Origin of the sequence: Chitinibacter bivalviorum, from assembly GCF_013403565.1 — a bacterium.
GTDB lineage: Bacteria > Pseudomonadota > Gammaproteobacteria > Burkholderiales > Chitinibacteraceae > Chitinibacter > Chitinibacter bivalviorum.
In genome coordinates, this window is the sequence record NZ_CP058627.1 from 2,993,128 (window position 1) to 3,223,813 (window position 230,686).

General features: G+C 52.0%; 220 protein-coding genes, 2 tRNA genes, 3 rRNA genes and 1 riboswitch (2 of these 226 running past the window's edge). Of the genes, 136 read left to right on the plus strand and 89 right to left on the minus strand.

The features are described from left to right. A protein-coding gene (locus HQ393_RS14210) for a methyl-accepting chemotaxis protein (protein ID WP_179355825.1) crosses the window boundary here: on the plus strand, window positions 1-303 show its 3' portion. 1,326 nt of this gene lie to the left of the window's left edge; 303 of the gene's 1,629 nt are visible here — the last part of the coding sequence; the start codon falls outside the window, past its left edge; its stop codon occupies window positions 301-303. Window positions 304-376: 73 nt separating this feature from the next. Here the strand turns inward: HQ393_RS14210 and HQ393_RS14215 are convergent, their stop codons facing one another. The 13 genes from HQ393_RS14215 to HQ393_RS14280 form a co-directional block, all read right to left on the minus strand. Beyond that, entirely contained in the window at window positions 377-1,594 is a 1,218-nt protein-coding gene (locus tag HQ393_RS14215) for a protein-glutamate methylesterase/protein-glutamine glutaminase (RefSeq protein WP_179355826.1), read from the minus strand. Between the two features lie 12 nt (window positions 1,595-1,606). Beyond that, a complete protein-coding gene (locus tag HQ393_RS14220; RefSeq protein WP_179355827.1) occupies window positions 1,607-2,773 on the minus strand; it encodes a methyl-accepting chemotaxis protein in 1,167 nt (388 codons plus the stop codon). A gap of 110 nt (window positions 2,774-2,883) precedes the next feature. Continuing rightward, a complete protein-coding gene (locus HQ393_RS14225; RefSeq protein ID WP_179355828.1) occupies window positions 2,884-4,440 on the minus strand; it encodes a methyl-accepting chemotaxis protein in 1,557 nt (518 codons plus the stop codon). Between the two features lie 62 nt (window positions 4,441-4,502). Beyond that, window positions 4,503-5,738, minus strand: coding sequence for an EAL domain-containing response regulator (locus HQ393_RS14230; RefSeq protein WP_218871191.1), 1,236 nt, complete (start codon window positions 5,736-5,738; stop codon window positions 4,503-4,505). Window positions 5,739-5,746: 8 nt separating this feature from the next. Then, on the minus strand, window positions 5,747-6,850 hold the full coding sequence (locus HQ393_RS14235) for a protein-glutamate methylesterase/protein-glutamine glutaminase (protein WP_179355830.1): 1,104 nt from the start codon (window positions 6,848-6,850) through the stop codon (window positions 5,747-5,749). Window positions 6,851-6,868: 18 nt separating this feature from the next. Then, window positions 6,869-7,672, minus strand: coding sequence for a CheR family methyltransferase (locus HQ393_RS14240; RefSeq protein ID WP_179355831.1), 804 nt, complete (start codon window positions 7,670-7,672; stop codon window positions 6,869-6,871). 2 nt (window positions 7,673-7,674) lie between these two features. After that, the gene (locus HQ393_RS14245; RefSeq protein ID WP_179355833.1) at window positions 7,675-8,247 is read right to left on the minus strand and encodes a chemotaxis protein CheW; all 573 of its coding nucleotides are present in this window, start codon (window positions 8,245-8,247) and stop codon (window positions 7,675-7,677) included. A gap of 14 nt (window positions 8,248-8,261) precedes the next feature. Further along, complete coding sequence (locus HQ393_RS14250) at window positions 8,262-9,917, minus strand: methyl-accepting chemotaxis protein (RefSeq protein ID WP_246307898.1); 1,656 nt, start codon at window positions 9,915-9,917, stop codon at window positions 8,262-8,264. Between the two features lie 113 nt (window positions 9,918-10,030). Further along, on the minus strand, window positions 10,031-12,199 hold the full coding sequence (locus HQ393_RS14260; protein WP_179355835.1) for a chemotaxis protein CheA: 2,169 nt from the start codon (window positions 12,197-12,199) through the stop codon (window positions 10,031-10,033). Next, window positions 12,196-12,483 carry an STAS domain-containing protein gene (locus tag HQ393_RS14265; RefSeq protein WP_179355837.1) on the minus strand — a complete coding sequence of 96 codons (288 nt, stop codon included), beginning with the start codon at window positions 12,481-12,483 and terminating at the stop codon, window positions 12,196-12,198. Before HQ393_RS14265 ends, HQ393_RS14260 begins: the two co-directional genes overlap by 4 nt. Before the next feature lie 14 nt (window positions 12,484-12,497). After that, window positions 12,498-12,866, minus strand: a complete 369-nt coding sequence (locus HQ393_RS14270; protein ID WP_179355839.1) for a response regulator — start codon at window positions 12,864-12,866, stop codon at window positions 12,498-12,500. 9 nt (window positions 12,867-12,875) lie between these two features. After that, on the minus strand, window positions 12,876-14,213 hold the full coding sequence (locus HQ393_RS14275) for a methyl-accepting chemotaxis protein (RefSeq protein ID WP_438833113.1): 1,338 nt from the start codon (window positions 14,211-14,213) through the stop codon (window positions 12,876-12,878). Beyond that, complete coding sequence (locus HQ393_RS14280) at window positions 14,156-15,058, minus strand: DMT family transporter (protein ID WP_179355842.1); 903 nt, start codon at window positions 15,056-15,058, stop codon at window positions 14,156-14,158. The genes HQ393_RS14275 and HQ393_RS14280 overlap by 58 nt, the downstream gene beginning before the upstream one ends. A gap of 303 nt (window positions 15,059-15,361) precedes the next feature. On the opposite strand from HQ393_RS14280, the gene HQ393_RS14285 reads away from it, so the two are divergent. From HQ393_RS14285 to HQ393_RS14295, 3 genes are all read left to right on the plus strand, one after another. Next, a complete protein-coding gene (locus tag HQ393_RS14285) occupies window positions 15,362-16,519 on the plus strand; it encodes a benzoate/H(+) symporter BenE family transporter (protein WP_179355844.1) in 1,158 nt (385 codons plus the stop codon). A 78-nt stretch (window positions 16,520-16,597) separates the two neighbouring features. Beyond that, window positions 16,598-17,437, plus strand: coding sequence for a transporter substrate-binding domain-containing protein (locus HQ393_RS14290; protein ID WP_179355846.1), 840 nt, complete (start codon window positions 16,598-16,600; stop codon window positions 17,435-17,437). A gap of 464 nt (window positions 17,438-17,901) precedes the next feature. Beyond that, window positions 17,902-18,081 carry a hypothetical protein gene (locus HQ393_RS14295; RefSeq protein ID WP_179355848.1) on the plus strand — a complete coding sequence of 60 codons (180 nt, stop codon included), beginning with the start codon at window positions 17,902-17,904 and terminating at the stop codon, window positions 18,079-18,081. A 47-nt stretch (window positions 18,082-18,128) separates the two neighbouring features. Here HQ393_RS14295 and nudC read toward each other — a convergent pair whose 3' ends face one another. Next, window positions 18,129-18,980 carry an NAD(+) diphosphatase gene (gene nudC / locus HQ393_RS14300; RefSeq protein ID WP_246307899.1) on the minus strand — a complete coding sequence of 284 codons (852 nt, stop codon included), beginning with the start codon at window positions 18,978-18,980 and terminating at the stop codon, window positions 18,129-18,131. A 217-nt stretch (window positions 18,981-19,197) separates the two neighbouring features. Here nudC and HQ393_RS14305 point away from each other — a divergent pair, with 217 nt between their 5' ends. Both HQ393_RS14305 and HQ393_RS14310 read left to right on the plus strand, forming a co-directional pair. Next, entirely contained in the window at window positions 19,198-19,488 is a 291-nt protein-coding gene (locus tag HQ393_RS14305) for a BON domain-containing protein (RefSeq protein ID WP_179355850.1), read from the plus strand. A gap of 97 nt (window positions 19,489-19,585) precedes the next feature. Beyond that, window positions 19,586-19,897 carry a GIY-YIG nuclease family protein gene (locus tag HQ393_RS14310; protein ID WP_246307900.1) on the plus strand — a complete coding sequence of 104 codons (312 nt, stop codon included), beginning with the start codon at window positions 19,586-19,588 and terminating at the stop codon, window positions 19,895-19,897. A 54-nt stretch (window positions 19,898-19,951) separates the two neighbouring features. Here the strand turns inward: HQ393_RS14310 and HQ393_RS14315 are convergent, their stop codons facing one another. Continuing rightward, window positions 19,952-21,214, minus strand: coding sequence for an AmpG family muropeptide MFS transporter (locus HQ393_RS14315; RefSeq protein WP_179355851.1), 1,263 nt, complete (start codon window positions 21,212-21,214; stop codon window positions 19,952-19,954). A gap of 61 nt (window positions 21,215-21,275) precedes the next feature. Continuing rightward, on the minus strand, window positions 21,276-22,046 hold the full coding sequence (locus tag HQ393_RS14320) for an exodeoxyribonuclease III (RefSeq protein WP_179355853.1): 771 nt from the start codon (window positions 22,044-22,046) through the stop codon (window positions 21,276-21,278). A gap of 68 nt (window positions 22,047-22,114) precedes the next feature. Here HQ393_RS14320 and pyrE point away from each other — a divergent pair, with 68 nt between their 5' ends. From pyrE to ppgK, 3 genes are all read left to right on the plus strand, one after another. After that, window positions 22,115-22,762, plus strand: coding sequence for an orotate phosphoribosyltransferase (pyrE, locus tag HQ393_RS14325; RefSeq protein ID WP_179355855.1), 648 nt, complete (start codon window positions 22,115-22,117; stop codon window positions 22,760-22,762). A gap of 3 nt (window positions 22,763-22,765) precedes the next feature. Further along, window positions 22,766-23,353: a DUF4124 domain-containing protein gene (locus HQ393_RS14330; protein ID WP_179355857.1), complete on the plus strand. Its 588-nt coding sequence runs from the start codon at window positions 22,766-22,768 to the stop codon at window positions 23,351-23,353. A 103-nt stretch (window positions 23,354-23,456) separates the two neighbouring features. Beyond that, on the plus strand, window positions 23,457-24,230 hold the full coding sequence (gene ppgK, locus HQ393_RS14335) for a polyphosphate--glucose phosphotransferase (RefSeq protein WP_179355859.1): 774 nt from the start codon (window positions 23,457-23,459) through the stop codon (window positions 24,228-24,230). Window positions 24,231-24,311: 81 nt separating this feature from the next. On the opposite strand, the gene HQ393_RS14340 is transcribed toward ppgK, so the two are convergent. Next, the gene (locus HQ393_RS14340; RefSeq protein ID WP_179355861.1) at window positions 24,312-27,053 is read right to left on the minus strand and encodes a methyl-accepting chemotaxis protein; all 2,742 of its coding nucleotides are present in this window, start codon (window positions 27,051-27,053) and stop codon (window positions 24,312-24,314) included. Window positions 27,054-27,210: 157 nt separating this feature from the next. On the opposite strand from HQ393_RS14340, the gene mnmG reads away from it, so the two are divergent. From mnmG to HQ393_RS14405, 13 genes are all read left to right on the plus strand, one after another. Beyond that, a complete protein-coding gene (gene mnmG / locus HQ393_RS14345) occupies window positions 27,211-29,124 on the plus strand; it encodes a tRNA uridine-5-carboxymethylaminomethyl(34) synthesis enzyme MnmG (protein WP_179355863.1) in 1,914 nt (637 codons plus the stop codon). Further along, window positions 29,121-29,771 (plus strand): 16S rRNA (guanine(527)-N(7))-methyltransferase RsmG, encoded by a 651-nt coding sequence (gene rsmG / locus HQ393_RS14350; protein ID WP_246307902.1) that lies wholly within the window; start codon window positions 29,121-29,123, stop codon window positions 29,769-29,771. Before mnmG ends, rsmG begins: the two co-directional genes overlap by 4 nt. Window positions 29,772-29,879: 108 nt before the next feature. Further along, window positions 29,880-30,665, plus strand: coding sequence for a ParA family protein (locus tag HQ393_RS14355; protein ID WP_281361498.1), 786 nt, complete (start codon window positions 29,880-29,882; stop codon window positions 30,663-30,665). A 101-nt stretch (window positions 30,666-30,766) separates the two neighbouring features. Then, window positions 30,767-31,606, plus strand: coding sequence for a ParB/RepB/Spo0J family partition protein (locus tag HQ393_RS14360; protein WP_179355867.1), 840 nt, complete (start codon window positions 30,767-30,769; stop codon window positions 31,604-31,606). 182 nt (window positions 31,607-31,788) lie between these two features. Next, window positions 31,789-32,175, plus strand: a complete 387-nt coding sequence (locus HQ393_RS14365) for an ATP synthase subunit I (protein WP_179355869.1) — start codon at window positions 31,789-31,791, stop codon at window positions 32,173-32,175. A gap of 3 nt (window positions 32,176-32,178) precedes the next feature. Then, a complete protein-coding gene (atpB, locus tag HQ393_RS14370) occupies window positions 32,179-32,982 on the plus strand; it encodes a F0F1 ATP synthase subunit A (protein WP_179355871.1) in 804 nt (267 codons plus the stop codon). Window positions 32,983-33,081: 99 nt separating this feature from the next. Continuing rightward, a complete protein-coding gene (atpE, locus tag HQ393_RS14375) occupies window positions 33,082-33,366 on the plus strand; it encodes a F0F1 ATP synthase subunit C (protein ID WP_179355872.1) in 285 nt (94 codons plus the stop codon). Between the two features lie 33 nt (window positions 33,367-33,399). Next, entirely contained in the window at window positions 33,400-33,870 is a 471-nt protein-coding gene (locus HQ393_RS14380) for a F0F1 ATP synthase subunit B (RefSeq protein ID WP_179355874.1), read from the plus strand. A 7-nt stretch (window positions 33,871-33,877) separates the two neighbouring features. Then, complete coding sequence (locus HQ393_RS14385; protein ID WP_179355876.1) at window positions 33,878-34,414, plus strand: F0F1 ATP synthase subunit delta; 537 nt, start codon at window positions 33,878-33,880, stop codon at window positions 34,412-34,414. A gap of 8 nt (window positions 34,415-34,422) precedes the next feature. Beyond that, window positions 34,423-35,964, plus strand: a complete 1,542-nt coding sequence (gene atpA / locus HQ393_RS14390) for a F0F1 ATP synthase subunit alpha (protein ID WP_179355878.1) — start codon at window positions 34,423-34,425, stop codon at window positions 35,962-35,964. A 28-nt stretch (window positions 35,965-35,992) separates the two neighbouring features. After that, window positions 35,993-36,871, plus strand: coding sequence for a F0F1 ATP synthase subunit gamma (atpG, locus tag HQ393_RS14395; RefSeq protein WP_179355879.1), 879 nt, complete (start codon window positions 35,993-35,995; stop codon window positions 36,869-36,871). Between the two features lie 35 nt (window positions 36,872-36,906). Further along, window positions 36,907-38,286, plus strand: a complete 1,380-nt coding sequence (gene atpD, locus HQ393_RS14400; RefSeq protein WP_179355881.1) for a F0F1 ATP synthase subunit beta — start codon at window positions 36,907-36,909, stop codon at window positions 38,284-38,286. An 11-nt stretch (window positions 38,287-38,297) separates the two neighbouring features. Further along, window positions 38,298-38,726, plus strand: a complete 429-nt coding sequence (locus HQ393_RS14405; protein ID WP_179355883.1) for a F0F1 ATP synthase subunit epsilon — start codon at window positions 38,298-38,300, stop codon at window positions 38,724-38,726. A 180-nt stretch (window positions 38,727-38,906) separates the two neighbouring features. Here HQ393_RS14405 and HQ393_RS14410 read toward each other — a convergent pair whose 3' ends face one another. After that, window positions 38,907-39,410 (minus strand): GNAT family N-acetyltransferase, encoded by a 504-nt coding sequence (locus tag HQ393_RS14410; protein WP_179355885.1) that lies wholly within the window; start codon window positions 39,408-39,410, stop codon window positions 38,907-38,909. A gap of 99 nt (window positions 39,411-39,509) precedes the next feature. Next, complete coding sequence (locus tag HQ393_RS14415) at window positions 39,510-39,770, minus strand: accessory factor UbiK family protein (protein WP_179355887.1); 261 nt, start codon at window positions 39,768-39,770, stop codon at window positions 39,510-39,512. 242 nt (window positions 39,771-40,012) lie between these two features. Between HQ393_RS14415 and glnK the strand changes: the two genes are divergently transcribed. From glnK to HQ393_RS14430, 3 genes are all read left to right on the plus strand, one after another. Further along, window positions 40,013-40,351, plus strand: a complete 339-nt coding sequence (glnK, locus tag HQ393_RS14420; protein ID WP_179355889.1) for a P-II family nitrogen regulator — start codon at window positions 40,013-40,015, stop codon at window positions 40,349-40,351. A 25-nt stretch (window positions 40,352-40,376) separates the two neighbouring features. Further along, the gene (gene amt / locus HQ393_RS14425) at window positions 40,377-41,897 is read left to right on the plus strand and encodes an ammonium transporter (protein WP_218871194.1); all 1,521 of its coding nucleotides are present in this window, start codon (window positions 40,377-40,379) and stop codon (window positions 41,895-41,897) included. Window positions 41,898-42,033: 136 nt separating this feature from the next. After that, a complete protein-coding gene (locus HQ393_RS14430) occupies window positions 42,034-43,638 on the plus strand; it encodes a methyl-accepting chemotaxis protein (RefSeq protein WP_179355890.1) in 1,605 nt (534 codons plus the stop codon). Window positions 43,639-43,739: 101 nt separating this feature from the next. Here the strand turns inward: HQ393_RS14430 and ubiT are convergent, their stop codons facing one another. From ubiT to ubiU, 3 genes are read right to left on the minus strand one after another with little or no spacing between them, the layout of a single operon-like run. Continuing rightward, window positions 43,740-44,171, minus strand: coding sequence for a ubiquinone anaerobic biosynthesis accessory factor UbiT (ubiT, locus tag HQ393_RS14435; RefSeq protein ID WP_179355897.1), 432 nt, complete (start codon window positions 44,169-44,171; stop codon window positions 43,740-43,742). Next, window positions 44,168-45,055: a U32 family peptidase gene (locus HQ393_RS14440; RefSeq protein ID WP_179355899.1), complete on the minus strand. Its 888-nt coding sequence runs from the start codon at window positions 45,053-45,055 to the stop codon at window positions 44,168-44,170. The genes ubiT and HQ393_RS14440 overlap by 4 nt, the downstream gene beginning before the upstream one ends. A 2-nt stretch (window positions 45,056-45,057) precedes the next feature. Further along, entirely contained in the window at window positions 45,058-46,062 is a 1,005-nt protein-coding gene (gene ubiU / locus HQ393_RS14445; RefSeq protein ID WP_179355901.1) for a ubiquinone anaerobic biosynthesis protein UbiU, read from the minus strand. Window positions 46,063-46,376: 314 nt separating this feature from the next. Between ubiU and gnd the strand changes: the two genes are divergently transcribed. After that, complete coding sequence (gnd, locus tag HQ393_RS14450) at window positions 46,377-47,288, plus strand: phosphogluconate dehydrogenase (NAD(+)-dependent, decarboxylating) (RefSeq protein ID WP_179355903.1); 912 nt, start codon at window positions 46,377-46,379, stop codon at window positions 47,286-47,288. A 182-nt stretch (window positions 47,289-47,470) separates the two neighbouring features. Then, window positions 47,471-48,463, plus strand: a complete 993-nt coding sequence (locus HQ393_RS14455) for a M14 family metallopeptidase (protein ID WP_179355905.1) — start codon at window positions 47,471-47,473, stop codon at window positions 48,461-48,463. Window positions 48,464-48,519: 56 nt separating this feature from the next. On the opposite strand, the gene HQ393_RS14460 is transcribed toward HQ393_RS14455, so the two are convergent. Together HQ393_RS14460 and HQ393_RS14465 are read right to left on the minus strand one after the other, a co-directional pair. Continuing rightward, window positions 48,520-50,448, minus strand: coding sequence for a putative bifunctional diguanylate cyclase/phosphodiesterase (locus HQ393_RS14460; RefSeq protein WP_179355907.1), 1,929 nt, complete (start codon window positions 50,446-50,448; stop codon window positions 48,520-48,522). Window position 50,449: 1 nt separating this feature from the next. Further along, complete coding sequence (locus tag HQ393_RS14465) at window positions 50,450-53,074, minus strand: chemotaxis protein CheB (RefSeq protein WP_179355909.1); 2,625 nt, start codon at window positions 53,072-53,074, stop codon at window positions 50,450-50,452. Between the two features lie 1,106 nt (window positions 53,075-54,180). On the opposite strand from HQ393_RS14465, the gene HQ393_RS14470 reads away from it, so the two are divergent. After that, window positions 54,181-54,624: a hypothetical protein gene (locus HQ393_RS14470; RefSeq protein WP_179355911.1), complete on the plus strand. Its 444-nt coding sequence runs from the start codon at window positions 54,181-54,183 to the stop codon at window positions 54,622-54,624. A gap of 169 nt (window positions 54,625-54,793) precedes the next feature. Here the strand turns inward: HQ393_RS14470 and HQ393_RS14475 are convergent, their stop codons facing one another. Then, window positions 54,794-56,056, minus strand: a complete 1,263-nt coding sequence (locus tag HQ393_RS14475; RefSeq protein ID WP_179355912.1) for an Hsp70 family protein — start codon at window positions 56,054-56,056, stop codon at window positions 54,794-54,796. A gap of 354 nt (window positions 56,057-56,410) precedes the next feature. Here HQ393_RS14475 and HQ393_RS14480 point away from each other — a divergent pair, with 354 nt between their 5' ends. Further along, entirely contained in the window at window positions 56,411-57,100 is a 690-nt protein-coding gene (locus tag HQ393_RS14480) for a metallophosphoesterase family protein (protein WP_179355914.1), read from the plus strand. Window positions 57,101-57,119: 19 nt separating this feature from the next. Here HQ393_RS14480 and trhA read toward each other — a convergent pair whose 3' ends face one another. Beyond that, window positions 57,120-57,737, minus strand: coding sequence for a PAQR family membrane homeostasis protein TrhA (trhA, locus tag HQ393_RS14485; protein ID WP_179355916.1), 618 nt, complete (start codon window positions 57,735-57,737; stop codon window positions 57,120-57,122). 144 nt (window positions 57,738-57,881) lie between these two features. Here trhA and HQ393_RS14490 point away from each other — a divergent pair, with 144 nt between their 5' ends. Together HQ393_RS14490 and HQ393_RS14495 are read left to right on the plus strand one after the other, a co-directional pair. After that, window positions 57,882-58,307, plus strand: a complete 426-nt coding sequence (locus HQ393_RS14490; RefSeq protein ID WP_179355917.1) for a hypothetical protein — start codon at window positions 57,882-57,884, stop codon at window positions 58,305-58,307. Between the two features lie 117 nt (window positions 58,308-58,424). Beyond that, window positions 58,425-58,838, plus strand: coding sequence for a carbohydrate-binding protein (locus HQ393_RS14495; RefSeq protein WP_179355919.1), 414 nt, complete (start codon window positions 58,425-58,427; stop codon window positions 58,836-58,838). Window positions 58,839-58,923: 85 nt separating this feature from the next. Here the strand turns inward: HQ393_RS14495 and HQ393_RS17955 are convergent, their stop codons facing one another. From HQ393_RS17955 to HQ393_RS14510, 3 genes are read right to left on the minus strand one after another with little or no spacing between them, the layout of a single operon-like run. Continuing rightward, on the minus strand, window positions 58,924-60,381 hold the full coding sequence (locus tag HQ393_RS17955; RefSeq protein ID WP_179355921.1) for a methyl-accepting chemotaxis protein: 1,458 nt from the start codon (window positions 60,379-60,381) through the stop codon (window positions 58,924-58,926). After that, entirely contained in the window at window positions 60,356-60,874 is a 519-nt protein-coding gene (locus HQ393_RS14505; protein ID WP_179355923.1) for a PAS domain-containing protein, read from the minus strand. Before HQ393_RS14505 ends, HQ393_RS17955 begins: the two co-directional genes overlap by 26 nt. Window positions 60,875-60,882: 8 nt before the next feature. Then, on the minus strand, window positions 60,883-62,211 hold the full coding sequence (locus HQ393_RS14510; RefSeq protein WP_179355925.1) for an HD-GYP domain-containing protein: 1,329 nt from the start codon (window positions 62,209-62,211) through the stop codon (window positions 60,883-60,885). Window positions 62,212-62,401: 190 nt separating this feature from the next. On the opposite strand from HQ393_RS14510, the gene HQ393_RS14515 reads away from it, so the two are divergent. Further along, on the plus strand, window positions 62,402-62,659 hold the full coding sequence (locus tag HQ393_RS14515; RefSeq protein WP_179355927.1) for a hypothetical protein: 258 nt from the start codon (window positions 62,402-62,404) through the stop codon (window positions 62,657-62,659). A gap of 24 nt (window positions 62,660-62,683) precedes the next feature. Here the strand turns inward: HQ393_RS14515 and HQ393_RS14520 are convergent, their stop codons facing one another. Further along, window positions 62,684-63,088 carry an FKBP-type peptidyl-prolyl cis-trans isomerase gene (locus HQ393_RS14520; RefSeq protein WP_179355929.1) on the minus strand — a complete coding sequence of 135 codons (405 nt, stop codon included), beginning with the start codon at window positions 63,086-63,088 and terminating at the stop codon, window positions 62,684-62,686. Between the two features lie 60 nt (window positions 63,089-63,148). Next, window positions 63,149-63,703: a YaeQ family protein gene (locus tag HQ393_RS14525; RefSeq protein WP_179355931.1), complete on the minus strand. Its 555-nt coding sequence runs from the start codon at window positions 63,701-63,703 to the stop codon at window positions 63,149-63,151. Between the two features lie 212 nt (window positions 63,704-63,915). Between HQ393_RS14525 and HQ393_RS14530 the strand changes: the two genes are divergently transcribed. The 4 genes from HQ393_RS14530 to HQ393_RS14545 all read left to right on the plus strand — a co-directional run bounded on the left by HQ393_RS14530 (window position 63,916) and on the right by HQ393_RS14545 (window position 68,960). Next, window positions 63,916-64,242 (plus strand): cupredoxin domain-containing protein, encoded by a 327-nt coding sequence (locus HQ393_RS14530; protein ID WP_179355933.1) that lies wholly within the window; start codon window positions 63,916-63,918, stop codon window positions 64,240-64,242. A 64-nt stretch (window positions 64,243-64,306) separates the two neighbouring features. Beyond that, window positions 64,307-65,104, plus strand: a complete 798-nt coding sequence (locus HQ393_RS14535; RefSeq protein ID WP_179355935.1) for an FTR1 family iron permease — start codon at window positions 64,307-64,309, stop codon at window positions 65,102-65,104. Between the two features lie 260 nt (window positions 65,105-65,364). After that, window positions 65,365-67,512 carry a DEAD/DEAH box helicase gene (locus HQ393_RS17735; RefSeq protein WP_246307903.1) on the plus strand — a complete coding sequence of 716 codons (2,148 nt, stop codon included), beginning with the start codon at window positions 65,365-65,367 and terminating at the stop codon, window positions 67,510-67,512. A gap of 491 nt (window positions 67,513-68,003) precedes the next feature. Continuing rightward, complete coding sequence (locus HQ393_RS14545; protein ID WP_179355936.1) at window positions 68,004-68,960, plus strand: M14 family metallopeptidase; 957 nt, start codon at window positions 68,004-68,006, stop codon at window positions 68,958-68,960. On the opposite strand, the gene HQ393_RS14550 is transcribed toward HQ393_RS14545, so the two are convergent. Continuing rightward, window positions 68,957-69,664: a glutathione S-transferase family protein gene (locus tag HQ393_RS14550; protein ID WP_179355938.1), complete on the minus strand. Its 708-nt coding sequence runs from the start codon at window positions 69,662-69,664 to the stop codon at window positions 68,957-68,959. The two genes, HQ393_RS14545 and HQ393_RS14550, sit on opposite strands and share 4 nt — an antisense overlap. 78 nt (window positions 69,665-69,742) lie before the next feature. Between HQ393_RS14550 and HQ393_RS14555 the strand changes: the two genes are divergently transcribed. From HQ393_RS14555 to HQ393_RS14565, 3 genes are all read left to right on the plus strand, one after another. Then, on the plus strand, window positions 69,743-70,624 hold the full coding sequence (locus HQ393_RS14555) for a LysR family transcriptional regulator (protein WP_179355940.1): 882 nt from the start codon (window positions 69,743-69,745) through the stop codon (window positions 70,622-70,624). A 62-nt stretch (window positions 70,625-70,686) separates the two neighbouring features. After that, window positions 70,687-71,043 carry an antibiotic biosynthesis monooxygenase gene (locus HQ393_RS14560; RefSeq protein ID WP_179355942.1) on the plus strand — a complete coding sequence of 119 codons (357 nt, stop codon included), beginning with the start codon at window positions 70,687-70,689 and terminating at the stop codon, window positions 71,041-71,043. A 123-nt stretch (window positions 71,044-71,166) separates the two neighbouring features. Beyond that, on the plus strand, window positions 71,167-71,616 hold the full coding sequence (locus tag HQ393_RS14565) for a bacteriohemerythrin (protein WP_179355944.1): 450 nt from the start codon (window positions 71,167-71,169) through the stop codon (window positions 71,614-71,616). Window positions 71,617-71,801: 185 nt separating this feature from the next. On the opposite strand, the gene HQ393_RS14570 is transcribed toward HQ393_RS14565, so the two are convergent. Then, on the minus strand, window positions 71,802-72,548 hold the full coding sequence (locus tag HQ393_RS14570; protein WP_179355946.1) for a GntR family transcriptional regulator: 747 nt from the start codon (window positions 72,546-72,548) through the stop codon (window positions 71,802-71,804). A gap of 152 nt (window positions 72,549-72,700) precedes the next feature. Between HQ393_RS14570 and HQ393_RS14575 the strand changes: the two genes are divergently transcribed. Next, window positions 72,701-73,621: a methylenetetrahydrofolate reductase gene (locus tag HQ393_RS14575; protein ID WP_179355948.1), complete on the plus strand. Its 921-nt coding sequence runs from the start codon at window positions 72,701-72,703 to the stop codon at window positions 73,619-73,621. A gap of 419 nt (window positions 73,622-74,040) precedes the next feature. On the opposite strand, the gene HQ393_RS14580 is transcribed toward HQ393_RS14575, so the two are convergent. From HQ393_RS14580 to HQ393_RS14590, 3 genes are all read right to left on the minus strand, one after another. Further along, window positions 74,041-74,868 (minus strand): hypothetical protein, encoded by an 828-nt coding sequence (locus HQ393_RS14580; RefSeq protein ID WP_218871196.1) that lies wholly within the window; start codon window positions 74,866-74,868, stop codon window positions 74,041-74,043. An 85-nt stretch (window positions 74,869-74,953) separates the two neighbouring features. Beyond that, on the minus strand, window positions 74,954-76,504 hold the full coding sequence (locus HQ393_RS14585) for a hypothetical protein (protein ID WP_179355950.1): 1,551 nt from the start codon (window positions 76,502-76,504) through the stop codon (window positions 74,954-74,956). 15 nt (window positions 76,505-76,519) lie between these two features. Further along, the gene (locus HQ393_RS14590; RefSeq protein WP_179355952.1) at window positions 76,520-78,193 is read right to left on the minus strand and encodes an OmpA family protein; all 1,674 of its coding nucleotides are present in this window, start codon (window positions 78,191-78,193) and stop codon (window positions 76,520-76,522) included. A 307-nt stretch (window positions 78,194-78,500) separates the two neighbouring features. Here HQ393_RS14590 and HQ393_RS14595 point away from each other — a divergent pair, with 307 nt between their 5' ends. From HQ393_RS14595 to HQ393_RS14605, 3 genes are all read left to right on the plus strand, one after another. Continuing rightward, window positions 78,501-79,034 carry a YfaZ family outer membrane protein gene (locus HQ393_RS14595; protein WP_179355954.1) on the plus strand — a complete coding sequence of 178 codons (534 nt, stop codon included), beginning with the start codon at window positions 78,501-78,503 and terminating at the stop codon, window positions 79,032-79,034. A 287-nt stretch (window positions 79,035-79,321) separates the two neighbouring features. After that, the gene (locus HQ393_RS14600; protein ID WP_179355956.1) at window positions 79,322-80,233 is read left to right on the plus strand and encodes a cation diffusion facilitator family transporter; all 912 of its coding nucleotides are present in this window, start codon (window positions 79,322-79,324) and stop codon (window positions 80,231-80,233) included. Between the two features lie 108 nt (window positions 80,234-80,341). Beyond that, window positions 80,342-81,349, plus strand: a complete 1,008-nt coding sequence (locus tag HQ393_RS14605; protein WP_179355958.1) for an AI-2E family transporter — start codon at window positions 80,342-80,344, stop codon at window positions 81,347-81,349. 94 nt (window positions 81,350-81,443) lie between these two features. On the opposite strand, the gene HQ393_RS17960 is transcribed toward HQ393_RS14605, so the two are convergent. From HQ393_RS17960 to HQ393_RS14630, 6 genes are all read right to left on the minus strand, one after another. Then, entirely contained in the window at window positions 81,444-81,578 is a 135-nt protein-coding gene (locus tag HQ393_RS17960; RefSeq protein ID WP_281361467.1) for a hypothetical protein, read from the minus strand. A 196-nt stretch (window positions 81,579-81,774) separates the two neighbouring features. Then, window positions 81,775-83,388: an EAL domain-containing protein gene (locus HQ393_RS14610; RefSeq protein ID WP_438833114.1), complete on the minus strand. Its 1,614-nt coding sequence runs from the start codon at window positions 83,386-83,388 to the stop codon at window positions 81,775-81,777. Window positions 83,389-83,615: 227 nt separating this feature from the next. Next, on the minus strand, window positions 83,616-84,641 hold the full coding sequence (gene curA, locus HQ393_RS14615) for an NADPH-dependent curcumin/dihydrocurcumin reductase (RefSeq protein ID WP_179355961.1): 1,026 nt from the start codon (window positions 84,639-84,641) through the stop codon (window positions 83,616-83,618). Between the two features lie 102 nt (window positions 84,642-84,743). Next, window positions 84,744-85,901 (minus strand): iron-containing alcohol dehydrogenase, encoded by a 1,158-nt coding sequence (locus tag HQ393_RS14620; protein ID WP_179355963.1) that lies wholly within the window; start codon window positions 85,899-85,901, stop codon window positions 84,744-84,746. Between the two features lie 89 nt (window positions 85,902-85,990). After that, window positions 85,991-86,587, minus strand: a complete 597-nt coding sequence (locus tag HQ393_RS14625) for a TetR/AcrR family transcriptional regulator (RefSeq protein WP_179355965.1) — start codon at window positions 86,585-86,587, stop codon at window positions 85,991-85,993. Between the two features lie 52 nt (window positions 86,588-86,639). Further along, a complete protein-coding gene (locus tag HQ393_RS14630; RefSeq protein WP_179355967.1) occupies window positions 86,640-88,031 on the minus strand; it encodes an HD-GYP domain-containing protein in 1,392 nt (463 codons plus the stop codon). Window positions 88,032-88,166: 135 nt separating this feature from the next. On the opposite strand from HQ393_RS14630, the gene HQ393_RS14635 reads away from it, so the two are divergent. Beyond that, a complete protein-coding gene (locus tag HQ393_RS14635; RefSeq protein ID WP_179355969.1) occupies window positions 88,167-89,360 on the plus strand; it encodes a PilT/PilU family type 4a pilus ATPase in 1,194 nt (397 codons plus the stop codon). 136 nt (window positions 89,361-89,496) lie between these two features. Here the strand turns inward: HQ393_RS14635 and ppk2 are convergent, their stop codons facing one another. The 3 genes from ppk2 to HQ393_RS14650 form a co-directional block, all read right to left on the minus strand. Beyond that, entirely contained in the window at window positions 89,497-90,318 is an 822-nt protein-coding gene (ppk2, locus tag HQ393_RS14640) for a polyphosphate kinase 2 (RefSeq protein WP_179355971.1), read from the minus strand. A gap of 262 nt (window positions 90,319-90,580) precedes the next feature. Next, a complete protein-coding gene (secA, locus tag HQ393_RS14645; protein WP_281361468.1) occupies window positions 90,581-93,322 on the minus strand; it encodes a preprotein translocase subunit SecA in 2,742 nt (913 codons plus the stop codon). A 121-nt stretch (window positions 93,323-93,443) separates the two neighbouring features. Next, on the minus strand, window positions 93,444-94,328 hold the full coding sequence (locus tag HQ393_RS14650; protein ID WP_179355973.1) for a M23 family metallopeptidase: 885 nt from the start codon (window positions 94,326-94,328) through the stop codon (window positions 93,444-93,446). Between the two features lie 15 nt (window positions 94,329-94,343). On the opposite strand from HQ393_RS14650, the gene HQ393_RS14655 reads away from it, so the two are divergent. The 6 genes from HQ393_RS14655 to HQ393_RS14680 all read left to right on the plus strand — a co-directional run bounded on the left by HQ393_RS14655 (window position 94,344) and on the right by HQ393_RS14680 (window position 98,430). Beyond that, window positions 94,344-94,781, plus strand: coding sequence for a DciA family protein (locus HQ393_RS14655; protein ID WP_179355975.1), 438 nt, complete (start codon window positions 94,344-94,346; stop codon window positions 94,779-94,781). 316 nt (window positions 94,782-95,097) lie between these two features. Further along, window positions 95,098-95,922 (plus strand): undecaprenyl-diphosphate phosphatase, encoded by an 825-nt coding sequence (locus HQ393_RS14660; protein ID WP_179355977.1) that lies wholly within the window; start codon window positions 95,098-95,100, stop codon window positions 95,920-95,922. 202 nt (window positions 95,923-96,124) lie between these two features. Beyond that, window positions 96,125-96,886: a hypothetical protein gene (locus tag HQ393_RS14665; RefSeq protein WP_179355978.1), complete on the plus strand. Its 762-nt coding sequence runs from the start codon at window positions 96,125-96,127 to the stop codon at window positions 96,884-96,886. A gap of 69 nt (window positions 96,887-96,955) precedes the next feature. Next, window positions 96,956-97,849: an alpha/beta hydrolase family protein gene (locus HQ393_RS14670; protein WP_179355980.1), complete on the plus strand. Its 894-nt coding sequence runs from the start codon at window positions 96,956-96,958 to the stop codon at window positions 97,847-97,849. Window positions 97,850-97,876: 27 nt separating this feature from the next. Next, window positions 97,877-98,110 carry an Imm32 family immunity protein gene (locus HQ393_RS14675; RefSeq protein ID WP_179355982.1) on the plus strand — a complete coding sequence of 78 codons (234 nt, stop codon included), beginning with the start codon at window positions 97,877-97,879 and terminating at the stop codon, window positions 98,108-98,110. Window positions 98,111-98,121: 11 nt separating this feature from the next. Beyond that, window positions 98,122-98,430, plus strand: a complete 309-nt coding sequence (locus HQ393_RS14680) for a hypothetical protein (RefSeq protein ID WP_179355984.1) — start codon at window positions 98,122-98,124, stop codon at window positions 98,428-98,430. A 102-nt stretch (window positions 98,431-98,532) separates the two neighbouring features. Here HQ393_RS14680 and HQ393_RS14685 read toward each other — a convergent pair whose 3' ends face one another. Then, entirely contained in the window at window positions 98,533-99,405 is an 873-nt protein-coding gene (locus HQ393_RS14685; protein WP_179355986.1) for an OmpA family protein, read from the minus strand. Between the two features lie 191 nt (window positions 99,406-99,596). Here HQ393_RS14685 and HQ393_RS14690 point away from each other — a divergent pair, with 191 nt between their 5' ends. Together HQ393_RS14690 and HQ393_RS14695 are read left to right on the plus strand one after the other, a co-directional pair. Continuing rightward, window positions 99,597-100,469, plus strand: coding sequence for a DMT family transporter (locus HQ393_RS14690; protein ID WP_179355987.1), 873 nt, complete (start codon window positions 99,597-99,599; stop codon window positions 100,467-100,469). A gap of 75 nt (window positions 100,470-100,544) precedes the next feature. Next, window positions 100,545-100,970 carry a globin family protein gene (locus HQ393_RS14695; RefSeq protein WP_179355989.1) on the plus strand — a complete coding sequence of 142 codons (426 nt, stop codon included), beginning with the start codon at window positions 100,545-100,547 and terminating at the stop codon, window positions 100,968-100,970. Window positions 100,971-100,990: 20 nt separating this feature from the next. Here the strand turns inward: HQ393_RS14695 and HQ393_RS14700 are convergent, their stop codons facing one another. From HQ393_RS14700 to HQ393_RS17985, 3 genes are all read right to left on the minus strand, one after another. Beyond that, a complete protein-coding gene (locus tag HQ393_RS14700) occupies window positions 100,991-101,347 on the minus strand; it encodes a hypothetical protein (protein WP_179355991.1) in 357 nt (118 codons plus the stop codon). Window positions 101,348-101,444: 97 nt separating this feature from the next. Beyond that, the gene (locus HQ393_RS14705; RefSeq protein ID WP_179355993.1) at window positions 101,445-103,445 is read right to left on the minus strand and encodes a S8 family serine peptidase; all 2,001 of its coding nucleotides are present in this window, start codon (window positions 103,443-103,445) and stop codon (window positions 101,445-101,447) included. Window positions 103,446-103,703: 258 nt separating this feature from the next. Further along, on the minus strand, window positions 103,704-106,160 hold the full coding sequence (locus HQ393_RS17985) for a methyl-accepting chemotaxis protein (protein WP_179355994.1): 2,457 nt from the start codon (window positions 106,158-106,160) through the stop codon (window positions 103,704-103,706). 235 nt (window positions 106,161-106,395) lie between these two features. On the opposite strand from HQ393_RS17985, the gene modA reads away from it, so the two are divergent. The 9 genes from modA to HQ393_RS14755 all read left to right on the plus strand — a co-directional run bounded on the left by modA (window position 106,396) and on the right by HQ393_RS14755 (window position 116,621). Next, complete coding sequence (gene modA, locus HQ393_RS14715) at window positions 106,396-107,121, plus strand: molybdate ABC transporter substrate-binding protein (RefSeq protein WP_179355996.1); 726 nt, start codon at window positions 106,396-106,398, stop codon at window positions 107,119-107,121. A 27-nt stretch (window positions 107,122-107,148) separates the two neighbouring features. Beyond that, window positions 107,149-107,823 (plus strand): molybdate ABC transporter permease subunit, encoded by a 675-nt coding sequence (gene modB / locus HQ393_RS14720; protein WP_179356003.1) that lies wholly within the window; start codon window positions 107,149-107,151, stop codon window positions 107,821-107,823. A gap of 14 nt (window positions 107,824-107,837) precedes the next feature. After that, window positions 107,838-108,194, plus strand: a complete 357-nt coding sequence (locus HQ393_RS14725; RefSeq protein WP_179356005.1) for a DUF2750 domain-containing protein — start codon at window positions 107,838-107,840, stop codon at window positions 108,192-108,194. A 25-nt stretch (window positions 108,195-108,219) separates the two neighbouring features. Further along, entirely contained in the window at window positions 108,220-108,798 is a 579-nt protein-coding gene (locus HQ393_RS14730) for a hypothetical protein (protein ID WP_179356007.1), read from the plus strand. Window positions 108,799-108,804: 6 nt separating this feature from the next. Next, window positions 108,805-109,905, plus strand: coding sequence for a molybdenum ABC transporter ATP-binding protein (gene modC, locus HQ393_RS14735; protein WP_179356009.1), 1,101 nt, complete (start codon window positions 108,805-108,807; stop codon window positions 109,903-109,905). 193 nt (window positions 109,906-110,098) lie between these two features. After that, entirely contained in the window at window positions 110,099-111,556 is a 1,458-nt protein-coding gene (locus HQ393_RS14740; protein WP_179356011.1) for a sensor domain-containing diguanylate cyclase, read from the plus strand. Window positions 111,557-111,668: 112 nt separating this feature from the next. Beyond that, a complete protein-coding gene (gene eco, locus HQ393_RS14745) occupies window positions 111,669-112,151 on the plus strand; it encodes a serine protease inhibitor ecotin (protein WP_179356013.1) in 483 nt (160 codons plus the stop codon). A gap of 234 nt (window positions 112,152-112,385) precedes the next feature. After that, window positions 112,386-113,636 (plus strand): cytochrome-c peroxidase, encoded by a 1,251-nt coding sequence (locus HQ393_RS14750; protein WP_179356014.1) that lies wholly within the window; start codon window positions 112,386-112,388, stop codon window positions 113,634-113,636. A 72-nt stretch (window positions 113,637-113,708) separates the two neighbouring features. Next, window positions 113,709-116,621 (plus strand): bifunctional diguanylate cyclase/phosphodiesterase, encoded by a 2,913-nt coding sequence (locus HQ393_RS14755; RefSeq protein ID WP_281361469.1) that lies wholly within the window; start codon window positions 113,709-113,711, stop codon window positions 116,619-116,621. Between the two features lie 45 nt (window positions 116,622-116,666). On the opposite strand, the gene HQ393_RS14760 is transcribed toward HQ393_RS14755, so the two are convergent. Next, window positions 116,667-117,542, minus strand: coding sequence for a helix-turn-helix transcriptional regulator (locus HQ393_RS14760; RefSeq protein WP_179356016.1), 876 nt, complete (start codon window positions 117,540-117,542; stop codon window positions 116,667-116,669). A 271-nt stretch (window positions 117,543-117,813) separates the two neighbouring features. After that, window positions 117,814-118,407 (minus strand): histidine phosphatase family protein, encoded by a 594-nt coding sequence (locus tag HQ393_RS14765; protein WP_179356018.1) that lies wholly within the window; start codon window positions 118,405-118,407, stop codon window positions 117,814-117,816. A 213-nt stretch (window positions 118,408-118,620) separates the two neighbouring features. On the opposite strand from HQ393_RS14765, the gene HQ393_RS14770 reads away from it, so the two are divergent. Then, window positions 118,621-118,998, plus strand: a complete 378-nt coding sequence (locus HQ393_RS14770) for a DUF1622 domain-containing protein (RefSeq protein WP_179356019.1) — start codon at window positions 118,621-118,623, stop codon at window positions 118,996-118,998. A gap of 68 nt (window positions 118,999-119,066) precedes the next feature. Beyond that, window positions 119,067-119,843, plus strand: coding sequence for a substrate-binding periplasmic protein (locus tag HQ393_RS14775; protein ID WP_179356021.1), 777 nt, complete (start codon window positions 119,067-119,069; stop codon window positions 119,841-119,843). Here HQ393_RS14775 and pdxR read toward each other — a convergent pair. Continuing rightward, complete coding sequence (pdxR, locus tag HQ393_RS14780) at window positions 119,840-121,300, minus strand: MocR-like pyridoxine biosynthesis transcription factor PdxR (RefSeq protein ID WP_179356022.1); 1,461 nt, start codon at window positions 121,298-121,300, stop codon at window positions 119,840-119,842. The genes HQ393_RS14775 and pdxR overlap by 4 nt on opposite strands. A 103-nt stretch (window positions 121,301-121,403) precedes the next feature. Between pdxR and HQ393_RS14785 the strand changes: the two genes are divergently transcribed. The 11 genes from HQ393_RS14785 (at window position 121,404) to HQ393_RS14835 (ending at window position 130,786) form a co-directional block, all read left to right on the plus strand. Continuing rightward, window positions 121,404-121,817 carry a hypothetical protein gene (locus tag HQ393_RS14785; protein ID WP_179356024.1) on the plus strand — a complete coding sequence of 138 codons (414 nt, stop codon included), beginning with the start codon at window positions 121,404-121,406 and terminating at the stop codon, window positions 121,815-121,817. Between the two features lie 12 nt (window positions 121,818-121,829). Next, window positions 121,830-122,351, plus strand: coding sequence for a GNAT family N-acetyltransferase (locus HQ393_RS14790; protein WP_179356026.1), 522 nt, complete (start codon window positions 121,830-121,832; stop codon window positions 122,349-122,351). 14 nt (window positions 122,352-122,365) lie between these two features. Then, window positions 122,366-122,803, plus strand: a complete 438-nt coding sequence (locus HQ393_RS14795) for a rhodanese-like domain-containing protein (protein WP_179356028.1) — start codon at window positions 122,366-122,368, stop codon at window positions 122,801-122,803. Between the two features lies 1 nt (window position 122,804). Then, on the plus strand, window positions 122,805-123,404 hold the full coding sequence (locus HQ393_RS14800; protein ID WP_179356029.1) for an FMN-binding negative transcriptional regulator: 600 nt from the start codon (window positions 122,805-122,807) through the stop codon (window positions 123,402-123,404). A 2-nt stretch (window positions 123,405-123,406) separates the two neighbouring features. After that, the gene (locus HQ393_RS14805) at window positions 123,407-124,117 is read left to right on the plus strand and encodes a GNAT family N-acetyltransferase (protein ID WP_179356031.1); all 711 of its coding nucleotides are present in this window, start codon (window positions 123,407-123,409) and stop codon (window positions 124,115-124,117) included. Window positions 124,118-124,597: 480 nt separating this feature from the next. Next, a 16S ribosomal RNA gene (locus HQ393_RS14810) occupies window positions 124,598-126,131 on the plus strand. Window positions 126,132-126,250: 119 nt separating this feature from the next. After that, window positions 126,251-126,327: transfer RNA gene (locus HQ393_RS14815), tRNA-Ile, on the plus strand. 39 nt (window positions 126,328-126,366) lie between these two features. Beyond that, window positions 126,367-126,442 (plus strand) — tRNA-Ala (locus HQ393_RS14820). Window positions 126,443-126,795: 353 nt separating this feature from the next. Further along, window positions 126,796-129,682 (plus strand): 23S ribosomal RNA (locus tag HQ393_RS14825). Window positions 129,683-129,837: 155 nt separating this feature from the next. Next, window positions 129,838-129,951, plus strand: a 5S ribosomal RNA gene (gene rrf, locus HQ393_RS14830). Together the 16S, 23S and 5S rRNA genes with 2 tRNA genes alongside form the textbook arrangement of a ribosomal RNA operon. Before the next feature lie 568 nt (window positions 129,952-130,519). After that, a complete protein-coding gene (locus HQ393_RS14835) occupies window positions 130,520-130,786 on the plus strand; it encodes a hypothetical protein (protein ID WP_179356033.1) in 267 nt (88 codons plus the stop codon). 85 nt (window positions 130,787-130,871) lie between these two features. On the opposite strand, the gene HQ393_RS14840 is transcribed toward HQ393_RS14835, so the two are convergent. Beyond that, complete coding sequence (locus HQ393_RS14840; protein WP_179356034.1) at window positions 130,872-131,732, minus strand: LpxL/LpxP family acyltransferase; 861 nt, start codon at window positions 131,730-131,732, stop codon at window positions 130,872-130,874. Continuing rightward, on the minus strand, window positions 131,729-132,607 hold the full coding sequence (locus HQ393_RS14845) for a lysophospholipid acyltransferase family protein (protein WP_179356036.1): 879 nt from the start codon (window positions 132,605-132,607) through the stop codon (window positions 131,729-131,731). Before HQ393_RS14845 ends, HQ393_RS14840 begins: the two co-directional genes overlap by 4 nt. A gap of 82 nt (window positions 132,608-132,689) precedes the next feature. Here HQ393_RS14845 and metK point away from each other — a divergent pair, with 82 nt between their 5' ends. The 3 genes from metK (at window position 132,690) to ahcY (ending at window position 136,169) form a co-directional block, all read left to right on the plus strand. Further along, window positions 132,690-133,859, plus strand: coding sequence for a methionine adenosyltransferase (metK, locus tag HQ393_RS14850; RefSeq protein ID WP_179356038.1), 1,170 nt, complete (start codon window positions 132,690-132,692; stop codon window positions 133,857-133,859). Window positions 133,860-134,006: 147 nt separating this feature from the next. Beyond that, window positions 134,007-134,462 (plus strand): hypothetical protein, encoded by a 456-nt coding sequence (locus tag HQ393_RS14855; RefSeq protein WP_179356040.1) that lies wholly within the window; start codon window positions 134,007-134,009, stop codon window positions 134,460-134,462. Between the two features lie 82 nt (window positions 134,463-134,544). Next, window positions 134,545-134,626, plus strand: a riboswitch (S-adenosyl-L-homocysteine riboswitch). Between the two features lie 115 nt (window positions 134,627-134,741). Beyond that, window positions 134,742-136,169, plus strand: coding sequence for an adenosylhomocysteinase (gene ahcY, locus HQ393_RS14860; RefSeq protein ID WP_218871201.1), 1,428 nt, complete (start codon window positions 134,742-134,744; stop codon window positions 136,167-136,169). A 108-nt stretch (window positions 136,170-136,277) separates the two neighbouring features. Here ahcY and HQ393_RS14865 read toward each other — a convergent pair whose 3' ends face one another. From HQ393_RS14865 to rsmD, 3 genes are all read right to left on the minus strand, one after another. Beyond that, on the minus strand, window positions 136,278-137,348 hold the full coding sequence (locus HQ393_RS14865; protein ID WP_179356041.1) for a tetratricopeptide repeat protein: 1,071 nt from the start codon (window positions 137,346-137,348) through the stop codon (window positions 136,278-136,280). 137 nt (window positions 137,349-137,485) lie between these two features. Continuing rightward, on the minus strand, window positions 137,486-137,737 hold the full coding sequence (locus HQ393_RS14870) for a YfhL family 4Fe-4S dicluster ferredoxin (protein WP_179356044.1): 252 nt from the start codon (window positions 137,735-137,737) through the stop codon (window positions 137,486-137,488). Between the two features lie 75 nt (window positions 137,738-137,812). Next, entirely contained in the window at window positions 137,813-138,397 is a 585-nt protein-coding gene (gene rsmD, locus HQ393_RS14875; protein ID WP_179356046.1) for a 16S rRNA (guanine(966)-N(2))-methyltransferase RsmD, read from the minus strand. Between the two features lie 66 nt (window positions 138,398-138,463). Here rsmD and ftsY point away from each other — a divergent pair, with 66 nt between their 5' ends. The 7 genes from ftsY to HQ393_RS14910 all read left to right on the plus strand — a co-directional run bounded on the left by ftsY (window position 138,464) and on the right by HQ393_RS14910 (window position 144,413). After that, complete coding sequence (ftsY, locus tag HQ393_RS14880; protein WP_179356048.1) at window positions 138,464-139,633, plus strand: signal recognition particle-docking protein FtsY; 1,170 nt, start codon at window positions 138,464-138,466, stop codon at window positions 139,631-139,633. Between the two features lie 18 nt (window positions 139,634-139,651). Continuing rightward, window positions 139,652-140,230, plus strand: coding sequence for a GNAT family N-acetyltransferase (locus HQ393_RS14885; protein WP_179356049.1), 579 nt, complete (start codon window positions 139,652-139,654; stop codon window positions 140,228-140,230). Next, complete coding sequence (gene ftsE / locus HQ393_RS14890; protein ID WP_179356050.1) at window positions 140,205-140,858, plus strand: cell division ATP-binding protein FtsE; 654 nt, start codon at window positions 140,205-140,207, stop codon at window positions 140,856-140,858. Before HQ393_RS14885 ends, ftsE begins: the two co-directional genes overlap by 26 nt. Before the next feature lie 10 nt (window positions 140,859-140,868). Further along, window positions 140,869-141,771, plus strand: a complete 903-nt coding sequence (gene ftsX / locus HQ393_RS14895; RefSeq protein WP_179356051.1) for a permease-like cell division protein FtsX — start codon at window positions 140,869-140,871, stop codon at window positions 141,769-141,771. 57 nt (window positions 141,772-141,828) lie between these two features. Continuing rightward, window positions 141,829-142,821 carry a glycosyltransferase family 2 protein gene (locus HQ393_RS14900; RefSeq protein ID WP_179356052.1) on the plus strand — a complete coding sequence of 331 codons (993 nt, stop codon included), beginning with the start codon at window positions 141,829-141,831 and terminating at the stop codon, window positions 142,819-142,821. Window positions 142,822-143,093: 272 nt separating this feature from the next. Continuing rightward, a complete protein-coding gene (gene rpoH, locus HQ393_RS14905) occupies window positions 143,094-143,951 on the plus strand; it encodes an RNA polymerase sigma factor RpoH (RefSeq protein ID WP_179356053.1) in 858 nt (285 codons plus the stop codon). A gap of 135 nt (window positions 143,952-144,086) precedes the next feature. Beyond that, on the plus strand, window positions 144,087-144,413 hold the full coding sequence (locus HQ393_RS14910; RefSeq protein ID WP_179356054.1) for a hypothetical protein: 327 nt from the start codon (window positions 144,087-144,089) through the stop codon (window positions 144,411-144,413). 7 nt (window positions 144,414-144,420) lie between these two features. Here the strand turns inward: HQ393_RS14910 and HQ393_RS14915 are convergent, their stop codons facing one another. Continuing rightward, window positions 144,421-144,588, minus strand: a complete 168-nt coding sequence (locus HQ393_RS14915) for a protein MIGRI (protein WP_179356056.1) — start codon at window positions 144,586-144,588, stop codon at window positions 144,421-144,423. A gap of 344 nt (window positions 144,589-144,932) precedes the next feature. Between HQ393_RS14915 and mraZ the strand changes: the two genes are divergently transcribed. From mraZ to HQ393_RS15005, 18 genes are all read left to right on the plus strand, one after another. Further along, window positions 144,933-145,370, plus strand: coding sequence for a division/cell wall cluster transcriptional repressor MraZ (mraZ, locus tag HQ393_RS14920; RefSeq protein WP_179356057.1), 438 nt, complete (start codon window positions 144,933-144,935; stop codon window positions 145,368-145,370). Further along, window positions 145,367-146,311 carry a 16S rRNA (cytosine(1402)-N(4))-methyltransferase RsmH gene (rsmH, locus tag HQ393_RS14925; RefSeq protein ID WP_179356058.1) on the plus strand — a complete coding sequence of 315 codons (945 nt, stop codon included), beginning with the start codon at window positions 145,367-145,369 and terminating at the stop codon, window positions 146,309-146,311. The genes mraZ and rsmH overlap by 4 nt, the downstream gene beginning before the upstream one ends. Then, window positions 146,308-146,610 carry a cell division protein FtsL gene (gene ftsL / locus HQ393_RS14930; RefSeq protein ID WP_179356059.1) on the plus strand — a complete coding sequence of 101 codons (303 nt, stop codon included), beginning with the start codon at window positions 146,308-146,310 and terminating at the stop codon, window positions 146,608-146,610. Before rsmH ends, ftsL begins: the two co-directional genes overlap by 4 nt. After that, entirely contained in the window at window positions 146,607-148,457 is a 1,851-nt protein-coding gene (locus tag HQ393_RS14935) for a peptidoglycan D,D-transpeptidase FtsI family protein (RefSeq protein ID WP_179356060.1), read from the plus strand. Before ftsL ends, HQ393_RS14935 begins: the two co-directional genes overlap by 4 nt. Next, a complete protein-coding gene (locus tag HQ393_RS14940; protein ID WP_179356061.1) occupies window positions 148,454-149,950 on the plus strand; it encodes a UDP-N-acetylmuramoyl-L-alanyl-D-glutamate--2,6-diaminopimelate ligase in 1,497 nt (498 codons plus the stop codon). Before HQ393_RS14935 ends, HQ393_RS14940 begins: the two co-directional genes overlap by 4 nt. Continuing rightward, the gene (locus HQ393_RS14945; protein ID WP_218871203.1) at window positions 149,947-151,374 is read left to right on the plus strand and encodes a UDP-N-acetylmuramoyl-tripeptide--D-alanyl-D-alanine ligase; all 1,428 of its coding nucleotides are present in this window, start codon (window positions 149,947-149,949) and stop codon (window positions 151,372-151,374) included. The genes HQ393_RS14940 and HQ393_RS14945 overlap by 4 nt, the downstream gene beginning before the upstream one ends. A gap of 2 nt (window positions 151,375-151,376) precedes the next feature. Further along, window positions 151,377-152,450 carry a phospho-N-acetylmuramoyl-pentapeptide-transferase gene (mraY, locus tag HQ393_RS14950; RefSeq protein WP_438833125.1) on the plus strand — a complete coding sequence of 358 codons (1,074 nt, stop codon included), beginning with the start codon at window positions 151,377-151,379 and terminating at the stop codon, window positions 152,448-152,450. Window positions 152,451-152,479: 29 nt separating this feature from the next. After that, a complete protein-coding gene (gene murD / locus HQ393_RS14955; RefSeq protein ID WP_179356063.1) occupies window positions 152,480-153,892 on the plus strand; it encodes a UDP-N-acetylmuramoyl-L-alanine--D-glutamate ligase in 1,413 nt (470 codons plus the stop codon). After that, window positions 153,892-155,079 (plus strand): putative lipid II flippase FtsW, encoded by a 1,188-nt coding sequence (gene ftsW / locus HQ393_RS14960; RefSeq protein ID WP_179356065.1) that lies wholly within the window; start codon window positions 153,892-153,894, stop codon window positions 155,077-155,079. Before murD ends, ftsW begins: the two co-directional genes overlap by 1 nt. Beyond that, entirely contained in the window at window positions 155,076-156,143 is a 1,068-nt protein-coding gene (murG, locus tag HQ393_RS14965; RefSeq protein WP_179356066.1) for an undecaprenyldiphospho-muramoylpentapeptide beta-N-acetylglucosaminyltransferase, read from the plus strand. The genes ftsW and murG overlap by 4 nt, the downstream gene beginning before the upstream one ends. 64 nt (window positions 156,144-156,207) lie before the next feature. After that, window positions 156,208-157,602: a UDP-N-acetylmuramate--L-alanine ligase gene (gene murC / locus HQ393_RS14970; protein WP_179356068.1), complete on the plus strand. Its 1,395-nt coding sequence runs from the start codon at window positions 156,208-156,210 to the stop codon at window positions 157,600-157,602. After that, window positions 157,599-158,513: a D-alanine--D-alanine ligase gene (locus HQ393_RS14975; RefSeq protein WP_179356070.1), complete on the plus strand. Its 915-nt coding sequence runs from the start codon at window positions 157,599-157,601 to the stop codon at window positions 158,511-158,513. The genes murC and HQ393_RS14975 overlap by 4 nt, the downstream gene beginning before the upstream one ends. Window positions 158,514-158,516: 3 nt before the next feature. After that, complete coding sequence (locus HQ393_RS14980; RefSeq protein WP_179356072.1) at window positions 158,517-159,296, plus strand: cell division protein FtsQ/DivIB; 780 nt, start codon at window positions 158,517-158,519, stop codon at window positions 159,294-159,296. 91 nt (window positions 159,297-159,387) lie between these two features. Continuing rightward, window positions 159,388-160,620, plus strand: coding sequence for a cell division protein FtsA (ftsA, locus tag HQ393_RS14985; protein WP_218871205.1), 1,233 nt, complete (start codon window positions 159,388-159,390; stop codon window positions 160,618-160,620). Between the two features lie 43 nt (window positions 160,621-160,663). Next, window positions 160,664-161,842 (plus strand): cell division protein FtsZ, encoded by a 1,179-nt coding sequence (ftsZ, locus tag HQ393_RS14990; RefSeq protein WP_179356073.1) that lies wholly within the window; start codon window positions 160,664-160,666, stop codon window positions 161,840-161,842. A 110-nt stretch (window positions 161,843-161,952) separates the two neighbouring features. After that, complete coding sequence (gene lpxC / locus HQ393_RS14995) at window positions 161,953-162,867, plus strand: UDP-3-O-acyl-N-acetylglucosamine deacetylase (protein WP_179356075.1); 915 nt, start codon at window positions 161,953-161,955, stop codon at window positions 162,865-162,867. A gap of 3 nt (window positions 162,868-162,870) precedes the next feature. Continuing rightward, window positions 162,871-163,056, plus strand: a complete 186-nt coding sequence (locus HQ393_RS15000) for a hypothetical protein (RefSeq protein ID WP_179356077.1) — start codon at window positions 162,871-162,873, stop codon at window positions 163,054-163,056. A gap of 4 nt (window positions 163,057-163,060) precedes the next feature. Next, window positions 163,061-163,795, plus strand: a complete 735-nt coding sequence (locus HQ393_RS15005; RefSeq protein ID WP_246307905.1) for a 16S rRNA (uracil(1498)-N(3))-methyltransferase — start codon at window positions 163,061-163,063, stop codon at window positions 163,793-163,795. Window positions 163,796-163,961: 166 nt separating this feature from the next. Here the strand turns inward: HQ393_RS15005 and HQ393_RS15010 are convergent, their stop codons facing one another. The 5 genes from HQ393_RS15010 to HQ393_RS15030 all read right to left on the minus strand — a co-directional run bounded on the left by HQ393_RS15010 (window position 163,962) and on the right by HQ393_RS15030 (window position 168,758). After that, window positions 163,962-165,017 (minus strand): sulfate/molybdate ABC transporter ATP-binding protein, encoded by a 1,056-nt coding sequence (locus tag HQ393_RS15010; protein ID WP_179356079.1) that lies wholly within the window; start codon window positions 165,015-165,017, stop codon window positions 163,962-163,964. Window positions 165,018-165,086: 69 nt separating this feature from the next. Then, window positions 165,087-165,956 (minus strand): sulfate ABC transporter permease subunit CysW, encoded by an 870-nt coding sequence (gene cysW, locus HQ393_RS15015; RefSeq protein ID WP_179356081.1) that lies wholly within the window; start codon window positions 165,954-165,956, stop codon window positions 165,087-165,089. Beyond that, a complete protein-coding gene (gene cysT / locus HQ393_RS15020) occupies window positions 165,953-166,786 on the minus strand; it encodes a sulfate ABC transporter permease subunit CysT (RefSeq protein ID WP_179356082.1) in 834 nt (277 codons plus the stop codon). Before cysT ends, cysW begins: the two co-directional genes overlap by 4 nt. An 89-nt stretch (window positions 166,787-166,875) precedes the next feature. Further along, window positions 166,876-167,886 carry a sulfate ABC transporter substrate-binding protein gene (locus HQ393_RS15025; protein WP_179356084.1) on the minus strand — a complete coding sequence of 337 codons (1,011 nt, stop codon included), beginning with the start codon at window positions 167,884-167,886 and terminating at the stop codon, window positions 166,876-166,878. Between the two features lie 161 nt (window positions 167,887-168,047). Continuing rightward, window positions 168,048-168,758 carry an oligogalacturonate-specific porin KdgM family protein gene (locus tag HQ393_RS15030; RefSeq protein WP_179356085.1) on the minus strand — a complete coding sequence of 237 codons (711 nt, stop codon included), beginning with the start codon at window positions 168,756-168,758 and terminating at the stop codon, window positions 168,048-168,050. Between the two features lie 247 nt (window positions 168,759-169,005). Between HQ393_RS15030 and HQ393_RS15035 the strand changes: the two genes are divergently transcribed. Next, window positions 169,006-169,308, plus strand: a complete 303-nt coding sequence (locus tag HQ393_RS15035; protein ID WP_179356087.1) for a DUF2325 domain-containing protein — start codon at window positions 169,006-169,008, stop codon at window positions 169,306-169,308. 66 nt (window positions 169,309-169,374) lie between these two features. On the opposite strand, the gene HQ393_RS15040 is transcribed toward HQ393_RS15035, so the two are convergent. The 3 genes from HQ393_RS15040 to HQ393_RS15050 form a co-directional block, all read right to left on the minus strand. Continuing rightward, window positions 169,375-170,010 (minus strand): RBBP9/YdeN family alpha/beta hydrolase, encoded by a 636-nt coding sequence (locus HQ393_RS15040; protein ID WP_246307906.1) that lies wholly within the window; start codon window positions 170,008-170,010, stop codon window positions 169,375-169,377. A gap of 48 nt (window positions 170,011-170,058) precedes the next feature. After that, complete coding sequence (locus HQ393_RS15045) at window positions 170,059-170,871, minus strand: EAL domain-containing protein (protein ID WP_179356089.1); 813 nt, start codon at window positions 170,869-170,871, stop codon at window positions 170,059-170,061. A 158-nt stretch (window positions 170,872-171,029) separates the two neighbouring features. Beyond that, window positions 171,030-172,034 (minus strand): sulfate ABC transporter substrate-binding protein, encoded by a 1,005-nt coding sequence (locus HQ393_RS15050; protein ID WP_179356090.1) that lies wholly within the window; start codon window positions 172,032-172,034, stop codon window positions 171,030-171,032. Between the two features lie 203 nt (window positions 172,035-172,237). Between HQ393_RS15050 and msbA the strand changes: the two genes are divergently transcribed. Beyond that, complete coding sequence (gene msbA / locus HQ393_RS15055; RefSeq protein ID WP_179356092.1) at window positions 172,238-173,977, plus strand: lipid A export permease/ATP-binding protein MsbA; 1,740 nt, start codon at window positions 172,238-172,240, stop codon at window positions 173,975-173,977. A 21-nt stretch (window positions 173,978-173,998) separates the two neighbouring features. On the opposite strand, the gene HQ393_RS15060 is transcribed toward msbA, so the two are convergent. After that, the gene (locus HQ393_RS15060; RefSeq protein ID WP_246307907.1) at window positions 173,999-174,748 is read right to left on the minus strand and encodes a glycosyltransferase family 2 protein; all 750 of its coding nucleotides are present in this window, start codon (window positions 174,746-174,748) and stop codon (window positions 173,999-174,001) included. Window positions 174,749-174,866: 118 nt separating this feature from the next. Here HQ393_RS15060 and HQ393_RS15065 point away from each other — a divergent pair, with 118 nt between their 5' ends. The 7 genes from HQ393_RS15065 (at window position 174,867) to HQ393_RS15095 (ending at window position 181,669) form a co-directional block, all read left to right on the plus strand. Further along, window positions 174,867-175,751 (plus strand): glycosyltransferase family protein, encoded by an 885-nt coding sequence (locus tag HQ393_RS15065; protein ID WP_218871207.1) that lies wholly within the window; start codon window positions 174,867-174,869, stop codon window positions 175,749-175,751. A gap of 8 nt (window positions 175,752-175,759) precedes the next feature. Then, entirely contained in the window at window positions 175,760-176,971 is a 1,212-nt protein-coding gene (locus tag HQ393_RS15070) for an O-antigen ligase family protein (protein ID WP_179356095.1), read from the plus strand. Further along, the gene (gene metX / locus HQ393_RS15075) at window positions 176,964-178,094 is read left to right on the plus strand and encodes a homoserine O-succinyltransferase MetX (RefSeq protein ID WP_179356097.1); all 1,131 of its coding nucleotides are present in this window, start codon (window positions 176,964-176,966) and stop codon (window positions 178,092-178,094) included. The genes HQ393_RS15070 and metX overlap by 8 nt, the downstream gene beginning before the upstream one ends. 109 nt (window positions 178,095-178,203) lie before the next feature. Continuing rightward, window positions 178,204-178,806: a methionine biosynthesis protein MetW gene (gene metW / locus HQ393_RS15080; RefSeq protein ID WP_179356099.1), complete on the plus strand. Its 603-nt coding sequence runs from the start codon at window positions 178,204-178,206 to the stop codon at window positions 178,804-178,806. Window positions 178,807-178,884: 78 nt separating this feature from the next. Continuing rightward, on the plus strand, window positions 178,885-179,883 hold the full coding sequence (locus HQ393_RS15085) for a Gfo/Idh/MocA family protein (protein ID WP_179356101.1): 999 nt from the start codon (window positions 178,885-178,887) through the stop codon (window positions 179,881-179,883). A 127-nt stretch (window positions 179,884-180,010) separates the two neighbouring features. Continuing rightward, the gene (locus tag HQ393_RS15090) at window positions 180,011-180,355 is read left to right on the plus strand and encodes a DUF2185 domain-containing protein (protein ID WP_179356103.1); all 345 of its coding nucleotides are present in this window, start codon (window positions 180,011-180,013) and stop codon (window positions 180,353-180,355) included. 171 nt (window positions 180,356-180,526) lie between these two features. After that, window positions 180,527-181,669, plus strand: a complete 1,143-nt coding sequence (locus HQ393_RS15095) for a M14 family metallopeptidase (RefSeq protein ID WP_179356105.1) — start codon at window positions 180,527-180,529, stop codon at window positions 181,667-181,669. A 60-nt stretch (window positions 181,670-181,729) separates the two neighbouring features. Here the strand turns inward: HQ393_RS15095 and HQ393_RS15100 are convergent, their stop codons facing one another. Then, a complete protein-coding gene (locus tag HQ393_RS15100) occupies window positions 181,730-182,707 on the minus strand; it encodes a DUF6929 family protein (protein WP_179356107.1) in 978 nt (325 codons plus the stop codon). A 514-nt stretch (window positions 182,708-183,221) separates the two neighbouring features. On the opposite strand from HQ393_RS15100, the gene HQ393_RS15105 reads away from it, so the two are divergent. Beyond that, window positions 183,222-183,962, plus strand: coding sequence for a substrate-binding periplasmic protein (locus HQ393_RS15105; protein ID WP_179356109.1), 741 nt, complete (start codon window positions 183,222-183,224; stop codon window positions 183,960-183,962). A gap of 91 nt (window positions 183,963-184,053) precedes the next feature. Beyond that, window positions 184,054-184,578: a hemerythrin domain-containing protein gene (locus tag HQ393_RS15110; protein ID WP_179356111.1), complete on the plus strand. Its 525-nt coding sequence runs from the start codon at window positions 184,054-184,056 to the stop codon at window positions 184,576-184,578. Here HQ393_RS15110 and HQ393_RS15115 read toward each other — a convergent pair. From HQ393_RS15115 to purE, 7 genes are all read right to left on the minus strand, one after another. Continuing rightward, window positions 184,575-184,988, minus strand: coding sequence for a protease inhibitor I42 family protein (locus HQ393_RS15115; RefSeq protein ID WP_179356113.1), 414 nt, complete (start codon window positions 184,986-184,988; stop codon window positions 184,575-184,577). The genes HQ393_RS15110 and HQ393_RS15115 overlap by 4 nt on opposite strands. A 235-nt stretch (window positions 184,989-185,223) precedes the next feature. Continuing rightward, window positions 185,224-185,961 carry a dienelactone hydrolase family protein gene (locus HQ393_RS15120; RefSeq protein ID WP_179356115.1) on the minus strand — a complete coding sequence of 246 codons (738 nt, stop codon included), beginning with the start codon at window positions 185,959-185,961 and terminating at the stop codon, window positions 185,224-185,226. 62 nt (window positions 185,962-186,023) lie between these two features. Further along, entirely contained in the window at window positions 186,024-186,902 is an 879-nt protein-coding gene (locus tag HQ393_RS15125; RefSeq protein ID WP_179356116.1) for a phosphoribosylaminoimidazolesuccinocarboxamide synthase, read from the minus strand. Window positions 186,903-187,025: 123 nt separating this feature from the next. Beyond that, complete coding sequence (locus tag HQ393_RS15130; RefSeq protein WP_179356118.1) at window positions 187,026-187,514, minus strand: GNAT family N-acetyltransferase; 489 nt, start codon at window positions 187,512-187,514, stop codon at window positions 187,026-187,028. Between the two features lie 114 nt (window positions 187,515-187,628). Continuing rightward, on the minus strand, window positions 187,629-188,336 hold the full coding sequence (locus HQ393_RS15135; RefSeq protein ID WP_179356120.1) for a DNA alkylation repair protein: 708 nt from the start codon (window positions 188,334-188,336) through the stop codon (window positions 187,629-187,631). A gap of 55 nt (window positions 188,337-188,391) precedes the next feature. Next, window positions 188,392-189,540 carry a 5-(carboxyamino)imidazole ribonucleotide synthase gene (locus HQ393_RS15140; protein WP_179356122.1) on the minus strand — a complete coding sequence of 383 codons (1,149 nt, stop codon included), beginning with the start codon at window positions 189,538-189,540 and terminating at the stop codon, window positions 188,392-188,394. A gap of 255 nt (window positions 189,541-189,795) precedes the next feature. Next, the gene (gene purE / locus HQ393_RS15145) at window positions 189,796-190,284 is read right to left on the minus strand and encodes a 5-(carboxyamino)imidazole ribonucleotide mutase (RefSeq protein ID WP_179356124.1); all 489 of its coding nucleotides are present in this window, start codon (window positions 190,282-190,284) and stop codon (window positions 189,796-189,798) included. Between the two features lie 339 nt (window positions 190,285-190,623). On the opposite strand from purE, the gene HQ393_RS15150 reads away from it, so the two are divergent. Both HQ393_RS15150 and HQ393_RS15155 read left to right on the plus strand, forming a co-directional pair. Continuing rightward, the gene (locus HQ393_RS15150) at window positions 190,624-191,421 is read left to right on the plus strand and encodes a substrate-binding periplasmic protein (RefSeq protein WP_179356126.1); all 798 of its coding nucleotides are present in this window, start codon (window positions 190,624-190,626) and stop codon (window positions 191,419-191,421) included. 4 nt (window positions 191,422-191,425) lie between these two features. Continuing rightward, a complete protein-coding gene (locus HQ393_RS15155) occupies window positions 191,426-194,107 on the plus strand; it encodes a hybrid sensor histidine kinase/response regulator (protein ID WP_179356127.1) in 2,682 nt (893 codons plus the stop codon). On the opposite strand, the gene HQ393_RS15160 is transcribed toward HQ393_RS15155, so the two are convergent. From HQ393_RS15160 to rpmH, 12 genes are all read right to left on the minus strand, one after another. Next, window positions 194,104-194,562, minus strand: a complete 459-nt coding sequence (locus HQ393_RS15160; protein ID WP_179356129.1) for a spore coat protein U domain-containing protein — start codon at window positions 194,560-194,562, stop codon at window positions 194,104-194,106. The two genes, HQ393_RS15155 and HQ393_RS15160, sit on opposite strands and share 4 nt — an antisense overlap. Then, entirely contained in the window at window positions 194,559-196,859 is a 2,301-nt protein-coding gene (locus tag HQ393_RS15165; RefSeq protein ID WP_179356131.1) for a fimbria/pilus outer membrane usher protein, read from the minus strand. Before HQ393_RS15165 ends, HQ393_RS15160 begins: the two co-directional genes overlap by 4 nt. Continuing rightward, entirely contained in the window at window positions 196,847-197,566 is a 720-nt protein-coding gene (locus HQ393_RS15170; protein ID WP_179356133.1) for a fimbrial biogenesis chaperone, read from the minus strand. Before HQ393_RS15170 ends, HQ393_RS15165 begins: the two co-directional genes overlap by 13 nt. 110 nt (window positions 197,567-197,676) lie before the next feature. Then, window positions 197,677-198,135 carry a spore coat protein U domain-containing protein gene (locus HQ393_RS15175; RefSeq protein ID WP_179356135.1) on the minus strand — a complete coding sequence of 153 codons (459 nt, stop codon included), beginning with the start codon at window positions 198,133-198,135 and terminating at the stop codon, window positions 197,677-197,679. Between the two features lie 133 nt (window positions 198,136-198,268). Further along, a complete protein-coding gene (locus HQ393_RS15180) occupies window positions 198,269-198,721 on the minus strand; it encodes a spore coat protein U domain-containing protein (protein WP_179356138.1) in 453 nt (150 codons plus the stop codon). 331 nt (window positions 198,722-199,052) lie between these two features. Continuing rightward, entirely contained in the window at window positions 199,053-200,399 is a 1,347-nt protein-coding gene (mnmE, locus tag HQ393_RS15185; RefSeq protein ID WP_179356141.1) for a tRNA uridine-5-carboxymethylaminomethyl(34) synthesis GTPase MnmE, read from the minus strand. Window positions 200,400-200,734: 335 nt separating this feature from the next. Further along, a complete protein-coding gene (locus tag HQ393_RS15190; RefSeq protein ID WP_179356143.1) occupies window positions 200,735-201,238 on the minus strand; it encodes a DUF6803 family protein in 504 nt (167 codons plus the stop codon). Between the two features lie 70 nt (window positions 201,239-201,308). Next, window positions 201,309-201,662 carry a hypothetical protein gene (locus HQ393_RS15195; RefSeq protein WP_179356145.1) on the minus strand — a complete coding sequence of 118 codons (354 nt, stop codon included), beginning with the start codon at window positions 201,660-201,662 and terminating at the stop codon, window positions 201,309-201,311. A gap of 201 nt (window positions 201,663-201,863) precedes the next feature. Continuing rightward, entirely contained in the window at window positions 201,864-203,519 is a 1,656-nt protein-coding gene (yidC, locus tag HQ393_RS15200; protein WP_179356147.1) for a membrane protein insertase YidC, read from the minus strand. Between the two features lie 38 nt (window positions 203,520-203,557). Then, entirely contained in the window at window positions 203,558-203,767 is a 210-nt protein-coding gene (yidD, locus tag HQ393_RS15205; RefSeq protein ID WP_179356149.1) for a membrane protein insertion efficiency factor YidD, read from the minus strand. Then, window positions 203,740-204,117 carry a ribonuclease P protein component gene (rnpA, locus tag HQ393_RS15210; RefSeq protein WP_179356151.1) on the minus strand — a complete coding sequence of 126 codons (378 nt, stop codon included), beginning with the start codon at window positions 204,115-204,117 and terminating at the stop codon, window positions 203,740-203,742. Before rnpA ends, yidD begins: the two co-directional genes overlap by 28 nt. Window positions 204,118-204,150: 33 nt before the next feature. Continuing rightward, the gene (gene rpmH, locus HQ393_RS15215; protein WP_179356153.1) at window positions 204,151-204,285 is read right to left on the minus strand and encodes a 50S ribosomal protein L34; all 135 of its coding nucleotides are present in this window, start codon (window positions 204,283-204,285) and stop codon (window positions 204,151-204,153) included. Between the two features lie 230 nt (window positions 204,286-204,515). Here rpmH and dnaA point away from each other — a divergent pair, with 230 nt between their 5' ends. The 3 genes from dnaA to gyrB all read left to right on the plus strand — a co-directional run bounded on the left by dnaA (window position 204,516) and on the right by gyrB (window position 209,652). Beyond that, window positions 204,516-205,943: a chromosomal replication initiator protein DnaA gene (gene dnaA, locus HQ393_RS15220; RefSeq protein ID WP_179356155.1), complete on the plus strand. Its 1,428-nt coding sequence runs from the start codon at window positions 204,516-204,518 to the stop codon at window positions 205,941-205,943. A gap of 100 nt (window positions 205,944-206,043) precedes the next feature. Beyond that, window positions 206,044-207,150: a DNA polymerase III subunit beta gene (gene dnaN, locus HQ393_RS15225; protein ID WP_179356158.1), complete on the plus strand. Its 1,107-nt coding sequence runs from the start codon at window positions 206,044-206,046 to the stop codon at window positions 207,148-207,150. 84 nt (window positions 207,151-207,234) lie between these two features. Beyond that, window positions 207,235-209,652, plus strand: a complete 2,418-nt coding sequence (gyrB, locus tag HQ393_RS15230) for a DNA topoisomerase (ATP-hydrolyzing) subunit B (protein ID WP_179356160.1) — start codon at window positions 207,235-207,237, stop codon at window positions 209,650-209,652. A 289-nt stretch (window positions 209,653-209,941) separates the two neighbouring features. On the opposite strand, the gene HQ393_RS15235 is transcribed toward gyrB, so the two are convergent. Continuing rightward, the gene (locus HQ393_RS15235) at window positions 209,942-210,955 is read right to left on the minus strand and encodes a zinc-binding alcohol dehydrogenase family protein (protein ID WP_179356163.1); all 1,014 of its coding nucleotides are present in this window, start codon (window positions 210,953-210,955) and stop codon (window positions 209,942-209,944) included. A 21-nt stretch (window positions 210,956-210,976) separates the two neighbouring features. Continuing rightward, window positions 210,977-212,074: an alkene reductase gene (locus tag HQ393_RS15240; RefSeq protein WP_179356165.1), complete on the minus strand. Its 1,098-nt coding sequence runs from the start codon at window positions 212,072-212,074 to the stop codon at window positions 210,977-210,979. 190 nt (window positions 212,075-212,264) lie between these two features. Between HQ393_RS15240 and HQ393_RS15245 the strand changes: the two genes are divergently transcribed. The 18 genes from HQ393_RS15245 to gspN form a co-directional block, all read left to right on the plus strand. Further along, on the plus strand, window positions 212,265-213,203 hold the full coding sequence (locus HQ393_RS15245; protein WP_246307908.1) for a LysR family transcriptional regulator: 939 nt from the start codon (window positions 212,265-212,267) through the stop codon (window positions 213,201-213,203). A 316-nt stretch (window positions 213,204-213,519) separates the two neighbouring features. Then, window positions 213,520-214,695, plus strand: a complete 1,176-nt coding sequence (gene macA, locus HQ393_RS15250; protein WP_179356167.1) for a macrolide transporter subunit MacA — start codon at window positions 213,520-213,522, stop codon at window positions 214,693-214,695. Then, complete coding sequence (locus HQ393_RS15255; RefSeq protein WP_179356170.1) at window positions 214,695-216,647, plus strand: MacB family efflux pump subunit; 1,953 nt, start codon at window positions 214,695-214,697, stop codon at window positions 216,645-216,647. The genes macA and HQ393_RS15255 overlap by 1 nt, the downstream gene beginning before the upstream one ends. After that, on the plus strand, window positions 216,647-218,047 hold the full coding sequence (locus HQ393_RS15260; RefSeq protein WP_179356173.1) for a TolC family protein: 1,401 nt from the start codon (window positions 216,647-216,649) through the stop codon (window positions 218,045-218,047). The genes HQ393_RS15255 and HQ393_RS15260 overlap by 1 nt, the downstream gene beginning before the upstream one ends. A gap of 108 nt (window positions 218,048-218,155) precedes the next feature. Beyond that, window positions 218,156-218,794 carry a HugZ family pyridoxamine 5'-phosphate oxidase gene (locus HQ393_RS15265; RefSeq protein WP_179356176.1) on the plus strand — a complete coding sequence of 213 codons (639 nt, stop codon included), beginning with the start codon at window positions 218,156-218,158 and terminating at the stop codon, window positions 218,792-218,794. Beyond that, complete coding sequence (gene rstA / locus HQ393_RS15270) at window positions 218,791-219,519, plus strand: two-component system response regulator RstA (RefSeq protein ID WP_179356179.1); 729 nt, start codon at window positions 218,791-218,793, stop codon at window positions 219,517-219,519. The genes HQ393_RS15265 and rstA overlap by 4 nt, the downstream gene beginning before the upstream one ends. 184 nt (window positions 219,520-219,703) lie before the next feature. Continuing rightward, window positions 219,704-221,005 (plus strand): ATP-binding protein, encoded by a 1,302-nt coding sequence (locus HQ393_RS15275; protein WP_179356182.1) that lies wholly within the window; start codon window positions 219,704-219,706, stop codon window positions 221,003-221,005. A gap of 138 nt (window positions 221,006-221,143) precedes the next feature. Continuing rightward, the gene (locus HQ393_RS15280; protein WP_179356184.1) at window positions 221,144-221,974 is read left to right on the plus strand and encodes a hypothetical protein; all 831 of its coding nucleotides are present in this window, start codon (window positions 221,144-221,146) and stop codon (window positions 221,972-221,974) included. Window positions 221,975-222,063: 89 nt separating this feature from the next. Further along, a complete protein-coding gene (locus HQ393_RS15285) occupies window positions 222,064-222,867 on the plus strand; it encodes a trypsin-like serine peptidase (RefSeq protein WP_179356186.1) in 804 nt (267 codons plus the stop codon). A gap of 48 nt (window positions 222,868-222,915) precedes the next feature. Then, the gene (locus HQ393_RS15290; protein WP_179356188.1) at window positions 222,916-224,190 is read left to right on the plus strand and encodes a glutamate-5-semialdehyde dehydrogenase; all 1,275 of its coding nucleotides are present in this window, start codon (window positions 222,916-222,918) and stop codon (window positions 224,188-224,190) included. Next, the gene (locus tag HQ393_RS15295; RefSeq protein ID WP_179356190.1) at window positions 224,190-224,465 is read left to right on the plus strand and encodes a chorismate mutase; all 276 of its coding nucleotides are present in this window, start codon (window positions 224,190-224,192) and stop codon (window positions 224,463-224,465) included. The genes HQ393_RS15290 and HQ393_RS15295 overlap by 1 nt, the downstream gene beginning before the upstream one ends. A 12-nt stretch (window positions 224,466-224,477) precedes the next feature. Further along, window positions 224,478-225,104: a nicotinate-nucleotide adenylyltransferase gene (nadD, locus tag HQ393_RS15300; RefSeq protein WP_179356192.1), complete on the plus strand. Its 627-nt coding sequence runs from the start codon at window positions 224,478-224,480 to the stop codon at window positions 225,102-225,104. A gap of 10 nt (window positions 225,105-225,114) precedes the next feature. Further along, entirely contained in the window at window positions 225,115-225,501 is a 387-nt protein-coding gene (gene rsfS / locus HQ393_RS15305; RefSeq protein WP_179356204.1) for a ribosome silencing factor, read from the plus strand. A gap of 176 nt (window positions 225,502-225,677) precedes the next feature. After that, complete coding sequence (gene cysD, locus HQ393_RS15310; protein WP_179356207.1) at window positions 225,678-226,604, plus strand: sulfate adenylyltransferase subunit CysD; 927 nt, start codon at window positions 225,678-225,680, stop codon at window positions 226,602-226,604. Between the two features lie 270 nt (window positions 226,605-226,874). Then, window positions 226,875-228,311, plus strand: coding sequence for a sulfate adenylyltransferase subunit CysN (cysN, locus tag HQ393_RS15315; RefSeq protein WP_179356210.1), 1,437 nt, complete (start codon window positions 226,875-226,877; stop codon window positions 228,309-228,311). Between the two features lie 391 nt (window positions 228,312-228,702). Beyond that, a complete protein-coding gene (gspL, locus tag HQ393_RS15320) occupies window positions 228,703-229,764 on the plus strand; it encodes a type II secretion system protein GspL (protein WP_179356213.1) in 1,062 nt (353 codons plus the stop codon). Further along, complete coding sequence (locus HQ393_RS15325; RefSeq protein ID WP_179356226.1) at window positions 229,761-230,243, plus strand: type II secretion system protein M; 483 nt, start codon at window positions 229,761-229,763, stop codon at window positions 230,241-230,243. Before gspL ends, HQ393_RS15325 begins: the two co-directional genes overlap by 4 nt. Then, window positions 230,240-230,686, plus strand: the 5' portion of a protein-coding gene (gspN, locus tag HQ393_RS15330; protein ID WP_179356241.1) for a type II secretion system protein N. 297 nt of this gene lie beyond the right edge of the window; only the first 447 of its 744 coding nucleotides appear in the window; the start codon lies at window positions 230,240-230,242; its stop codon lies beyond the right edge, outside the window. Before HQ393_RS15325 ends, gspN begins: the two co-directional genes overlap by 4 nt.

A 230,686-nucleotide genomic window follows, 5' to 3' on the forward strand; every position in this document is an offset into this window, starting at 1 on the left:
AAACGCATGAGCAATGGCAGCCGCCGGGTTGGTGATGGGCTGAATTTGGCCAATCAGGCCAGCGACAGCATCGGGCGGATTAATGCCAGCAGCAATGATGTGGTCGAGTCGGTGTTTGGCATCACCGAGCAGGTACAAGAACAGCGTGCTGCTGCGCGGGATATTGCGGTAAATGTGGAACGTATTGCGCAAATGGCCGAAGAAAACTCAGTTTCGGCGCGGAATATGGTCGATTCGATTGGTCAACTCGAATCAATGTCGAGCCAATTGTCCCAAACGGTGCAACGCTTTAAGGTGCGTTAATCATTGGGGTTTGCCGAAAAGGATCGCTTGCGATCCTTTTTTATGCTCTCAATAATGGCGCTAGCGTTCGGGATTAGCGAAATTTGCCGATTGAATCCGCAATATGATCAAGGGCAATGACTTCTTTAGCACCGCCCAGCCCCAGCGCCTCTTTGGGCATGCCAAATACCACGCAGCTTTCCTCGTCTTGCGCAAAGGTCATCGCCCCCGCATCGAACATTTCCCGCATGCCCTTGGCGCCATCATCCCCCATGCCGGTCAAGATATAACCGACAGCATTGCGTCCTGCTGCGCTGGCCGCCGAGCGAAATAGCACATCGACCGATGGCCGATGCCGACTAACCAAGGGGCCATCCAGCACTTCAACATAATATTGGCTGCCATTACGCCGGATCACCATGTGTTTGCCGCCAGGGGCAATCAAAGCCAGACCGGGCATGATTTTGTCGTTGTTTTGCGCTTCCCTGATTTCTATTTCGCACAAGCTATCGAGTCGTTTGGCAAAGCTGGCGGTAAATTTCTCGGGCATATGCTGCACAATGGCCAGACCTGCGCAATTGCGTTTCAGATGAGGCAAGATGGCTTCCAGCGCCTGCGTGCCTCCCGTCGACGTGCCAATGGCGATAATTTTACTGGTGGTTGGTATCACACTACCGCTGCTCGGCGCTTGCAAGATGGCGTCGGCGCTCAGTTTCGGTGAACCTAGCCTCTCGGCCATCGTTGTCATATTGCTGGACGATGTGGGTTTTGGGGGCGTTGGGCTGCGTGATGCTGGCGTCGATGGGCTGCTGCGCGTGCTGGTACTCAGTGGCGTGCTGGGTCGTGGTATCGCTGGGCTTGTACTGGGTTTGACTGGAGGTGGGGTGATCGGTGTCAGGCGCACTTTCGACATCCGCGCCACCGCTGCGCTGCGAATGGCGGTGAGTAAATCTGCGCTACTGTCCTGAATGTAATCCCGAAAACCGATGGCTGGTTTATTGATAATACCCAGCGCGCCCGCCGAGAGCGCCTGCATACTGAGATCGGCATTTTTCTCGGTCAGTGATGAGCAAATCACAACCGGTGTCGGTCGCTGCGCCATGATCTGTTTGAGAAAAGTAATGCCATCCATGCGTGGCATTTCAATGTCGAGCACGATGACATCGGGCCATTGTTTGGCCATTTTTTCTTGCGCAAAGATCGGATCGAACGCGGTGCCAATGACTTCGATATCGCGCTCTTTGCTCAGCAAATCTTGCATGACCTGCCGCACAATCGATGAGTCATCCACAATCAGCACTTTTATCGTCATGGCTATTTCGCCCTATTCGGTTTTAATCAATTCAATCGATGCGTTGAGGTTTTCGGCCTCGAGTGCTAGATATTGTGCGACTCGACTGAGGTTATTCGCTGCCGCTGCATTATTGGCCGTGGTATTACTCAAGATAGCGAGGTTTTTATTCGCTTGCTCAACACCTTGCGCCTGTTCTTTCGAGGCATACAATATTTCCTGCGCGAGGTCTTTCAGATGAGGCTGCAAATCGATCAACTTTTCCAGTTGCTGAGCGTGCTTGGCATTTTGGGAAACAGTGGCGGCAATCTGCATCAGCATGGTGCTACTTTGTTCAATCGCATGTGCCTGTTGTTGTGCGGTGCTTGCGACGGCCTGCGCATCGGCTTGTACTTGCTGCGATAAATGAATTAAGTCACGGCTAGTTTTGCGTAAATCAATCACCGTATCCACCAACCAGTCGAGCATGACTTTTAATTGCCCTAATACGCTTTTGGGCTGATTGGTATGGATGCTGGCGGTTAAATCGCCTGTGACGATTTGTCTGGCCAGGTGGCGCGCTTGTTCTGGATCTCCGCCAATTTGCTGCAAAATACCGCGTAAAATCAGCCAAAAAAGGCTGATCAGCACTATCGCGCTAATCAGGGCTATGATCAGATAACTTCGTGTAGCTTGTGCAATATCATTGAGCGTTGCCTGTGCGTCAAGTTGATCTTGTATTTGATTGCGCGCTGCCACGGTGGCGGCTTTTTTGCTCAATGCGTCGGTTAGATTTTGATCAATGCCCCGGATCTGACTATCTATTTTTTTCCCGGTCTCTGGGTCCGCGGGGTCAAATTTGAGTAATGCGTGGCGATATTGCTCAGTGACTTGGGCGTGCTCGCGCTGCAGTTGCAAAATGGCTGCCTTGGCTTCGCCTGTGTGAGCCATAGCTAGACTCGCTTGGCTCAGCAAACTCTGCACCTTTTGCGCTTGCAAGGTAAATTGCGAAAGCTCTAATTCAAAATCATTTTTTTCATTTCCACGCAGCAAAATGTTTTTTAAATGTTGGATCTGAATTTTGAATTGAACATTGGCTTCGAGTATCTTTGCGATACTGTCACTCAGGGTTTTATTGTGCTCATCGCGCGCCACCTCGTTTTTATACAGCGAATTGAGCTCATAAATGGTGACGCAACCCAACAGGAGGCCCAGGCTCATCGTGATTATGGCCAGCAAGATAAATTTGCTTTTTAAGCTTCGCTGATTCATTTATACATCTCGGGGTATGTTCATCTAGTCATTGAATTAGATTAATTTCAGGAATATACCTATCGATATTTCTTGCTTTTACTTTGTTTGCCGAGTTTAAAAAAAGCCACCATCTCTTTAAGTGACATCGCTTGTGCCGAAAGCTCTTCGGCCGTGGCGCTGAGTTCTTCGGACGACGCGGCGTTTTGCTGAGTCGTGGTGGCCAATTGCCCGACGGCGCTATTGATTTGCGCGATGCCGATCGATTGGCTTTCCGATGCTTGGGCTATGTCGAGTACCAGATCGGATGTTTTGCGGATCGCAGGTACGACCGCATCGAGTTCGGCGCTGGCCAGCTGTGCTTGTACGGCACTGGTTTTGGCGAGCGTGCTAATTTCTTGTGCTGCTTTCTGGCTGCGCTCAGCCAGTTTGCGCACCTCGCTGGCAACCACAGCAAAACCTTTGCCTTGCTCGCCAGCGCGCGCAGCTTCAATCGCGGCATTGAGCGCCAAGAGGTTGGTCTGGTAAGCGATATCGTCGACGATATTGATTTTCTGGCTGATTTCCAGCATTGAGCTCACCGCATCACCAACGACCTTGGCACCTTTGACGGTGCTAGTCGCCGCTTGATTGGCATTTTGTTCGGTGATTTTGGCGTTATCGGCATTTTGCTGAATGATGCTGGCGATTTCTTCCAGCGAGGCGCTGCTTTCTTCAACGCTGGCGGCCTGACTCATGGCATTGCGACTCAGTGATTGTGAGGAGTCGCTGACCTGAACGGCAGAATTGGCCAATCCCGCAGCGGTGTCATTCACCTCCTGTATGATGTGTTGCAGTTGTTTGACCATTTGGCCAAGCGCACCAAGAATACTATTGGGTTGTGCGCTTAATTGATGATGATCTAAATCGAGATTGCCATTTGCGACTTGCTGAGCCACGGCCACTGCGACCTGAGGTTCGCCGCCGATCATGGATATGAGGTTGCGGATGATGAGTACCATAATGCCAATCAAAATGGCGCTGCAGATGGTTGCTGTTAGCAGCATCATGCTGCGGGTGTGTAGTAATTGAGCGCTGATATTTTTCAGATTGTCATTGAGGAGTTTTTCTTGCTGCTTCGAGCTCTGGTCGGCCAGCGCAGTCATCTTTTCCGCTGAGGCGCGATCCATGCCTGTGACCAATTTATCCACCAGTTTGCCGCTTTCGGGATTGTTGGCATCAAAGGAGGTCAACGCTTGCCGATAGTTTTCGCCCAAGATGTGATGCTGTTTGATCAGCTCGTCGATGGCTGTGTGATCTTGCTCTGCGGCTTGGAAATGGCGTACTGCTTGATTGAGTTTTTCGATGGTGGCCGCTTCATGTTTGGCAAAACCAGCGCGGTGTTTTTTCATACTGGCTTCATTGTTGCCACGAATCAGGATATTTTTCCATTCCTGCACCTGCGTTTTAAATTCGACATTGGCGTCTTGTATGCCTGCGCTGGCTGCGCTGATTTGAATGGCAATGGCGAGCTTGCTTTCGATCTCACGACTGGCGCTGTCGATCTGGAAATAAACCATGGCGGTTAGTAGACTCAATAGCAGCACGGTGCTACTTGCGAGCAAGGTGAACTGAGCTTTCATGCTGAGATTGTTCATGGGGTATCTCCTTGCATTCTTTTATTTGTAATGCGTTTACTTGTATACCTTTGTTGGTATTTTTAGAGATCTCGTAAACGTTTGCTGTTTTGCTTGATCCAATCGATTAATTCATCCCCAGGCATCGGCTTGGCGGCCAGATAGCCTTGTGCTGTATCGCAGCCCAAACGCTTCAGTAGCACCCAGTCATCGGCATTTTCAACGCCTTCGGCGACACAGTGCAGTCCCAACTTACGCGCCGTTTCAATCGCGATACTGAGCATATTGCTCAATTGCAGGCTGTCGCTGGCGCCATCGACAAAGGAACGGTCAATTTTGAGCTCGGTAAATGGAATGCGTGCCAATTGCTGCATGGAAGAAAAGCCCGTGCCATAGTCGTCAATCGACAAGCCAAAGCCTTTCAGGCGCAAGCGTGCGAGTGAGTTGAGTGATAAAGCGACGTCAGCCATGACGGCTGTCTCGGTAATTTCTAATGTGATCGACTGCGGCGTAATGCCACTATTACTAACTCGCTGATCAATTTGTTCGACTAGGCCTAAATCGGCCAGCGATAGCGAAGATAAATTGATGGCGACATTCAAATTGAGGCCATGGGCGTGCCAGTATTGCAGCCACTCCAGTGACATTTCCAAGACCTGCAAAGTGATGTCATGGATTAAGCCGTGCTCCTCGGCCAGCGGAATAAAATCGTTGGGCATAATCATGCCCTTTTCAGGGTGCTGCCAGCGGATGAGCGTTTCGACGCCTTTAATCATGCCGTTGGCGAGCAAGATTTTGGGCTGAAAGTAAGTCGTAAATTGCTTATTGATAATGGCCGAGGCAATCTCAGGCACGCTGACCACGACTTTGGCTTGACGATTTAATTCGGGGGGCGGGGTGGGCTTTTTATTTGCATATTTGTCGAGCGTTATCTGCAGCTGCTCGATAGACAGTGGCTTTTGTAAAGCGCCAACGACGGGCAAGCCATAGGCTTTGATCATGGTTTCAACCGATGATAGCAGGGCAATCTCGCGTGAGCTCACGATCAGAATCGAGATAAATTGATTGCTTTGGGCTAATTGTTGTATCAAAGAAATACCATCCAGCACCGGCATTTCCAAATCGACGAGTAGTAATTCGGGCTGCGTGTCCAGCATGGCCAATTGGTCGAGGGCATCTTGGCCATTTTCAGCTTGAGCCACGACGGTGAGCTCAAGTTGCTCACACAATTGGGTGGCGTACTGACGTTGCACGGCCGAGTCGTCAATGACCATGACCTTGCTAAATTTGCGAATTAAGAAGGGCTTGCTTTGAGGCATAGTCAGCATCACCCGTATTTACAGATTGATTTTGCGATTTGATCCAGCGGCATGATTTCTGTTGCCGCCCCTAGTTTGATGGCCTCTTTGGGCATGCCAAACACCACGCAGCTGTTTTCATCTTGCGCAATGGTATGTGCGCCTGCATCGTGCATTTCTTTTAGCCCTTTGGCGCCATCGTCGCCCATCCCGGTCATGATGATGCCCAGCGCATTGCGCCCCGATGCTTTGGCGGCAGAGCGAAACAGCACATCAACCGAAGGGCGATGCCGGCTAACGGGCGGTCCGTCGATTACTTCGACGTGGTAGAAAGCACCGCTGCGTTTGATCGTCATATGCCGTCCGCCCGGCGCAATAATCGCGCGACCAGGGATAATGCGATCGCCATTGACGGCTTCTTTGACTTCGATCTGGCAAATGGAATTGAGCCGCTTGGCAAAGGCCGCAGTAAATTGCTCGGGCATATGCTGCACAATCGCCATGCCGGGGCAGGTGCGCGGTAGGCTGGTTAATATGGCTTCGAGTGCCTGCGTGCCACCGGTCGAAGTGCCAATGGCAACGATACGCTCGGTGGTTTGGAATAATTCTTTGCCAGTAGGCGCATCTAGTACGACATCGGCAGCGAGTTTGGCGCGAATATTGGGAAGTGCCGTGCTCGATAAGGCCGTTTTATTGACGGGCTGGGCGTTTGACCCGGCTTGAACGCGGCTCATTTTCGCTTGCGCAGCGCCGCGTACGGCATCGATCAGCAATTTACTGTTTTCTTCCAAAAACGCTTTGACGCCACCCGTGGGCTTGGCGATCACACCCACCGCGCCCGCGGCCATCGCCTGCATACTGACGTCCGCGCCTTTTTGCGTGAGCGACGAGCAAATCACGACTGGAGTAGGGCGCGTGGACATAATGTGCTTGAGAAAAGTAATGCCATCCATTTTTGGCATTTCTACATCCAGCACGATCACATCGGGCCAATGTTTTTTGAGCTTTTCGATTGCCATGATCGGGTCGTGTGCAACATCCAGCACATGGATTCCGCTGGCGCTGGTAAATACCTGGCTCAGTACCTGTCTGACCACGGCCGAGTCATCGACCAACATCACTTCGATTGTCATTTCTCCCCCTCGGTATTTTTATAATGTTTTTTGGTAAATACCGGCCTGAATCAATCTGAGTTGTGAACTCATGCCATTCAGACTTTCTGAATGGCTGACGAGTAAAAAGCCACCAGGTTGTAAACGCTGAATGCAACGATTGACGACCTGTGCTTTGGTTTCAATATCAAAATAAATCAGTACATTGCGCAGGAAAATCACATCAAACGGCGCCATGCTGGGAAATTCTTCAATCAGATTGATGACCTTAAATTCCACGCGTTGGCGTAGCTCGCGCATGATCAATAGCGTATTCAGTTGCGTGCCCTGACCTTTTAAACAGAATTTCTTGAGGTAGTTAACAGGTATGCCATCGCAGCGCTGCATGACATAGTGGCCGCCTCTGGCTTTGTCGATCACCGGCTGGCTAATATCGCTTCCCATCAATTGCCATGGGCCTGCCACGCCCAGACAATCGGCCAGCATCATGGCAATGCTCCAGACCTCTTCGCCACTGGAGGCGGCGGCACTCCAAAAGCGTAGAACTTGGCTGTGTGGGCGGGGCTGTAATAAAAATTGCTTGAGCCAGTCAAAATGCTTGGGTTCACGAAAGAAAAAAGTCTCATGCGTGGTGAGCAAATCTAGCGCTAATTGACGCTCGGCTTCTTCATCTTTGTGCGTGAGCAGGCGGAAATAGGCCTCAAACGTATCAATTTTTCGCGCGTGCAAACGCCGCATCAAACGCTGGGTCACCAGCGTTTTTTTGATGTCGGTGAAATGCACGCCCGTTTGGGCTTTCATCCACTGGCTGTAACGTTGAAACGTCGCGTCGCTCAATTGCATAATTACTCTTGGGCGTCCTCTGCGTGCTCATCCAGCATGGCCACGGCATCGTCGTCTATCATCGCCAACTGCGCCATTTCCTCCACGGACAACGCACGACTTAAATCAAGCAGCACCACAAACTTGTTTTGAACTTTGGCCATGCCCGCAATGAAGTCGCTGCGAATATGATTGCCAAATTGGGGCGCGGCGACGATGTCACTGTCGGGAATCGCCAGTACTTCATGCACCGCATCAACCAGCACTCCAATGTATTGCTGCTGTTCCTCGTGCTCAACTTCTACGATCACTACGCAAGTGCGGCGTTGAACTGCGGTTTCGCCTTTGCCAAAACGCAGCGATAAATCAATCACCGGCACCACGGCGCCGCGCAGATTCATTACCCCGCGCACAAAGCTCGGCATCATTGGCACTTGCGTCATCGGCATGTATTCAAGCAATTCTTTGATCGCCAAAATGCCGATGGCAAAGGTTTCACCGCAGAGCTGAAACGTTAAATATTGAGATAAATCCAAAGCGGCTTCTTCATGTTGCTGCGCCTTGTCTTTTCCCGTTTTAAGGGCAAGTGCTCCCATGGCTGTTCTCCAGTTTAGAAGCGGGTAAAGTCAGATTCATCAATATCGACATTCGCTTTCGACCCCATCACATAGCTTTTTTGCGGACTAGCGCTGACGGTGCTGCGGCGTGTGCTATTACTAGTACGACGACGACTCGCATGCCCTTCATCAAGGCGGAAGAAGGAAATTAAGTCTTGCAGATTCTCGGCTTGGCCACTGAGCTCTTCGGCGGTTGAGGCTAGCTCTTCACTGGAAGCCGAGTTTTGCTGGGTAGCGGTATTGATTTGCTGCACCGCTGAATTGACCTGATTCACGCCAGTGGCCTGCTCGCTGGCGGCGGCGGAGATTTCTTGCACCAAATCCGCGGTTTTCGAGCTTGAGCGCACCATTTCTTCCAGCAATTCCCCCGCGCGCTCGGCCAGTTTCACGCTGCTGCTGGCGACTTCGCCGATGTCTTGCGCGGCCACTTGACTGCGCTCGGCCAGTTTACGCACCTCGGCGGCCACCACGGCAAAGCCTTTACCTTGCTCACCGGCGCGCGCCGCTTCAATTGCGGCATTGAGCGCCAATAGATTTGTTTGGTAGGCAATGTCGTCGATAATGCTGATTTTGTCGGCAATTTGACGCATGGCGGTGACGGTATGGCGCACTGTTTCGCCGCCATCAGCCGCTTCGCGTGCCGCTTTATTGGCGATGCTTTCGGTGACTTTGGCGTTATCGCTGGTTTGGTTGATGGATGAAGACATCTCTTCAATCGAAGCCGAAGTTTGCTCGATGCTGGCGGCAGATTGCTGAGAAGTTTGGGATAGTGATTGTGAGGTCGCGCTGACTTGAACGGCTGCTGACGATAAATTGTCGGCGCTGGACTTCACATCAACCATGATGGTGCGGATTTTTTCAATGGCGCCATACAGCGAGGCCAGTACGCTGGTTTTATCGCCAGGTCGCAAATTCACCGCCACCATCAGATTGCCATTGGCAAATTCGCGCATAATTTCAGACGCGTAATGGGGCTCGCCGCCGAGGGTGCGAGTCAGATTACGCACAATAAATAACACCAGCAGGATGGCAATCACGATCGCAATGCCTGCAAGCACCAGCAGTTGAGTGAGCGTGTTGTGATAAATGCCCTCAGATTCTTTCGCCGCTTTAACGTTAAGTTCTTGCTGTAGATTGAACATCTTGTCGCAGGCTCCAGCCAGTGCACTATTGGCCCCGCTGACTTTCGCAAGTGCTAACTTTGCCTCTTCGGCTTTATTTTCGGAGCCGAATTTGAGGACTAATTCAGCACCGGAACGTGCCTCAGGCAATACGCGCTCAATTTCGGCGAAGATTTCACGTTCTGGTTGGGTGGTTTCGCTGGCGGGATCATCCAGTACGGCTTTGAGCTTTTTCATATTGCTGTCAAAGTCATCGCGTGCCTTGCTGTAGCTCTCGGTTGCTTTGGCGATGTTGGCCGCATCTTCATAAATCACCGCGTTGCGGTATGCAATTCGTATTTGCTGTACGGCAAGGTTCATCCGAGCGGCATACTCGATCTCGGCATTATTGATCGACACAATACTTTTCAGATTTTCATTCAGGTTGTTGTAGCCACGAACCGCCGCGCCGACGCAGACCAGTAGCAGCACAATCATCAGGCTAAATGCCAGTATGAGGCGGGTAGCAATCGTCATTTGTTTTTTCATTTTGTTTCATCTCCTAATTGCGCGTATTTATTTGTGATGAAGTTCAATATTGAACGTATGTGCTTCTATTCTTTTGAAATTAGGGTTTTCAGGGCTATACGTAGTGGGTGTATCTAATGTTGCGATTGCTTGGCCTCTTCGTTTGGTTTGGCAAAGTGCGCACTTTCTTTCTGAGTCGCAAAATGGATCAGCGATGGCACATCCAGAATCAACGCAACTTCGCCCGAGCCTAGAATCGTCGAGCCGCTAATGGCGCGCAGATGGCTAAACAGCGTGCCCAGCGGTTTGATCACTGTTTGGAATTCGCCTAATAACTGATCGACCAGCAAGCCTGCTTTGCTTTCGCCGTAATTGACGACGACGACGTTCTGGCGCTTACCGGGCGGCTCACCCAATTCAAGGAATTCGCTCAGATTGAGCACCGGCAGTACTTCGCCGCGCAAATTGAGGTAGGAATGCGTGCCATCGGCGCGCAAATCGTCGGGGATTTCGATGCATTCGACGACGACTTCAAGCGGAATAACAAAAGTCGATTTGCCAATTTGCACGAGAAAACCATCAATAATCGCCAGCGTCAGCGGCAAGCGAATACGAAAATGCGTGCCTTCGCCAACGGTAGAATCAATATCTATCGTGCCGCGCAGTGCTTCTAGCCCACGTTTGACGACATCCATGCCGACGCCGCGCCCTGAAATATTGCTCACTTGCTCGGCGGTGGAAAAACCGGGCTCAAAAATCAGTTTGTAAATCTCGTTATCACTGAGCACGGCATCAGCTGCAATCAGGCCATTGGCGATGGCTTTGGCCAGAATTTTGTCTTTGCGCAGCCCGCCGCCATCGTCGGCGACTTCGATCACGATGCTGCCTGACTCGTGATAGGCGTTCAGCCACACGTTGCCAACCACTGGTTTACCGGCTTGCTCGCGGAGCTCGGCCGATTCAATGCCATGATCGATCGCATTGCGTACGATATGCATCAATGGGTCGCCCAATTTATCGACCATCGATTTATCCAGCTCGGTTTCTGCGCCGCTAATATGCAGTTCGATCGATTTACCCAGCTCTTTGGATACATCGCGGACAACGCGAGGAAAGCGATTGAAAATCTCGCCAATTTGCACCATGCGCATCGACAGCGTACCGGCGCGAATTTGCTCGATCAGCGAGGCGATCGTGGCGGTGGATTCAATTTGTGCACTTTGCCCAGAATTGCGGGCGATGAGGTTGGCTGCCGCACCCGCGATGACTAATTCTCCAATCAAATTGATCAAATTATCGAGCTTGCTCGCTTCCACCTTGATGAATTTGGTTTCTGCGGTTTTGGCTGATTTTTGTTCGGTTTTGACTAGCACTGCGCCGCTGGCAATTTTGGCTGCGAGGGCAAAGTTTTGCTCTGGCGTGAGTGCGGTTACTTCAGTTTCTGGTATCTGTGGTACGACTGCTAACTCGATGGGCGCTGCGGTTTTGCTGATGCCCATATTGAGCCACGCTTGCGCCACGGCCTGACATTCCGCGGGGGATTGATCGGCGGTAATGAATTGAAAAGCCTCGGCCGCATGGGCCAGCTCGATAATGTGGATTTGGCTGTCTTCCCGCACAAACTCAAACACATCGTTGAGCTTTTTCGTATCGACATCACCCCGGAAAATCAGCTCAAAACGCAGGTAATTGGTTTCAGGGTCAAACTCATCGCCGCTGGGCAGCTGGGTCAAGACGGGTTGAATCGCGCTGATTTCGCCAATGGAGCTCAGATAGCGGACAAACGACAGCGGGTCCATGCCATTGCACAAGACATCAGGCGCAAAGCGCAGCGAAAGCAGCCAGGCCTGCTCGCTGGGGTGATTTTCCTGCACTGCTTCTGTTTCAGGCTGCGTGCTGTCTTCTTGCCCCGTTTTGCTATTGAAATAGGCTTTTAGCTGCTCAATCAGCGGCGGGTGCGCCATGGCTTTGAGTTTTTCCGCATCATAAATCACCGCCAGCATGGCTTTGACATGATCGTGGCAAAGGAGCAGTAAACCGGCTAGCTCATCGTCAAAGCCCAGCTCGCCCGAGCGCAGTGCATCGAGGATATTTTCTGCTTCGTGGGTGAAATGCACGATGGGATCGAGGCCAAACAGACCTGACGAGCCTTTGATCGTATGCATGGCACGAAACATCGCATTGAGCTGCTCATCGTCGGGCTGCGTGCCTTGCACATCCATCAGGATGCTTTCCATCGCAATCAATAATTCATTGGCTTCGTCGAGAAAGGCCGGTAGCGCGTGGTCAAAATCATTGCTCATGATTGCGCTCCAAAATCGCTAGGTAACACATCTTGCAAGCCCAATGCCGCGACAATATTGCGCAAGCAGCTTGAAGGCTGAATAAAATGCACTGGTTTTTCTAGGCGGCGACCTTCATTTTGCAGCCAAATTAAAATCTGCATAAAAGCCGTGTCGGCGTCTTGAACTTGCGATAAATCGAGCTGGATTTCTTTTGCTTCGTGCAGCGCGCTGGCCAATTGTTGTTGTGTGTCGCGCGCTTGATAGATGGTTTGCTCACCTTCGAGCACAATCAGTTTAGGCATGACGGGCTCCTTGGCTATGGCAAGACCAGCTTGGCAATGGCATCGAGCAAAATGGGCGGCTGAAAGGGTTTCACGACCCAAGCACGCGCACCTGCCGCTTTGCCCGCCGCTTTTTTGCTGTCGTCGGCCTCGGTGGTGAGCATAATGACGGGGGTAAATTTGTAGGCGGGTAGTTGCTTGAGCTGGCTGACAAAGGTGATGCCATCCATATTTGGCATATTCACATCGGACACAATCAAATTGAATTTTTGCCCATTGCATTTGCTCAGCGCATCTTTACCATCGCAAGCCTCAATGACGTCGTAGCCCGCATTTTTCAGCGCAATGCTCACTACCGTGCGCAAGCTCGAAGAATCATCGACGATTAGAATTGTTTTTGCCATGAGGCCTCCTTAAAAGAAATCAACCGAAGCTGCAGGGGTATTGCCCGTAGACGCAGATTGGCCATGGTGTAGGGCCTTTTGCTCCAGGGTGGTATAGGTGCGCTCTAGATCGCTGAGCCATTGCGAGCGATCGGGTAGCGTAAATTGCGCGCGGTTTAAATCCGATTGCAGCAGTTGCTCGTGCAATTTGTGCATATTGGCCAGAACATGGCCTTGAATCTGGCTGACGCGATCTTGGAATTGCAGATTTACCAAGACGTCTTCGACTTCGTGATTCACGGCGCGGCTTTCGGCTTCGAGCATGGCGACGTTGTCGTTGAGTGCTGCGGCGGCGTGATGGAAGTTGGCAATCACGCCTTGAATCACCGATTCGGCGCTATGGATGATTTGATTTTCTTCTTGAGCCAAGTGACTGGTCATGTTGAGCGTGTTTTGCATCGCCTGATTGATCAGCTCGACCTTGGCGGTAATGTGTTTACCGGTGTCGCCCGATAGATTGGATAGTTTACGCACTTCATCGGCCACCACCGCAAAGCCACGGCCCGACTCGCCCGCCCGCGCGGCTTCGATCGCGGCATTGAGTGCCAGTAGATTGGTTTGATTGGCAATGGCGCTGACCGAGGTGGCCATTTGTTTGAGCTCGCCCGTGAAGCTGGCTAGGCCTTTGATTTCATTAATCATCGTCTCGCGTCCCTGCAAGGCTTGATTGAGCGAGTCGATAATGGCGCTTAACTCAGTTTTGGCATTGGCAATAATCTGCTGGATTTCGCTTTGGCCGCCATGGCCACCACTGGAAATACGCACGGCATTATTGAGCTGCTGATTAATGCCGCTAAAGCGGCTGGCCAGATTGCCGACCGCATTTTCGGTCTGTTGGCGTGAGGTTTCCAGATTGCGCTGCCACACTGGGATTACATCAACCAGCAGCCCTTGCCAGCGTTTGGCAAATTCATCCAGCGGGTTCGGTTCTGGGCTGAGGCGAGTTTCGGTTTGAATGGGGGCTTCGCCTTGGGCGGCCCAGACGGCCAGACCAATAACCGCTAAGGAGCATGCGAGTGCAATCGCCCAGTGCGTATTGCCGACCAGCAAAATAATCAGCTGAACGATGCCCAGTGCCGCACCTGCCCCCAAAATCGTGCGATTTCTACTCATCGTATTCTCCAAAACCCTAATTGGTATCTCTATTGATAGCAGAAGGGAGTTGGCTTCGCTGACTAAATCGGGCCATTTTTGCGCGATGCTTACGCCATATCGCAGCCTACGCAACGCACAAAAATAGCCCGCGATTGTTAGTCTTTTTTGCCCACAAGCCAGACGCCACTTAAGACAATGGCCGCGCCCATCCATTGCATGGCGCTAAGGTGCTCACCCAAAATACTGAGGCTAAAAATAATCGTTAATACCGGCCCAAAGCTGCCCACCAGTGCGGTGCGACTGCCGCCGATACGGTGCATCGCGGCATTGGTGGCGTAGACCGGTAAGATGGTTGAAAACACCGCCATCAGCACGGCGTAACCCCACACTGGCGCAGGCTGAGCCAAGAGTAGTGCCATCGGCCGAGTCGCGATGAAGTGTAAAAAGATGGCAAAGCTGGAAACGGTTAACGCCAACTCGGTAAAACGCATCGAACCTACTTCACGAATGACTTTGGGGCTCAAGGTCATATACAGCGCAAACGAGATCGTGCTCGCCACCACAAAGCCAATCCCGATCCAGTCTGCTTTGGCGTGATACAGATCAGGCCACAGCACCAAAACCATGCCGAAATAGGTGACGGGCAGCGCGCGTTTGATACGTGCCGAGATCGGCGCGCCAAAAATCAGCGCCCCAAATAGCACGGTCATCGTGGGGTAGAGGCACAGAATCAAGCGTTCCAGACTGGCGCTCACGGTTTGCAGTCCGAGAAAGTCCAGGGTACTAGAAAGGTAATATCCAATCAGCCCCAAACCAACCAAAGCCCATTTTTGCTTGGGCGTGAGCGGCGTGCCTTGCTCGGTGCGCCACAGGCGTATGCCATGTAATAACACCGCGGCGATCAGCATACGCATCGTCACCAAGGTGACGGCATCAACGCCGTAGCGGTAGGCGAGCTTGACGAAAATGGCTTTGGCTGCAAAGCCAGTCGACGCAAAAATGGCCAGTAAAACGCCAATCTGAAATGAGCTAAATCGGGTACTGATACGGTTGAGCATTTGATTCTCCTCTGGTGTTGGCGGGACATCACCGAGGAGGGATCGCCTGCCGCGGGATGTTGACCGCGGTAACGATGCCTAGATAAAAGGCGAACGCTAGCGCGCAGGCGCGACTAGCAACCACGCAGCAGCGTGGGCATGAAGGGCGATCAGATAGGTGCAATGTGCTTTCATGCCTTAATCATGCTCGCAAGGCTTGTAAGCAGTCAATGACTGACTCTGTAACCAAATGTCTGATAGTGAACTGTGTTTGCGAGGCGCATTGAAAGTCGCCAGAATAGCTTGGCCTAAAAAGGATAACGCATGAAATTGTGGGATGATGTTTCTCTGTCGGCGCTGGTCGCTGGATTTGTGACGGTCTTGGTTGGCTTTACCAGCTCGGCGGTGATTGTATTTCAGGCCGCGCAAGCGCTGCACGCCACGCCGGAGCAAACCGCGTCATGGATGTGGGCGCTCGGGCTGGCGATGGGGCTGACGTGTATTGGCTTGTCTTTGCGCTATCGCGTCCCCGTGGTGACGGCGTGGTCTACGCCTGGGGCGGCGATGTTGGTCACCAGCGTGGCGGGGGTTAGCATGCCCGAGGCGATCGGCGCGTTTATGGTGTCGGGCGTGCTGATTTTGCTGATGGGACTCACTGGCTGGTTTGAGCGTGCGATGCAGCGTATTCCGCTGGGGCTGGCGTCAGCGATGTTGGCGGGGGTGTTGCTGCGTTTTGGCTTTGGCGCGTTTACCGCTTTGCAAACGCAATTGCTGATGGCGATCAGCATGATTGCCACGTATTTGCTATTACGTCGCTGGCAACCGCGCTATGCCATCGTAGGGGTATTGCTCGTCGGCCTATTGATTGGAATGGCTCAGGGGGTGGTACATCTGGGGAGTATTCGTTTTGAGTTGGCGGCGCCAGTCTGGACCACGCCGACTTTGAGTTGGGCGAGCTTGCTCAGCGTCGCGCTCCCCTTATTTATGGTGACAATGGCGTCGCAAAATGTGCCGGGCGTGACGGTATTGCACGCCAATGGCTATCGTCCGCCGATTTCGCCGATTATTAGCTGGACCGGTATCACGACCATTATTTTGGCGCCATTTGGCGCGTTTGCGATCAATCTGGCGGCCATTACCGCGGCGATTTGCATGGGCAAAGACGCGCACGAAGACGCGAGCAAACGTTATGTTGCGGCGGTGGCGGCGGGCGTCATGTATGTGCTGATCGGGTTATTTGGCGCGACTGTGGCCGCACTGTTTGCGGCATTTCCGAAAGAGCTGGTGCTGGTCGTCGCTGGTTTGGCCTTGCTCAATATCATCGGCAATGGCTTGGCGCTGGCGGTGCGGGAGGAGCGTCACCGCGAAGCGGCAATTATTACCTTTGTGGTGACGGCTTCAGGCTTGACGCTATTTGGCATTGGCTCGGCCTTTTGGGGTTTGATCGCTGGAGGTATCGCGACGCTGGCGCTGCGCAAATAAGCGAGCGAGGAAAATTAGCATTTCATTATTATCCCAATGTGTTAAAAAGAGCGCTCTTGCATAGTTAGAGTTGCGGCAATGGTTCGATTTTTAATGGCGATACTGGGGGTTTTGCTCTCGCTCGGCGCGCACGCCGAGGTCTTGGTCGCCGTACCTCAAGATGTACTCAATGATTACCAGCGACTCGTTGCCGAGCGCAAAGTCGAGGATATTCGGGATTACCGCGGTGCTGGCTCGCGGCGGGATACCGTTGAGGTGATTTTGTTTCAGCAGGCTTTGCGCTTAGGTGGATATCAGCAGCGGATTCAGTTTGTGCCAGTGGATAGCTATCAGCGCAATCTGGTCGAGGTCGAAAATGGCCGCGTGCTGGCTACCGCGACGACGGTCTGGGCGGCCGATGTGAAAGACAGCGCAGCCAAAAAATCGAACGCGATGATTCAGGATGGCGAATATGTGGTGGGATTTTATGTCGCCGCCAGTAATCGTGCCTTGCAAAGCGCGGATTTAAAGCGGCTGCAAACCCTGTCTGCCGTGAGTAATCAGAATTGGAAAAATGATCTGGCCGTGCTCGATAGTTTGGACATCCGTCGGATTCAAACCGCCCCCACTTTCCCAATGATCGCCAAAATGGTCGCCGCCGGGCATGGTGATTTCACTTTGGCCTCGTTCAAATCCGCCCCCGATATGCGGTATGAAATTGATGGGGTTCGGCTCTTGCCGGTGCGGGGCTTGAAAGTGGCGATGCCAGGCAGTCGGCATTTTCTGGTTGCACCGAGTCCAGAAGGCGAGCGACTGCGCGCGGCTTTGGATAAAGGCATTATGCAACTGCGCCAAGAAGGACGGATTCGCCGCGCCTATACCGATGCAGGGTTTTTCAATAGCAAAGTAGAAAGCTGGCGCTTGCTCAACCAGAAATAACCTTGCTTCTTTTGAGTTGCTTTCATGATTATGTGTCGTGAACATGGCTTAGTTTTAAGACCAATATATACCTGTAAATAATACAATTTTTCCTTTCTGAATTTGTATGTTTATGGCTGGTGCTTTAAGTGGTGATTACTTGTTTTTTGTAAAAAAGCTAACGGTGGCAAAGGTTTACCAAAATTGTGATTGATTTTGAATATTAAAAAACAAGTAAGGTTTTGATGGCGGAAGTAGCGAGTTTTATGCTAATGCAATAAAAATAAATACCAATTAATCTGGAAAAATGGTAGTGGCTACTTTGAAAATCCTGCCGTACGTCGGATTGTATATAGGGTAAATTGCGTATAAGCCGCATGTTTGCTAAGTATTAGTTTATTAGAGTTTTCTAATAATGTTTAACTCCGAAAAACACTGTAGTAGGATCATTGCAAGTCAAAAGCACCTAGTGCGGAGTGTATGCAATGGAACTCGTCTATTCACTACCTGTGATCGGTAAACCAAGTTTTAAATTTGCAGAATGGGTTTCTAGTGTTCCCCGTATTTGGAAAGAGCGCGTTGCCATTTATGCCTTGTATATTGCTCTGATGGCGGCCATGCCAAGGCTCTTGAATTTCATGATGGATTTGGGTCTGATTCGTTAATTTGAGCAATGCTCGGATACGCTCATCATTTTGGTTTGGATTAATGTTCAGATTTTATGATTAAGCGCCGAATCCAACAGTCGCCATGCTAGGCTATAGCGGCTAGGCAACTCGGGCAGCGCAGCGAGGGAAAACCACTGCGCATCTTCAATTTCGCCCTCTTGGCAGACAATGTCACCCGACTCATAGTCAGCAATAAAGGCAAGCATCAACGAGTGCGGAAAAGCCCAGCTTTGGCTGCCAAACCAGCGCAGGTTTTTGATCCGTACGCCGACCTCTTCGAGTACCTCACGGTGTGCACATTGCTCCAGGCTCTCGCCCGGCTCGACAAAGCCCGCGACCGCGCTGTACATCCCCGCTCTGAAATGCGGCGAGCGCGCCAGCAGCAATTCCCCATTAGACCCATCTCCACGCCGAATCAGCACCATGACGGCGGGGGAAATGCGTGGCCAGACTCGATGTTGGCAGACGCTGCATTCACAAGCCACTTCGGTGCTCAGGATCTGATTTCTGCCGCCGCAAAGACCACAAAAGCGATGCGTGCGATAAAAAGTCGCAATCTGGCTGGCGCGCCCAGCCAATAGCCACAGAGCTTCGCCGATGGCTTCGTAACTGGCGCGCAGCCCCATTTTCTCTAACTCTGGCGGCAAAGCGTCTTGTTCAGGCCAAATGGCAATTTGCACCGCTTGCCCTTGCCAGTACCCAATAATCAGGCATTGCTCAGGGGCGGGCATGTTAGCCAACGCGGCGGGCTTGGCCAATTCTCCCTTATCAAAAATCAGGGTATCGCCATGTAGGCCAATGAAGATCGAATCTGGCAAGATAATCTGGATAGGGGTATGGCTGGGCGTAAAGTCGTCGGGCAGCATGGGCAAGGTCTTGGTCTGAGGGGCGAACATACAGGCTGACGCACTGAGCGCGGCAGAGCTTGAATCAGTGTACCAAAACTTGCGGCCTGATTTGCGCTCATGCGGATGTCGCCAATTGACAGCTGAGCAAGAGAATTCTGATTTGTCTTTGAATTTAAACAATTCTGTAATGTTAGTCTTTTAGAATCAGCGTCATATAAAGCCCAAGCTGGGCTGAGAAACCACAGAACTGATTGAGAGAATAGCCATGAAACGTACTGCACTAATCGCGATTTTGCTCGCGGCCGCCTCTATTTCAACTGCCCAAGCATCCGACGTAGCTTGCGTATGGGGTTGTTTGGCGATGAAAGCCAAAGCAGCCATTGATGCTGATGCGGCTTTGAAGCCATTTGATATCCAAGTAAAAGCGGTGGATACCTACGATGTAAAATTAAGCGGTTCAGTGGATGAAGGCGAGCAAATGGCGCACGCAGGCGAATTGACCGAGCAAATCAAAGGCGTTCGTTATGTCTTTAACGATCTGATGCCAAAAAACTAATTAGCTAGTTTTTCGCAAAACAAAACCCCGCCTCGCGGGGTTTTTGCATTTTTGCGGTATCGTATGGCCCTCTTTCAGCTTTAAGCCCGCAGTGGCCATGATGCAGCCTTGGTTTGTTTATATTCTGCAATGCCGTGATGGCAGCCTTTACACCGGTGTCGCCGTCGATGTCGCAAAGCGCTTTGCCGCGCATCAGGCCGGGAAAGGCGCCAAATATACCCGCGCCCATCCTCCCGATTCAATTGCGCTGATTTTGCCGTGTGCGAATCGCAGCGTGGCGCAAAAAATCGAATATGCAATTAAGCAACTTAGTACGGCAGAAAAACGTGCCTTGCTTGATGGTAAGAACGCGGCGCTGATGCCGCGCTTTACAATTGATTCGATGGGTATGTGGATGGAGGCTATATAAAACAAGGATCTTGTTTGAATACCCTGGATTGGTCTCTCTGAGCTGACTTTACCGTTATTCTTCAGTGAGCGGCGTTTTGGGCGCATCCAGTGTCGTGATGGTTTTGCGCAAAAACAGCACCAACAATAAGCCGGGAACGGCGACGGCGACCGAGAACACAAAGAAATTCGCCCAGCCCAATGCCACGACCAAATAACCCGAGGCGGGGCCAACGTAAACGCGGCCAAAGGCGGCGAGCGCCGAAAGTAAGGCAAATTGGGTCGCGGTAAAGCGCGGGTTGCACAGACTCATCAGCAGCGCGACCGCAGCCGTCGTACCCATGCCGCCAGCCAGATTTTCCCCGCCAATCGCAAAGTACAGCAGGCCTAAGCTGGGAGCACCGTGCAGCGCGATCAACCAGTAGCCCAAATTAGTCAGCGCCTGCAACACGCCAAACACCAATAACGAGCGATACAAACCCCAACGCACCATCAGCACCGCGCCGGCAAAACCACCAAGAATGGTGGCGATCATGCCAAAGATCTTATTCGCCGAGCCGATTTGCGTTTTCACATAGCCCATATCGAGCAGGAATTTGGTCGATAGGCTGCCGGCAAAGGCGTCGCCTAATTTATAGGCAACGACCAATGTTAATAGCAAAATCGCACCGTCGCGGCTGAAAAACTCGTGCAGCGGCTCGATAATCGCTTCACGCAGCGAACGCGGCGCTTGGTGGATGACCTCCGGCTCGGGTGAGAACAAAGTCACCAGCGCCATTGCCGCCATAATCGCGGCCATTACCCAATAAGTTTGCTGCCAGCTTAAAAAGCCATCCGCCAAAATGAGCGCCAGCGCACCTGAGGTCAGCATCGCCATCCGATAGCCAAACACGCCAACGGCCGCACCCGCGCCACGCTCGGTTTGATGCAGTGTTTCGGTGCGATACGCGTCGATGACGACGTCCTGCGTCGCGGAAAAAAACGCAACCAGCAGCGCCAGTACGGCAAAAGTCGCCAGATGCGTTTGCGGATCCAGCCCACCCATAAAGGCAATCGCGCCTGCTAAGGCAAGCTGGGTCAGCAGCATCCAGCCTCGACGGCGCCCCAGAAAAGGCATTGGGAAACGATCAATCAGCGGCGACCATAAAAACTTCCACGTGTAGGGTTGGCCGACCAAGGTAAACCAAGCGATGGTTTTAATATCCAGCCCCGCATCCGACAACCACGCTTGCAGCGTCGAGCCGGTGAGCGCCAGCGGCAAGCCGGAAGCAAATCCCAAAAACATCGCCGCGGCGATGCGGCGATTGCTGAAAACTGCAAAATAATTTTGAAAGTTCATTGGGGTATGGGCTTCTGTTCTTTTTATTGATTGGCTTTGACGGCAATACAGGGTGATGTATTTAGGCTAAAGGGTAATCGTAATCCACAATCAAAGGCGCATGGTCGGAAAACTTTTCGTCTTTATAAATACTGGCTGCTTGCGCCGTAGCTGCCAGTGCTGGCGTTGCAATTTGGTAATCAATCCGCCAACCCACGTCTTTCGCATACGCTTGGCCGCGATTACTCCACCAGGTATAGCCGGGGATGGTAGGGTATAGCGTGCGCCAAGTATCGACCCAGCCGCTGCTTAATAATTGCGTCAGCCACGCGCGCTCTTCGGGCAGAAAGCCCGAGTTTTTCAGATTGCCTTTCCAGTTTTTCAGGTCGATCTCGTTGTGCGCGATATTCCAGTCGCCCATGATGATCACGTCGCGGCCAGACTCGCGCAGCTCATTCAGGCGTGGCCAGAAGCGTTCCAGAAAGCTAAATTTTACGTCTTGACGCTCTTCTGATGACGAACCGGATGGCAGGTAAAGCGACACGATCGATAGCTTGCCAAAGCGCACTTCCAGATAGCGACCTTCGGCGTCGATGTCCGCTATCCCAAGGCCCGTAATCACTTCGTCGGGCTCGTGGCGACAATACAAGCCCACACCGCTATACCCTTTTTTTTCGGCGTAATGGAAATACGCATGAAATTGTGCCGGCGTATGTTCGGGTTTGAGGTCGGCGGCTTGCGCTTTCAATTCTTGCACGCCGACCACATCGGCATTTTGGCTGCTAAGCCAGTTAAAAAAACCTTTGGTGGTGGCAGAACGTATCCCGTTCAAATTGGCAGAAATGATGCGCACGCGGCGTTTCCTTGTTCAATCAATGCTATGCTTACGGTTATTGTGAAATTACGCTTTAGGACTATGCCATGACCAACTTCCGTCAAGATTTCATCCGCTTTGCCGTTGCGCAAAAAGTACTCTGTTTTGGCGATTTTATCACCAAAGCGGGCCGTAACTCGCCGTACTTCTTTAATGCGGGTCTGTTTAGCGACGGTACGTCGGTCGGCGAATTGGCCCGTTTTTATGCGCAAGCGGCACTGGCGTCTAAAGTTCAATTTGATGTGCTGTTTGGGCCTGCCTATAAAGGCATTGTGCTGGCGTCAGCAACGGCAGTGGCACTGGCGAATGCAGGTCACAATGTGCCCTTCGTGTTTAATCGCAAAGAAGCGAAAGATCACGGCGAAGGTGGTGTATTGGTTGGCGCGCCGCTGAAAGGCCGCGTGATGATTATTGATGATGTGATTTCGGCAGGTACTTCGGTGCGTGAATCAGTGAATATGATCCGTGCCGCAGGCGCAGAACCAGCAGGGGTCTTGATTGCGCTCGATCGAATGGAGCGTGGCCTAGGCGAGCTGTCGGCGGTGCAGGAAGTAGAGCAGCAATTTGGTATTCCAGTAATTCCTATTGCATCTTTGCAAGATTTACTGACTTTCCTTGCAGACCAAGAAGGAATGACTGAGAATCTAGCGAAAGTTCAAAACTACCGTGCTCAATACGGTATACAGCAAGGTTAATTCATGCGGCATTGGCTCGTTTTAGCGTTGTTATGTACGACAGCACTGGCTGCCCAGGCGGGCAGCCTTTATCGCTGGGTTGATGAAAATGGCAAAGTGCAATACAGCGATAAACCGCCGACAGGGCACAGCAAGGATTTAACCCAGCTTGATAAATCAGGTCGGGTTCGTAATGCGGGCGACAATATGACCGAGGCTGAACGTGCTGCCGAAGCAGAACGTCAGCGCGTGCAGCTTGAGCAGCGCCGCAAAGATCGAGCCCTGCTGCAATCGTTCTCCAAGCCTGAAGAAGTCGATTTGCTGCGCGATCGCCAAATTGAAGCGGTTGAAGCGGGCAAGCAAACCAATCGCTTGCGCCGGCAAACGCTTGAAGAGCGACAAGCGCGACTGCAAAAACAGGCCGATCGCTTAAAACAGAATAAAAAGCCCGTCCCCAACGATTTGCAAACAGAACTTGATCTAAATCGTAACGAGATCAAGGCAATTGATGAATCATTGGTTCGCCAGGATCAGGAAATCTTGCAGATTAAGGCAAGGGCTGAGGCGGATAAGTTACGTTTGATTCAATTGCGTAGCATTTCGCCCAATTAAACTGCCCACACGATATCCTTGACTGCATATACGGGTTTTATCGTGTAGGTGAGCGACCTACTTAATGGCAAACTGCACTCCAACATTTAACTTGATGACAGATATGACTACTTCTAACGCTGCGCCACGTATTGTTCTAGGAATTGATATAGGTGGAACCGGCATTAAGGGGGCCCCTGTGAATGTTGAGACAGGTGAGCTGGTGGCCGATCGCTTACGTATTGATACGCCACAGCCTGCAACTCCCGAAGCGGTGGGCAAAGTGGTGAAGGTGATTGTGGATCACTTTGCCTGGCAAGGCCCTGTTGGCTGTACCTTCCCTGCGATTGTGCATAACGGTGTCACCATGTCGGCCGCCAATGTTGATCAGAGCTGGTTTCACGCGCCAGCACAAGACATTCTGGCCAAGGCGACAGGTTTGCCTTTGATTGTCTTGAATGATGCGGATGCCGCAGGCTCGGCTGAGGTAATGTTTGGTGCAGCCAAAGGTCGTCATGGCAAAATTATCGTGATCACCTTGGGTACTGGGATCGGTAGCGCCTTGATTGTTGACGGTAAACTCATCACCAATACCGAGTTTGGTCATTTGATTTTCCCGAAAGACACTATTGCTGAAAAATACTGCTCAGCCAAAGTCAAAGAAGACAAAGATTTAAGCTGGAAAGAGTTCAATCCGCGCCTGAATGCTTACCTTGAGCATTTACAACTATTGTTCTCGCCTGATCTGGTGATTATCGGTGGTGGGATTAGTAAAAAAGGCGAGAAGTTTATTCCAGAGATGAAAAACCTGCGTTTTGAGTTGGTTGCGGCCACTTTGAGAAATGAAGCGGGGATTGTTGGTGCGGCACTTGAAGCGGCGAAACAATTTAAGGTTTGACGGGGTATTGCTTTGGAAGCTATATCTGGCCTTGTGTAAAAGGCGATACATCAAAGCCCAGCATGCGCTGGGCTTTGTGCTTTAATGGGTTTGAAATACGGAAATTGCCGAGTCGAGGCGCAGCGCTTGAGTGCGCATTTCGCTAGAGTTTTGCGACAGGCGATTTGAAAGTGCTCGATTTTCCTGCACATCAGTATCAATAGCGGCAATCGATTGGCTCATATCGTCGACCCCCAGGCTTTGTTCGCGTGACGCATTATCAATCTCTTGCAGCATGTGCGTCAGACTGGATACCTGCTCGACAACGCCATGTACTTGGCTCGCCGATTGGGTTGCGAGTTGATGACCTTGATGAATTTCGGTGACCGAGGTATCAATCAAAGCCTTGATTTCCTTGGCAGCGCTCGCCGAGCGCTGAGCCAAATTCCGCACTTCAGCCGCGACAACGGCAAAGCCTCGTCCCGAATCCCCCGCGCGGGCCGCTTCGACCGCGGCATTGAGCGCCAATATATTGGTTTGAAATGCGATGCCATCAATCAGGCTGGTAATGTCGGCAATTTGCCGTGCACTTTGGGTCAGCCGCGCCATGGCTGCGGTCACGCGATCCATGGTTTCTCGGCCTTGATTGGCTTGAGAGGATGCTTGCTTGGCCAGCTGACTGGCTGCGGCAGTGGTTTCGGCGTTGCGCTTCACCATCGAGCTAATTTCAGTGGCCGTTTGCGCGGTGCGCTCCGATGACTCGGCTTGGCGGCGGCTACGCTCCGCTAGCTCGGTATTGCCGCTGACCAGCGAATTGACGGTTTCGGCAACAGCACTTGATGCGCCGCGTATTTCGCTGATGATCTGGCTGAGTTGCGCGATGGTGGTGTTGGCATTGTGTTGGAGTTCATCAAAAATCCCGCTACGTTGCCCCGTCATGTGCTGCGTGAGATCGCCGTGGGCGAGGGCAGAGAGAATCTGGCTAATGTCATTGAGCCCTTGCTCATTGGTACTGATCAGCTGATTTAGATTTTGACCCAGCTCGGCGAAAAAGCCGGTTTTCCCATTTAAATCAATTCGACCAGATAAATCACCATTGGCGGCTGAAATGACTAACTCGGCAATTTCACTGGCCGTCGCGAGCTCAGCAGTCCGATCTTGCCATTCAACGACTTGGCCGACGATTTGATCATGCGCATCTCGAATCGGGCTGAGTGTCACGGTATAGCGCCCATCGCCGAGTTGTACATCGCCGTTGCGCGTCTGTTCAGTAATACCTTGCAGCTTAGAATTGCTATGCAGCAATTGCGACAGCGGATAATTACTGAGTGCGCTTGGGTGAGCTAAACCTGCGCGCAGCGTAAAATTTGCGTCCGATGCCAAGTTGTAATAGATGATCCGCCCATCGCGATCCGCGATTTGCACGGGAGTAGATACTTGGTCGAGCGCTTGTTTCACCCGTAAAGTAAAGTCTGCATCTTGCGCCGCTTGTTGCATGCGTTCGCGGACGTGGTCGATTTCAGTCGAAATCATCGATTTCAGCCCTTTCATATTCTCCATTTGTAGGCTGTATTCACCTTGGGTATAGAGACTGGTTAAAGCCGCCATTTTCATTTCGATGCCGGTATGCGAACGCACAAGCTCATTGACGCGTTCGGCCATTTCTCGATAACCACCGTTAAATTTCTCGCTCGGTAGTGTGTGGTGAATATCGCCATCTTCATGCGCATTGGCCATTGCAATTTGCTCTTGGCTAAAATCGCGCAAATTGCGCACAAGCTGACTTAGCCCAGTGTTGAGCTCGGCTAATTCATCCTTGCCATCGAGGATAATGGGGTCCGCAAACTTGCCATCCGCGACGTTTTGAAACGATGTTTTCAGGCGCTCTAGATTGCGTTTCGTCGAAAGATAAAACCCCGCCAGCAACCACGCCGCACTCAGAAAGGCAATGAGGGCGACTCCGAAAGCAAAGGCCAGTTTGATTTGACGGCTGTGAATCCGTTCGGCCAATAAACCACTCAATTGCGTAAAGCCTGTTGAATTCAGATTGCTGGCTGACTGAGCAATTTGTAGGTTTAGCGCTGTAAATTGAGTTGACTCGGGGTGAGGTACTTGCTGGCTTTGTAATGGCTGCACAATGTGTTGTTGATACCGCGCTAAATAGGCGTTGAGTTGTGTGGCTAAGGGTGCCCATTGTGTTTTCAGGATGGCACCAACTTGAGGTTCAACTACGGTGATTTTGTCGATGCTGCTGCTCATTTGCGCCATCGTCTCTGTAAGTCGATCAGGCGCAGACAGTAAAATCAGTTGCGATTTCTGCTGCTCGAAATGTCCACCGATCAGCTCACTTTGTGCATGATGTAAGGTGTCGAGCAGCGAAGGCAATTTGGAAATAATCAAATCTCCGACATAGTAGCTGGCTGTTTCGGGGTCGAGCACGAGATTTGAGTTGTCGTTGAGCTGTGAAATCAATGCCAATGCGGCTGCACTGACTTGCCCCTGAGCCGCCGCGCCCAAGCTTGCTTGTGAAATCAGCTTGTTGATCGGCTCACTCAATTGTAGTGCTTCACCATGCGCTTGATTGGCGGCTTTGAGCGCGCTGAGCAGATCACCATTGATACGAGCACCATCCCCTGTTTGAAGGCTTTGTTGCCAAAGGGGAGTAATGATTTCTAGGAGCGCCACGCCACGTTGCTCTTGCTGGGCGAACTTAATGTCATCATGACCTGCGAGCCACACAAACATCAGCAGCAATAGCGTAGGGATGGCAAACAGCGTTGAAACTAAGAGGAATTTTTTGGGATAGCGTAGTTGATCCATCAGGCGGGTGGCGGGTGCAAGCACGGCTATATTCCTTTGGGGGTAGGGTCATCTTTAATGTAGAACAGACATGCGCAATTGCTAAGTTATTCATGGCGGGGATGAATATCAATCATGCTTACTCAAGTGACTGTTTTAGCGTAGAATATTGCCCCTTTACCGCTGTTTGAGGCCGCGCGCCATGCTTTACCCTACTCGTTATGATGTGATTGTTGTTGGTGGCGGCCATGCCGGCACCGAAGCTGCGCTCGCCAGCGCACGCATGGGGCGCAAAACCTTGCTACTTACGCACAATATCGAGACGCTAGGGCAGATGAGCTGCAATCCGTCGATTGGCGGCATTGGCAAAGGCCATTTGGTGAAAGAGCTAGATGCATTGGGCGGTGCGATGGCGCTGGCGACCGATATGTCGGGCATCCAGTTTAAAACGCTCAATTCCAGCAAAGGCCCCGCGGTACGCGCGACGCGCGCGCAGGCCGATCGCATCCGCTACAAAGCGGCGATTCGCCATATGCTGGAAAACCAAGAAAATCTCGATTTATTTCAGCAAGCGGTCGATGACCTGATTTTGGACGGTGATAAAGTCGTCGGCGCAGTTACGCAAATCGGCATCGAGTTTCGCGCCAGCGCCGTCGTGCTAACGGCAGGGACTTTCTTGGGCGGCAAAATCCACGTTGGCCTCGAAAACCACGTCGGCGGTCGCGCTGGCGATCCAGCCTCAATCACGTTGTCACAAAAACTACGCGAATTACAATTACCCGTTGGCCGCCTGAAAACCGGCACGCCGCCGCGCATCGATGGCCGTACGATTAATTTCGACGTACTCGGTATTCAGCCCGGTGATACGCCAGAGCCGGTATTTTCATTGCGCGGCACGCGCGAGATGCACCCGAAACAATTACCGTGCTGGATCGCGCATACCAACCTGAAAACGCACGACATTATCCGTAGCGGTTTTGATCGCAGCCCGATGTTTACCGGCAAGATCGAAGGCGTTGGCCCGCGCTATTGCCCAAGTATCGAGGACAAAATCAACCGCTTTGCTGATAAAGAAAGCCACCAGATTTTCCTTGAGCCTGAAGGCTTGGATACCAATGAATTTTATCCGAACGGCATTTCGACCAGCTTGCCGTTTGATATTCAGCTCGCGGCTTTGCAGTCGATTGAAGGCTTGGAAAATGCCCGCATCCTGCGCCCGGGTTATGCGATTGAGTACGATTATTTTGACCCGCGTGCGCTGAAAAATAGCTTTGAATCCAAAGCCATCAAAGGCCTGTATTTTGCCGGCCAAATTAACGGTACGACGGGTTATGAAGAAGCTGCGGCGCAAGGCCTGTTTGCGGGCTTGAATGCAGCGCTGTATGCGCGCGACGAAGCGCCGTGGTGTCCGGGTCGTGACGAGGCGTATCTAGGGGTATTGGTCGATGATCTAATCACCAAGGGCGTTACCGAGCCATACCGCATGTTTACCAGCCGCGCTGAGTTCCGCCTGCAATTGCGTGAAGACAATGCCGATTTGCGTTTGACCGAACATGGTCGTCGCCTTGGCTTGGTTGGTGATGAGCAATGGAAATTGTTTAGCGAGAAGCGCGATGCGATCGCCAGCGAATTTGAGCGTCTGAAATCGACATGGGTGAATCCGCGGATTTTGGCTGCGGCAGAAGCCGAACGCGTGCTGGGCAAAGCGATCGAGCGTGAATACACGCTGGCCGAGTTACTGCGTCGCCCCGAAGTGAACTACGCCAGCTTGATGAGTTTGGAAGTGGCCGGCCCCGGTGTGGCGGACGAGAAAGTCGCCGAGCAAATCGAAATTCAAGTGAAGTACCAAGGTTATATCGAGCGCCAGCAAGGTGAAGTCGCCAAGCGTGACACGCTGGAAGATGTTGCCTTGCCGGAAGATTTTGACTTCACCCAAGTCCCGGGCTTATCGAAAGAAATTCAGCAAAAATTGAGCACGCAGCGCCCGCAAACGCTGGGTATTGCCTCGCGGATTTCTGGCGTGACGCCGGCGGCGATTGCGCTCTTGGTGGTGTACATCAAGAAAAGTCGCATGGCTGCGGCGGCTGACGGATCAATAGCAAAGGATGTGCAATGAGCGACGTAATGAATGGCCAATTGGCCGCGATGCTGGCGCAAGGCTTGGCGGAAATGGGTTTGCCGCTGGATGAGGCGCAGCAGAGCAAATTGCTGGCCTATGTGGCCTTGCTGCAAAAATGGAATAAAACCTACAGCCTGACGGCGATTCGTGAGCCTGAGCGCATGGTGACGCATCACTTACTCGATTCGCTCGCGCCACTCAAATACTTGCCTGAAGGCGCGCTGCGCATGGTCGATGTCGGCTCGGGTTTTGGCACGCCCGGCATTCCGTTTGCGATTGCCCGTCCGGATTGGCAGCTCACTTTGCTTGATTCCAACCATAAAAAAACGACTTTCTTGCGTCAGGCGATTCTGGAGTTGCAATTACCGAACGTTAGTATCATCACTGGCCGCGTTGAAGCCGTGCAGCCTGAAGCAAAGTTTGACGTGATCACCTCACGCGCCTTTGCCGATTTGGGTGACTTTATTCGCTGGACGGAGCACCTGCTGGCTGAAGGCGGTGAATGGGCGGCGCTAAAAGGGGTATATCCTCACGAAGAAGTTGCTGGTTTGCCTGCAAGCGTATACGTCGATCATATTGATGCCTTGCAAGTGCCGGGTTTGGATGCAGAACGTCATTTGGTGCATATTCGCAAGCAGGCATAAATGCGGCGTTTCGTCGCCAGCACAAAGATTTGCCATCAAAAATAAGTGCTGTCCGAGTAAACTAGCAGCTTCGGTGAAAGATCTGCCTGAGCATGTGAGAGTGGTTTGATGAAAATATTGGCGATTGCGAATCAAAAAGGGGGCGTTGGTAAAACCACGACCGCCGTCAATCTGGCTGCGAGCCTTGCTCATTTGGGCAAACGCGTGTTGCTGGTTGATCTCGATCCGCAGGCCAACGCCACGATGGGCGCTGGGATTGATAAAACCAAGCTGCGTCATTCGGTGTACTCGCTGCTGATTGGCGATTCTGAAATTACCCAGACGATTAAAAACTCAGAGTCGGGCGGCTTTGACGTGCTGCCTGCGAGTCGCGATTTGGCGGGTGCTGAAGTCGAGCTGGTGGATGCCGAAGCGCGCGAAACGCGCTTGAAAACCGCGCTGCTGCAAGTTGCAGCGCAATACGACTTTATTATTCTCGATTGCCCGCCGGCGCTGAATCTGCTGACGCTCAATGGTTTGGTGGCCGCCGACGCAGTGATGATCCCGATGCAGTGCGAATATTATGCGCTGGAAGGGTTGTCGGATTTGGTCAATACGCTCAAACGCATCAAGCTCAATTTAAATCGCAAAATTGAAATCGAAGGCTTGCTGCGTACCATGTTCGACCCGCGTTCAACCTTGGCGCAGCAAGTGTCTGATCAGTTGGTGAAACACTTCACCAGTAAGTTGTATCACACGGTGATTCCCCGCAATGTTCGTTTGGCCGAGGCGCCTAGCTACGGTCGCCCTATTTTGGCGTACGACAAATCTTCAAAAGGCGCTCAGGCGTACTTGCAACTCGCCGAAGAATTGCTGGCGCGGCATAATTCGCTCGAAGCAGTCCCCGCGATGTAATGCATCGCAATCAATCGCAATATATTGTTCATCTGGCGTGCTAAGTACGATTGCCATTGTGCAATCATGAGCTTGAGCCGCCATCAGGCGTTGGAAGAAATATGGTAAGCAAAAAATTCAAAGGCTTGGGGCGTGGCCTCGACGCGCTGATGGGTGATCCAGCCGCCAGCGATGCGCTGAAAACACTGCCCGTAGATGTGCTGCAGCCGGGCAAATACCAACCGCGTACCTTGATGAATGAAGAGGCGCTCGAAGAATTAGCGAACTCAATTCGGGCGCAAGGCTTGATGCAGCCCATCTTGGTGCGCGAAATCGGCCTTGAACAATATGAAATTATTGCGGGTGAGCGTCGTTGGCGCGCCGCGCAGCTCGCTGGTTTGACTGAAATCCCCGCTTTGGTGCGCGAAATTGCCGATGAGGCCGCGCTGGCGATGGCGCTCATTGAAAATATTCAGCGCGAAAACCTCAACCCGCTCGAAGAAGCGATCGGGATTCAGCGCTTGGTCGATGAATTTGGTTTGACGCAAGAAGCGGCCGCGCATGCTTTAGGCAAATCACGCTCGGCTATCGCCAATTTGTTGCGCTTACTTAATTTGGAAGCGGCGGTGCGCGATATGTTGATGGCTGGGCAGCTTGATATGGGGCACGCCCGGGCTTTGCTGCCTTTGAATGAAGTTCAGCAGCTTGAAGCCGCGCGTCATGTTGTCTTGAAGGGTTTGTCGGTGCGTGAGGTTGAGGCGCTGGTGAAAAAGATGCAGGCCGAGCCAAAAGAAAAGCCGCATGTCGAGCAAGATCCAGAATTAGTTGTGCGCCAAGAGAACCTTTCTGCTCGATTGGGCACCAAGGTACAGATTCAAGCCGGCAAGAAAGGGCAGGGCAAGATCACGATTGAATATTTAAATGCTGAGCAATTGGAAGCGCTGCTAGCGCATTTTAAGTAACTTAATCCTTCCGCACCAAAATGTTGCCAAAAGGGTGCTCCTTAAATTACAGCGCTGAAAAGAAATGGGCTTTTTCTACGCCAGTAGCATGTGGCATGAAAATAAATGCTGTTAAGTCAATGTGTAAAATTGACGTAGGGCAAATCAACTCCGTATAATCGCGGGGTTTCGCTTATGGTGGAATGATGGTTAGGACTGCACAGATTCGGGGCGTGATTCGCTTGAAAGTGGCGATCACTATAGTGCTCGCGGTAGTGCTCCTACTGATTTTGGGTCAATCAGCAGCAATTGCAAGTGGTGTGGGTGGTTTGATCGCAATTTTCGGTAGCGTGTTGTATGCCGTGATCGCATACGGCTCGATAGGGGGCGTGAAATTTGCCCCGGCAGCCGAAATTATGCGCCGCCATTTTGCAGCAGAAATGGCCAAGCTTTGTATGACGTTGCTGGCATTTGCAGCGTTATTTGTTTTGTATCGGCAGGCAGATTGGTTGTGGGTGTTTGTAGGATACCTCGCAGCCGCTAGTGCCTACTGGTTTGGGCTTTTAATTCAATTTGACGGTAAAAAGTAGATCATGGCACAAGATGCAACTAGTTATATCCAGCACCATTTGACCTTTGCCAAAACCGACGCATTCGGTGGTTTCCATTTGGATACCTTCTGGATTGCCTTGGCCTTGGGCTTGCTGTTCGTTGGTGTGTTTGCCTATGTCGCTCGTAAAGCAACATCAGGCGTTCCAGGCCGTCTGCAAAACTTTGTCGAATTGATCGTTGAAATGGTTGATAGCCAGATCAAAGACGCATTTCACGCTAAATCAAAAGTAATCGGCCCACTCAGCTTGACGATCTTCTGCTGGGTATTCCTGATGAACTCAATGGACTTCTTGCCGGTTGATTTATTGCCAACGATTGCACAATGGATCGGTGTGACCTTCTTTGGTGCAGATCCGCATCACGTTTACCTGCGTGTGGTGCCGACTGCTGACGTAAACCAAACATTTGCCATGTCGCTGACTGTGATGTTGCTGATTATCGGCTTCTCGATTTCTGCAAAAGGCTTGTTTGGTTGGATTAAAGAGTTGTTCACTGCGCCTTTCCATGCAGATGGCGTGTTGATGACGATTCTGTTAGCGCCAGTTAACTTTGCTTTCCAATTGATCGAATTAGCCGCTAAGCCAATCTCTCTGGCGCTTCGTCTGTTCGGTAACATGTACGCCGGTGAGTTGATCTTCATCTTGATCGCCTTGCTGCCATGGTGGATTAACTGGGTGCTGGGCGCACCATGGGCGATCTTCCACATTCTGGTTGTTACGTTGCAAGCCTTCGTATTCATGATGTTGACCATCGTTTACCTGAGCTTGGCTGTCGAAGACCACTAAGATTTCTGTCCGGTGGCGTGTGTCGGTTGGGTGCACGACGTCGGACAAAGTTTTACCCAACCTAGTAACTTTTTGCTTTAAACCTTAGGAGTATCAAAAATGGCAACACCTGAAGTAATTGCTTCCGTACAAGGTATGACCGTAATCGCTGCTGCGATCATTATTGGTCTGGCTGCAATCGGTACCGCTCTCGGTTTCGCGATTCTCGGCGGTAAATTCCTCGAGTCTTCTGCTCGTCAACCAGAAATGATCCCAGTTTTGCAAACTAAACTGTTCATTATTGCTGGTCTGTTGGACGCGATCTCTATGATCGGCGTTGGTGTTGCTATGCTTTACACCTTCAACAACCCATTCCTTGCTGCCCTGACTGCTGCTGCTCACTAATCATTTGATCAGCCTTTAAGGAGGACATTCAGCGTGGAATTTAATGCATCTCTCTTAGGTCAGATGATCACTTTTGCGATCCTGATCTTATTCACGATGAAGTTTGTTTGGCCTCCGCTGACCAAGATGATGGATGAGCGCGCCAAGCGTATCGCTGATGGCTTGGCTGCAGCTGATCGTGCGAAGCAAGATCTTGATAATGCTGAGAAAAAATCAGCAGAAAAACTGCGTGAAGCGAAGCAACAGGCAGCCGAGATCATTGCACAAGCCGAAAAGCGTGCTGCACAACTCGTCGATGAAGCCAAGGGCAATGCCAAAGTTGAGGGCGAACGCCTGATCGCTGGCGCTCAAGGTGAAATCGAGCAGCAAATTCAACATGCAAAAGAAACACTCCGTCAGCAAGTTGCTACTTTGGCAATTGCTGGTGCAGAGAAGATTCTGCAGCGCGAAGTCGACGCTGCTAAGCATGCTGATATGCTGACATCTATCAAAGCGGAACTGTAAGACAGTCATGGCAGAACTTATAACCGTCGCTAGACCCTACGCCGAAGCGGTATTCCGCTTAGCCAAAGAAAGCAATACGCTTGCTCTTTGGTCGGATACCCTTGCCAATCTTGCGTTGATCGCAGGTAACAAGGATGCCCTTGACGTAGTGGCTAATCCAAAGTGTTCTGCTACTCAGGTTCAGGAGCTGTTGGTTGGGCTTCTGGGTACTGACGCGAGCGCCGAGGTTAAAAACTTCCTGGCAACAGTGATCGAAAATCGTCGCTTTACGACCCTACCGGCTGTAGCGACGTTATTCGAAGAGCTGAAAGCGGCAGATGAAGGTGTAGCGCAAGCGCACATCGAATCTGCTTTTGCTGTGACTGATGCCCAACTGGCCGAACTGACGGCTACGCTCAATCAGCAACTCAAGCGCAAGATCACAGCCGATGTGAGTGTGAACCCCGATCTAATCGGCGGTATCAAAGTAACAATCGGTGATCTGGTTATTGATGCCTCTGTACGTGGCAAATTGACCGCTCTTGCAACGAGCCTGAAGAGTTAGGAGAAATCATGCAACTTAATCCGTCCGAAATCAGTGAACTGATTAAAGCTCGGATCCAGAATCTGCCGCAGGGCGCGCAGGCCAGCACGACTGGTACTGTTGTGTCGGTAACTGACGGTATCGTGCGCGTGCACGGTCTGTCTGAAGTTATGCAAGGCGAGATGCTGGAATTCCCGGGCAATACCTACGGTTTGGCGCTCAACTTAGAGCGTGATTCCGTTGGTGCCGTAATTATGGGTGACTACAAACACATCGCCGAAGGTGATGAGGTTAAATGTACTGGTCGCATCTTGGAAGTGCCTATCGGTCGTGAACTGGTTGGCCGCGTAGTAAATGCATTGGGTCAACCAATCGACGGTAAAGGCCCATTGGGCACGACACTGACTGCGCCAATTGAAAAGATCGCTCCAGGCGTAATCGCTCGTCAATCTGTATCACAGCCACTGCAAACCGGTATCAAATCAATCGATACTATGGTTCCAGTAGGTCGTGGTCAGCGTGAGTTGATCATTGGTGACCGTCAAACCGGTAAAACTGCCGTTGCATTGGACGCGATCATCAACCAGAAAGGCACTGGCGTAACGTGTATCTACGTTGCGATCGGCCAGAAAGCATCTTCTATTGCGAACGTAGTTCGTAAATTGGAAGAGCACGGCGCATTGGCTCATACCATCGTCGTTGCTGCTGCCGCTTCTGAATCAGCTGCATTGCAATACATCGCTGCATACTCTGGTTGCACGATGGGTGAATTCTTCCGCGACCGCGGTGAAGACGCATTGATCGTATACGATGATTTGTCTAAGCAAGCTGTTGCTTACCGTCAAATTTCGTTGCTGCTGCGTCGTCCACCAGGCCGTGAAGCTTTCCCTGGCGACGTTTTCTATCTCCACTCTCGTCTGCTCGAACGCGCTGCGCGTATCAACGCTGATGAAGTTGAGAAATTGACGAACGGCGAAGTGAAAGGCAAAACAGGTTCTTTGACTGCACTGCCTATCATTGAAACTCAAGCAGGTGACGTATCTGCATTCGTACCAACTAACGTAATTTCGATTACTGACGGTCAGATCTTCTTGGAAACTGACTTGTTCAACGCGGGTATTCGCCCAGCGATGAACGCGGGTATTTCGGTATCACGTGTAGGTGGTGCTGCGCAGACTAAAGTCGTTAAGAAATTGGGTGGCGGTGTACGTCTGGCTCTGGCTCAGTATCGTGAATTGGCAGCTTTTGCTCAGTTTGCATCTGATTTGGATGAAGCGACACGTAAACAGCTGGAAAACGGTAAGTTGGTAACTGAGTTGATGAAACAAGCTCAGTACAGCCCATTGAAAGTGAGCGAGTTGGGTGTAACCCTCTTGCTGATTAACAAAGGTGCATTTGCTGACATCGCTGTTGACCGTGCTTTGGCATTCGAAGCTGCTTTCCTGAGCCACATTAAGGCAAATCACGCTGACGTATTGGCGCGCATCGATGAGAAAGGTGAACTTTCTGCTGATGATGAAGCGACAATCCTGAAAGCTGTGGATTCCTTTAAGGCCGGCGCTGCTTACTGATTTGAGACGTAAATAAAAGGATCAGATCATGGCAGGCGGTAAAGAGATTCGTACCAAGATCAAAAGCGTAAAAAACACGCAGAAGATCACCCGCGCCATGGAAATGGTTGCCACGTCGAAAATGCGCAAGTCTCAGGAACGCATGAAAGCGGCCCGCCCTTACGGTGAAAAAATCCGTAGTGTGGCCGCTCACCTGAGCCAAGCGCTGGTCGACTATCAGCATCCATACCTCCAAAAGCGCGAAACCGTCAAACGGGTTGGCCTGATTATGGTGACCTCAGACAAAGGCTTGTGTGGTGGTTTGAATACCAACTCGCTGCGTCTGGCTTTTACAAATGTAAAAGAATGGCACCAAAAAGGTGTTGAGACGGTTGTAACTGCAATCGGCAATAAGGGTTATGGGTTTATGAACCGCAACGGCGCGAAGGTCATTTCTTCTGTCGTTGGTCTTGGTGATACCCCACACCTGGAACAGCTGATTGGCCCGATCAAAGTAATGATCGATGCATTTATCGCCGGTGAAGTGGATGAAGTTCATATCGCTTACACTCGTTTCATCAATACGATGAAACAAGAGCCGGTGGTAGAGCAATTGCTGCCTTTGGCGAGCGAAGCATTTGAGCCGGCTAAAAAACCGGCGCGTACTCATAACTGGGAATACCTGTTTGAGCCAGATGCCAAAACTGTGATTGATGACTTGATGAACCGCTACGTTGAAGCACTGGTTTACCAGTCTGTAGCGGAAAACATGGCGTCTGAGAATGCAGCTCGTATGGTGGCGATGAAGGCCGCAACCGACAACGCTGACAAGGTGATCGGCTCCCTGCAACTGCTGTATAACAAAACGCGACAAGCCGCGATTACGAAAGAACTTTCGGAAATCGTATCTGGCGCTGCAGCAGTTTAATGGGCCCTGACGGATTAACTGGATTAGGAAAAACGATGAGCCAAGGTAAAATCGTACAAATCATTGGACCAGTTGTTGACGTGCAATTTCCACGCGACAATCTGCCCAAGGTGTATGACGCGCTCAAACTAGTTGGCGCAGATCTGACGCTGGAAGTTCAGCAACAGCTCGGCGACGGCGTAGTGCGTGCCATTGCCATGGGTACAACCGATGGTATTAAACGTGGTACTGGCGTAACGAATACTGGGGCACCAATTTCGGTGCCAGTAGGTAAAGCTACGCTAGGCCGTATTATGGATGTATTGGGCAACCCAATCGACGAAGCAGGTCCTGTGAACGCTGAGGCAACTCGCGCTATTCACCAAGCTGCGCCTAAGTTCGATGAGTTGAACCAAAGCATTGACCTCTTGGAAACTGGTATCAAGGTAATTGACTTGGTTTGCCCGTTTGCTAAGGGTGGTAAAGTTGGTCTGTTCGGTGGTGCCGGTGTAGGCAAAACCGTAAACATGATGGAATTGATCAACAACATCGCTAAAGCACACAGCGGTTTGTCTGTGTTCGCTGGTGTAGGTGAGCGTACTCGTGAGGGTAACGACTTCTACCACGAAATGAAGGACTCTAACGTTCTTGATAAAGTGGCGATGGTGTATGGTCAGATGAATGAGCCTCCAGGCAACCGTCTGCGCGTAGCGTTGACTGGTTTGTCGATCGCGGAACACTTCCGTGACGAAGGCCGTGACATCTTGTTCTTCGTAGACAACATCTACCGTTACACACTGGCCGGTACTGAAGTATCCGCTCTGTTGGGCCGTATGCCTTCAGCGGTAGGTTACCAGCCAACTCTGGCTGAAGAGATGGGTGCTCTGCAAGAGCGTATCACTTCAACCAAAACTGGTTCGATTACATCGATTCAAGCCGTATACGTACCAGCGGATGACTTGACTGACCCGTCTCCAGCTACAACCTTCGCTCACTTGGATGCGACTGTTGTATTGAGCCGTGACATCGCGTCTTTGGGTATCTACCCTGCGGTAGACCCACTGGATTCGACTTCACGTCAGCTGGATCCACAAGTGGTTGGCGATGAGCACTACACCGTCGCACGTGGTGTTCAGCAAACGCTGCAAAAGTACAAAGAATTGCAAGACATTATCGCGATTCTGGGTATGGACGAATTGTCTCCAGAAGACAAATTGGCTGTATCACGTGCTCGTAAGATCCAACGTTTCTTGTCTCAGCCGTTCCACGTGGCCGAAGTGTTCACGGGTTCACCAGGTAAGTACGTTCCGCTCAAAGAAACCCTCAAGGGCTTCAAGGGCATCTTGAATGGCGATTACGATCACCTTCCTGAGCAGGCCTTCTATATGGTTGGCGGCATCGAAGAAGCGATCGAAAAAGCCAAGTCGATGCAATAAGGGGTTAAGCTATGGCCATGACCATGCATGTGGACGTAGTTAGCGCAGAAGAGCTGATCTACTCTGGCACCGCCGAGTTCATCTCGGCTCCTGCCGACAAGGGTGAGATCGGTATCTTGCCGCGGCACGCGCCGCTGCTGACCCGCATTCGCCCGGGCGCGATCCGTATTAAGGTCGCAAACTCGAACGAAGACGATGTCATCCTGTTTGTATCAGGCGGCATGATCGAAGTTCAGCCGGATGGGGTAACGGTATTGGCCGACACTGCGATTCGTGGTGCTGACATTGATGAAGCCAAAGCGCAAGAAGCTAAGCGCAAGGCCGAAGAAGCATTGAAAAATCATGCTTCGTCAATGGACTTTGCCATGGCGCAGGCCGAATTGGTCGAAGCAGTTGCAAAACTTGCTGTCATCGACAAGATCAAACGGCGCGGCCACTAATCATCGCTTTGCGATGGTTTGCACTAAACAAAAAACCAGCCTTCGGGCTGGTTTTTTTATTGCCAAAATTTGTTGAGATTATTCAATTGCAAGTGCCAAGTTTGGTTAGTGGTAGGTATTGCCATGAATATATTTTAAATATTAGCTTTGATGGTAATACCCGCCTGTGTATATTCGGCTCTAACTGAGTTTTCGCACAAAGTGCAGATGACCCATTTCACGGACATAGCCCATTTGCTGATAGAGGCGATGTGCATGGACATTCTCGGGTGAGGTTTCCATTGTCAGGATAGCAACCCCTGTCGCTTTAGCTTCAAGTTCAACGTGGGCCAGCAGTGCTTCACCAATTTTCTGGCCACGGCTGTCGGGCGAGACAAATAAATCATTCAGTACCCAGCTGCGACATAAGACCATCGAGGAAAAGCTCATAAATACCTGAGCAAATCCAATGGCTTGATTCTCGGCATTGCGAGCGATATACAGTCGCGAATCGCCCAATACAAGACGCTCAGCCAAGAACGCGCGCGCTTCTTCGGGGCTTTGTGGACACTGCGCATATTGCAATGAATGATCGATATAAAACTGGCGATAGGCCACAAATAGCGGTGCTAGATCATCTAAATCCAGAATGCTGGCATTGCTAATTGCAAAAGTAGTGGTAGGTTGGGTCGCAGTGGCAAGCACAATGTTCTCGTTATTGTTGGGTGAATGTACTTGATGTTACAAAAAAACCGAGCGCAGGGCTCGGTTTTAGTTTTGCGTGTTGTAAATTGCGATTAACCCTTAGATACCATCTTGCGGATTATTGGTTTGCAAGCGGCGTTCTAGCTCGGCGATGCGCGCTTCGAGCTGGGTTACAGTTTCACGCGTCCGTGCCAATACTTCTTGCTGGATTTCAAACTCTTCACGTGTCACCAAGTCGAGCTTAGTAAATGCGCTGCCCATCATTGCGCGCATATTTTTTTCCATGTCTTTGGCTGGGCTCGATGCGATCGCTTCTGAGATTTTGCCTGCGATTTCATCAAAAAACTTTTCTTTCAGCATGATGTGCTCCAGAGCGTCAATAACTTAAAACTGAGTTTAGCAGATTCAAAGCATTACAAGACTTCGTTTTAAGCACCAAATGAGTGCGTCACTGCCATGACAGCAGGAATTTCTGTTCCAGTATAGTGCCATGGGACTATATCTACATCGTAACATCATGATTTTGCTTGAAAATCAGAGTTGGCACGCTTTCTGCTACAAGGAAGTTGTCTAATTCCGTTTTCCTATTTAAGGAGCAAACCATGAAATTCGTAACTGCGATCATTAAGCCTTTCAAGCTTGATGAAGTCCGTGAGGCTTTATCTGAGATTGGTGTGCAAGGTTTGACTGTGACTGAGGTAAAAGGTTTCGGTCGTCAGAAAGGGCATACCGAGTTATACCGTGGCGCTGAATACGTGGTTGATTTTTTGCCCAAAGTAAAAGTCGAAATCGCAATTACGGATGACATTTTGGAGCAAGCCATCGAAGCCATCGAAAAAGCCGCACACACCGGCAAGATTGGCGATGGTAAGATTTTTGTATTCGATTTGGCCCATGTGGTGCGCATTCGTACCAGCGAAACTGGCGACGCAGCCATCTAAATCTGAGCTATCTGGAGAGAGCGAAATGAAAAAATTCCTAGGATCTATCGCGCTATTGGGCGCGATGCTGTTCGCAGCACCGACGTATGCCGAAGAAGCATCCGCGGTGGCTTCTGCCTCAGCTGCTGAAGTGGTTGCGAGTGAAGTGAAAGCCAGTGTGGTTGCGGCAGAAACGAGTTCAGCCGTGGCTGTGGCAAGCGCTGTTACTGCGTCTGCACCTGCTGCACCAGTGGTAACGATTAATAAAGGCGACAATACGTGGTTGTTTGTGTCGACGGCGCTGGTGATTTTGATGTCGATTCCTGGCTTGGCGCTGTTCTACGGCGGTCTGGTTCGCAGCAAAAATATGCTGTCGGTACTGATGCAAGTCTTTACGCTGTTTAGCCTGATCTCGATTCTGTGGGTGGTATATGGCTACAGCGTGGCATTTACTGAAGGCAATGCGTTCTTTGGCTCGCTATCGAAAGTATTGCTCAAAGGCGTGACGCCAGACTCAATTGCGGCCACCTTTAATAAAGGCATTGGCATTTCCGAATTGATCTACATCGCCTTCCAAGGCGCCTTTGCAGCAATCACTTGCGGTCTGATCGTTGGCTCGTTTGCTGAGCGCATCAAATTCTCTGCGGTACTGGTGTTCTGCGTTATCTGGTTTACCTTCAGCTACTTGCCGATTGCACACATGGTTTGGTACTGGGCCGGTCCTGATGCCTACATCAATGCTGCAGCAGCTGAAGTAGCAACTAAAACTGCAGGTTTCCTGTTCCAAGACGGTGCGCTTGATTTCGCTGGTGGTACTGTTGTGCACATCAATGCTGCGGTTGCGGGTTTGGTGGGTTCGTACTTTGTCGGCAAACGGATTGGCTACGGTCGTGATCCAATGACACCACATAGCCTGACGATGACGATGATTGGTGCTTCCTTGCTGTGGTTTGGTTGGTTTGGTTTCAATGCCGGCTCTGCGCTCGAAGCCAACGGTACTGCGGCACTGGCCTTTGTAAATACTTGGATCGCTCCTGCTGCGGCAGCAATGAGCTGGTTGGTGGCTGAGTGGATTATGAAAGGCAAGCCTTCACTGCTGGGCGCGGCATCTGGTGCGGTAGCGGGTCTGGTTATCATTACCCCTGCGGCTGGTTTTGTTGGTGTGGGCGGTGGTTTGGTGATGGGCTTGATTGCTGGTGTGGCTGGCTTGTGGGGCGTGCATGGCTTGAAACGTCTGCTCGGCGCAGATGACTCGCTCGATGTATTCGGTGTGCACGGCGTGTGCGGTATCTTGGGTGCGATCTTGACTGGCGTGTTTGCTAGCCCAGATTTGGGTGGTACTGGCGTTTGGGATTATGTGGCGAACGGCGTAGGCTCGGGTTATAGCATTCTGGCGCAAGTCAAAATCCAAGCTATTGGTGTGATTGTGACGATTGTTTGGTCAGGTGTGGTTGCTGCCATTGCCTACAAACTGGTTGATCTGACCATCGGTCTGCGCGTGAAAGAAGACGAAGAGCGCGAAGGCTTGGATGTGACCAGCCACGGCGAGAAAGCTTACAACATGTAATAGCAGTTTGTTCCTGTGTGCTTGTAAAAGTGCATTTGATAAGCCCGCCCATCGGATGATGTGGCGGGCTTTTTTTTCGGCAAGCTCTGTGTAATTTGCTAGATTGAAGTTCAGCGCCTTTATTGGAAGTTAGTCGATGAAACAGATTCAGATTAAGCAATGGTTATTGATTTTGGCCGCCACGGTCGTCGTCGGCTTGATCGCGCTGGCTATGAGTAGCTGGGTTAATCAACGTCGCATCTCAGAACATGTCACGCAAGCGGGCAATTTGGCATTTCAAAGTAATTTATTAGGGCAATTGCGCACTCAAGTGGTTCAAGTGACCTTAAATGCCATGGACAATATCGTTGATAAAGATGAAGGCCATGTTCAACCCGAGCGACTTGCCGAGGCTCAGGCGTTGGTAAAAGGAATTGAGGCCGCGATAGCCCGTTTGGATGATGCCGCAGCGAAAGAGAAAATGACTGCCCTGTTTGCTAATTTGAAGCAATCGGCATTAATCGACTTGCCCAAATTAATTGAAAGTCGAGCCAATGAAGCAGCATTTGCTGCCAGTGATGATCGAATCGATGCTGATGGCACAGCACTTTCTAAGTATATTGAAGAGCAAGATGCCAAAGTGCAGGCTGCCTTCGCAGAGGCGCAAGAGCGTGAGCAAACAACGCTCGATAATGCGACGAACAGCATGATGATATTGTTTGCTTTGGTGGGCTTAGCGGTTTGCGCTGCATTGTGGTGGATTACCCGTAAGATTTATCAACCGCTCGAGATGGAGCCCGCCATGCTGTGCCAGTTGGTAGGCAAAATTGGCGCCGGTGATTTGAGCCAAACGATTCGCTATCAGAATCAAGAATCTGTGCTGGCTGGCGTGAGCCAGATGCAGGGCGAATTGCAGCATGTGGTCAAGGCCATCCGGCAAGTCTCCAGCCAATTAGGTCAATCGGCCGCGGGGCAAGGTGAGCGGGTGCAAGGCCTGCTGGCGCGCGTGGAAAGCATGAATCTATCGGTATCGGGTATTCAACATAGCATTGCGCAAACCAATGACGGTTTGCAACATATGACCGCCAGCACACAAGTGGCCACCGATTTAGCGCGTGGTGCTGGTGCCTATGCGGCAGAAGGAATTAATAGTATTAAAACGGCGGCTCACAGTATTGAAACTTTGGCGGGGGGCATTAACTCTGCGGCATCTGAAGTGCAGGAGTTAGGCGATCAGGCTGCGTCGATTTCAGGCTTGGTCATTAGCATTCGCGAAATCGCCGATCAAACCAATTTATTGGCACTGAATGCGGCGATCGAAGCGGCGCGCGCCGGAGAGCAAGGACGCGGCTTCGCGGTGGTCGCCGATGAAGTGCGCAAATTGGCTGAACGGACGACTCAGGCGACGCAGGATATTGTGGCGGCGATTGCCAGCATTCGCGAAAAAACGGGGCGCGTGGTCGCCGGGATGAATCAAAATGTGAGCTTGGCCGATCAAGGTCTGAGCGAAACGCAAGCGGCAGAAGCCACGATGGGGCAAATTTTGAGCAGCAGCCAGAATGTGGTCAGCGCGGTCGATGATTTGCTGCAAGTGATGGCGGTGCAAAGCGAGCAGAGCCAAGCGGTGATTCGCCATGTCGATGCCATCGAGCGGGGCGCGCAAGATAATCTGGCTACCTTCAGTGCGGCAGCATCGCAGTCTCAAGCGCTCAGCCAGCAAGCGCGTGATCTGGAGCAAGCGGTGAGTCGCTTCAGGGTTTGATGGGTATTTAGCTCAAGATATTTATTTGAAAAGATCACAGCAATATACCCGCCTTAGTATATTGCTGTGATCTTTTTGATTTGAGCGAATGTGAACGGCGTTTAGAAACTCAGCCGCGTGCGCAGCGGCGCCGGGATATGAGCAAACAAGAGTTCGAAATCGGTCGCATCCATCAGGTTTTTCAGCGTCAAGCCCAATTCCGTATCGCCCTCAATGGTTAATCGGCGTTGGAAAAACAGCGTATCGGGGTCTTCTTGACGGCGCGCAATCACCCAATAATCAGCCAAACACGCACGGAAAGTCACATCAGGCGCTTTCTGGCTGGCCATAAATTTGCCCGCCGTAAAGGTGTACGACAAGCCGCAGCCTATGTCGACGGCCTCAAGGCGAACAGTCTTGCCTTCCAACCAAGCAAAGTCTTCCTCGGGCCAGAGCTGCCCTCTGACTAAATTAAGCGCGGTCACCACAGCGAAGGCGGGGGGCGCTTCGGGCAGGATTTGTAGGATGCGGACGATAGGTTTAGGGATTTTCATACGCACTCCGTTGCCATAGATTGAGCGACGATTCCCGCTTGGCCATGCCGGTAACCATTGACGAGACCTTCGGGGTTAATGATTTGCCAGTCGGCATTATTTTGCTGGGTATTGATCTGAAGTTTATATGCAGCAATGATTTCAGACGTATACCTTGCTTGCGGGCTAATCCGTAAATAATCGACTCCGCGCATGGTATTCACATCATTGATCAATGCATGGCAGGCGGCCGATTGGGTTTGAATGCCGTTGATGCGCAAGAAATCTTGGCCTTCGCGTGTTTTGAGCACCATGCCGTCGGCGTGCTCAATGCATTTGAATTCACAGGCATCTTTGTTCAAATCGAAATGCCGTGCAGTAAAACAGCGCGCCGAAAACGCCAAAGGCAAACGGCCGTGCGCAAACACCTCGGTGGCAATCGCGGCGGTTTTCTCGGCGTTGATGGCCTCGACGGTGGCGCGGCTGGCTTCGAGCGGCGGTACCCAGCGGATCGCGCCCGCATTGGCATGCCAATCCAGCGCTGCGCCGTTGTAGATATTCAAATGTGGGCCCGCGATATAAGCGATGCCCGCTTCGCGCGCGACGCGGATTGCGCCCAGATCATTCGCCTCAATCACGCCGCCTTCTTGCGCCAAGCGGCGCAGGCTGGATAAATCCGAGCCCGATTCAAGCACCGCTTGCGAGCTATAGATGATTTGTTTGCCAGCTTGAGCCAGCTCTGCACCCAGCGCGAGCCAATCGGCGGTGCGTAATTCATGGCGGCGCGAGCAGACGACTTCGCCCAGATAAATCGTTGCCACCGGCCAGTCGGCCGCTTGCGCATAAAAATCGAGCACTTGCTGTTTGGGCCAGTAGTACAGTAGTGGGCCTAGAGTGAGTTGCATCGTTACCTCCATGGGCGACTGTAGGCGCCGAGGGTTTGTTGATGGCCTTCGGATACTTTGGTCAGCGCTTGTTGCCACGCGGGTTTGACCGAATAACGCGCATCGCCAGCGGCATCTATCGCCGCGCGCAGTGTTTTGGTCACTTCTGCCGTGTACGCCGGGCTGCGCTGGCGGCCTTCGACTTTGATCGCTTTCACGCCAATGCGGATCAGCTCGGGCAGCACCGACAGCGCATTCAGGCTGGTTGGTTCTTCCAGCGCGTAATAAGTGGTGTCATTAACGTCAAACCGACCTTTACACAGTGTGGGATAACCCGCAGGCTCATCTGCCTCAAAATGATCGATCAATATCCCATTGAGGCGTGTATCCATGGTATTGCCCTTGGGTAGCCATTGCACATGGCTTGCGGGTGAACACACCCCATGGGTATTGGGCGATTCGCCCGTCGCATAGCTCGATAAAATGCAGCGCCCTTCGGCCATCACACACAAGCTACCAAAGCCAAATACTTCGATCTCGACGGACGTGTTCTTGATGACGTACTCCACTTGCGGCAGTGTCAAAACGCGCGGCAATACGGCGCGGCGGATGCCGAAATAATCTTGCGCCAGATTCACCGCTTCAAAATTGGTTGCCGAGCCTTGCACCGATAAATGACGATTAAGCTGCGGATGCACGCGCATCGCGTAATCGAGCAGGCCCAAATCAGCCAAAATCACCGCATTCGCGCCCGCATCGGCGGCGGCATCAATCGCCGCGTGCCATTCTTTGACACGACCCGCTTGGGCGTAGGTGTTGATCGCCACCAGCACTTCACGGCCGCGAGATTGGGCGTATTCGATGCCCGTTTTGATTTGCGTATCGGTGAAATTAAGCCCGGCGAAGTTGCGGGCATTGGTGGCGTTTTTGAATCCCAGATAAACCGCGTCAGCCCCTTGGTCAACCGCAGCTTTCAGTGCAGGCAGGCTACCGGCGGGGCAAATGAGTTCGGGCAAATGAGCAGACATAGCAGCTCCCAGTTTGCAGACGAGTTTGCAGATGGGGCAGCTTAGGACGACTGGCGAGCGAAGGTTTTAATGCAGGTCAAGTTTTGGCTGACTGTTTTAGGGGCATTGGAGGTAGACGAAAAGGGTCAAATTGCAGCTTGGATGAGGGAAATTTCGCCAAATTTCGCGAATTAGGTAAATTAATTAGGGAATTAGTGTAAATCTGGCTTGGCGTTCGCGCTGTCTTGCTAGAAAATACGGGTACGCATTTTTTATGGCTACAGGCACGCCAGTGACTATCCGTCTCTGGCTGGACACCTCGAAGGAAATACACAATGAATATCGCAATGATCGGTTTGGGCAAAATGGGCGGCAATATGGCGCGCCGTCTCTCGCGCGGCGGAGCCAATGTATTTGGTTTTGACGTCAGCGCAGAGACTCGTGAAGGTTTGGCTAAAGAAGAAGCCAACTTTCGCGCTTTTGCATCTGTGCCTGAGCTGATCGCTGCGCTGCCAACGCCACGCGTGGTGTGGTTGATGTTGCCATCGGGCGATATCTCTGAAGCCGCTTTCACTGAGTTGAAAACATTGCTGGCTCCCGGCGACTTGATCATCGACGGCGCGAACGCGATGTACAAAGACAGCCAACGCCACGGCGCTGAATTGGCTGCGTTGAACATCAAATTTGTTGATGCGGGTGTTTCAGGCGGTGTTTGGGGTCTGCAGAACGGTTACTGCTTGATGTTCGGTGGCGACAAAGACGCCGCTGAAATCGCTACGCCATTCATGAAAATCTTGGCACCAGACGCAACACGCGGCTGGACGCACACTGGCCCAGCTGGCTCTGGCCACTACACCAAGATGCTGCACAACGGTATCGAATACGGCATGATGCAAGCGTTTGCTGAAGGCTTTGCAATGCTGAAAGCGAAAAAAGAATTCGATCTGGATGTGGCTGAAATCGCTGAAACTTGGCGCCATAGCTCAGTCGTGCGCTCATGGTTGCTCGACTTGGTGGCTGAATCTTTCTCGCATGACGTTGAATTGGCCGATCTGAACGCCTATGTACCTGATTCAGGTGAAGGCCGCTGGTCAGTGCTGGAATCGGTTGAGCTGGGCGTTCCCGCGCCCGTGATGGCAACGAGCTTGTACGCGCGTTTTGCTTCACGCGGCAATGACGATTACGCGATGAAAATGCTGTCGCTGATGCGCAATGCGTTTGGCGGTCACGCCATGTCTAAGAAATAAGCGGTCACGCCATGTCAAAAAAGTAAGTGGTCACGCGATGTCTAAAAAATAAGCGCTGAATAAAAGTGCTTAAAGCCCAAAACGCCGTCCCCGACGGCGTTTTTTTACGCTCATCTTCTCGCCATTTCGCGGCAATACCGCGATAATTGCGACTCTTTGATTTTCTTGTGGAAACCGCTGCGATGATCCATCAGCACATGCTCAAATCTTATGTCTACACTGGCCTCACCGCAGGCCCGAAACTGGTCGTGCTCGGTGCGGTACACGGTAATGAGATTTGTGGCCCGCTCGCGATTGAGCGTGTCATGCGTGAGCTCGATTCGGGTGAAATAGTGTTGCAACGCGGCCAGATTACGTTTATTCCGGTGACCAATCCCTTGGCGCACGCGAAAAACGAGCGCAATGGCGATCGCAATCTAAATCGCAATCTGCGCCCCAATGCCTTGCCACATGATTTTGAAGACCGTATCGCCAATATGCTGTGCCCCGTTTTGGAGCAGCAAGACGTCTTGCTCGATCTGCATTCGACGACCAATCCTCCGGGCGAGCCATTCATTATGCTCGGCCCAGAAAATAACGAAGGCGATTTGTCGCCGTTCTCGCGCGCCGCGGAAGAAGAAGCCTTGGCCGTACGTTTGGGGCCTAAGCGCATCGTTGAAGGCTGGTTGGAAACGTATGCAGAAGGCGTTAAAAACCGCTTGGCCCACAGCAGCGCCAGCGAGCGCGCGCAAATGCTGAGCACCGACCCGAGCTACGGTGTCGGCACCACTGAATACACCCGCGCGCATGGCGGCATCGCCCTGACGCTGGAATGCGGCCAACATCTGGACGAAGACGCGCCCGAAGTGGCTTATCAAGCGATTCGCAATACGATCGCGCAAATGCATCTAGCGGATTTGCCTGCGCCGCAAGTGCAAACTGAATTTGAATTATTAAAACTCACGCAAGTGATCGACCGTCACGATCTGGGCGACACCTTTGTGAAAACTTGGGCCAGCTTTGATCCATTGCAGCTCGGTGATGTGATTGGCCATCGCGTTGATGGTAGCGCGGTGACTGCGCCAGCAGATGGCTACATCCTGTTCCCGAATCCGGCGGCCAACCCGGGCAATGAGTGGTTTTATTTTGCCCAAGCTAGCGATCGCTTAGTCGATGGGATGGCGGCAAAGAAATAATTTACAGGGGTATTGCTCTGAAATCATTTTATTAATTTGATTTTGGGGTAATACCCTTATTTATTTTCGACGATCACTTCGCTGTTTGTCTCGTCGAGCATCATTTTGCCGAGCGTGTGCCAGATTTCTTCGGCATGCCATTGTGTGATCCACGCCGGAATTTGCTCGGCCGGCATGGGCTGGGCGATGCCATCACCTTGGCACAGGTGGCAGCCAATTTGCACCAGTAATGCGCCATGTTTCAGCGTCTCAACGCCTTCGGCAAGGACGGGGTGTTTTAAAACTGCGGCCATCAAAATCACCCCTTCAACAATGCCAAGATCGCTGGCGTTGGTCAGGATATCCCGAATAAACGACTGATCGATTTTGAGCATATCAATCGGCAGGCGGCGCAAATAGGCCAGCGATGAATAGCCGGTGCCAAAATCATCCAGCGCAAACCGCACCCCGAGTTGGTGGCAGCGCGCCATCGCTTCAGAGGCCATCGCAAAGTCATTGATGGCGGTGGTTTCGAGGATTTCCAATTCCAAATGAGCCGGGTTGATTTTGGGGTAGCTGCTCAAAAGGCGGTTGAGCTGGTCGTAAAAGTCGGGCTGGAATAAATGCGCAGCACCAATATTGAGGCTGACTTTGACGTGCAAGCCTGCGGTTTGCCATGCACTCATTTGCTTGAGCACGGTTTCAATGACCCATTCTCCCACCGGTACTTCCAGCGGCGAGCCATTGATATCCGCGAGGAAGAGGCTGGGCGTGAGCAGGCCAAGTTGCGGGTGTTCCCAGCGTAGCAGTGCTTCAAGGCCGATGATTTCCCCCGAGAGCAAATCCACCTTGGGCTGGTAATGCAGCACAAATTCCTGATCGCTGAGCGCCGAACGCAAGCGCTCGATATTTTGATTGCGTTGCACGAGCAGTAAATCTTCTGCCGGGCTGTAAAAATGAATGCGGTTTTTCCCCGCTTTTTTGGCCGCATACATGGCCTGATCGGCGTGTCGGATCAGCAGATCGGGCTCGTGCGGGTCGCTCGGGAACAATGTCGCGCCAATGCTGGCCGATAGATTGAGCTGGTGCTTATTGAGCTGCATGGGCGTACAGACTGCGGCCAAAATTCGGCTCAATATCATTTGGCATTCGTCTTGCTGCGGCAGGTCAGTGAGTAAAATCACAAACTCATCGCCGCCCAATCGCGCCAAGGTGTCATCTGGGCGCAGTATCGCCAACAGTCGGCGCGTGATTTCGATTAACACTTCATCGCCCATGGCGTGGCCATGCTGATCGTTGATTTGTTTGAAACCATCGAGGTCCAGATAGCAAACGGCCATGGCCAAGCGGCTACGCTGAGCATGCGCAATGGCCTGATTAAGCCGATCGGCCAGCAAACGACGATTGGGGGTGCCGGTGAGCGGGTCGTAATGCGCAATGCGGTCAAGCTCGGCTTCGTGGCGTTTGAGCACGCTAATATCGGTGAAAACGCCGACATAATTGATTAGCTTGCCCACTTCATCATGTATGGCGGTGACCGATAGCGTGATTTGATAAGCTTCGCCGCTCTTATGCTGATTGAGCAGCTCGCCGCGCCAGCAACCTTGTGCATGCAGCGCCGCCTTCATTTCCGTATAAATCCTCGCGTTTTCTTTGACGCAGGCCAGCATCTTGGGGTTGCGCCCGATGGCCTCGTGCGGGCTATAGCCGGTGATGCGACTGAAGGCGGGATTGACCTCCAGCATGAGTTTGTTGGCATCGGTAATGATGATGCCTTCGTAGGTGTTATTGAAGACGCTGGCGGCTAGTTTGAGCCGAGTTTGTTCGAGCTTGAGCTCTTCATTTTGCATTTCCAGCTCGATCTGATGCACTTGCAGTTCATGCACCAAACGCTGACTGAGCGTGTCGCCCAGATCGGGCACGTCGCGCATAGACTGCTCGCTGAGCTTGCGTTCAGCCAGCTCGCGCAAGCGTTTGGTCTCATTGGAAATGAAAAATTGGGCCATATTAAGCGTCCAGCGTTTGCCGCCTTAAAGCTGCTTCAAGTTGCTTCACTTCGGCAATATCAATAAAAGTGATCACGACGCCGTCGATCACATTTTCCAGCGTTCGGTAGGGCATGATGCGGACGCGATACCAATGTCCATCTTTGGTTTTGACTTGTTTTTCCTGAAACACCAGACTGCGTAGCACTTCGATGGCGTTGTTCAGTAGCTCTGGGCAGTTTTCCAGCTCGCTCACAATATCCGACAGCGGGCGACCCACATCACGCGGAATCAGCTTGAATAATTGCGTTGCATGCGTGGTAAAGCGCCGTAGCTTCATTTGGCTATCGAGGAAAATCGTCGCAATTTCGGTGCTATTGAGCAAATTGGTCATGTCATTGCGCACCCAGCGCAGCTCATCGACGGTGGCTTGCAGCTCGGTATTGACCGTTTGCATCTCTTCATTGAGCGATTGCAGCTCTTCTTTCGAAGTGGTCAGCTCTTCGTTGGTCGATTGCAGCTCTTCATTGGTCGATTGCAAGACTTCGTAGGCCACACTGTATTCTTCCAGCGCGCTTTGCATTTCGGCGTGCGTTTGATGCAAGGCGGCGCGGGTTTGCGCCAGCTCCAAGGTCAGCAATTGCTCGCCACTGGTCGCCGTACCATCCAGCGGCGCGAGATTTTGTGGGGTGGGTACGTCGTAAAACACAATTAGCACGCGGCCGCGCAAGCGTTCGGGTTGCTCGATCGCGCGCACGGTGACATTGACGGTGTTGATTTGCTCGCCCGAGTTGATCTGCAAGCCATTGAGCATAATCGGCTGGCTTTGTTGGAGCGCATTGCGAATGACGCCAGTCAATGCTTCGCGCAATCCTTCCCGCGCCATGGCATGTATATTGATATTCACCTTGCCAGCTGCGGGCTCCAGATATTTACCCGTGCGACCACTGATATACAGGATGTCGCCGGTGCTATTGACCAGCACGGCGGGAGGCGCATAATTTTGCTGTATCAGCTGATCGGTCAGTTGCTCCAAGCTCTCGCCGCGTTCGAGTAAACTGGGCGTTGGGTGCTCCATGCCGCTGGTGCTGATTTTAGCCGGAAAGCTGAATAAAGACGGGCGCAAGGCTTGCCCAAGGCGCAGGAAAATCCGCGAGCTTTGATCGAGCGGCATAAATAAATCACTAAATCCGCCAATACTCTCGGAGCTACCCAGCACCAACAGCCCGCCGTCATTGAGCGCGTAATGAAACAGCGGCAGTAATTTATGCTGTAGTTGCGAGTCAAAATAAATCAGCAGATTGCGACAGGAAATCAGATCGAGCTTGGTAAAGGGCGGGTCGGAAATAATGTTTTGCGGCGCAAAAATCACCATCTCGCGGATTTCTTTGCTGATCCGATAGCCGCCCTCTTCGGCAGTAAAAAACCGCGCCAGCCGTTCTTCCGACATTTGCTCGGCAATTGGGGCAGCAAAAAAGCCTTTGCGGGCGCGATCGATCGCGTCGGTATCCAGATCGGTGGCGTAGATCTGGAGCGTAAACAGGCCTTCGGGCTTGAGCTTTTCAACGACTTCTTTGAAACACATCGCCAGCGAATACGCTTCTTCGCCCGTCGAGCAGGCCGGCACCCAGGCACGGAATGCCTTGCCCGCAGGGTGGCGCGCCAGCAAAGTGGGCAGGCCAATGGATTGTAAAAATGCCCAAACAAGGGGGTCGCGAAAGAAATGAGTCACGCCGATTAATAATTCCTTAAACAGTAGATCGAGCTCTTGCGGATTGTTGCTCAGATACAGCAGGTATTCGGCCATACTAGTGAGCTGATGCAAGGCCAGACGGCGCTCGATACGCCGGTTGAGTGTGTTGGCTTTGTAGTGCGCAAAGTCGTGCCCAGTGCGATTGCGCAATAGATTGACGATATGCTCCAGCTCATCTTGGCTGGCATTGACGTTGAGTAAATGCGGACCAACATTGGCCGCCAGCTGTTTACGGTGCGCCATAATGTAGGACGGCAGCGCCTCGGCCAAGTCAATATAATCAACAATCCCGGCTTCAATCGCACTGCGCGGCATACTATCGGCATGCGCACTGGCGGGCAGTTGCGCCAGCGTTAAACCGCCTTTTTCGTGAATGGCGCTCATGCCTTGCACCCCATCCGAACCCATGCCCGACAAAATCACGCCGATGGCATTCGCGCCCATGGCCGTGGCCAGCGAGCGGAAAAAGAAATCAATCGGCAAGCGCAAACCGCGCGTTGCAAACGGCGCTAATAAATCCAGTGCACCGAGGCTGAGCGATAAATCCTTACCCGGCGGGATCACATAAATGCGGTTGGCCTGCAGCACATCATGCTGGTTGACTTCCGACACAGGGAGCGAGCAACTGCGTTGCAAAATTTCTGGTAAATGACTGACGTGATCGGGGTCGAGATGCTGCACTACGACAAAGGCGAGGCCGCATTGCGGATCGACTTGCGAGAAAAAAGCCTCAAGCGCATCGAGCCCACCTGCCGAGCAGCCAATGCCGACTATGGCGAAGGGGCTAGTGGGTGAAGGCGCGGTAGTTGCACTTGCTGGCGCAGATATCAGACTAGCCGGCTGAAGAGGGCTGGCCTGATCAGACGGAGCGGCCTGCCCTGAGTATTCGGGCATTCCAGACTCCTTGATGTGAGTGACGGGTTTTATTACAGCGAAAGCCGAGTATAGACGAGGGATTTCGATTTGGGCGAAGGAAAGTGGGATTTCGCTGCTATGCAGCAATGAACGCTTAAATATGGCTAGTGTCTAGCGTGACTGTGGAAAGCTACAAATGAGCAGTCTTATATACTCGCACCGTATGCGTGCATTCATACTTGTAATGATTAGTTTTGAGACGTATACGTCAAAGCCGCCGGTTTGATCAGGCGGCTTTTTTTGTTTGCATTTCACTTGAAAACACTAGGTGTGTCGTGTGGCTCCGATAGAGCGGAGCGAAATCGGAGGCTCTGCCGGGGCAGCGGATGGCGAACTGGGCGGCGTGGACGACGTACGATTACGCTCACAAATCGCATATACGGGGTTGAGCGTAGCGAATTTCGCCAAGGATATTGGTGGTGAGTTAAGCGGCTGTGCCGCAGTGATTGGGGGCGCGTTCCGCCGCGCAGGCAGGTTGGGGCCTTTGCTTCTCCAAAGCCCCCAACACCCCAAAGGAGCCCCCCGCCTGCGGCCCTCCGGGCTTCCCCCAGTCGGTCGCGAGCCTAGGTCGCGCTCCGCTCCCTCGGCGATGGGCGACAGGGGATTAAAACCCCAGACCAACAAGCGCAGTCATTGGGTATGTGGCTGTAAATCAATTTCTACTTATTGTCCAGGGCAACACCGTGGCATGTATATATCGCAATGGTTCGGTCGCACCCAGTCCCCTACATCGAGCTGAATGAGGAACAGGCGGGGCGGGGTTTCGGTTGCGCCTGTTTTGTTAAGCGCAGCCGCCGCCTCGACTGTCCGCAGTGAGGGAATCCCGCGTAGCGGGGCGCAGATGTGGGGTCGCCTTTGGGGTGAAGGGGCATTTGGCGAAGCAAATACCCCTTCCCGTTGGCGCGGCGGAACGCGCATTGAAAATCCCGTGCCGTAGGCACTGAAAATCATTACAATCTTTGAAATTAGTTACTGGCAGTAATCGGCCACAAGCGGAAATTGCATGATGCTTGTTTATGCCAGAATGAATGTCCGTAGTCTTTCTGGTAACGGAAATCAACAGTTCTATTAATTGGTTTGGTGCTATGAATCAAACATCTCCCCTTCGCCTAGAAACGAAACCGAGCGTTAGTTTCTTTCTCATGGCAATATCGTTAACAATGTGGCTTCTCCTATACAAAATCCACCAAGATGGCGGTTTTCAGCATGCTACTTCACCGCAATGGCTAGTTGTTTTTTTCGAAGTATTTGCGTTTCTATTTTTTCCCGTACTCCTCGTTTTTGCATCACGGAAAATTGAAATCACAGAGAACCAGATAGTCGTCACGCAATATTTCGGCCTACTTAGAAGAAATTACAATGGCGGTGGCATTTCATTCGGTAAGTTTATTCCATCCACTGGCAATCACGGGAAGCGGGTAAAAATTCAGTTCGAAGATGGCCGAAGCTTTTCTGTTTGGCAGCGCGACACAACTAACTGGGATTGCCTGCTCCAATACCTTGAAGCTAAAAATTTACTCCTGCTCTAAAAGTCATTTAGCTGGATTTGCAAAGAAAAGGCAGCATTACTTCCATTAGCGGCCATTCGAGATGCTGGTGGCTAAATGTCGGTAGGGGGTCGACTCCTGTCTCTCAACGCATCGTCACCATTAACGAGATCGGTGGGTTACGCCTGCGGCTAACCCACCCTACATCTTTTTATCCATACCGCTGCTGCGCTACCACCGCCAAACCACAGCCAACGCTGCCAAAATGATCGCCTTCGACGGCACGGGCGGCGGGGAAGGCTGCGGCGAGGGTGTTGCGCAGCGCAGGGACGGCTGATGAGCCGCCGGTGAAGAACAGCGTATCGACCGCCTCAGGCGCAACGCCGGCTTGGGCGAGGGTTGCAAGTGCCGAGGCGCAGACGCGGCGAGTTTCTTGCGCGATGGCGGCCTCGAACGTGTCGCGGCTGATATTGGCCAACAGGCCTTTTTCAGCTTCAACCAAGTCGAGTGCAACGGCGAGCTGGTTCGACAGGCCAATTTTGGCTTCCTCGACGCGCATTGCCAGATGGTGGCCCGCTTGCTGGCGGATCACATTGAGCAGGCGCTCAAAACGCACTTTATCGACCACTTCAGGCGAAATATCTTGGAAAGTGCGCCACATTTTGCGCGTGTAGGCAAAGTTGATCGTATGCCAAGTTGCGAGCTGGAAAAACACGCTATTGGGAAACTCGGCGTTGTTCGTCAGCAAGGTGCCCATGCCCAATTCGGGCATCACGCCCGAGAGCGATAGGCGCTTGTCAAAATCAGTACCCCCGATATGTACACCGCCGCTCGCCAATAGATCTGATGATCGGTCGGCGATACCCCTGCGTTCGGGTGACAGGCGTACCAGCGAGAAATCGGATGTACCGCCGCCGATGTCGACGATGAGGACTAATTCTTCTTTTTCAATGCGCTGCTCGTAATCGTGCGCGGCGGCGATGGGCTCGAATTGAAAGCTCACTTCCTTAAAGCCCAAACCGCGTGCGATCTCGGCGAGTGTGGCTTCGGCCTGATCGTCGGCGGCTTTGTCGTCATCGACAAAATGCACGGGGCGGCCGAGTACGACGGCGTCGAAGGCGCGGCCGGCGGATTGTTCGGCGCGGGTTTTGACTTCACCGATTAAGTGGCCAATCAGATTTTTGAACGATAAATGCCGTCCGCCAATTTCGGTGCCAGCGTCCATTAGGCTGCTGCCGAGCAAGCTTTTCATCGAGCGCATCAGGCGGCCTTCGTAGCCTTCGAGGTATTCCGCCAGTGCCGCGCGGCCGTAGGCCATGGTTTCTTCTTCGACGTTGAAAAACACCGCAGAGGGCAGTGTGAGCTTGCCGTCTTCAAGCGCGAGGAGTTGTGCGCCGGTTGGCGTGACAATGCCAGCGGTGGAGTTGGAAGTACCGAAGTCGATGCCGCAAGCGGAGGCAGAAAATTTATTCATTCAATTCAATCTATAACGAGTAGGGCGCTGAACCGAGGTGGCGGGCTGAAAAAACTGCCGTCAAATCAAAGCCCCACGATGTTCAACACCAGCAGGAAGGGCGTGGAAGGCTACGCTGCTTGGCGTGCCGCGTCAAATTGGGCAGCTTAGCGCAAGGGTCGAACTTACTATTTTGACTGCACAAGATGACGTAGGCATGAGATGCCTGTGAGCCAAGGCACAGCTTGGCGCTGGCAATACGCGATTTTGCCCTGCATTGATTGGGTTTTTGCGTGTGTTGCCGCTCTTTAAGCGCCCGTTTTGCAATACAATGGCAGGTGGAGCGATTTCGATTCTAATTACTTTGGGCGAGCAATGATTTTCTTCTGTGGCGACACGCATGGCCGGTTTGAGCATGTGATCCGCGCGGTGCGTCAGCATCGGCCGGACGCCATTGTTTTGCTCGGCGATATTCAGGCGCCCAAGCCGCTCGATGAAGTTTTGGCTGAAATCTTGGATTTAACCGAGGTCTGGTATATTCACGGAAACCACGATACAGATAGCTTCTACGACTATACCCATCTGTTTGAGTCAAAACTGGCTGATCGCAATCTGCATGGCCGGGTGGTGGAAATCGCGGGTAAACGCATTGCCGGCCTGGGCGGTATTTTTCGTGGCCAAATCTGGATGCCACCCGCGCACCCCAATTACCCCAGCCAAGCGCATTATTTGGCGCATTGCGGGCAAAGCAATTACTGGCGCGGCGGTTTGCCACGCAAGCATCGCAGCACGATTTTCTACACCGATTATCAAAAGCTGGGCTTAGAGCAGGCCGATATTCTGGTTACGCACGAAGCGCCGAGCTGCCACCCGTATGGTTTTCACGCGCTCGATCAATTGGCGCACAAGCTGGGCGTGCAAAAAACCTTCCATGGCCATCAGCACGACTGCATCGATTACCGAGGCCACGATTTACGCCTCGGGTTTCAGGCCTATGGTGTCACGCTGCGCGGCATTACCGATGAAAACGGCAACATCATCGACGCGGGCATATTGCCCGATTAAGCCACCGCTAACTCGTCACTCAATTGACGTAAAACATTACGCTAATAAATTGGCAAACGCTGCCCGCCAGCACAAATAAATGCCAGATGCCGTGGCCATGCTTGATGCGCTCGTCATTCAAAAAGAAATAAATCCCCGCGCTATAAATCACGCCACCGGCAATTAGCCACAGCAGGCCGATCGTATCGAGTGCGTTATACAGCGGCACGGCGGCAATCGTGATCAGCCAGCCCATTACCACGTACAAAATCATCGAAAACAGCCGCGTGCGGTGGCCGATGAGCAGCTCTTGCGCGATCCCGATGGCGGCGAGCGACCAGTTAATGCCAAACAAAGTCCAGCCCCAAGTGCCGTGGAGTGTAACCAGTGTAAATGGCGTATAGCTCCCTGCAATCAGCAGATAAATCGCGCAATGATCGAGGCGCTGAAAAATGCTTTTCAGCCGCCCAGAGCAAACGTGATACAGCGTCGAGATGGTATAGAGCAACACCAAAGTGCTGCCGTAAATACTAAAGCTGAGCAGTTGCCAAAAATCACCCGCGATGCGCGCCGACATCACCAGCGCAGTCAGCCCCATCAGCGCCAGTATCGTGCCGCTGAAATGGCTAATGACATTAAACCTTTCGCCTACGCGCATAAAACCTCCACATTCGTCTGCCCATCATGCGCTTGTCTGCAGCGAAATCACAGGGAATATTTGGCATAGGCCTGCATGAGCTTGGTGTTCACGCTGCATTCAGTCTTGCTGCTCAATACTCAGGGGGTAAGAAGGAGAATCATCATGAAAAGACGATTGAGTGGCCTATTACTGGCCTTGTCAGTAGGTACGGCGCTGGCGGCCGATGTGGGGGTGAGTATCGGCGTGGGGGACCCGAATTTCTACGGGCAAATCAATATTGGCAACGCGCCGCGCCCGCAGGTGATTTATCAAGAGCCCGTGGTGATTCGTCATGCGCCGACGTATTACCCGCCCATTTATCTACGCGTTCCTCCTGGTCATGCTCAGTATTGGGGCCGATATTGTGATCGCTATATGGCGTGCGGGCGTCCGGTGTATTTTGTGCGCGATGATTGGTATCGCGATGTTTATGCGCCGCGCTACCGGCATGATGGGCGACGTGATGATTGGGATGACGGCCAATGGCGTGGTTCACGGTGGGATCATGGGCGCTGGCATGGTCACCATCGCCATGAGCGGGATGATTAAGCGCGCGATCGATTGGGTGGCGTGCTGATTGCCGACAGCATTGTGAGTTGCGTCATCGTTCGGGCGTAAAATGTGTTTGATACTGTCTGTTATCCTGAATGAAATAAGGCGTGAGTGATGAAATACACAGCAAAACTAGGTTTGGGGCTTGTCGCCCTGATGATGTCGGGTGCGATCTGGGCTGCGGGTGTGTGGCATGAAGGCGTGTATTACAACAAAGGCCAGCGGGTAAATTACCACGGCCAGATGTATGAAGCGCTGCAAGGCCATGATGCCGTCAAAGGCGCCAACTGGAATCCTGAAGCAGCGCCTTCGCTGTGGCGCAAAATTGAATGGCAAGATAACGGCAGCGGGATGGGCGGCTGGCGTGAAGGCGTACACTACAGTAAGGGGCAGATCACGACGTATCGTGGCCAGACTTATCGCTGCCTGCAAAGCCATAAAGCCGAAAAAGGCGCGGGCTGGAGCCCTGATCGTGCGCCTAGCTTGTGGGAAAACCTGAATGAGCGCCCATATCCGCAACCTCGTTAATGGGGTATAGCTGGCTATGCCTTTTAAATAAAGGATTTTTGCAATATACCCATGCTGTTTGTGCTGGACGCCTTTTGTCTAGCGTTTAGTTGGGATGTTTTTGTTGCACCAATTGATCCAGTAGCTGGAACATCTGCTTGCTGGCGCTCTCGACCACTTGGAATTGCTGCACGATCTTCGCTTGGCGCGCCGGTTCGTCGGGCCAATTGCCTGCCGCCAAATCGACGACTTGCTGCATGGCGCCATACAACTGGGTTTGCGGTTTGCCCAGCTCTCGGAAAGCACTGTGCTTATTGTATTCACTGTGTTGCCCTACCGTCGCATGCCACTGACCAAAGACGCTGTCGCTCGCCTGCAAGGTCAGATGTTGTTTGGCTTGCCGCGCCAAATTGCCGCCAATCAGGCTGATATAGCCGTTTTGTTTAAAGTAGAGAATTTCGACCTTGGCTTGCGAGGTGTGGCAGACGTCTTGCACATAGGCGATGCGCTGCAAAGCCTGTTTGGCGCGCTGCTCGCTGCCTTGGAAGCGCTGCTCAATCCCGCTGACATGTTCGCCCGATTCATGCGCCATTTGTCGCATGGTGGCGCTGACCTGACTAATGCTGGTGGCGCTGCGCCCCAGATCATTCATGACCTTGGCGATTTCGCCCGATGCTGATTTGCTGCGCTCGGCCAGCTTGCGGACTTCGTCGGCCACCACGGCAAAACCACGTCCCTGCTCGCCAGCGCGCGCGGCTTCAATCGCGGCATTGAGTGCCAATAAATTGGTTTGATCGGATAAATCGGCAATGATTTGTACCGATGAGCTGATCTGGGCGGCGAGCTGGCCAAAGCCATCAACGGCCGCGCTGGTATTGTCGATATGGCCAATCATCGTCATTAAAGAGTCGATCAATTGCACCACTTGGGCACGACTATCCTCGGCGTCACTGACATTTTGGCTCGAAAGGCCAGCCAGTTCGTCAGTGGCGTGCGCAATACCGACCATATCGCCTTGCGTCATTTCCAGATTGGCGAGCAGATTGCTGGTATTGAGCTCACTCAATTGCGATAGTAAGGCATTGCGGCGTTCTTTTTGCGCGTTTTGCTCGAGCACAATCAGCGATTGATTGGTGCGATCCAGTGCCTCATGAAATACACCGTGCAAGCCGACAGGCTGGGCGTGGCGGAAAAAGCGGCCTTGGCTGGCCATTTGCAAAGTGGTCTGCTGCTCGCGAAAACACGCTTCGAGCTGATCGAGCATGTCATTAATCGCCCAGCTAATGCGGCCAATTTCGTCTTGGCTGGGGATATGTAAAATCCGCCCAGTGACTTTGCCTGCCGCCACTTCGCTGGCGACGGTTTCGAGCTGCTTGAATAAGGCCAGATCAGCGCGCGCGCGTAGTACATACACATGCCCACTGATCACGCCCGCTACCAGCGGAAGCAGCAGCCACACATCAAAACCATAGCGATACCAAGAAATCAGAAACGACAGCCCCAATAAGCTGCATAAAAACAAAACCAGCAGCGTCACCCTAGAGTGAAAGGACAAGTTCTTCATAGCTCACCCCGTGTTGTTTGAGGACAGATTGCAAAAGGGCGATGGATGCCTCGCAAGCGTCGCGCGCGCCGACGCGTTGCTCTTCTGCCAACATTTGTTGATATAAGCCTGTGCAGGTATCGACAGCAGATCTTTTGGGGTAGCGGCGTACAGACAGATACCCAATGATATTGCCGTTAGCATCGTAATCGGGCGTTACATTGGCAAACACCCAGTAATAGCTGCCGTCTTTGGCCATGTTTTTGACATAGGCAAAAATCTCTTGGCCACTCGCAATCGTATCCCACAGCAGTTTGAATACCCCGCGCGGCATGTCGGGGTGGCGAATAATATTGTGTTGCGCACCGAGCAGCTCGCGCTCGCTGTAGCCGGAAAACTCGATAAAGATCCGGTTGCCGTAGGTAATGCGCCCTTTGAGATCGGTTTTGGATACGATGAAATCGTTTTCACGCATTAATTTTTCGTGTTGGGTGGGAATGATGCGATTTTTCATGGTGATTCTCACTCAAACATCGGTTGAGTCATGGGATTAACTGCTTGGATGGCGAGCTGCCAAAAATCATTTAAATCCAAGCCTTCCTGCTCTTGGGCATGGATACGAGCAGCTTCTATTTGCGGTAAATGCTGTTTTAAGGCTGCGACGACGATGTGATCGAGCTTGCCCTGTTGCACTAGCTCATCCAGATTTCTAACCACGGCCAGTGGTGCCATGCCAGCGCGGTAGGGGCGATCTTCGGTGAGTGCGGTATACACATCGGCCACCGCCATAATGCGAGCGCCCAATGACAACTCGGCCCCTGTGCGATGATAAGGGTAGCCGCTGCCGTCAATGCGTTCGTGGTGGCAGGCCGCCCATTCGGCGACATCTTCCAGCCCTTTGATGGCACTCAGAATATCCAGGGTTAAATAGCTATGCGAGCGCACCCGCGCCATTTCTTTGGGTGTGAGGCTGCCGTGGCGTTCGATGTATTCGCTGGGAATCGCCAGCTTGCCCAAATCATGCAAATAGCCCGCCATACGGATTTTGGTGCATTCGAGTGCGCTCATGCCCAGATGGCTGGCGATGGTTTCAGCGGTGATGGCGACCCCGGCCGAATGCGTGGCGGTGAAATGGCTGCGCGAGTCGATAACCAAGGCAAAAAACTGTGCAAATTGCAGCATTTGATCCAGATCGAGATCGATATTATCGAATGGCGCAATATCCATCAGAATGCGATCGAGATTGTTGGAAAAAATATCCAGCCAAAAGCTTTCCTGCTGGGCGAGTTTGCTAAACGCCTCGACATAAACGGGGTGAAATTTACTGCCACTGAGCTGCTGAATTTGAGCGACGATTTCTGGCGCTTCACCCAGAATATTATCTTTGCCCTGCGCCAGTACCTCGATCCGATCGGCCAGATACAGTAAATGGCTTAACATGGGCACGCCTTGGTTTTCATGAAAAAAACCTTTGCCATGATCCCAGTGCACATGGTGGCAGCGCACCAGTGGCGCGTAGCGGCTAAAGCCCGGAAAGCGCGATAACAGCATTGCGCCGAGGCGGGCGTGCGTGTGGGCGTCAGTTTCTTCAAATTCGAGCATCGCCAAGCGGTCGGCCAGACCAATTGCGCCAATATCGTGAAATATCGCCGCACCAAACACATCTTGATAGCTGGCATCGTCAATATTCATACTGCGCGCAATTTGCGCCGCGATCAGACAGGTGCGTTTCTGGTGTGAGCCCAAGGCAGGGTCGAGTAAATCCAGCGCGGTCGACAAAGCACAAATCATGTCAAACAATTGAATTCGGAAAGTCGATACGGGGTCTGACGTGATTTGATGGCTGTACATACGACGCCCTGACATGGATGGCAAATTGAGCTTTCTTTCTAGTTCAGAGCCACTGTTCTTGCTGACTTACGTGCATTTATTTGCGTTAAATCTAAGCCGCTGTGCATGATGTGCTGCGTACTGCAGACGCCAGATTGAGCCCGAAGCCACCGCTCATGCGGTGAATCGCCACATTACCGTAGAGCGTGGTATGAAAAAGATCGTGATTGCCCCAGATTCATTCAAAGAATCACTCAGTGCCAAACAGCTGGAGGGTATGATTGCCGCGTTGTTTCGTGCCAAGCGTGCGCTTGATTCAAGTGCCACTGGCCGATGGCGGCGTAGGTTCTTCAAAGCCTTGATCGATACTGGGTCGGCCAATTTTAGCAAGCCATTGAGGGCGGGCCGCTGGGCGTTGAATTGGCGCATCGAGTTTGATTTTGGCAATCCCAGCAGCCAAATGCATTAAAGGGCGCCGTAGCGCCCTGTTGGATTACATCACTTTCAGTACTTCTACTTCAAAAACCAGCGTCGCGTTGGGTGGAATCACGCCAGGTACGCCGCGGCTGCCGTAGGCCAATTCGGGTGGGCATACCAGACGGGCTTTGCCGCCTTCTTTGATTTTCTGCACGCCTTCAGTCCAGCATGGCACGACGCGGCCGAGCGGGAAGGTTGCCGGCTTGCCGCGTTTGTACGAGCTATCAAATTCTGTACCGTCTTGCAAAGTGCCTTTGTAATGTACGGTGACCGTGTCGGCGGCGGTGGGCGCTTTGCCTTTGCCTTCGACCACGGTGGTGATTTCAATGCCTGATTTGGTGGTTTCTACTTTGGCGGCTTCTGCTGCAAAAGCCGTGCTGGCCAATAGGCAAAGGGCGAGGGCGCTAGTGAGGTGTTTCATAATTATCTCGTGGGTATATTAATAAAGACTTTTATTTGATTGGCTTGGGTGGCGATACCCTTATACGACTTGCCCCATGCGCAGTAGCGGGCGGGCTTCGACCAGTACATTGTGTGTGTTATCGGACACCCAAGTTTGGCCGTCCTGAATCGTAAATTGCAATTGCATGGTGCGCTCGGTCATCTTGGCGAGCTCGGCCAGCGTGTCGGCGTCGATGCCGACGACATTCAGATGATTAAAGCGTGTGAGCTGGCCTTTGATATTGTCAAACCAGATATCGACTACGCGTGCGCCGTAGGCGTAAATCCAGACTTCGGCTGAGCGGCCACACGCTTTTTTGATGCGTTTTTCATCGGGCATGCCCAAGTCTATCCATTGCTCGATCGCGCCGGTCAGATCCATTTGCCAGATATCGGGTTCATCGTCGGCACACAGGCCGCGTGTTAACTCGAGCGATTCGCTGGCGTGCTGCGCAAAAGCCACCAAACGCAGCATCATGCGCTCGTCGGTTTCCGAAGGATGGCGCGCCAGCGTCAAATGATGCGTCGCGTAGTAATTGCGATCCATATCGGTGATATTCAGTTCGGCTTTGAAAACAGTGGATTTGATGGCCATGACACGAATGCTGCTGCGGTAAAAGGCAGTAGTGTAGCGCGTTCGCTGGGCGCTGTATTGAGCGGCTATGGTCTTGGGTAATCGATTGTGAGAGGTGGGATTAATCTTTGTTTAGAAAGGGCGTTGTTAATGCAATTGGGAATTGCTCTTATTATCGTTGCGGCGTAAGATGAATTGCATATAAAAGCTTTAACTAAAACAGAGAGAAACTCATGCTACGTCCAACTTTAGCTGCTGTTGCGGCCTTATTGTTCGCCACTGTGGCTCATGCCGAGCCAGTTGCATTGACTGTAACTGCACGCGCGACTGGTTTTGAACCCGCGACGCTGAATGCGCCAGCAGGTCAGGCGATTGATCTGACCGTAGTGAACGATACTAAAGCTGCAATCGAGTTTGAAAGCAAACCGCTGCGCCAAGAAAAAGTCATTGCGCCAGGCAAAACCTTGCTCATTCACCTCAAGCCATTGGCGGCGGGCGAATACAAATTTGTGAATGAATACCTAGAAGACAAAGTACGCGGTGTGTTGATCGTGAAGTGATAAAAATGCAGCGCCCCGCTTTGCTGGGGCGCGCTATTTTGATCGGTTTGCAAGGAGTTATGTCATGGGTAACGCGCTGTTTATTGTTTGGCGGGAAAGCGTCGAAGCGATGCTGGTGGTCGGGATATTATTTGCCTGGATTCGCGCCAATGATGTGAAGCAGGCTTTGCCGTGGTTGTGGGGCGGCGTGGCGGCAGGTGTCGCGCTGGCGGTATCGCTGGCGCTGGTGATGTTGGGTATTGCTGATTCACTCTCACCTGAGCAAATGGATTATTTCCAACTGGGCATGGTTTTGGTCGCCGCCGCACTGATTGTGCAAATGGTGTTGTGGATGCGCAAACATGGCCGCACGCTGAAAAAAGAGTTGGAAAGCGGTATGGCCATGAGTGCCGAACAGGCCAATTGGTGGGGCATGGTCGCACTGGTGGCGATCGCCGTAGGCCGCGAAAGCGCCGAAACCGTGGTATTTCTGTATGGACTAGGTATGAGCGGTGGCAATACCGGGCAATTTACGCTGGTGATCGCGGCGGGTATTGCGCTGGCGGGGGCAACATTTTGGCTGTTGCAGCAGGGTTCTAAATGGTTATCGTGGCGGACATTTTTCCGCTTTAGCGAGATCATGCTGTTGATGTTGGCCTGCGCCATGTTGATGAATGGCGTGGAGCGGATGATGAATCTGGGCTGGTTGCCGACTTTGCGTGATCATCTGTGGGATACGACTTTGCTATTAGATGACTCGACCAAATTGGGCGGTACGATCGCCGCCTTGACGGGTTATCGCGCGCAACCCGCTTTAACGTTGGTGATTGCTTTTTTAATGTATTGGTCGTCTGTGACTTTATTAATGCGCCGCCGCGCTTAATTCGCGTGTCAAAAATGCCGCTGTGGTGGATGATAATCGGCGGGTAAATTGACCTTTAATCAAATAAACGCTCAATTGCGATTAAATTTGCGTTGGGCGTTTGTTTTTTTTGCTAAAACGTCTGTAGAATCCGAGTTTTAGCGCCCAACCAATCGGCGCGCCGTAGTGTGACGTTCTAGTTACCCGGCCTCCATCTCAATTTACCTCAACCTGCCCTGGATTGGTATCGCGCCCGCGATAGGCCGCAGCAGGAATATTCAATGTCTGATCTGACTTTTGCCGATCTTAAATTGGCCGAGCCGCTTTTGCGTGCCGTTGCCGAAACTGGTTACACCATCCCTACGCCGATTCAGGTGCAGGCGATTCCTCAAGTGATTTTAGGTGGCGATTTACTCGCCGCCGCGCAAACCGGCACCGGTAAAACGGCCGGTTTTACTTTGCCGATTTTGCAGCGCCTGATCGAACGCGGCGCACCAACCAGCGAAAAAGGCTCGCCCCGCGTATTGATCCTGACCCCGACGCGTGAATTGGCCGCGCAGGTGGAAGAATCTGTCCAAACCTACGGCAAATACCTGCCGTACACCTCGATGGTGATGTTTGGCGGCGTGAATATCAAACCGCAACACCGTCGTCTACATTCTCCGCTCGATATTCTGGTGGCCACGCCCGGTCGTTTGCTCGACCACGTTGGCCAGCAAACCGTTGATTTATCAGCGGTTGAAATCTTGGTGCTGGACGAAGCCGATCGCATGCTCGATATGGGCTTCATCCACGACATTAAAAAGGTGCTGAAACTCGTGCCTGCCGAGCGCCAAAATCTGTTGTTCTCGGCGACCTTTAGCGATGAAATCAAAGAGCTGGCCGACAAGCTGCTCAATAACCCCGCGCTGATCGAAGTGGCGCGCCGCAATACCACCAATGAACTCGTTAGCCAGCGCGTACATTTGGTTGATCGCGATAAAAAGCTGCCATTGCTGACGCATCTGATTCAAGAAGGCGATTGGCATCAGGTTTTGGTGTTTATGCGCACCAAACACGCGTGCAACCGCGTGGCAGAAAAATTGAACAAAGACGGCATTACTGCGATGGCGATTCACGGCAATAAGAGCCAGAACGCCCGCACCGCTGCTTTGGCGCAATTCAAAACTGGTGAGTTGCAAGTATTGGTGGCGACCGACATTGCCGCCCGTGGTCTGGATATTGAAGAATTACCGCACGTGGTTAATTTCGAATTGCCGAATATTTCTGAAGATTATGTTCACCGCATCGGCCGCACGGGTCGTGCGGGTTGCACTGGCGAAGCGCTGTCGCTGGTGTGTGTCGATGAGTTGAAATTCCTCGCCGACATCGAAAAGCTCACCAAGCAAAGTATCCCGAAATTTGTCGTACCTGGCTTTGAAGCTGATCTGACCGTGAAGCCTGAGCCCATCGTGCGCGGTGGCCTTGGTCGTGATCGCCCGCCACGTACGCCGCGCGCCAATGCCAATACGCGTCCGCCGAAGGGTTGGAATAAGGCCAACGCCGAAGCGCTGCAAGCAGAAAAAGATGCCTTGCTCGCATCTGGCGCCAGCCCGGAAGAAGTCGCCAAAGTGATGGCGGCGAAGAAAGCCCAAGCCGAGAGCAAAGCGCAACGCGGTACGCGTGGCGGCCAAGGTCGCAGCCGTAGCGAGCCACGTGCTGAAGCCACGAATACCGAAGGCGAAACTCCACGTCGTGAGCCCCGTGCGCCACGCCAACCGCGCGATGGTCAGCCACGCACTGGTGAGCGTAGCCGTCGCCCAGCAGGCGAAGCTCGTGCCGATGGCGAACAACGTCAGCCACGCCAAGAACGTGCACCGCGCGATGGCGCGCCACGTCAGGATCGCGGCCCACGCAGCGATGACCGTCGTGGCTCACGCCCGAGCAGCGAAGGTCGTTTCGCACAGCAAGGCGAGCAACGTCGTCCGCGTTCTGAGGGCGCACCTAGCCGTGCTCCGCGTGAGCGTCTGGACTATGACGAACGTCAGCCAATGTCGAACGCCAATGCGCTGCCTGCTGAATTGATGCAGCGCCCGAATCGTGGCCCGCGTTATAACAATGGCAATACCGCGAGCACGCAAGGTGGCTTCCCACCGATTCCACGTCAAGGTGGCTACTACGATAAGCCAGAAAACGGCGGTCGTGGCGGCCCACGCGGCGACAGCCGTGGCCCACGCCCGGCGGGTCGTGATGGCGCTCCGCGTCCTGATACTCGCGGTGGTCGTCCGCCTGCGCGTGATGGCCGTTCATTCGCAGCAGATGCGAAGCGCACTGATCAGCGCAAACCACAGGTACATACTGCGCATTCGGAAGGGCACGGCGGCCAGCGTCGTCGTTCTGCCCCGACTGCAGCTTTGCTCGGTGGCGGTAAACCACGCGACGAAGAGTAATGCGTGATACGTCGGATTAGCACCCGCTAATCCGATTTATATTGCAAGGGTATTAAGTTGAAGGCCGTATTTAATATGGCCTTCATGCATATACAGGCTATATAGGGCATGTTCAGATAAGGTGTCGATAACAAGAATCGTAGGGTGGGTTAGCCCCTTAGGGCGTAACCCACCGTGACGCGACATAAAGAAAAGCAGCGTAACGGTGGGTTACGGCTTAGCCTAACCCACCCTACGAATATCATTTTTCCTAGTCAAACCAAGTACTGTTCATATCAACACATAATCTGAACATGCCCTAGCTATATTGAGTGGCTTGCGCACAATGCGCTTATAGCCAAATGTTGTGAGCGCGATCAATGCAGCCTCATTGCGTATTAGCGCGAGACTCAAGCTCAACCCCGCCGCCAATGAAGCCCATTTTTCGTTCGGCAAAATCAGCGCACTGGCTGGTATAGTCTCCCCATTGCCTATTTAAAGAGAACACCCGCATGATCAGCCCGCTCACTTCTTACGTCTATCCCATTGGTCAATTGGGGCAAGCATGGGCCGTGGCAGAAAAAGCCCAATGGCTGGCCATGCAACACAAAAAGCGCAGTTACCACGCCGAAGTCGTAGCCCCGCTGCGCGACTTGTTGGCTCGCGATGCCACTCTGGCGGCGGCCGCCGAACTCATCGAATACGGCACGCTTGATTATCAAGCGCTGGGGCTGGGCAGCTATCCTTTGCTCGCGGTACGTAGTCGCCACTGGCAGGCCGATCGCCCCGTCGCGCTGATTACTGGTGGGGTGCATGGTTACGAAACCAGCGGCGTGCAGGGCTGCGTGCAATTTATTGCGCAGCAATGGCTGCAATTCGCGGCCGATTTCAATCTACTCATCCTGCCGTGTATCAGCCCGTGGGGCTATGAAACCATCAATCGCTGGAACCCATTGGCGATAGACCCGAATCGCTCGTTTGTGTCCGATAGCCCCGCGCCCGAAGCGGCTGCGGCGATGAAATGCGTGCAGGCGCAAGCCGCCCGCTATGCGGTGCACATTGATTTGCACGAAACGACCGATACCGACAACAGCGAATTTGGCCCCGCTAAAGCCGCCCGCGATGGCGTGGCGTTTGAATATCACGACATTCCCGATGGCTTTTATCTGGTTGGCGATAGCGAAAAACCGGCCGCGGATTTTCAGCGCAGCATCATCGACGCCGTGGCCAAAGTCACCCACATCGCCGCCGCCGATGCGCAAGGCTGCTTGATCGGCGAGCCATTGCAGCAATTGGGCGTGATCAACTACGCCAAAAAAGCGCTCGGGCTGTGTGGCGGCATCACCGACGCGCCGCTGGTGACGACCACCGAAGTCTATCCCGACAGCCCTAGCGCCAATGCCGAGCAATGCAATCAGGCACAGGTTGCCGCAATTAGTGCGGCGCTACGCTACGCCGCCGCCAATTAAGCTGGGGCTAGGCAAAAGTCGGTCGCGGCCGTGCTAGGCATGGCTTGCATTTTGGCCGCTAGCGCCGAATTTCTTTGGCTTAAAAACTGCCGTAATTGCGCGGGGTAATCAGCGCTGACCGCATGGGCGATCGAGGCGCGTTGTTGCAGCGCCTTGCGCCATGCTTGTACCTTGGGCGTGGCGGCAAAAAAGTCGAAATCGGCGATCTGCTCAAACACCTCAAAATAGCGAAATACGGGGCCAAAAGCGGCATCGACCAGCGAGAGCTGCTCGCCAGCAAAAAAGGGCGCGCGATTGAGCGCCGATTCCAAGGTGGCCAGCTTGCTGCGGATTTCGTCGGCCTTGGCTGCCAAAGTTGCGGCATCGGGCGCGGTGTAAAAGCCGGCAATGCTGTTGAGCGTGGCTGAAGCAAACTCGATCCAGCCGCGATGCTGGGCTTTTTGGATCGGATCTTGCGGGTGCAGAGCTGGCGCGATGGTTTCATCGAGATATTCGCAAATCACGGCAGACTCAAAAATCGGCTGATCATCCACCAGCAACAGCGGTGTTTTGCCCAAGGGCGAAATGCGCAAAAACCAATCGGGCTTGTTTGCCAGATCAATATCGACCCGAGTGAAAGGGATGTTTTTTTCCGCCAGCACAATCGCGGCGCGTTGCACATATGGGCACAGAGGGTGGCTGATCAGCGTGAGTTGGGTGGCCATGATGATTCCTGCTTGAGTGGGGGATGGCCTTACTCTAGTATTGCACTTATGCAAGATAAATAGGCATTGCTACAAGCTATGAATGCAAAATTGCAATACAAGCTCAGTGCGGCTGATCTGGAGCTGATCTTGGCGCTGGTGCGTACGCGCAAATTGGCCGAGGCGGGTGAGCGATTGGCGCTGGATGCGTCAACGGTGTTTCGCACTTTGCAGCGTATCGAGCGCGGGCTGGGGGCAAATTTGTTTGAGCGCTCACGCCAAGGCTACGCGCCGGGTGAGTTGGCGCTGGCTTTGGCTGCTCAAGCTGAACAGCTCGAAACGCTGCTGGAAACTGCGCGCGCGAGTGCGCAATTGCAGCCTGATCAGCTGCTTGGCACGGTGCGAATCACCACCACCGATGGCGTCTTGCATCAGCTGGTCGCCCCCGCTTTGCCGCCGCTGTTGCAAGCGCATCCGCAATTGCGCTTCGAGCTGCATGCTGGCAATGAGTTGGCCAGCTTGACGCGACGCGACGCCGATATCGCCGTGCGCGCCACGCAGCGCCCACCTGCACACCTGATCGGCAAAAAACTTGGGCCGATCCGCATGGCACCGTATGCGGCCAAAGCCGCAGCGATCAACTGGGATGATGCGCTGGCAGGGCGAGCCATGTGGATCGCGCCCGACGACGGCTTGCCTGAGCATCCATCGGTGCTGTGGCGGCAGCGCCATTTGCCCAAAATCAGCCCGCAATTTCGGGTGGGCAGCATCATGACGGTGATGGAGCTGATCGCACAGGGCTTGGGGGTAGGGCTGCTGCCGATTTTTATGGGGCAAGCTCACCCCGCACTGGCGCAAATCGACGACGAAATCACCGAATGCCAAACCGAATTATGGCTACTGACCCACGCCGAATCTCGCCACCTGCGGCGGGTCTCGACGGTGTACACGCATTTGGCTGAAAACCTAAAGCTGGTCTAGGGTATTGCTCTGTAATCATTCATCAAGTTAATTTTCTAGTTAATACATAGGGGTAGTATTGGATGTACTCAGCGACTTTTATCTTCACTGCCAAAGAATACGATCACGAATTTCACGCGCTCGACGCGCTGATTGCCACTGCCGCCAAAGAGAGCATCGGCTACATCGGTGAGGAGGCTTGGGAAGACCCCCAAACCGGTCGCATCGCCAATGTGTATTACTGGGAAAACGAGGCGGGTCTGAAAGCGCTGATCGCCCACCCCAAACACATCGAAGCGAAAAAACGCTACAGCGAATGGCTCGGTGGCTATCAGGTCATCATCTCGCAAGTGCTCAAAACCTATGGCGACGGGCAACTGGGGCATGTGCTTAGCCAGCGTGTCGAGGAGTCGGTACTAGGGCAGCGCCAAGCCAACTGATTGATGGAGCAAAGTATTGCAAGATTACAACTGAAAGACAGGGCTTTCATGCTTGTTGAGCTAGATCAAATAATCTAGCCCCTCGCCTCGGCAGTATGTGCTCATTATCCGTGGAGCAACATAATGAGCTTACTGATTGAATGGAATGATGCCCTCTCGGTGGGTATTCAAGAAATCGACGAGCAGCATAAAGTATTAGTCAATTTACTCAATGAGTTACACGATGCCATTCGCCAGCATCACGGACGGGAAGCGTCGGTGGCCATTTTGCAGCGTTTGGCAGATTACACGCGAATTCACTTCACGGTAGAAGAAAGCCTGATGCGTATTTTGGGCTATCCCGATTACGAAGCGCATAAAGGCCATCACGAAGATTTGATCGCTCAGATGAATGATTTGCAAGAGCGCCTCAATAAGGGCGAAGCGATTTCTTTTGAGCTGCTGCATTTTCTCAGAAACTGGCTGACCAACCACATCATGGAAGGCGATCAACGCTATGTGGAGCACTTCCTGTCACGCGGCGCACAAAAGAGCTGGCACAAGAAAAGCTGGCTGGAGCGCTTCTGGTCGTAAGTGCTGCAGCGCAAATGATGGCTGAAATGGACGGGGGCAGCGATGCCCCCTTTTTTTATAGCGTGGCGCTGAGGGTGACCTGCTGTGGCGCCAAACTTGCCTATCTCGCGAACCCTGATCCCATAGGCAAGCAGCGTGGAGGACGATTTGCTTGCCCATGCTGCGAGTGTTTGTAATCTGAGGATTTAGCGATTGAGTTCGACTTCATAGTGGTAGTAATCGCTGCGGAAATAGGACTGAGTCAGCTCGAGTGGGCGGCCATCGGCTAGGTAGGCGACGCGGGTCAGGCGTAGCATGGCCTGCCCACTCGTAAAACCACACTGGATCGCCATGGCTGGATTGCACATCTCTGCACCCACCTCTTCGACTGCACGCCCGATGGTTAATTGATTGGCCGCGAGGCAGGTATACAGCGAATGTTCTACCAGTTGCGGCTCAGGTAGCAAGGCCGCGGGCAAGCTACTGCACTCGTAGCCAATGGCGACATCATTGGCAAGGCGGATACGTTCCAGTCTGGCAATTTTCTCGCCATTATCCAGATCCAAGCGCCATTGCACTTCCCGATCTGGTGTGCAGATCTCTCGTTTGAGCCAGATCGAATTGGGTGTAAAGCCGCGTGCACGGATTAACTCGGAAAAGCCGGTCGGGTGGGTGATGGGCTGATTGATTTTTGGCGTAATCTGGTAATTGACGCCATCGCGACGTACGATCCAGCATTCTTGGGCCAGCATATTGAATGCGGTTTGTACAATACTCGGCATTAAATTGTAGTGGCGGGCAAAGTCGCTTGGCGCGGGTAAATAATCGTCCGCTTTCCATTGCCCAGCAATCACCAGTTGCTTGAGATAATTAAAAAACTGAATCTCGCTGGGTTTGTTGGCTTTATTGGCAGGGGGCAGCGGTAAGCGAAGTTCACTATCGTTCATCAACATGGGCTTTACCTTGTAAGGGACTCTTACCCACTATAGTCAAAGCGAGCAAATATCTCCTAATGCCGATTCTGCTTGCACTTAGCTTGGTAGTGCATTGCGCTGATCAGGACAAAACAGCGTAAAATCCCGCTCAAACGACAACGAGTCTGCTCATGCCTACCTCACTGCACACCAAAATCGCGCAACGCCAATCGGGTATTTTGCTCTACGGCATTACGCCGCCCAAGGCCAATAACACGCCGGAGAAAATGGCTGAGATTGCGGCGCTGCAAATCGAGCGCATTGCGCCGCTGAATGTGGATGGGCTGGTGCTGTATGACATTCAGGATGAGGCCGATCGCACCGATGCGACGCGGCCGTTTCCGTTTATGGCGACACTCGATCCGCTGGTGTATAGCCGCGATTATCTGGCGCCGCTCGATGTGCCAAAGATCAACTACCGCTGCGTGGGCAAGTATTCGCCAGAGGTATTTCGCGCGGATTTGATGGCGATGAACGACGGCGTGTCGGTGTTTGTCGGCGCGGCCTCGCGCGAGCAACAGGTGTCGCTGACCGTAGCGCAAGCGTATGCGCTGCGCCGCGAGACCAATCCTGCGCTGTTGGTCGGCGGTGTGGCGATTCCTGAGCGGCATTTGGTGAAGCACGATGAGCATATTCGCGTCGCGCACAAAGTGACCGAGGGGTGTTCGTTCTTTGTGACGCAATGCGTTTACAACGTCGAGGCGGCCAAAAATTTCCTCTCGGATTACTACTATGCCTGCCAAGCGAGCGGCACAGCGATGGTGCCGATCATTTTCACCATCACACCATGCGGTTCAGTGAAAACGCTGGAATTTATGAAGTGGCTGGGGATTAGTATTCCAAAATGGCTGGAAAACGATCTGGTGCATTCGGGCGATATTCTGGCTAATTCGCTGGAAGCATGTAAGGGTATATTCTCTGAGCTATTGCAATACGCTAATGAGAAAGGAATACCGGTGGGGTGTAATGTCGAGAGCGTAGCGATTCGCAAAGACGAAATCGAGGCATCGCTACAATTGGTACGCGATGTTCAGGCGATGTTTGCGCGCTAAGTGTCATGAATTGAGCGGGCTTGATGGGGGTAGTTATATTTAAAAGCCTTGGATTGCACCAAGGCTTTTTCATTTTGATGCGGTTATGGACAGTGCCGCGAAAGAGTAATTCAAATCTGCAATGCGTTAGTCTGCGATGGGTATCCGGATAATTCACCCTTGTGTATCTGCCTGAATGCCTTATTTTTGTTGGGTTTTGTGCAGACACCCTCTGGTATATGGCAATGTTCTCGGTTTGAGTTGGTGCGGCATAGGCAGCACACCTTGTGTGGTGCAGCAAGAATTTGAGTTTCCGCCGCGGATTACGACTGCAGTGCAATGTGCCAAGGCATTCAGTAGTTACCAACACATCTTGAGAACATCACCATGGTGTCCTTGAGGACAGCAATTTAACCACGCCTTTGCGTGGTTAAATTGCATTAGCGTAGCGGGTTGAGCAGTGCGGGTTGGCCGAATTCAACCAGCTTGGCATTCGATTTCTCGAAATAAGTCCGCCAGAATTGCTGCAGGGCCGCCATTGTTTTTGGGTCGCGATACACGCCTTTAGGTTTGCTTGCATCTGCAGTGAGTAGACCTGCGCCAATCACATAAACCTTAGCGCCACCAAAATCGGCGAATAACTGGTTATCTGCAACGAGCTTCAGCTCTTTCTGCGGGTCGATTTGCCGCACAGCCTGTTTAGCGTAAAAACTGCTGATCGAGGAGTTTTCTAGCATGTCGGATGCCAGTAAGACCACTTTTTGTTTGGCGCTTGATTGCTTAATTTTATTTGAGATGTCTTTCAGGCTACCTAAGACATCAGATTTTGCGACATCGCTGCTGGTGCCAGAAAATGCCTTCCTTAAGGCCGCGCCTGCCAATTTTGCTGCATTTGGACTTTGAATCGCCATGCATTGATCAAATTTTGCGAGCTGGTTCTTGCCAATATCCTTGCGCGCATCGGCTTCAAGCGCATGATCGAGTGTGGCATTCGTCAGGACATCGGTGTAATGCCCTTGGGTAAAGGCCGAGAACTGCATAACTGAGAATGTATTTCCCGCCTCTAAAAAGGGCTTCATATTATTCGCAACAGATTGCTGCAAACTGGCATCCAGTGGTGTGGTCTGGTCAATAACGACAAATAGCTCGGTATTGCTAGCTAGATTTGCAGCAGGGAGCTTGGCATATTCATAGCAACTGGGGAGGGCACTTTGCGCCAATGCCGTCGTTGCTGAGACGGCTAACATACAAGAAACAAAAAAACGCATGGTGAATCCTTCGATCTTTTTAATAAGTAACCCGCCATTGATGCAATAACAATGACGGGTTGGTGTGGGCTAAAAGCTGCTTTACTTAGTCAAGAAGATCATCCAGCTCGGCGTTATTGCGTGCCTTTTCAGCGGCTTCGCGCGCTTCTTTTTGCTGGCGTAATGCGTCCCGTACCGGTGCTTGTAGTTGGCTTGGCAAGGTGAGCAGATAGTCTTTCTTCGCTTCTTTATCGCTCATGGCATTTAGTTGTTCTACAGCTTGTTCAACAGTTAATGGCTCGGCGTCAAGCTTCGGATGCTGTTCGGCAACCGGCGTAACTGGAACTGCCGCTGGCGCGGGTGCTTGTTGGTAATCTCGGCGCTGTTTCAGATGGGCCACTTCATCGGCACGTTCTTTAGTCTGATTTTGGCGTTCTTCTTCCATGAAATCACGGAAGGTGCGAGCGGTTGATTTAGTGGTCTGACCTTTGTTGATCAGCTTTTTCATCATTTTTTGCTGAAGATTTTCCAGTTTGGCTTGGGCTGTATCGGCGATTTCCTGATAATGCTCGCGAACATCTGCGTAGCTGCTGTAGCGGCCATTACCAATCGCTCGGAAAGCGGCTTTACTTTGCTTGCCGGCAAAGTCCCAGCGGTAGCCGAAAATTACGCCCAGTAACTGTAGGAAAACAAAGATAAACGCCAGCACAATAAATGTACCCCAGCCACCGGCTTGTTTATTGCTATTGCTCTCAGCGTCCACTTTCTGTTCTGCTTTGTTCTGCTCGGCAACATCCGCGGCGGGCAGCTGGTCATTCTGTTTAACCGATAGATCGAGAGCATCGTTACCCAGGTTGACTGATAGCGACACTTGCTCATTGCGGCCTGCTTTTTCCATCAGCAATTGTTCGTCTAGCACCTTGCCGCGTACATAAGTCGCACCGATGGCGACAACAGTCACGACGATGGCGGTAGCCAGCGTGATTTTATAATTCGGGGTGTGACCTACGCGATTGCAGAGCTGGGTGTAGGCCGGCAGGTGATCGTCGCTATTTTGTGGTTTGGCGAGGGCAATATCTCCCGTATAGAGGCGATTTTTCTCCGGATCGTCGTTTTCCCATTCGTTACGTGCCTGTTTGATTTTGCTCGAAACAAACAATTCATGGCCTGACAAATGTGTGAAGGCCACCAAAATGACCGACAGCAGGAATGCAATACCAATTGCGCCATATTGCTGGGTGCTTTCGCTGGCGCCCGGGATAGTAAAGCCGGCGAGTACATACGAAAACCCGAGTGCCTCGACGACGACCATGCTGATGGTCAGCAACCAAATCCATTTCGGTGTTTCAGAGCGACCTAGATCACCTGCTTTAGTCAGATAGGCAATTTTTTCATTGAAATCGTGTTCATCCTGGATGCGGATAAATTTTTTGTAATCACGGCATAGCGTACGCTCGCCCTTGAACCAGCCAGGCTCAGATGATTTATTTATATCGCCAGACAGACTGGCCAGCTTGCCAATTACTGGGAAGCTATACCAGGTGTTATGCCACCACCATTTGAGTTTCTCCCATAACAGCATGATGGCGATGCCTGCCAACAGCACACTCACAATACTCCAAGCTGCCGCTGGGTAAGCTAGAAAAATCTCTTTCATCTTCATCTTCTCCGGTTAACGCTGAATCATTTTTGGTCTGTATTCGGCCACATAAAACTCGCCCTGCTGCTGGTAGATTACTTTGCCGGTTTTGGCTGCCATACCACCTTGGCTAGGAAACAAAACATCCATGCACTGAATCCCGCCAGTGCCTTGCGTAAATACACGATACAGCACACCCTTGCTGCCTCGGTAGGTGTTCACATTGGGCTTGGCGGTAATATCAGGCTTGGCTGTTTTGCTCTTTTGCGGATCGTAATCAGCATAAATTTTAAATTCTGGCAATTTAGCGGGAGCCGCTGAATCGTTTAGCACGGCAACATGGTTCAGCATTAGCAAATTACCATTCAGAGTGTCATGCCATGAGGTGTCATATAAGCCCTTGAGGTAATCGCTTGTGGCATAGGCTTTGCCATCTTTGAGCGACTTCACTGCGCCAACGGAGCGTGGGCGATCCTTAATGCAACTCGCTAATACGACTGCGTCATTGGCATAAGCTTTGCTGATCAAGGAAAAACCAGCCTCTTCTTGAATTAATGTCCCCGCGTCCACTTGCGCATTTGCAAGAGAAAGCGGCTGCCCGCCAAAATTTATACCTTTGGTATTGGCGTTTGCTGGTGTAGTGGTTTTATTCGCGGTATTGGTGGCGGGTTTACTGCTGCCTGCCACTGTTGGCGTAGAGGCTTGTGGGCTGCTCTGGGCACTGTCAGCGACAACATCAGGCTTGCTTTTCATTTTCGATCCCGTTTTGGTCGATGCGAGATTCGTGGGGGCTTTTTTGCGATCCGCGCTATTGACCGCTTGCGTGTCTACGGGGCGGTAGTACTCATGCTTCGGTTTGCGTGCTTCAAGATATTTCTGGAAGTTGGCTTCTCCGGTGATTTCAACGAGCTCAACGCGGCGATTTTGTGCGCGGCCGGCTTCAGTACGGTTGTCTGCTTGTGGTAAGGTTTCTCCCGCGCCTTGGAAGTAGAGTGTGGCTTCATCGATACCGTGCTCTTTGAGAAACTTGGCGACCGCTTTGGCGCGTCGCTCTGACAAGTTGGCGTTGTACTCTGTGTCACCGACATCGTCAGTGTGACCGATGAGTAATAATTTCTTCTGTGCTGCAGTGGCTAGATAGGCCGCTTTTTCTTTTTCATTTGTGATTTGCTTGGCAACTAGTTTCGGATTGTAGGTATCTGCAATCGCAGCAAAATATTGCTGTGCTTTGGGTGTGAGCTGATCTGAGTTAGTTTCAAAATGACCGATACCATTTTTCTCGCCCAAAGTGACGGTTAAGCCCATGGACTGATCTTTAGTGTCGTTCCCGCCATTTTCGATCACTTCACCATTGGCATTGACGGTGGCCATATTCAGCTGCAAGTCATATTGCTTCGCAATTTTGGATAATTCGCAGCGCTTTTTATCCATGTCTGCTCCGATCAGGCCGCCTAACGCTAGGCCCGCCAAGCCCGCACCGATGACGACCCCGGTTTTTTTATCGCCAAGGAAATAACCGGCAGCGGCTCCCGCTACGCTACCAATGACTAAGCCCCAGTTGCGTGCGTTGTTTGAGCAAGGGTCGTCGCTGGCGAAAGCTTCTTTCAGCGGATTGCTAGCGCCTCCATTTTGGGGGCTGGCGCAGCTGATTAGTGAAAGGCAAATGGCAAGTGAGATGGTGTTTCTTACGAAAGGCTTTTCAAGCATGGCGAATTTCTTTTGTAAATAAGTTGATAACTTTATTTTTTGTAAATATTCATGTCAATTTGGCAATGACAATATTTGCGTAAGTGTTGTTTTATGCTTTTCGCTGCGGAGGGTATTTTTCGTTGCTCATAGCTTACTGAGTGATTGTAAATCACTACGGTACGAGGCCATCGGCGTAGGGCACGAGTGCCGAGCATGCATCTTGGCGAGGCTTGACGAGTGCTTTATCCACGTTACTACTGTGTATTTATGCATCTTTCCCAGCGTAGCCATCTATTAAGCTGGTGGGCTTCTTGCTGAGGTTTTTATGACAAAAATATCTAAATTTGCTGCCGCCGCGTTGTTTGTGGCGTCTGGGGCGCAAGCTGGTTCATTATCGACATCATTGGGTGAGTCGTATCTAAGCGTCGATTTCAATCACCAAATCGCCCCTGCGATCAGTATTACTGCGGGTGTGCTGAGTAATTTTGATCAGGACCATACGCTGGCCAGCGTTGGTCTGGGCTACAGTTTGCCGCTGGGCGCGGCCAACCTGACGGTGGGCGGGCGGGCTAACTGGTTGAGCATGGATCATCACAGCAATGAAATGACTTTGTCGCTGGGCGGTGATTTGCAAATTCCAGTCGGGCAAAACGTGGCTTTGTATGGCAGCGCATACTGGGGGCCGTTTGCCACCGGCGATGTGGATGCGAGCTTTGATGGGCGTGTCGGCGTGAATTGGCGCTTTATGAAGTCGGTGGGTTTGGATGTAGGCTATCGCTATTCGATGGTGGAATATGACAACGGCCATGAGCACGAGTTGGCCAATGGCGTTTACGCTGGTGTAAATGTGATTTTCTAGGGTATTGCTCTAAACATTAATTATTAATTTGTTTATATGGCTATACATGGTGATGTATTTTCAAAGCGTCGCCAAATTTCAAAGCCTGCGCTTGCGCAGGCTTTTTGCATGCCAGCTTGATTGCTCACGCTACTCAGAACGATGTCTCACTTTCCTTCAAAGGAAGACGGGTGAAATATTAATCTAGGTCGAATCGGTGGCATTTCTTCATTCTCACTTCATGCAGACGGTGTAATGTGTCGGCGCAGGGGAATCCCCTAAAATAGCTAAAAACAGGTGGGAAAGAGATGAAAACGATCGATCAAAGCATGGGCGACGAGCACGAACTCGATATGCCCGAGCGCCATAAAGCGGCGCAACGCAGCACGTGGGTCAGCGTGGTGGTGAATGTGGTGCTGACCGCAGTGCAGGTGGTGATTGGGATTTTCTCGGGCTCGCAAGGTTTGATTGCCGACGGTATTCACTCGCTATCGGATTTGGTGTCCGATTTTGTCGTGCTATTTGCGGGGCACCACAGCAAGCGCGAAGCCGACGAAGACCATCACTATGGTCACTATCGCTACGAAAACGCGGCATCCTTAGTATTAGGTGTGATTTTGCTCGCCGTGGGTGGTGGCATGTTGTGGGCGGCGCTGCAAAAGCTGATCGAGCCGCATTTGATTCCGCAAGTCCACGCAATTGCGCTGTGGGTGGCGCTGGGCGCGCTGATTTCCAAAGAATTGTTATTCCGCTATATGTTGGCTGTAGCGCAGCGCGTGCGTTCGAGTATGTTGGTGGCCAACGCTTGGCATGCCCGCTCGGACGCGGCTTCTTCCCTCGTCGTCGCTTTGGGGATTATCGGTAACTTGCTCGGCTATCCATTGCTCGACCCTGTGGCGGCTTTGATTGTGGGCTTGATGGTCGGCCGGATGGGCTTTTCGTTTGCGTGGGATGCGCTGCACGATTTGATGGATCGCGCGGCCAAACTCGAAGAAATCGAGCAGATTCAAGAGATCTTATTGGCAACCCCGGGTGTGCTGGGCTTGCACGATTTGCGTACGCGCAAAACCGGCGATCTGATTATTGTCGATGTGCACTTGGAAATTAAGGCCACGATGACGGTGGCCGAAGGGCATGATATTGCGCTGGCAGCGCGCAATCGCGTGATGGCCAGTTTGCCGGTGCTCAATGTCATGACGCACGTAGATCCGGTGCAATAGGGGCGAGGTGTTGTGCATTCAGGGCTGAGCAGTGCTCAGCCTGAAGCGAGCAGGCAAAAGGCGCTAAGATAGGCGACTGTGAATTCCCCCATTCTGGATAGACCCACCATGAAACCATTGTCGTCACGCCATTGCGAAATTGCCGCTTTGGGAATCAGTGCCGTTGTGCTGCTGGGTGTCGTCTTGCTGCATCTGGTGTCGGCACTATTGGCGGGCGTCGCGACGTTTTTGATTATCCACGCCATCGCCAAACTTACCACGGGACGCATCCCGCATCATTGGGGCAAAATGGTAGCGGTGGCATTGATCGCGACTTTGGTCGTCGTGGCATTGGTGGTGGGGGTGTTGGGCTCGATCGCACTATTCAAATCTGAAGCTGGCTTTTTGGGCCTGATGCACAAAGTGGTCGAGATCATCGCCTCGGTGAGCCAGACCTTGCCGCCATGGCTCGGTAGTAATCTGCCAACCAATCCTGAGGATCTACAGCGCTTGGTGATTGCTTGGTTTCATTCGCATTCGCCCGAAGTTCAGCTGGCTGGTAAAAGCATAGGCTTGGCGTTTGCGCATACGCTGATCGGCATGATTATCGGCGCAATGCTGGCGTTTCATCAGGTCGATCAAAGCGTAGATCGCGCGCCTTTGGCCGCGGCACTGTATGAGCGCGTGCGCTGTTTTGTGGAGTCATTTCGCAAAGTGGTGTTTGCGCAAATCCGTATTTCAGCCATCAATACCGCCCTGACGTCGATCTATTTGCTGCTGGTGCTGCCCGCCCTAGGGATGCCGTTGCCGTTTACCGATGTGATTATCGTCGCGACATTTTTGCTGGGTTTGCTCCCTGTGATTGGTAATCTGCTGTCCAACACCATTATCGTGACGGTGAGTTTGTCCAAGTCGGCCGAGGTGGCGCTGGGCTCGCTGGCTTTTCTGGTCATTATTCATAAGCTCGAATATTTTCTGAATGCCCGCATCGTCGGCGGGCAGATCAAGGCCAAATCGTGGGAGCTGCTCTTGGCGATGCTGGTGATGGAGGCGATGTTTGGCCTGCCGGGCTTGGCCATTGCGCCCATTTATTACGCCTATCTCAAAGCGGAACTCAACGCGCGGGGCTTAATTTAAGCGCCAGCGCTTGGCGGTGTATTTGGTTGAAACAAAAAAATGCGGCACTTGTTTTACAAGTACCGCATTTTTTCAGCCACTGGGCAAATGCCGTTTATTTGGCCTTTGGTGTTGATTGAAAGGGCTGCGCCGAATGGGCTACAGTATCGCCACTATCATCTACGACACCTTCTTGGCCTGAGCCATTGTTTTCTCTACTCACTGCCGCCGCCTCGGGGAAGATTTTCATCGGCCGGGTGCTCGCTAGCGAATGACTCATCAAATTTTATTAAGACCTTTGCTCGGTGGGTGAGGGCGAGATTGATCTCGCTTAAGTTCATTATTGACCCTGCTTTGCTGCAGTAGCGCTGCTTTCAGACTTAAAAACCGTTGAACGGTAGCCTGCGCCAACTGAGCACTCGCGCAGGCAAAATCCAGCGGCTGGCTCAATTCGTTTTGTTTAGACCTGCAATAAACACGGCAATGGGTTGAGGTTTGCCATACCAATAACCTTGGCCAAATTGAACGCCCATCGCTTGCAGGCGTTGCGCCTGACTTTCGTTTTCTATCCCTTCCGCGATCACTTCGGCGCCCACTGCACCGGCGATGGCGACAATTTCGGGGATTAAACTAGAACGCAATGAATCGTCTTCCATATCAAATACAAAGGAGCGGTCAATTTTCAAATAATCTGGCGATAGCCGCTTGACCGTACCGAGGTTGGAATACCCCGTACCAAAATCATCCACCGAGATCAGATAGCCTTCCTGGCGCAGCTTTTGTACATCGGCAAACAGGTCTTCGCTCACGCCGTATTCGGTGACTTCAATATTGAGGCCAAAACGCGGGTCTTGGAGCGGCTGCAGCAAAGTGGATAAGCGTTGGTGCGTAATGTTTTCAGGAAAATAGTTTAACGCCACTTTAAACGGCTGCACGGTATTGGGCGGCAGGTATTGCTGTAGTTCGCTCATCGCCTTTTGGCTGACGGCGGAATCGAGCGCCCAAGTCAGGTTTTGCGCTTGAATTAGCGGAATGGCCTGGTCTGGAAAAATGATTTTGCCATTATCCTGTAGGCGCATTAAGACTTCACAGCCGCAAATTTGACCAGTACGAAGATCGATAATGGCTTGGTACATGCAGACGATATGCTCAGGCTGGCACAAGTCGCGAATTCTGAAACTGAGTAAATTGAATTGATCGAGTTTGAGTTTGACAAAAAAGCCGACCAAAATACCGATCAGTGCGGCCAAAGCCAGCACTGACATCGTGATGATGCGGTTGTTAAGCAGCATCCCCCAAAGTGACACATAATTTTGTACAAAATATCCCGTCATGGGCACATTGCTGCCGACGACCATCCTTTGCCGTGACCAATCCAGTGTTGACCACTGCTTTAACTGATTTTTATAACGCTGCTCGGGTTGGTAGGGTTTAACTAATTCAATCGCAGAGAGGTTAGGTCTTGTCCATACCTGTGCAAACTGACCTCCTGCATCGGAGCGATCAAAGACCCAAATGGCATCAACACGGCTATCGTGCAGGATGTTACTTGATAGTTGATGATCAATTAATGCGGCAAAACGACCAATTACTACTAAATTCATTGCTTGTTTAGAGGTGCTTGACGCGGTTTGGACGGGGTATTCAAACCAACTTTTTTGTTCCGATAGCAGTAAATCTGGACGCGGTAAAGTGTGTGGTGCAGCTAAGAGCCCATCCGAAGTTAAGCAAATGAGTTGGTTTTGAGCATTAAGCATCCCAAAAGCTCTGACATAATGCTGCATTAACAATAGCTGCCGCATTATGGTCAATGTCTCTTGCGTACATACGTGCTCAATCTGAGCATCAAGTTGTTTTAGTGATTGGCTTAACTCCTGATTAATGTGTGCTAAGCGTTGGCTTGCATCAGCTTGTGCATTTTTAATTTCAATCTTTGTAATGTGTATTGAAATGATTGCGCTCACTAGCAATACCAGCAATGAACACCCTAGCCCAGCAATAGTGCTATTCAAATATGGGTGCTGAGCTAGTCCGCGATGTAATGATCGGAAATCCATCATCAATACCAGAGAGATTGAATTAGCTAATCATACATTGGGTGTAATGATAATACTTGCTGATTCTATGCTTGGTTGTGCTAGTGGCGTCAGTTTGATGCTGCGATGGTTTGCTGGTGTGAAGTGACTGTTGCGGACGAAAGCATTGCTGATGGGGAGCCGCGTGGAGCACAACCTGATCAGGAAGGCTCCACGCGGCTGATCTACACCCTATCGCCTGAGCTAGAACATTAAGCGGCGACGCGAACGACGAGCTTGCCGAAGTTTTCGCCTTGCAGCAGGCCGATAAAGGCTTGCGGGGCGTTTTCCAGCCCTGCAACGATGTCTTCGCGGAATTTGATTTTACCCTGCGATAGCCAGATGCTCATCGCGCTGAAAAACTCGGGGTAGCGGTGGCCGTAATCGTCAAAAATAATAAAGCCCTGCATTTTGATGCGTTTTTTCAGCAAGGTGCCCATCAGCAAGCCAAGGCGATCGGGGCCGGCAGGCAGGTCGGTGGCGTTATAGCTGGCGATCAGGCCGCACACGGGGACGCGTGCGCCCACGTTCAGCAATGGCAATACCGCATCAAATACCGCGCCGCCGACGTTTTCAAAATACACGTCGATGCCCGCTGGGCAAGCGGCTGCCAATTGAGTTGCAAAGTCGGCATCTCGGCGGTCGATGCAGGCGTCAAAACCCAACTCTTCAACAACATAACGACATTTATCTTCGCCACCGGCAATGCCAACCACACGGCAGCCATGCAGTTTGGCGATCTGCCCCACGATTGAGCCGACTGCGCCGCTGGCGGCGGCAACGACCACGGTGTCGCCGGCTTTAGGCTGACCAATGTCGAGCAAACCCATATACGCAGTAAAGCCGGGCATTCCTAACACACCGAGCGCCATCGACGGCTGTGGCATATCGGCGGCGAGTTTATTCAAGCCTGTACCATCAGACAGTGTGTAGTCTTGCCAGCCGCTGTAGCTGAGCACCAAGTCGCCCGCTTGATAATCAGGGTGTTGCGAGCTTTCAACGCGGGCAATGGTGCCGCCGACCATGGGTGTGCCCAAGGCAACGGGTGGTGCATAGGAGGGGGCATCGCTCATACGGCCACGCATATACGGGTCTAGCGACAGATACGTCGTGCGTAGTAACACTTTCCCTGCGGCAGGCGTAGGAATGGGCGAATTTACTAACTCGAAATTATCTGCTGTCGGTGCGCCGATTGGGCGTGATTTGAGCAAGATTTGGCGGTTGGTCGTGGTGGACATGAAGACCTCGGGTGTCGGGGTGGCTGAATAGCTATTTTCATGGGTATATGGCTAAAGATATTATTGGTAAATATCTACAGCCATATACCTTATTGATGGCGCTTAAAGCGCAGCAGTCAGGATTTGACGGCTGACGTTCAGATCAACATCTTGGCCTTCACCCAATTGGGTCATGCCGTGTTTTTCCAATTGATTCACCACGGCATCCACTGCTTCTGTGGCCAAGTCGTAATCGCTTAAACGCGTTTGAATCCCCATCGCTTCAAAGAACGCTGCGGTTTTCGCAATCGCCGCATCAATGCGTGCATCGTCTGTGCCTTCGGTGATGTTCCAAACTCGCTCGGCGTATTGCAGCAATTTGGCGCGTTTACCTTCACGGCGCACATTCAGGCTGGCGGGCAAGACAATCGCCAAAGTGCGCGCGTGGTCGATGTCGTACAGCGCCGTCAGCTCGTGACCGAGCATATGCGTAGACCAATCTTGCGGTACGCCCGCGCCGATTAAGCCGTTCAACGCTTGCGTGGCAACCCACATCAGATTGGCGCGCAAATCGTAGTCGTTTGGGTTTGCCAAAACTTTGGGGCCGATTTCGATCAGCGACAATAGCAAGCCTTCGGCAAAGCGATCTTGCACCATGCCATTGGCCGGATATGTCAGGTATTGCTCGATGGTGTGAACATAGGCATCCACGACGCCATTGGCGATCTGGCGCGTTGGCAATGTGAGGGTTTTGGTCGGGTCGAGAATCGAGAATTGTGGGAAAACATGCGCGCTCATAAAGGCCAACTTGCTGTGAGTTGCCTTGCGGGTAATCACCGAGCCTTCATTCATTTCCGAGCCTGTCGCTGGCAGTGTTAATACAGTACCGAATGGCATGGCGGCTTTCACATTGCGTCCATGGGTGATGAGAATATCCCATGGCTCGCCGTCAAATGGTACGGCAGCAGCGACAAATTTAGTCCCATCAATCACCGAGCCGCCACCTACTGCGAGCAGGTAGTCGAGTTTTTCCTTGCGGATGAGTTCAACGGCACCCATGAGAGTTTCGTAGCTCGGGTTCGGCTCGATACCGTTAAATTCATGTACTTCACGCGCGCCCAGCGCCGCGCGCACTTCGGCCAATGTGCCGTTTTTACGCGCACTTTCGCCACCGAGCAAAATCAGCACGCGCGCATCGGCGGGAACCAGCTGATCGAGTTTGGCGATGGTGTCGGTACCGAAAACGATTTTAGTCGGGTTATAAAATTCAAAATTGAACATACTGTATTTCCTTTATTAGACCAGTCGGCTAGTAGGTGAGTAAAAAATAGATCGCTTGCATAAAGCGATCTTGTTTTGAGGCTAAAAAATTACTGCGTGTTTAACTGCAAAATCGCCAGCGTGCTTTGCATCGCGCAGCTTAAAGAACTATTGTCGCGTCTCACTTTCGCTAGCAAGGTGGCGCCCAGCCACATTTGGTACAGCGTCTCGGCGGCATGCTCGGCATCGAGCGTGGCCTCGAGCGAGCCATCAGCAATACCCTCGCTAATGCATTGCGCCAGACGCGCGATCAATTGATTGGTACCACGGCGCAGGCTTTCCCGCATCGCTTCGGATAAATCGGAAACTTCACCCGCCAGTTTCACCGTGAGGCATTTTTCTTCGCAGCAATCACCGGCTTGGGTTTCCAGCCAGCGCGTCCAGTATGCGACCATCCGTTCGGCCGCACTGTGCGTATTGGGGGCGAGCATCAATTCAAGGCGACCAAAATAGTCGTCAAAGTAAGAGTCGAGCAGCGCCGCGCCAAAGGCATCTTTGGATTTGAAATAATGGTAAAACGAGCCTTTGGGCACATTGGCGGCGGTCAAAATCTCGTTCAAACCCACGGCAGAAAAACCTTTGCCGAGGATGATGGGTTTGGCCACGTCCAGAATGTGCTGGCGCATCGAGTGGGTATCGCTAGTCATGGGCTGCACTATAACTGCAACTAGACCAGTCGTCTAGTGTATTTGTACCTATCTACACCGTGCTGGGTATAATTTGACGCTGTTGCCCGTTTTCGGTGGCTTGGGCGCTGGCCAATTCGCGCTCCAAGATGGTTTCAAGCGCTTTAAAACAAGTTTCATCAATGGCATTACCCACCATGCCCCGCATGATTTCCAGTGTGCGTTCGGGCGAATTGGCGGCGTGGTAAGGGCGTTCGGCGCTGATGGCATCGAAAATATCGGCCACGGTGATAATGCGTGTTTCCAGCCGGATGTCATTGGCGCTCAGCCCTCGGGGATAGCCACGACCATCCAGCCGTTCATGGTGCGCTCCAGCGACAAAGGCCAAATCAGCAAATTGCGCGATTTTGCCCAAAATTTCCTCGCTTAAACGCGCGTGCTGTTGCACGGCACGAAACTCTTCGTCGCTGAGTTTGCCAGGTTTTTCCAAAATGCTGCTACTGACGCCGAGTTTACCGACATCATGCAAAAGCGCCGCCCGTTTGATCCAATTGCATTGCTGCGGGCTCAGCTTGAGTTCGTGGGCGATTAAGTCGGCATAAAACCCGACGCGTTCGCTGTGACCGGCGGTGAATGGACTTTTGGCATCCACCACCTGACCAAACGCCGATGCAATTTCATCCATATATTGATCATCAAGCGGTACAGTAAATTGGGCGGGTTCTAATTTGAGCACGGCCTGTGCAATATTTGGATCGGTCAGCCCCTGCCAAAAGGCAGCATCGCTTGCAACGACTTCAAAAGCGGCGACCAACTGAGGATCAAACCATGACTCAGAGCGAAGTCGAATTTCAGCCAGCGCAGCCTCTTGCCCATGCGAGAAATGAAAGACATCGATAATCTGCGCGAGCAAAGCGATGCGGGCATTGAGTGGAATATTTTCGCCACGAAGACCCTCTGGTCGTCCGCCACCATTCCAATGTTCGTCAAGCGAATGAACGCCCAGCACCACCGATTCAGGAAAACGCAATTGCCGTGCTATTTTTGCGCCGCGATCACAGCGAGTCTGAATTAACTCTTGAGCTATGGCATCGCCGTTACGCATGATATTGAGAATGGATGTCAGGCGTTTACTCCAGCTTTCATTTTTGCCTGTGTGCTCAAAAACAAAGCCAAGTACCTGCGATAGATTCGAGCCGACCAATTTGAAGTCGCGCTTGAAGCTTTGGTCATCGGTGAGATAAAGCTCACAGATTCGGGCCGCATTGCTGCTGCAGCCCAAGTCTTTGAGTAAGAGGGTGTAATACAAGCCCCAAATGGCTTGCTCACTGAGGCCGATTTGTCGCCCGATATGCACGCCAATCCAGCAGCAGCGTACACAATGCCCTTCTGGTTGGCCTTCGGTCATATCCAAGGCGTAAGACAAAGAGCCTAATAATTCTGCCAGCTTTAAGGTTTCGCTCATAATCGATTCGCGATATAAGGGATAACTTAGCATAGACAAAAATCGCGTCGCGAGAATACGCGAATGAGGTGATGCCGATTTTACTGGCTCTTGAGAGCAAGTCAGGCTATATCCTGTTCATAAAGGAGAGCTGCAATGACCCCAGAACAAGCACAAAAAACGATGCACGACTTGCTGCGCATGATGATTCAACATAAAGCATCCGATTTATTTATCGCCGATGATTTTCCGCCTGCGATGAAAATCAACGGCAAAATGACCCCCGTTGGTCAGCAAAAGCTCAATGCCGTCGCTACCCGGGCCTTGGCCTACGCAATTATGCGACCCGATCAGAAAACCGAATTTGAGGAAGAATTCGAATGTAATTTTGCGATTAGCCCCGAGGGGATAGGGCGTTTTCGCGTGAATGTATTTATGCAGCAAGAAAAAGTCGGCATGGTGCTGCGAACGATCACCAGCAAGATCCCCAATTTTGATGAAATGGGACTGCCCAAAGTTTTAAAAGAAGTGATGATGAGTAAGCGCGGCCTAGTGCTGCTCGTCGGAGGGACGGGCTCGGGCAAATCGACGACGATGGCGGCGATGATTGATTACCGCAATGAACACAGCCACGGTCATATCATCACGATTGAAGACCCTGTTGAATATCTGCACAAGAACAAAAATTGTTTGGTGACGCACCGTGAAGTCGGGCGCGATACCAAGGGCTGGTTTAATGCGCTGAAAAACACACTGCGTCAGGCTCCTGATGTCATTTTGATCGGCGAAATTCGCGACCGCGAAACGATGGAATACGCGATGAATTTTGCTGAAACGGGGCATTTGTGCATGGGTACGCTGCACGCCAATAGCTCAAATCAAGCCTTAGAGCGCATTGTGAATTTCTTTCCCGAAGAGCGTCACCCACAGTTGTATATGGACTTGTCGCTCAATATGCGCGGCATTATCTCGCAGCGCTTGGTACCCACGCCGGATGGCAAAGGGCGCTGTGCGGCGATTGAGATTTTGCTCAATACGCCTTTGGTCGCCGATATGATTTTCAAAGGCGACGTAGGGGGAGTGAAAACCGCGATGCAAAAATCGCGTGAGCTGGGCATGCAGACTTTTGATATGGCGCTGTTTGATTTGTATGAAGCGGGCAAAATCAGTATGGAAGAGGCGCTGAAAAATGCCGATTCGCTCAATGAGCTGCGCCTGAATATCAAACTCAATAGCCAACATCATCGCAAGGAAGAACACAGCAGCGGCTTGGATCATTTGTCGCTGGAAGTGCATGAGGAGCCAGTCGTCGAGATGGTAGAGGATGCGGCGGAGAACTCTGCGGGCTAATCCGCATCATTAGATGAGCGTCAAATAGAGAGTTTGAATCAGCCTTGTGATGCCAGCCGTTTCCCTTGGTATACGTGAGCGAATGAAAAAAAGGTGTATGGATCCATACACCTTTTTTTAACGCGTCGCTGATTAATTAGAATGGCATCGGGATATAACGGAATGGATGCGGTTCTTTATCAGTTTTGGCCTCAGGTTTGCGTTTGGGTAGCTTGATTTTGGCGTGCGGCAGCGCTTCATAAGGGATCTGTTTCAAGATATGGCTAATGATATTGAGGCGGGTGCGCTTTTTATCATTGGAAATCGCGACATGCCATGGGCACCACACCGTGTCGGTGTATTCCATCATGCGGTCACGCGCCTTGGTGTATTCATCCCATTTTGTGAAGGATTTCAAATCCATCTCGGTCAATTTCCACAATTTGCGACCATCTTCGATGCGATCTTGCAGGCGGCGGGTTTGTTCTGCCATGTCGACATCCAGCCAGTATTTCAAAATCGTCACGCCCGATTGAGTGATGTACTTTTCCATCAACGGCGTGATTTCTAAAAAGCGATCGGATTGCTCTTCTGTACAAAACCCCATGACGCGCTCTACACCTGCGCGGTTGTACCAGCTGCGATCAAAAATCACGATCTCGCCGGCAGAGGGGAATTGCGCAAAATAGCGCTGCATATAGAGCTGTGTTTTTTCTTTGTCGGTGGGCGCGGGCAGGGCGACTACGCGGAATACGCGTGGGCTAACGCGCTCGGTTAGGGCCTTAATCGTGCCGCCTTTGCCGGCTCCATCACGACCTTCAAAGACGATGATGATTTTTTGCCCTGTTTGCTTTACCCACAATTGCAGCTTAACCAGCTCGATTTGGAGTTTCTTCAGTGCTTTGGCGTACTCTTTATTCCCCATTTCGGATTGGGCGTGAACAGTTGTTTCGGCGTGCTGAGATTTCTTTTTGCTCATGGAATAGCTCCTTATGAAGCAAGTGGCGAAGGCGGATTTAGCTTGCCATCATGGGGTATATTCACATAATTACTTTGCTTAATTATCTTGGTGTGTATACATAGGTAGAGTATGTGAGCTGCGAGTGGGTCTAAACCAAAATCACTAGCATTAAACAATATTACTAATTAAGTAGGGGATGGGCAAGGCTGAAGTTGGCGTAAATCTGAGGCGAAAAAAAAGCACCAGTCTGAGCTGGTGCTTTTTGTTGGGGGGCAATGACTTAGACTAATTGACCATGGCATTGCTTGTATTTCTTGCCCGAGCCGCATGGGCATGGATCGTTACGGCCAACGCCTTGGAATTGGATTTTGGGCCCGCCTTCCTGATTCATCGCCGCCATAATCACTTCGCGAATTTTCTCTTCGTCACCGCTGGCCAAGACCGCTTCGATGTCTTCATGTGTAAATTGCATCGCTGATTCAGGGATTTCATGTTGCTCAACGGGCTGCACGTCTTCTGGGCCACGAATCTGCACCGTCATCACAATCTGCAATACATTGCGTTTGATTTGCTCTAGCAAGCTAGAGAACAGCTCAAAAGCCTCGCGTTTGTATTCTTGCTTCGGATTTTTCTGTGCATAGCCGCGCAAGTGAATGCCTTGACGCAGATGATCCAGTGCCGACAAATGTTCGCGCCAGTATTGATCCATATGTTGCAGCAACACCGAGCGTTCGAAATTGCGGAAGTTGGTTTCAGTCGCTTGTTCCACTTTCGAATCGTAAGCTGCTTTGGCCGCGGCTTGAACGCGCTTTTTCATCTCTTCGATAGTCAGCGTCGTTTCATTTTTGATCCAATCCTGAACATTCACGCCCACATGCAATTCGGCCAGCGCGCGTTCCAAACCTTCGGCATCCCATTGCTCTTCCATTGTATCGGCAGGAATGTAGATGTCGAACAAATCAGACACATAGCTGTCACGCATGCCGCCGATGGTGTCGGCCACTTCTTCGCTTTCCAGAATCTCATTACGCTGGCCATAAATGGCTTTGCGCTGCTCGTTCGATACATCATCGTATTCCAGCAATTGTTTACGCATATCGAAGTTGCGACCTTCGACTTTGCGTTGTGCTGATTCGATGGCGCGTGAAACGATGCCCGCTTCAATTGGCTCGCCTTCTGGCATTTTCAGCTTGTCCATTACGTAAGCTACGCGATCACCAGCAAAAATACGCAATAGCGTGTCTTCGAGTGACAGGTAGAAACGGCTGGAGCCTGGGTCACCTTGACGGCCAGAACGGCCACGCAACTGATTGTCGATACGACGTGAGTCGTGGCGCTCAGTACCGATAATGTGCAAGCCACCCGCCGCCAAAACAGCGTCGTGTTTCACTTGCCATTCGGCTTTCAGCGTCGCGATTTGAGCGGCTTTTGCTGCTTCATCGAGTGATTCGTCTGCTTCAATTTGCTTGATTTGAGCTTCGATACTGCCGCCGAGCACAATATCCGTACCGCGACCGGCCATATTCGTAGCAATGGTCACCTGACCCAAGCTACCAGCTTGCGCGACGATCTGTGCTTCTTTGGCGTGGTGCTTGGCGTTCAAAACGTTATGGGCAATGCCTTCAGACGTCAAAATGCCAGAGAGCAATTCTGATTGCTCAATTGACGTCGTGCCCACCAGCGTTGGCTGGCCGCGCTCAACACACCCTTTGATGTCGGTGATGATGGCTTTGTATTTTTCGTTCGCAGTTTTGAACACCTGATCTTGACGATCGTCGCGGATCATTGGTTTGTTGGTCGGGATGATCACCGTTTCCAAACCATAGATTTGCTGGAATTCGTAGGCTTCAGTATCCGCAGTACCAGTCATGCCCGACAGCTTGCTGTACATACGGAAGTAGTTTTGCAGCGTGATGGTGGCCAGCGTTTGGTTTTCTTGCTGGATTTCAACGCCTTCTTTGGCTTCGACGGCTTGGTGCAAGCCTTCTGACCAACGACGACCTGACATCAAGCGGCCTGTGTGTTCGTCAACGATGATGACTTCACCATCCATAACGACATAGTGCTGGTCTTTTACAAACAATGAGTGCGCGCGCAAGGCGGCGTTCAAATGGTGAATTAGGCTGATGTGGGCTGCGGCATACAAGCTATCGCCTTCTGGCAACAAGCCCATTTGCGTCAGGATGGCTTCAACGTGTTCGTGACCAGCTTCAGACAGCAAGACGGTGTGGGCTTTTTCATCCACCCAGTAGTCGCCTTCGCCTTCTTCTTCGGTCTGGCGAACCAATTGTGCTGGAATGACATTCATCGCCTTGTACAGGTCGGTATTGTCATCGGCTGGGCCAGAAATAATCAGTGGGGTACGCGCTTCGTCGATCAAGATCGAATCCACTTCGTCGACGATGGCAAAATTCAAGGCTCGTTGCACGCGCTCATTGGGTGAAAACACCATATTGTCGCGCAGATAGTCAAAGCCGAATTCGTTATTGGTGCCGTAGGTAATGTCGCAAGCGTAGGCTTGTTGTTTATCTTCGTGCGCCATCTGACCCAAGTTCACACCGCAGCTCAGACCCAGGAAATTGAATAATTTACCCATTTGCGCCGCATCGCGTTGCGCCAGGTAATCATTCACGGTAATCACGTGAACGCCTTTGCCAGTCAGCGCGTTCAGGTAAGCGGCCAAGGTCGCCACCAGTGTTTTACCTTCACCCGTGCGCATTTCGGAGATCTTGCCTTGATGGTGAACCAAGCCACCAATGAGCTGTACATCAAAGTGACGCATGCCCAGTGTGCGTTTACCACCTTCACGACATACCGCGAATGCTTCAGGTAAGATTTGATCGAGCGTTTCGCCCTTGGTCAGGCGAGATTTGAATTCTTCAGTTTTGCCACGTAGCTCGTCGTCGGACAGCGCGGCCATGCTCGGCTCCAACGCATTAATCTGCTTGACGATGGCACCGTATTGTTTCAACAAACGGTCGTTACGGCTTCCAAATACTTTTTTCAGCAGATTCGAGATCATAGTGCTACCACGTGACGGCCTCGATCGAGGCTCAGTTTTTATTAAATAGACAAAGGCCAACGCCCACTTTTATTTGGGCTGACTGACCTTAGTTGGCTCCACCCTACCTGTTTTTCAAGGCTTACTTACTTGCTTGAGCATAGTTTGATTGACCCGCATCAAGAAAACGCAGTGGATTTTGCGCCACGCCGCGATAACGAATCTCAAAATGCAGGTGTGGGCCGGTTGAGCGACCTGTGCTACCAAGCAGCGCGACGTTTTGACCCACTTGCACCGTATCGCCAACTTTAACCAGTAATTTACTGGCGTGAGCATAACGACTGGTTAGATCTTTACCATGATCAAGCTCGACCATATTACCATATTGAGGGTGGTAAGCTGCATACACGACTTTGCCTGTGGCGGCAGCCACAATTGGCGTGCCAGTGTCGCCCTGATAATCGATTCCTTCATGGAAAACTTGGGTGCCGCGAAATGGATCAACGCGCCAGCCAAAGCTCGATGACTGCGGAGCAATCGCCAATGGGGCGTGGCGCGGCAGGAAAGAGGCGTCTGGCGTGATCAATATGGCTTCCGCCAAGGTCAGCTGATCGATCATCGCCGCCATTTTGACATCGGTGTCTTGCAATAAAGTACGCAAGCCATCGACAGCAAATGGTTTACCATCGTGCGCCAAACCGCCCTGCGGTGCAGCTTTTTGACTGAGAAACGGTTTAATATCAATGCCAGTTTTGTCGCCCACTCGGCTGGCCAGCCCATCGAGCCGGGTTAATTTAGCTTGCAGCTCACCCACTTGCACAGCGAGCGCGTCAATTTCATTCTGGCGAGCGTGCTGGCCGGGCATCATGCGCAATAGCGGCTCGACGCGGCTGGGTGCAAACAACATACCGAGGCCAAATGCGGCGGCGCCAATTAATAAGGTCAATGCCATGGCAAGCGCAGAGAGTTCGCGCGGCCCAAGCGAGATGGCCTTATCAAGACGGTGAGAGACCACAATGATATTCATTGGAATCCTTGTAAAATGAGTAAACACGCTAATTTTTCGCAGCTGGTTGAGGGCGACTATCAACTCAATCGTCTCGTCAAACAGCTCGATCAGCTCAATCACTTGCTGCGTATCGTGCAGTCAGTGCTGCCGCCCGAAATCGCGCGGGTTTGTCAGGGCACCGCCTGGGCGGGTAGCACCTTGCTGGTTGCTGTGCCCAGTAGTGCGGCGGCAACGCGTTTGCGTCAGGCCGAGCCCGCGATCATTGCTGCATTGGGACAGGCTGGGGTGCACGCTACCGCAATCCGTGCCAAGGTGCAAGTCGCGTTGCAACAGGGAAACCCGATGCAAACCAAGACCTTACGCATGACCGAACCCGCGAAGGCGGCGTTTTCCGAGCTAGAAACTCAGGTTGATGACCCCGAACTCAAAGCGGCATTGGCTAATTTATTACGTCATCACCTCAAGAAATAAGTCGCGGCGGGCGCGCTGGGCTTCACGCTCAGATCGCGGGCAAAAAAAACGGGCTCCTTGGTAGGAGCCCGATCAATCAGGGAGGAGATGAGCAAAATGCACACTTGCATTGCACACATACCATCAGAGTATGGGCGGGGGGCGTAGTTCCCAAGTCCGGGTGTGAATATTCACGCTGTGTGCACTGGGTGGCAAAGCCTGATTTTTCAGGCCAAACATCGCCGCAGCATAAACAAAAATTCATCGTTCCCTGCCGCCAATTACACCCTGCTTAAGCATATAATCGCGCCTTACTTAAACCTGCCCGAGTGCGACGATGGATCCGATTTTGTTATTTCATTCCCTGATTATGGGTTTGGTCGAAGGCGTGACCGAATTCCTGCCGATTTCATCGACAGGCCATTTGATCCTGACTGGCGATTTGCTCAATTTTCTGAGTAAAGAAAAACGCGATGTCTACGAGATCTTTATTCAGCTTGGCGCCATGCTGGCGGTGGTGTGGGAATACCGTGCAAAAATTGGCAAAACACTGGCTGGCGCGGGTAAGGCAGGCGGGGAGCGCAATCTGCTCTTGGGGATTATTGTCGCGTTTATTCCTGCGGCGATTTTGGGCAAATTGTTTTCCGAGCACATCAAAGCGGTGTTATTTAACCCGATTGCCGTATCGATCGCGTTTATTGTCGGTGGTTTGATTATTTTGTGGGCGGAAAAACGTCAGCACACAGTCACGATTGAAACGGTTGATGATTTAAGCCTGAAAGACGCGCTGAAAGTGGGTTTTTGCCAGTGTTTGGCGCTGATTCCCGGTACTAGCCGTTCGGGCGCAACGATTATCGGCGGGATGTTCTTGGGTCTTTCGCGCAAAGCGGCGACCGAGTTTTCTTTCTTTCTTGGCATTCCTACGCTGGGCGCGGCGTCGCTATATAGCTTGTTGAAACACCGTCATGTACTCGACAGCGCCGACATCGGCATCTTCGCCGTTGGCTTTATCTCGTCGTTTATCTTCGCGTTTTTCGCGATTCGCGCCCTGATCAAGTTTATCTCGACGCACACCTTTATCGTCTTTGCATGGTATCGCATTGCTTTCGGCTTGATCGTTTTGGCGACATGGCAGTTTGGCTGGGTGAACTGGGCGGCGTAATTTTTAGTCTTTTTGTCTTTAGGGGTATTGCTGCAAGAATCAATAAAGCATTTGATCTTGTGGCAATACCCCTTTGCATGTCTGCTCTGGCATCACAATTGCTTTTTTTATTATGACTTAATCCTTTCTATTAAATGACGAAGCCCCCTTGATCTAGCTTTTGTTCCGCCTTCATAATGCGAATAGCATTTGTGAGGTGATCATGAGTAAACAATGTTTGAAATGCGCTTATACGCGTCAGGCCAGTGATGCTGCTCCGAGCTATAAGTGCCCGCGCTGTGGTGCCATCTATGCCAAAGTCGAGGCCGCACGCCAGGCCGCACAGGTGCAGCAAACCACGCGCGCCAAGCAATCCGTTACCGAGCGACAACTGGCGCAATCGCAGCTGATCAATGTGATGAATGTGGCCTATTGGCTAGCGCTGGCGGCTGTGCTCTTCACGATGACGCTCTGTTTGCGCCAGTACTGGATGTCGTTTGTGCTGGAAATGAAAATCGCTTTTTCCCAAAACATTTTGGTGAAGCTGTTTGCCCTGAGCTTGCCGCACAGTGTTTTCTCGGCCTTTGCCTTGTTTTATGTGTTGTTGTCGCTGGCCTATCTGCTGTATCTCTATCCCAAGCGCGATGAGTTGGCTTATTCGAGTCTGAGTGAAAGTTATCGCTATTTCGTCAAAGCCTTTCGCTGTGGCACCTACTTTTTCCTGCCCGTACTGCTGATGTTACTGGCTGCCAAAGTCATTCCCTTGCTGCTGAGCGCTAGCTCAGCAGCCATCGCGCCCAGTGACGGCATGTGGGAAAACATCATCGTGTTTGCGCTGCTGGGTGGCTTTGTATTGCAGTGGATTTCGCTGATTTTGAGCTTGGTTTTTGGTGTGCCGATGCTGCTGTATTTGCTGAAAGGCTGGCGCTCACTCAATGAATTCAAACAGCAAGATGCTGAGCTGGCGATGGAAAACGCGAATTAATATTGCATGGGTATTGGTCTGAATGCATTTTTATTGTTTGAATGTAGATAAATACCTGCCTGGGGTAATATGAAAAAAATACTTTCGATTGGCATGGCGGCTCTCGCTTTGAACCTGAGTAGCAGTGCATGGTCGCTCAATATCGTGCCGCCCGGTGATCGCGATACGCAGTTGGATCGCTGGTCAAATCGGCCTGAAGAGCAGGTGGTGAAAATCACCACCGAAGCGCCACTCAACTGGAGCAAGCTTGATGTGAAAGTCTGGCGCCAGCCCAAGCCTGCTCCGTATGTGGTGCTATTGCACGGCTCGGCCTCAATTCATGAGAAAGGGCGGATTGAAGGTTGGTGGCGCAATGCGGATGACGTGCAAGCCTTGTTCTACAGCATGGGTTTTCACGTCGTGCAATTAACGCGTCGCGGCTATGGCGATTCGGAAGGTACGCGCAGTGAAGTATTCGCGAATAAGTCCGCGCACAGTGACAATGAATACACCACACTGCTGCTGAAGGATGCGGCCTTGGATGTCGCTCCAGTCTTGCAGTGGGCCAGCAAACAAGCCGATTTTCAGCCACAAGCAATTTTGGTCGGTCATTCATTTGGCGGTATTCTGGCATTGCACACTGCCGATTTAGCCCCTAGTGTCGTTGGCGTCATCGATATTGCGGGTGGACTGGGCTTTTTCAATCAGACTGAGCCAAGCAAGCAAGATCCCACTAGCCTAGCGGCGATTCTGGCCAATACCAAAACCAAAAAGCCCAATTTGCTGATCTACGCCAAGCATGACACGGTGATCGCTTATTCGCTCGGCGAAGCGATTGCTGCGCAGCAAGCCAAAATCAGCAATAGCACCTTGATTAGCCCCAAAACGCTAGAAGGGCGCGACCCGCATGCGGCGCTCATCATGGGGATGAATATCGAATTCTGGCAGGACGACGCCTATCGGTTTTTGCGCTCCCTGCCTTGATGATGGATCTTTGCGACGGGAGCGGGCATGAAGTTTTACGCTTATCTTGAAAGTACGCCGCTCGCCGAGCCAGCACTGCTCAGCGAAGTGACCTTGGTGGCCAATCCGCATGAGCTGCGCAAAATCGCTCGATTTCTCGAATTGGCCGCCGAGCAAATGACGCAGGATCCCGCCCAGTTTGAGCATGTTCATCTCAGTGATGTCGATCGTGATTTTACTGCTACGCCGAGTTTGATCGTCTTTAATCCGCAAGCGCTTTGAGGTGATGCAAGATGCCAAAGTTTAACCGTCAGACGCTGTTTGTTGGCTTAGGCATTGGCTATCTGGCGGGGTTTTGCGCTCAGCTGATCTTTGCAATTCTGCTGCTGCGCATGTCTTGTGAAAGTTTTGGCTGCATTGGGGTCGGGATAGGCTGGATTGCTTGGGTGATTGCCTTTGCCTTCCTACTAGCATGTGGCGCAATCGCTCGTGCTCAATTGCAAGGCTATCCACGGTTAGCGGCGGCTTGCCGCCTAGGATTATGGCTACAAGCCGCGCAGGGGATCGGCTTGCTGGGCTATTACTTGCTACATACTGCCTGATGTATTGGCTTGAAGATAAATTAAAATAAGCCTCGGCGCGCCATACCTAATAAAAGCCCCGCTTTGCGGGGCTTTTGCATGATGAAGCCAGCGTGGCTGAAATTAGTTGGCCAACTCGATACGACGATTTTTCTGACGGCCCGTTTCGGTGTTGTTGTCGGCGATCGGCTGTTCTTGCCCCATGCCGACGGCAATTAACTGCGTGCCTTTGACCCCGTTTTGAATCAGGATCATGCGTACCGATTCTGCGCGTTGCAGAGATAATGTTTTGTTGGCCGCAGCGTCGCCCGTATTGTCGGTATGGCCGACAATCCGTACCACACGACCATCTTCAACGAGAAAGGTGGCGATTTCTTTCAATCGTTCGTGCGAGTTGGCGCTGACATCGGCGGAGCCAGTGGCAAATTCAATCGATTCGTTGAGCAAAACGCCGTCATTCCAGACGGCCAGTTGCGCATCGTCGGTGACAGTGACATTGCCGGTGACTGCGCTGCCGGGTTTGAACCAGTTACTCGCTCCGAGCTTGATGCCTTCGGCCAATTTGGCATTGCCGGCAACGCCGCTAAAATGGATGCCCGTGTCAGCCAATTTCAGATCAAAGGCGCTCAATTGTTTGAGGCGGGCAAAAATCTCAATCGGGCGAGCGGCCCACCAGAATGCAGGGGCGGTGGCGTCGACGGTGATTTGATCCACGATATGGTCTGGACCCCACAGCAAGCGCGCGGGTTTCAAGATGCGATTTTTACTGGCTTCATCCGCAACGCGGCCAGTGATGGTGACTTTGCCATCGGCCAATACCATGTGCAGATCACCGAGCACGAATTGTTCTGTCGCCGCACTGGCGGACGCGACGGCTGCGGGTTTGCTATTGAGCGAGGGGAGTAGTTTGGTCGAGAGCAAGCCTGCACCAATTGCAAGTGCTGCAAAGACTAAACCCGCGGATAAACCGATTTTTTCTTCCGTATTCAAAGACACTTACTGACTCCTTGTTATTTATTCTTGTAATGATGCCATAAATTGTGTGTGGTTGTTTTGTAATTAAACGCCGGTGTCATTGGTTTTGTGCTGTTGGCAGCACATCAAATCAGCTGCTTAGGTGTTTACGCTAGTTGCGAGCCGGATGCGCTTATAGCACACTGATTTTCCACTCTTTTGATGCATCCTTTATGACTTCGCAGCGTCGCCTTGGCATCTTTTTGATTATTTTGTCCGCCGTTGCTTTCGGCTGGATGCCGATTTTCGGTAGCTGGGCCTATCGTAGTGGCCTAGAGACGCAAAGCTTACTCCTGATCCGTTTCACCATTGCTGCAGCACTGATGCTGGCGGTAATGATGATCCGCCGTGCGCCGTGGCCACGCGGCAAGGTGTTGTATGGTTTGATGGCGATGGGCGGCTTGGCCTATGTCGGGCAGGCTTTTTGCTATTTTTCGGCTTTGCGCTATGGCTCGGCGGCGCTGGCGGCTTTGCTCTTGTATGCGTATCCCGTCATTGTGACTTTGGCATCGGCGTGGTGGTGGCGCGAGAAATTATCACGCCGCACGATGGCGGCTTTGCTGCTGGCTTGTTTTAGCTTGGTGCTGACGATAGGCCCTGCTGGCGGGCAATGGCTGGGGGTGGTGTTTGGCTTGCTGGCGGCGCTGATTTATTCGGCGTATATCTTGGCGGGCAGTCGGCTGACTCCGCTGGCGGGTGCATTGCCTGCGGCGACGGTGGTGATGATGTCGGCTGCGGCCAGCTTGTGGCTCACGACCTTGTATCATCCCGTGAGTTGGCCAGTTTCGACTACGGGTTGGCTGGCGGCAACCGCGATTGCGCTGGTGTCGACCGTAGTTGCCATTTTTGCTTTTTTGGCGGGAATGGATCGCTTATCGGCCAGCGAAGCATCGACACTCTCAACGCTGGAGCCGGTGGTGAGTGTGCTACTGGCAGCGCTCATTCTGGGTGATCATCTGACGCCGTTGCAGTTGGTGGGTGGAGTGGGTATTGTTATCGCAACCTTGCTGATTGCGCTTTCTCCGGCAATACCTGTGCCAGAATAAGTGGCGAATCGAAATAATCAGCTGTGGGGCATTTATCGACCTATGCTAAAGCCATCTTTCTGATGAGGTGGGTTTATGTCGATAACAGCGAGGCAGATTCAACTGGTGCAACACAGCTTTGCGCAGGTCGAGCCGATTGCGGCGCAAGCGGCCCAAATGTTCTACGCCAAGCTCTTTGAATATGCGCCACAAGTGCGGCCGCTGTTTAAAAAAGATCTGAGCGCACAGGGCAATATGCTGATGGCGACGATTAAAGTAGCCGTGCGCGGGCTCAATGATCTGAATTCGCTGGTGCCTGTTTTGCAGCAATTGGCCGAGCGGCATGTGAATTATGGCGTGAAGGCCGAGCATTACACGCCGGTGGGTAATGCGCTGCTCTGGACCTTAAAACAAGGGCTGGGTGAGGCTTGGACGCCTGAGTTGCGACAGGCGTGGGTCGATGTATTTCGCCTGATGGCGACGACAATGAAAGACCATGTGAAGTCAAACCAGGCTTGCTGATGCTTGCAAGCCTGCGGGTTTTATTTGCTTGGCATGGTTTGCATCAGCATATCGGCCTCGATGCTGCTAATGCTGGGGTCGGCGGCGATTTTGCTCAGGGTGTTTTGCAATACGTCGCTCGCTTGGGCTGGTTCGAGTTTGGCGATGTAATAGCCGCCGCCCAATTCGCGCTCATAACTCATGCCGAGTTGATATTGCTGCGCAAGCTGCTGAACCGCTTGTGCCACGTCGGTGGGTTTGGCTTTAAATTGAATAATCACGCGCTCGACTTTGGGAGTGCTGGGGCTGGCGACCGTGCTACTGGCGCAGGCGCACAGCGTGATGCAGGCCATCAGAATCATCAATTTTCGTAAAATGTGATTGCCAGTTGTGAACATCGCTTTTCCTTGGTACTGATTGTGCTCGTTCAATAAGCATGAACCCACCTGTGTGCTATCGCAATGGTGGGTTCATATCGGGTCAAACTACAACGGTTTATTTACGTTTTGCGGCTGCCGTGCTTGCCAGCCACGGGCCCCATTGAGTTGCGCCAGGCTGTTCGCCCATTGTCCACCATTTGGCGGTGTAGGTTTGGCCATTAAAGCTCACACATTTGCCACCCGTGTAGGCTACGCTGGCTGACCAAGCTGGGCAGCTTGGATTTGTCGGCGCAGTGCTTGGGGCTGGTGTCACCACTGGTGCGGTGCTTGGTTTTGGCGTTACAACGGGCGCAGGTGTTGGCGCTGGCGTTGTTGAACCGCCGGTGCACGCACCAATATCTTGCCATAAGTTCAAGCTGGCTTTGGGGTTCCAGTTTGCGCCTTTGTAGGCCACATGCGTTACGCGAGCACGGTAGTTACGGCCGTCAAACGTCACCATATCACCCGCTGCAAACGTGCCACCTTCAGTCCATGCTGTGTAGCAGCCTGCAACCGGTGTTGGCGCTGGTGTTACAACAGGAGGCACAGTTGGTTTGGGGGTTACTACCGGTGGGGTAGTCGGCGCTGGCGTGACAACGGGTGGCGTAGTTGGTTTGGGCGTAACCACGGGCTCAGTGTTATCACCCGCAGATTGTTTCGCCAAACGCACCGCTGCCGCCGCGTTCAAAATACCTGCGCCGCAATTGCTGGTGGTGCAACCGCCCGTTGCTGGGAAGGCTGTCGCTGATTGACGCAACAAACTCACTACGTCGTTGTATTTAAGCTTGGGGTTGGCGCTGAGCATCAAGGCCACGGCTGCCGCAACGTGCGGTGTCGCCATCGACGTGCCATTCATGCCGACATAGCCAAAGCCTGCTGGCGTTAAGTCGACACGGCTGGTGCTCAGATTCACGGTCGACGTGATGCGTGTGCTGCCATTGCCGCCAGGTGCTGCCAGCGTGATTTTGCTGCCGAAATTGGAATAGCTGGCTTTCTCGCCGGCTTTACCGGTGGCCGCAACGGTAATCACGTTCGCACAATTGGCTGGTGTCGCCAGGGATGCATCACGATTTTCATTACCACCCGCTACCACGACGATCGCGCCCGCGTTGGTCGCGTCATTAATGGCCGATTGATAGAAGCTAGGGCAAGTATTCGAGCTGCCGCCCAAGCTCATATTGATGACTTTGGCTGGGTTTGGATTGGGGATGCTGGGATGAATGCCAGCTGCCCAGCGAATCGCATCAGCAATATCAATCGCCGAGCCGCCGCCTTTACCCAAGGCACGTACTGGCAAGATTTTCGCGTTATAGGCGCCACCAATCACGCCCACGCCATTGTAGCCCAGTGCCGCAATCGTACCAGCGACGTGTGAGCCATGAAATGAGCTGGTTCCAGTGCGTTGGCAGACGCCATTGGTCACGTCAGTGCTGGTGCACCAATCGCCTTGATCGAGCGCGCCGGCGAACGGGGCAATCGTGCGTGAGCTGCTCGTCCAGTCGCAGCTGCCTGCGCGGTAGCAATCGGTAATAAAGGTATAGCCGGGGGATACAAAATTGCCGCCTGCAGGGCTCAACGTACCTAAGTCGGGGTGAGGTACCGCACCCGTATCGACGATACCGACCACAACGCCTTGGCCGGTAGAAAATTCCCAAGCTCCAATATAATCAGCACCATAAGTACTGCCTGGCAGCGGGGCTTGGAAGCCCCACAAAGAGCTCCAAAGGCTGTCATTCGGCTGGGCTACGCCCATTGGGTACATTTGAACGTCGGCTTCAACGGCTTCAAATTCGCCGCTAGCTTGCAATTTCTGGATATAGGCTTTGAGCTCGGCACCAGACAAACCTGTGGGCAATTGAATCACGTGTGACTGGCCATCACCCATCGTAAAGGCGTGCTTGCCTTTACCCGCGCTGGCGCTTTGTATGGTTTGAGCGATGTCATTTTCGCTCATGCTGCGCATCATTACGGAAGGTTTCATCCGTACGACGACGCGATCTATGGTTTCAGCCGAGCTGTGACCTGCCATCGCGGCCAGCGTGGCCGCAATGATCAAACTACTGTGTTTTACTTGCATTAGAGACCGTCTCCATCCTCGTTATATTCCCCAATCGACATCATCTTGGCGATGTATTGTTCTTTTCATGCCTTGGGTGGACGCAGAGTAATGCAAATGGCATTTTTAGTGGTGCTAGGGTTATCCCTAATCTAATACCAGTAACGGTGGTTTATTAAGCTGGTTAAAGAGTTTTTCTTTGGGTATATGCCTATAAGCAAATTATTGTATGGTTTGTAGGTATATACCCATTGTTTTGGATAGAAGGGTGTCTGTGAATTAAATCACGGATAGAGCGTTGTTTTGATGGCCGCTTTGATCGGCCGGTTCCAATTGTGCCGCTTTGTGGATCACTTTTTGTACGGTCATCGGCGTTGCCTGGTTAATTTTAAAGACACTCACGGCGTCCGATAGCGCTTGCGCCTGCTCTTGCAGTGACTCGGCTGCCGCCGCAGCTTGTTCAACCAGCGCGGCATTTTGCTGCGTTACTTCATCCATCTGTGTCACCGCCTGATTCACTTGGGCGATGCCAGCACTTTGCTCGATCGAGGCATTGGCAATTTCTGCGATCAGCACGCTAACCCGTTCGATACTGTTTTCCACTTGCCCCATGGTGTTGCCAGCCTGATTGACTTGCAGGCTACCTTGCTCGACCTGTGCCACCGAGTCGCCAATCAAGACCTTTATTTCTTTGGCTGCTACTGCCGAGCGTTGCGCCAGATTGCGCACTTCGGAGGCCACAACCGCAAAGCCGCGACCTTGTTCGCCAGCCCGCGCCGCCTCGACTGCGGCATTGAGCGCCAAAATATTGGTTTGAAAGGCAATGCCGTCAATGACGCTAATAATCTCAACAATTTTGCTCGACGCAGCTTGAATCGAGTTCATTCGCTCCACGATATTGCGCACGGCAATCGCCCCTTCATGGGTGATTTTCGCCGACGATTGCGCCAATTCATTGGCTTCACGCGCATTTTCCGCATTTTGGCGCACTGTACCGGTCAGCTCCTCGGTGCTGGCGGCGGTTTCTTCCAGATTGGCCGCTTGCGACTCGGTGCGACGTGATAGATCGGCATTGCCTTGGGCAATCTCGCTGGCCGCATGGCTAATGGTGGTGCCCGATTGCTGAATTTCGCCGACCAGATGTTGCAGGTTTTTCACCGTGGTGTTGACGGCTTCACCAGTTTCGCCAAATAAACCGGGGTAGTTTTTCGTAATCGATTGCGTTAAATCACCGTCCGCCAGCGCAGTGGCTACGCGCATTACATCGCGTAGCCCCGTGTCGGTGGTGCTCGATAGCTGATTGAGCTGCTCGGCCAGATTGCGCGAAAAGCCCTGCTTATCCTCGGTAGAAAGGCGGCGGCTAAAATCACCGCGCTCGGCGGCGGCGCTGACCATTTGATCGACTTCACCGATGATTTTTGACAGTGAGGCTACCGTGGCATTGACGCCATGTTTGGTACGGCCAAATAGGCCTGGGTAGTCTTTGCTAATGGTTTGGCTTAAATCGCCTTGCGCCAGCGCTTCGGAAACGCGCAGTACATCGTTAAAGCCAACATCGCAGGTCACGATGAGTTGATTCAGGTTTTCCAGCATGGCTTGGAACATGTACTGGTACTGGCTGGCATCGCAGCGTTGGCTAAAGTCGCCATTTGCCCCTGCCTGAGCCAAGCGTTGAATATCGCCACTGATTGCCAATAGGGCGCGTTTAACTTCGGCAATCGACTGCGTAATTTTGGCTTTTTCACCCGGTAGCGCGGGCATATCGGGTGTGAAATTGCCTTTGGAATACTGAGCAATCACCTCGATCGTGGTCTGAATCACGCGATTTTGTTCTTCAACCAGGGTATTTACTTGCCCCGCCATCACGCCAAAAGTACCGGGATACTGGCTGGCATCCAGACGAGCACTCATCGCGCCCGCCGCTTGTTGTTGCGCCATCTGCTGTTGTGCGGCGACAAAGCTCTGGATCGATTGCTGCATTTGCTGCATGGCCAGCAGTAATTGCCCCGTTTCATCTTGGCTGTGAATCACAATCTGATTATCCAGCCTACCCTGAGCAATATTCTGAGCCACCGTTACCGCGCTCGACAGTGGGCGAGAGATGGCGCGTATCAGCAGTACACCGGAAAGCACGGCCAATACCAGACCGAGCAAAATTAAGCCCAGTGAGACAGTGCGTACCGTTTCATAGGTTTTCTGGGACGCAATAAATTCGGCTTTAGCGACGTCCAATTGTAAGGTGATTAATTCGCCAATCTTGTCGCCGATCGGGTCAATGCTGGTATACAGTGGGCCATCAAATTGAATCAAATCGCCTTGGATATTGCCGTGTTTGGTCGCGAGAAATGCGTCAAGCTGCGCGACATCGCGATTGGCTTTGGCAAATAACACCTCGGCTTGCTCGGCCAGCTTGCTCTCGTCGGGCGTTAAGGTCGTGGCTTTGTATTTTTTCCATTCCTGATCAATTTCTGCGCTGGCTTTGCGCACTTTGGCTAAAGTCGGCTCGGCTTCAATCAAGCCCGCATTGGCTTTGTTCACGGCATCAATCACGCTAACGGCGTAATCGTCGGCGATCATTTTCAGTTGTTTGAGTGGCACGACGCGGTCTTCGTACACTGTTTTGAGCGAGTCATTGATCTTGCTGAGATTTGAAATCCCCAAGCCACCAATGCCGATGAGCAAGATCGCCATAAATGCGATGGTATAAATCAGACGAGATTGAATCGTGAGTTTCATTGCGACCACCTATTGAATGGGCTTAGACGGTTTAATTTTGCTTACTTAAATGAAATTACAAGGTAATCTTGGTGATAGTTTATGAATGGTCATAAATCGAATGGCATATTGTTACCACTGACGGACGGCAGGCAGGCTACTTCTTCAGCGCAATTGCCTTTTGCGCGAGGTGCGGTAGATTAGTGGCTGGGGCTGATGAAGCCCTCTATTTCTCGCGCAACGATGAAGGAGTGTTATGCGTCGATTGATTATTCTTGGCCTGCTAGCGAACGGGGTCTACGCAGGCGAAGTCAAAGTCGCGGTGGCGAGTAATTTTGTCGCCCCGTTGAACGCACTGGCGGCCGATTTCAAAGCCGCTAGCGGCCACAGCTTGCAGATTTCTAACGGCGCGACAGGCAAACTGTTTGCGCAAATTAGCAATGGGGCGCCGTTTGAAGTACTGCTCGCGGCGGATGATGAAACGCCGACTCAATTAGTCGAGCAGCAGCTGGCGGCAAAAGATACCCAGTTCACGTATGCAACTGGACGTCTTGTTTTGTGGAGTGCCGCAGGCAATACCCCGAATGAGCAAACCTTAAAACAAAGCCAGTTTAGCAAACTCGCCATCGCCAACCCCAAAGTCGCGCCCTATGGTCGCGCCGCAATGGAAGTGTTCGCTGCGCAAGGCTTGAGCGCTGCGCTCAGCCCTAAGCTTGTCTACGGTGAAAACATTGCGCAGACGCAGCAATTTGTCGCCAGCGGTAATGCGCAATACGGCCTGATCGCCGCTTCGCTGGTGATGTTCGATGGCAAATTCAAAAGCGGCAAGGGCTGGTTGGTGCCCGCCCAATTGCATCAGCCGATTAAGCAAGACGCCGTCTTACTCAAAGCAGGGCAAAACAACGCGGCCGCGACCGCCTTTTTGCAGTATTTAAAATCGCCCGCAGCCAAGAAAATCATGGTGCAATACGGCTACCAATAATTAACCTGAACTGAAGTTTGAATCCGCATGTTCAACCCCGAAGATATCTCCGCGATCACATTGACGCTAAAACTCGCCGCGACGACCACGCTATGCCTGCTGCTGCTCGGTACGCCGCTGGCGTGGTGGCTGGCGCGCAGTGATACGCTGCGCGCTAAAATTGTCGGCGCGATTGTGACGCTGCCGCTGGTGCTGCCGCCGACGGTGATTGGTTTTTATCTGCTCGTCGCACTTGGGCCCAATGGCACGCTCGGGCAGATGACGCAGGCGCTGGGGCTGGGCTTGTTGCCGTTTACATTTTGGGGCTTGGTGATCGCATCGATCATCTACTCGCTGCCCTTTGCGGTGCAGCCTTTGCAGCAAGCCTTCGCCGCCATCGGCCCACGGCCACTCGAAGTGGCCGCGACCTTGCGCGCCTCGCCGCGCGATACTTTTTTCAGCGTGATCCTGCCGCTGGCCAAGCCCGGCATCATCACCGCGGCGGTAATGAGTTTTGCGCATACGGTCGGTGAATTTGGCGTGGTGCTGATGATCGGCGGTAATATCCCGCACGAGACGCGCGTGATCTCGGTGCAAATCTACGATCACGTCGAGGCGCTGGAATACACGCAAGCGCACGGCCTATCGCTGGCCATGCTGGCGTTTAGTTTTTTTGTGTTACTCGCGCTGCGTTTATTAAATAAACCGGCTCGATCAATTTAATGTGGAAGAAAGAGATGAGTACTATCGAAGTAGAAGTTGCCAAGTTTTACCGCGAAATCGCCCAGACTAAAACGATCTGGAGCATTAAAGACGAAGTGGGTTTCCCAGCGCCGATTGGCGGCAAAGGCAAACGCGCGATGCCGTTCTGGTCGAGCAAAGTGCGCGCCGAGGAAGAAATCGCCAACGTGCCATCATTCAAAGGTTTTGAACCCGTCGCGATTGCGTGGGATGTTTTTACGCAGCAAATGCTGCCCGGCATGGAGCGCGATGGTTTGCTGGCCGGCGTGAATTGGTCGTCAATTGCGGCGGTGTCGCTGGATGTGACGCCGACGGAGTTGCAGCAGCAGGTTGAAATTCAGCCTAATAACTAATAATGAAGATTACTTAGGATTATGTATGCAGGATTTTTTCGTTCTTATTTTTTCACAAGGTTCGGAGAAATCTGCTTCTGATTTCGCTGCTTTGATTATCTCTTTGCTAGCTCTGCTCGTCTCGATTGCCGCTTGGTTTCAATCCTGGCGGGCAAATTCAATTGCGTTACTTGAAGACCGTGCTGATGTTTGCATGAAAATTTCTAAGTTAAATAATGAATTTCAATCTGGAAGCTATATAGTTCCAATTGGTCAAGGTGTTTTTGAGATAGATGAGGTTCAAAAGAGGTTGTATGAATTTGGGCAGCTAAAGTCGAATGTTTACAAGGCTAAGTATATTTTTAGCAAAGCGACTGAGGTTGCTCTCTTTTCGTTCTTTGATGCATATTTTCAGTATCTACAGTTCATCTGTGTTGTTAAATCAGAATTAGATACAAATTATCGTAATGACGGTAAAATAATTGAGAAAGAAGAGTATCTAAAAGAAAGTCGGGGGAAACAATCTAAAGTAGTTTCACAACTACGGCTTCAATGTAATGAAGTGTTGTATCTCCTTGAAAAAGAATCCAATGTTTGTTCAACACTTTTACCATCATTAGATTAACGAGGAATGATTTTACAAAATAGTATTTCATGTGAATTAAACGCCCAACTGGGCGATTTTTCACTCGACGTTGCTTTAACGCTGCCTGCGCGCGGCGTGTCGGTGCTGTTTGGTCCTTCGGGCTGCGGCAAGACGACGGTGTTGCGTGCGATTGCGGGGCTGGAGCCGCGGGTGAGTGGCGTGGTGAATATCGCGGGTGAGGTTTGGCAGGATCAAGCCACCTTTATCCCGCCGTATCGACGCGGTGTGGGAATGGTGTTTCAGCAACCCAGTTTGTTTGCGCATCTTACGGTCGAGCAAAATCTGCAATTTGGCCTGAAACGCACCCCAGCCGCGCAACGGCGCGTGGGCTACGAGCGGGCGGTGGATTTGCTCGGCATCGCGCATTTGCTGCCACGCCAGCCGGATAAATTGTCGGGCGGCGAGCAACAACGCGTAGCGATTGCGCGGGCGCTGTTGGCATCGCCAACGTTGCTATTGCTCGACGAGCCTTTGGCCGCGCTCGACGCGCCGCGCAAGGCCGAGCTATTGCCGTACTTGGCGAGCCTAAATCGCGAGCTCAATATCCCGCTGGTGTATGTGACGCACGCGATGGATGAGGTCAGCCAGCTCGCCGATTATCTGGTGCTGATGAGCGCAGGGCGGGTGAGGGCGCAAGGGCCGTTAGCGGCGACGCTGGCGCAGCCTGATTTGCCGCCCGAGTTTGCCGACGAGCTGTCGACCATTCTCGACACGCGCGTCACGGCGCTGTGCGACGATTTTTATTTAACGACGCTGGCTTTCGGAGCGGATGGTGTGGCGGGCGCAGGCGGTGAGCTGCGCGTGCCGACCAAACATCATCATATTGGCCAGCCGCAACGGCTGCGGATTTTTGCTCGCGACATCAGCATCGCAACGAGCGAGCACGTCGATACCAGTATTGTGAATCGTCTGCCCGCGACGATTGCCGCGCTGATCCCCACCTCTCATCCGGCGCATGTCTTGGTACAGCTCGATGTGAATGGCACTTTGTTGATGGCGCGCATCACGGCCTATTCGCAGGTCAGCCTCGATTTAAGTGTGGGGCAGAGGGTCTGGGCGCAGGTGAAGGCAGTCGCGCTGCTGTGATGTATGGCCTTGAAGTCATTCATTTGATTGCTTTGTAAGGGTATACCCTAGTATTGATCGCAGATTGTTTAGCTCAGCCGATGCTGCGGCAAAGTGTCGCTCAAATCGGCTTGGCGGGTTCATTTGCTAGGCAAGTCAGGGCTGAGTACGGATAATCTACTTTATAAGTAAGGTTTATCTGATTGAGGCCAGTGTGCAATTTTTCCCCCAGCGTTTACGCTTATTATTTTTGGTCGCCACCCTGCTGATTTTGGGGTTTTTGACGACGAGCTTGGCGAGCTACTGGGTCTCGAGCGCAGAAATTCATCAGGATATTGTTGAGAGCGCGCTACCGCTGACTGGGGATAATATTTATTCCGAAATTCAGAAAGACATGCTGCGCCCGGTCTTTATTTCGGCGCAAATGGCGCACGATACCTTTGTGCGCGATTGGATCTTGAGCGGCGAAAAAGACCCTAGCCAGATTGTGCGTTACCTCAATGAAGTGAAAACCAAAAACGGCACATTTACGAGTTTTCTGGTTTCCGACCTCAGCCGTCATTACTACCATGCCGGCGGTATTCTCAAAGATGTAAAGGAAAATGAAGCACGCGATGCGTGGTATTTCCGCGTGCGTGAGATGAGCGTGCCGTTTGAAACCAATGTTGATCCCGATATGGCCAATCGCGACAAAATGACCATCTTTATCAATTATCGGGTCGAAGATTTTCAGCGCCGTTTTATCGGCGCGATCGGGGTGGGTCTGACGCTGGATACGATGAAAGACACCTTGCAATCGTACGAGCGTCGTTTTGGACGGCATATTTATTTTGTGAATCAACACGGTGAGGTTGTTCTCACCGGCAACAAAGAGCAGCATCGCGGCTCTATCCTCAAGCAAGCGGGCTTGAGCGAGATTGCGCCGCAAATTCTAAATCAAAACACCATTCCGACGCAGTTGAGTTACACGATCGATAATCAATTAATCCAGGCCAATACGCGCTTTATCCCTGAGCTGGGCTGGTATTTGATTGTGGAGCAAAATGAATCGGCCAATATCAAACCGCTGCAACGTATCTTGCTGATTAATTTGCTCATTTCAGCGGTGATTACGATTTTGGTGATTGTGGTGGCGCTGTTTAATATCAATCGCAATCAGCGCCAACTAGAGCAGTTGGCTACGATCGATCGCTTAACCCAAATCCCCAACCGCCAAGCTTTTGAAATCGTGTTGCGGCAAAAACTCAATGAGCTGGCCCGCCATCCGAGACCGATGTCGGGCGTGCTGATCGATGTGGATTTTTTCAAGTCGATCAATGATGAATTTGGTCATCTGCACGGCGATGCGGTCTTGCAGCAAATTGCGGCTTTATTGCGGCAGTCGGCCCGCGCCAGCGATGTACTGGCGCGTTGGGGTGGTGAGGAATTCATTTGCCTGCTGGACGATTGCGATCAGGATGCAGCGATGGAGTTGGCCGAGCGCATGCGGGTGCTGATTGCCGAGCATAATTTTGCCTTGCCCCGCCCACATCCAGTGACAATTAGTCTGGGTGTGGCGCAGCTATTGCCCAATGAAAACGCGATTGAATTTTTCCAGCGTGCCGATCATTTGTTGTACGAGGCCAAAGCCAAAAGCCGCAATTGCGTGGTCGTTGCGTCGTGCGAAGCATGATTTTTGCCGATTTTGCATGTGAATAGTTCATACGCCAGAAATGCAAACTCGCCTATGCTTGCTGCATAGCGATTGAGTTCGACTCGATCTGTCCATCTGCGAGGAAATAGACATGCGTAAAAATAAAACAACGATTTTGGGTATCGCCGCAATGACGGCCGCGCTATTGGCTGGCACAGCGAGCGCAGCGAGCGATCCTTTGAAGGCGTTTCCACCAGCGCAAGAAGGCTATGAGCGCGTGGTGATTAATTTGCCGCAAGTGAAAGACACAGAGCGTTTCCGGGTGCAATTGATCCCTGGGCAAACGATAGAAGCCGATTGTAATACCCGTAGTCTGAGTGGTGAGATCAAAAAAGAAACCGCGCAAGGTTGGGGTTATGACTATTGGGTAGTGAGTAATGTCGGCCCCGGCCCGACCACGATGATGGCCTGCCCAAATAACAGCAAGGTTGAAAAATTTGTGGCAGTGTATTCAGATGAATTGATCCGCTACAACCCAAGATTGCCAGTCGTGGTCTACGTACCTAAGGGCGTTGAGCTACGCTACAAAATTTGGACATCACCTGAAAAAGCAACAGTTGCTAAAGCCCAGTAATCGGCTGACTAGCGGTCACAGGGATATACCTACTTACTGTATATAATTAAAATCTAATATTTGCGGCGTGTCTGGTGCAATACCCTATGGGGTTTGGCGCTTAGGCACGCCGTTTGTCTTGGTGCGCATGCAATTCGAATAATCTAAGGCTTTCCCACCTATACGTTCAGCGCAAAACTACATAGTATGAAAAACTAGCTTACAACTGACGAGCTGGCTTTTTGGGGTTTTGCGATGATGGCACGCAGCTTTTTAAGTAGTTTACTGCTCTTACTACTGACCGCCTGCGGCGGCGGTGGCGGTGGCGGCTCAGCCAGTACCCCAGTGGGCATTACCCCGACTAGTACACCGGCTACCAGCACGCCCACTGCAAATCCGACACCCAGCACTGTGGTGAGTAGCTCGCCAGCACCTGCTGCGACACCAGTCACGCCCAAAGTTGTGAGCGATGTACTCAATCTGGATTTTGCCGCGCTGCTCAATTACACACCGACACTGCCCAACTATTACGATGTCACCGTCTTAGCCAACGACAATACGCCAGCTTCGCCTGTGGCCACTGATGCGATCGCGACGCTGGGGCGGGTGCTGTTTTACGATAAAAATCTCAGCATCAATAACACCACTGCATGCGCATCTTGCCATCAGGCCAGCCACGGCTTTAGCGACCCTGCGCGATTTAGTGTTGGCTTTTCAGGCACAGCTTTTACCAGCGCGCATTCAATGCGCTTAGGCAATATTCGGTTTTATCGCCCAGGGTCAATGTTTTGGGATAAACGCGCGGCCAGCGTTGAATTGCAAGCGAGCCAACCAATACAAAATGCGGTGGAAATGGGCTTTGATGTTGCCCATGGCGGCATGAGTGCGCTGCTGAGTAAAGCGCAGGCTTTGGGCTATTACCCCGAGTTATTTAAACTCGCCTACGGCGATATTGCGGTCACCGAACCTCGCATTCAAACCGCATTGGCGCAATTTGAGCGAGCCATGGTCGCCAGCAATAGCCGCTGGGATGCTGGCTATGCGCTCAACTACAACCCATCCTTACCCGATCAAGGTTTAGGCGCCCCGATCGCGAGTTTTACTGCGGCGGAGAATCGTGGGCGGGATTTATTTATGCGCGGTCGCGGCGGCGCTAACCCAGGCGCAGGTTGTGCGGCTTGCCATGTGCCACCGACCTTTGTACTCGCTCCTAATTCAAAATCGAATGGGCTGGATTTGAATGAGACGCGGATTTTCAAATCACCATCGCTGAAAAATATCGCATTAAGCGGCGCGTTTATGCATGACGGGCGCTTTAGCACATTGGCACAAGTGATCGAGCATTACAGTAGTGGGATACAGGCGGGTACGGCGCTCGATGCGCGTTTGCCAGCAGGCGGGCTCAATCTAACGCCGACGCAAAAAGCCGATTTGGAAGCCTTTTTGCTCACCTTGACCGATACGCAGCTCAATAATGATGCGAAGTTTGCCAACCCATTTAAATAGGATTATCGCCGCCTGGCTGCAAGGATAGAAATAGCTTGTAAGCAAAGTATGGGTGTCAAAATATAAAAAAGAATGCATAAATATTTCATCCTTAGCTTCGCGTATTTTGTGAGCGGTGGGCTCGGTTTGCTGCTGCCATTTTCTAATTCGCACATCACCCTGGTTTGGTTGCCCACTGGCATTGCCGTTGCGGCGCTTTATCGCTGGGGTACGCGCGTCTGGCCGGCGGTGTTTGTAGGTGCCGTGCTGGTGAATGCCCTGATTGGCTCGCCTTGGTATTTGGCCCTATGGATCGGTATCGGCAACACCATCGCGCCGTGGCTGTGCGTTTATTTATTGCAACGTTTTGACTTTCATCCCGAATTTGATCGGCAGCAAGACGCGGGACTGATCATTGTCTGCGCGATGGCGGCCATGTCTTTCTCTGCCACCAGTGGTGTCGTGGGGTTGTATGTCGCTGGGGCCTTGAGCTTGGGGCAAATGGGCGTGGCTTGGCTGTCTTGGTGGCTCGGCGATGCCGTTGGGGTGCTGCTGGCTGCGCCATTATTGTTGAGTTTGAGCCGACAAACGCTGGCCCTGCTGATACGGGATCAGCGGGTGGTATTGGCTTGGCTTGCGGTGGCGGCCCCCGTGGCTTGGCTGGCGTTCTTTCAAACTTACTCGCTGATTGGTCACCCATTGCCGCTGGCCTTTTTTACCCTGCCGCTGATTGCTTGGGCGACGCTACGCTTTGGAATCACAGGTGGTAGTTTGGCAGGGCTGCTGTTCTGTTTGGTTGCGGCTTGGGGTACATCGCTGGGGCGCGGTACTTTTTATCTGCCCGATACCCAAATCACGCTGCTGCTGTTATGGGCCTATATGGCCTGTACTATCTTGACCGGCTTGATGATCAGCGCGCTGCAAGCCAAACGCGCACAAGCAAGCGCAATCGTACGCGATAGCGAAGCAAAGCTGCGCGGTCTGTTTGAGCTGTCGCCGATGGGGATTGTGCTGACTGATTTGCAAGGGCAATTCATCACCTTTAACGATGCGTTTTTGGATTTGTTTGGCTATCAGCGTGCCGAGCTGATGAATTTGAATAACCGCGTTCTCACTCCGCGAAAGTTTCTGCGCGAAGACCTAGCCCAGTTTGCAGTCTTAAAACAAACTGGCCGTTATGGCCCCTACGAAAAAGAATATATCCAGCACGATGGGCGACGCGTGCCGGTGCGATTAAATGGCATTTTGATTCACAATCAAGATGGCCAAGAATACATCTGGTCGATGGTCGAGGACATTAGCGAAAGTCGGCAGATCGAATTAAAGCTGAAATTGGCCGCCGCAGCGTTTGATTCGCAAGACAGCATGATGATTTTGGATCGCCACGGGGTGATTCAGCGGGTGAATCAGGCCTTTATCAATTCAACTGGATTTAGCGCCGAAGAAAGCATCGGCCAAACACCGCGCATTTTGCAGTCGGGTCGCCATGACGCCGAGTTTTATCGTGAAATGTGGGAACACTCGATTTCGCATGGTGGTTGGCGCGGTGAGGTTTGGAATAGAAATAAAGCTGGCGAGATTACCCCGCAGTATTTAACGATCACGGCGGTCAAAGATGAGCACACGCAGCTAACACACTTTATCAGCACCTATGTTGATATTTCCGAGCGCAAAGAGGCCGAAGAAAAAATCAAAACGCTGGCTTTTTATGATCATTTAACCCATTTGCCCAATCGCGCTCTGTTGCAAGACCGACTCAAGCAGGCCATGGCGGCCAGTAGCCGCAGCGGGAAATATTGCGCCTTGTTGTTCATCGATCTGGATCACTTCAAACGGCTGAACGATACCTTGGGGCATGCAATGGGGGATTTATTACTCCAACAAGTTGCGACTCATTTGCTCGAGCAAGTCCGCGCCGAAGACACCGTGGCGCGCCTAGGCGGCGATGAGTTTGTGGTGCTGCTCACCGGGCTGAGCGCCCATAAATTTGATGCCGCCAGCCAGACCGAGGCGCTGGCTGAAAAGGTACGTGCGGTACTTAATCGGGATTATGTGCTCAATCATTGCAACCATCGCAGCGCGGCCAGCATTGGTGTGACGCTGTTTCAAGGCGGCAGCGTTGGTATTGATGATCTGCTGCGGCAGGCTGATCTGGCCATGTATAAAGCCAAAGAAAGTGGCCGTAATGCTTTGAGCTTTTTTGACCCAGAAATGGAAACGGTGGTTTTGCAGCGCACGGCGCTGGAGGCCGATTTCCGCGCTGCGTTGGAGAAAAACCAGTTTGTGCTGCATTATCAGCCGCAGATTGTTGGCAGCACCCATCTGATTGGCGTCGAGGCGCTGGTGCGCTGGGCGCATCCGGTACGGCAGTTAATTGCGCCGACCGAATTTATTCCGCTGGCGGAGGAAACTGGGCTGATTAAAACACTGGGGCTGTGGGTGTTGGTGAGTGCTTGTCAGCAGATCAAACGCTGGTCGACCGACCCGCAGTTTTGCAAACTCACCATCGCCGTGAATGTCAGTGCGCAGCAATTGCGCGCGCGCAATTTTGTTGAGCAAGTCAAACATGCGCTGTTGGCAACGCAAGCCGACCCCACTCGCCTAAAGCTGGAGCTCACCGAAAGTTTGCTCGTCGATAATGTGCAGGACACGATCGAGAAAATGCATTCGCTCAAAGCCATGGGGGTGAGTTTTTCGCTCGATGATTTTGGTACGGGCTATTCGTCTTTGTCGTATTTGAAACGGCTACCGCTGGATCAGTTAAAAATCGACAAATCGTTTGTCTGCGATGTGCTCAGCGACCCCAACGATGCGGCGATTGCACGCACGATTATTGCGCTGGCCGATAGCCTGGCTTTGAATGTCATTGCCGAGGGCGTGGAAACCGAAATGCAGCGTGATTTTCTCGCTCATGCCGGTTGCCATGCCTATCAAGGCTATTATTTCAGTCGCCCTTTGCCGCTGGCTGAATTTGAAGAGTACGCAAGACTGCAAGTGGCTAGATAACGTGGGGTATTGCTATCTAGATCAATTTTGAATTGGTCTTGGTGGTTATACCTGTTGCATTGAAGGGCTGCTGTTTTCTTTTTTGACGGCGCTGGGCGAATAGCCAAAGTGGCTGCGAAAGCGGCGTGAGAAGCTGGCGATTTCTTCATAGCCAACTGCGACGGCTACCTCGCTGACCGAGTAGCGTCCGCCACTCAATAGCTCGCGCGCACGCAGCATGCGTTGCTCGATAATCAGTTGCAAAGGGGTCGCGCCCAAGTTTTTCAGGCATAAACGCTGAAACTGCGCACTGCAGACGCCATACTGCTCGGCCAATTGCTCCACCCGCCAAGCCTGCGCGGGGGCAAAACGAATACCGCTAAATAAGGCGCGCAAACGATCGGCCAAGGCTTCATTGACGACCGCACTGGCTAGCATGCGTTTGAGTAAATCCATCACCAAAATGAGCGCTTCGCCGCTAAAGCTGTGCTGATTGAGGCGCGCTTCATAGCAAAGCGCATACATGGCATAAAACAAGCTGTGGGCATTTTGGACGGAACGCACATTGGCGGTGTCACCTGCAAGGGCGTTCCAGCGCGGCGCATCATTGAGTAAAAACCAGACGCAGCGCCAATGCTCGCTGACGCGGCGAAACCCGCTGTGCGAATAGGCGGGCAAAATCGCCAATTGATTGGGGCCAATAGCCAATTTTGCGTCGCCCGTGATGATTTCACCTTGCCCTTCGACGCCGATCATCAGGACATGAAACGGCGCGCCACGCCGCTCGACATGCATCAACCCGCGCGCTTCGGATAAACCCATAAATAAGACGTCATAATCGGCCAGCGCCGCTAGATGCGGGTGGTGATACACCCGTGATCCGACGCTCATTTGCTGGGTTTCGGGGCCGACATCAAATAATTCTTGGTAAATCATCGACATGAGATAGATCCAGACCAAGCGGTAGCAGGTGGAAAAAACATTCGGTGCCAATTTAACTGGGCCGCTGCCTTGGCCTTGGTCGCAGTAAGATTAGGCGACCGATCGTCCCGCGGCGGCAATTAAATCGTAGTTTGCCGCGCCAAAAACCAACAGCCTATCGTCGAATTTGGCGCGGAGCACGGCGGGAGTCAATTTACCAATCTGTGTATGGGTATGTTGCCAAAGACATTTGATAGCAATGATTTTGGTGATATACCTATGGCAAGGCTGCTTATTCTGCCTGACAATGAATCCGCGTTAACGTCCCGTTTTGCAAGCGAAAAAAAGCATCCTGTGGCATATCTTGTTGCCAGAGCGCGTCGTGATGCAGCCCCGCATAAATGCCACGCAATATCCTGCCCAATAAACCATGCGCTACCACGATGAGTTTGGGCGGTAAATGGGCATCGGCCAACCAGCCCTCAATGCGCGCAACAACCGCGGAATAAGGCTCGCAACCCGGAGCGTTAAAATGCCAGTCGGCTTGCGTCGCCAGTGCGGGGTATTGAGTGTGCAAAATATCGACCTGCTGGCGTTCCCATTCGCCAAAGCTCACTTCGATCAAGCGCGGGTCGAGTTGAATGCGATCCTCGGCGATCCCTAATTCGGCGCATACCAAACGCGCGGTTTGCTGCGCGCGCCCGAGTGGGCTGGCGAGCACTTGCCATTCGTGAGGTGCCGTAATCTGTTCGCGCAATGTCGCGCCCATTGCCCGGGCTTGCGCCACGCCTTGCTCGGTGAGCGGTGAGTCGCAATGACCTTGCATTCGACGTTCGGCATTCAATTCGGTTTGACCATGGCGGAGCAAATAAATGGTGCGTGTCATGATGAGCTGCTCAGAAAAATAGCCCACGAGTGTAGCCGTATTTGCAGATACCCCCAAGCCAGAGGCGCAGCAATGCTGTGTTCGATCAAGGTCTGCTTGATCACCGCCGCTGGCTGCGCGTTGCTGTTTTCTCGCCTTGCGGCGAGGAATTGAAAACGAGGTCACATTATCGGGCTATGCTAAGTGCAGGTTTGGCAAATATGGATTTTGGGCATGGAATTGCATTATGAGCTGGCCGAAGCGGCGGTGGTACACGGCGTTTTATGGCTCAAGCTGGCGGTGGAATTGGTGGGTGCGGCGGTGATCGGCGTCGGCGTTATGGTGGCGATCCATGCTTGGCTGCAAGGCGTGCGCCAATCGAGTGATCTGGCCTTTGCGCAGGCTCGCTTATCATTGGCGCGCTATTTATCGCTGGCGCTAGAGCTGCAATTGGGCGCGGATATTTTATCCACCGCTGTCGCACCAAGCTGGGATCAAATCGGCAAGCTGGCGGCGATTGCGGTGATTCGGACTGCGTTGAATTACTTTTTGGGTCGCGAATTGCAAAAAGAAGAAGCCGAGCCTCATGTGCATGAGACCAAGAGTGCCTAGTGGGTATGTACACCAGCTGTTCGTATTGATTGGCCTTGAGGGAAATACCTCGCTAAATTGGAGGTGGAATGAAACGCTGCTTTGCTTATGTCTTCGCCTTGTTGTTGCCGAGTAGTTGGAGTTCCGAGCTCGTAACCTTGTATGGCGATGAATCTTACCCGCCGTATTCCTATGTCGAAGCGGGCGTTTTCAAGGGGATATACGTCGATTTCCTGCGCCAAGTCGATGCGGCGATGCCCGGCTATCGGCTGCAGTTAAAACCTGTGCCGTGGAAACGGGGTTTGCAGATGATGCAAAACGGCGAAGCTATGGGTTTATTCCCGCCGTATAAATTTACTGATCGCGGCTATTTAACGCCTTATTCGGTGCCGCTGAACGCCGAGCGCATCGTGCTGATGTGCCACCAAGGAGTGATGGATCGCCCGCGCCTGCATTTTCCTGATGATTTCGCCCAGCTCAACATCGGGATCAATCGCGGTTTTGCTTTGGATGATCATCTCCGTGACGCTGCGCGCGAGAAACGCATTCGGCTGGAGGAGGCCAGTAGCAATGAGGCCAATATCCGCAAGCTGGCAGCACGCCATATTGATTGCTACGCCAACGATCACAAAGCCATTGTCTATTCGTGGCACACATTGCGCAGCAGCCCGAATGCGAGCGTCGAGTTGAAAAACCTGCAATTGCTCGAAGCCGTGACGCTGAGCGAGCCTACGGCGCATTTGGGTTTTAGCGCCTATTTTAATCCCGCCTACAAAGCCGACTTCATCAATCAATTCAACGCCGCGATAGTGCAACTCAAGCGCAAAGGCGTGATGGATGGGATGATCGAGCAATACGCCGATTAAAGCAGCGTAGCGACGCGGCTCTCGCTGTGCAGCACTTTGCCTAGGGTATTGGCCAGTAGGCGTATTTCATCATTGCCCAGCGACGAATACCCCATGAGCCATCCTTCGCGTGGCTGTGCCCCTAGATAGAATTTGCTCAGTGGCCGCATCGGCAGACCTTGTGCGATGCCGGCGGCCGTCCATTCCGCCTCTCGACCTAGCGGGCACCACACCGCAAACTGCAGCCCGCCGCTGGTATTGACTGGCGTGAGTTGCGGGCAATGCTCGGCCAGCTGCGCGATCAGCAAATCGCGGCGGCTTTTGTATAAGGTGCGCATCTGGCGTAAATGGCTGGCAAAGTGCCCGCCCTGAATAAAATCGGCCGTCACCGCCTGCATCAGCTGATTGCTATGGCCGTCAAACGCGGTGCGCGCCAGCGTAAATGGCGCCACCAGCTCAGGCGGCAGCACGAGGTAGGCCAGCCGCAAAGAGCCAAACAATACTTTGCTAAACGTCCCCATATAAATCACGCGGCCTTGCGTATCAAGCCCTTGTAGCGAGGGTAGCGGCCGATGCTCGTATTGAAACTCGCCATCGTAATCGTCCTCGATAATCCACGCTTTCATCGCCGCCGCGCGCTCTAGTAGTACCATCCGGCGAGTCAGGCTCATCGCCATGCCTAGGGGGTATTGGTGTGAAGGCGTTGTGTAGATGAGTTTTGGCATCGGGTACTTACTATCAGTATCTTCGTCGACCTGCATGCCGTCGGCATCCACCGGAATTGGGCAAAGCGCCGCGCCAGCACTTTGCATCGCGTTGCGCGCGCCCAGATAACCGGGGTCTTCCAGCCAGACTGTGTCACCCGCGTCGATGAGTAATTGCGCGGTCAGTTGAATGGCCTGCTGCGAGCTACTCAAAATCACAATCTGGCTGGCGTCGCACACCACATTGCGCGATTGCGCTAGATAGCTGGCAATCGCGGTACGTAGCTCGGGCAGCCCTTGCGGATCGCCATAACGCATCAGCTGTTCGCCGTCTTTTTTCCAGCGTTGCTGCATCAGCTTGCCCCATAGCTCGCGCGGAAAGGCGCAGCTATCGGGCTGACCGGTGAAAAAAGACGTTTGCGTCAGGGGATTCACGCCATCGCGGCACGCGCCCATGTCGGCAATCGCCAGCCCGCGTTGCGACAACCCCGCCGCGGCTTTGCGCGGCGCGGCGGTTTGGCGCTGGGTCGCTATCGCCACAAAGCTGCCCGCACCGACTTTGCGTTGTAAATAACCTTCCGATTCCAGTCGTGCGTACGCCAACTCAACCGTGCTGCGCGATAAATGCAAATCAGCGGCCAGTGTTCGCGTTGCCGGCAGGCGGCTGGCCAGCGGCAAATGGCCATCCAAAATCGCATGGCGCAAAGTGCGGACCAATTGCTCATGCAAGGGAAGGTCGGCTTGGGCGTGGCTGGCAAATAGCGTGGGCAACATTGGTCTGGCCTTGGTGTGTAAATTGGTATGCAACTCAAAACCATTATGCGCATACAGTTGAAGTATTGCTAGGGATGACTGGTGACGCCAGCAGGAAAAGGTGATGCGGGATTTCTATTTAACGGTGCATTTTTTAGGCTTGGTGATGGGGGCGGGATCGGGTTTTGCCTTGTTTGTGTTGAGTTTTGTTTTGCCGCGCATTACAGAAGGCGCGCGACGCGAGATGGCGATTGGGTTGTTTACTTTGCGCTATGTGTCATACGCGGGTTTGCTGGTGTTGATGGCCTCAGGCGTGTTGTTACTGCGGCCACTGTGGCCGGCGATGCAGGCTTCGCCTTGGCTGCATGCCAAATTAGGCGGTGTTGCGATCATCGCGATTTGCGCCGTATTCGGTGTGCACGCCATGCGTCAGCCTAGGCCGAATGCCGCCACTTTTCGTCGACTGGCTTTGCTGGGGAAGATCAGCGTAGTCGCCAGTGTATTGGTCGTGATGGCTGCGGTTCAAAGTTTTCATTGAGTGAGAGGGTGTATGCAGAACCGATTCGCAATCGCTAAAGATGCCGACGCCATTGCCCGCCTGCACGTACAAAGTTGGCAGCAAACGTATCGCGGCACGTTGAGCGATCACTATTTAGACGAGTTAGCCTTGGCGGAACGCCGCCAGATTTGGCGGCAGCGATTCAGTGCGCCAGCGGCAAATCAGCGGGTGTGGGTGGCGTGTGACGGTGCGCAATTACTGGGCTTTTGCTGTCTGTATTTAGCGCAGGATGCGCAGTGGGGTTCGTATATTGATAATTTGCACGTGGCCGCTCCCGCGCAGGGATTGGGTATCGGCGCGCGATTAATGGTAACGGCGGCTAACTGTGTGCAGGCAGAGTATGGCGAGCAAGGGCTTTATTTATATTGTAATCAGAGCAATACATCTGGGCAGTATTTTTATCAGCGGCGCGGCGGGCAAGTGCGCGGTAGCGAAATCTGGCAGGCCCCCGATGGTAGTGCGATTAAGGCCTTACGCTTTGTGTGGGCGAGCGCAACTGAATTAATACAATAATTGGGAGATAAAAAATGAGCGCAGTTTTGTCATCAGGCCTGGCAACGCCATTGGCGGCGGAAGCATTTTTTGCCGAGCAGTTGAAATTCCGTACTGACCCAGCCGATCTGGCGGCGGATTTAGTTGCGGGCGAGGCGAGTATTGTCGTGCTTGATGTGCGCTCGCTCGCGCATTATCAGGCTGAACATATTCCCGGCGCGATCTCGCTTCCGCATCGAACGATGAGCGCAGAGTCGACGCGCGATTTAGATCGCAACAAAGTATATATATGCTATTGCGACGGCATCGGTTGCAATGGCTCGACATGGGGCGCGTACAAAATGTCCAAGTTGGGGTTTCAGGTCAAAGAGCTAATTGGCGGCATTCACTGGTGGAAACAAGATGGCTTGGCCGTGGCGACTGGTGATCAGCCGGGGGTATTAACCAAAATCTCAATCCAGTGCGAGTGTTGATATGTATACCCCTAATCATTTTAAATCGCCCAATCGCGAAAGCGAATTGCAATTGATCGCCGATTTCCCGCTGGCAACCTTGGTGCTCAATTCTCCGAATGGCTTGGATGCCAATTTAATCCCGCTGTACTGGTTTGCAGATGAATCTGATGGGGGGCGCTTCGGTGTGCTGCGCGGCCACGTCGCACGCGCCAATCCGCTTTGGCAGCAGGCGGGAGCCGAGGTGCTGGCGATCTTTCAATCGCCCAGCCACTATATTTCGCCGGGCTATTACCCCAGTAAAGCGCGTGACCCGCGTGTCGTGCCGACGTGGAATTATTCGACGGTGCAAGTGCGTGGTGAACTAAAGGTGCTGGAGTCGAGCGAGGCCTTGCTGAGTTTACTCACCAAAGTTACCACGCATCATGAGCAGGGGAGTGCATCGCCGTGGCAACTGAGCGATGCGCCAGCACCCTATTTGGACAAGATGCTGGCGGCGATCGTGGGGATTGAAATTAAAATCAGCAGCAGCATCAGCGGCAAATTCAAACAAAGCCAGAATCAATCCGCTGAAAATCAGGCGGGGGTGCGTGAGGCGCTGGCAGCGAACCTTGGACGATGAATATGAATCGCGACATCTATATTAATGAATTTGGTCAGCCGCTTGGCCCCATTGTCGAAAATTGGCAGGGCGCGGCATTTCCAATCCCTAAATTATTGGCAGGCTGGGGCTGCCGGCTTGAGCCGCTTGATGCCGACGCCCATGCGCAAAGTCTTTGGCAGGCATTTGCTGCGGACAGTGGCGCAATGTGGACTTACTTTAGTGCTGGCCCCTACGATAGCTTTCGAGCATTTCACAGCGAGTTGGCGACGCGGGCGCAGCAAATCGATCCGCAGTATTACGCCATTGTCGATGCGAGCTCAGGGTTGGCCTTGGGATTGGCGAGCTATCTGCGGATAGATCCGAAGGCGGGCAGTATCGAAGTGGGCTGGCTTCACTTTTCACCAGCATTGCAAAGAACACGTTTGGCGACCGCAGCGATGGTTTTGATGATGGAGTATGCCTTTGAGCTTGGGTTTAGGCGTTACGAGTGGAAATGCAACAACCTCAATGCGCCATCCAAACGAGCCGCCGAGCGACTGGGTTTTACCTTTGAAGGTATTTTCCGCCAAGCCACCGTCAACAAAGGCCGCAGTCGCGATACCGCATGGTTTTCTATCTTAGATAGCGAATGGCCTGACTTGCGGAAGGTCTATGAAGCATGGCTGGCCGTCGATAATTTCGACGCCAATGGCCAGCAGCGGCAAAAGCTGTCCGAATTCATGCGCAAATAAGTAGCAAACACAGCCCGCGTTAGCGGGCTGTGTGCTTTTCGGCGTGTTGATTTCGCTGTTTTCATGCTTTTTCTGCTTTTGCTACTGCACCTCTCCTTCTTTTTCGTGCTTTCTGACCGAATTCGCTGGTGCTGCGAGGCTGGTTTTTTGCCTTTGCTGCAAAAATGTTTCAAATCTAGTTCCTATTCAGATCAACCACTTAGCGCCTTTCTTCGCTTTTCTTTGCCGATAGGTGTTGACGGGCTTCGAGGCGGTGGGTATAGTTCGGCCTCTCTGCTGATGACGCAACGAAACGAAGCGATCCCAGCAACGATCTTTAACAATATACAGCCGATGAGTGTGAGTGCTTGATTCGTAGGTCGAAACAAGTGCTTGCACTCAATTGAAAAAGTAATATTTGTAGTCTGAACTTCGGTTCAAACTCGGATGTTCTTTTGAGTATTGAAGTACAAGCCAAGTAGTAAAAATAGCATAGCGATTAAACGAAAGAGTTTGATCCTGGCTCAGATTGAACGCTGGCGGCATGCTTTACACATGCAAGTCGAACGGCAGCACGGACTTCGGTCTGGTGGCGAGTGGCGAACGGGTGAGTAATACATCGGAACGTACCCAGTAATGGGGGATAACTATCCGAAAGGATAGCTAATACCGCATACGCCCTACGGGGGAAAGAGGGGGATCGCAAGACCTCTTGTTATTGGAGCGGCCGATGGCTGATTAGCTAGTTGGTGAGGTAAAGGCTCACCAAGGCGACGATCAGTAGCGGGTCTTAGAGGACGATCCGCCACACTGGAACTGAGACACGGTCCAGACTCCTACGGGAGGCAGCAGTGGGGAATCTTGGACAATGGGCGCAAGCCTGATCCAGCAATGCCGCGTGCGTGAAGAAGGCCTTCGGGTTGTAAAGCGCTTTTGTCTGGGAGCAAATCCTTGTGGCTAATACCCACCGGGGATGAGAGTACCAGAAGAATAAGGACCGGCTAACTACGTGCCAGCAGCCGCGGTAATACGTAGGGTCCAAGCGTTAATCGGAATTACTGGGCGTAAAGCGTGCGCAGGTGGTTTGTTAAGCACGATGTGAAATCCCCGAGCTCAACTTGGGAATTGCATTGTGAACTGGCTAACTAGAGTACGGCAGAGGGGGGTGGAATTCCACGTGTAGCAGTGAAATGCGTAGAGATGTGGAGGAACACCGATGGCGAAGGCAACCCCCTGGGCTGATACTGACACTCATGCACGAAAGCGTGGGGAGCAAACAGGATTAGATACCCTGGTAGTCCACGCCCTAAACGATGTCAACTAGTTGTTGGGCTTTTCGGAGCTTAGTAACGCAGCTAACGCGTGAAGTTGACCGCCTGGGGAGTACGGTCGCAAGACTAAAACTCAAAGGAATTGACGGGGGCCCGCACAAGCGGTGGATGATGTGGATTAATTCGATGCAACGCGAAAAACCTTACCTGGTCTTGACATGTACGGAATCCTTGAGAGATCGAGGAGTGCCTTCGGGAGCCGTAACACAGGTGCTGCATGGCTGTCGTCAGCTCGTGTCGTGAGATGTTGGGTTAAGTCCCGCAACGAGCGCAACCCTTGCCATTAGTTGCTACCATTTAGTTGAGCACTTTAATGGGACTGCCGGTGACAAACCGGAGGAAGGTGGGGATGACGTCAAGTCCTCATGGCCCTTATGACCAGGGCTTCACACGTCATACAATGGTCGGTACAGAGGGTCGCTAACCCGCGAGGGGGTGCCAATCTCACAAAACCGATCGTAGTCCGGATTGCACTCTGCAACTCGAGTGCATGAAGTCGGAATCGCTAGTAATCGCGGATCAGCATGTCGCGGTGAATACGTTCCCGGGCCTTGTACACACCGCCCGTCACACCATGGGAGTGGGTTTCACCAGAAGTAGGTAGGCTAACCTTAGGGGGGCCGCTTACCACGGTGGGATTCATGACTGGGGTGAAGTCGTAACAAGGTAGCCGTAGGGGAACCTGCGGCTGGATCACCTCCTTTCAAGAGAAAGACCTGCGGGTCAAGTACTCACACTCATCGGCTGTAGAATTTGAAGATACAGAGAAAGTAACTGCGAGATGAAGCAATTGATCTCAGGGTTACGGACTTGGTTGGAAGCTGGGTCAGTAGCTCAGTCGGTTAGAGCACCGTCTTGATAAGGCGGGGGTCGCTGGTTCGATTCCAGCTTGACCCACCACTTACCTAGTAAGTGGAAACAGCTTAGTAATGCCAGATTGGGGGATTAGCTCAGTTGGGAGAGCACCTGCTTTGCAAGCAGGGGGTCGTCGGTTCGATCCCGTCATCCTCCACCACACCTTGCGGCGAGCACTGTGCAAACAGTGGTGCAGCAAAAAAGTCACTGTCAAGAATTTAGAATTCAGTCAATAGACGGATCAGTAGTTGGGATTCGGGTTGTTGATTTTGTTCTGGTTTCTTAAATCGGAATGTCGAAAGACATCTGTATCGTTCTTTAACAAAATAGAAGAAGTAATATCTCCTAATTAAACAATGTGAAAACAGGGTGACTTGTTTTTACAGTAATAAATTGGGTTGATTGTATCTGCTGATGTAAAAGTCAGCCGTTGAATAGCGTGAGAAACTATTCAACAAGTCGTAAATACGAAACTCTGACCAAGAGTACGGTAAAACGTGTTTGAGGTTATAGGATCAAGCGAATAAGTGCATCTGGTGGATGCCTTGGCGATGATAGGCGACGAAGGACGTGATAGCCTGCGATAAGCGTGGGGGAGCTGGCAAAGTGCTTTGATCCCACGATTTCCGAATGGGGAAACCCGGCCCTTTTGGGTCATCCTTGACTGAATACATAGGTCATGTGAAGCGAACGCGGTGAACTGAAACATCTAAGTAACCGCAGGAAAAGAAATCAACCGAGATTCCCAAAGTAGTGGCGAGCGAAATGGGAAGAGCCTGTACGTGATAGCAGTCGTGTTAATAGAACGGAATGGAAAGTCCGGCCATAGTGGGTGATAGCCCCGTATATGAAAACACAATTGTGGTACTAAGCGTACGACAAGTAGGGCGGGACACGAGAAATCCTGTTTGAAGATGGGGGGACCATCCTCCAAGGCTAAATACTCATCATCGACCGATAGTGAACCAGTACCGTGAGGGAAAGGCGAAAAGAACCCCGGGAGGGGAGTGAAATAGAACCTGAAACCGGATGCATACAAACAGTGGGAGCGGACTTGTTCCGTGACTGCGTACCTTTTGTATAATGGGTCAGCGACTTACGTTCAGTAGCAAGCTTAACCAAATAGGGGAGGCGTAGGGAAACCGAGTCCGAATAGGGCGCATAGTTGCTGGGCGTAGACCCGAAACCAAGTGATCTATCCATGGCCAGGATGAAGGTGCGGTAACACGCACTGGAGGTCCGAACCCACTAACGTTGCAAAGTTAGGGGATGAGCTGTGGATAGGGGTGAAAGGCTAAACAAACTTGGAAATAGCTGGTTCTCCTCGAAAACTATTTAGGTAGTGCCTCATGTATCACTGACGGGGGTAAAGCACTGTTATGGCTAGGGGGTCATCGCGACTTACCAAACCATGGCAAACTCTGAATACCGTCAAGTGCGAGCATGGGAGACAGTCCTGGGGTGCTAACGTCCTGGGACAAGAGGGAAACAACCCAGACCGCCGTCTAAGGTCCCAAATGATCAATTAAGTGGAAAACGAGGTGGGAAGGCATAGACAGCCAGGATGTTGGCTTAGAAGCAGCCATCATTTAAAGAAAGCGTAATAGCTCACTGGTCGAGTCGTCCTGCGCGGAAGATGTAACGGGGCTCAAATTGATAACCGAAGACGCGGATATGTACGATGTACATATGGTAGAGGAGCGTTCTGTAAGCCTGTGAAGGTGTCTTGAGAAGGATGCTGGAGGTATCAGAAGTGCGAATGCTGACATGAGTAGCGATAAAGGGGGTGAAAAGCCCCCTCACCGAAAACCCAAGGTTTCCTGCGCAACGTTCATCGGCGCAGGGTGAGTCGGCCCCTAAGGCGAGGCAGAAATGCGTAGTCGATGGGAAACAGGTTAATATTCCTGTACTTGGTATAAGTGCGATGTGGGGACGGAGAAGGTTACCTCAGCCAACGGTTGGAAGAGTTGGTTTAAGCGTGTAGGTGTGTGGCTTAGGCAAATCCGGGCTGCTTTAACACTGAGGCGTGATGACGAGTCTACTTGTAGACGAAGTGAGCGATACCCTGCTTCCAAGAAAAGCCACTAAGCTTCAGCTTATATTGAACCGTACCGCAAACCGACACAGGTGGGTAGGAAGAGTATTCTAAGGTGCTTGAGAGAACTCGGGAGAAGGAACTCGGCAAATTGACACCGTAACTTCGGGAGAAGGTGTGCCTCTAGTAGGTGAAGGTGTACAACCGGAGCCCAATGAGGCCGCAGAGAAATGAGGGCTGCGACTGTTTATCAAAAACACAGCACTGTGCTAACACGAAAGTGGATGTATACGGTGTGACGCCTGCCCGGTGCTGGAAGATTAAATGATGGGGTGCAAGCTCTTGATTGAAGTCCCAGTAAACGGCGGCCGTAACTATAACGGTCCTAAGGTAGCGAAATTCCTTGTCGGGTAAGTTCCGACCCGCACGAATGGCGTAACGATGGCCCTACTGTCTCCTCCCGAGACTCAGCGAAGTTGAAGTGTTTGTGAAGATGCAATCTCCCCGCTGCTAGACGGAAAGACCCCGTGAACCTTTACTGTAGCTTTGCATTGGACTTTGAAGTGGTTTGTGTAGGATAGGTGGGAGGCTTTGAAGCTGGAACGCTAGTTTCAGTGGAGCCGTCCTTGAAATACCACCCTGACCCCTTTGAGGTTCTAACCTTGGTCCGTTATCCGGATCGGGGACCGTGCATGGTAGGCAGTTTGACTGGGGCGGTCTCCTCCCAAATTGTAACGGAGGAGCTCGAAGGTCGCCTAGGTACGGTCGGACATCGTACTGATAGTGTAATGGCAAAAGGCGGCTTAACTGCGAGACCGACAAGTCGAGCAGGTGCGAAAGCAGGACATAGTGATCCGGTGGTTCTGAATGGAAGGGCCATCGCTCAACGGATAAAAGGTACTCCGGGGATAACAGGCTGATTCCGCCCAAGAGTTCACATCGACGGCGGAGTTTGGCACCTCGATGTCGGCTCATCACATCCTGGGGCTGTAGCCGGTCCCAAGGGTATGGCTGTTCGCCATTTAAAGTGGTACGTGAGCTGGGTTCAAAACGTCGTGAGACAGTTTGGTCCCTATCTGCAGTGGGCGTTGGAAGTTTGAGGGGGGCTGCTCCTAGTACGAGAGGACCGGAGTGGACTGACCTCTGGTGTACCGGTTGTCACGCCAGTGGCATTGCCGGGTAGCTAAGTCGGGAATAGATAAGCGCTGAAAGCATCTAAGCGCGAAACTAGCCTCAAGATGAGACTTCCCTAGGTCTTTAAGACCTCTAAAGGATCGTTCGAGACCAGGACGTTGATAGGTCGGGTGTGGAAGCGCAGTAATGCGTTAAGCTAACCGATACTAATTGCCCGTGAGGCTTGATCCTATAACCTGAGACGCGTTAAGCGGCTGATGGTATAATCGACCCAATACAAGTTAAGAGATATGAGATCAGTTGATGAGTGTAGCGAATCAACTGATTGTTAAGACTTCTTCTATTTCGAGTGATTGTTTGAAAGAACAGTGACTCACCCAGTTTTGTCTGGTGACCATAGCGAGGTGGTCCCACTCCTTCCCATCCCGAACAGGACAGTGAAACGCCTCAGCGCCGATGATAGTGCGGATAGCCCGTGTGAAAGTAGGTCATTGCCAGACTCCCCTAAGTATAAAAGCCCAGTGTGAAAACACTGGGCTTTTTGCTTTGCGCTTTGCGCGGAGGAAATGATGTGCGTCGGGGTATGTCCATTAAGTCCATTTAAATATTGCTCTCTGGTGATATACCCATGCAACTAAGGGGCATGTTCAGATTGTGTGTTGATATGAATAGAACTTGGTTTGACTACGAAAAACGATATTCGTAGTTACGCTGCTTTTCTTTATGTCGCGTCACGGTGGGTTACGCCCTAAGGGGCTAACCCACCCTACGATTCTTGTTATCAACACTTTATCTGAACATGCCCCAACTAAGTCGTGTTCAGATAAAGAAGTTCAATTACTTCTATTTATTTCGCATGCTGCAGTATTCAATCCCTCATAAATCCCCAGTACAGCATTGTGCAATTAAGTTTGAAGGCCGAGCCAGTAATGCGGTGCGCAAATTTTCAGAAATAAACTGAGGATAGATTCGGAAATAGCGAATGTTTTTAAATTGAATCAAAGCGTAAAGTGAAATTGCATTCTTCAATTTGAGTAAACGACGTGTCTTTAATCTGTGGGGTGATTTATGCTCGTTATTTCGGTGTTATGTTTTCTCGTACTATTTGCGATTGCGGCTTACTTCTTTAGATTCTTTCCTTGGACTCGGCGTGAATGGGAAGCCTTGCCTACTAAAGCTGAATACATTGCCGAGCATGGCTCTACAGAAGAAGTGGCATGCTGCAAATGTGGCTCAACGAATACGTTTGATTTTGGTGGGCTTAACCCGGGGATGACGAATCGAAAAGTACTGTGTACGAAGTGCAAAACCGCTTTGTGGCGCGAGTCGTACTAACTCCGTTGCAAATTAAATGTCACCGATTAAATTTAAGTGCAAATAAAAGCCCAGACTCATCTGGGCTTTTATTTTTTCGTGCAGCTTAGTAGAGGATAGGCTCGCCTTCAGGGCGAGTTTTGAAGCGGCGGTGGAGCCAGTAGTATTGGCTAGGGTGTGCTGTCGCAATTTGCTCGATGAATTGATTCATGCGATCGGTATCGGCTTGCAAATCACCCGTTGGGTAGTTTTCCCAGGCGGGATAGTAGCGCGAAATAAAGCAGCCTTTGCCGACGGTGGTGATGACGGGAACCACGACAGCATGTGTCATTTCGGCAAGCTTGCCGAGCATCGGTAACGTTGCGGCTGGTACGCCAAAAAAGGGCGAGAAGATGGATTGCTGTGGCCCCATGTCTTGATCGGGGAGATAGTAAAAGGGCATTTTGGCTTTTAGCGTGCGCACGATGGGGCGGATGCCATCGGTGCGCTTGATTAGTACGGGTTCGTTAAAGCGCGAGCGGATCTGCAGGCTGATGTCGTGAAAAACGCCACGCTGTTCGGCGTACATGCTCGCGCCTTTGTGATCCATCGTGTAGGCCACGCCGCCAAAATCAAGACCGAGAAAATGCGGTACCAACATAATAATGGCTTTGTCTTGCTGAGCATTAAAGTGCTCTAATCCCTCGATATGTATCAGTCTGCGAAGCCTATTTTCTGGCGCATGCAGCAAGATACTGTAGCCCAGTATCGTGCTGGCCATGTCGATAAAATGCTGGCGTAGCACTCGTTGGCGCTCTGTGTCGCTCCACTTGGGAAAGCATAGCTGCAAATTCGTCAGGCCAATGTGGCGACGGCGTTTGATGAGTAAATACAGCAGCGAGCCCATCGGAATGGCGATCCACTGCATAACGCGAAATGGCAGCCAATGCAGTAGCCATAGCAAGGCTTTGACGAGTTTTAATTTCATACTTGTGCTCCCGGTGGGAGTGGCGCGCCAGCGGGGTGTTTATAGCGGCTGTAGCTCCAGAAATATTGCTCAGGAATCTGGCGGATCAGGTCTTCGACATTCTGATTAAGGAGCGTCGCATCGTGTTCTGCGTCGCCATTGAGCTCGCCCACAAATGGCTGCACGTGAAAACGATAGCCACGCCCAATGCCAAGTCGTTCGGTGTAGCATGGCAGAATAATCGCGTTGCTGGCTTTGGCCATTTTGGTCAGTAAACTCATGGTGTACGCCGGATCGCCGAAAAAGGGTGCCCAAACGCCTTCTCCGCCGCCAGGGACTTGATCGGGTAGTAGGTAAGCGACGCCGCCTTGTTTCAGCGTTTTGAGTAAGACGCGCACACCCGAAGCATTTGCGGGCGCAGGCTCGGCGCCGCCGCGTGAACGAGAGTAAATCATCAAAGGCTCAAGGTAGGCTTGTTTTGGTGGGCGGTATAGCGGTGCAAGCTTTCTTGGGATTAGCCCTGCAACGCATACCCCGGTCATTTCTAGTGCGCCTAAATGGGGCGACATAAAGATAATTGGCCGATCCGTCGCTAGCGCCGCTTCGACATGCTCCCAGCCGCGCTTTTCTTTGACGAGCTTGAGCAGATCATCAATGGGTCTCATCCAATGTGGTAAAAATTCTAATGCTGCAACACCCAGCTCAGGAATACTTGACTTGATTAATCGGTTATAATCAGAGCTATTTTTGGCAATTGCGCTGATTTTTAAGTTGGTTCGTAGCACGCGCCGGTGACGGGGGGAGCCCCACCACACCAGCCAGCCGACGACCCAGCCGAGCGCTTGCAGCAAGGGCAGTGGCAATTTTGCGATAAGTTTGGAAAGCGTAAGCAGCATAGGAATGTTGATGCGTGATTTGAATGCAGATTGTAGCTGCGATTGGCCCACTTGGGGTCATGTAACCGAGGGTATTAAAGCAATGAAAGATTTTTTATTTACATCTGAGTCGGTTTCTGAAGGCCATCCAGATAAAGTAGCAGACCAAATTTCCGACGCCATTTTGGACGCCATTCTGGCGCAAGACAAAACGGCACGTGTGGCTGCTGAAACGCTGGTGAATACCGGTCTGGTGGTGTTGGCGGGTGAAATCACTACGCATGCCAATATCGACTACATCCAAATTGCTCGCGATACCGTGAAACGCATCGGTTACGATCATTCTGATATCGGTTTTGATTACAAAACGTGCGCGGTCTTGGTGGCGTACGACAAACAATCGCCTGACATCGCTCAGGGGGTGAACGAAGGCCAAGGTCTGGATCTGGACATGGGGGCGGGCGATCAAGGTTTGATGTTTGGCTATGCGTGCGATGAAACGCCGCAATTGATGCCAGCACCGATCTATTATTCACACCGTTTGATGCAGCGTCAGGCTGAATTGCGCAAAGATGGCCGTCTGCCATGGTTGCGCCCTGATGCAAAATCGCAAGTGACGCTGCGCTACGATGGCCAAACTGGCAAAGTCAAAGAAGTTGATACCGTTGTGCTGTCGACTCAGCATCACCCAGATGTATCACACGCGCAATTGTCTGAAGCGGTGATCGAGCACATTATCAAGCCGGTCTTGCCGTCTGAGTGGATTACTGAAAACACCAAATTCTTGGTGAACCCAACGGGTCGCTTTGTGATCGGCGGCCCAATGGGCGATTGCGGTCTGACAGGCCGTAAAATCATCGTGGATACCTACGGCGGTGCAGCCCCACACGGTGGTGGTGCATTCTCGGGTAAAGACCCGTCAAAAGTGGATCGTTCCGCTGCGTACGCGATGCGTTATGTAGCGAAAAACATCGTTGCTGCTGGCATCGCGAAACAGTGTCTGGTGCAAGTGTCATACGCCATTGGCGTGGCGCAACCGGTGTCGATCATGGTTGATACTTGGGATACCGGCGTGATTCCAAATGACCAAATCGTTGATTTGATCAAAGCGAACTTTGATTTGCGTCCGAAAGGCATTATCCAGATGCTCGATTTGCAACGTCCGGTGTACAGCCGCACCGCTGCCTATGGTCACTTTGGTCGCGAAGAACCTGATTTTTCATGGGAACGCACTGATAAGGTCGAACAGCTTAAAGCGGCTGCCGGTCTGTAATCTCGTGTCACAGCATTCAGCCGCCCTAGGGCGGCTGTTTTTATTTCAGCGTCCGACTTTGTAAACTGAAGCGATGCAGATCAAAGTCGCCGTTGGCGATCTGTGTTGTAATTCAGATCTAATCGTTGTTTATGCAGGAGATCCACTATGTCCATTGTCACTCGACTGGCTTCGCCCCCTGAATATCGCAAACTGGCGCCGTGGTTTACCGACGCTGGGCAAGCTGCGCCTACGTTGGCGGATATGGTGCTGCTGGCGGAAGACGAAGGTGAGCTGTGTGGTGCCCTTCGCGTCGTGATGGGGCGTGGCTTGATTCGACTCGATGGCGTGATTGCGCGCGACGATGAAGTGCTGCAAGTCTTGTTGAACCAATCGGCGCGTTGGGTCGGCCGCGAAGCGTGCTGGGCTTTAGTTTCAGAAAAAGCTCTGCCGGTGTATCTGGCTACAGGCTTTGAGTTGCAAGCTGTTGCACCGGATACCCTGGTGGCAGAAATGCAGCAGCAAGCGCTCATCGCGGTGATGCGGCCTGTGCCCCAAGAGGCTGAAGCCACCGAGGAAATCGCTGTGGCGGCTACGGGTGGCTCTGCGTTGCCGTCTGCTTAATCACGCCCATATTCACCGCTGATCGGCTACTTATTGCTTTGATAGGCAGCCAGATCGCGTTTTTTACGCTAGAATTGCCCCACACCGAGGGGCGCTGCAGCCGCTGGACTTACCCAGTCCGGCGTTCAGGCTCGGTTCATCCAATCAAACGGCGCTCACCTATTCTAACCCTGCCGGGTTCGATGACTTGTAAGTTAGAAACTGACTTCGTATTTTTTAGGCGCAGCAGGTTTCATCATTGCAAAGGTGAGCATCGACCCGGCCACATGGAGCATTATCGTGGCCGATTCTCAAAATAGTTTCAAAGACTATCACGTAGCCGATATCAGCCTTGCAGCCTGGGGCCGCAAAGAGCTGAACATCGCAGAAACCGAAATGCCAGGCCTGATGACTGTGCGCGACGAGTACAAAGCGCAACAGCCACTCAAGGGCGCGCGCATTGCTGGCTCGTTGCACATGACCATCCAAACTGGCGTATTGATTGAAGCCTTGCAGGCTTTGGGCGCTGAAGTACGTTGGGCGTCGTGCAATATTTTCTCTACCCAAGACCACGCCGCAGCAGCGATTGCGCTCAACGGCCACAATGGCCAAGGCACGCCAGTATTCGCATTTAAAGGTGAATCGCTGGAAGAATACTGGCAATTCACGCACCAGATCTTCGAATGGCCAAATGGTGAATATGCCAATATGATTTTGGACGACGGCGGCGATGCGACTTTGCTATTGCATTTGGGCGCACGTGCCGAAAGCGACATCAGCGTAGTTGCTAATCCAACGAACGAAGAAGAAACCGTACTGTACGCGGCGATCAAAGCGCAAATTGCGAAAGATCCAAAATGGTACTCAACGCGTTTGGCTGCGATCAAAGGCGTGACTGAAGAAACCACGACTGGTGTGCATCGTCTGTATCAAATGCACGAGCAAGGCAAATTGGCCTTCCCGGCGATCAACGTGAACGACTCGGTTACTAAGTCAAAGTTTGACAATCTGTACGGCTGCCGCGAGTCTTTGGTTGACTCTATCAAACGTGCGACCGACGTGATGGTAGCGGGTAAAGTGGCGCTGGTATTGGGCTACGGCGATGTGGGTAAAGGATGTGCGCAATCATTGCGCGGCCTGGGCGCAACGGTGATGGTGACTGAGATCGACCCGATTTGCGCGCTGCAAGCGGCGATGGAAGGCTATCGCGTAGTGACGATCGACGACGTTGCCGACCAAGTGGATATCTTCGTGACGACAACGGGTAACGTTAGCGTAATCGCGCACGAGCACTTGGTGCGTATGCGTAACAACGCCATCGTGTGCAATATCGGCCACTTTGACTCTGAAATCCAAGTTGCCAGCCTGCGTCAGTACGAGTGGGACAATATCAAGCCACAAGTGGATCACATCGTATTCCCTGATGGCAAACGTATCATCTTGTTGGCTGAAGGTCGCCTGGTGAACTTGGGCTGCGGTACTGGTCACCCATCATTCGTGATGTCAAACTCGTTTGCTAACCAAGTGCTGGCGCAAATTGAGTTGTTCACCAAACTGGAGCAATACCCAGTGGGCGTGTATGTCTTGCCAAAACACTTGGACGAAATGGTGGCGCGTTTGCACCTGAAGAAAATCGGCGCGAAGCTGACTGTGCTGACCGATGAGCAAGCCGCTTACATCGGCGTGCCAAAAGAAGGCCCGTACAAGCCTGCGCACTATCGCTACTAATCACAATGAATTAGTGAAGAAAAAACCCTGCCGAGGCAGGGTTTTTTGTTGGGTATTGTTTTTGACGCTTTTTAGAAAAAGGTTTGCAGCAATATACCGTGGCAGGTATTAAGCGATGCTACTTTCCAATTCGTGAACCCGCAATTGCAGCGAGTGACGTTTAAAGCTCGCCAGACGGTGATTCATATGGCTATTGATCAGTTCATCGGCCATATCGAAATGCAGCGACCAATGGTTAAATTCCTGCTCGGTTTGGCCGGTTGCGTTGTAGCATTTTGCCAATCCTTCGTGTGCTTGCATCACCAAATAGCGGAAATGATTCGGTGTTGCTTGTGCCGTTTCAAGCGCCTTTTGCATGAAATATTGCGCTTTATACGGCTCAGCCATGTCGAGATACACTTCGCCCAGGCCGATCATGGTGACTGATTTGCCCCAAGTATTGCTGCTGTGGGCATTTAATAACAGCGCGCGCTTCAGTTGTTCGCAGGCTGCGTCAATATTGCCTTCGGCACGGCGTAGATAGCCGCGGTAGTAATAAATCTCTGGCTCATATTCGCAAAATGCGACATCTTTGAGCATCTCCTCGGCTTGGTCGAGATATTGGTGAGATAGGAAGTATTGGCGGCGCTGATAGGCGTAAGCTGCCAGATTAATCGTCAGACACACTTTGGGGACAATCAGGTCGACCTTATCGAGCTCTTTTTGCGCTTTATGTGAATGTTCCAAACAAGCTTGTGGGTCTTCAAAGGTCCAGAATAATTTACCAATACCCAGATAAGCTTGGCCTTTGGCGAGGGGCCAGTCGTTGTCGATGCCCGCTTCCAATAATTGCAGCCAGTAATCCATCGCGGCATCATATTGCCCAATGCCATACAAAATATCAGCATAGCAATTGACCGCATCGACCCAAATATCGTGTTGTAAGTTGTTTTGCGCTAATTGAATTGTCATTTGCGCCGCTTCTTCAATATCAGCTAGCGCCGTCGATGGGCGTGCGCGAAAGGCAAGTAGCTTGACTAGCCACGCGGCGGTTTCTTCCTCTGTGTGATCCAAAGTTAAAGCGCGATCTGCTGCTAAGCCAGCCAGCCGAATGGCTTCCTCTGGGTGTGGATGGATCATCGTTTTGGCAATATCCAGGGTTTGTGTGATCTCGTCGCGTAAATTGTAGTGGCCCATCATTTACTCCTCTTGCCGCTGATTCCTGGTTGGGGTGGTATTTGCGCTCCAGGTGCATCGCTATATTATTATGTGCTTAATTATAGAGTAATAAAAAAGCGGACTGAAAGTCCGCTTGTCACTTTGTGGGCAATTGGTATTTAAGCGTTGCCTGAAATAATCAAATATTTCTGTTGTAATTCTTCTTTGCTTTCTTTGTGCTCTGGGTCGAGCGGAATACAGTCAACCGGGCACACCTGCTGGCACTGAGGTTCGTCATAGTGACCAACGCATTCGGTGCAGAGGTTAGGGTCGATCACATAGATTTCTTCGCCTTGAGAAATCGCGCTATTTGGACATTCTGGTTCGCATACATCGCAATTGATGCATTCGTCAGTAATCATCAGTGCCATTGTGGTATTCCTTAGCAAAACACTCGGGTATTCGAATATGTGGGATTTTCCCACTTTCGCGCTTTAACGACAACCTTACTCTGCAATCTGGTCGCTTATTTTTTGATCATCGACCGATGCGCGGCATATTACGGCAAATTTAACCGTACCCGCTTTGCCTTCGCGCAAAATTTCCCATCCAGTCAGGTCGGGCCATTCCGCACATTCGATATACACACGAGCCTCTTCATTCAGAAAGGGAATCACCTTTGGCAGCACTTTGCCGAGCAGCGGTGTTGCATAGGGCGGGTCGAGCAAGATCAAATCGAACTTGCTGGTGTTGCGCTCCAAAAATCGCTCGGCATCGCTCAAAATGATGTGAACATGATTGGCTTTGAGTACTTCGGCATTGGCTTTAAGCGCAGCATGGACTGGCTTGGCCATTTCGATCATGGTCACGAGTTTGGCGTTGCGGCTGGCCGCTTCAAACCCCAGCGCCCCGCTGCCGGCAAATAGATCGAGGCACGCTTGACCGGTGAGGTCTTGCCCCAGCCAATTAAATACAGTTTCGCGCACGCGATCGGGCGTGGGGCGTAGCGCCAAAGCGTCGGGAAATTTCAAAATTCGCCGTTTATATTGGCCGCCAATAATGCGCACCTGATTTTTATGCTGTGCTGACACGCCCGCTCCGGTAAAATCGAGATTAATTCTTTATTTTCCGCGATTTGCAGGAAGAGCGCCAAACCCATGTTTAGTTTTTTCAAAAAAAAGAAGCCCGCTGACACCATCGCGGAGCAGGATTTAGCCCCCGCGCAGCCAGAAGCTGCGCCAGAAATAACGCCCGTAGCGGCTGACGTCGTGACTGAAACGATTGCACCGAGTGCGCCTGTGCAAGCATCTATTGCCGAGGTATTGCCAGTAACTCAAGAATTGGCAAAGCCTGTAGAGCAATACATCGAGAATGATCCAGCCAAATTGGGCAATATCGATCAGCCGCAAGAGCGGCCAAAACTCTCTTGGGCAGATCGCCTGAAGCTGGGCTTGGCCAAAACGCGCGATAAGTTGGGTAAAAGTTTGGCCGGCGTGTTTGGTGGCGGCAAAATCGACGATGATCTGTATGAAGAACTCGAAACGGTCTTGCTGACTGCCGATATGGGCGTCGATGCGACACAGCATTTATTAAAAGATGTGCGCGAACGCGTCTCACTGAAAGGCCTGAAAGATCCGCATGAATTGAAAGGCGCGCTGAAAGACAGCTTGGTTGAGTTGATTCAGCCATTGCAAATCCCGCTCAATGTTGAAGGCCACAAGCCGTTTATTTTGATGGTGGCGGGCGTGAATGGCGCGGGTAAAACCACGTCGATTGGTAAATTGGCCAAATACTTCCAAAGCCAAGGCAAGAGCGTGTTGCTGGCGGCCGGCGATACGTTTCGCGCGGCTGCGCGCGAGCAGCTGGTTGTCTGGGGCGAGCGCAATGGCGTGCATGTGATTGCGCAGGAATCGGGCGACGCAGCAGCGGTGGCGTTTGACGCGGTGAATGCCGCCAAAGCGCGCGGTATTGATGTGGTGATTGTCGATACTGCGGGTCGTTTGCCAACGCAATTGCACTTGATGGAAGAAATCAAAAAAGTAAAACGCGTGGTGCAAAAAGCCGACCCGACTGGCCCACACGAAATTATGCTGGTGCTCGATGCCAACACTGGGCAAAACGCCTTGGCGCAAACCAAATCATTCGACGATGCACTGGGTTTGACCGGCTTGGTGCTGACGAAGCTCGACGGTACAGCCAAAGGTGGCGTGATTGCTGCCATTGCCAAAAATCGCCCAGTGCCGCTACGCTTTATCGGCGTGGGTGAAACGATCGATGATCTACGCCCATTTGTGGCCAAGGATTATATCGACGCGCTGTTTGAATAAGCTTAGATTTGCTTGCCGATGACGCTGCCTACGCTCACGACTTCACGTTTGATATTGCGTGCTTTGCGAGATACGGATGCGCAGTATGTCGCTGAGTTGGCGGGAGAATGGGCTGTTGCAGGCAATACTGGGCGGATTCCATTTCCATATACCGAGATCATGGCGGCTGAGTTTATCGCCTATCAGTCGCAGGCGGCCAAAGACGGGCGGGAGTGGGTATTTGCAGTCTGCCGCCAAGATGATGCGAGCTTACTCGGCTGTGTGGGCGTCAGTATGGAAGGTGATGTGGCCGAGCTGGGGTATTGGTTTGGGCAGCAGCACTGGGGGCAGGGTTACGCGACAGAAGCAGGTCGGGCGGTGGTTGATTTTGCCTTTGTCCATGCGCGGCCGACGCGAATCATGTCTGATCATTTGCCTGCTAATGTCGCCAGTGGCCAAGTTCTGGACAAACTGGGCTTCGAATTTTGCGGGCTACGCACTGTGAATTGGCGCGATGGCCAAGCGATCGATTTATTGCAATACCAATTGAATTGCACCGACTGGGCGAAAACCCAAACGCATGAGGATTTGTATGATTCAGTTTCAGCAAGTCAGTAAAAGTTATCCGGGTGGTTTTGACGCCATCAAAAACCTGAGTTTTGAGATCCCCACCGGCGAGCTGGTCTTTTTGGCTGGGCATTCGGGCGCTGGTAAATCGACCTTGCTTAAATTGATTGCGGGCATCGAAAAGCCCAGTAGCGGCGCGGTATTGCTCAATGGGCAAAATCTGGCTCGCATGAGTCGTGGCTCGCTGCCGTTTGTGCGTCGCCATTTGGGGCTGATCTTTCAAGACCACAAGATTTTGTACGACCGCAGCGTGTTTGATAATGTGCGCTTACCGCTCGATATTATTGGTTTTGACCATCAGGAAGGCCGCCGTCGCGTGTTGGCTGCGCTCGATAAAGTGGGGCTGGCGGGTAAGGAAAAACTCAATCCGATTTCATTGTCAGGTGGCGAGCAGCAGCGCCTGTGCATTGCGCGCGCGGTGGTGCATCGTCCGTCGATTTTGCTGGCCGATGAGCCAACGGCAAATCTGGATCGCGATTACGCGCATGATATTTTGGAATTGTTTAAATCATTCCACCAAGTGGGCGTGACGCTGGTGATTTCCGCCCACGATGAATCGTTGATGGCCGATTATGGTCGTCGCATTTTGCGCCTGAAACACGGCCAATTTACCGCTTAAGGGGAACGATATGAAAGCCTGGATCCGTTCTCACTCACTCGCATTTACCCGCTCGATAGGCGCTTTGTTTCGTCAGCCTATTGGTAGCCTATTAAACCTGCTGGTGATCGCCATTACGGCTGCTTTTCCGCTGGCCTTGTGGCTGATCGTGAGTAGCGTTGCTGATGTCACGAAAGACTTGTCGGTTGAGCCGCAGTTATCGATTTTTATGTTGCCAAGCGCCGAGGCCGAGCAGGTGGCGGCACTCAAACAGCAGCTCAAGCAGGATACTCGCCTCAAGCAGGTGATTTTTGTGCCGAAAGACGAGGCGTTGAAAAAACTGCAAAGCAGTTTTGGCTCGGCTGATTTGCTGGCGGGAATGACTGAAAACCCATTGCCCGATGCCTTTGTCGTGCATGCCAAAGATGCGCAGCCTGAAGCCCTGGAAGCCTTGCAAAAAGAATGGGCGGCTGTGGCGGGCGTGGAAGAGGTGCAGCTCGATTCTGAATGGGCGCGACGTTTGGCGCGGATTTCAGCTTTAGGGCAAAATTTGTTTGAGGTGGTGGCTGTGATGTTGGGCGCTGCTCTGGTGCTGATTACCGGCAATGCGATTCGGATGCAGATTTTGACCCGGCGGGATGAAATTGAAGTGGCGAAATTAATCGGCGCAACCGATGCCTTTATTCGTCGTCCGTTTATTCATTCGGCGATTTTGCAGGGCTTTTTAGGCGGTTTATTGGCGGTCGCTATGGTGTGGGGCGTGATTAGCCACATTAACCCCGCTATTGAGGCGCTGGCGAAATCCTACGGGCAGCAATTTAGCCTGCAAACGCCCGATGTGCTCAGTACGCTGTTGGTATGCGCGCTGATTGCCGCTCTGTGTTTGCTGGGAGCCTTGATTGCCGTCACGCGCCACTTGCGACAGTTTCGCTAATCCACATTAATTTGGCGCCACGCTTGAGCGTGGCGTTGTTGTATCTGGAGCTTGCTCATGTTGTTAAGTGTGGTGATGACCTTTAAGTGCCCACATCCCGATCATCTTGCCGAAGCAATCGAAAGTATTCTAACGGCGCGGCTTGATTCGTTTTCGGCGCTAGAGCTGATCTTGGTTGACGATGGTAGCGTGGAAGATCAGGCTCCTTTGATTGCACGCCTTGCCGCTCAGGCGCCGACACATTGTGAGCTCAAGCATATTGTACTGCCCGCTAATCAAGGGGTCTCTTGTGCTCGCAATATCGGCATGGCGGCGGCTAGCGGGGATTGGATCGCCATGCATGATGCCGATGACCTGAGTTTGCCAAACCGCTTTGAGGTTTCTGCACGCTACTTAATCACGCATCCTGCGGTGATTGCGGTTTCCGGTGATTTGCAGGTGTTCTGGGATGATGCGGCAGAGGGTGAGGCCGAGTCATTGCGCCTGTTTCCGCTTGAGCATGATGAAATTTGCGTCGATAACCTATTCTATTGCGCCATGGCGCAGCCAGCTTTAATGATTAATCGCGCTTTATGGCTGGCCAGCGGCGTGCAATACACGCCGAAAATGGATATGGCGCAGGATTGGGATTTCCTGATTCGCCTTGCTCAACATGGGCAATTGGCTAATTTGGGCGAACCGCTGGTGCGCTATCGCCAGCATCACAAGCAAAGAACGTCGCGGGTGAATGGCGAAGCGCCTAATCTGCATGTGCAGGGGATTTGGCAGCGACAACTGGCGCAATTGGGGGTGAGTTCAAGCGATGCCATATTGAAAACCCATTCACTGTTGTCGCCGTATTGGTTGTGGGTACTGAATGATTTGACGCAGGCGTGGGAAGTTCTACCGGCACAAGTCGATGAATGGTATGGAGAAATGCTGAGCGGCAATGCTCAAACTGGCTATGTGTGCGCAAAATTACTGCGGCAAAAACTAAGCCGCATCCAGCATAATTGGCGCGCATGGCGTTTGAGTGCTGACCCCGCTACTCAACTACAGCGATTGATATAGTCAATCAGCCGAGGGGTATGAGTCTGTAGAGTATTCGCTATTTTGATTTAAGTGATATACGTCATACGGTATATCCGGCCCTTGCCCGTAAGCTTCATCGAGCTACTGAAAGCGCGGCATCATATGTTTTGCCTATCTATCAGATAGTAATAATTACCGTGCAATATGACGAGCAAATGTGTTTGAATCATTGAACTCGAAACAGGTTTAGCACTCTATAGATAAGAGTGCTAATATTTAGCAAGTCACAGATTTTTGGACAGGAGATCGACATGAGTACTGCACTAACGCTACCTACGCTATCTGTTGGCGACAGTATTGAGCGTTATGTTCAGCGAGTGAACGCGTTTCCGATGCTCTCACCTGAAGAAGAGCATGACTTGGCAACTCGTCATCAAGAACACAATGATTTAGAAGCTGCGCGCCAGCTGGTGCTATCGCACCTGCGCGTAGTGGTATCGATTGCGCGTGGTTACAGTGGGTATGGCCTGCCACAAGCGGATTTGATTCAAGAAGGTAATATCGGCCTGATGAAAGCGGTCAAACGCTTTGAGGCCAGCCGCGGTGTGCGCTTGTATTCCTTTGCGGTGCATTGGATCAAGGCTGAAATCCATGAATACATTCTGCGCAACTGGCGCTTGGTGCGCATTGCTACGACCAAAGCTCAGCGTAAATTGTTTTTCAATCTGCGTTCAATGAAATCGAGCTTTGCAGCACTGACGCATACGCAAGCGAAAGAAATCGCCGACGATCTGGGTGTGAAGCCGGAAGAAGTGCTGGAGATGGAAACGCGCATGACCGGCCAAGACGTTGCCCTCGTTGCCGATGATGGTGATGATGAAGGTTATGCGCCGATTGATTGGTTGGCCGACAGCCATAGTGAGCCAACTGCAGTCATGGATCGTAATCGCATCGATCAATTGCAATCGGCGGGCATTGGCGCAGCACTGGATGCTTTGGATGAGCGTAGCCGCCGGATTATTGAGTCTCGCTGGCTGACCGAAGACGGTGAATCTTCAACCTTGCACGATTTGGCGGCTGAATTCAAAGTCTCGGCCGAGCGCATTCGCCAGATTGAAGCTAAGGCGCTGCAAAAAATGAAACAGGCGCTGTTGCCAGCGATGGTCTAAGTGCCATATTGAGATGTAATTCACAAAAGGGAGGCCTAGGCCTCCCTTTTTGTTTGGGTGAACGAAAAGAGGATTTAAGAAAACTTGTAAATCGTCGATAATGTGCTAAGTGATTGAAAAATATGCACAAATTACATGAAAATAACTTCTCTCTATAGGCGAAATCGCTACATTGCTGACCTGAGTGTTAAGAAATATGCGGAGTTGAATGCCTACGATCAGCCGCACCCTTTAGATGAGGATGGTGCCCTCATGGGCGGTATGACTGAAAGCGGTGTACGCAGCGATGCTTCTGGCTGGAATGGCGTAGAGCGGCGCCAACTGCGGGATCGCCGCCAGCAAGATCGGCGGCAGTATCGTGTTGTCTCTATGCTCGATACCCGTACTGAGGCGGATCGTCGTCGTAGTGGTCGCCGTGAAAGTGATAGGGTGGTTGCTCAGTTTGTCGCCGTCAAAATCTGATCGCTCTTCACTGCCGCCAATGCAAGATCAGCGCGATTGTGGCTGAGCCCAGTAACACCAGCGCTGCGATTTTGCTGCTGCGGTGCAGCTCTCGACGGCGAGCTGGCCCTAGCCATTGCCAAAATAGAATCAGCAGTAGTGCTAGTAGTAGGAATTGTGAAATTTTGCCGTTCATCAGGAAGGTTGACTAAAGTCCGTAAGATAAGGCGATTTAGTTGAGGTTTTTTGAAAGATTACGATGCAAAAGTATTTGAATCTAAAGTAATACTTTAACTTTGTGCGCTTTGTGATTGATTTATAACAGGCTTGAAATTCATGTTTTTACGCCACTAAATCATTGTATCAAAACGGGAAATTGCCCGACACAACTTGTGTCGGGTTTTTTTTTCCTCTATAGTGGGGCGCAGTGGGAGAAAGTGGGTAAAAGTGCATTTTTTGGGATGAAAAAATGCAAAATTGGGTAGCCAAGGCCGTGTGGGCAATTCCCTATTTCAAGCTGGTAAAGGTGGTATTCGGATCATGTTTAGTGGTGTTTCTTCCTTAAATCTGGATAGCAAAGGGCGATTGGCGATTCCTGCCAAGCATCGCGATACTTTGCTCGCCCAGGCACAAGGAAAACTCATCATTACTGCCGATCCTGCTGGCTGCTTGCTGGTTTATCCCGAGCCTGCTTGGTTGCCGATTCGCGACCAACTGAATCAGTTGACTGGCGCGAAGGCGAATATCCGTCGTTTTATCGTCGGTCAGGCCGAGGAAGTCGACATGGACGCTTCGGGGCGGGTACTCATTCCTCCGCGCCTGCGCCAAGTGGCCAAGCTGGATAAAGAAGTCGCCCTGGTGGGGATGGGCAATAAGTTCGAGCTGTGGGATGACGCGAAATGGATCGCGACCACTGAGGCCATTATGGCGATGGATGCGCAAGAACTTGAAAATAATATGGAAGGAATTTTGTTGTGAGCGATACACAAAGCTTCGTGCATCGCACGGTATTGCTCGATGAAGCAGTCGATGGTTTGGCGATCAAGCCGGATGGCATTTATGTCGATTGCACTTTCGGCCGCGGTGGTCACTCGCGCCTGATTTTATCCAAACTCGGCCCAAATGGCCGTTTGATTTCCTTTGATAAAGACCCTTATGCCATTGCTGAGGCCGCGACGATCACCGATCCGCGTTTCACGATTGTGCACGAAGGCTTTGTCACGCTGGCCGATTCGTTGGCCAAACTCGGTGTTACGCAAATTGATGGCTTGCTGATGGACTTGGGCGTGTCCTCGCCACAGCTTGATGATGGTTCTCGGGGGTTTAGCTTCCGGTTTGATGCTCCGCTTGATATGCGCATGGATACCACGCGGGGTATTACTGCTGCCGAATGGTTGAATTCGGCTGATGAAAAAGAAATTGCAGAGGTGGTAAAAGATTATGGCGAAGAACGGTTTGCTCGGCAGGTTGCAGCAGCGATTGTTACGCGTAGGGCAGTCGAACCTTTTGCTACAACAGGCGAACTTGCCGCGGTCGTGGCAACGGCAGTCCGCACCCGTGAGCCGGGCCAGGACCCGGCGACGCGTACCTTCCAAGCTGTACGGATTTACATCAATCGCGAGCTTGAGGAGTTATCGCTAACGCTGCCACAGGCGCTGTCCTTGCTCAAACAAGGCGGGCGTTTGTCGGTGATTGCGTTTCATTCCTTGGAAGACCGTATCGTAAAACGCTTTATGCAAGATAAAGCGACAGGTGATCGATTGCCTTCCCGCCTGCCTGTAATGGCCAGCGAGATTGCGGCCGCACCGTTGAAAATTGTGGGTAAACCGATTCGTGCGAGTGAGGTGGAAGTTAAAGCCAACCCACGCGCACGCAGCGCGATTCTGCGTTTGGCTGAGCGTACCGAGGGCCCGCTGTGACTCGGTTAAATCTATTTTTGTTGCTGATTGTGATTGTGTGCGCGATGGGGGTGATTACTAGCCAGCACAAGGCGCGCAAATTATTTATCGAGCTGCAAAAAGAAGACGCCCTGACTCGTAAATTAGACGTCGAGTGGGGGCAGCTACAGCTTGAGCAAAGTACTTGGGCCATGCACTCCCGCGTTGAAGATGAAGCTGCGCACAAACTGGGGATGCAAGTCGCTCCGGCGAATCGAACCCAAGTGATTTTGGCGCACGGTGAGCGCGTCAAAAAGCCAGTTGTGACTGATCTGCCATGATCCGCCAAGCGAGAACAGTCGCGGGTCGGCGACAAGATAAATATGCAGTCAAGCCCAAGCTAGAGCGCTGGCGGGTTTGGGTGGTGCTGTCCTGCTTGTTGGGGCTGTTTGCGCTGCTCTTGGGTCGTGGCCTGTACTTGCAAACTTGGAATGAAGGCTTTTTGCAAGATCAAGGTGACGCGCGTTATCGCCGCACGCTCAAGCTCGATTCCAATCGCGGCATGATTACCGATCGTAATGGCGAGCCTTTAGCGATTTCTACCCCCGTACAATCGATTTGGCTTAGCCCCCGTAGTATGCGGGTGTTGCCTGCAGGCGAGCAGCGCTCTAAAGACTGGAAGCAAGGCGATGATGATGAGCTAGTTCCCGTGTCACGCGAGGAGGTCAAGTCGCTCGCAACGATGTTGGGTATCAGTAATGACGAATTACTCGCCAAATTAAATGAAACCCGTAAGAACAAAAATGGCGAGGATGTTAAATCCGACTTCCTGTGGGTTAAACGCCATATTTCACCCGCTGATGCCAAGCGGGTATTGGCTTTAAATGTACCCGGCGTTTACTCGCAAACCGAATACCGTCGTTATTACCCTGCTGGCGAAGTGATGGCGCACGTCGTGGGCTTTACCAATGTCGATGGTAAAGGTCAGGAAGGTTTTGAAATGACCAAAGAAGCGATGCTGTCGGGAAAACCCGGCTCGCGCACGGTTATCCGCGATCGTCGTGGCTACATCGTGGAAGATGTCTCGACCATTATTCCGCCGCAAGAAGGGCAGACATTGCAGCTTTCGATTGACCGTCGGATTCAATATCTGGCGTATCGCGAGCTTAAAAATGCGGTTGATAACAGTAAGGCGGTGGGCGGCGCAATTGTGGTGCTGGATGCACGCACAGGTGAAGTGTTGGCGATGGCCAATGCGCCGTCGTACAACCCCAATAGCCGCGCCAAGATCGATCCGGCTCACAAACGCAACCGTGCTTTGACCGATCTGTATGAGCCAGGCTCAACGATGAAGGCGATTACGGTGGCGATGGCATTAAATGCCGGCAAAGTCACGCCAACCACCGTGATTCAAACGGGCAACGGCACGATGAGTATTGGCCCTGCGACGATTAAAGATGATCACGCCGTGGGTGCCGCAACGGTTGAGCACATCATTCAAAAATCATCCAATGTCGGCGCGGCCAAAATGGCGCTGATGATGGATAGAGAAGACATGTCGAATTTCTTTCACGACGTGGGCTTTGGCGAACGGTTGAATACAGGCTTTCCGGGTGAGTCACCTGGTCGGGTTCGGCCATGGAAAACCTGGCGCCCCATCGAGCAAGCCACCATGGCCTACGGTTATGGTGTTTCCGTTTCTGTGATGCAAATGGCGCGGGCGTATCAGATTTTTGCCGGTAATGGCGAAGTCCACCCTGTGACCTTTACTAAGTTGGTCGCGCCAGCGCCGGGTAAACAAGTCGTTTCAGCGGAAACCGCCGCACAAGTGCGAAAAATGCTGGAGATGGTGACCCAGCCTGGTGGTACGGCGACGCGGGCGCAGGTGGTGGGTTATCGCGTGGGCGGTAAAACGGGCACGGCGAAAAAACTGGTGAACGGTGTGTATTCCGATACCGCACGCGTTGGCTCATTTGTTGGATTGGCGCCGATTTCCAATCCTCGCTTGATTGTGGCGGTGATGATTGATGAGCCGTCTTTTGATTTGCGTTATGGCGGCCTAGTGGCCGCACCAGTGTTTAGTAATGTAGTTGCGGGGACGTTGCGTTTATTGGGTGTGCCGCCTGATGCGCCAACGACCAATATCCTATTGCCTGGCAATGAGCCAGAAGTGAAGGAAGAAACATGAAGCCAGCCAGCTGGGTTTTACCTGCTATTGATTGGAATGCCATTCAAGCTTTAGTCGCCGGCCGCAATGTGGTTGTCGATAGTCGCAAAGTGCAGCCGGGTGATGTGTTTATTGCGTATCAGGGCGAGTATGTCGACGGTCGCGAGTATATCGCTGACGCCGTTGCCAAGGGCGCTGCGGCCGTCATTTGGGAAGCGGAAGACTTTAGTTGGGATGCAACGCTTACACTGCCGAATTTGGCGGTGCCTGCCTTGCGTAATCAAGTGGGTATATTGCTGGCGCGATTGTTGAATAATGATGTCAACCCAATACCCGTGGTTGGTATCACGGGCACGAATGGTAAAACTTCCATCGCCAATTGGCTCGCACAAGCGTTTAATGCGCTGGGTGGCAAAGCGGGTGTTTTGGGTACTTTGGGTAATGGTTTTGTCGGGCAACTGCAAAGCTCAACGCATACCACGCTGGACCCGGTGTCTTTGCAGCAGTGGCTGGCCAAATTCCGCCTAGAAGGTGCAACGCAAATTGCAATGGAAGTCTCGTCGCATGGCTTGGTGCAGGCGCGTGCGCACGGCGTTCAGTTTCACACAGCGGTATTTACCAATCTAACGCGCGATCACCTCGACTATCACGGCAGCATGCAGGCTTATGGTGCAGCAAAAGCCAAATTGTTTGAGTGGGAAGGTTTGCAAGCTGCGGTGATTAACGCAGACGATCCATTTGGCCGTGAACTTTTAGGGTTCACTACCGCCAAAACGATCTTTTCATATGGTTTCGTCAATGGTGATTTGCGTTGTACTCAGCTTGAATCATCGCTCAAGGGTTTGGCACTCACGGTAGAAACACCTTTCGGTACGACTCAAATCCAATCGGCTTTGCTGGGGCGCTTTAATGCGAGCAACTTGCTGGCGTGTTTGGGCGTGTTGCTGGCTCAAGGCGTTTCATTGGCCGATGCCAGTGCTGCGCTGGCGCAAATTCGTCCTGCAGCGGGTCGGATGCAGTGTTTGGGTGGTGATGACAAACCTTTAGTCGTGGTCGATTACGCCCATACGCCGGATGCGTTGGAAAAAGTCTTGATGACTTTGCGTGAAGCAATGCCACAAGGCGCGCGTTTGTATTGTGTCTTTGGTTGCGGTGGCGATCGTGACGCAGGTAAGCGCCCCTTGATGGGCGAAATTGCGTGTCGATTGGCCGATTCGGTGGTGATTACCAGCGATAACCCACGTAGCGAGAAACCCAAAGCGATTATCCAGGACATCGTCGCTGGCGTGTCAGGCGTACCCGGTACGGGCAACGCCAACTATTCGATTGAGTCTGATCGTGCCGCGGCAATTAGTGATGCGATTGAAATGGCCCATTTCAGCGATGTGATTTTGATCGCGGGGAAAGGGCACGAGGATTACCAAGAAATAAACGGCGAGCGATATCACTTTGATGATGTTGAGCACGCAAGCAAAGCGCTGGCCAGAAAGTCACAAGGAAATAGAAGTAAATGATGTTGAATTTGCGGGAAACCGTACAGGCGCTCAACGCCCAGCTCATCGGTGATGGTGAGCTGACGTTTGATCGCGTCACCACCGACAGTCGTGATATTCGCGCTGGGGATTTGTTTGTCGCTTTAAAAGGCGATCGTTTTGACGCGCATGATTTTGTTGCAGCGGCCCTCGCGCAGGGCGCAGTGGCTGCGTTAGTGCAAGAGGGTAGTGCTGTTGCGCAAGGTGCAATCGGCAATCTGATTGTCGTGGCGGATACCTTGGCAGCGCTGGGCGAATTGGCCAAATATTGGCGCGCAAAGCACGCCGCGATTCCGCTTGTTGGTGTAACCGGCAGCAATGGCAAAACCAGCGTGAAAGAAATGCTGGCGTCGATTTTTGCTGTGGCCGCTGGCGGTGAGCCGACAGATTCAAGTGAAAGTTTGGTCCACGCCACCAAAGGCAATCTGAATAACCATATCGGCTTGCCACTGACCGTGCTGGGCATGAATGCCTCGCACCGCTATGTCGTGGCGGAAATGGGGATGAACCATTTTGGCGAAATCGATTATCTGACGCATATTGCCCAGCCTGATGTGGCTTTGGTGAATAACGCCGGAGCAGCGCATCTGGAAGCCTTGGGCTCAGTGGCTGGCGTTGCGCGTGCGAAGGGTGAGATTTTTGCGGGTTTAGTCGCCAACGGTACGGCGATTATCAATGCCGATGATGAATTTGCGCCACTTTGGCGTGAATTGGCCGCAAAAAATCAGATTGCTACGTTTGGCTTAAACGGTGAAGTGAGCGCGAAAAATATCGAGTTATTACCTACGGGCAGCGCTTTCACACTGGTGTGCCCGCAAGGTGAAGCGGCGATTAGCTTGGCCGTACCGGGTGAGCATAATGTGCGCAACGCTTTGGCGGCAGCCGCTGCTGCGATGGCGGCGGGTGTTTCCTTGGCGCAAGTGGCTCAAGGTCTGAGCCAATGGGCAGGTGTGAAAGGGCGTTTGCAGGCCAAAACCGCGTTTAATGGCGCAGCGATTTTGGATGATACCTACAACGCCAATCCTGATTCGATGAAGGCAGCGATTGATGTGCTCGCAGCGATTGCCCAAGGTGGTAAGCCGACTGTGCTGGTGCTGGGCGATATGGGCGAAGTCGGTGCTGATGCGAATGAGCGCCATGCTGAGATTGGCGGGTATGCGCGTGAAAAGCAGATTCAGCATTTCGTTGCGGTAGGTACTCATATGCAGTATGCCGTGGATGCTTTCAATCGTGACCATGCTGGTGCGCAACTTTGTGCCGACCATGCCGCTGCGATCAGCGCAGTGCGTGCGCTGCTAACGCCAGAGACGCAAGTGCTGGTGAAAGGCTCACGCTTTATGCGCATGGAAACGGTGGTTGCCGGCTTAGAAAACAAAACTGAACAAGGAGCACAGCCATGCTGCTGATGTTGATGCAATGGTTGGGCGAGTCGGTTCGCGCCTTCAACGTCTTTAATTACCTGACTTTACGCGCCGTACTGGCGACGATGACGGCGCTGACGATGTCGTGGGTGCTGGGGCCCTGGGTGATCCGCAAGTTGACCGAGTTGAAAGTCGGCCAAGCCGTGCGCAATGATGGCCCGCAAACGCATTTGATCAAAGCCGGTACACCAACGATGGGCGGCACGATGATTTTGCTGTCGATTGGCTTGACGACCTTGCTGTGGGGCGATTTAAGCAATAAATACGTTTGGCTGGTGCTGATCGTGACGATGGCGACGGGCGTGATTGGTTTTGTCGATGACTACAAAAAAGTCGCGTTGAAAAACCCGAAAGGCTTATCGGCTAAAGCCAAAATGATCGGCCAATCGGCGATTGCGATTGGCGCAGGTGTATTTCTGGTGAATGTCGGCCCTGATGCGGCTAACACCGGCTTTATTATCCCGTTTTACAAAGAAATCCTGTACCCGTTTGGCGCGATTGGTTTTTGTGTGCTGACCTATTTCGTCATTGTCGGCACCAGTAATGCTGTGAATTTAACCGATGGGTTGGATGGCTTGGCGATTATGCCCGTAGTGCTGGTGGCTGGCGCATTCTGTATTTTTGCCTACGTGGCGGGGAATGCGAAATTCTCGACGTATCTGGGCGTGCCGCATGTGGCGGGCGCGGGTGAGTTGATTGTGTTCTGTGCCTCCATGGTGGGCGCAGGCTTGGGCTTTTTGTGGTTTAACGCTTACCCCGCCGAAGTATTTATGGGCGATGTGGGGGCATTGGCGCTTGGCGCTGGTCTGGGCGCGGTCGCGGTGATTGTACGTCAGGAAATCGTGTTGCTGATTATGGGCGGCGTGTTTGTGGTGGAGGCGCTGTCGGTGATGATTCAAGTCGCGAGTTTCAAGATGACAGGCAAGCGCGTGTTTAGGATGGCGCCGCTGCATCACCATTACGAGCTCAAAGGCTGGAAAGAAACGCAAGTGGTCGTGCGCTTCTGGATTATCACCATGCTCTTGGTGCTGGCTGGTTTGGCCACATTGAAATTACGCTGAGTCGGGGCGGACGTGAATTGGAGCAGGTTGTGGAATTGAAAGCGAAACATTGCATTGTGGTGGGTTTGGGCGATACCGGCTTGGCGACTGCACGCTGGCTGGCTGGCAAGGGCGCGCGCGTTACCGTGGCCGATAGCCGCTTGACGCCGCCAAATCTGGACAACTTGAAAGCGGATCTCCCCGAAATTGAGCTGCGCTTGGGCGCGTTCAATGTCGATACGTTTGCCGACGCCGATGTATTGGTGACTAGCCCTGGCGTACCGCTGGCAACACCAGAAATTGCTGCCGCGATTGCGCACGGTATTCCAGTAATTGGCGATGTGGAGTTATTGGCGCAATCCTTGGTCGGTAAGCCGGGCAAAGTCATTGCGATCACGGGCTCCAACGGTAAATCAACCGTCACGACAATGGTTGCGCAAATGTGTGAAGCCGCCGGTCAAAAAACAGTGATGGCCGGCAATATTGGCTTGCCAGTCTTGGCCGCTTTGGCCGATTGGGAAGCGCGTGGGGATGGTGTTGGTGAATGGCCAGATGTTTGGGTGTTGGAGTTGTCGAGCTTCCAATTGGAAACGACCACCTCTCTCGCGCCTGCCGCAGCCACGGTACTGAATGTATCGGAAGATCACCTCGACCGTTATGCGGGCATGAAGGAATATGCCGCGACTAAAGCGAGTGTATTCGGTGGCGTCGGCGTACAGGTTTTAAATCGTGAAGATGGCTGGTGCCGGGGTATGGCACGTGAAGGCCGTGATGTGATTTGGTTTGGTGCCGATACCCCTCGTAATGATTGTGAATATGGTTTGGTTGAAATCAATGGAGATTTCAGCTTGCGTTGTGGCGATGCTGAGTTGCTTAAAGCGTGCGAACTACCTGTCGCGGGGCTGCACAATGCAGTGAATGCCTTGTCTTCAATCGCGCTGTGCCGTGCCGCCGGTTTGCCGCTTGAGCCATTGCTGGCAGCGCTCAAATCATTCAAAGGCCTGCCGCATCGCGTTGAGTTTGTAGCGGAAGTGAATGGCGTTGCTTATTACGACGACTCAAAAGGTACCAACGTAGGCGCCACTGAAGCGGCGCTCAAAGGCATGACACGCCCGGTAGTACTGATCGCCGGTGGCGATGGCAAAGGGCAAGATTTTTCGCCGCTGGTTGAGGCGTGCGAGCGCATTTGCCGTGCGGTGCTGTTGATTGGGCGCGATGGCCCAGAGTTGGCAAATGTTTTGAACGAAGCGTGTTCGGCCTATCTGCCCGATGACGACGACAATTACCTGCCAGTGATGCAATTGCCGACGCTCGAAATGGCCGTAACGATTGCTAGCAATTTGGCCGAGCCGGGCGATGTGGTCTTGCTGTCGCCAGCTTGCGCAAGCTTGGATATGTTCCGCAATTATCACCATCGCGCTGAAGTATTTATTGCCGCAGTGAAAGGCTTGGAGCAAGCCTGATGCGTCAAATCTTTTATCAGGCCATGAAGAAAATGAAGCCGACCATGAGCAGCTACGATCAGGCGCTGTTCTGGTGTGTTGTGCTTCTGCTGTCGATTGGCTTGGTAATGGTGTATTCGGCGTCGATTGCGATGGCCGAGGTGGATAAGGATACGGGGTTTCGTTCTAACTACTTCTTGATTCGCCATTCGATCTTCTTGGTCGTCGGGACATTGGCCGCTTTAGTGACCTTCAATATCCCGACTGAGAAGTGGCGACAGTACGCGCCGAATTTATTCATTTTTGGCACCGTACTGCTGATTTTGGTTTTGATTCCGCATATTGGGCGCGAGGTCAATGGCAGTCGTCGCTGGTTGAGTTTGTTTGTGATCAATTTGCAGCCGTCTGAGCTGATGAAATTTTTCGTGGTGCTGTATGCCGCCGACTATACGGTGCGCAAAGCCAATAGCATGGGCGCAAAATTAGGCGAAAGTATTGCCAAAGTACTGTTCCCAATGGCTTTAGTAATGACTGTGGTCGGTGGTTTATTGCTGTTGGAGCCCGATTTCGGCGCTTTTACCGTCATTACCGCGATTGCGATGGGCGCACTGTTTTTAGGTGGATTTAACTGGCGCCTATTTTTGGGCTTGATTGTATTTTTGGGCGTGGCGTTTGTCGGCTTGATCGCATCGAGCCCCTATCGCCGGGCTCGGGTATTGGGCTTTTTAGATCCGTGGCAAGACCCGTATGGGAAAGGCTATCAGCTCAGCCATTCATTGATCGCGTTTGGACGTGGTGAATGGCATGGTGTCGGCTTGGGGGGCAGCGTTGAGAAATTGTCCTATTTGCCCGAAGCGCACACTGACTTTTTAATGGCCATCATCGCCGAAGAGTTTGGCTTTGTGGGCGTGGCGGCCGTGATTTTATTGTTTAGCTTTTTGGTCTTCCGCGCCTTTGCCATTGGCGTGCAAGCCACTAAGTTGGAGCGTCACTGGCAAGCCTTGGTAGCACAAGGTGTCGGAATCTGGATTGGCTTTCAATCGTTCATCAATATGGGCGTGAATATGGGGCTGATGCCGACCAAGGGTTTGACGCTGCCGCTGCTGTCGTTTGGTGGCTCCGGGATTGTGGCCAATCTGGTGGCCTTGGGTTTACTGATGCGGATTGATTATGAAAATCGCCAATTGATCAGGGGGCATCGTCCATGAAAAAACGAACGCTCTTGGTCATGGCGGGTGGTACGGGTGGGCATATTTTCCCCGCTTTGGCGGTCGCGAATGCTGTGCGCGCAAAAGGTTGGGACGTCGTTTGGCTTGGCGCCGAAGGCGCAATGGAAACACGCGTCGTGCCCCAGCACGGCATCGACTTAGTGACGCTGAAGATTACCGGTGTGCGTGGTAAGGGTTTACTCAAGAAATTGTCGCAACCTTGGGTGCAACTCAAAGCGCTATATCGTTCGGTGGATCTGATTTTCCGCCGTCGCCCTGATGTGGCAATTGGCTTTGGTGGCTTTACCGGTTTTCCAGGTGGCTTGGCGATGCGTTTGTGCTGGCTGCCACTGGTGATTCATGAGCAAAACTCGGTGGCAGGTTTAACCAATAAAGCGCTGTCCAAATTGGCCAGTCGGGTGTTGTTTGCTTTCCCTAGCGCATTCCCCGGGTTAGATGGTTGCGTTGGCAATCCAGTACGCGATGAATTGAATGCCGTGCCTGCGCCTGAGCAGCGTTTTGCTGATCGCACTGGCCCACTGAAAGTGTTGGTGGTGGGCGGTAGTTTGGGCGCGCAAGTATTTAACGAGCAAGTACCTAAAGCCTTGGCCTTGTTAGCCGCTGAGCAACGCCCACACGTGATTCACCAAGCGGGTGAAAAACACATTGAAGCGTTGCGGGCCAATTACGCTGCTGCTGGGGTGACTGCCGAGTGCGTTGCGTTTATTGGCGATATGGCAACGGCCTATGCCGAAGCCGATTTAGTGGTGTGCCGAGCAGGGGCATTGACGGTTGCTGAATTGGCTTGTGTTGGGGTTGCCGCTGTCTTGGTGCCATTTCCGCACGCAGTTGATGATCACCAAACGGGGAATGCGAAGTTTTTGAGCGACGCGCAAGCGGGTATTTTGCTGCCGCAAACTGAATTTAGCGCCGAGAAATTGGCGAAATTGCTACAAGCAACGAGCCGCGAACAATGCCTGAAAATGGCGCAGCAGGCCAAGCAATTGGCCAAACCGGATGCAACTGAAAAAGTCGTTGCAGTAATCGAAGAATTAGCTGGATAGGAGTATGGGGTAATGGCTTGTAGGGTTTATAATAAATGCTCTACAGCCTTATACCTATCAAGATATGAAGCATAAAGTTAAGCGCATTCATTTTGTCGGAATCGGTGGTGTCGGTATGAGTGGCATCGCTGAAGTGCTGCTCAATCTGGGGTTTGAGGTGAGCGGTTCTGACCTCGGTAGCAACGCGACGACGCAACGTTTGAGTGCGGCGGGTGCTGTTGTCCATCAAGGCCATGCTGCCGAGTTTGTCGCCAATGCCGATGTGGTGGTGATTTCCAGTGCCGTCAAAGACGACAACCCTGAAGTGATCGAAGCGCGCTCGCGCCAGATCCCGGTCGTGCCACGTGCGATGATGCTGGCTGAATTGATGCGCTTGAAACAAGGCATCGCCATTGCCGGTACACACGGTAAAACCACGACGACGAGTTTGAGTGCCAGCGTGCTTGAAGCCGCGGGGCTGGACCCGACTTTCGTGATCGGCGGCAAATTGCACGCTGCCGGTTCAAACGCGCGCTTGGGCCAAGGCGATTTTCTGGTGGCGGAAGCCGATGAAAGTGATGCGTCCTTCCTACTGCTCACGCCGGTGATTTCGGTGGTGACCAATATCGATGCTGATCACATGGATACCTATGGTCATGATTTCGAAAAATTGAAACAGGCTTTTATCGATTTTCTGCATCACTTGCCGTTCTACGGTCGTGCCATTCTGTGTGTGGACGATCCGCATGTGCGCTCGATTCTGCCCAAAGTGACCAGCCCGATTACCACCTATGGCGTGTCTGAAGACGCGATGCTGCGCGCTGAGAATATTGTCGCCGCCCATGGCCAGATGAAATTTGACGCCGTTTGGAAAAATGGTGAAACCCGTCGCTTGGCCGTCACCCTGAATATGCCGGGCATGCATAACGTGCTCAATGCATTGGCTGCCATTGCGATCGGTATTGAAGTTGGCGCCGATGAAGCTGCGATTGTCGCGGCGCTCGAGAAATTTGAAGGTGTTGGCCGCCGCTTCCAACGTTATGGCGAAGTGCCCTTGCAAGCGGGTGGCAGCTTTACGCTGGTGGATGATTACGGACATCACCCCGTAGAAATGGCGGCCACGCTGGCGGCGGCCCGTGGTGCTTTCCCTGGTCGTCGCTTGATGCTGGCGTTCCAGCCACATCGCTATACGCGTACCCGCGATTGCTTTGAAGATTTCGTCAAAGTACTCAATACCGTCGATGGCTTGTTGCTAGCCGAGGTGTATGCCGCAGGTGAAGCACCGATTGTGGCTGCAGATGGTCGCTCTTTGGCTCGTGCGGTGCGCGTGGCAGGCAAAATTGAACCAGTTTTTGTGGAAAACATTGCCGATATGCCAACGGCAATTTTTGCCGCGGCGAAAGATGGTGATGTGATTATTACGATGGGTGCAGGCACGATTGGTGGCACGCCAAAACAACTTTGCGAGCGTGCCGCATGAAACAGTTTGGCAAAGTAGCTGTTTTATTGGGTGGTTCATCCACTGAGCGCGAAGTCTCATTGATGAGTGGCGCTGGGGTGCTTGAGGCTTTGCAAGGGCAAGGCGTGGATGCTCACGCATTTGACCCCGCTGAAAAACCGCTCTCAGCCTTAAAAGAAGAAGGCTTTGATCGTGCATTTTTAATTTTGCATGGTGGCCAAGGCGAAGACGGTACGATTCAAGGTGCGCTTGAATTTATGGGCATACCCTACACCGGCTGTGGCGTGATGGCTTCGGCCATTGGTATGGATAAATGGCGCACCAAATTGATGTGGCAAGCCGCTGGCTTGCCGGTGCCAGAGTATGAATTACTCACTGCACAGTCGGATTTTGCTGCTGTAGCTGCCCGTTTAGGCTTGCCTTTGTTTGTAAAGCCAGCCAATGGCGGTTCAAGCGTCGGGGTGACCAAGTGTAAATCGGCAGCCGACATCGAAGCGGCGTACCGCGAAGCCGCCAAATTTGATCCGCTGGTGCTGGCTGAAAAGGCCGTGCTCGGTGGGGAATATTCGTGTGCGGTCTTGGATGGTCGGGCTTTAGCGACCGTCAAAATCGAGCCGGCTACCGAGTTTTATGATTTTGATGCGAAATATTTCCGCGACGATACCGTGTACCGTTGCCCCGGCTTGTTGGGCATTAAAGAAGCTGAAGCTCGACAATTGGCAGAGCAGGCATTTCGAGTGCTTGGCGCGACTGGTTGGGCGCGGATTGACTTCTTAATGGATGAAAATGACGGAATTTTTCTACTGGAGCCCAATACGGCACCGGGGATGACGAGTCATAGCCTGTTTCCAATGTGCGCCCGTGATGCGGGGATTTCGTACGAAGAGTTGGTAGTCAAAATTCTGGCCACGACTTTGAGCGGGGCGCAGTAAAGCATGTGGAATAAACCGCAGCTATTAATGTGGATTGCCAATATCCTGACCGGATTGGCCCTCATGCTGCTGTTTTATTCCGTGCTGTTTTTGGTGGTTCATTCGCCGCTGTTTCCGATAAAGCGAATTAAAGTTGATGGTGATTTGGCGCATACCACGCGTGAACAATTGCAATATGTGATTAAAAACGAATTAAAAGGCACGTTTTTTACGCTGAATTTGGATAAAACTCGGCAGGATTTTGAAAAACTACCCTGGGTGCGCCGTGTTGAAGTTCGGCGTCGTTGGCCAGATCGTTTGGAAGTGAATATTGAAGAGCATAAAGCAATTGCCCGTTGGGGATCGTCTGCGCTTTTGAATCAGCATGGTGAGCAATTTGATGCTGCCAGTAATGAAATGCTGCCAATTCTTGAAGGGCCAGAAGGTACCGAGCGCGTAATGCTGGAAGGTTTTTTGCGCTTAAAAGAAATTATTGTGCCTTTAGGGCGCACACCGACGCATTTATGGTTATCTGATCGCCGAGCTTGGCGTTTTGAATTGGATAAACAGTTGATTGTAGAGGTGGGTCGTGATGAGCCCATTGAGCGGGTTGATCGCTTTGTAAAAGCGTATCCCAATTCATTGGCTTTATTGCAGCAGCAATTTGAGTATGTGGATTTACGTTATCCAAACGGTTTTGCCGTACGTTTACCGGACTATAAGCCAGTTGAAAAAACGACAGGCGATGGAGTTAAACCAAAGCCTGCAGTGGCAAAGCCAAAGGCAATTAAAGCTTCGGCATGATTTATGCTTTTGACCTAATAAAGTAATTAATAAATATTGGGTTGGCGGGTTTTTTTAAAGTTAATTATTAAGATTTGTAAAGAGGCTGTCAGTGACTAGGGACGCAAAAAATCTCATTGTTGGGCTAGATATCGGAACGTCGAAAGTCGTTGCGGTGGTTGCTGACGTGACCGACGATGGCGCACTGAATGTGGTGGGAATGGGCTCCGCATCTTCACGTGGCTTAAAGCGTGGCGTGGTGGTGGATATCGAAAAAACCGTTGGTGCAATTCAAGCTGCTTTAGGTGAAGCTGAATTAATGGCGGATTGCAAAATCAGCGAGGTTTATACCGGTATCGCGGGTAGCCATATTAAGAGCCTGAATTCACACGGCATGGTGGCGATTAAAGATAAAGAAGTCACTCAAGCCGATATTGATCGGGTTATTGAAACGGCCAGCGCAGTGAATATCCCGACGGATCATCAAGTCCTGCATATTTTGTCGCAAGAATATGTCATTGATGGCCAAGAAGATGTGAAAGAGCCGCTGGGTATGTCGGGCGTTCGGCTTGAAGTGCGCGTGCATATTGTTTCGGGCGCAGTGTCTGCGGTGCAAAACATTACTAAATGCGTACGCCGTTGCGGTTTGGAAATTGCTGAAGTGGTGTTGCAACCCTTAGCGAGCGCGCATGCCGTATTAACTGACGATGAGCGTGATTTGGGTGTGTGCTTGGTCGATATTGGCGGCGGTACCACTGATATGGCGGTATTTATTAATGGCGCAATTCGCCATACCGCGGTAATTCCAATTGCGGGCGATCAAATTACCAATGACATTGCCATGGCATTACGTACGCCAACGGGTGAAGCTGAAAATATCAAGATTCAACATGGCGTAGCCTTGCGCCATATGACTGATCCACAAACGATGATTGAAGTTCCTGGAGTGGGTGAGCGCGGTGCGCGTCAAATGTCACGCCATACTTTGGCCGAAGTGATTGAGCCTCGCGTTGAAGAACTTTATAGCTTTGTGCAAGCAGAATTACGCCGCGTTAATTTAGAAGACAGATTATCGAGCGGTATTGTTATTACGGGTGGTGCTTCATTAATGCCTGGAATGACGGAATTGGCAGAAGAAATATTCCATATGCCAGTTCGATTAGGTTTACCACGTTATGTTGGTGGATTAGCTGAGGTTGTTAAAAACCCGCGCTATTCAACGGCAGTGGGTTTGTTGTTAGTTGCACGACAACAAATGCAAAAAGCCCCTGGGCAAAGGGGTAAAGACGGCTCAATTGGAGACATTTTTGGCCGTATGAAGTCTTGGTTTCAAAATAACTTTTGAAATTTTCGGGTAAGCGGTAAAATCGGGTAACAGGAGAGAGAGCATGGCTTTAACAATTGAAGTTCCAGAAGTATCACATCACGTTAATATCAAAGTAATTGGCGTGGGTGGCGCAGGTTGCAATGCAATCAACAATATGATCGAACACCAAATGCAAGGTGTTGATTTTATTTCTTCCAATACTGATGCGCAGGTATTGAAACTTTCTAAAGCAGATAATGTAATTCAGTTGGGCGCTGAATTAACGCGTGGTTTCGGTGCGGGTTGTAATCCGGATATCGGTCGTCAAGCTGCAGAAGAAGATCGTGAACATATCGCCGATTTAATTTCTGGCGCAGATTTATTATTTATCACTGCCGGTATGGGCGGTGGTACAGGTACTGGTGCGGCTCCAGTGATCGCACAAGTCGCACGCGAAAAAGGCATTTTGACCGTTGGCGTGGTGACTAAGCCAGGCTTGGATGAAGGTGGTCGTCAGAAAGTAGCGCAAACCGGTATCGATGAATTATCGCGCTATGTGGATTCATTGATCGTCGTTTCAAATCAGAAACTCGAAGAAGTACTGGGTGACGATGTCACGATCGACGAAGCATTCCGCGCTGCTGATGATGTATTGCGCAATGCAGTGGGTTCTATCGTTGAAATCATTCATTACCCAGGCCTGATCAACGTTGACTTTGCTGACGTTCGCACGGTAATGCGCGAAATGGGTATGGCGATGATGGGTTCGGCCAATGCTTCTGGCCCAGATCGTGCGATTCGTGCGACTGAAGAAGCAATTCGCAGCCCATTGCTCGACAATATCAGCTTCAAAGGTGCGCGCGGTGTATTGGTGAATTTCTCAACTGCCCCAGGCAAATTGAAAAAATCAGAAACTCGCCAAGCATTAGAAATTATCGAAGCCCACGTTGCAGATGGCGCTTTGGTGAAGCACGGTGTGGTGTATGACCCAGCTTTGGGTGAAGATGAAATTCGTGTCACTTTGGTCGCAACCGGTTTGGGTGGTGGCAAAGACATGAATAAGCCTCAGTTGTCTGTCGTGAGCAGCCAATCGCTCAAAACGGGCACTGATAATGCCGCTTATGATACGGATGCGTACGATACGCCAGCGATTTGGCGTAACAATCGTCGCAATGCAGCGCCAGAAGCGACTTCGGCTCGTCCAGCGATGTCAAATATTGATATGGATATTCCTGCTTTCTTGCGTCGCCAAGCCGATTAATCGGTGATTGGATAAACGGCGCCTATTGGCTCGATTGTAATGATTCATCCAGTCTCGTGCCCGCGACTGGTAAAATCAGCATGATTAGCTACCGATAAGGCAGAATGGCCATGTTTTTGCAACGCACCTTGAAAAGCACGATCCGCGCCACCGGCGTAGGTTTGCATTCGGGCGAAAAAGTGACCCTCACTTTACGCCCCGCAGCCGCCGACCACGGCATTGTGTTTCAACGCTCTGATTTGCCCGAGTCAAAGCCTTTCAAGGTTGGCCCCGATTTGGTGAACGACACGCGACTCTCCTCCACGCTCGTGCAAGACGGCGTGCGTGTCGGCACCATCGAGCATTTAATGTCCGCGTTTGCAGGGTTTGGCATCGACAATATTATTGTCGATGTTGATGCCCCTGAAATGCCGATCATGGATGGCTCCGCTGCGCCGTTTATTTACCTGCTGCAAAGCGCAGGTGTACGTGAGCTCAATAAGCCCAAAAAATTCGTTCGTGTTCTCAAGCCCATTGAGGTGCATGATGGCGATAAATGGGTCAAGTTTGAGCCGCACGATGGTTATAAAGTCGCGCTGACGATTGATTTTCAGCATCCTGCCTTCAAAAAATCCGCGCAAACGATCGAAATTGATTTCGCCAATACCAATTACGTCAGCGAAATTGCCCGAGCTCGTACTTTTGGTTTTATCCACGAAGTTGAATACTTGCGTGCCAATGGTTTAGCACGCGGTGGCAATATGGATAATGCCGTCGTAATTGATGAATTCCGTGTGCTCAATGACGGTGGTTTGCGGTTTGAAGACGAGTTTGTCCGCCACAAAATTCTCGATGCCATTGGCGATTTGTATATTCTGGGTCACCCACTGATTGCCGCATTCTCTGGCTATAAGTCGGGGCATGCGATGAATAATAAATTGCTGCGTGCCTTGCTTGCGGATCCAGATAGTTTTGAGATGGTGTGCTTTAGTGATGACGACAAAGTGCCGTCATCGTTCCACGATCTGCCGCCCATCGGTATTTAAGCCATGTTTGCGGTATTGCGTATTTTGGCAGTTGTGGCGGTGGTCATCATCGCCTACGCCGGATTTCGCTACACCCGCGATCGTCAGCCGCATTGGCTGCGACTAATTCGTTTTGTTCTCTATTCTTTGCTGGGTTTGGGTCTGGTTTTTAGTGTTGGCCTATTCATCGAGCGCCTGTCTTTAGGTTAAAACTATGGCCTTGCCCCGTTTTTATGTTGATCAGTCGCTGGCGATTGGCCTGACTTTTGAGTTGCCCGAAGGCGTGGCGCGCCATGTGCAAGTGGTGCGCATGCAGCCCGACGACAGGGTGACGCTGTTTAATGGGAAAGGTGGCGAATACCAAGCGCAGATTATTGCGATGGGCAAGAAAACGGTCACTGTTCAGGTGTTGTCATTTGACGAGGTCAATCGTGAGTCGCCATTGCGCATTACCTTGGTACAAGCCGTATCGGCTTCCGACCGGATGGATTACACGGTACAGAAAGCTGCCGAATTGGGCGTGGCGGTGCTGCAGCCGGTGACGTCGCAATATTGTCAGCAACGCTATAGCGGCGAGCGCGCCGAGAAGCGGATTGCCCACTGGCAAGGTATTGCTGCGAGTGCGGCGGAGCAATGTGGTCGCACGCAGTTGCTCGAAATCCGACCGATTATCACCTTCGCACAGTTTATTGCGGCGGTAGATCAAGACGATAGTGAACTCAAATTATTGCTCTGCCCGACAGGCGCGATTCATCACTCCGCTTTACCCGAACAGGTCAACAGTGTTTCGGTATTGATCGGGCCAGAAGGGGGGTATTCCCCTGAAGAAGATGCGGCTGCTATTGCTGCGGGCTATACATCGCTCTTGCTTGGCCCACGAATTTTCCGTACCGAAACGGTGGCGCCTGTGATTGCGAGTTTCCTACAAGCCAAATACGGCGATTTTTGAAGGGGCTGAATTTTCAGGGCAAGCTGTGGCTGCCCCGAGAATTTAGGCAGCGAGCTGTGAAAACAGCCCTCTGCCGATGTGATGGGAAACAACGCTGCGCAGGGCTTGGCAGCGTCGAAACTAGGACATCAAGCTGAGCCCTGAAAGCCGCCGCAGATGCGGCTGGCTACGCCCCTTGGTAAACCTTCACTTCGCGGGGTATGAGGTACACGGTTTCAGCCACTTGCCAACCGCCTTCTAGTTGCCGTTCTCGCGTTAGCTCGACCTCCACCACATCATGCTGAGCTGCGCCTGTTTCTACTTCCACTTCGAGACGCACTGTCGCGCCGAGCAGTCGGATGTGCGTGATTGTGCCGCTGATCGCGCCCGCCGTAGCGACTCGGCTGAGGTCGATTTCATGCGGGCGTACATATACTGTCGCGTGTTCGCTGTCTTTGTCGGTGGCAAATTTCGCGCTCCCAACTTGAGCCCAGCCTTCATGAACGCGAGAGTGGAAGAGATTCACGTCGCCCAAGAATTGATACACAAATGGGCTGGCTGGCGTGTCGTAGACTTCACTTGGCGAGCCGATTTGTTCGATCTGGCCTTTGTTCATCACTACAACGCGGTCAGCGACTTCGAGTGCTTCTTCCTGATCGTGCGTTACAAATACAGAAGTCACATGGATTTCGTCGTGCAAACGACGCAACCAACGGCGCAGCTCTTTGCGCACCTTGGTGTCGAGTGCGCCAAATGGCTCGTCAAGCAGCAAGACTTTAGGCTCAACTGCCAGTGCGCGGGCCAAGGCGATCCGCTGGCGCTGGCCACCCGAGAGTTGCGCGGGATAACGATCGGCCAGCCAATCGAGTTGCACCAATTGCAGCAAATCATGCACTTTGCGCTTGATCTCCGCATCTGACGGACGCGTTGATTTAGGGCGGACGCGCAGGCCGAAGGCGACGTTTTCAAATACGGTCATGTGGCGGAAGAGGGCATAGTGCTGAAACACAAAGCCGACTTGGCGTTCACGCACATGCCTCTCGGTGGTATCTTCGCCGTGAAATAGAATCTGCCCCGAATCAGGCGTTTCCAAACCGGCAATGACGCGCAGCAAGGATGTTTTGCCGCAGCCCGATGGACCCAGCAAGGCGACCAATTCACCCGATTCAACATTCAGGCTTAAATCATTCAGTGCTTTGAATTCGCCAAAGGTTTTGACGATATTGCGAATTTCGATACTCATAATCTTTATTCCTTAACAGGAAACATATTTAATTCGGTGAACATCAGGTCTGCGAGACACGCAACACCGTTATGCTTCAACCGCAGCTTTTTGGTCGGCAATTTCCTGCTGCTCAGTCCGCCACTCGATATAGCTCTTGATCGCCAGCGTCAGTAACGCCAGCAAGGCCAGAATCGAAGCGCAGGCAAAAGCGCCGACAAAGTTGTATTCGTTGTACAGAATCTCGACATGCAGCGGGATCGTGTTGGTCAAGCCACGAATATGACCCGATACGACCGATACCGCACCAAACTCACCCATGGCCCGGGCATTGGCCAAAATCACGCCGTAGAGCAGACCCCATTTAATATTCGGCAAAGTCACATGCCAGAAGGTTTGCCAACCTGAAGCGCCCAGTACCAAAGCAGCTTGTTCTTCGTCTGAGCCTTGCGCTTCCATCAATGGAATCAATTCACGCGCGACAAAGGGGAAGGTCACGAATACTGTCGCCAGTACAATGCCGGGAATCGCAAAAATGATCTTGATATCGTGAGCCGCTAGCCAGCTACCCCACCATCCATGCGCGCCAAACATCAGCACATAAATCAAACCGGCCACGACGGGGGACACGGCAAATGGCAGATCGATCAAGGTGATCAAAATGCTTTTGCCTTTAAAGTCGAACTTCGCAATCGCCCATGCTGCGGCCACACCAAATACCAGATTCAGCGGCAAGGCAATCGCCGCCACGATCAAGGTCAGCTTGATCGCCGACAGTGCGTCGCTTTCAACCAAGGCGTCTTTATAGAGCTGCCAGCCCTGATGCAACGCTTCATAAAACACCGACAGCAAAGGCACAATCAATAGCAGTGTAATCAGCGCCAGCGCCAAGCCAGTTAAGCTGTAACGCACCCAGCGTGCTTCAGTCGTTACGACTTTATTACTCACAATCACGCTCATTTGCGTCTCCCCAAGCGTTTTGCCATCCACCATTGCAGGCCATTAATCAGCAGCAACAGCGCAAACGACACCGCGAGCATCACCACGGCAATCGCGGTGGCGCCGAGATAATCGTATTGCTCGAGTTTTGAAATAATCATCAGTGGCGTGATTTCCGACTTGAACGGCATATTGCCGGCAATGAAAATCACCGAGCCAAACTCACCGATCGCGCGGGCAAAGGCCAAAGTAAATCCTGTTAGCAGCGCCGGGAAAATCGTCGGCAAAATCACTTTGCTAAAAATTTGCCAGCGCGTTGCACCGAGGCTGGATGCGGCTTCTTCAAGCTCTTTTTCCATGTCTTCGAGCACGGGTTGCACGGTACGCACGACAAACGGCAGCGTGATAAACGTCAGCGCCAACACAATGCCCAGCGGGGTAAAGGCGATTTTGATGCCGAGTTTTTCCAGCGGCTCGCCCAGTACGCCATTGGGCGCATACAAAGTCGCCAACGCGATACCGGCGACGGCGGTTGGCAGCGCAAATGGCAAATCGACCAAGGCATCAATAAATCGTTTGCCGGGAAACGGATAGCGCACCAAGACCCAAGCAATCAATAAACCAACGAATAAGTTGATCAACGCCGCGATCAGCGATGCACCAAACGTCACTTTATACGTCGCCACCACCCGTGGTTCGGACACAATCGCCCAAAACGTCGCCCAATCTAGGCCGAGGGTTTTGCTGATTAGCGCCGCCAGCGGCAGCAAAACAATCAGCGATAAATACAGCAAGCTATAACCGAGCGATAAATTAAAGCCCGGCAGCACGCTGCTTTGTTTGAATTTCATACTTATTCCTTGCTCATGAAGACTGGCAGGTAGGTATTTCGATCAAACCCAATTAGAACGATGTTTTGATCGAAATACCTAGGTAGGGCTTATTTCTTTTTAGCAATCTCGGCGGCAATCTGATCGTAGATCGCGCCATCATCGAAGAATTTCTTCTGCGCGGCTTTCAGGCCACCAAATTCGGCCACACCAAATAATTTGATGCTCGGAAACTGCTTGGCATACTTTGCTGTGACTGCTGCATTGCGTGGGCGCAGATAATTTTGTGCCGCAATTTCCTGCCCTTCAGGGCTCCATAAGTAATTAAGGTACTCAGTGGCGACTTTGCGCGTTCCTTTCTTGTCGACCACTTTATCGACGACGGCAACGGGCAAATCGGCATCGATCGAAACGCTTGGATAAATCACTTCAAAATTACCGCGGCCAAATTCGCGCGCGATCATTTCGGCTTCGTTTTCAAACGTCACCAAAACATCGCCAATCTGGCGCTGCATAAACGTCGTCGTCGCCGCACGACCGCCAGCATCGAGCACGGGTACATTGCTAAAGATCGCTGTCGTCAATTCGCGGGCTTTGGCTTCGTTGCCACCCGCTTGCTTCAACCCAGCACCCCAAGCGGCAAGGAAGGTGTAGCGGCCATTGCCGCTGGTTTTGGGGTTAGGAACAATCACCTGAATGCCCGATTTGCCCAAATCAGCCCAGTCTTTAATGCCTTTCGGATTGCCTTTGCGCACAATCAGCACTTGCAGGCTGGAAAACGGTGCAGCTTCATCGGGGTATTTTTTCTCCCAGCCGGCATTGATTTGTTTGCCTTTTTCGACAATCGCGTCAATGTCGGTGCTTTGATTCATCGTCACGACATCGGCTTCGAGGCCATCGATCACCGAGCGTGCCTGTTTGGACGAGCCGCCATGTGATTGTTGGATCGTGACCTTGTCTTTGAATTTGGCCTCGTAATATTTGCTGAACGCTGGGTTGTAGTCTTTGTAGAAATCGCGCATTACGTCGTAGGAGACGTTCAGTAGCGTCGTGTCGGCCGAAGCAAGCGCGGATAAACTACTGAGTGCTAGGGCGAGTGAAAGTTTGCGGAGTAACGACATGGGAGCCTTCCTCATATTTTGGATGAGTCGACTGTAGCAAGCAAAAGATATGCGAACAAAGAATATTAAATTATTTTTATATAACGAAAATATTTTTTCAAAAAAAACCCCTTGCAGGGCAAGGGGCAACATTGTTTCAAGCGCGTTGCGATTCATTTCGCTTAGAAGCTAACAGCCGCTCCCACACGGATCCGCCAGTCATCTTCCAATTTCTTTTGTGGATTGAGCGCTTCACCCAAGTAGCCCACTTCAAGATATGGCTTGATGGTGTTGTTCACTTTGTAGCTCACGCCCACATTGTGCTCGATGTAGTTGTGGCTCTTGTCGGCGTAGACGTAATCATTTAGCTTGTAATCCCAGCGGAAGTTGTAGTAAGCATCCACTTCGCTGCTAATTGATTTACGCAACCACAGGTCGGTACGAGTCGTGCTGTCGTTATCCAGGTGCTTATGCAAATCTTTGCTTTCTTGTTGGCGATATTCGTAGCGAACCCGTGCATCAAAACGCCATGATGGGGCAAACGCCCAGTTTCCTTGAAGGCCGACTTTATAAAAATCGCCTTTGGTTTTGGTGTTTTGGTACCACAAGCTAGGCAAAATGGTGACGGTATCGTTCAGTTTGTATTTGTACCACAAGCCAAGCTCGGTATTGTCCCAAATGGCTTGATCAATACCTTCACCCGCTTTGCTGGTGTTGTTGATGGTGTATTCTGCGCTCGCGCCAATGCCATTGGCAAAGTCATTCGCCAATAAAATGCGCGATTCGTACTTTTCGCTGCCTGTTTTGTATTGGCCGCGCACGTCAACGCTGGCCGCGTTGGCATTCAAGGCATAAGCACCTAGTAGTGCAATGAGTAGGTATTTTTTTGTCATTTCAAATTCATCTCAGATGTAATCAGTGATAGGGGCAAACACAGCGTTGCCTCGCTGTGATGGATGTACTTTATTACAGTTTTGATATTTTAAATAATACTTATAAGCATTTTTTATATTCCAAAATGGAATTTGTGAGCTTGTATTTCTGCTTCGTCGTGTTTGTTATATGGAAGTAATTAAATATAATTAAATGGAATATTTAGGCTGTGGTAGCGTGTCTGTGTGCCATCAAGGAGCAGATCCGATGCAAGCATTTATTGTGGGCGCTGACGCGCTAGGTAATATCCCCGGGGTATTGGCGGAATATGGAATTGATATTGGCTATCACCTGACTGGGCGTAATCCATCGCACCAGCGCAGCCCCAGCCATATCAAGGGCATGGATATCGTGATTTTATTTACCGACTTTTTAAGTCACAACACCATGCGTAATTACCGCGAAGTGGCGCAAAAGCGCAATGTGCAGTTTGTGGCGTGCCGCCGCTCGGTTGGCGACTTAAAGCGCAATTTGGAGCTGCTGCGGGTTAAATCTTTGGCGCTGCAATAAAGCAAGTAGCCCAGCTTGCTGCGCTGATGCGCATTGAGCTGGGCCGATGTATGAGACAGGCTGAGCTTAGGCTTCGAGTGCGAGCGTCAGATCGAAATCCAGCTCACGTTCCAGGTTATATAGTTGGGCCAGCAAGCGCGTGAGTAGTTGCAATCCTTCCGGCCATTCGCCATGGCCTGATTCGACATTGATGTGCCCCGCATCGGCAATGATGCGCAATTGGCTGCGCCAGGTTTGCGCCAGCTGTGTGGCGCGATCTTCACTGCAACTGGGGTCGTTGCTACTGGCAATGACCCAGCTCGGGAAAGGTAGTGCGATGCTGGGTAGCGGCATAAAGCCTTGAAATTCATCCGGTGCTTCGGGGCGCATCACATCGGCAGGCGCCACCAGTAAGGCGGCTTTGACTTGCCGATTACGCCCATAAAGGGCCGCCCAGTGCGCCAAAGTCGCGCAAGCCAGACTGTGCGCCACAATAATCGTGGGGGCTTCGCTGGCTGCGATTTTCGCTTCAAATGTTTTGACCCACTCCGCCGCTTTGGGGTGCAGCCAATCTTGCTGCTCAATGCGTTCAACGCCTGGATATTGCGCCTGCCAATGGCTTTGCCAATGATCAGGTCCCGAGTTATTCCAGCCCGGTGCGATTAACACGCGGTTGCCTGCTTTGAGCCATTGTTCAATTAAATTCATCGTGGATGTCGTCATTTATTTTTATTCCAGATCAAACCAATTGCAGATCAAACCCATTCCGGATCAAACGGGTCGGTAATCGGGTGTCGCAATGAAATAGCCTTGTAGCGCATCGACGCCGCTATCGAGCGCAATCGTTTTTTCTTGCAGGGTTTCGACGCCTTCAGCAATCACTTGGCTACCGGCATCGTGCAGCAGCGACACCAATTTGCCGTATCCCTGACGGGCTTTGTCCTGCTGCGCCGCGAGCGCCAGAATATGGCGATCGAGCTTCACAAAGTCGGGTTCAAGTAGCCACAGTCGATCCAGATTGGCCATGCCATGACCAAAATCATCCAGCGCAATTCGATAGCCTTTGGCACGATAATTTTTAACGGCACGGCTGATGGCGCTGGCGTCGACATTGCTCACGTCGTTTTCCAATAATTCCAGCACGACCTGATTTGGGCTAAAGCCCAAGCTATTTAGAATGCGCTCGAAATAAGCCCCGTGATCGCTAATCTCGACCAGTAATTCAGGATGAACATTGAGAAACAGCAAGCGATTTTGTGGGGCGTAGCTGGCGTAATTCATCACATGCAACGTGCGGCACAGGCGATCAAACGCAATTAGCTTATGACCTTGGCGGGCCGATTCGAAGGCTTGCGGTGGCGAAATGGCTTTGTCGCGCACCGAGGCACGCAGCAGCGCTTCATCGGCAAAACGCTGGCCATTGCGATCAACGATGGGCTGAAAGGCCGAGGCCAGAGTAGAGCCCAGCGCTTTAACTAAAATGCCGCGTAGCGAGTCGATTTGAAACAGGCTCTCGGGCCAGTCGCGCGCGATTTCGGGTGGAACGGGGAAACGGGTGTTGGTTGCGCTATGCAAGATGCTCATAGCCACTCCTTCGCGCCGATCGTGTCGGGGCTTTGATGATGTCTAATGAGCAATTATGGTGGGTATTGCCCATCGAGTATTATAGATATTGTTATCTGGCGATATACCCAATGGCTGCGAGCCAAAAGCTGCGCGGCCATGAGTCAGCTCAAGTCAGTTTATTTACTTGGTGCGTAGATTTGATCGAAGATACCGCCATCACTAAAGTGTGTTTTTTGTGCCTTAGTCCAGCCGCCGAACACATCATCGATGTCGAATAACTTGATCGCGGGGAATTGCTTGGCGTATTTGGCCGCGATGTCTTTATCCAATGGGCGGTAGTAGTTTTGCGCGATGATTTCCTGACCTTCTTTTGAGTACAGATAGTTCAGATATTCAGTCGCCACTTTGCGCGTGCCTTTCTTATCGACGTTTTTATCGACAATCGCCACAGGTGGCTCGGCTTTGATCGAGTAGCTAGGTGCAACCACTTCAAATTTATCGCGACCCAATTCACGGAAGACCAGCTCAGCTTCGTTCTCCCACGTTACCAACACATCGCCAATGCCGCGCTGCGTGAAAGTTACCGTTGAGCCACGTGCGCCGGTGTCGAGTACAGGCACGTTTTTGTAGATTTTTTGGACGAATTCACGCGCTTTAGCGTCATTGCCGCCCGGCTGTTTCAGGGCATAGCCCCAAGCTGCGAGGTAATTCCAGCGTGCGCCACCCGAGGTTTTTGGATTAGGTGTAATCACTTTGACGTCAGAACGAATCAAGTCATTCCAATCTTTGATGTTTTTAGGATTGCCTTTTTTAACCAAGAACAAAATCGTTGAGGTGTACGGTGACGCGTTGTCCGGGAATTGTTTTTGCCAGTCAGGCTTGAGCAATTTGCCTTGCGTTGACAATTCGTCGATGTCATACGCCAGCGCCAATGTCGCCACATCCGCTTCCAAGCCATCCAAAATGGCGCGTGCTTGTTTACCCGAGCCGCCGTGCGATTGCTTGATCGTCACGTCGTCACCGGTTTTCTTTTTGTAATAGGCGCTAAAAGCTTTGTTGTAGTCCTGATAAAGCTCGCGAGTGGGGTCGTAAGAGACGTTCAGCAGCTCAATATTGGCGGCAAACACGGAGCTAGCGGTCAGCGAGAGGGCTAGTGTGGTGAGCAAGGTTTTCAGTTGCATGATCTATGTCCTAATGATTGAAGAGCGATGGGTAGATCATGTCATGTGGTTGATATTCTATTAAATACTTATGAGTTTTATCCTTATTCCAAAAAATGCTTTTTGCGCATTGGGCGGCATTGGGCCGAGCGGGTGATGCGCAAAACCCTCGATGTCATCGCTGTGCTTTATAATTGCTTCTTTCTTCTCTTTTGGCCTTTGCAATGAATAGCCGCCAGCTTTATTTCCGCATTTTGAGTTATTTCGTCCCGTACAAGACGATCGCGATCGGTGTGCTCGTTGCAATGGTGATCGCTGGCTCGGTCGACGCCTTGATGATGCGTTTGCTCAAAGACGTGATTGATGGTTTCCAGAAGATTAATCAGGATGGGCAAGCCGCATGGCTGATGCCGCTGATGCTCTTTGGTTTGGGTTTGGTGCGCCTGATATCGAGCTTTGCGTATGAATATGGTAGCGCTTGGCTTTCGTCGCGGGTGATGGAGAAAATGCGGCAACAGATGTTCGACCGCATGATGGCAATGCCGATCAAGTTTTTTGATCAATCGTCGGTCGGTGTGCTGCTGTCGCGCGTGACTTTCGACATCAACCAGATCATGGATGCGGGCCTGAATGTCGTCAGCGTCTTGGTTAAAGACACGGTACTGGCGATTTGCTTGCTCGGTATTATGCTGTGGACCGATTGGCAGTTGACTTTGTTCTGCCTCATTATGTTGCCCGGTGCGGCGGTGTCGATCCGCGTGGTGAGTAAACGTCAGCGTCGTCTGTCACGTGAAACGCAGAATACGATGGGTGAAATGAGCCAGATTCTGGACGAAAGCCTGGGCGGTCAGCGCATTATCAAGATTTTCAACGGTGGCGCTTATGAGTCAAAACGCTTTGCCAAGGCCAATAATCAGGTACGCAATTTGATGGTAAAACGCGCTGCGACCAGTAGCCTCAGCTCTGGCTTTACCGTGTTTCTGATTGCCGTTGCGATTGCGGCGATTATCTATGCCGCCGGTTTGCGTGCCGCCGAAGGCGCGATGACCGCGGGTTCCTTCGTGTCATTTATGGGCTCGATGATGTTGCTGCAACAGCCAATTAAGAGCCTGTCAAAAATCAATGATCCACTGCATCGTGGATTGGCCGCCGCCGAATCGGTATTTGGCTTGATCGATCAAGCCATTGAAAAAGACGAAGGCCAATATCAGGTTGAGCGCGCTAAAGGTGCGCTGTCGATTCGCGATCTGGAGTTTGCCTACAACGCCGATGGCGCCAAGGCGCTTAACAAGATCAGCCTTGATATTCCGCCGGGTGAAAGTGTTGCGCTGGTGGGGCAGTCGGGCAGCGGTAAAACCACATTGGCAAGCTTGTTACCGCGCTTTTACGATACGACGAGTGGCGAAATTCGCCTGGATGATGTGCCGCTGGCCGAGTATGAATTGGGTAATCTGCGTCAGCAAATCGCGCTCGTGAGCCAGGATATGGTGCTGTTTAACGATACCGTCACGGCCAATATCGCTTATGGAGCAGGTAGTGTTGATATGGATCGCGTGCGTGCGGCGGCGCAGGCGGCGTATGCGACCGAGTTTATCGAGCAAATGCCCCATGGCTTTGATGAAATGCTTGGCGAAAATGGCGTACGATTGTCGGGCGGCCAGCGTCAGCGTTTGGCGATTGCGCGCGCAATTTACAAAGATGCGCCCGTGCTGATTTTGGACGAAGCCACCAGTGCGCTCGATACCGAGTCCGAACGCAAAGTGCAGGAAGCGCTGGAAAACCTAATGAAGGGCCGTACTACCTTGGTAATCGCGCACCGACTCTCGACGATCGAGAAAGTTGATCGCATTGTCGTGATGCAATCTGGTCGCATTATCGAGAGTGGCAAACACGCTGAATTGATCGCCAAAAACGGCATGTACGCACAAATGCATGCGGTGCAGTTTGGGGGCGACTTAGCTTAGTGACGGGTATTGTCATGAAAGCTATTTATTGTTTGGCTTTTGTGGCGATACATCTGTTAGGTGTCTTAATTTGACGAAACGATAAAACGTCGTTTCAGCATTCATCACGGCAATGAGAAAGCCGGCACGGCCATCAAGAAAACCGAGTTTGAGCAGATAAGTACGCAGAAAAGCCCACACGCCGCGCAAGATTGCTGTGCCAAGATGAGCCTGTTTTCCTTGTGCAAAACGCTGAGCGGCACCCGCACTGGAATAACTATTTATCTTGCTTAAAACGGTTTCGATGTCGTCATAAGAATAATGCAAAAGCGTGCCACGTATCGCGATTGCCGGTGAGGGATGCAGAAGGCGCTCGTGAACTAGGTCGTCCGAATATTTGGCCGTACCGCGTCGGAATAATCGCGCAACCCAGTCATTACTCCAGCCGCTGTATTTCACCCATTGCCCACAAAAAGCCGAACGGCGCTCCAGCCGGTAAACATCGGATTGTGGATTGCTGATCGCAGCTTGAATCTCCAGCGCCAGCGCTTCGCTGACAACTTCATCTGCGTCTAGCGCCAGCACCCAGTCGGTGCTGAGTTGGTCAATCGCACGATTTTTTTGCACGCCAAAACCGGGCCAATCAGTGGTCTGATGAATATGTGCAGTAAATTGCCGCGCAATGGTCAAGGTGTCATCCGTGCTGCCCGAGTCGACAATCACGATTTGATCCGCCCATTGCACCGAGCTTAAGCATGCGGCAAGATGAGTTTGGGCATTTTTTGTGATCATTGCGACGCCTAATGTGGGCATAAGGTGCTCGGGCAAACAAATAGGACTGGTATAATCGCTGCTCTGAACTGAACAGGCAAGCGACTGTTTACATGAAAGCGGGTTACATGAAACTGGTTTGCTGGAGAATACCGAAATGAAGGTCAGTGGCTTCACCTTTTTACGTAATGGCTCGATGTTGGGTTACCCCTATATCGAAAGCCTGCAGAGTTTGCTGATGGTGTGCGACGAGGTGGTTGTCGCGATCGGTAAAAGTGAAGACGATACTTTAGAGCGCGTCAAAGCCATCAATGATCCACGGATTCGCATTATCGAAACGCAGTGGAATGAAGGCATGGAGCAGCGCGGTTATGTCTATGCGCAGCAAAAAATGATCGCGCAGTTTACCTGTACCGGTGATTGGGCTTTTTATCTGGAAGGCGACGAGGTGATTCATGAGGATGACGTCGCGCAGATTCGCGCCGTGATGGAAAAGCACCTCAATAATCCAGCCGTCGAAGCGATTGCTTTTGATTACCACCATTTCTATGGCTGCCCTGATCTAGTGGCTAAAAGTCCTGCTTGGTATCGGCAAGCACCGCGCATTATCCGCAATACCATCCGCTCTTGGGCGCCTGATGGCTTGTTCTGGATGGTGATGGAAAAAAACCGTCGTGGCCGTTATCCACGCGCTGCCTTGGCTCATTGTCCGATTTACCATTATGGTCATGTTCGATCATCAGCCAAAATGCAGGAAAAACATCGGCAAGTAGCTAAATACTGGAGTCATGCGCCCAAGCCGCATGATTACTCGCAAATCGACGCTAGTATTTTGCAAGCGTTTACCGGGACTCATCCATTGGTGGCACAACAATGGCTGCGTGACTACGCCGAGCCTAACTTTGTTGCCGACCCAGCGTACCGATTATCCAAACGCGAAAAGCGGCATCATCTATTGATGAAGCTAGAGGCTGTGTTGGGGATGGATTTGACTAAAAAACATTTCACCTGTGTAGCCAAATAAGGATTTGAATGCTGCAGAATAAAAATATCAATGTAATGCTATTGCTGGCCGCCATCTTGGGCTTTGCGCTGCCGGTAAGTACTGCGCTGACCAATGTCATGGTGCCACTATGTGGTCTGATTGGCTTGTATCTTGGGCGGCATGATCTTCTCGCCTTAATTCGTCGCTATCCCTTATTGGTATTGCCATTGATGATCTGGCTGGCTCTGGGATTGGGTGCGGTCTTTTCCCCCGCGCCTGATGCGTGGAGTTATTTTGCCAAATATAAAAAGCTGCTTTTTGCGCCTTTATTAGCGCTGTTTTTTATCAAGGGCTCAAATAAAAGTATCCAATATGCAATTGCGGGGTTTCTGCTCGGTAATCTAGGTATTTTGGCTTTATCAACTTTGGTATGGTGGACTGGGCGACAGGAATGGTTTGGTGTCACCTTGCGTGGCGCATCTTTCATTTCCAAAAATGCCATCGCCCAAAGTTTACTTATGGCCTTTGCTGGGGCTCTGTGGCTGGGGGTTGGATTGTATCGCCGTAAATGGCTGATTCCATGCTTTGTACTCGCAGCATGGCATATCGCTAATGTGTTTTTGATGTCGCCACAGCGCACTGGCTATATGTCCGTGCTGCTGATGCTAGCATGCTGGGGCTGGTTTTATTTGCAAAAGCAATGGCGCATTGCGTTTGTCGGACTCCTGTTGCTGGGCTTGGGCGCCGTTTTTTCAACCAGTAACCCTGCAGAATTTAGTATCAAGCAAGGTGCTACAGAAGTGAAGTCTTGCGTTGATGCAATTAAAAAAGCATCTAACGCCAGCCAGGTGTGCTTTACCTCGGGTGGCGCACGCACTTATTTGTATGTGACGGCAGCCGGACGGATCGAAGCATCGCCCTTCGGCTATGGTACTGGCAATATCAAGATTCAATTGGGTGATATGGAGTTTGGTAACCCGCACAATGAATATCTATTGCAAGGTTTGCAAACCGGTGTAATCGGGATGGCCCTGTATATGACAATGCTGGTGCTGGCCTTTTTACTTGCTTTAAAGCTGCCGCAGATTTGGCGTGCTTTGGCGGTCGGTGCCGTTGTGTCGTATATGGTGTGCAGTCTGTTTAATTCCTTGCTGATGGATATTACCGAAGGTAATACCCTGATCGTTATTTTGGCTTTAATTGTCGCAGCCCATGCATTGATCACATTGGGGGCGAAAAAGAGTGAAACACATGACTAATTCAGTCGGTATTGTGACGCCGCAAAAAATCGTTTTTGAAGACCCTATTCATCTGTCATCTGGCTACGTTCTGCCGCACTATGAATTGATGGTCGAAACCTACGGCACGCTCAACGCGGATAAATCGAATGCCATTCTGATTTGCCATGCGCTGTCGGGGCATCATCATGTGGCGGGCAAGCATGCCGAGACCGATAAAGCCGCAGGCTGGTGGGACAATATGGTGGGGCCGGGTAAACCCATCGATACGAATAAGTTCTTCGTGATGGCGTTAAATAACCTCGGTGGTTGTCATGGCTCGACCGGGCCTTCGAGTATTAATCCGGAAACGGGGGCGCCATATGGCTCGAGTTTTCCTGTCGTGCTGGTACGCGATTGGGTGGAAACGCAGGCGCGCTTGGCTGATCGCTTAGGGATTAAACAATTTGCCGCAATTATTGGTGGCAGCTTGGGCGGCATGCAGGCGCTGCGCTGGTCGATTACTTATCCAGAGCGGGTACGCCATGCGCTGGTGATTGCCTCTGCACCTAAGCTGACTGCGCAAAATATCGCGTTTAATGATGTGGCGCGTCAGGCCATTATTACCGACCCCGAATTTCACGGTGGCGATTTTTACCTACATGGCGTGGTGCCGAAACGTGGGCTGCGTTTAGCGCGGATGTTAGGCCACATTACCTATTTGTCCGACGATGGTATGGGCGAGAAGTTTGGCCGCCTGCTGCGTAGCGGTGAGTATAAATATGGCTTTGACGTTGAGTTCGAGATCGAATCCTATCTGCGTTATCAGGGCGATAAATTCTCGACCATTTTCGACGCCAATACCTATTTGCTAATGACCAAGGCGCTCGATTATTTCGACCCAGCGCGCCACTACGGCGGCTCGCTGGCTGAAGCGATGCGCCAAGCGCAGGCGAAATTCCTTGTCGTGTCGTTCACATCCGATTGGCGTTTTGCTCCGTCGCGTTCGCGCGAGATTGTGAAGGCGCTGCTCGATGCGGATCGCACTGTGTCGTACGCCGAAATCGAATCGCAACACGGCCACGATGCCTTCCTGATGGAGGACGCACCGTATATGGCGGTGATGCGCGCTTATCTGAATAATATTGCTGCGGAGATTGCATGATGATTGCGTCATTTCAATTCTCGCAAGACTTGATGGAACGTGCACATATGGCGGTGATGCGCGGATGCTTGAATGACCTGCTAAACAATGTGGCGAAGGAGATCGCGTAATGGCTCAGCACAACACCCTCCGCCCCGACCTGAAACACATTGCCGATCAAATCAAACCCGGCTCGCGTGTGCTGGATTTGGGCTGCGCCGACGGCGAATTGCTCGCTTGGCTGCAGGCCAATAAAGCCGTGCGTGGCATCGGCGTTGATGTCGATGTGATGTCGATTGTCGCTTGTGTGGAAAAAGGCCTGAATGTGATTCAGGCCGATATGGAAAGCGGCCTGCAAAGCTTTGAAGACGGCAGTTTTGATTATGTCGTACTGTCGCTGACGATTCAGGCGATGCACAATATCGAGCTGATCTTGCAAGAAATGTTGCGCGTCGGCAAAGTTGGCTTGGTCACTTTCCCGAACTTTGGCTTCTGGGAAAACCGCTGGCAAATCCTGATTGGCCGCATGCCCGTGTCTGAGACAATCCCCTACGAGTGGTACAACACGCCGAATATTCATTTCTGCACGGTCAAAGATTTTGACAAATTGCTGACTAAAATGGGTATGAAAGTCGATAAACAAGTCGTGCTGCACCAAGGTGAAACTGTCGACTTTTTGCCGAATCTGTTTGGCAGTTTGGCGCTGGTGCAATTTAGCGCCTGCGCAAAGTAAGCTAAATACCTAGTTGATGTATTGCCGTGTAGCCCATAATCTATAAGGTCTACATGGCAATACAGTATTGAGGTGAAAATGCGTCCAATCCGTTTTGGCATTATTGGTACCGGCAATATTGCGCAACGATTCTTTGCTGGCCTTACGCATGTGCCAAACGCAACCGTTTCTGCCGTGTATAGCCGTGGTGGCGCTAAAGCGCGGCAATTTGCGGCGGTTCACCATATTCCTACCGTGTTTGACGAGATCGACGATCTGCTCGCCAGCGATATCGACGCCGTTTATATCGCTACGCCACACCCCAGCCACGCCGCGCTGAGTATCGCTGCATTGCAAGCGGGTAAAGCCGTGTTGTGCGAAAAGCCTGCCGCAATTTCCTTGACCGAATTAGACGCAGTCATCGCCACCGCCCAGGCCACAGGCCGCCTGTATATGGAAGCGATGAAGCCGCCGTTTTTCCCTTTGTATCAGTTAATTCGCGAACGTATTGAGGCTGGAGCGATTGGTGACGTGCACTTTGTGCGAGCGGGCTTCGCCAACCCCAGCGTTCCCGCTGGCCACGCCGTGCTCGACCCGGCGCAAGCGGGGGGCGGGCTGCTGGATATTGGCATTTACAGCGCATTTCTGGCGGTCGATTGGCTGGGCGCTGCGGGTGAAATTCAAACTTTGGGGCGGATAGGCGCGAGCGGCGTTGATACGTTCGCTAGCTTGAATATCCAGCACGAGCGCGGCATTAGCCAGCTGTATTGTGGCCTCGACATCGCAGGCAGCGGCGAAGCGCTGATTGGTGGCTCAGCGGGTTATGTGATCATCCACGATAAATGGTGGAATCCGGCCAAAGCGACCGTGGTCAACGCACTGGGCGAGCGCGAAGAGCTCGCAATTGCGCCGCAGGGCTCGGGTCTGAATTACGAAACCGCGCATTTTTGCGACTTGCTGCGCGCCGGTGAGCTAGAAAGCCCGATGATGAGCCATGCCAAAACTCGCGCTGCGCTGGCAATGACTTTACACGCACGAGATATATTGGTTACAAAAAATGTAGGGTTGGTTAGCCCTTTAGGGCGTAACCCACCGTGATGCGATATAAAGAAAAACGGCGTAACGGTGGGTTACGGCTACGCCTAACCCACCCTACGAGTATTGCCATTATTGCCAGGTATTGCTCTGCAATTAATGATTTAACTGATATAGCGAGATATACCCTATGAAAGACTTTCTGCTCGACGAGCGCATTATTAAAAAAATCGCGACTGGCCACGGCAGCTGCATTGCCAGCGACGAGATTACGATTGAAGGCTATCCAGTCGGGCTGATGTATCGCGAAAAACCACTCAAAGACGGCGATAGTGGCTGGCGCTTTTTTTCGGGCTGTGAAGACGACAAGTTCTTGAATAACCCGAAGAACCACAGCGAATTCGACGTGAATGTCATTGCGAACTACGACAGTAGCGTGATCGCCTTGCTCGGCTCGCCCATCGGTAGCGTGTTTGAGAAGGGGCCCGATGAGGATGAATTTAAGGCCGTTACTGATTGGTCGCCGCTGGACTAGCAAAACTACTGCGAGGCGCGATGACTGTGTTGATCAAATCGCTCAAAGTTCTTATGTACCTGATGTGCATTCCGGCTTTTCGCCATTTGCTCGCCTTGTCCTCGCCCCTCTCGCGGCGTTTTGCAGAGGTTCATTTCAATCCATATTGCAGTCATTTCCAAGGGTAAGCCCATGATTCGTGTTACGAGTAACTTTGATTCCGGTTCGATTGATGTGATTGACGCTAGCGACGCCGCCAATATCCGTCTGAAACTGCGCCCCGATAACGCATCCGACTTTGCACAATGGTTTCACTTTCGTTTGAGCGGCGCGCGTGATGTCGATTGTTCGTTGAAGATCGAAAACGCGGGGCAGAGCGCCTATCCCGATGGCTGGCCGGATTATCAGGCGGTGGCAAGTTACGATAGAGAAAACTGGTTTCGTGTTGAGACTGAATACGATGGCCAGACGCTGACGATCAATCACACGCCGCAAACCGATGTGATCTGGTTTGCTTATTTCGAGCCGTATAGCTGGGAGCGCCACCAAACGCTGATCGGCAACGCGATTACCGCATCACCGTGGGTCAAGCTGGAGCAACTGGGCGTGACGCCTGATGGGCATGATTTCGATTTGCTGCGCATCGGCGTGCAAAAAGGCTATTACGGCATCAATAAAAAGAAAGTTTGGGTCACAGCGCGCCAGCATCCGGGTGAAAGCATGGCCGAGTGGTTTGTCGAAGGCTTGCTCGAAACGCTACTTGATCCGCAAAACCCAATTGCGCGGGCATTGCTGGAAAAATGCGTGTTTTACGTCGTGCCGAATATGAACCCAGATGGTAGCGTGCGCGGTAATTTGCGCACCAATGCCAAGGGCGCCAACCTCAACCGTGAATGGCAAACGCCAACACTGGAGCGCAGCCCAGAAGTCTATTGGGTGCGTGAAAAAATGAAGCAGGTGGGCGTGGATGCCTTTTTTGATATTCATGGTGATGAGGCAATTCCGCACAATTTTGTCGCTGGTTGCGAGAGCAATGAGTCCTTCTCATGCCGCCAACATGATTTGCAAGAAGCATTCAAAAAAGCGTGGTTGGCGGCTAGCCCCGATTTCCAAGTGGAGCATGGCTACGAAGTCGGCAAGTTTGGCCCGGAAACATTGACGCTTGGCACGAACTGGGTCGGCAATGAATTCGATTGCCTGGCCTATACGGTGGAAATGCCATTCAAAGACACCGCCAATCGTCCGCTGCCCGAAGTAGGCTGGAATGGCGAGCGTTCAACGCAGTTCGGTAGCAGTATGCTCAGCGCGCTGTATGCGATTGTGGAGCAGATTTAAGCTCGTTTGATACTAAAAAAGGCGCTGTTAAGCGCCTTTTTATTTGCTAGCAATGAGTCATTAGTCGTTTTTTTCCAGCTTAAAGCGGAAGAATTCGCTTGTGCCATTGTCGTTGTCGCTGGCAATTGCACCTTTGATTTCGTCTTCTTCGCTGCTGGTAATCGCTAGAGATTCCGCTTTGGTGATGACAACGCGACCATTGGCATCAAGTAGTGGAACTGAAGTGGGCGTTAGATCCATCACTTCGCCGGCCTTGAGTTTTCCCAATGGGATCACGCCAATAAAGCTCCCCAAAATTTGCCCATCATTATATGAATCTCCGGTGGCTTCCACTGATGCGGTGTAAACAAGACTATTGTTTTTTGCCCAATAATCACCACCGGAAAGGCCCGCTTCAAAGCCGGCTACTTGCGGGAGCTTGACCTTGAAGGTTTCGATTTTACTAAAGCCATCGAGTTTGCCAAACATATAGTCGATAAGCTCGTTTTGCTTGACGGCAAATACCAGATTCCCACCGCCATTGCCGCGATTGAGGATATAGGCTTTGCTGCCACTTAATACGAGTCCTTCAATATTTAGCTCACTGATGCCTGCGGCCATTTTAAGCTGGGTATACAGGCTAAGCAGATTACGTTCGTGTTTGCTGATGCGATCGCTAGAAAGTAAAAAGCCAACTTCCCGAATCACGGCTTTGCTGCCAGAACCGAGTACCATGCTCCAGGTTTGCTTGCCCTGACGAAATTGCGCCATTGCTTCAAAGTCGGGCTTCACTTTTTTATTGATGCGCCCATTCGGATCGAGTGGATACGCTTTGATCAGCTGTTTATCCGTGATATGGAAATTCTGGTCCAATTCAAATAGCCATTGCGCATCATCACCGACTGCATAGAAAAAGCCGTTGCGATAAGCCATGCCCGATGCAGAGGGAAGGTCTTGGTTTAGATTGGATGCGCCTAATTCCAATTGGTAGCTTTCATTGGCATGGGCGTGCAAGGCCAATGTAGCGGACAGCGCAGCTGCGAGGATATGTTTCAACATTTCAACACCTAAGTCTGATTGATTGAGTAAATAACAGGGGTGCGCAGACCCTGCAGGGAACGTATAGCTCGTTCTTGGGTATTGAGTGCAAATGCTCAATCGATATATGACATTGGTGTTACAAATTGGTTTCGTCATTTGGTGAATATATTTTTTTGATGATGCTTTTTTAGAAAGGCAATGAAATTATTGTGGGTGATATTTGACAGCTTGACTTCGTCCACGCAAGCGCCAAATCAGATTTCCAATGTATATTTCGCCCCCTGAGTTTGCCGCCCCGATACCAAGAGGTGTGCGGCAAAAAATCATTTTTGCGTTCTTACTACTACGGCTATTTCATGCTTGCCCCAAGCAAGTAGGCCAAGAGCCTAGTCCGAGCATTTATATGCTTGGCGTTTTCGACTCCATCACACCCTAAACCCACTCGGCCCCATTTTGCTTGTGTTTTATATTTGGGTTTGCCTGTATCGCTCTATACTCAAGCTCTGCCACACACATAAAGGCGCTGACTTTGATGCGGTTCTGGGGAATATTGTTGGGTCTATTGCTCGCGGCGGCGGCTTATTCAGGCGAGCCGATCAAGGCGTGTGGCGGTGAAAGTAATTGGCCGCCGATGTCCTATATCCAAGCGCCCAGCGTTAAAGTCGAGGGCTTGTCGGCTGACATTTTGCGCAATATCTTTGTTGATCCGCAGGTTGAGCTTCGGCCATGGCTACGATGTTTATTTGAAGTCCAAGAGGCTCATCAAGACATTGTCATGTCGGCGTTCAAGACACCAGAACGTGAAACCCAGTTTCTATTTTCTCGCGCCTATCACAGCCTGACGCCTTCTTATATCTATGCGCGATCGCGCTTTAGCAAGCCGCCGATTCACAGCTTGGCCGATCTGTCCCGCTATAAAGTTTGCGCATTGCATGGCAGTGCGACGTTTTATACCAAGCTACCCAAAGAGGCCGTGGAAAGTAGCGCCAACAATTACACGGCGTTGATGAAAAAGCTGGCGGCAGGCTATTGTGATGTGGTGGTGGACATGCGAGAAGTATTTCTTGGCTTTGCCAAGCTCGATTTATTGCCAGTGAATATCAAAGAGTTTCCAATCGCCGCTTTGCCCGAAACTGAAAAATACCCGATTCATTTTGCCGTGAGTCGTCGCCATCCTGAAGGGGCGGCGTTGATTGATCGTATCGATCAAGCGCTTAATAATATGCAGCGCAGCGGTCAATTAGCAGCTTTGATTGCTCAATATCAAAAGTAAACTGGCTCAAACTGATCTTGTCAGTATTTACGCTTGGCAAACCGCTTGGTGCAGCGTAGTTTAAGTTCTGGTCGAATTTTGGAGGTGCAATATGCTCAATCCGTTTGCCACTGAAACCGTCACGTTTGATACTCCCGTGGCGATGTTGATCGCCTGTCATGACCGTGTGCGGCAATATGCAGCGCTCACTGAAACGCTGGTGACGCATATGGCGCAACACGGCGCGGATGCCGCTGCCATCGCGGGGGCGCAATCGATTTTGCGCTATTTTGACATCGCCGCACCATTGCACCACCAAGATGAAGACGACGATTTATTTCCCGCCATGCTGGCCCTCGCGCAGCCGGAGTTGGCGGCGACGATCCGTGAGATTACGGCCGAGCATGATGAGCTGGGTGCGCTCTGGCAGCAAGTGCGAGCCGCCTTGCTCGCAGTGGTGGCGGGTAATGATAATGAATTGACTTTGACGCTGGCGCAGGAATTTGCGACGCGTTATCCCGCGCATGCTGCGCGTGAGGAGGACGAGATCTATCCATTTGCCAGCGCTTTACTCACTAGCGAGCAGTTGCATGTACTCGGCCGAAGTATGGCCGCGCGGCGCGGGCAAAAAGTTTAACTCTCGGCACTTAGCTCGGGCTTTTTGTTCGAGATAATGATCTTGTACTCGCGAAAATCCAGCGGCTCGATCTCCGGGCCTTCCCACGGTTTGCGGTAAACAAACTTTAGCGTGACTTCACCTTCCTGCTGCGCTCTAAAGCGCCAAGTGCTATCGCCTGGGGAATTGAGCTGATTTTTATTCCACGGCGTAAATTTCCAGTCCTGCACCAATTTCATCGCTTCACTATTGGGTTTTTCAAAGAACCATAAATAGCCGGTATTGGGGCTGGCCGGTAGTTTGACCATTACCGCTTCTTTGGGTTTGATCACAATAGTTTGCTGGTGCTGCAGCGGGGTGAGGACACGTTCAGCCACTGCAGAATGGCATAGAAGTACCCCGCTCAGCGCAATAAGCCAACCGTTTTTCATTTGGGTATGCCTCTTTTCTATCAACATAAGACCATAGTACGCTGGCATTTTTTGGGCGTCGTAATACTATTACACACTCAAAATGTGGATAATCACGTTGTTATGTATATTGTTGAACGCCTTTTATTCATTGATCTATATTGATATACCCATGGGTATTGTTTGATCGAAGGCGATGGTAGGCGATGGGCGGAGCCTAGCGTTGGCTAGGCTCACAGGGGGAGGTGGATGGTGATTATTTCAAATTACGACGGAATAAATCAAATGCCAATTGGTAGCCGAGCAGCGCCAATTGCGGGTCATAGCGATCGCCTTCGTCGCGCATAAAGGCGTGCGGGCCGTTGAACTCGTGCCAAGTGAAGGTTTTATCGGCCGCCACCAAAGATTGATACACCTGCGCACGACCCGCCGCTGGAATGTGTGGGTCTTGCTTGCCGAAAATCATCAGCAATTCGCCGCTGATGTCGGCGAGGCGTTCCATACTGTGCTGGCCAGGCTGATTTGGAATCACATTGGTGTGCAAATCAGTCGCGTAAAAACACGCGGTGGCTTTGATTTCTGGTTGTAGCGCGGCGCGGAAAGCCAAATGGCCGCCGATGCAGAAACCCATCGCGCCAAAATCACCGCTATGCCAAGGTTGCTGTTTGGCCCAAGCAATCATCGCGGCATTGTCGGTGTCGTAGCCTTCAACCGATTTAGCCATTTTATCGGCGTTGCCTTTATCGCGGCCCGCGTCGTCGTAAGCCAGTACGGTACCGATCGGATTGAGCTCATGGAACACTTCCGGCACCAAGACGTTATAGCCGTGGCCAGCAATGATTTTCGCCGCGCGCTCAATCGGACCGGTTTGCTGGAAAATCTCGGAATAAAACAGAATCGTCGGATATTGGCCAGCTTCAGCTGGACGATGCACATACGTGCGCATCACGCCGGTGGCGGTATTGAGATCGGTGATTTCGCTTTTAATCATCATGATGCTTGATCCTTGATAGAAAAAAGAAAAACGCCCCGCAGGGCGTTTGAAGGTGGTGCTAATTATTTGGTCAACTTTTCCAGCGCTTCGCGGTATTTGGCGGCCGTTTTTTCGGCCACTTCTGCGGGCAGTGCTGGGGCTGGTGGGGTTTTATCCCAGCCGGTGGTTTCCAGCCAGTCGCGCACGAATTGTTTGTCGTAGCTCGGTGGGTTGGTGCCGGGTTGGTATTGATCCGCAGGCCAAAAGCGGCTGCTGTCAGGCGTTAAAGCTTCGTCCATCAGGCACAGCACGCCATTTTCATCGAGGCCAAATTCAAATTTGGTGTCGCCGATGATAATGCCGCGGGTGGCAGCATATTCGCTGGCGGTTTTGTACAGCATGATCGCGGTGTCGCGTACTTTGGCGGCGAGTTCTGCGCCCAAAATTGCTTCGCACTGCGCGTAGCTGATGTTTTCGTCGTGATCGCCGACTGCGGCTTTAGTCGATGGTGTGAAGATGGGTTCTGGCAGTTTGTCGGCTTCTTGCAGACCGGCTGGCAATTGGATACCACACACGGTACCTTGCTGTTTGTATTCTTTCCAGCCGCTGCCCGCGATATACCCCCGCACAATCGCTTCAACCGGCACGGGTTTCAGGCGTTTGCACACCACGGCGCGGCCTTGGACTTGCGGCAAATCTTCGGCAGACACCACGTCTTCTGGCTGATCACCGGTGAAGTGGCTAGGCACCACGTCTTTCAATTTATCAAACCAGAAATTTGAAATGGCAGTGAGGATTTTGCCTTTTTCTGGAATCGGCTCGGCCAGAATCACGTCAAAGGCTGACAGGCGATCGGTTGCGATCATCAGCATGCGGGTTTCGTCGATTTGATACAAATCGCGCACTTTGCCCGAGTAGATTTTTTTCAGGCTAGTCAGATTGGTGGTGGTCAGGCCGGTCATAGTTGCTCCAAAAACGTGGGCGCGGCCCACTACGGACATTTAAGGCCGTATTTTGCCTGAATGTGGCGCAGCCTGCATGTCCTTACGTCTAAGATCGCGCAAGAAATCGCGGGATGGGGCGGATTAAATTGTTTTGGTCAGGCGATACACTTTGAGCGCATCGCCCTTGTGGTCGATTCGCGTTTCCCAGCCTTCATTGCGAAAACCGATATTGTGATAAAAATCGTAGGCGCTTTGGTTATTGGCAAAGCAAATGGTGGCCATTTCAATCGCTTGATGGCGGTCTTGCGCAATGGTACTTAAAGCGCACACCAGATAACGTGCAACGCCCATGCGGCGCGCGCGCGGGTGGACGACCAAATGCCCAATCCATGCGCGACCATTGTGCTTGGTGTTATATAGGCTGGCAAAGCCCAGCACCCGGTCTTCATCGCAGACGACAAAACCGTCCTCATGCCCCGCCAAGTGCTCTAATAATTGCAACGGTTCGGCCGGCCAGCTGGCGCGCGGAAACAAATAGCGCAGCTCGGTTGGCGTTTGCGGCCAGCTCACAATGGCGCTGAGGTCATCGAGCGTGGCGCGACGTAGGCGATAGCGGGTCAGTAAGGCCATGTTGATCGCGACATAAGTAGACAGATGAATATCTTATCCGAAACTATGTCAGCTTTGTGAAATTCGCGGCGTTTTGGCAGGGTTTTGCGGAAAACCCCTATATATCACCAATCGCTAATTTGCTAAGTGTTTCAGTGCTTCACGCTGTGATAAGGCCGATAATTGCGCACGATGCTGCGTAACAAAATCCGCCACCGCCGCGGGCTCGACCCGTGCATATTGGCGCAGCGCCCAGCCAATGGCTTTGCGAATAAAGAAATCCGTCTCGGCGGCATTGGCAAGGCAGGCGTGAAATAGGCGCGCCTGATCGGTGTCGGTTTTCCAGCCCAATTGATACAAAATCGCGGTGCGACGCAGCCAGAGATTGGGGTGGCTGACCAATTCATCCATCCGCGTCACGAGGGTGCGGTCGGTTTGGACGAGCTGGCCGACGACTTTGCTCGCCAATAGATCGACCGTATTCCACCAACTGTGCGTTGTGATTAGTGCTTCCAAGGCGGGTAAATGCTCGGCGCTGAGTTTGCTTTGGCAGCGCACCAGCAAGTCAAGCGCACTGTAGTGATATTCGCGCTCGGCTAGTTGATACAGCGCGTGTGCGAGCGCCAATATCTCGTCCGCGCTACTGTCTTGTTTGATTTTGAACTCAAACGACGCGAGCAATTTCCTGCGGGTAGGGGTGGGTATGCCCATGAAGATAAATTGATTCTTCATGTACGCAGCCATACCTATGGCGCGTATCGGGTCGGCAGCGCTAGCCAGCGTGTTTTGATAAGTACCCAGCCAGCGCGCGACGAAACGACTTAAGCAAAATTGATCTTGCATTGTGGTTTCGCCTCGCTGTGCGGATGGTGCGCGGGGGACTTGTTCGTTGTCGGGCTTACAAGGTTTCTTTGATCGCGTTGGCTTGCTCAAGTGCATCTTGTGCGCTGTCGGCCAATACATTGAAGTGACCCATCTTGCGACCCGGACGCGCGAGCTTTTTACCATATAGGTGCAGCTTGGTATTCGGCGCCGTCATCAGGATTTCCCAACGCGGCTCTGCGCCATCTTCGCCCCACACATCGCCGAGCAAATTCACCATGACGGCGGGTTTGAGCAAATCGGGCTTGCCGGGATACAGGCCGCACATGGCGCGAACTTGCTGCTCAAACTGGCTGGTCAGCGTCGCGTCGAGTGTGTAATGGCCCGAGTTATGCGGGCGTGGCGCCATTTCATTGATGACAAGTTGTTCGTCTTCCAATACGAAAAACTCCACCGCCATCACGCCAACGTAATCGAGCTTTTCGGCCAATTGCATCGCCATCGCGCGAGCGCGATCCGACACTGCCGCCGAAACACGGGCAGGCACAATCGACACATCCAGAATGCCATTGACGTGTTCGTTTTCGGCCACCGGAAAGCTCACAACTTCGTTGGCGCGGGTGCGCGTCACAATCACCGAGACTTCAGCGACCAGCGGCATCATTTTTTCCAGCACACAGGGCTGATGTTTCATTTCCGCGTGGGCAAAACGCGCTTCTTCGGCGGTTTTAACGCGCACTTGGCCTTTGCCGTCGTAGCCCAAACGTGCGGTTTTCAAAATGCCGGGCAGGTAGGGCGATAAATCACCTTCCAAGCTAGCTGCATTTTTTACCGCAATAAAGGGGGCGACATCCAAACCCGCGTCGCGGATAAAGGTTTTTTCTGCAATACGGTCTTGCGCAATGGCGACGCAATCGCCGCTGGGCGAAACCGGAATGCCTTGCGCGGCAAGCCAGCGCATTGAGTCGGCATTCACATTTTCAAATTCGGTGGTGATGGCCGCGCAATGCTCGGCCATGTATTGCAGCGCTTCAGGATCGGTAAACGATTTGCACAAATGCTCATCGGCAAAGTCCGCCGCAGGCGCGTGGCTGTCCGGGTCGAGTACGGTCACGCGATAGCCCATGTTTTTGGCTGCCGAAGCAAACATGCGACCCAACTGGCCGCCGCCCAGAATGCCCAGCATCGCGGGTGGCAAGATCGGTTTTGTCGTGTTATTGCTCATCGTTTTCTTCCTTAAGATACTGTCTTGCTTTAAATGCCTGATGGCGCGCGTAGCCCCATTGCCCAAAGCCGTATATGCCGCCAGCGATCATCGCCATTGGATTTGCTGCCAATACCCCATTTATAAATGGAGTTTGCTCGCTGTAGTGCCACATGGCCGCCAGTAGCAGCGAGCAGGTGAGCCCCCAAAATAAACAGCCCTTGACCAGTATAAAGTACCAGCAAGGGCGGAGTGTTTGGTCTGGCGCAAACGAGCTCATTCTACTTCGGGTAATTCCATGTCGAGCACGGTTTGTTTTTGCGTTTCGCGGAAGTCATTCAATTGCTTGGCCAGCTCAGGCTTACCGCCCGCGAGCATCGCCACGGCAAATAAACCCGCGTTGGCCGCGCCGGCTTCACCAATTGCGAAAGTCGCAACGGGAATGCCTTTGGGCATTTGTACAATCGACAGCAGCGAATCTTCACCGCGCAGATATTTTGATGGTACGGGTACGCCCAGTACGGGAACGGTCGTTTTCGCCGCCAACATGCCTGGCAAATGCGCCGCGCCACCTGCGCCCGCAATAATGCAGGTCAGGCCACGTTCGGCCGCGGTTTCGGCGTATTGAAATAAAAGATCGGGCGTGCGGTGTGCAGAAACCACTTTGCATTCAAACTCGACGCCAAAGGCTTTAAGCTGCTTGGCCGCGTGTTGCATCACATCCCAATCGCTGTTGCTACCCATTACTACGCCGACTTGAATCATCGCCGTCAACTCCAAACGCAAAAGCGGCTAATTTTACCGAAAAAACAAGCAACTCCGATAGGGGTTTGGATAAAAGGTGGCTTAAAGGTAAGTGATATTCCTGATCTATATTAGTATTGACTAATAATCCACCTTGGTGCATTATCAATCCATACGCATAGCTCGTTTGTTTTGCTTGCTTTGTTGTAGTGTTTCATTTCCATCCTATGTCTTTATTGAGCGCCACAATCGATCGATTGTGGCGTTTTTTTTTGCCTGAATTCCTGTTGCCGCTTGGGTTTGTCGGATTATTGCTGCTAGATTGAAAGCTCAGTCTTAGACTTTTGCTTGGGTTCAATAATGCTTGGTCGCAGCATCTTGCCACTTGGAATGATCGGCTTAGTTTTTTCCGCGTATTGCGCTGGCGCTGAGTTTGATTGCGGGAATCGTCCGATTAAATTGGCTTTTTATGAGTTTGGGCTGCTGTACGAGCAAGGCAAAGGCATCGACAAGGATTTAATCGAAGAGTTGGCGAAACGAACCCATTGTCGTTTTGAGACTCAGCTGATGCCACGAGCGCGGATCTGGAGTGATTTGGCCAGCGGCGCTTTGGATATGAGTGTCTCGGGTATTGAGACGCCAGAGCGCAATCAATTTGCTTGGTTTGCACCGTATTTATCGATTAAAAACTATGCCTTGGTTGATACCAATTTGGCGAAGTCGGTTAATTCCCCTGCCGCATTTCTGGCCAGTAAAGAGGCTCAATTTGGCGTTGTGCGATCTTTTAAACATGGCGCAGAGCAAGACGCTTTTTTAGGGCAAATGCGCGCAATGCAAAGAGTGCAAGATAGCCCCGATGTTGATGCGCTATATAACAAACTGAAAGAGCATCGCGTTTCCGGTATTTTTTCGCAGCCGGTGGTGTTTCGGCGCAATCTCGGTAAATTTGGCTTAGAAAAGTATGTCGCAATTCAAGACTGGACGCCCAACGAGAAGGGCTTGCCGCATGGTTTGATTCTGGCGAAGTCGGCCTTTACTGAGGAGCAGGCTAATGCGTGGCGCGCGCAAATTAACGCACTTAAAGCGGATGGAACTTTGAAGAAAATCTATCTTCGTTATTTACCTGAGTCTGAAGTGACTCAACTTCTGGATTTCTAGCCCAATGCTCAATTTTGGGTCACTTTCAAAATACCTGCTGCTCAAAGTGGTGATGTATAGCTTAATGCTCTCGCTCGTCACGAGTTTGGTTAACGGTTGGATTACTTATCAAGACGCATTGGCACGCCAGCAAGCGCAGGTTGATTCCGTGCTCGCGGCTTATCGCTCGACACTGACCAAAGCCATTTGGGAGGTTGATTTTGAAGCCGCCAAACAGCAAATGCAGGGCTTGGAGCGGTTCTCGGCGATTTTATCCGCCAAAATTATCAGTAATGGCGCGCCAATCAGCTATCAAAAAGCGGGTGCTGATTTGATGCAAGAGTCGCCATTGTTGAGCTTCCCGCTGCTAGCGAATGATGGCTCACGCGAATTGGCCAAATGGGAAATCCGCTTAGATGAAAACGCGCTGCAGCACGATGTCATCCGTCAGGCAACACGGTTTGCCTTGATTATGAGCGCTGAATTATTGCTGATCGCAATTTTTCTTTTTTTGCTGTTACGCCGGATTATTTCAATGCCCATTCAGGCTTTATCCGCGCATGTCAGCTCGATGAATGAAGCTCGGCTCGGTATTGCAGCCCCTCTGCCCAGTGAGAAACATCATCACGAGATTCATGATTTAGCTTATGGCATTAGCAAACTGCAATCGGAATTGCTCACACAATTTACGCTGCGGGATCAGGCCGCTTTGGAATTGGCCGAGCACAGAGACCAGCTCAATCAATTGCTGGTGCAGCAAGAGCATCAGCTCGATATCTTGCTCAACAATATGGCCGATGGTGGTGCGGTACTCACTGGCGGCGGGCGAATTATGTTCGCCAATCCTGCCTTGGCGCGATTAATGGGCAATGACAATGCTCGGCATATGATAGGGAGCTGGCCTTTGCAGTGGCTAAGTCGCCCAAGCTGGCCATCGATTGCCGAGCGCCTTTTATCGCATGACTCCTTACTCGGCGAGTCGTTGCTTCTCAATCGGATCGATGCGCAAAGCTTACCGGTAGAGGCGAGCTTTTCTGTGCTCGAGCGCAATGAGCAGGGCGAGCCAATACGGGTGCAAGTGATGGTTCGTGATCTAACTGCACGCATTGAAACCGAGCGTGTGCTGGTCGAGGCCAAAGAGACTGCGCTGCAAGCCAGTCAGGCCAAATCGGCATTTCTGGCCAATATGAGTCATGAGATTCGCACGCCGCTCAATGCCGTACTGGGCTTTACGAGTTTATTAACCGATACCAAGCTCGACTCGCATCAACAACAATATATTCATAGCATTCATGAGGCGGGTACGGCGCTGCTGACCTTGCTGAATGATATTTTGGATTTTTCCAAAATCGAAGCTGGGCAATTAAAACTAGAACATATTGAATTTGATCTACGCAGCTTATTGGAAGACACGCAGGACATTATCGCCAGCCAAGCGCAGCGCAAAGGGTTGGAGCTAATTTGCGTGATTGATGCATCTGTTCCGTCTGGTCTACTGGGCGACCCAAGTCGTTTGCGGCAGATTGTGCTTAATCTGCTGAATAATGCGGTGAAATTTACGCCGCAGGGCGAGATTATTACGCGTGCGCGCGTGGTTGCTTTTGACGAGGAAGAGGTAAGGGTCCGAATTGAAGTCAAAGATAATGGCATTGGCATTGCACCGGAAATCCAGAAACAGCTCTTTCGGCCATTCCAGCAGGCCGATGTTTCGACGACTCGACGATTCGGTGGTACGGGTCTGGGCTTATCGATTTGCCGCCGCCTTGCTAGCGCGATGGACGGTGAAATTGGTGTTCATAGTCAGGTGGGCGAGGGCGCATTGTTTTGGTTTGAGGTGCAATTAGGTCGCAGTAAACTGGCGCCACGCCCAATCATTAATACCGCCTTAGCGGGTAAGACGGTGATGCTAATGTCACCTTCAGCGGGGAATCGGCAAAAGCTGCACGATGATTTGCGACTGATCGGTTGTCAAACCGTGCTGCTTGAAAACGAAACCGCTTTAATGGCTAATTTGCTCGCGCATGAGCATCATGCGGACGTTGTCCTGATTGATTTGCCCTTGGCCGCTGAAATTGCCATTGATCTGCCAAGCCGGATTCATGCGATTGAGACTTACCAACGTACGCCAATTTTGCTTTCGGTCACGCAAGGCGCAGTGGGGCAGGGGGCGATGGCAGAAAAAGCGGGCTATGCCGCGTATTTGACTAAGCCGATTCACTTTGACGCTTTGCAAAAATGTTTAGCCGAGGTGCTGCGCCCAGTCGATCAAGCCGAGCCACAGCCTATGCTAACCTTGCATCGCATCGCCGAAATTGACGCGACGCTGCGCAATGCTGTGCTTTTGGTCGAAGATAATCCAATGAATCAGAAAATAGGTGTGCTACTACTTGAAAAGCTCGGCTGTCGCGTTGATGTGGCCAATAATGGCTTGGAGGCCATTGAGGCGGTCAAAACACATTATTACGATTTGGTCTTGATGGATTGTCAGATGCCAGAGCTCGATGGTTATGACGCGACCGAGCACATTCGGCAATTACCGATTGAGATGGCTCGCGTGCCGATTGTGGCCTTAACCGCCAATGCATTTGCCGAAGATCGCGATCGTTGCCTCGCCGCCGGCATGGATGATTTTATGAGTAAGCCCGTTCAGCTCAATATGCTTGAGGCCATTTTGCACAAGTGGGTTAGCCCCGAAAAACCACACTAAGGCGTTACAGTCAAAGTGATGTAATCACGGTAAGTGCCAGGTGAGGCACTGGTTTGATTGCCGTAAATCTTGGTCCAGAAATTGACTCGCGCTTGTCCGCCTGCATTGGCAATGCTTGCCGTTGCGGCATTGGGGTCTGCAGTGCCAAAAATCCGCGTGCAGTTTGAATCTAAAAATAACTGATAATTGAGCACGTCGGCGTTACTGTCATTGCGCATGCTGCGAGATGCTTCCGACCCTGTGAAAAAGGAAGGGCCTGCAGTGACCTTTGCTTGTGTAGCGGCGCTACAGGTCACAAATAAAGAAAACTGCCGGACAATATCGGCTACAGTTGATTGCGGGTCATAAAGGCCAAGATCGCCATCTGGTAGCGAACTAATACTGCAGCTTGCGGCTAAGGCCGGTGGGGCAAGAAAAATCGCAAATAGCGCGAATGTGCAGCCTAATTTTTTCACGGTTGCCCTCCTGTCGTGCAGGTAATCGGTGCCAACTCTGTCACAACAGCGCTTGAATCCGGAATAATCATAACGCCATGACAACCGGCCGCTTCGAATTGATACGTGCCAGGTTCAAGTGCTTCGGTATAAAAACGGCCATCCATCGCGGTTTGCAAGCTCAAAGTCTTGGGGGCGGCGTTGAAGCGAATAAGGGTATTGGCCAAAGGGCGACCATCAGGGGATAAAATCAAGCCACTGGTCGCGATGACTTTATGGGCTTTAAAGCTGACCACCCGACCATCATGATTGCCGCTCAGCAAATCTTTTTGCAAACGATCCACCGAATATTCAATCGGCAAATCATCTTGTTTGAGGGTGATTTGCTGATAGCTGTAGCTACTGATTTCAGGAATAAAGATCACCCCTTGATCATTGGTCTTACCAACTTCGCCACCATTTTGCATGATCCCAACGTCGGCGACCTGGTCAAGCTCAACCACGGCAAAGCTATCGGTAATCGGGCGTGTCAGATCAAAATGCCCATCCGCGTATGCTAGCGCGCCTTGCCAACTAGCGCGCCAGTTTTGCCGTGCAATGCCGCCATTATTCTGGCTACTGGTGACCGAGACATTCGCTTGGCCGTGACGCATTTTTCGCTCTAGCCAGCCGATATAATCGGTACTTTGTTCTTGCTCTTGCATGCTCAGACTGTAGCCCCAGCCTTCGCCATTCGGCGTACTTTTGCTCAATGTAGTGCTCAATAAGGTTTGCTGATTGCGGTACTGTGCGCCGCCATACAGGCTATGACCTTGGCCAAAATACCACGATACATTCACAAAACCACTCCATTGCTGAGTCTCGCCATCGATCAGCTGAATCTGGCTGGAAATCGAGGTGTTTTTGAATGGGGATATTGAATAACCGACTTGGTAACGATCAAAAGTATTGCTGGCGCGATCACCTTTTTGGCGGCCGTATTGCACATTCCAGTTACCCCCGCGTGAGTTACCCCAACTGGCGCCGACATTCGCGGTCCATTGGATCAGACCGAGCTCGCTGAGGTAATCGTTGCCGAGCCAGTAATTGGGGCTTTGCCGCTGTGCATTGGCGTAAATACTCCAATCGCGATTGATATAACTGTATTGCAGTTGCTGGGCATTACCATCGGGCTGGCTATCGTGCTGTGCCCATGAAAATAGCGACGCCAGAGTCCCCCAATTGCCAAGCTTAAAATTAGCCAATACGCCATAGCTGCTGTCGGCGGGATTGCCGTTGATTTGCCCACCCAGCGTGAACCAGTCCGTCACGCCGACGCGGTGAAAGAGCGAATAGGCCAGGCCGTCATAGCGATCAAAGCTGCCATTCACGCGCGCTACGCCCAGGTTGTAATTGAATTCACTTAAGCCTGCTTTGAGCAGGGTGTCGTCAAAATAGTAGGGAATAGCCACCGTTTGTGCGCTGCCAAAGCCATCTTTAATCACGACTTCGACATTTTGTAGCCCTGCGTAGTAGCGCAAGTCATTAAATTGATACATGCCAGGCTGCAAGTCTATGGTCTTGATGCGTTGGCCATTCAGGTAAATTTCGGCCGTTGAAGGCTGCGTAATCGCGGTTTGGGTTTGAAAGCTGGGCGTGCTATTAAAATCGGGTTGCATATCAAACACGCGAGATACACCAACGCCGAGCATGGCTTGGCTAAAGCTGAGTCCACTGCTGCGTGGCATTAAATCGCCCGCCGTTGCGCGCAACATTAAGTCGGGGCGGTCGTAATCGAGTGTGGTATTCAGGCGCAGCCAGGCGTGATCGCGTTCTTGCGTGCTGTAATCAAATTCGGAACGGAAATTCCAGTTTTGCAGATTCAGATTGATCAGCGGGCTAAATTGATACTCAAAGCCCGCTTGATCGCTTTGATGCATGGCCGCGAGGTTGTAGCTCAAATAGCCTGAAAAAGGCGCAGGTTTGGGCCAGAGCTCAGCGTGACTGCCTGATAAGGCAATGGTCTTCTCGCCAAACTCGCTGGCCGCGGCATCGAGGTAGATGCGCAATTGCCCCTCATCTATTTTGCTTTGAATGCCGACTAAAGTATCGGCGCGGTAATAGGTTTTCGATTCAAACTGCTGTTGCTCGCCATTAAGGGTATTGAGTCCTGAGCCTTTTAGGCTTTGCTCTTCAATCCAATACCCCGAATTATCATGAATGGCGTCCGCATCGCCTTGCTGTACGCCATTGACGATCAGGTCGATCAGAACGGGTTCAACTGCGAGCACCTTGCTGACGCAACAGGCCATCAGTAAAAAGCGAATTAGGGTTTGCATGCGGCGGCTGGAATAAGCAGATCACTGCTGATGGCCTGCAGATCAGTTTCAATGCTGATCTTCTGGGGCTTTCCTGCCGCGCAGGCGCTGGCGGGGAGCTTGAGCTGATAAGCACGGCTAACGCCGGGGTGGAGATACCATTGCTCAAATTGCTTGATCTCGCCACCACTCTCCCCAATGCGAACCTGAGTCAGGCGTTGCGTCACATTGCCGCGATTACTCAGCGTAAATTGCAATTGGCCTTTATCGACGATCAAGGGGCTACTTTCCAATTTAAGCTGGTTGCTTGCGGGTCGCATAAATACGGGGACGCCAAAGCTCACCACCATGGCGACCTGACCTTCCTTGCCTTCATCAGTATTGGGTTGCTCATTGATATACAAACGATAAGCCTGCTCGCTGTCTGTCGCCGCTGTTTTGCGACCCACGCGGACGATTTGCTTTTGCTTGGGGGCGATTTCAAATTGGCGCGGGAAATACACCAGCTCGTCGGGTGCATTGGTGTAGATTTCTTTCCCGCTAGCGTCTTGCGTCCAGCGTTTAAGTTCCAGCGCAATCCGCAGCGGGGTATCGCCATTATTGCTAACGGTAATCGCCTGAGATTTGTCTTTGGCGGCAAACTCGACACGGATAGGGCTGACGGCAAATTGCCCAGCCTGACTGGCAGCACAAAACGCCGCCAATATGAATGCTAAAGTGAGGCGCATTATGGAACCCTAAGCATGAAATCGTAATGTACTTAGTTTAGCAGTTGCCCTGGGCTCTGAACGGACTTTAGCGCGGGCTTGCCGCGCTATGCGTCATTTTGGCGTGAAGTTTATGGGGTGATGGTCACGACCACTGTATCGGTATAGCCATTGGCTACTACGGCGGTATTCAGGTCGGTGCCTTTCACTGTGGCAGTGAACGTCAAGGTTTCAGGACTTGCCATCCCCGTGCCGGTTCCGGTTGTTTTATCCATCGCCAATTCGTAGGGCAATTTGTTCGCGCCACTCAACATATTGTTCTGTCCTGCATCGGCATTCCGCCCATTATCGGCCGTGATATTGTAGGTAATACCGTTGCTACACCAAAATTCCGTTGTGCCAGTACTGCTTTTATCAGTCGAGCCAGCGTGGAGGTCGCCCATATTGATTGTAACGGGCGTTTCATCAACAAAGGCACAAGTACCGACTACGTTGGCATTGATAATGACGTTTTTCTCCGCCGCCATTGAAGTGCCTGCCAGTGTCATGGCTGCTACGGTAAACAGGATGGTCATTAATGTGCGTTTCATGGTCTTGCTCCTTGGAATCAATTGCAACAAGTTATTTACTTGTCATGGCTGCATTCTAAGGAGAAGTTTCTTTTTTCTCTCACTACAAAGTCACAGTTGTAAGGTGTAAAAATACCACCAAATAAACAACGCTTTAGGGCTCTATGGTCATGATCACCGTATCGCTGTATTGCCCGATTGGGCTGGCTTGATAATCGTTTTGCGTGACTGTGGCGGTGAGGTTAATCTCGAAGTCTCGGCCGCTGCCAGTGCCTGAATCTGGCGTCGCAATGAGTGAGTAGGGCACTCGTCCTGCGCCATTCTTTTGCGCTAAGCGACGTTGGGTGCCGTTGGCGTGTAGGCCGTTGTCTAAGGTGACTTTGAAATTGCTACCGGTACTGCAATTGACTGGCACACGCGTAGAAATGCTTTTATCACCTCCCGCTAGATTGCCAAAGTCCATCGTGACATCGCCCCAATTTTTAAAGTTGCAGCCGCCGAGTACCAGAATATGCAGCTGCAAAGTGGAGCTAGAGCCCGCCCACGCAACGCTACTGAGCATTGCACTTAGGAGTAAGACTAGTAATCGATGGAGATTCTTTGCCATAGTTGTTCGTCTGTTTTACTCAATTTGGCCCAAGTGACTTTGTCCAGGCAATCAAGTTGCAATTCGATTGCGGAATTGGGTTGGGATGTTTGTGGTTGGTTGATGTTCTCAGTTGCCCAGTGACTTGCACATTGCTGAACAATATTGGCGCGAATATGCACCTCTTTGGCTGCTAGCAAAGGGCTGAGCGCAAACAATAAAATCAAAGTGGCGACGCGCATTAGGGTATTTATCGGCTGACGTATGAGTAAACACTGATATTTTAAGCTGGCGTGGCTATGCTATGTGGATATTATAGCTACGCTGATCGGAAGTGTTTGATTCAACGGGTTTACTTGCCAATACAAAAGCGGCTAAAGATCACGCCCAGCAAGTCATCCGAAGTGAATTCCCCCGTGATTTCATTGAGGCAGTTTTGCGCGAGTCGCAACTCTTCAGCCAAAATCTCGATTTGCAAATAGGCCGCATCTGCGGTGGCCAGATGCTCGCGCGCGGCGCGAATTGCGGTGAGGTGGCGCTCGCGGGCGATGAACACGCCGTCATTAATACCCTGCCACCCTATTTGCTTCAAAAGCTTGCTGCGTAATTCTTTCAAGCCAATACCCTGCTTGGCCGAAACATGGATCTCATCATCAGCAACTTCGCCGGGTGTGTCGCCGGTCAGGTCGATTTTATTAAACACGCGCAGCACTTTGAGCGAGGTCGGTAGTTTGCTCAAAATAGTACGATCATGCTCGGTAATGCCTTCTCGACTATCGAGCAGCAAGAGCGCCAGATCGGCTTTCTCAACCGCCGCCCAAGTGCGCTCAATGCCGATTTTCTCGACCGTATCGTCGGTGTCGCGCAAGCCAGCAGTGTCGATGACATGCAACGGTACGCCGTCGAGCTGAATCAGCTCACGCACCGTATCGCGCGTTGTGCCTGCGATGTCGGTGACGATTGCCACGTCTTCACCTGCCAATGCGTTCATCAGGCTGGATTTGCCGACATTGGGCTGGCCGATCAGTACCACATGCATGCCTTCGCGCAGCAATTTGCCTTGCGTGGCGGTGGCGAGTGTCGTTTCAAGCTGCGCCGCGATGCCAGCCAGTTTGCCGCGCGCGTCGGCGGCTTCGAGAAAATCGATGTCTTCTTCGGGGAAATCGAGCGTCGCTTCCACCAGCATTCGCAAGGTAATTAGCTCATCAACCAGCGTATGGACTTCACGCGAGAATGCGCCATCGAGCGATTTGAGTGCTGATTTAGCGGCCGCTTCCGATTGCGCGTCGATGATGTCGGCAACGGCTTCGGCCTGCGCCAGATCGAGCTTGCCGTTTAAAAAGGCGCGTTTGGTGAATTCGCCCGGTTGTGCGTGCCGTGCGCCGAGCTCAATGCAGCGTTTGAGCAGCATATTCATCACCACCGGCCCGCCGTGGCCCTGCAATTCGAGCACGTCTTCGCCAGTAAATGAGGCGGGGTTGGGGAAGAAGAGCGCAATGCCTTCATCGAGCGCGCTGCCATCGGCGGCTTTGAAATGCGCAAAATGCGCAAAACGCGGTTTCAATGCACTTTGCTCGCGCCCCAGCAAGCCCGCGATAACGGGGGCGATATCTTTGCCCGATACGCGGATAACGCCGACGCCTCCTCGACCGGGAGCGGTAGCAATAGCGGCGATGGTGTCGGTTACGTATAAATTCATGATCAAAAACGCAGTATCAGCAAAACGCCATGATACCGCGTCTGATCGGCTATGGCTCTAGGGTCTGTTGACGTTTGGTTGGCGAGTCGCGTTTGTGCTGTTTTTGGCCTGAGGTAAGGCACGAAGCGCGCCACTTAGTTATTCTAAGTTAGCGCTTTGTAACGCAGCATCAGGCCAAAAACAGACAAACCCGAAGGGCTGGGCACTTTTCGCGGCAACTCTGCGTTGTAACTCGCTCGAATAGCTGGCTATGCATCGCTCATTACGCCTTGATTTGCCGCGAAACCCGCTCCAGCGCGATCGTGAACCAAACATCAACAGACCCTAGCCTAGTTTCAGTGGTGCATGCCTTCCATGCCCGCCATCGGTACATCGGACATCAGCAGCGTTGGATCGAGCATGCCGAAAATCATCGCAATATGCGCTACGACGAGGAAGATTGCGACAAAGATCGCGTGCAGTTTCAGTTTGCGCTCTTCATCCCATGCTTTGCAGATCAGTCCGAGATCAAGCAGCGCCATGCCGCCGAGTGGGATAATGCCCGACAGATAAAAACCAACGGCGATCACATCCGCCGCGCCCAGCCAGCCACCAGTGGCGGTGAGTGGAATGACGGCAGTTTTCATCAGGTAGATAAATACCCCGGTGAAATAAATGCCGCCGGTAATACTGGCAAAGCGATTGATCTGCCGCAGCGTACCGTCGAGTTTGCGCGAGAACAGAATGAATAATTCAGTGATGGCGACGGTTTCGGCCAGGATGACTGGAATCGCCATAAACAAAATCAGATTCCAAGGTTGATTGTCGGCCAAGAGGCCCATGTAGTGGGTCATGTTCATGATATTTCTCCGCGGGCGTGGCCGTGCCTACGCCCAATTTAAGCGTTTAAATTGTGAATGGTTGAAAGGCTTAAACGGCGGAGAGTTTGGGGGGCGGGGAGGGTGGCGTGATATGGCGCTCGCTCAGGTTGGCGATAAACTGACTTTGCCAAATCTGGCCAAACCGTAGCGTGGGTGCGCTGGTGCTGATTTGTGCCGGCAGGGCGCAATGCGCGAGGCAATCGAGTGCTGGTAGTTGGCTGTGTTGTTGCGGGGTATTCGGTGCGGTGCAATGCGAACTGGCTACGGGAGGACGAATTTCCTGCTGGGCGGCAAAGGCCGTCTGTCCGCCCCAGAGCATGCTCAGGGCGAGTAGAAGATGAACGAAGAATTTGCCGAGCCGAGCTAGCATGATCGCGAGATTTGCATTAGATGATTGCAGCATAGACGCAGTAGCTCGGCGGTATATTGCGCTAGATCACATGCTGACGTTGATTGGGTCTAAATGTTGTCGAGTGGCGTGTCGATGGTGCTGGCTTTTAGGGGTATATGCAGGAGGGTATTCTTTCGCTTGATTTGTATGGATATACCTATCAATAAATACAAACGCCACCCGAAGGTGGCGTTTTGTTAGAGCTGGCAATGCTTAGCTATTTTTGGCTAAGGCTGATTGCTTTTCAATTTGCTTGGTAATCACATATTGCTGCGCGATCGACAAGATATTGTTCACAACCCAGTACAGAACCAGACCGGCAGGGAAGAAGAAGAAGAACACCGAAAAGGCCAATGGCATCCATTTCATCATCTTCGCTTGCATCGGATCAGGTGGTGGTGGCGACAATGACGACTGAACGTACATCGACACGGCCATGATCAATGGCAAGATGTAGTACGGATCAGGAATCGACAAGTCGTGAATCCAGAATTCCCACGGCGCTTGGCGCAACTCAACGGCGGCCAACAACATCCAGTAGAAGGCAATGAACACCGGAATCTGTACCAGCATCGGCAAACAACCACCGAGTGGATTAACCTTTTCCGTTTTGTACATTTCCATCACGGCTTGCTGGAATTTCACGCGATCTTCACCGTGGCGCTGTTTCAATGCTTCCATGCGTGGCGCGAGCTGACGCATTTTCGCCATTGAGCGATAGCTTGCGCTCGCCAGTGGGAAGAATGCCGCTTTCAACAGCAAGGTCACGATAATGATCGACCAGCCCCAGTTGCCGATAAAGCTATGGATGAACTGCAGCACGGCGAACAGCGGTTTGCTGAAAATCGTGAACATGCCATAGTCTTTGACCAAGTCAAAACCCGTCGCCACCGTATCAAGACGTTTGCTTTCTTGTGGGCCTAGATAGAGCGGAACGCTTTTCTCTAATTTCTGGCCAGCTGCAATGGCAGGTAAATCGATGGTTGCGCTGACTGCAAACAGATTGTCTGGCAGCGCTTTCATTTCATAACGACACGCATTGGGCGTGCACGCTGCTGAGCCTTCTTTGGGCGAGAAGATCCAACCGGATACGAAATAGTGCTGAATCATCGCAATCCAGCCATCTTTCGCGGCTGGAACGTATTTGGCTTCACCCTTGCGAATTTTCTCGAAATCCACTTTCTGGAATTTGCCTTCTTCGGTGTACACCGCAGGGCCCGTGAAAGTGTGAGTGCCAAACATGCCTGGATTTTCAACTTTGCCGTCACGCACTAAACGATAGTAGGCGCTAGTTGTAACCGGTGCATTGCTGCCGTTGACGATTTCGTATTTCACATCTACCAGGTATTTGTCGCGCTTGAAAGTGTAGATCTTGGCGACTTTAACGCCATTGGCGGCGACATTTTCGAGGCGAACAACCACTTCATTTTGACCTTCGGCCAAGGTGTAGCTGCTTTGTGCGCTGGTAAAGATGCTTTTATGCGTAGGCAGACCGTCGCCGAGCAAGCCTGATTGGGCTACATAAATATGTTCGCCTTCATCTTGTAGCAGGGTGAATGGTTTTTTCGGGTCTTTGGTTTCGCCCAGTTTGAGGAGCTTCACTTCACGCAAATCGGCGCCATTGGTGTCGATCACGGCGCTCAGTAAATCGGTCGTTACGGTGATGCGCTGACCTTTGGCAAGACGGCCGGCTTCCGGCGCTGCGGCGGTGCTGGCGGTTGCGCTGGCTTGGCTTGCGCCGCTAGCGGCTACGCTAGATGCAGTTGCTGGCGTTTTGAGCTGCGGATAACGCTGCTCCATATAATGCTGCCAGAAATACAAAATGCCGAATGACAGCGCAATAAATACGATGAGTCTCTTAGTATCCATTTTATACGGACGAGCTCCCAACTCTGACTGGTTAAGTATTAAGGTACCGGATCATAACCACTTCCACCCCAAGGGTGGCAGCGGCAGATTCGGCGTACAGTTAGACAGCTACCTTTGGCTGCGCCGTATTTTTGTAACGCTTCCACACTGTATTGCGAGCACGAAGGCGTAAAACGGCAGCGCGGCCCCAAAAGCGGGCTAATCATAAGCTGATATAGTTTCACAAATGCGATGATAAGGCGCGACATGAGCGTATTTTCTTGAACAAACTCAATAAAGCAGCTCGGGCTGCCGCTCCTTCTTGGCGAGTAAACGCCTTGCGCGATCGCACCACGATATCCAAGCCAGCCAATTGAGTGGCATTGAGGCGGAAAGTTTCGCGGATCGTGCGCTTTATATAATTGCGACCAACGGCCCGCTTGTCGGTTTTCTTGCCAACGACTAAGCCTAATCTCGCTTGTGAGCTTGAATTAGGTTTGCCGAGCAATTGAAAGTAATCATTTCCGACAGACGCGCGCAAACTAAAAACGGATGAAAAATCATCCGTTTTTAGTAGACGCGCAGTGCGCGCAAAGCGGTAGCGGGTCTCGCTACTCACGCCGTGATCTGCGTTGACGTGCTTAAGCAAAGCTTAGGCAGACAGACGCTTGCGGCCTTTGGCGCGGCGAGCGTTCAGAACGCGAACACCACCAACAGAGCTCATACGGGCGCGGAAACCATGAGTACGCTTGCGGCGAATCACGGAAGGCTGGAAAGTACGCTTCATGATAAATCCTAGAGACTAAAGATGCAGTAAACACGCGATTTAATCAGTGAACTACTCTGCTTGTCAAGCCAAAATGATTGATTCCTAAACATTAATGCCTGTGGATAAGTTGCGAGCAACACGGTACAATCAGCGGCTTCCCATGACCAACAATCTAATCTATCACCAGCCGCGCAAATCCGATCAGCGAGTAATCGTCTGTGAAATGGCGTGGTGATTGACTGTCCCCAATGCAAACAAAAGTTCAAACAGAAGCCCTGTGGGCGCACTGCCTTAATGAGCTCCAGCAAAGTCTGGCGGCCAGCCAGTTTAATATCTGGATTAAGCCTTTGGCTCAAAGTGCACAGGTCGTGGATGGTACGTTGGTGATTGCAGTACCGAATCAGATTTTTCTACAATTTATTCGTGATCGCTATTTGGGCATGATCGAAATGGCGGCGGCCAAGGTCTGCGATGGGGTGCCGCCCCATATTGAACTTAAAGTAGGCGCTCTACCTGTTAATAAGCCTGCGGAACGTGTTGCTGCGCCACAATCGCAGGAAAGTGTAGGTTCGGGTGAGCCGGAAGCTGCCGCTCCTGTAGCGGCGCCTGCGCCCAAGCCAGCGAAACGGTTTGACGCTGCGGGCTCGAATCATGAATTAATGCGCCTCAACCCCGGTCACACCTTTGATACTTTAGTTACAGGTAAGGCCAATCAGGTGGCGCGCGCTGCCGCGATGCAGGTCGCCGAAAACCCCGGTGTGAGCTACAACCCGCTCTTTGTGTATGGTGGCGTAGGCTTGGGTAAGACCCACTTGATTCAGGCGATTGGTAATTTTGTACATCAACACAATCCGCAGGCCAAGATTCGCTATATCCATGCTGAGAAATATGTTCAGGACGTGGTCAAGGCCTATCAACATAAGTCTTTTGATGACTTTAAAAAGTACTATCACTCGCTTGATGTCTTGCTGGTCGATGATATTCAGTTCTTCGTTGGTAAAGATCGCACGCAAGAAGAGTTCTTCTATCTATTTAATGCGCTACTCGAAAGCGGTAAGCAGATTATTCTGACTAGCGACAAAATTCCGCGTGAAATCGAAGGATTGCAAGAGCGTCTGACTAGCCGTTTCTCGTGGGGCTTGATCGTGCCGATCGAGCCGCCAGAAACCGAAATGCGCGTGGCGATTTTGCTGAAAAAAGCCGAAGCCGAGCATTTTAAGCTCGATGCGAATGTGGCCTTTTTTATGGCTAAAAATATCCGCTCGAATGTGCGTGAGCTCGAAGGCGCTTTGAAGCGTGTTATGGCGTATTCGCGCTTTACGAATCAGCTGATTACGGTTGATTCGGCCAAAGAGGCGCTGCGCGATATTTTGGCTTCGGGCAATCGCCAGGTGTCGGTGGAAAATATCCAAAAAACGGTGGCTGACTTTTACAAAATTAAAGTCGCCGATATGCACAGTAAAAAACGGACGCGCGACATTGCTCGCCCGCGCCAGATGGCGATGGCGCTGACGAAAGAATTAACGCAAATGAGCTTGCCTGCGATTGGCGATGCTTTTGGTGGGCGCGACCATACGACTGTGCTACATGCCTGCCGAACAATTCAGGATTTCCGTCAGAGCGATCAGGAAATGGCACATCAATATAGTGTGCTGTTGCAGATGTTGCGTTCCTGAACGATTGCTCTGTGCGGGCTTGCCCGAATCTGAAGATTTAGGCGATTTCAGGTAGAATTGGGTTTCTTTTTATTAAACGATTTGGATTAGGTGAGGGAAAATGCAACTGCTGCAAGCTGAACGCGATTCGCTCTTAAAACCGCTGGCTACCGTAACTGGTATCGTTGAGCGCAGACATACTTTGCCGATTCTCTCGAACGTACTGATTAAGAAAGACGGTGATCGTCTGGTCTTTACTGGTACCGATCTCGAAATTCAAATTAGCAGCCAGCAAGCTGAAGGTTTTTCCGGCGGTGATTTTGCGATCACCGTAGCGGCAAAAAAACTGTCGGATATTTTGCGTGCGATTCCCGATAAAACCGTGGTGTCGTTTGAAGAGGCCGATGGTCGCTTGACGATTAAAGCTGGCAAAAGCCGCTTTGCACTGCAAACGCTGCCGGCGGCTGATTTTCCGCAATTGGCGGTAGATACCAATTTGCGCGCGACGGTTCGTATGCCGCAAGGTCAATTAAAAGCGTTGTTGGGCCGCGTGCAGTTTGCCATGGCGCACCAAGACATCCGTTATTACCTCAATGGCATGTTCATGGTGACTGAGGGTAATCAGCTTAAATTGGTGGCCACCGATGGCCACCGTCTGGGTTTTGCCTCGACCGAATTGGCGACCTCGTTTGATAAAAACGAAGTGATCTTGCCGCGCAAAACCATTCTTGAATTGTATAAATTGCTCGCCGATGTGGATGACGAAGTCACGATCGACATCGCGACCAATCAGGTGAAGTTTAGCTTTGGCAATATCGTGATTCACAGCAAAGTGGTTGACGGTAAATTCCCCGACTACAACCGCGTGATTCCGCAAAACAATACCCGCTTGCTTAGCGTAGATCGTCAGGCTTTGCTGTCTTCTATGCAGCGCGCGGCGATTCTGTCGAACGAGAAATTCCGTGGTGTACGTTTGGTGCTGACCGACAATACCCTGAAAATCTTGTGCAATAACAATGAGCAGGAAGAAGCTCAAGAAGAGCTTGAGGTGGTATATGCTCACGATCCTTTAGATGTGGGCTTTAACATTCAATACCTCCTGGATGTATTGACCAATATCTCGGTGGAAACGCTGCATTGCTACTTTGGTGATGTGAATTCCAGCGTGCTGGTTACGATTCCTGACAATGAACATTTCAAATACATCGTCATGCCGATGCGTATTTAGTTGTAGGTGTGACCACAAAAGGGCTTTAAAGCCCTTTTGTGTCTTGCAGCCTTGTCTCTCACACCGAATTTCTGAATGAGTCCTATGAGCGAAAATAATCTCCCCGAAGTGCCGAGCCCAGAATATGGCGCCGACAGTATCCGTATCCTGAAAGGTCTGGAAGCCGTACGCAAACGTCCGGGTATGTATATCGGTGATACGGGTGATGGCACTGGCTTGCACCATATGGTGTTTGAGGTGCTGGATAACGCGATCGACGAGGCGCTGGCTGGTCATTGCGACACGATTAAAGTGATTATTCATGCCGACAATTCAATTTCGGTAGAAGACAACGGCCGCGGTATTCCGACTGCGATCAAAGAAGACGACGAATTCAAGCGCTCGGCCGCTGAAATCGTGATGACCGAGCTGCACGCCGGCGGTAAGTTCGACCAAAACAGCTACAAAGTATCCGGCGGTTTGCACGGCGTAGGTGTGTCGGTGGTAAACGCGCTGTCTGATTGGCTGCGTCTGACGATTCGTCGCGATGGTAAAGTGCATTCGATGGAGTTTCGCCAAGGTGAAGCCGTATCGCCATTGAAAGTGATCGGTGAAACCGATCGCCGCGGTACTGAAGTACATTTCTTCGCGTCGGTGGAAACCTTTGGTCTGATCGAATTTCATTTTGAAATTCTGGCCAAGCGGATTCGCGAATTGTCGTTCCTGAATAACGGCGTGAATATTCAATTGCTTGACCGCCGCCACGGCAAAGAAGAAACCTTCAATTACACCGGTGGTGTGCGCGGCTTTGTTGAATATGTAAACCGCAATAAAAATGTCCTGCACCCACATATTTTCTACGCCATTGGCGAGCGCGACGGCATGACCGTTGAAGTGTCGATGCAGTGGAATGATTCGTACCAAGAGTCGGTGCAATGCTTTACCAATAATATTCCGCAGCGCGACGGCGGCACGCACATGACGGCCTTGCGCCAAGTGATGACGCGTACGCTTAATCAATACATCGACAGCCACGACTTTGCCAAAAAAGCCAAAGTGGAAACCGGCGGCGATGATATGCGCGAAGGTTTGACTTGCGTTTTGTCGGTGAAATTACCGGATCCAAAATTCAGCAGCCAAACCAAAGACAAACTGGTTTCAGGTGAAATCGCACCGATTGTGAATGAAGTGGTGAGTCAGGCTTTGGCCGAGTTCCTGCTGGAAAACCCAACCGACGCCAAAATCATTTGCGGCAAGATCGTCGATGCTGCACGGGCACGTGAAGCGGCGCGTAAAGCGCGTGAAATTACCCGCCGTAAAGGTGTGCTTGATGGCCTTGGTTTGCCGGGTAAATTGGCCGATTGCCAAGAGAAAAACCCAGAATTGTCCGAACTGTATCTAGTCGAGGGTGATTCCGCCGGCGGCTCAGCCAAACAAGGCCGTGATCGCAAATTCCAAGCCATCTTGCCACTGAAAGGTAAGATCTTGAACGTAGAACGTGCGCGCTTTGATCGCATGTTGGCCAGCCAAGAGGTGGGTACGCTGATTACCGCGCTCGGTTGCGGCATTGGTAAAGACGATTTCAATATCGAAAAACTGCGCTACCACCGCATCATTATCATGACCGACGCGGACGTGGACGGCTCACACATTCGTACGCTGCTGTTGACCTTCTTCTACCGTCAACTGCCTGAGTTGGTGGAGCGTGGCTACATCTACATCGCCCAACCACCTTTGTTCAAAGTGAAGCAAGGCAAGCGCGAAACCTATCTGAAAGACGAGCAAGAACTGAAACAATACTTGCTGCGCGCCGCGATGGATGGCTCGGAGTTGCTGCCAAATGGCGCAGATCAGGCTGGCATTGCAGGTGAAGCGCTGGAAACCTTGGCGAAACAATATTTTGTCACCGAAGCGGTGATTGAGCGTGAAAGCCGCTTTATCGACCCGATGATTTTAAATGCAATGCTGGGCATGATGCCGATTAGCCTCGATGGCGAAGCGGCCGCGAATGATGCTGCCGAGCGTCTGGCAGCGGCGGTTAAGCATCCAGCGTTTACATTTAATGTTGAGCCGGTTGAAGCTGGGTATCAAATCCGAATCGCACGCCACTTGCACGGCGTGACCACGATGCAATACATCGACAACGACTTTGTCTTGTCGGGCGACTACGCGCAAATCAAGCGCATGGCCGAAATGCTTTTGGGTTTGATCGGTGAAAAAGCGGTCATTCGCCGTGGTGATCACGTACAGCCAGTGAAAAACTTCAAAGAAGCCCTCGACTGGTTGCTGGCCGAAGTTCGCCGCAATATGAGTATCCAGCGCTATAAAGGTCTGGGCGAGATGAACCCCGAGCAGTTGTGGGAAACCACAATGGACGTCACAGTGCGCCGGCTGCTCAAAGTCAACATTGGCGACGCGATTGCCGCCGACGAAGTGTTCACGACCTTGATGGGCGACCAAGTAGAACCGCGCCGTCATTTCATCGAACAAAATGCCTTGGTGGCGCGCAACCTCGATGTTTAAGTTGTTGTAGGATCCCATTAACTTCTAGATATTTCCCACTTTTCTAGATTTATGGGATCACAGGTTGACGCTAAAAAAGCCCCGAAAGGGGCTTTTTTATTGAGCCTTTGTTACCTCTATACAAAAGCACCGAAAAGCAGTTTTTAGCGCGCTGGCCGCTGCTGCAATTGTACTTATTGAGATCGAATTTTGTTGGGTATATTCGTAAAGAACTTGCTATTGAATGTCTTCATGAGGATACCCAAGCATCGAATGTAAAAATGCCCCGTAGCGAGCGGGGCATTTGGTTTTATTCCGCCGCGAGAACAATCTTGCCGCGGGCTTTGCCACTTTCGAGCAAAGCATGGGCGCGGAGCAGATTGGCTGCGTTGATGGGGCCGAAGTTGTCATTTACCGTGCTGCGAATCAAGCCGGCATCGACCAAGCTCGCCATTTCGTTGAGCAAGTGATGTTGCGCAATCATATCGCTGGTTTGGTACAGCGAGCGCGTGAACATCAATTCCCAGTGCAGCGATACGCTTTTGCGTTTGAGCTTGTTAATGTCGATCGGCGCGGGGTCGTCGATCAGGCCAAATTGCCCTTGCGGCGCAATGCTTTCAACGATTTGTGCAAAATGCGTGTCGGTTTGATTGAGGCTCACAATATGGCTGACCTGATCAAAACCGATGCGTTTGAGCTCTTCGCTAATGGGTTTGCTGTGATCAATTACATGATGCGCGCCTAGCTCTTTTACCCACGCTTGGGTTTCTGGCCGCGATGCCGTGGCGATGATGGTGACGCCGGTGAGCTGGCGCGCCAGTTGAATCATCACCGAGCCCACGCCACCTGCTGCGCCGATAATCAATAGTTGCTGATTTTTGCGTACGGTGTCTTTGGCGATTTTTTGCCGGTCAAACAGCATTTCCCACGCGGTAATGCTGGTTAGCGGCAGCGCGGCAGCGGCGGTAAAATCCAGCGTGCTCGGCATTTTGCCGACAATGCGCTCATCGACCAATTGCAGCTCGGCATTGCTGCCTTGCCGCGAAATATCCCCCGCATACCACACGCGATCTCCGGGCTGAAATAGCGTGACCTCAGGGCCGACGGCTTTGACTATGCCGGCGGCATCCCAACCAAGGATTTTCCATTCGCCCGCTGCGGCGCTGCCGCCTTGACGCACTTTGGTGTCGACGGGGTTAACCGAAATGGCTTTTACTTCCACCAAGACATCACGCCCAGTTGGGGTCGGATCGGCTAATTCAATATCTTGCAATGTGGCGCTTGCGCCCAGTGAATGAGCGGTCTGATAGGCAACGGCTTTCATAGAGTGATCTCCAAATGATGATTATTGATTGCTGCTATAGCTGGGGTAGTCGATGTAGCCGCGCTCATCACCACCAAAGAGCTGTGTTGGGTTTAAGGCGGCCAACGGTTCGCCTCGCGTCAAGCGGGCCACGAGGTCAGGGTTGGCGACAAAGGGGCGGCCAAATGCCACTAAGTCGGCGTAGCCCGCCGCGATGACTTCATGCGCTTTGCTGGCGGTATAGCCGCCGGCGACGATAATTTGCCCGCCAAAAACCTGGCGTAATTGCTGGCGAAACGGCGTTGGAATTTGCGGCGCGTCATCCCAATCGGCTTCAGATAGGTGCAGGTAGGCAATATTTAATTTATCAAGCAGGCTGGCTGCAGCCAAAATCGTTGGAATAATCTCGGGGCAATTCATGCCGCGCGCCGTGATAAACGGAGCCAGCCGCACACCTACACGCTCGGCGCCAATTTCATCCGCAATCGCTGTACTGATTTGTGCCAGTAAACGCAGGCGATTTTCGGTGCTGCCGCCGTATTCATCGCTGCGATGATTTGCGGTCGTGCGCAGAAATTGGTCGATCAAATAGCCATTGGCGCCGTGGATTTCAACACCATCAAAGCCTGCCGCCATTGCATTGATTGCACCTTGGCGAAAATCTTGCACGATGTCGGCAATTTCAGCGTGAGCCAGCTCGCGTGGCGTTGGGCAATCAACCATGCCGCCGACGCCATCGTCATTGACCACCCAAACTTGAGCTTGTGGATCGATTGCCGAAGGCGCAACAGGTAGCTCTCCGTCGTGAAATACGGGGTGCGACATCCGGCCGACGTGCCACAGCTGCAAAAAGATCCGCCCGCCAGCGGCGTGGACTGCATCCGTCACTTTTCGCCAGCCGGCAATTTGCGCATTGCTGTAAATGCCTGGCGTGAAGCTATAGCCTTGGCCTTGGCGCGAGATTTGCGTCGCTTCGGTGATGATCAGCCCCGCAGTGGCGCGCTGGGCATAATAGGTCGCCATCATGGCATTCGGAATATCACCGGGTTGCGTGGTGCGGCTGCGCGTCATCGGCGCCATGACGACGCGGTTCGGCAGGCGCAAATGGCGCATATTCAGTGGGTTGAATAACAAGCTCATCGTGTTCTCTCTGCAAGATGGTTTGGCCTTGGAGCACGTTGATCAGCGCTGCTTCAGGCTTGAGTCGATGCAGTTTGGCATCGGCTGCGGGACTGAATGCATTATTGGCGCTTTTATTTAATTGAGAAACCCGCTATTTTTAGAAATATTTTCAATAATTTGTTGAATATGGCGTGCTTGAAGTGGGTGGATGATGAAAATACTGCGCGAGTTAGAAATCTTTATTCGTACCGCCGAAACGGGCAGCTTGTCGGAGGCCGCGCGGCAGCTCGATTTAACGCCAGCGGCCACCAGCGCTGCGATTAAGCGGCTGGAGGCCGAGCTGAGTACCGCGCTGTTTGCCCGCTCAACGCGTAGTCTGCGTTTAACGCCAGCAGGGCAGCTATTTCTGGCGCATTGCCAGCCCGGCGTGCAAATGATTATGAATGCGTGCGAGTCGCTGCGCTTGGGGGAAGACACGCTGCGCGGCGTGCTGCAAATATCGCTGCCGTCTGATTTGGGGCGCAATATTGTGTTGCCGTGGCTCGACGAGTTTCAGGTGCGCTATCCGCAAGTGACATTGCGGGTGTCGATTTCAGATCGACTGGCCGATATTTATCGCGAGCAAGTGGATCTGGCTTTGCGCTACGGCAGCTTGCCAGATTCCAATATGGTGGCGATGCCGATTGCGCCCGACAATCGCCGCGTACTGTGCGCTTCCCCCGCGTATCTGGCGCAGCACGGCACGCCGCAGCATTTGAATGAGCTGAGCAAGCACAATTGCCTGTGTTTTATGCTCGGTGATTATGTTTATGATCGCTGGCGTTTTGACTGGCAAGGGCAAGAGGTTTCGATACAGGTTAGTGGTGATCGCGTGTCGCCCGATGGCGATGCCGTGCGGCGCTGGGCGGTGGCGGGGCGCGGTATTGCGTATAAATCAACACTGGATGTGATCGAGGATTTGGCGGCGGGCCGCTTGGTACGGCTTTGCCCTGACTGGCTGGGTGAGGCCGCGCCGCTCAATCTGCTGTGCGCAGATCGGCGCCAGATTAGCCCGGTGATTCAGGCCTTGCAGCAATTTTTGAATCAACGCTGCGACGCCCTGATGCACAGTTTGAATCAACAACGGGATGTAAAAATTTGCAAATAGACTAGGCCAGATCAGCTGGCTGGGTGATGATAAGTGATGTTTTTAATCTAATGATGTATGGGTATTGCTGTGTAGTCATTAGTTTGAATGGATTTTGCGTGCATACCCTGTAGATTCTATTTTTGATTGATCTTGTAGCTTGAGCGCCGCTATGTTTGCTTGCCGAATGTTACGTGAATATTCCACCTGCATTGGGTGGTAATCTGCCACAGCTTTGGTTTGTATTATTACGCTATTGTTCGATTTTGATTGCTGCTTATGCCAAGCGCATTGATTGCTGATTTGAATTCCTCCCTTTTCCGACTTGGAGTGCAAGATGTCTTTTTTATCGCCCGTAGCTAGCCTGTGGAAGCGACTTGGTATTGTGCGCTGGTTGCTGCTGATTGCTTTGGGCGTCGGCGCATACTTTATGTTCGGGCGCGAGAAAGTAGACCCTGCCAGCCAAGTGATTTCCAGTGCGGTGAAGCGTGGCGACGTGGAAGTCTCTGTGTTGGCCACGGGCAAAGTGGAAGCCGCCAAAACGGTCGATGTCGGCGCGCAGGCCTCGGGGCAGATCAAGCGTTTGGCGGTGCAGCTGGGTGATCGCGTTAAAAAAGGCGATTTGCTGGCCGAGATTGATCCTAGCGTGTCGCAAAATGATTTCGACGAAGCGCAAATGTCGATTGAAGGCTTGCAGGCACAATCGACCATCAAGCAATTGGCGCTTGACGATGCGCAGCAGGAATTAGCACGGCAAAAAACGATGATGGCGGGCGATGCAACGCCGCGTAAAGAGCTCGAATCGGCGGCCAATGCGGTCAAAATGCGTCAAGCTGAAATTCGCCAATTGGCCGCACAATTGCGTCAAGCCGAAATCAAATTGGCGACCGCCAAAACCAATCTGGGCTTCACGCGCATTGTGGCGCCGATGGATGGCATCGTGGCCTCGATTGCGGTGAAAGAAGGTCAGACTGTGAATGCGATTCAATCTGCACCTACGATTTTAACGCTGGCCGATATGGATACGATGAAGGTGCAGGCGCAAGTGGCCGAGGCCGATGTGGTGCGCCTCAAAGCCGGTACGCCGCTGTATTTCTCGGTGCTCGGCGCGCCTGAAACCAAGATCAAAGGGCAAGTTGCCAGCGTCGAGCCAACGCCGCAAACCATCAATAACGCGATTTTCTACAACGCGCACTTTTTTGTACCCAATCCGCAAGGTCTGCTGCGTTTGCAAATGACAGCGCAAGTGACCTTTATCTTGGCCGAGGCGCGCAATGTGCTGACGATTCCGGTGGGTGCCATCGGTAAAAAAGGCGCGAATGATCAATACAGCGTCAAAGTGCTCGATGCACAAGGGCAAATTCAAGACCGTAATGTGAGCATAGGCTTGCGCGGCAATATCGTGGCGGAAGTGAAATCGGGGCTTAAAGAAGGCGATCAAGTCGTGATTGCCAGCTCAATGGCGCTGGACACTTCGAAAAGTAAAAATCCACCCCCACCCGAGCCACGCTAATGACGACGCCAGTGATTGAATTAAGCGGGATTGGCCGAGTTTTTCCGGCGGGCGAACAGCAAATCCGTATTCTGGACGACATTAATATCGTCATTGAAGCGGGCGAAATGGTCGCAATTATCGGGCAATCGGGCTCGGGTAAATCGACGCTGATGAATATTCTGGGCGGGCTCGACAGCCCGTCGGAAGGCTCGTACCGATTTAATGGCCGCGAGGTCGGCGAGCTCGACGCCGATGAGCTGGCAACCCTGCGTCGTGACCATTTTGGTTTTATTTTCCAACGCTATCATCTACTCGGCGCGCTAAGCGCGACTGAAAACGTCGCCATGCCGGCGATTTACGCAGGTATGCCACTGATCGAGCGGCAAAAACGCGCTGCGATGTTATTGGGGCGTTTGGGCTTGGGCGAGCGACTTAATTATCGCCCGCGCCAGCTCTCCGGTGGCCAGCAGCAACGGGTATCGATTGCGCGCGCTTTGATGAATGGCGGCGAAGTCATTCTGGCTGATGAGCCAACCGGCGCGCTCGATTCGCGCAGCGGCGCTGATGTATTGCAGATTTTGAAAGAGCTGCACGAGCAAGGTCATACGGTGATATTGGTGACGCACGACGCCAAAGTGGCGGCGCAGGCCGATCGGATTATTGAAATTCGCGATGGCAAAATTATCTCGGATGTTTGCAATCTGGCGCGCGATGAAGAAGCGTTGCCAAATGATCCACCGCCACCAGCCCCGCATGACGCGACGCCGCAAGCGTTGATGGGGCGTTGGCGCGAAGCCTTTGCAATGGCATTTCGTGCGCTGCTGGCCAATCGGATGCGCAGCTTGCTGACGATGCTGGGCATCATTATCGGGATTGCCTCGGTGGTGTCGATTGTGGCGCTGGGCGACGGGATGGAAGAGTCGGTGCTGAAAAATTTCGCCAGCTTGGGCGTCAATAACCTCGATATTTTGCCGGGCACGGGTTTGGCCGATGACAAGGCGCAAAGTGTCACCTCGCTGCGCGAAGGCGATTTGGCACTGATTGCGACCGAGCCCTATGTGCAAGCAGTGACACCGATTACTGGGGCGGGTATGCGCGCACGATATAAGAATATCGACGCTTCCACGATGATACAGGGGGTGTCTCCGGCTTATTTCGATTTGCGCAATCAGGCGATGCAATTTGGTGTCGCGTTTAGCGACGAAGATGTCCGGCGCCAAGCGCAAGTGGCCGTGATCGGTGAGGACACCCGAAAAACCTTGTTTGGTACTGAGAGCGGGATCGGTGAGGTCATTTTGCTTGGCACGATGCCGGTGCAGGTGATCGGCGTGGCCGAGAAAAAATCGGGTGGCTTTGGTGGCGGCGAATCGCTGGATGTTTGGGTGCCCTATACCACGGCGGCAAGCCGCATGTTTGGCCAGCAACATTTCAGCCGCATCACGGTGCAAATCAAGCCGGATGTCCCGCTGAAGGCTGCCGAGACGGCTTTGCTGTCGCGCATGGAGCAATGGCACGGCAAAAAGGATATTTACACGCGCAATATGCAAGACATGATGGATTCGTTTCAAAGCACCGCCAATAGCATCAAGATGTTTCTAATGTTGATTGGCGTGATCTCGCTGGTCGTCGGTGGGATAGGCGTGATGAATATTATGTTGGTGTCGGTGACCGAGCGTACGCATGAAATCGGTATTCGCATGGCGGTAGGCGCGCGGCAATCGGATATTCGGATTCAATTTTTGATCGAGGCGATTGTGGTGTGTTTGCTCGGCGGCGCAATTGGTATTTCACTGTCGGCGCTGCTGGCTTGGGTAATCAATACGTTGATGAAAGATTTTCAAATGCTGTTCTCGCTGGGCTCGATCACCACGGCAGTGGTGTGCTCGACCGTCGTGGGCGTGATTTTTGGCTTTTTACCGGCGCGCCGTGCATCACAGCTCGCCCCGATCGAGGCGCTGGCACGCGAATAATGATGAAACCATTTCCGATGAAATTGCGCGTTTTTTCTCCACTCCTGCTGGCGGTGTTGGCCGCTTGCGCCTCACCAAGCTGGCAAGCGCCACCCGTGACGATGCCGGCGCAATGGCAGGCGTCGGCTACGGCCTCAGTCAGCGCTGCGGAATCGGTCAAAAGCGATCAGGCCTACTGGGCAGGGTTTGCCGACCCGCAGCTACTGGCTCTGCAAGCCAGCGCAAATGAGCGCAACGCCGATCTGGCGCTGGCCGCCATTCGCTTGCGAAAAGCGGGGTTTGCCGTCGATAAAAGTGGATTGGATCGCACGCCCAATGTATCGGCCAGCCTGAATAAAGGCGCTTCGTGGGCGCTAGACCCCACTCGCTATCGCGGCGAATCGGCTGGGGCGAATGTGGGCTTGTCTTGGGAAATTGACCTTTGGGGCAAGCTTGCTGACCAGCAGCAAGCTGCGCGCTGGCGCGAAAAAGCCAGTGTTGCCGAGCTAGAAGCCATGCGCCAAAGCGTAATGGCCAGCGTAGCGAGCAGTTATTGGACCATCGCACGTGATCAGGATGCGCTCAAACTGGCGCAAGATGATTTGCAACGCGCACAAAAGTCGCAGGCCATTGTTGAGCGCCGCTATCAGGCGGGGGTGGTATCGGGCTTGGATGTGACCCAAGCACGTAGCAGCACTTTGCAGCAGGAAAATAGCGTGAGTCAGGCGCAACTCAATCTAGCGAAAAGCCAATGGCAGCTCGGTTTATTGCTCGATCAGCCGCCCGAATCGACCGCCGCAACGCTGGGTGTATTGCCCAATGTGTATCCCGATATTCCAGCTGGCGTGCCTGCCGATGTGCTCAATCGTCGCCCCGATCTGGCAGCTGCCACCGCCAAGCTACAAGCGAGTTTTGCCGATCAACAGGCAACACGCAAAAGCTGGTATCCGACTTTATCGTTGACCGGTGGATTGGGGACAAGCAGCCAGCAATTGGCCAATTTTTTGCTTAATCCGATTGCGTCCTTGGGTGCTGGTTTGACGCTGCCGTTTATTCAATTTAATGAAATGGAATTGTCGAACAAAACCAATGTGGCCGATTACGAAGCGGCAGTGATTGAATATCGGCAAAAGCTGTATGTATCGCTGCAAGAAGTTGAAAATGCACTCGCGAGTTTGTCGCATCTGCGCAGCGAATTACCGCGCATGCAGGCTTTAGCTGATGAGACGCGCAAGGCCGAGCAGCAGACTCAGCTACGATATGAGGCTGGGGCCGTCGCATTTGATTCCGTATTGAATGCCCGCACCCGTCGGCAGGCCGCCGAACATGCTTTACTGCAACATCATTATCAGTTGGCGCTGGCCAATGTGGCGGTGTATAAGGCCTTGGGCGGTGCCCCAGTCGCAAAGCCACAAGCATGAGGTGTAGTCTCGTTCACTGAGAGTTTGATCCACTGCGCAGCTGAGCGCTGCGCCTGTTAATATCAGTTCAGCTTGTTAATCATCAGTCCAATTTACGGAGTTGTACATATGTTGTGGCCTGAAGCACTGGCTTTGATTCGCCGTAGTCGAAACTTAGCGCTAGCGAGTTTGTCAGCGCAGATGCCGGGTTATCCGCATGTGTCATGGTTGCCTATGGTCGCCGATGAAGCGGGGCGGCCGATGCTGGTGATGAGTCGCTTGGCTGAGCACACGCAAAATATCTTGCAAGATAGCAAAGTAAGTGTGCTGTTGCACGACGATGAGATGGCGTTGAACAAGGCCCGATTGACGATTCTGGGTGATTTGCAGCTTGTTGAGCCCGATCCGCTGCTCGCCGCGCGAATGGCGCGTTACAATCCTGAATTGGTCAGTTATCTTCAAATGAGTGATTTCTCTGTTTGGCGGCTTTGGCCACAGCGGGCGCGCTATATCGCTGGCTTTGGCAAAATGGGCTGGCTCGAAGGCGAGCGCTGGGAGTCGGAATTCGCATTGAGTTTGGCGCAAGAAGCGCAATTATTAAGTCAATACGCGCCGATGACCGCGCTAGAGCTGGTGGGCGTTGATGTTGCTGGCTGCGATATTCGGCGCGGTGACGTGCTGCAGCGGCATGAGTTTGCCGCTGTGTGTCGCCAAATGGATCAAGTGGCCGTATCGCTAGAACACATTACAAGGAATTTAGAAGCATGAGCACGCGGGTATTGTTTGTCGAAGATGATGCAGATTTGGCCGAACTGATCGGTGGCTTTTTGCGCTCGTTCGAGTTTTCTGTCGATGTGCTGGGCGATGGTCTGGGCGTCATTGATAGCGTTAAAGCCAACCCGCCCGAGCTGATCTTGCTCGATATCATGCTACCAGGTAAAGACGGCCTGACTTTGTGCCGTGAATTGCGTGAGTTTTATACTGGCCCGATTATCCTGCTGACTTCGCTCAATAGCGATATGAATCAGATTTTGGGCTTTGAAATCGGCGCGACCGATTACGTTGTGAAGACCACGCCGCCGTCAGTATTGCTTGCGCGGATTCGCGCCCATTTGCGCCATGTTGGCCAGAAGGGCGCGGATTTGCTGGCGATTGCGCCGCAGAAAGATCAATCGGTGCTCAATTTTGGCAAGTTGCAAATTGATATGCGCAATCGCAGCTCAAAATATCGCGGCCAGCCGATGGGCTTGTCGACCAGCGATTTTGATTTGCTGTGGGAGCTGGCCAGTCATGCGGGCGAGATTCTCAGCCGCGATCATTTGCTAAAAAAGCTGCGCGGCATTGAGTACGATGGGCTCGATCGCAGTATGGACGTGGCAATTTCGCGTTTGCGCAAAAAGCTCGATGATGATCCACTTGATCCGTTGAAAATCAAAACCATCCGTAATAAGGGGTATCTCTTTGCGGCCGATATCTGGTGGCAAGAAGAGTAAGGCGGCTTTGTCTGTGCGCTGCCATTGCAGTTCTCGGCAAAGCCGAGCCCTAGATTCAAAGTTGTCGTTTCCCGCCTCATGTTCTATTCCCACTCCCCCCGCCCTCTCCTTGAGAGGGGGCCTCGCTTCGCGAGTTGATGTGGCTCTGAATATGCTGGGGCTCCATGCTTGAAGTGAGTCTGTGATGCGTCAGGTCTTTATCCGATTTTATTTAACCGTTGTGCTGTGTTTTCTTGGCTCGTCTTTGCTGATCGGCGGCTTTTATAAGCAAATGATCGAGCGCACTAATCAGCGTTATTTGAGCGATATGTTTCTATCGACCGTATCGTTGATTGAAAAAGAGCTGGGCGATCTGCCGCCGTCGATGTGGCACGACGAAGCGTCGCGCTTGCGCGGCAAGCTGCCGGTGCCGGTTGAAATTGATTCGCTCGATGCTTATGTCTTGTCGGATGAAAATAAAGCTGCCTTGGCACGCGGCGATATTATCTTGTTGCAAGATCGTGGCTTGTATTTGCACCGGATTCATAAAACCCAACAAATGGTCGTGTTGGGGCCGATCTCATTTTTAGAGCACCTCGATGGCATTTCGTGGCCCGATATTTTGGCGCTGGTGCTGATGTGTTTGGCCTTGGGTGTGCCAACTTGGCTATGGTTGCGCCCGTTCTGGCGTGACTTGATTCAGGTGATTCGGCAAAGCCGGCGTTTGGGCGCGGGAGATTTTACGGTACGTGTTTCAGTTGACGATAGCTCACCGCTCGCCGCATTGGGGACCAACTTTAACCGCATGGCGCATGATGTTGAGGAGCTAACGGCCTCTCGACGCGCGATGATTGATGCGGTCTCGCATGATTTGCGCACGCCTTTGGCTCGCTTGCGCTATCGACTCGAAGCGATCAAAGCGGGCGCTAATAGCCAGACTCAGGTTGAAGGCATTGAGCGCGATCTGGGTCAAATCGATCAATTGATTGATGAATGGCTCACCATGTCTAGCCTTGATAGCCCACAACTGCGCATGGAAGTTCAGCCGCTTGAGATAGTGCCGTGGATACAGCGCTTGCTCAACGAATACACGCTCGATGGCCTTGAACCCACATTTGAAAATGCCAGCGGCGAGGCCAATCCGATGCTCGATGTGGATAGTTATTACTTCGGCCGGGCGGTGAGCAATCTGCTTTCGAATGCCCGGCGCTATGGCGGCAAGCAGATTCATCTGACGCTATTGTGGCAAGAAGGAACTGCATCGTTACATATTGATGATAATGGTGACGGCATCCCGGTCGAAGATCGCGCGCGTTTGCTGCAGCCCTTTACCCGCCTTGAGGGGTCTCGCAACAAAGCCACTGGCGGTTTTGGCCTTGGTTTAGCCATTGTGGCGATGATTATGCGCGGCCACGGTGGAGCAGTGAGTATTCATGATGCACCAGGTGGAGGGGCACGACTGAGTTTAACTTGGCCAACGGCAATGCGTTCCGCCGACTCATTGTAGTAAGGTGTAGTAAAGCTACGTACTTATCGTTACACGTCATCACCAAGCATATATCGCGCACCACCTAGCAACGACGCATAATCCGCTCCGTTAAAGTATTCCTATCGAATACCCTTATAAGAATTTTGGAGTTTAAAGATGAACAAGATCGTTGCTGGCGTTATCGCTGCCGTATTCGCTTCTGCTACTGCATTCGGCGTAGCTGCTGAAGCTTCTAAACCAGTTAAAGTTGAAAAACACGCGACTAAAAAAGCTTCTGGCGCTTCTGTAGCTTCTGCAGCACAAAAAGCCCAAGCTAAAAAAGCTTCAGCGGCTTCTGTAGCTTCTAAAGCTTCTGCGGCTCAGAAAGCACAAGCTAAGAAAGCTTCAGGTGCTTCTAAAGCTTCTGCAGCACAAAAAGCTCAAGCTAAAAAAGCTTCAGCTGCTTCTGTAGCTTCTAAAGCTTCTGCAGCTCAAAAAGCTCAAGCTAAGAAAGCTTCAGGTGCTTCTAAAGCATCTGCAGCACAAAAAGCTCAAGCTAAAAAAGCTTCAGCGGCTTCTGTAGCATCTAAAGCTTCTGCAGCTCAAAAAGCTCAAGCTAAAAAAGCTTCAGCTGCTTCTGTAGCATCTAAAGCTTCTGCAGCACAAAAAGCTCAAGCTAAAAAAGCTTCAGCTGCTTCTGTAGCATCTAAAGCTTCTGCTGCTCAAAAAGCTCAAGCTAAAAAAGCTTCAGCTGCTTCTGTAGCATCTAAAGCTTCTGCAGCTCAAAAAGCTCAAGCTAAAAAAGCTTCAGCTGCTTCTGTAGCATCTAAAGCTTCTGCGGCTCAAAAAGCACAAGCTAAGAAAGCTTCAGCTGCTTCTAAAGCTTCTGCTGCTCAAAAAGCACAAGCTAAGAAAGCTTCAGGCGCTTCTAAAGCTTCTGCTGCTCAAAAAGCACAATCTAAAAAAGCTTCAGGTGCTTCTAAAGCTTCTGCCGCTGCAGCTAAGTAATTCTTTACTTCGCTTCAAAGAAAAAGGACGGCTAGCCGTCCTTTTTTTATTGGGCGTAAAATACGCGCGCTAAATTAATGTGGTGATCTATGCGTTTGTTACTTGTTGGTCTGTTTTTGTTGTCATCCAGCCTTTATGCGGCCGAGCCCTCGGCGGCGCAAATTAAAAAAGAGCAGCAAGCGCTGTTTTTCGGCAAAGATGATCGAGTTGCAATCCCTGCACCCTATGCCGCGCCGTATGCCGCGATAGGCCAATTGGAAGTTAAATCAGGCGGCACATGTACTGCAACCCTGATTGCGCCCGATTTGGCGGTCACTGCGGCACATTGCTTTTTAATGTTGCCGCGCAAAGTGGATGCCGGGGTGTGGTTTAAAGCTGGTTTTCACAAAGGCGAATATCAAGCGCGCTATCAAGTGACAGGCCAAGTCTTTCTCCCCAAATTTAGAAAAGGGCTGAAATACAAAGGTGAAGACGTCTATATCCAGCCTTCTGCCGCACCGTATGATATTGCTGTGCTGCAGTTAAAGTTCAAAGACGGTCACGCGCCAGAACCAATGCATTTGTTTGCGGGTACTGAGCAAGAGCTAACACAAGCTTTGCATGAAACAAAATCGCTCGCTAATCAGGCGGGGTTTGCCGAAGATCACGATACGATTTTGACCGCTCACAATGGTTGCACGATCAGCAAATTACGTACGAATCGTACGATCTTCCATCGCTGCGATACCTTGTCGGGTGATTCTGGGTCGCCGATTTGGCTCGATTTGCCGACGGGGCCAACGCTGATTGCGGTGCAAAGCTCGGCGCCGGATTGGTTTAACCGCCATTTGGCCGATAATGTGGGTGTAACCGTTCTTCAATTGCCGCAATTGCCGCCCAAACCGAATAAGTAAGCGATACAATAGCCTGAGTTGATTAAGAATTTGATGGAAAGTCGGAAAATGGATATCCAAGCCCCAGCCAATATTCAAAGCTATATGCAAAACGTGGGCCGCCAAGCCCGCGCCGCGAGCCGTGCAATGGCCAAAGCCAGCACGGGCGCAAAAAATGCGGCATTGAACGCCATTGCCGATGCGATCGTGCGCGATGCAGCTAAATTGCTAGCTGCCAACAGCCGCGACATGGAGCAAGCGCGTGCGGATGGCCTGGAGCCGGCGATGCTCGATCGCTTGCAACTGACCGACAAAACCATCGCTACGATGGCGCAAGGCCTGCGCGAAATGGTGGCGCTGCCCGATCCGATCGGCAATATGGGTGATTTCAAATACCGCCCAAGCGGGATTCAGGTCGGCAAAATGCGCGTACCGCTGGGCGTGATCGGGATTATTTATGAGGCGCGTCCGAATGTAACGGCCGATGCGGCGGGGCTGTGCATCAAATCTGGCAATGCGACGATCTTGCGCGGTGGCCGCGAAGCGTTTCACTGCAATCAGGCGATTGCCGCTTGCGTGAAAGAAGGTTTGGCTGCGGCAGGTTTGCCAGAAACTGCGGTACAAATTATCGAAACGCCAGATCGAGCGGCGGTTGGTGAGCTGATTACGATGAGCGAATTTGTCGATGTCATCGTGCCTCGCGGTGGTAAGGGCTTGATCGAGCGCATTTCACGCGATGCTCGTGTGCCGGTAATCAAGCATCTGGACGGTATTTGCCATGTGTATATCGATGACGAAGCTGATCCAGCTAAGGCTATTCGCATTGCCGATAACGCCAAAACGCATCGTTACGCACCGTGCAATACGATGGAAACGCTGTTGGTGAATGAAAACGTCGCTGAGTTGATCTTGCCCGAAATTGCAGCGATCTACCGCAAAAAAGGCGTTGAGATGCGCGGTTGTGCTGCAACGCAAGCCATTTTGAAAGATGCGATTGCCGCGACTGAAGAAGATTGGCGCACCGAATATCTCGCTCCGATTATTGCTATTCGTGTGGTGGGCGACATTGATCAGGCGATGGATCACATTAATACCTATGGTAGCCACCATACTGATGCGATCGTCACCGAAAACTACACCAAAGCGCGCCAGTTCTTGCGCGAAGTCGATTCAGCCAGCGTGATGGTGAACGCCTCAACGCGCTTTGCCGATGGTTTCGAGTATGGTTTGGGCGCCGAAATCGGCATTTCAACCGACAAAATCCACGCCCGTGGCCCAGTTGGTTTGGAAGGGCTAACTAGCGAAAAATGGATTGTGCTCGGTGACGGCGAGGTGCGCGTTTAATGAGCGTGCCAGCCGAATTACTAGCTTTGCGCGAGCAAATTGATGCGCTCGATCAGCAGCTGTTTAGTGTGTTGGCCGAGCGTTTCAAAGTCACCGCGCAAGTTGGACAATTGAAAAAGCAATATCAATTACCGGCGCAAGATGTGACGCGCGAAACGCAGCAGTTGGAAAAAACGGCTGCTCGTGCCGCCCAAGCTGGGCTCGATCCAGAATTTGCGCAGCGTTTGCAGCGCCTGATTCTGGATGAAGTCGTATTGCAGCATCAGCGCTGCTAAATACTTGCTCCAATGCAGAAAATCGGCATTTTTGGCGGTACTTTTGACCCGATTCATTACGGGCATATCGAATTGGCGCGCTGTATGCGCGATCAATTGCAACTTGATGAAGTCCGGCTGATTCCGACTGGATTACCCCCGCATCGCGAGATGCCGCCGGTCAGCCCGCAGCAGCGCTTTGACTGGGTGAAGGCGGCAATTGTCGGTGAAACAGGCTTGATGGCCGATGATCGAGAAGTGCGACGTAATGGGTATTGCTACACAATCGACACCCTGATTGAACTTCAGCAAGATACCCCTGATGCATTGTTGGTGTGGCTAATCGGTGCTGATTCATGGCTGAATCTGAATCGCTGGCACCGTTGGCGCGAGTTGCTTGACATGGGGCACTTGCTGATTGCTGCGCGGCCAGACTATGCTTTTGAAGGGTTAAGCCCTGATTTATCAGAAGAATTTGCCCGTCGGTGCGTAATTGCCAACACCGATACGCTGTCTCGGGGTAAAATCAGCCTATTATCAAGCCCACTTATGCCTGTTTCGTCCACTTTAGTGCGGGAAATGCTCGCACGTGGGGAAGATGTTTCAGCACTCACCCCTGTTTGGCGACAACTAGAAAGCAGTGGGCTTTACCGTTTTTGAAGGAAATACAATGAATGAAACTTTGATCGCGATGCGCGATATTGCTGTCAACGCTTTGGAAGATATTAAAGCGAAAGAAATCCAAGTGCTCGATACAGCAAACCTGACTGATCTTTTTGAATGCATGATCGTCGCTACGGGCGACTCAAACCGCCAAGTTCGCGCTTTGGCGAACAATGTATCGGTTGACCTGAAAGCCAAAGGCTATGAAATCCTGAGCACCGAAGGCGAAGAAACGGGCGAGTGGGTATTGGTTGATGCCGGTAGCCTTGTCGTGCACGTGATGTTGCCAGCGGTACGCGATTACTACGATCTGGAGCAATTGTGGGGTGGCCAGAAGCCAACCTTCAATCCAATGGGCCGCGCATGGTCTGCAGCCAATACGGTTGATGAATAAACCGTTGGCTTGGTATTGAAATGGCGGCTCCGGCCGCCATTGCTATTTATCCATCGCCAATTGATTCAAACTCAAATCAATTTTGATCTATGGATATAGCCAAACAGTCTTTTTGAACGCGGAATTTATCCGTAAATTCCATCTCTATCTGATTTTTAGCATCGAAAGTCCACGCCATGAATACCTTGTCCGAAGCACGGCTGACGCATCTGAAGCAGCTTGAAGCCGAATCCATCCACATCATCCGTGAAGTGGCTGCCGAGTTTGAAAACCCTGTCATGTTGTACTCAATTGGTAAAGATTCAGCCGTGATGCTGCATTTGGCCAAAAAAGCCTTTGCACCGGGCAAGCCACCGTTCCCACTGATGCACGTGGATACGACGTGGAAATTCCAAGAGATGTACAAACTGCGTGAAAAGCAAAAAGCCGAAGGCTGGAATCTGATCACGCATGTGAATCAGGAAGGCGTGGCGGCAGGTATCAATCCGTTTACTGCGGGTTCGGCCAAGCACACTGACGTGATGAAAACTGAAGGCTTGAAACAGGCCTTGAACAAATACGGTTTTGACGCCGCATTTGGTGGCGCGCGCCGCGATGAAGAAAAATCACGCGCTAAAGAGCGTGTGTATTCATTCCGCGATAAAAACCATCGTTGGGACCCTAAAAACCAGCGTCCTGAGTTGTGGAACATCTACAACTCGAAAGTGGACAAAGGTGAGTCGATCCGCGTATTCCCGATTTCAAACTGGACCGAGCTCGATATCTGGCAATACATCTACCTCGAAAACATCGAAATCGTACCGCTGTATTTCTCGGCTGAGCGTGAAGTGGTCGATTACAACGGCACCACGGTAATGATCGACGACGATCGTATCCTGCAATACCTGACGCCAGAGCAAAAAGCGACGATCACCAAAAAATGGGTACGCTTCCGTACGCTGGGCTGCTACCCGCTGACCGGCGCGGTGGAATCTAAAGCGACGACGCTACCTGAAGTGATTCAGGAAATGCTGCTCGCAACCACGTCAGAACGCCAAGGTCGTGCCATTGACCATGATTCGAGTGGTTCGATGGAGAAGAAAAAAATGGAAGGCTACTTCTAAACACGCAGATTCGCTTGCTGCACGACTTCATGTCGGCGTTGTGCGCGCCTCGCAATCCGCATGGACTACATGTCCATTTACGGTTGCTGCGGTGCTGGCGCCTTGACCTGAAGCCGTTCGCGGCGCGACTGAGCGTGTTTGCGGTGAGTGGCTCGCAATGGCCTAAATGAAATGGATACTCGTAGGGTGGGTTAGGCCAAAGGCCGTAACCCACCATGGATACCGCCGTTTAAGACCGTTTCGTACGAATTTGTGAGATTGGAAGAAACCATGTCAAATCAATCAGAATTAATTGCCAGCGATATTCTGGCGTACCTCAAGCAGCACGAAAACAAAGACATGCTGCGCTTTATTACTTGCGGCAATGTCGATGATGGTAAATCGACTTTGATCGGCCGTTTGCTGCACGACTCAAAACTGATTTTCGACGATCACCTCGCGGCGATTCAGAAAGACAGTAAAAAATTTAACACCACCGACCAAGAAATCGACTTGGCCTTGCTGGTCGATGGCTTGCAAGCCGAGCGCGAGCAGGGCATTACGATTGACGTAGCGTATCGCTATTTCAGCACTGAAAAACGCAAATTCATCATTGCCGATTGCCCAGGCCACGAGCAATACACGCGCAATATGGCGACCGGTGCTTCTACGTCTGATCTGGCGATTATCCTGATCGACGCGCGTTACGGCGTACAAACCCAAACGCGTCGCCATAGCTTTATCGTGTCTTTGCTCGGTATCAAGCACGTGATCGTGGCCGTCAACAAAATGGACTTGGTTGATTTTTCTGAGGCACGCTACAACGAAATCCGCGCGCAATACCTTGAGTTTGCTAAAGACCTCACCATGACCGACATTCGCTTTGTGCCTTTGTCGGCGCTGCGTGGCGATAACGTGGTGAACGAGTCAGATAAAACGCCATGGTACGAAGGCGAGACGCTGATGGGCTTGCTTGAAAGCGTGCAAATCAATAAAGACGCCAAACTCGACGCTTTCCGTCTGCCAGTGCAGTACGTGAATCGCCCGAATCTCGATTTCCGTGGCTTCTGCGGCACGATTGCCGCTGGTCATGTCTTGCCAGGCGACGAAATCATCGCGCTGCCATCAGGCAAAAAATCAAAAGTCAAAGCGATTGTGACGTATGAAGGCGAGCAAACGGTCGCGTTCTCTGGCCAAGCGATTACGTTGACGCTGGAAGACGAAATCGATATCTCGCGTGGCGATATGATTGTTCGTGCGCAAGATGCGCAGCCGCACGTGGGTAGCGCATTTGACGCACACGTGGTGTGGATGAACGAAGCGCCGCTGACTATGGCTAAGGAGTATATCGTCAAACTCGGCGGTAAACAGTGCTTCGGGCGTGTTACCTCTATCCAGTATCGTATCGACGTGAATAGTTTGGAGCACCTGAATGTGTCTGAACTCAAGCTCAATGAAATCGCCTTGGTGCGTTTCGAGCTGACTGCGCCAATCGCCTACGACAAATACAGCGAATGCCGTGGCACGGGTAATCTGATCGTCATCGATCGCCTGAGCAACGCGACCATTGCCGCTGGCATGATCGTTGCGCCAGCCGAAGCGAGTTCCGGTGCCGCTGATTTGGACGAATTGAGCCGCCTGCGCGCATTTGAAGCCGATCTGAATGCACTGGTGCGCAAGCACTTCCCACATTGGGGCGCAAAAGATATTCGTGATTTGTTGAAGTAAGTTTCTTCAAAACACCAAAACGGCAGCTTAGGCTGCCGTTTTGTTTTGTGGCTAGTCCCACTCGCCAAGCGAGGCGCCCCTCAAGGAGGGGACGGGAGGGGTGGGAATACAACATAAAGGCTGTAAATATAAAGCTATGTTTCGTAGGCTCGGCTTTGCCGAGACTTGAAAAATGTAGTTTTCCGCTTTGTCAGCAGCCTGACGGCAGCTTAGGCTGCCGTTTTTTTATGCGTCGCACACTGATCGGAAGGTTTGTCGAGCGTGAATGCAGCTATTTTTGCAAATCTGCGGCTCAATGATGTAAACGGTAATCGTTTTAGCGGCACAATAGCGGGATTGAGATTTTTTGCGTCTGTGCTGTCACGCACTTTCGCTAATAGGTAAGTTAAGGATGAATCAAAACGTTTCTCGCGTGGTGTTACGCCTGAAAACCGCGCCCTTGGCCGTGCACGATTGGCTGGCGTTTGGCGCTGTGGGCGCTCCGTGTGGCCATGGTGAGGTCGGGCATGTGGTTGCGCCTTGGCCGCAAGCGCCGCAGCTCGACTTGGCGATCCCTGCGGCTTGGCTGACGGCGCATCGTATAGCTGTGCCCGCGGTGAACGAAAAGCAGCGATCACAATTGATTGCGCAAGCGCTGGAAGATCGCGTTTTGGGCAAATTGGCCGATTATCAATGGCAAGCCGAAGCGATCGTGGATGGCATCTGTACCGTCTGGGTGCTGGAAAACAGCAAAGTCGCGCAGCTCAAAGCATGGGCCGAGCAGCAGAATCTGGCGTTCAGCCGTTGGATCCCTGAGTTTTCCTTGTTGCCCGCGCAACAAGAGTCTGTATACGCGGATGCTGCGGAAGGCTTGATGGCGCGCTTGCAGGGCGATTGGGTGTGGCTGGGTGATGAAACCGAACTGCTGGCGCTGCCAAGTAGCGAGTCGGTGCAGCGTTTGGCAACTAAAGATTTAATTGCGCCAGCAAAAACGGCCGCGAGTTTTTATCGTGGTAAGTCGGGCGGGGTATCGTTGCAAATTAATTGGCTGGATTGGCGTTGGGCGATATACCTAGCTGGATTATGCGCTGTGGTGATGTTGCTCAGTATGATTTTGCAATGGCGCAGTCTCGCCAATCGCGAAAGCGCCTTGCGCCAAGAGATCCGCCAGACTTTTGCCAGCCTGTTTCCCGGTGTACCTATTGTCGATCCGATGTTGCAATGGCAAAGCCAGCAGCAGGCGGGGAAAAAAGGCGCTGCCGGTGGCGATGCGCTCGATTTGCTGTATCGCAGCGCGGCGCAGCTGGATGGAGAATTGGGCGTGGACAGCGTGAACGTGAAAGACAATAAAGTCCAACTCGTGTTGCCAGAAGCCAAATCGGCAGCGGTCTTGGCCAAGCTGGGCGCGCAAGGGATGAAAGTGCAAAGCAATAAATTGCCCGATGGGCGTATGAGTATCGAGGTGCAACCATGAGCGCCAAGACGCCGGCTTTCGTGTTGAAGGCGCAGCAATATTGGGCGGAGCGCAATCCGCGCGAGCGATTGATGCTGCAAATCTGGCTCAGTGCCGTACTGTTGGCCGCGCTGTATTTTGGCGTGTATTCGCCGCTTACCTCGCAGATCAAACGGCTTGAATTGACAGTGCCAAAGCTGGAAACCCAATTGATGGCGATGCGCGGTAGCAAAACCGATGTCGCCACGCTCAAACCGAATCAAGGTCAGCAAGATTTGCGCACCGCGACCTTTGCTGCGTTGTCGGCAAAAAAAATCAGCGCCGATGTGCGCTCGATTACGCCGACGCAAGTTGAATTGCGTACCAGCTTGCCCAGCGTGAATGACGCGCTGATTGTGGCAAGTGCGCTGCGCGGCGAAACGGCCGCCAAAATCAGCGCAATTCAGATTAAAACCGAAGCGCAGGGCGTGGCCTTGGTGATGATGTTGGAGCGCACATGAGTGTAAAAAGTAGCCTTGCGAAGAAAGTACTGCTGTGGGGTATTGGCCTGATTGCCTTATTAGTATTGATGTTGCTGCGTATGCCCGTTAATACGGCGCTGTGGTTTTTGCCCAATAATGTCTCGCTGGTGCAAGCCAGCGGTACATTGTGGGATGGGCGCGCCAGCGCAATTGGCTTGGAAGGCATTGTCTTGCAGCAAAATGTGGCGTGGCAATTTGAGCCCAAAGCCTTGCTTGGCGGCACTTTGGCCTGGCAAGTGCGCGGCGAGGCGATGAATACGCCCAGCCAAGCGCGTGCGGTAATCGGCTTGCGCGGCGTGGCCTTGGAAAATGTCGATCTGAGTTTGCCGCTGGAAGGTGTATTTCGTGCGATTCCCAAAATTGCCGCTTGGGGTTTGGGTGGACGAGCGCAATTGCGCAGCGCACATTTATCGAAAAATGTG

Coding starts and splice junctions, on each gene's coding strand:
- HQ393_RS14215 (WP_179355826.1), bottom strand. CDS start 1,594: ATGACGATAAAAGTGCTGATTGTGGATGACTCATCGATTGTGCGGCAG.
- HQ393_RS14220 (WP_179355827.1), bottom strand. CDS start 2,773: ATGAGCCTGGGCCTCCTGTTGGGTTGCGTCACCATTTATGAGCTCAAT.
- HQ393_RS14225 (WP_179355828.1), bottom strand. CDS start 4,440: ATGAACAATCTCAGCATGAAAGCTCAGTTCACCTTGCTCGCAAGTAGC.
- HQ393_RS14230 (WP_218871191.1), bottom strand. CDS start 5,738: ATGCCTCAAAGCAAGCCCTTCTTAATTCGCAAATTTAGCAAGGTCATG.
- HQ393_RS14235 (WP_179355830.1), bottom strand. CDS start 6,850: ATGACAATCGAAGTGATGTTGGTCGATGACTCGGCCGTGGTCAGACAG.
- HQ393_RS14240 (WP_179355831.1), bottom strand. CDS start 7,672: ATGCAATTGAGCGACGCGACGTTTCAACGTTACAGCCAGTGGATGAAA.
- HQ393_RS14245 (WP_179355833.1), bottom strand. CDS start 8,247: ATGGGAGCACTTGCCCTTAAAACGGGAAAAGACAAGGCGCAGCAACAT.
- HQ393_RS14250 (WP_246307898.1), bottom strand. CDS start 9,917: ATGAAAAAACAAATGACGATTGCTACCCGCCTCATACTGGCATTTAGC.
- HQ393_RS14260 (WP_179355835.1), bottom strand. CDS start 12,199: ATGAGCAATGATTTTGACCACGCGCTACCGGCCTTTCTCGACGAAGCC.
- HQ393_RS14265 (WP_179355837.1), bottom strand. CDS start 12,483: ATGCCTAAACTGATTGTGCTCGAAGGTGAGCAAACCATCTATCAAGCG.
- HQ393_RS14270 (WP_179355839.1), bottom strand. CDS start 12,866: ATGGCAAAAACAATTCTAATCGTCGATGATTCTTCGAGCTTGCGCACG.
- HQ393_RS14275 (WP_438833113.1), bottom strand. CDS start 14,213: ATGGATGGGCGCGGCCATTGTCTTAAGTGGCGTCTGGCTTGTGGGCAA.
- HQ393_RS14280 (WP_179355842.1), bottom strand. CDS start 15,058: ATGCTCAACCGTATCAGTACCCGATTTAGCTCATTTCAGATTGGCGTT.
- HQ393_RS14285 (WP_179355844.1), top strand. CDS start 15,362: ATGAAATTGTGGGATGATGTTTCTCTGTCGGCGCTGGTCGCTGGATTT.
- HQ393_RS14290 (WP_179355846.1), top strand. CDS start 16,598: ATGGTTCGATTTTTAATGGCGATACTGGGGGTTTTGCTCTCGCTCGGC.
- HQ393_RS14295 (WP_179355848.1), top strand. CDS start 17,902: ATGGAACTCGTCTATTCACTACCTGTGATCGGTAAACCAAGTTTTAAA.
- nudC (WP_246307899.1), bottom strand. CDS start 18,980: ATGTTCGCCCCTCAGACCAAGACCTTGCCCATGCTGCCCGACGACTTT.
- HQ393_RS14305 (WP_179355850.1), top strand. CDS start 19,198: ATGAAACGTACTGCACTAATCGCGATTTTGCTCGCGGCCGCCTCTATT.
- HQ393_RS14310 (WP_246307900.1), top strand. CDS start 19,586: ATGATGCAGCCTTGGTTTGTTTATATTCTGCAATGCCGTGATGGCAGC.
- HQ393_RS14315 (WP_179355851.1), bottom strand. CDS start 21,214: ATGAACTTTCAAAATTATTTTGCAGTTTTCAGCAATCGCCGCATCGCC.
- pyrE (WP_179355855.1), top strand. CDS start 22,115: ATGACCAACTTCCGTCAAGATTTCATCCGCTTTGCCGTTGCGCAAAAA.
- HQ393_RS14330 (WP_179355857.1), top strand. CDS start 22,766: ATGCGGCATTGGCTCGTTTTAGCGTTGTTATGTACGACAGCACTGGCT.
- ppgK (WP_179355859.1), top strand. CDS start 23,457: ATGACTACTTCTAACGCTGCGCCACGTATTGTTCTAGGAATTGATATA.
- mnmG (WP_179355863.1), top strand. CDS start 27,211: ATGCTTTACCCTACTCGTTATGATGTGATTGTTGTTGGTGGCGGCCAT.
- rsmG (WP_246307902.1), top strand. CDS start 29,121: ATGAGCGACGTAATGAATGGCCAATTGGCCGCGATGCTGGCGCAAGGC.
- HQ393_RS14355 (WP_281361498.1), top strand. CDS start 29,880: ATGAAAATATTGGCGATTGCGAATCAAAAAGGGGGCGTTGGTAAAACC.
- HQ393_RS14360 (WP_179355867.1), top strand. CDS start 30,767: ATGGTAAGCAAAAAATTCAAAGGCTTGGGGCGTGGCCTCGACGCGCTG.
- HQ393_RS14365 (WP_179355869.1), top strand. CDS start 31,789: ATGATGGTTAGGACTGCACAGATTCGGGGCGTGATTCGCTTGAAAGTG.
- atpB (WP_179355871.1), top strand. CDS start 32,179: ATGGCACAAGATGCAACTAGTTATATCCAGCACCATTTGACCTTTGCC.
- atpE (WP_179355872.1), top strand. CDS start 33,082: ATGGCAACACCTGAAGTAATTGCTTCCGTACAAGGTATGACCGTAATC.
- HQ393_RS14385 (WP_179355876.1), top strand. CDS start 33,878: ATGGCAGAACTTATAACCGTCGCTAGACCCTACGCCGAAGCGGTATTC.
- atpA (WP_179355878.1), top strand. CDS start 34,423: ATGCAACTTAATCCGTCCGAAATCAGTGAACTGATTAAAGCTCGGATC.
- atpG (WP_179355879.1), top strand. CDS start 35,993: ATGGCAGGCGGTAAAGAGATTCGTACCAAGATCAAAAGCGTAAAAAAC.
- atpD (WP_179355881.1), top strand. CDS start 36,907: ATGAGCCAAGGTAAAATCGTACAAATCATTGGACCAGTTGTTGACGTG.
- HQ393_RS14405 (WP_179355883.1), top strand. CDS start 38,298: ATGGCCATGACCATGCATGTGGACGTAGTTAGCGCAGAAGAGCTGATC.
- HQ393_RS14415 (WP_179355887.1), bottom strand. CDS start 39,770: ATGCTGAAAGAAAAGTTTTTTGATGAAATCGCAGGCAAAATCTCAGAA.
- glnK (WP_179355889.1), top strand. CDS start 40,013: ATGAAATTCGTAACTGCGATCATTAAGCCTTTCAAGCTTGATGAAGTC.
- amt (WP_218871194.1), top strand. CDS start 40,377: ATGAAAAAATTCCTAGGATCTATCGCGCTATTGGGCGCGATGCTGTTC.
- HQ393_RS14430 (WP_179355890.1), top strand. CDS start 42,034: ATGAAACAGATTCAGATTAAGCAATGGTTATTGATTTTGGCCGCCACG.
- ubiT (WP_179355897.1), bottom strand. CDS start 44,171: ATGAAAATCCCTAAACCTATCGTCCGCATCCTACAAATCCTGCCCGAA.
- HQ393_RS14440 (WP_179355899.1), bottom strand. CDS start 45,055: ATGCAACTCACTCTAGGCCCACTACTGTACTACTGGCCCAAACAGCAA.
- ubiU (WP_179355901.1), bottom strand. CDS start 46,062: ATGTCTGCTCATTTGCCCGAACTCATTTGCCCCGCCGGTAGCCTGCCT.
- gnd (WP_179355903.1), top strand. CDS start 46,377: ATGAATATCGCAATGATCGGTTTGGGCAAAATGGGCGGCAATATGGCG.
- HQ393_RS14455 (WP_179355905.1), top strand. CDS start 47,471: ATGATCCATCAGCACATGCTCAAATCTTATGTCTACACTGGCCTCACC.
- HQ393_RS14460 (WP_179355907.1), bottom strand. CDS start 50,448: ATGGCCCAATTTTTCATTTCCAATGAGACCAAACGCTTGCGCGAGCTG.
- HQ393_RS14465 (WP_179355909.1), bottom strand. CDS start 53,074: ATGCCCGAATACTCAGGGCAGGCCGCTCCGTCTGATCAGGCCAGCCCT.
- HQ393_RS14470 (WP_179355911.1), top strand. CDS start 54,181: ATGAATCAAACATCTCCCCTTCGCCTAGAAACGAAACCGAGCGTTAGT.
- HQ393_RS14475 (WP_179355912.1), bottom strand. CDS start 56,056: ATGAATAAATTTTCTGCCTCCGCTTGCGGCATCGACTTCGGTACTTCC.
- HQ393_RS14480 (WP_179355914.1), top strand. CDS start 56,411: ATGATTTTCTTCTGTGGCGACACGCATGGCCGGTTTGAGCATGTGATC.
- trhA (WP_179355916.1), bottom strand. CDS start 57,737: ATGCGCGTAGGCGAAAGGTTTAATGTCATTAGCCATTTCAGCGGCACG.
- HQ393_RS14490 (WP_179355917.1), top strand. CDS start 57,882: ATGAAAAGACGATTGAGTGGCCTATTACTGGCCTTGTCAGTAGGTACG.
- HQ393_RS14495 (WP_179355919.1), top strand. CDS start 58,425: ATGAAATACACAGCAAAACTAGGTTTGGGGCTTGTCGCCCTGATGATG.
- HQ393_RS17955 (WP_179355921.1), bottom strand. CDS start 60,381: ATGAAGAACTTGTCCTTTCACTCTAGGGTGACGCTGCTGGTTTTGTTT.
- HQ393_RS14505 (WP_179355923.1), bottom strand. CDS start 60,874: ATGAAAAATCGCATCATTCCCACCCAACACGAAAAATTAATGCGTGAA.
- HQ393_RS14510 (WP_179355925.1), bottom strand. CDS start 62,211: ATGTACAGCCATCAAATCACGTCAGACCCCGTATCGACTTTCCGAATT.
- HQ393_RS14515 (WP_179355927.1), top strand. CDS start 62,402: ATGAAAAAGATCGTGATTGCCCCAGATTCATTCAAAGAATCACTCAGT.
- HQ393_RS14520 (WP_179355929.1), bottom strand. CDS start 63,088: ATGAAACACCTCACTAGCGCCCTCGCCCTTTGCCTATTGGCCAGCACG.
- HQ393_RS14525 (WP_179355931.1), bottom strand. CDS start 63,703: ATGGCCATCAAATCCACTGTTTTCAAAGCCGAACTGAATATCACCGAT.
- HQ393_RS14530 (WP_179355933.1), top strand. CDS start 63,916: ATGCTACGTCCAACTTTAGCTGCTGTTGCGGCCTTATTGTTCGCCACT.
- HQ393_RS14535 (WP_179355935.1), top strand. CDS start 64,307: ATGGGTAACGCGCTGTTTATTGTTTGGCGGGAAAGCGTCGAAGCGATG.
- HQ393_RS17735 (WP_246307903.1), top strand. CDS start 65,365: ATGTCTGATCTGACTTTTGCCGATCTTAAATTGGCCGAGCCGCTTTTG.
- HQ393_RS14545 (WP_179355936.1), top strand. CDS start 68,004: ATGATCAGCCCGCTCACTTCTTACGTCTATCCCATTGGTCAATTGGGG.
- HQ393_RS14550 (WP_179355938.1), bottom strand. CDS start 69,664: ATGGCCACCCAACTCACGCTGATCAGCCACCCTCTGTGCCCATATGTG.
- HQ393_RS14555 (WP_179355940.1), top strand. CDS start 69,743: ATGAATGCAAAATTGCAATACAAGCTCAGTGCGGCTGATCTGGAGCTG.
- HQ393_RS14560 (WP_179355942.1), top strand. CDS start 70,687: ATGTACTCAGCGACTTTTATCTTCACTGCCAAAGAATACGATCACGAA.
- HQ393_RS14565 (WP_179355944.1), top strand. CDS start 71,167: ATGAGCTTACTGATTGAATGGAATGATGCCCTCTCGGTGGGTATTCAA.
- HQ393_RS14570 (WP_179355946.1), bottom strand. CDS start 72,548: ATGTTGATGAACGATAGTGAACTTCGCTTACCGCTGCCCCCTGCCAAT.
- HQ393_RS14575 (WP_179355948.1), top strand. CDS start 72,701: ATGCCTACCTCACTGCACACCAAAATCGCGCAACGCCAATCGGGTATT.
- HQ393_RS14580 (WP_218871196.1), bottom strand. CDS start 74,868: ATGCGTTTTTTTGTTTCTTGTATGTTAGCCGTCTCAGCAACGACGGCA.
- HQ393_RS14585 (WP_179355950.1), bottom strand. CDS start 76,504: ATGAAAGAGATTTTTCTAGCTTACCCAGCGGCAGCTTGGAGTATTGTG.
- HQ393_RS14590 (WP_179355952.1), bottom strand. CDS start 78,193: ATGCTTGAAAAGCCTTTCGTAAGAAACACCATCTCACTTGCCATTTGC.
- HQ393_RS14595 (WP_179355954.1), top strand. CDS start 78,501: ATGACAAAAATATCTAAATTTGCTGCCGCCGCGTTGTTTGTGGCGTCT.
- HQ393_RS14600 (WP_179355956.1), top strand. CDS start 79,322: ATGAAAACGATCGATCAAAGCATGGGCGACGAGCACGAACTCGATATG.
- HQ393_RS14605 (WP_179355958.1), top strand. CDS start 80,342: ATGAAACCATTGTCGTCACGCCATTGCGAAATTGCCGCTTTGGGAATC.
- HQ393_RS17960 (WP_281361467.1), bottom strand. CDS start 81,578: ATGAAAATCTTCCCCGAGGCGGCGGCAGTGAGTAGAGAAAACAATGGC.
- HQ393_RS14610 (WP_438833114.1), bottom strand. CDS start 83,388: ATGATGGATTTCCGATCATTACATCGCGGACTAGCTCAGCACCCATAT.
- curA (WP_179355961.1), bottom strand. CDS start 84,641: ATGTCCACCACGACCAACCGCCAAATCTTGCTCAAATCACGCCCAATC.
- HQ393_RS14620 (WP_179355963.1), bottom strand. CDS start 85,901: ATGTTCAATTTTGAATTTTATAACCCGACTAAAATCGTTTTCGGTACC.
- HQ393_RS14625 (WP_179355965.1), bottom strand. CDS start 86,587: ATGACTAGCGATACCCACTCGATGCGCCAGCACATTCTGGACGTGGCC.
- HQ393_RS14630 (WP_179355967.1), bottom strand. CDS start 88,031: ATGAGCGAAACCTTAAAGCTGGCAGAATTATTAGGCTCTTTGTCTTAC.
- HQ393_RS14635 (WP_179355969.1), top strand. CDS start 88,167: ATGACCCCAGAACAAGCACAAAAAACGATGCACGACTTGCTGCGCATG.
- ppk2 (WP_179355971.1), bottom strand. CDS start 90,318: ATGAGCAAAAAGAAATCTCAGCACGCCGAAACAACTGTTCACGCCCAA.
- secA (WP_281361468.1), bottom strand. CDS start 93,322: ATGATCTCGAATCTGCTGAAAAAAGTATTTGGAAGCCGTAACGACCGT.
- HQ393_RS14650 (WP_179355973.1), bottom strand. CDS start 94,328: ATGAATATCATTGTGGTCTCTCACCGTCTTGATAAGGCCATCTCGCTT.
- HQ393_RS14655 (WP_179355975.1), top strand. CDS start 94,344: ATGAGTAAACACGCTAATTTTTCGCAGCTGGTTGAGGGCGACTATCAA.
- HQ393_RS14660 (WP_179355977.1), top strand. CDS start 95,098: ATGGATCCGATTTTGTTATTTCATTCCCTGATTATGGGTTTGGTCGAA.
- HQ393_RS14665 (WP_179355978.1), top strand. CDS start 96,125: ATGAGTAAACAATGTTTGAAATGCGCTTATACGCGTCAGGCCAGTGAT.
- HQ393_RS14670 (WP_179355980.1), top strand. CDS start 96,956: ATGAAAAAAATACTTTCGATTGGCATGGCGGCTCTCGCTTTGAACCTG.
- HQ393_RS14675 (WP_179355982.1), top strand. CDS start 97,877: ATGAAGTTTTACGCTTATCTTGAAAGTACGCCGCTCGCCGAGCCAGCA.
- HQ393_RS14680 (WP_179355984.1), top strand. CDS start 98,122: ATGCCAAAGTTTAACCGTCAGACGCTGTTTGTTGGCTTAGGCATTGGC.
- HQ393_RS14690 (WP_179355987.1), top strand. CDS start 99,597: ATGACTTCGCAGCGTCGCCTTGGCATCTTTTTGATTATTTTGTCCGCC.
- HQ393_RS14695 (WP_179355989.1), top strand. CDS start 100,545: ATGTCGATAACAGCGAGGCAGATTCAACTGGTGCAACACAGCTTTGCG.
- HQ393_RS14700 (WP_179355991.1), bottom strand. CDS start 101,347: ATGTTCACAACTGGCAATCACATTTTACGAAAATTGATGATTCTGATG.
- HQ393_RS14705 (WP_179355993.1), bottom strand. CDS start 103,445: ATGCAAGTAAAACACAGTAGTTTGATCATTGCGGCCACGCTGGCCGCG.
- HQ393_RS17985 (WP_179355994.1), bottom strand. CDS start 106,160: ATGAAACTCACGATTCAATCTCGTCTGATTTATACCATCGCATTTATG.
- modA (WP_179355996.1), top strand. CDS start 106,396: ATGCGTCGATTGATTATTCTTGGCCTGCTAGCGAACGGGGTCTACGCA.
- modB (WP_179356003.1), top strand. CDS start 107,149: ATGTTCAACCCCGAAGATATCTCCGCGATCACATTGACGCTAAAACTC.
- HQ393_RS14725 (WP_179356005.1), top strand. CDS start 107,838: ATGAGTACTATCGAAGTAGAAGTTGCCAAGTTTTACCGCGAAATCGCC.
- HQ393_RS14730 (WP_179356007.1), top strand. CDS start 108,220: ATGCAGGATTTTTTCGTTCTTATTTTTTCACAAGGTTCGGAGAAATCT.
- modC (WP_179356009.1), top strand. CDS start 108,805: ATGATTTTACAAAATAGTATTTCATGTGAATTAAACGCCCAACTGGGC.
- eco (WP_179356013.1), top strand. CDS start 111,669: ATGCGTAAAAATAAAACAACGATTTTGGGTATCGCCGCAATGACGGCC.
- HQ393_RS14750 (WP_179356014.1), top strand. CDS start 112,386: ATGATGGCACGCAGCTTTTTAAGTAGTTTACTGCTCTTACTACTGACC.
- HQ393_RS14755 (WP_281361469.1), top strand. CDS start 113,709: ATGCATAAATATTTCATCCTTAGCTTCGCGTATTTTGTGAGCGGTGGG.
- HQ393_RS14760 (WP_179356016.1), bottom strand. CDS start 117,542: ATGTCGATGATTTACCAAGAATTATTTGATGTCGGCCCCGAAACCCAG.
- HQ393_RS14765 (WP_179356018.1), bottom strand. CDS start 118,407: ATGACACGCACCATTTATTTGCTCCGCCATGGTCAAACCGAATTGAAT.
- HQ393_RS14770 (WP_179356019.1), top strand. CDS start 118,621: ATGGAATTGCATTATGAGCTGGCCGAAGCGGCGGTGGTACACGGCGTT.
- HQ393_RS14775 (WP_179356021.1), top strand. CDS start 119,067: ATGAAACGCTGCTTTGCTTATGTCTTCGCCTTGTTGTTGCCGAGTAGT.
- pdxR (WP_179356022.1), bottom strand. CDS start 121,300: ATGTTGCCCACGCTATTTGCCAGCCACGCCCAAGCCGACCTTCCCTTG.
- HQ393_RS14785 (WP_179356024.1), top strand. CDS start 121,404: ATGCGGGATTTCTATTTAACGGTGCATTTTTTAGGCTTGGTGATGGGG.
- HQ393_RS14790 (WP_179356026.1), top strand. CDS start 121,830: ATGCAGAACCGATTCGCAATCGCTAAAGATGCCGACGCCATTGCCCGC.
- HQ393_RS14795 (WP_179356028.1), top strand. CDS start 122,366: ATGAGCGCAGTTTTGTCATCAGGCCTGGCAACGCCATTGGCGGCGGAA.
- HQ393_RS14800 (WP_179356029.1), top strand. CDS start 122,805: ATGTATACCCCTAATCATTTTAAATCGCCCAATCGCGAAAGCGAATTG.
- HQ393_RS14805 (WP_179356031.1), top strand. CDS start 123,407: ATGAATCGCGACATCTATATTAATGAATTTGGTCAGCCGCTTGGCCCC.
- HQ393_RS14835 (WP_179356033.1), top strand. CDS start 130,520: ATGCTCGTTATTTCGGTGTTATGTTTTCTCGTACTATTTGCGATTGCG.
- HQ393_RS14840 (WP_179356034.1), bottom strand. CDS start 131,732: ATGAAATTAAAACTCGTCAAAGCCTTGCTATGGCTACTGCATTGGCTG.
- HQ393_RS14845 (WP_179356036.1), bottom strand. CDS start 132,607: ATGCTGCTTACGCTTTCCAAACTTATCGCAAAATTGCCACTGCCCTTG.
- metK (WP_179356038.1), top strand. CDS start 132,690: ATGAAAGATTTTTTATTTACATCTGAGTCGGTTTCTGAAGGCCATCCA.
- HQ393_RS14855 (WP_179356040.1), top strand. CDS start 134,007: ATGTCCATTGTCACTCGACTGGCTTCGCCCCCTGAATATCGCAAACTG.
- HQ393_RS14865 (WP_179356041.1), bottom strand. CDS start 137,348: ATGATGGGCCACTACAATTTACGCGACGAGATCACACAAACCCTGGAT.
- HQ393_RS14870 (WP_179356044.1), bottom strand. CDS start 137,737: ATGGCACTGATGATTACTGACGAATGCATCAATTGCGATGTATGCGAA.
- ftsY (WP_179356048.1), top strand. CDS start 138,464: ATGTTTAGTTTTTTCAAAAAAAAGAAGCCCGCTGACACCATCGCGGAG.
- HQ393_RS14885 (WP_179356049.1), top strand. CDS start 139,652: ATGACGCTGCCTACGCTCACGACTTCACGTTTGATATTGCGTGCTTTG.
- ftsE (WP_179356050.1), top strand. CDS start 140,205: ATGATTCAGTTTCAGCAAGTCAGTAAAAGTTATCCGGGTGGTTTTGAC.
- ftsX (WP_179356051.1), top strand. CDS start 140,869: ATGAAAGCCTGGATCCGTTCTCACTCACTCGCATTTACCCGCTCGATA.
- HQ393_RS14900 (WP_179356052.1), top strand. CDS start 141,829: ATGTTGTTAAGTGTGGTGATGACCTTTAAGTGCCCACATCCCGATCAT.
- rpoH (WP_179356053.1), top strand. CDS start 143,094: ATGAGTACTGCACTAACGCTACCTACGCTATCTGTTGGCGACAGTATT.
- HQ393_RS14910 (WP_179356054.1), top strand. CDS start 144,087: ATGAAAATAACTTCTCTCTATAGGCGAAATCGCTACATTGCTGACCTG.
- HQ393_RS14915 (WP_179356056.1), bottom strand. CDS start 144,588: ATGAACGGCAAAATTTCACAATTCCTACTACTAGCACTACTGCTGATT.
- mraZ (WP_179356057.1), top strand. CDS start 144,933: ATGTTTAGTGGTGTTTCTTCCTTAAATCTGGATAGCAAAGGGCGATTG.
- HQ393_RS14935 (WP_179356060.1), top strand. CDS start 146,607: ATGATCCGCCAAGCGAGAACAGTCGCGGGTCGGCGACAAGATAAATAT.
- HQ393_RS14940 (WP_179356061.1), top strand. CDS start 148,454: ATGAAGCCAGCCAGCTGGGTTTTACCTGCTATTGATTGGAATGCCATT.
- HQ393_RS14945 (WP_218871203.1), top strand. CDS start 149,947: ATGATGTTGAATTTGCGGGAAACCGTACAGGCGCTCAACGCCCAGCTC.
- ftsW (WP_179356065.1), top strand. CDS start 153,892: ATGCGTCAAATCTTTTATCAGGCCATGAAGAAAATGAAGCCGACCATG.
- murG (WP_179356066.1), top strand. CDS start 155,076: ATGAAAAAACGAACGCTCTTGGTCATGGCGGGTGGTACGGGTGGGCAT.
- murC (WP_179356068.1), top strand. CDS start 156,208: ATGAAGCATAAAGTTAAGCGCATTCATTTTGTCGGAATCGGTGGTGTC.
- HQ393_RS14975 (WP_179356070.1), top strand. CDS start 157,599: ATGAAACAGTTTGGCAAAGTAGCTGTTTTATTGGGTGGTTCATCCACT.
- HQ393_RS14980 (WP_179356072.1), top strand. CDS start 158,517: ATGTGGAATAAACCGCAGCTATTAATGTGGATTGCCAATATCCTGACC.
- ftsZ (WP_179356073.1), top strand. CDS start 160,664: ATGGCTTTAACAATTGAAGTTCCAGAAGTATCACATCACGTTAATATC.
- lpxC (WP_179356075.1), top strand. CDS start 161,953: ATGTTTTTGCAACGCACCTTGAAAAGCACGATCCGCGCCACCGGCGTA.
- HQ393_RS15000 (WP_179356077.1), top strand. CDS start 162,871: ATGTTTGCGGTATTGCGTATTTTGGCAGTTGTGGCGGTGGTCATCATC.
- HQ393_RS15005 (WP_246307905.1), top strand. CDS start 163,061: ATGGCCTTGCCCCGTTTTTATGTTGATCAGTCGCTGGCGATTGGCCTG.
- HQ393_RS15010 (WP_179356079.1), bottom strand. CDS start 165,017: ATGAGTATCGAAATTCGCAATATCGTCAAAACCTTTGGCGAATTCAAA.
- cysW (WP_179356081.1), bottom strand. CDS start 165,956: ATGAGCGTGATTGTGAGTAATAAAGTCGTAACGACTGAAGCACGCTGG.
- cysT (WP_179356082.1), bottom strand. CDS start 166,786: ATGAAATTCAAACAAAGCAGCGTGCTGCCGGGCTTTAATTTATCGCTC.
- HQ393_RS15025 (WP_179356084.1), bottom strand. CDS start 167,886: ATGTCGTTACTCCGCAAACTTTCACTCGCCCTAGCACTCAGTAGTTTA.
- HQ393_RS15030 (WP_179356085.1), bottom strand. CDS start 168,758: ATGACAAAAAAATACCTACTCATTGCACTACTAGGTGCTTATGCCTTG.
- HQ393_RS15035 (WP_179356087.1), top strand. CDS start 169,006: ATGCAAGCATTTATTGTGGGCGCTGACGCGCTAGGTAATATCCCCGGG.
- HQ393_RS15040 (WP_246307906.1), bottom strand. CDS start 170,010: ATGACGACATCCACGATGAATTTAATTGAACAATGGCTCAAAGCAGGC.
- HQ393_RS15045 (WP_179356089.1), bottom strand. CDS start 170,871: ATGAGCATCTTGCATAGCGCAACCAACACCCGTTTCCCCGTTCCACCC.
- HQ393_RS15050 (WP_179356090.1), bottom strand. CDS start 172,034: ATGCAACTGAAAACCTTGCTCACCACACTAGCCCTCTCGCTGACCGCT.
- msbA (WP_179356092.1), top strand. CDS start 172,238: ATGAATAGCCGCCAGCTTTATTTCCGCATTTTGAGTTATTTCGTCCCG.
- HQ393_RS15060 (WP_246307907.1), bottom strand. CDS start 174,748: ATGATCACAAAAAATGCCCAAACTCATCTTGCCGCATGCTTAAGCTCG.
- HQ393_RS15070 (WP_179356095.1), top strand. CDS start 175,760: ATGCTGCAGAATAAAAATATCAATGTAATGCTATTGCTGGCCGCCATC.
- metX (WP_179356097.1), top strand. CDS start 176,964: ATGACTAATTCAGTCGGTATTGTGACGCCGCAAAAAATCGTTTTTGAA.
- metW (WP_179356099.1), top strand. CDS start 178,204: ATGGCTCAGCACAACACCCTCCGCCCCGACCTGAAACACATTGCCGAT.
- HQ393_RS15085 (WP_179356101.1), top strand. CDS start 178,885: ATGCGTCCAATCCGTTTTGGCATTATTGGTACCGGCAATATTGCGCAA.
- HQ393_RS15090 (WP_179356103.1), top strand. CDS start 180,011: ATGAAAGACTTTCTGCTCGACGAGCGCATTATTAAAAAAATCGCGACT.
- HQ393_RS15095 (WP_179356105.1), top strand. CDS start 180,527: ATGATTCGTGTTACGAGTAACTTTGATTCCGGTTCGATTGATGTGATT.
- HQ393_RS15100 (WP_179356107.1), bottom strand. CDS start 182,707: ATGTTGAAACATATCCTCGCAGCTGCGCTGTCCGCTACATTGGCCTTG.
- HQ393_RS15105 (WP_179356109.1), top strand. CDS start 183,222: ATGCGGTTCTGGGGAATATTGTTGGGTCTATTGCTCGCGGCGGCGGCT.
- HQ393_RS15110 (WP_179356111.1), top strand. CDS start 184,054: ATGCTCAATCCGTTTGCCACTGAAACCGTCACGTTTGATACTCCCGTG.
- HQ393_RS15115 (WP_179356113.1), bottom strand. CDS start 184,988: ATGAAAAACGGTTGGCTTATTGCGCTGAGCGGGGTACTTCTATGCCAT.
- HQ393_RS15120 (WP_179356115.1), bottom strand. CDS start 185,961: ATGATGATTAAAAGCGAAATCACCGATCTCAATACCGCCACCGGCGTG.
- HQ393_RS15125 (WP_179356116.1), bottom strand. CDS start 186,902: ATGACCGGCCTGACCACCACCAATCTGACTAGCCTGAAAAAAATCTAC.
- HQ393_RS15130 (WP_179356118.1), bottom strand. CDS start 187,514: ATGGCCTTACTGACCCGCTATCGCCTACGTCGCGCCACGCTCGATGAC.
- HQ393_RS15135 (WP_179356120.1), bottom strand. CDS start 188,336: ATGCAAGATCAATTTTGCTTAAGTCGTTTCGTCGCGCGCTGGCTGGGT.
- HQ393_RS15140 (WP_179356122.1), bottom strand. CDS start 189,540: ATGAGCAATAACACGACAAAACCGATCTTGCCACCCGCGATGCTGGGC.
- purE (WP_179356124.1), bottom strand. CDS start 190,284: ATGATTCAAGTCGGCGTAGTAATGGGTAGCAACAGCGATTGGGATGTG.
- HQ393_RS15150 (WP_179356126.1), top strand. CDS start 190,624: ATGCTTGGTCGCAGCATCTTGCCACTTGGAATGATCGGCTTAGTTTTT.
- HQ393_RS15155 (WP_179356127.1), top strand. CDS start 191,426: ATGCTCAATTTTGGGTCACTTTCAAAATACCTGCTGCTCAAAGTGGTG.
- HQ393_RS15165 (WP_179356131.1), bottom strand. CDS start 196,859: ATGCAAACCCTAATTCGCTTTTTACTGATGGCCTGTTGCGTCAGCAAG.
- HQ393_RS15170 (WP_179356133.1), bottom strand. CDS start 197,566: ATGCGCCTCACTTTAGCATTCATATTGGCGGCGTTTTGTGCTGCCAGT.
- HQ393_RS15175 (WP_179356135.1), bottom strand. CDS start 198,135: ATGAAACGCACATTAATGACCATCCTGTTTACCGTAGCAGCCATGACA.
- HQ393_RS15180 (WP_179356138.1), bottom strand. CDS start 198,721: ATGGCAAAGAATCTCCATCGATTACTAGTCTTACTCCTAAGTGCAATG.
- mnmE (WP_179356141.1), bottom strand. CDS start 200,399: ATGAATTTATACGTAACCGACACCATCGCCGCTATTGCTACCGCTCCC.
- HQ393_RS15190 (WP_179356143.1), bottom strand. CDS start 201,238: ATGAACATGACCCACTACATGGGCCTCTTGGCCGACAATCAACCTTGG.
- HQ393_RS15195 (WP_179356145.1), bottom strand. CDS start 201,662: ATGCTGCAATCATCTAATGCAAATCTCGCGATCATGCTAGCTCGGCTC.
- yidC (WP_179356147.1), bottom strand. CDS start 203,519: ATGGATACTAAGAGACTCATCGTATTTATTGCGCTGTCATTCGGCATT.
- yidD (WP_179356149.1), bottom strand. CDS start 203,767: ATGTCGCGCCTTATCATCGCATTTGTGAAACTATATCAGCTTATGATT.
- rpmH (WP_179356153.1), bottom strand. CDS start 204,285: ATGAAGCGTACTTTCCAGCCTTCCGTGATTCGCCGCAAGCGTACTCAT.
- dnaA (WP_179356155.1), top strand. CDS start 204,516: ATGCAAACAAAAGTTCAAACAGAAGCCCTGTGGGCGCACTGCCTTAAT.
- dnaN (WP_179356158.1), top strand. CDS start 206,044: ATGCAACTGCTGCAAGCTGAACGCGATTCGCTCTTAAAACCGCTGGCT.
- gyrB (WP_179356160.1), top strand. CDS start 207,235: ATGAGCGAAAATAATCTCCCCGAAGTGCCGAGCCCAGAATATGGCGCC.
- HQ393_RS15235 (WP_179356163.1), bottom strand. CDS start 210,955: ATGAAAGCCGTTGCCTATCAGACCGCTCATTCACTGGGCGCAAGCGCC.
- HQ393_RS15240 (WP_179356165.1), bottom strand. CDS start 212,074: ATGAGCTTGTTATTCAACCCACTGAATATGCGCCATTTGCGCCTGCCG.
- HQ393_RS15245 (WP_246307908.1), top strand. CDS start 212,265: ATGATGAAAATACTGCGCGAGTTAGAAATCTTTATTCGTACCGCCGAA.
- macA (WP_179356167.1), top strand. CDS start 213,520: ATGTCTTTTTTATCGCCCGTAGCTAGCCTGTGGAAGCGACTTGGTATT.
- HQ393_RS15255 (WP_179356170.1), top strand. CDS start 214,695: ATGACGACGCCAGTGATTGAATTAAGCGGGATTGGCCGAGTTTTTCCG.
- HQ393_RS15260 (WP_179356173.1), top strand. CDS start 216,647: ATGATGAAACCATTTCCGATGAAATTGCGCGTTTTTTCTCCACTCCTG.
- HQ393_RS15265 (WP_179356176.1), top strand. CDS start 218,156: ATGTTGTGGCCTGAAGCACTGGCTTTGATTCGCCGTAGTCGAAACTTA.
- rstA (WP_179356179.1), top strand. CDS start 218,791: ATGAGCACGCGGGTATTGTTTGTCGAAGATGATGCAGATTTGGCCGAA.
- HQ393_RS15275 (WP_179356182.1), top strand. CDS start 219,704: ATGCGTCAGGTCTTTATCCGATTTTATTTAACCGTTGTGCTGTGTTTT.
- HQ393_RS15280 (WP_179356184.1), top strand. CDS start 221,144: ATGAACAAGATCGTTGCTGGCGTTATCGCTGCCGTATTCGCTTCTGCT.
- HQ393_RS15285 (WP_179356186.1), top strand. CDS start 222,064: ATGCGTTTGTTACTTGTTGGTCTGTTTTTGTTGTCATCCAGCCTTTAT.
- HQ393_RS15290 (WP_179356188.1), top strand. CDS start 222,916: ATGGATATCCAAGCCCCAGCCAATATTCAAAGCTATATGCAAAACGTG.
- HQ393_RS15295 (WP_179356190.1), top strand. CDS start 224,190: ATGAGCGTGCCAGCCGAATTACTAGCTTTGCGCGAGCAAATTGATGCG.
- nadD (WP_179356192.1), top strand. CDS start 224,478: ATGCAGAAAATCGGCATTTTTGGCGGTACTTTTGACCCGATTCATTAC.
- rsfS (WP_179356204.1), top strand. CDS start 225,115: ATGAATGAAACTTTGATCGCGATGCGCGATATTGCTGTCAACGCTTTG.
- cysD (WP_179356207.1), top strand. CDS start 225,678: ATGAATACCTTGTCCGAAGCACGGCTGACGCATCTGAAGCAGCTTGAA.
- cysN (WP_179356210.1), top strand. CDS start 226,875: ATGTCAAATCAATCAGAATTAATTGCCAGCGATATTCTGGCGTACCTC.
- gspL (WP_179356213.1), top strand. CDS start 228,703: ATGAATCAAAACGTTTCTCGCGTGGTGTTACGCCTGAAAACCGCGCCC.
- HQ393_RS15325 (WP_179356226.1), top strand. CDS start 229,761: ATGAGCGCCAAGACGCCGGCTTTCGTGTTGAAGGCGCAGCAATATTGG.